The organism is Amycolatopsis sp. 195334CR (assembly GCF_017309385.1).
Lineage (GTDB): Bacteria > Actinomycetota > Actinomycetes > Mycobacteriales > Pseudonocardiaceae > Amycolatopsis.
Window position 1 is genome coordinate 1,127,571 of the sequence record NZ_JAFJMJ010000003.1, and the last position, 226,806, is coordinate 1,354,376.

Genomic DNA, 226,806 nt, shown 5'->3' on the forward strand with positions numbered 1-226,806 from the left:
CTCGAGATCGGGCAATTCCCCACCGCAGTCCGGTTCGTGGTAGCAGTGCCACGGTTCGCCCGTGCGGATTTCCTTCAGCCACAGGAAATGCACTTCTCCCACACCGGCCACGGTGAACCGTTCTTGAGCCGCTTCAACGAATTCCTCACAGGCGAATTTGGACTCCCCGCCGATGACGAGCACGGTGACACGGAATTTGCCACTGACGATCGGCACGAATCTTTCCGCCGCGGCCAGGGCGTATTCGGGCGGCGGCAGATCGCTCCGGACGAGGTGTCCGATCGAGCCGGGGCGCCCGCGCTCACCACGGTTGTGCGCGATGACGACGATGGAATTCGCCGGCCGGAAGCCGAGGATCGGCGAAACCGCGGCGATCAGTTCGCCGGGGTCGCTGCTGAGGTTGAGGTTGACCCGGCCCTGAGCGGCGGGGCGCGTGGACGTTGCCATGGGTCGACTGTGCGGCAAACGGCGAGGGCGTGGGGATCGAGCCGGGAAATTGTGGACAAGTGGGTGCGTTGTGGATAACTCGGCGAGGCACCCGCCGCCGTGAGGTAAGCTGGCATCGCCAAGGAAATGGGGCACCACTCGCCAGGTAAGCGAGCAATGCCCCATCAGGACCTTGATGTCAGTCGCAGTGTTCGAAGGGGCTTGTGTAGGTCGCCGAGCCGACCGAGCCGCCCCATTTCACGCAGGTTTTGGCCGCCGCCTTCTTGACCGGGCCGGCGTAATAGGTGAAGTTGCCCGAGTCGGTCACCCTGGCCGAACCCTGCACCTCCAGGAACGCCGAGGTGGCCGAAGCCGTACCGAGCGAGACCGATTTCAGCGTGACCACGCAGTTGTTCGAGTTGTCCGCGTTGTAAAGGAGATACGCGATGCCCGAGGTGCCCAGGTTGGCCGAGTCGACCACGTCGAAGCCCGCGCCGCAGACCTGCTCGGGGGTGTACGGGTTGCCCCCGCCGCCACCGCAGTTGTTCTTGCTGGTGAAGTTCGTCTTCGCGTAGTACGGCACCGCGACGCCGTTCAGCTTCGCCTTCTGCGCCACGCCGTTCAGCCGCTGTTCGTAGTGCAGGTGGGGGCCGGTGACGCCGCCGGTCGCCCCCGCCTTGCCGATCTGCTTACCCAGCGCGACCTGCTGGCCGACCGACACCTCCTGGGAGGAGAGATGCGCGTAGCGAGTCCGCCAGCCGCTGCCGTGGTCGATCTCGATCCACCGGCCGTAGCTGGTCGATCCCTCGTTGCCGACCACGGTCACCTTCCCGGCGGCCGAGGCGAGGACCGGCATGCCGGTGATGCCCGACTTCTGGAAGTCGACCGAGTTCGCCGGGTTGTGCCCGCTGAACGTGGCCGCGGTGACGGTGACGCCGCACTTGAACGGCACCTGGAAGTTGGGTGCGGCCGAAGCGGTGCCCTGCGTCGCCACCAGGCCCAGCGCCGGCAGCGCGAGGGTGGCGGCCGCCGCCGCGAGCCGTCTCAACACAGACATCGATACCTCCGGGATACGGGGATTCGTCGGCGACCAGCCAAGCGATCGCGCGTACACGTTCCGTACAAAACGGGCCGCCCCGCCAGCGGAACGGCCCGTTTTGCAGTGAATCCCCTAGAAGGCGGCGCGCAGTGCCTCCTTGCCGCCGAGCACCGGCAGGGTGACCGAGGTCTTGGTCAGGTCGATCGCCACCCCGGCGCCCGGCTTTGGGCGCAGCGTGAAGTCGTGGTCGCTGGACAGCAGCACGAACTCCAGCTTGTGGCCGGCGGCCAGCAGGTAGTCGTCCGGCTGCAGCTCGTACGACACGTTGTACGACTTGCCCGGCTCGATCGGCTGGGTCCGGGCCGGATCGGTGCGGTTCTGCGGATCAGTCCAGCCGCGGGTGATCACCGTGGACTTGCCGTTCGGCGCGCGGTCGACCAGCACGCCGGTCACGTTGGCCGCGGGCCGGTCGAACGACACGCTCAGGTCCACCTTCGCCGTACCGCTCAGCCGCACCGGCTGCCGCGCCTCGGTGGTCGAGTAGGCCAGGCGGTTGCCCGAGCTGGGCAGGTCGGTGAGCTGCTCCACGGTCTTCGTGGCGTCATCGGCGAGCCGCTCGACCTGGGCACGGCCAGGCAGCTTGTTTCGCGGGTCGAGCTTGCCGCGGGCGCTGCCGCCCGGCCACGGGTAGATCTTCGCATCGGTGGTGCCGGGCACCGGCCACTCGGCCTCGTCGGACCAGGAACCGTTCTCGCGCTGGACGGTCGACTTCGGCTCCTTCTCGATGCCGTTGTCGAGGTCGTAGAGGTAGTGCGAGACCCACTTGTTCAGCGTCGCCAGCCACTCCTCCTTGCGGAGGGAGTACGGGTCGGCGTGACCGGACTGGTGCCACCAGATCTTGTGCTCCACGCCGTGGGCCTTGAGCGCTTCGTACCACTTGGTGACCTGGCTGGTGGTCACGTTCCAGTCGTTGAGGCCGTGGACCGCGAGCACCGAGGCGCGCACCTGGTCCACGTCGTTGAGGTAGTTCCGCTCGTCCCAGAAGGGGCTGTAGTCGCCGGTGATCCGGTCCTGCTCGGCAGCCAGTTCGTCGAGCACAGGGCGGCACACCGCGCGATCGGCGCGCGTGTGCACGTACTCGGCGAGCACGTCGGCGTCCTCACCCTGGTAACCGCCGGGCGCGACCACGGCGCCGTCCTCGCGGTAGTAGTCGTACCAGCTGGAGATCGCCGCGATCGGGATGATCGTCTCGAGGCCCTCGACCCCGGTGCTGGCCACCGCGTTCGGCAGGGTGCCGTTGTACGACACACCCATCATCGCGGTCTTCCCGGTGGTCCAGTCCGCCTTCGCGGCGGTACCGGCCGAGTCACGCGCGGAAGTCCGGTTGTTGAGCCAGTCGACCACGGACCTGGCGCCGATGGTCTCGTTCTCGCCACCGGTGGTCGGGCAACCGGTGGACTGGCCGCTGCCGAGCGATTCGCCGTACACCACGGCGAAGCCGCGCGAGGTGAAATAGGACTCGTAGCGCCAGGTGATCGGCGCGGCGTACGGGCCGACCTCGGCGGTCCGGCCACGCGGGCCGGCGGCAGGGGCGGGCTGGCCCGGCACGTAGAGCTCGACGTCGACGTTGTGGTTCGCCACGTCGTTGCCACCGGCGTAGTACGGGCTGGCCTGGTAGATGACCGGCACCTTGAGCCCGTTCTGGGTGGCCTTCGGGCGCACCACCTCGACGTGCACCTCGTCGTTCTTGCCGTCGCGGTCGCTGTCGACCGGCGCGGTCACCCAGACGTTGTCCCGGACGATGTCGGCCGGGTCGAACACGGGCTGCGCCTGACCGTTCTCGAAGACCGGCCCGGTGGGCGGGGCGGCTTGGGCGCTGACGGGCTGCACCAGCGCCATCGGCAGCAAACCGACGAGCACAGCGGCAAGGCGTGCGGATCTCACACGGACCCCCTGTGAAGGTGTGGTGAAAGGACTGCGATGACAGTTGCTCCGGCTGACAGGGGTGTCAAGCCCTTCCCAGCGTTAACCGACGAAAGACGGCACGGGCCCTCCGCGTTTGGGCTAGCGTCGGGTTTCATGCCGACCTCCGTGCGCGCCCCGATCGTCGCCGTCACCGTCTACCCGCAGCACGCCAGGATCGTTCGCCGGGCACGAACCGAACTGGGCGGCGACGGCCGGTTCACGGTCGGCGGTCTGCCCCGTGGCTTGTTGCCGGACTCGGTGCGTGCTTCGGGAATCGGTCCCGCGTCCATCGTCGGCGTGGACGTCCGGCCCCAGCACCTCGCCCGGCCGACCGAGCGCGAGCTGGACGAACTGCTCGAACGCCAGCGGGTGGCCAGGCGGAAGCTCGACGAGGTGACCGACGCCGAAGCCGTGGAGACCGGGCGCGCGGACCTGCTGAGCGCGCTGGCGCAGCGATCCGGCCGGTCGTTCGCCGACGCGCTCGCTTCGGGAAGCGCGCAACCCGCGCGTGTGGCCGAGATCGGCGACGCCCTCGCGGCCCAACTGTCCGATGTGCTCGCCAGTCGCCGCGAGCTGGCCGATCGGCGCGCCCGGTTGTCGGCCGAATTGGAGGCGGTGGACCGCGAAGTCACGGCGCGGCAGGCGGCCCAGACACCCGACCGCACCGAGGTGGTGATCGAGCTCGAACCCGCCGAGAACGCCGGTACCGCCGAGATCGAGCTGGAACTGTCCTATGTAGTCACCAACGCGCGCTGGGAGTCGGGCTACGACATCCGGCTCGACGAGGACCGGGTGCGGCTCACCTGGTACGGCCTGGTCACCCAGCACACCGGCGAGGACTGGCCCGAATGCGAACTGACCTTGTCGACCGCTCGGCCGGCGGCCACCGTGCACGTGCCTGAGCCGGAGCCCTGGTACCTCGATCGCGCCAAGCCCACGGCGTTGCTCAGGGGTGGCGCCGCGGCGGGCGGGCACGGCGGTGGCTACGGCGCTTCGGCGCCCGAGATGGCGATGCCGGCAGCCGCGCCGATGGCGAACGTGACGGCGCAGGTCGAGCAAGGCGCGGCAGCGGCGTCGTACCGGCCCACCCGGCCGGTCGCGGTGCCGTCGGACGGTGGCGCGCACCGCACCACGATCACCACGCTGGGTCTCGACGCGGAGCTGAGCTACGTGACCGCGCCGGTGCTCGCCGAGGAGGCGTACCTGCGCGCGACGGTCACCAACGGCGGGGAGCACACGCTGCGCCCGGGGAAGGCGTCCGTATTCCACGACAACGAGTTCGTCGGCACCACACGGCTGGACAACTGGGCACCGGGCGAGGAGGTTGAACTCGCGCTTGGGGTGGACGACAGGCTGCGAGTGAAGCGTGAACTGCGGCGGCGCAGTGCGACGAAGACCGCGCTGACCGGCACGCGACGGCGTGAGCTCGAGTACCGGATCACGGTGACCAACCACGGGCCTCGCGTCGCGCCGATCACCGTGCTGGACCAGGCACCGGTCTCGCGGGACGAGGCGATCGTGGTGCGCGAGGTCCGCACCTCGCCCGATCCCGAAGAGCTGAGTTCGCTCGGCGAGGTCACCTGGCGGTTCGAACTGGCGCCGGGTGCCTCGGCCGAGGCCAGCCTGTCGTTCCGTGTGGACGTGCCGAAGGGGGTGGAGCTGCACGGCTGGCGCGAGTAGACGCGACGGATGAGCGGTCCCAACGGACAGGCAACCGACAGCAATTGGTAACCGCAGGAAAACACTCGATCGGGTTATATCGGAGGTATGCGCTCCCGATCAGTGGTGTTCGGCCTGGTCGCCACCCTCGCGGTGACGGCCGGACTGGGCGCGCTGGCGGTGGCCACAGGGCCTGATTCCGCGTCGAAGCACGAGGTGACGATCGCGCTGCCGTCGTCGGCGCAGCTGCCGGACACCTTGGTTTCGCCGTCCTCCCCCGCGCCGGAGCCGGAGGTGCCGCTCACCGAGGAAATGCGGGCCGAGCTGGCGTCGGCGGTGGTGGCGGCCGTGGAGTCGGCCGCGCCGGGGACCGATCTCGGGCTCGCGGTCTACGACCGGGTGACCCGTTCGGCGGTGGCCACCGAGAACGCCGACGCGCAGTTCTACTCGGCTTCGGTGGTCAAGTTGCTGATCGCGATCGACCTCCTGCACGACGCGGGCTGGGCGGCGGATGACCGCGCGAAGGAGAACCTGTCGCAGCTGCTCGGCGCGAGCAACGACGGTGTGGCCGACGCGCTGTGGGCGGCTGGCGGCCGTCGCGACATCGTGCGGGACACCAGCGCGTTGATCGGGCTGGTGAACACCGCTCCCCCGACCGTCTCGGACGAATGGGAGATGACGCGGCTCAGCGCGCAGGACGTGATCGCCACCTACGAGTACATCCACCACCAGATCCCGGCTTCCGCTCGGGACGTGCTGCTGGCCGCGCTCACCGGGCCGGACGACCGCGCGGCCGACGGGTTCGACCAGTTCTTCGGCATCCCGGCGGCGCTGCCCGAGACGACCTGGGGCGTCAAACAGGGCTGGATGCGGGCGGCGGGGCACGTCGTGCTGCACACCACGGGCGTGGTCGGTGAGCGCTACTCGGTCGCGTTGCTGTCCCACCAGCCGTCGCGGCTGAGCTACGAGACGGCGTCGCAGGCGATCACCGCGGGCATCGCCGCGCTGGCGCCGGTGCTGTCGGGCGCCGAGAAGGGGTAAGTAAGCTCGCTCTCCGTGGTCACGCCAGAGCCGCCCAAGATCCAGCGCCGGGTGATTTCGGCCGCCGACATCGCGCTGAAGACGAAGAACCAGGTGGTACCGCTCGAGGTGCTCAACGCGCTCGGCTGGCTGCCGTCGGCGCGGGTCGACGAGTGGCGCCGGGGGCAGACCGCGCATCTCGGCGACAGCCTGGCCGTCGACGCGGCCAAGGTCCGGACCGCGCTGGACTACCTGAGCGAGTGGGCGGCCGGGCGCGGGCTGCGCGCCACCGAGGCGAGCTACCTCGCCGCCACGCGCGATCGCCGTCCGCTGCGGTTCACCGCCGACGGCGACGAAACGCTCGAACGGCTCTTCCACACGCACTGGGTCTCGGCGGATCTGTCGGAAAAGCGGCTGGAACGGTTGCGGGAACGGCAAAGCAAGGCACCCGACCTCGTGGTCGTGCGCGCGGCGAAGTCGTGGGTGTGCGGTGGCTGCGGACTTCGCGGTGACGTGGCGGAGCTTGTGTTCGAAGAGGACCAGACGACGCTTTGCCTGGCCTGCGCCGACTTCGACCATCTGCGCTTCCTGGCGTCGGGGAACGCGGCGCTCTCGCGGCGGGCGAAGACGGAAAGCAAGCTGTCCGCGGTGGTGGTCGAGTTCAACCGGCGGCGGAAGCGATACCAGCGCGTGGGCACGCTCGTCGAGGAGGACGCGCTGGAACGGGCCGAGCAGCGGTGCCTCGACGATGAGGACGTTCGCGCCCGACGTCGTGAGCGAGACGCCGAGCGCCGGGTGAGCGCCGACGCGGATTTCCAGGCGGAACTGGCCGCGGCCATCCTGCGCTCGTTCCCCGGCTGCCCGGAGGAACGCGCGCGGACGATCGCCGAACACGCGGGCGTGCGGGGCAGCGGCCGGGTGGGACGGTCCGCCGCGGGGCGGGCACTGGACGAGGACGCCGTGCGCGCCGCGGTGATCGCCTCGATCCGCCACCTCGACACCGACTACGACGACCTGCTCATGGCAGGCGTCCCCCGAGCCGAAGCCCGCGAACGCATCCGGTCCACGATCGACCGCGTAGTGGCCCGCTGGGGCGGCTGACCAACCCGACGTTCGCCGGCCGACCGGCGACTGGTCGACCGGCGACTGGTCGACTTCGCCGCTATGGTTGCCCGGTTCGGCGGCATGGCCGACCGACTCCGCAGGCGAAGCTATCCGCTCGTTGCCTCGGCGGCTCGCTGGCCGATCGGCTCTGTGGGCGTGGCTGGTCGGTTCGGTGGGGTGGTGGGCGTCGAAGTGGGCGCTGGCCTTGGGGTTGGCGGACCCCAGGTCAGAGTGGGGTGAGGGCCGCGAGGCTGCGGGGAGGGGCCTCAGCCTTGGGCGATGTAGGCCTGTAGCTGATCGTGGCGTTCTTCTAGTTCGTTGAGCCTGGTTTTCACCACGTCGCCGATGCTGACGATGCCGGCCAGCCTGCCGTTCACCACGACGGGAACGTGCCGGATGCGGCGCTCGGTCATCACGGCGCTCAGGTGGTCCACCGAGTCTTCCGGGGTGCAAGTTGCCACCAGGGTGGTCATGATCTCCGACACCGGCCTGGCCAACAGCTCCGGCCCGCGGTCGTGCAGGCGGCGCACCACGTCCCGTTCGGACACGATGCCGACCACCTTCTCCTCCTCGCCCAGCACCACCATCGCCCCGACGTTGTGCTCGGCCAGACCGGCCAGCAGGTCGGTCACGCTGGACTCCGGCGCCACCGTGGCCACCAGGCTTCCCTTGCTCCGCAACACGTCGGCGATCCGCATGAAGGCTCCTCCCGCTGGTGACCCGGCTCACACACCAGGTTAGGGCCAGCGGGCCGGGTACGAAAGTCGCGAACCGGACACCACCGGGTCAGCCGAGCAACGAACGCAGTGCGGTGATCACCTCCTCCGGTCGTTCCTCGGGCAGGAAATGCCCGCAGGGCAACGCTTTTGTGGTCAGCGTTGGTGCCCACGACTGCCAGATGGCAGCCGGGTCGAACGGCAGGGGCGCCTCGCCCGGGTCCTGCCACATCGCCAGTACCGGCATGGACAACCGCCGACCGTGTGCTTTGTCCTCCTTGTCGTGTTCCAGGTCGAAGAACACCCCGGCGCGGTAGTCCTGGCAAATCGCGTGGATCACCGAGGGTTCCTTGAGCGCCTGGAGGTACTCCGAACGGATGGCCTCGGGCAGCGCACCGGGCACTTTGGTCCAGGTGTCCAGGAAGTGCCCGAAGAAGGCCGCCGGATCGGCGGCGATCATCCGCTCCGGCAACGGTTCCGGATGCGCCAGGAAGTACAGGTGGAAGGCGAACACCCCGCCCGCACCGGCCAGCGCGCCGAAGATGTCCACCGCGGGCAGCACGTCGAGCACGGCCGTGTGCGTCACCCGGTCAGCGTGGTCGAGCGCCAGCCGGAACGCGACCAGCCCGCCGCGGTCGTGCCCGGCCACGGCGAAGCGCTGGTGGCCCAGCGTGGTCATCAACTCGGCGAACGTGGTGGCCATCGCCCGTTTCGAGTAGTGCTCGACGCCCGCGGTCGATGGGCCGCTGTCGCTGAAGGGTGGGCTTGGCGGGTCGCTGTCGTGGGCCGCGTTTGGGGGGCCGCTGTCGCCGTAGCCGGGGAGGTCGGGGCAGATGACGGTGTGGGACTCGGCTAGGGCGGGGGCGACTGAGCGCCAGGTGAGGTGGGTCTGCGGGAAGCCGTGCAGGAGCAGGAGGGGTGGGCCTTTGCCGCCGGTGGCGAAGTGCAGGTCGGTGCCGTTGACGGTGAGGCGGCGGGTGGTGAAGCCGGGGATGCGCGTGGTCATGTGACGAAGGTGGCACGTGGGTACGACAGTTTTGCGCCAGAACCGGCGCAGGGCGCGAGCGCGGCGGTTGGCGCGGGCGAGCGGCGGCGGGGTTGGAGCGAAAGCGAGTCAGCGCGAGAACGAGAACGAGGGCGAGGGCGAGGGCGAGGGCGAGGGCGAGGGCGAGGGCGAGGGCCAGTGTGAGAGCGGGCGGCGCGAGAGGGAGAGCAGGCGGTGGCACGAGAGGCGGGCGGAGCAAAAGCGAGAGCGGGCGGGGCGGGGCGGGGCGGGGCGGGGCGGGGCGGGGCGGAGATCAGCGTAGGGCGTCTCGTAGGCGTTCTAGGCCTGTTTCGATTTTGCCGAAGGGGATCCCGCCGTAGCCGAAGACCAGGCCTGGCCGGCGGCCCGGCAGGATCGCGTACTCGTCCAGGGTGTTGACCAGCACGCCCGCCCGTAGCGCGCGGCGTGCCACCGCGGCGGTCGGCCGCGTGCTGTACGCGCTCACGTGCAACCCCGCCGCTGCGGGGATGGGGGTTAGCAGCCGGCCGAAATCTCGCGCCAGCAAGGAAACCACCAGATCGTGCCGCCGGCGGTATTCGCGGCGCATGCGCCGGATGTGGGTGGCCAGCCCTCCGTCGTCGATGAAGCGGGCCAGGGCTGCTTGCACCGGCCCGGTGGAGTGCCAGTCGGTGACGAAGCGGGCTTTGGCGACCACACGACACAACGACGCCGGCGCGACCAGGAAACCCAGCCGCAGCCCCGGCGACAACACCTTGGAGAACGAACCGACGTAGACCACGCGCCCGGTGGAATCGAGGCTGTGCAACGGTTCCAGCGGCCTACCCCGATATCGGAACTCCGTGTCGTAATCGTCCTCCACCAGCACCGCGCCGGTTTTTCCGGCCCACGCCACCAGATCCAGCCGCCGGTCCAGCGACATCGGCAGCCCGAGCGGGAACTGGTGCGACGGCGTGACGTAGACCAGCTTGGTGCCACGCGGGATGTCCGCCACCCGGATGCCTTCCGCGTCCACCCCGATCGGGACCACCTCGGCGCCGAGCGCTTCGAACAGGAACCGCGCCGGCGGGTACCCCGGATCCTCGACGGCCACCCGGTCACCGGGGCGCAGCACCACCCGCCCGATCAGGTCGAGCGCCTGCTGCGCACCACTGGTCACCACCACTTCGTCGACCGACGCCCGGACGTCCCGCGAAACCGCGATGTGCCGGGCGATCGCCTCGCGCAACCCGGTGTGCCCGGCCGGATCGCCGTACCCCAGCGAAGCCGACGCCGAAGCGCGCACCTCGCCGCCGAGCAACCGCCGCCAGGTGTCGAACGGGAAGCGGCCGACATCAGGGATCCCCGCCTGGAAGTCGAACTCGGCGTGGGCACCGGACGGCATGCGCACGCGCTCCCACACCGCGACCGTCTCGATCGGGAACTCGGCGGCGGACCGGCGAGCCGCGCTCCCCCGCACGCGGTCCGTGCGGACGAACGTGCCCGCGCCGACCCTTCCTTCCAGAAAGCCCTCTCCGGTCAGCCGGTCGTACGCGGCGCTGACCGTGTTGCGCGAGACCGCGAGCCGTTCGGCCAGTTCGCGAGTGGGCGGCAGCGCCTCGCCCGCGCGGAGCCTGCCGTCGAGGATGGCCTCGCGGATCTGCCGGTAGATCTCCTCTCGACGACCGCGCCCGGCCTCGGTGTCGATGTGGATCTCCATACCGGCGGCCTAGCGGACCTCGCCCTCGGCGGCGGTGAACGTGTTGCACGCCGAGGTCGCCTTCTGGAAACCGGCTTTGGCCCACTTGACCTGGTTCGGCACGGTGCCGTGGCTCTCGCTGCCGATCGAGTTCTCGAACTCCTTGACCCCCTGCTGGGCCAGCGCCTTGCTGACCGAACCGCGCCCGCTCGCGCTGGCCAGGAACAGCCCGGCGAAGCAGTTCGCCTGCAACTCCATCCGCCGCGTGACCTGCTGCTCGCCCGGGGTGTCGTCGCCGTGCGCGGTCATCTCCTCGAACGCGGCTTCCATGATGCCGCTGAGCGCCTGCACGTGGTGGCCGTACTCGTGCGCGAGCACCGCCAGGTGCGCCGCCTGCACCGTGCCCACCGTCTCCAGCAAGCGCTTGCGCGGCATGTGGATGGCGTTGTCGGCCGGGCAGTAGAACGCGGTGGCCTCCTCCTTGGGCGGCAGGCCACCGCACGAGCTCTCGGTCTCGTCCTTGATCTGCAGCACCGGCGTGGCGAAGGCCATGCCCGCCCGCTCCAGGGTCGGCTGCCACGCCGAGTCGAGGCAGCGCATCGCCGCCTCGTAGTAGGCCTGGAGCTGCTCCTCCGACCGTCGCAGCGAGGGCAGCTGGCAGTTGATCTGCGGCAGCTCGACACCCTCGGCGAGCAGCGGGTTCCCCGCGGTCGAGTACACCGGCTTGCCCGGCGCGTTGACCCCGGACCCGGCGGGCCGCGCCTGCCCGGTGACCACCGTCTCGCCGAAGCTGACCACCCCGAGCCCGGGGAGCGCGACCGCGGCGACGATCGCCACCACCAGCACGAGCACGCCCAGCACCCGGACGGGTGAGTTCCGTGGTGGCGGCGGCCAGGCGGTCGTCGGCTCGATGTTCATTTCCCCCACCCTCGGCAGCTGTGACGAGGATACCGGTAGGCGAGACTGGAGGGCATGACCGAGATCGACGACGACCCGTACCTCTGGCTGGAGGACGTCACCGGCGAGCAGGCGCTCGACTGGGTCCGTGCCCGCAACGCCGAAACGGTGGCCGAACTGACCGGCGGCGAACGGTTCGGCGAGCTGCGCGACCGCATCCGCGAGGTGCTCGACGCCGATGACCGGATCCCGTACACGCGGCGGCGCGGCGAGTTCCTCTACAACTTCTGGCGTGACGGCGAACACCCCCGCGGCCTCTGGCGGCGCACCACGCTGGAGCAGTACCGCACCCCGCAGCCCGAGTGGGAGCTGCTGCTCGACGTCGACGCGCTCGCCGAAGCCGAAGGCGAGAACTGGGTCTGGCACGGCGCGAACGTGCTGCGCCCCGAGTACCGCCGCTGCCTGATCTCCCTCTCGCGCGGCGGGGCCGACGCCACCGTCGTGCGCGAGTTCGACCTCGAAACGCGCGAGTTCGTCGAGAACGGCTACGAGCTGCCCGAGGCGAAGACCCGGATCAGCTGGATCGACCACGACCGCGTCTACGTCGGCACCGACACCGGACCCGGCTCGCTGACCACCTCCGGTTACCCCCGGGTGATGCGCGAATGGCGCCGCGGCACGCCGATCGAGGAAGCGCCGGTGGTCTACGAGGGCAAGCCCGAGGACGTGGCGGTGTTCGCCTACCACGACTTCACCGAGGGTTACGAACGCGACTTCGTCGGCCGCAGCCTCGACTTCTACCGTTCGGAGCGCTACCTCCGCGCCGCCGACGGCACGCTGACCAAGATCGACGTGCCCGACGACGCCCAGCCCTCGGTCCACCGCGAATGGCTGCTCATCCGCACCCGCTCCCCGTGGACCGTCGGCGGCACCGAATACCCGGCGGGCGCCCTCCTGGCCACCGGCTTCGACGCCTACCTCGCCGGCGAGCGCGAGCTGACCGTGCTCTTCCGCCCCGACCCGCACACCTCGCTCGAGTACTACACCTGGACCCGGGACCACCTGCTGCTCGGCACGCTCTCCGACGTCAAGGCCCGCCTCCGGGTGCTCACGCCGGGACCGGACGGCTGGACCGACGAGCCGCTGCCGGGCGCGCCGGAGGTCGGCAGCGCGGACGTCATCGACACCGATCCCGACCACAGCAACGAGTACTTCCTCGACATCAGCGGTTACACCCAGCCGTCCACCCTGGTGCGCGGGGTGATCGGCGAGCAGGCCGAGCCGATCCGATCCGCGCCGTCCTTTTTCGACAGTGCCGGGATCGAGGTGGCGCAGTACTTCGCCACCTCGGACGACGGCACCGCCATCCCGTACTTCGTGGTGCGCCCGGAAGGCGCCGAGGACGGGCCGACCATGCTCTACGGCTACGGCGGCTTCGAGGTCTCGCTCACCCCCTCCTACAGCGGTTCGACCGGCCGCTCGTGGCTCGCGCGCGGCGGCACCTACGTGGTGGCCAACATCCGCGGCGGCGGTGAGTACGGCCCCGGCTGGCACACGCAGGCGGTGAAGGCCAACCGGCACCTGGTGTACGAGGACTTCGCCGCGGTGGCCAGGGACCTCGTCGCCCGCGGCATCACCACCGCCGACCGGCTCGGCATCCAGGGTGGCAGCAACGGCGGCCTGCTGATGGGCGTGATGCTCACCCGCTACCCCGAACTGTTCGGCGCCATCGTCTGCCAGGTCCCCCTGCTGGACATGCGGCGTTACCACAAGCTGCTGGCCGGGGCCTCCTGGATGGCCGAGTACGGCGACCCCGACGAGCCGGACGAGTGGGCGTTCATCAGCGAGTACTCCCCGTACCAGAACGTCCACAGTGGACGGGACTACCCGCCGATCCTGTTCGTCACCTCGACCAGGGACGACCGGGTGCACCCGGCGCACGCCAGGAAGATGGTGGCGCGGATGCGCGAGCAGGGTTACCCGGTGCGGTACCACGAGAACATCGAAGGCGGGCACGGCGCCGCCGCCGACAACGAGCAGCTGGCCTTCAAGACCGCGCTGGTCTTCGAGTTCCTGTGGCAGCAGCTCAGCCGGGCTCGGTGACCCTGGCGAGCACGATCCCGCCGACGATCAGGCTCAGCGCGGCCAGCCTGCCCGCGCTGAGCGGATCCTTGTGCACCACCACACCGAGGGCGATGGCACCGACCGCGCCGATGCCGGTGAACACCGCGTAGGCGGTGCCCACCGGCAGCCCGTTCATCGCGCGCGAGAGCAGGTAGACCGCGGCCACGCCGAGCACGAAGCACAGCAGGGTGGGCAGTGGCCTGGTGAAGTTCTCCGTGGGCTTGATGCTCTGCGCCCACCCGATCTCCACCACGCCCGCCGCCACCAGCACCAGCCAGCTCACGACGCGAGCCGGTCGACCGCGGCCAGCGCGGCGGCGTGCGAGGCGCGCCGCTTCCCGTCCAGTTCGGACAGCGACGGGTCGACGACGGCGTTGGTCAGCTCGGTGTTGACGAAGGTCACGTCGGTGACGTCGTAGTGCCCGGCGAAGAAGTCGCGCAGGTACCGCTCCTGGTGGTCGAACGCCTCGCGCGGCGTGCCCGGTTCGTACGAGCCGCCACGCGCGTTGACCACCACGAACGCCCGCCCGGCCAGCGACATGCGCGGGAAGGTGACCTGGTCGATCCAGGTCTTGAGGGCGGCCGGGACGGAGAAGTTGTACATCGGCGCGCCGATCAGCACGAGGTCCGCGGCCAGCAGTTCGGCCAGCAGCGGCGAGATGACCGCCCAGGCCGCGCGCTGCGCGTCGGTGCGCACCGCCTCGGGGTACCGCGCGGGATCGGTGATGCCGTGGGTCAGCAGGTGGTCGCAGATCTCGGTCCACGCCTCGCCGATCAGCGGCACCGGCTCGGCCGCGAGGTCGCGGTAGGTGTAGCCGTCGCCGGGGTGGGCGGCGCGCCACGACTCGGCGAAGCGCGCGGTCAGCTGCCGCGAGAAGGAGTCGCGGCGGGCGCTGGAGTCGAGGTGGAGCAGGTGCGACATGACGGGGTCCTCCCAGGAGTCAAGTGGACGCCGTGTCCACTTATCTCGACCGTACGCGCCAAGTGGACACGTTGTCCACTACAGTGCGAGGGGTGAACACGCGTGAACGGGCCGACGCCGCCAGGAACCGCGCCAAGGTGCTGCACGCCGCCGAGGCGCTGTTCGCCGAGCGGGGCGCCGAGAACGTCACGATGGACGACATCGCGAAGGCGGCCGGGGTCGGCCGGGGCACGCTCTACCGGCGTTACCCCGACCGCGCGGCGATCGCCGTCGCCCTGCTCGACGAGCACGAGCGGAAGCTCCAGGAACAACTGCTGCGGGGTGAGCCGCCACTCGGACCGGGTGCACCGCCCGCCGAGCGCTTGGCCGCGTTCTATGCCGCGATGCTCGACCTGCTCGCCGCGCACGGGCACCTGGTGCTGGGCAGCGAGATCGGCCACCAGCGCTTCGGCACCGGCGCCTACGGGTTCTGGCGCGCCCACGTGCACGCCCTGCTCACCGAGGCAGGCCAGCGCGACCCCGACGGAATGGTCGACGTGGTGCTCGCCCCGCTCGCCCCGGAACTGTTCCGCTACCAGCGCGAACGCGGCGTGGACCTGGACCGGCTCAAGCGGAACCTGCGTGAACTCGCGTTACGAACGCTTGCGGCCGATCCCGCCGATCACGCGTGACGCCGAGGGCCGGTCGGCGAAGAGCGTGTCCTCGTCCGGGTGCCACGCGGGCGCGTAGACCAGGCCCGGCGGCTCCAGTTCCCAGTCGCCGAAGAACCGGCGGAACTCGTCGATGGTGCGCAGCTGTCCCGGGTTCGTCGTGGTCTCGTAGTACGCGACGATGTCGGCCAGCGCCTGCCGCTCGTCCTCGCTCCGCGGGTTCTCGTTGGTCATCTGCGAGAGCACCAGCAGCGAGCCCGGCGCGAGGCGGCGGCGGTAGTCCTTCAGCACGCGGTCCGGGTCCTGCTCGTCCTTGATGAAGTGCAGCACCGCGTTGACCACCAGCGCGACCGGCTGGTCCAGGTCGATCAGCCCGGTCCGCCGCACCTGCAACCACAGGTCCTCCGGGTCGAGCAGGTCGGCGGCGATGGCCTGGTGCCGGTCGGGGTCGGCGGTGTCGGCCAGCAGCAGCGTCGAATGGGCCAGCGCGATCGCCTCGTTGTCGACGTAGACCACCCGCACGTCGCCTTCGGGCCGCACCTCGTCGGCCACGTCGTGCACGTTGCCCGCGGTCGGCAGGCCGGAGCCGACGTCGACGAACTGCCGGATTCCCCGCTCCACGCAGTACCGCACGGCCCGGCCGAGGAACAGCCTGCTGGTGCGGCAGTACTCGCCCATCAACGGCATCCGCTCGCGCACCTTCTCGGCGAACTCCCGGTCGATCGCGTAGTGCGTTTCGCCGCCGATGAAGTAGTCGTAGATCCGCGCGGCGGAGGGCCGGTCCAGGCTGCTCTCCACCGCGCGGAGCGCCTCCTGCCGAGCCTCCGTCATGCCCCGAGCGTATTAGCGGCAACCACATCCCGACACCGGCGGGGGAGGGAACACCTGCTCGGCGGCCGCTTTCTCGATGTCGGCCAGCAGCCGAGCGCGGTCGGCGGGCCCCAGGTAGCGGCCGCGGTGCACCACCGCGTGGATCCGGCTGGTGTTGGTGATGTCCGCGAGCGGATCTTCGTCCAGCACCACCAGATCGGCCACCTTGCCCGGCTCGACCGTGCCCGAAGTGCTTTGCCTGCTCAGGAAATGCGCGGCGTCACGGGTGGCGGCCTGGAGCGCGCGCATCGGCGACAGCCCGGCCCGCACCAGCAGCGCCAGCTCGTCGTGCAGCGAGAAACCCGGGAAGCAGAAGGCGTTGTTCGAGTCGGTCCCGGCCAGCACCGGCACGCCCGCGCGGTGCAGGTCGCCGGTCAGCGCCAGTTCCGCTTCGAAGAACCGGCGGTGCTCCTCGATCTCCGCCGGGGTGGCCGGTGCGGTGTGCTCGACCTGCAGCCACCAGTGGTCGGTGATCATCTTCGGCAGGTACCGCAGGCGCGGGTCGTTCCGGTCGAACCCGCTCGCGGGCAGGGACAGCGCCCGCAGCACGCTCAACGTCGGCGAGGCGTGGGTTCCGTTGCGCCGCAAGCGGTCGAACAGGCGGCGGGCGCGGCGGCGGTCGTGCGTCGCGGCCGCTTCGCGTTCCAGCGCCCTGGCGACGGTGTACCAGGCCCGCGGATTCGCCGGATCGATCGGCGTCGCGGCGAGGCGCTCGCGCAGTTCGGCTTCCTTCGTCGAAGTCGTCGTGAAGAAGCCGAAAAGGTGCTCCATGCTGTGCTGGCCCGCGTCGGCGGCGTCCAGCGCGGACATGCGCTCCGGCACGTGCCCGACGAACCGGAGGCCCACGCGCCGCGACTCCTCGGCGACCGCGTGGAAGGCCTCCGCCGAGAGCATCGAGTACACCTTGACGAAGTCCGCGCCCTGCTCCTTCATCGTGCGCACGGCCGCGCGGGCCTCGTCCGGCGTGCTCACCGACACCGCGCCGGTCGGCCCGTGCACCGAATGCGGGCCGTCGATGATGTTGCTCGCGATCACCATGCGCGGTCCGGTGACCACCCCCCGTTCGATGCGGTCGCGCAGGTCGGGCAGCTGCGGGTGGAAGTAGCCGTACATCTCACGGATCCCGGTCACCCCGTTGACCACATACAGCGGCGGGTAGATCGAGTCCAGCGGCACGGTGTGCACGTGCATGTCCCAGAGGCCGGGGATGACGAACTTGCCGCGCAGGTCGAGCACCCGCGCGCCGGTGCGGGCGACCGAGCCGACCGCCACGATCCGGTCGCCGACCAGCGCGATCGTGCTGTCGCGCCGCGGCCTGCCGCCGGTGCCGTCGATCAGGGTGGCGCCGGTGAGCACCAGCGGGGTGCTCGCGGAGGCCGTTCCGGCAGAGGCGAGCAGGCCGCCGGCCACGGCGGCACCGCCCTTCAGGATGTCGCGTCGGGTGGGCATGACCGACACCGTGCACCTTGACGTAGCGAGAGGGTCAAGCTCGGCTAGCGTGGACGGGGTGTTGGTCCTGCACGGCTTGGGCACCGCGGCCGGTGACGTCGCGTTGTGGGCCGAGGATTCGGCGCTCCCGGCCACGGTGAGCGGTCCGCTGCCCGGCGCCGCGGTGGCGCACCCGTTCGCCGTCGGGGACCTGTCGCGCCTGGTGCCGGAGGGTCGCGCGGAGGTCGTGCCGCTGCTGCTGCCCTCGTCCGACGACGGGCCGATCGCCTCGCCCGAACTGGTCCGCGATCCGCTGACCGAGCCCGCTCCCCCGACGGACGTGCGGCTGGAGCCGTGGCTCGTGCCCGCCGTCGTGCTCTCCCCCGGTGCCGCCGCCGAGGTGCTCGGCAGGCTCACCGAGGCCCAGATCCGCCTCGGCACCTCCCCGCACTACCTGCGCCAGGTGACCGCGTTCGCGGTGGACCTCGCCGATCGCGGGCGCGTGCTGCCTGGCCTGCGCACCGGCGTCGGCGGGCTGCGCGCACGGTGGCGGCCCGCACTGTCCGGAGTGGACTCCGCGCGGTTCGCCAAGCTGGCCGCCGCGATGCCGCCGGTCTGCCGCGCCCACCCCGTGCGGCCGGAGGACACCGACGGGCGACCGGCCGCCGAGGTGCTCCGCTCGCTGCTCGACGCGCTGGTCGACCACGAGGTCCGCACCCGGCTGGACGGGCTGGAGCTGGCCACCGGCCCCGGCGCGGTCGCGGCCTGGCTGGGCGCGCTGACCGGCGAACCCCGGTTCGACGCCGACCGCCGCGAAGCCCGTGACCTGCGCGAACGGATCGACGCCTGGCACGCGAGCGCGGCACACGACGCGGCCGTCCGCCTCGGCTTCCGCCTGCTGTCCCCCGAGCAGAACGAGAAGGAGGACTGGCGGCTGGAGTTCCTGCTCCAGGCGGTCGAGGACCCGACCGTGCTGATCCCGGCGAGCCAGGTGTGGCGGTCCGGTCAGCACGACGTGCTCAGCCGGTGGGTCCACCGCCCGCAGGAACTGCTGCTGACCGAACTCGGCCGCGCGAGCAGGCTCTTCCGCCGGCTCGACGACGCGCTCACCGAAGCGCACCCGTCCGGGCTCGAACTCGACGCGGAAGGCGCCTACGACTTCCTCACCCAGGCCCCGGCGCTCGACGAGGCGGGGTACGGCGTGCTGGTGCCGAAGTCCTGGCGCCGCCCCGGCGACGTCACGCTCCGGCTCGAAACGCAGAGCAAGGCCGCCACCGGGGTGGTCTCGCGCGACCGGCCGCTCGACCTCAAGCAGCTCGTCGACTACCGGTGGGAGCTCTCGGTCGGCGGGCAACGGCTGTCCGAGGCCGAACTCGCCTCGCTCGCCGCCGCCAAGGTGCCGCTGATCCGCCTGCGCGGCCAGTGGACCCGCATCGACCAGCGCGGGCTCGCCGCCGGGCTGGCCTTCCTGAACACCGCCCGCCGCGGCGAGATGACGGTGAGCCAGGCGATCCGGCACCTCGGCGCGAGCAAGGCGCCGCTGCCGGTTTCGGAGGTCACCGCCGATGGGCGGCTCGGCGAGCTGCTCGACGGCAAGGCGGACCGCTTCGTCGAACGGGTCGCCACGCCGCCCGGGTTCCACGGCAGGCTCCGGCCGTACCAGCAGCGCGGGCTCGCCTGGCTGGCCTTCCTCGACGAGCTGGGGCTGGGCGCCTGCCTCGCCGATGACATGGGCCTCGGCAAGACCGTCCAGCTGCTCGCGTTGGAAGCGTTGTGCCGCAAGGATTCCCCGCGACCGCCGACGCTGCTGGTCTGCCCGATGACGGTGGCCGGGAACTGGCAGCGGGAGGCCGCGCGGTTCACCCCGGACCTGCGCGTGCACCTGCACCACGGCGCCGACCGCCGGTCCGTGGTCACCGCCGCGGCCGAGCACGACCTGGTGATCACCACCTACGCGCTCGCGGCCAGGGACGCGGAATCGCTGAACGAGGTCGAGTGGGACCGCGTGGTGCTCGACGAGGCGCAGAACGTCAAGAACGCCGCGTCGCAGCAGGCGAAAGCGGTCCGCGGCTTCCACGCCCGCCACCGCGTGGCGCTGACCGGCACCCCGGTGGAGAACCGGCTCGCCGAACTCTGGTCCATCATGGACTTCCTCAACCCGGGCTTCCTGGACACCGCCAACACCTTCCGCGCGCGGTTCTCCGTGCCGATCGAACGCCACGACGACCACGAAGCCGCCGCCCGCCTCCGCCGCGCCACCGGCCCGTTCGTGTTGCGGCGCCTGAAGACCGATCCCACGGTGCTCGACGACCTGCCGGAACGCCTGGAGTTCAAGCAGCTCTGCACGCTCACCGCCGAGCAGGTCACGCTCTACCGCGCGGTGGTCGACGACATGCTGGACCAGATCGGCCAGGCGCGGGAGATCAAGCGCAAGGGACTCGTGCTGGCGACCATGTCCAAGCTGAAGCAGGTGTGCAACCACCCCGCGCACTTCTTCGGTGACGGCTCGGAACTCGCCGGGCGGTCCGGGAAACTGGCGCGGCTGGAGGAAATCCTCGAAGAGGTGCTGGCCGAGGGCGACAAGGCGCTCTGCTTCACCCAGTTCGCCCAGTTCGGCGCGATGCTGGTGCCGTACCTGTCCGAGCGGTTCGACACCGAGGTGCTGTTCCTCCACGGCGGCACCAGCCAGCCCGAGCGCGACCGGCTGGTCGAGCGGTTCCAGTCCGCCGGCGGGCCGTCGCTGTTCCTGCTCTCGCTCAAGGCGGGCGGCACCGGGCTGAACCTGACCGCGGCCAACCACGTGGTGCACATCGACCGCTGGTGGAACCCGGCGGTCGAAGACCAGGCCACCGACCGCGCCTTCCGCATCGGGCAGCGGCGGGACGTGCAGGTCCGCAAGTTCGCCTGCGCAGGCACGCTGGAGGAGAAGATCGACCGGATCCTGGCGGAGAAGGCGTCGCTGGCGAAGCTGGTGGTCGGCGCCGGGGAGCACTGGCTCACCGAGCTGTCCACCGACAGCCTGCGCGAACTGCTCACCCTGGAGGCGCCGTGAGCTGGTGGTCCCGGCGGTTCCTGGAGACGCTCGACGGGCTCGGCCTCGGTGCCTACCGCACCAGCGGACAGCGGTCCGCGCGCGCCGGGCACGTGCTGAGCCTGTCGGTGTCGACCAGCCTGGTGACCGCGCAGGTCCGCGACTCCGGGCCCGATCCGCACCGCGCGCGGATCGCGGTGAAGGCCTTCGATTCGGCGGACTGGGCCCGGATCGAGCAGGAACTCGCCGCCCAGGCGGTGTTCGCGGCGAAACTGCTGGCCGGCGAGCTGCCCGCGGATCTCGAAGGCCTGTTCGCGAAGCTGGGGCTGAGCCTGTTCCCGCGAAACCTGCGTGAAGTGACGATGGACTGCTCCTGCCCCGGCTGGGAAGTACCGTGCCGCCACCTCGCCGCGGCCTGCCAGGTGCTCGCGGAGTCCTTCGACGCCGACCCGTTCACCTACCTCGCCTGGCGCGGGCGCACGCGCGAGGAACTGCTGGACCGGCTGCGTGCGTTGCGCACCCACTCGGCCGGACGGGACAGCGGCCCGGCCACCCTGGCCGACGAGCTGGATTCGTTCTGGGGCAAGCGAACCGAGATCGCGGTGGCCAGTGGCGCGACCACCTCCGTGCTCGACCAGTTGGACCCGCTCGCGCTGGAGGTCGACGGCAAGCCGGTCACCGAACTGCTGCGACCGGCCTACCGCGTGCTCACCTCACGGCCACGGGGCGAGCTCGGGCAGTGATTTGTCGACACGCCGGCCCGCCATCCACGCGGTCAGCTCGGTGAGCCTGCCGGTCGCCTCGACCTCCGGCCCGCTCCCCCAGGCCCATTCGCGCGGGTCGTCGGTCGGCTTCAGCACCAGGCGGATGCCCTCGGGTGCGCGTGGGGCAAGGAATTCCAGTGCGTGTGCGCAGAACTCGGGGCTCCAGTCGTCCGGCCCGTACCCGAGATCCGCGTCCGCGAAGTGGATCTCCAGTTCACGCCACCAGCAGAAAACCGTGGCCAGCAAAGTACTGTCGCGGTAGCGGACAGGCCGATCCCAGCCGTCCCCGGGTACCTGGTCCCAGATCTCTTCGAGGCCTTGGATCGAGCTGAGCACGCCCTCGCGCAGTTCGGCGGCCGAGCGTCCCGCGCCCGCCTCGATCCCGCCGTCGCGACCGGCTCGGCCACCGTCGTAGACCTCGATCGTCTTGCCCGCCAAGGCGTATTCGGCCTGACGGCGGAACGCGCGGCCGAGGTTCTCCAGGTGGGTGAGCACGTGACCGCGGGTCCAGCCCGGCAATCTCGACGGCCCACGTGCCTCGTCCTCGGTCAGCTCGGCGAGCCGCTTCGCCAGGCGCTCGTGCCCGGCGGAGATGTTCGCACGCAGTTCGCTCACGGCCACAGCAACTCCTTCGTCCAGCTCCCGGACGCCCGACGGTAGTTCAACCGGACGTGACGACGCTGCTCATTTCCTTGCCAGAACTCGATTTCGTCGGGTACCACGGTGCAGACCGACCAGTTCGGCGCGACCAGTCCCGGATCCGCGCGGACGCGTTCGCGTGTGCTCGCCAGCGCCGTCTCCAGTTCGGCGGGATCGGCCATCGGCGTGCTCTGGCGGCCGAGCAGCGCGACGGCACGGGATGCCTCACTCCTGGCGAGGAAGTCCCTTGTCCCGTCGGCGTTTTCGGTCCGGCCGCGCACGCGGACCTGCCTGCCCAGCGGCGCCCAGTAGAAGGTCAGCGCGGCCCACGGGGTGTTCGCCAGTTCCTTCCCCTTGCGCCCGGCCGAACCGGACGCGAACTGGAAACCCTCCTCGGTGAGGTCCTTGAGGATGAGCACCCGCGCCGACGGCCGCCCCTCCGCGTCCACAGTGGACAAGGTCATCGCGTGTGGTTCGCGGACACCCGCCTCGATCGCGGCCCGCAGCCAGCCGGTGAACAGGCCGAACGGGTCATCGGGGGCGCCCCGCGGGTCGAACCCCGGCAACGGCCCGGCCAGCGACGGCAACTCCCGCAGGAGGTCACGCATCCAGCCACCTTTCTAATGGTTCAGCTGTCGTCATCCGTTAGGAAGCTAGCCGAGCGCGCTAATGAGAGCAAGAGTCAAGTGCATTAGGATGGGTGGCATGCTCGCCCTGGAACTCGCCACGACCGTGCGCTACGGGCGCGACCTGCTGGACACGGTCGACGGCCTGGCGGACTGGCTGCGCGAGCAGGACCTGCCCGAGGTTCCCGTCGACGAGCGGCTGCGGGAGTCCGTGCTCGGGGTGCGCACGGCGTTGCGTTCACTGTTCGCCGAGGTGGTGGGCCAGGACCAGGCCCGGCTCGACCCGGCGACGGCGGCCCGGCAGCTCAACGAAGCCGCCGCCGCGGTGCCGCGCGTGCCGGTGCTGGACTGGCCGGACGCGCGGATGCGGTACCGGCCCGCCCCCGCCGAACCGGACGTCCTGCTCATCGCGGAACTGGCGAAGGCGGGCATCGAGTTCCTCAGCGGGCCGGACCGCGAGCGCCTGCGAGCCTGCCCGGCGCCGCGGTGCGTGCGCTACTTCGTGCAGGACCACCCCCGGCAGGCGTGGTGCAAACCGTCCTGCGGCAACCGCGCCCGGGTCAGCCGCCACTACCACCGGCATCAGTGAACCGGCTCGGCCGCCGGGTGGCGCGCTCGGCCAGGAACTGCTCGAAGGTGATCCGCCCGTCGAAGCGGTCGCCGACCAGGTTCTCCCCGCGCCGGAACCCCGCCATGATCCGGCCGGGCGCCCGCAGCGGGACCAGCAGCCGACGGCGGCCGGTGGCGGTGAAGTAGGCCCGCGCCAGGCTCTTCGCGTCCCGGATCTCCGGGCCGCCGAAGTCCGGGACACGCCCGGCGGGCCCGGCGAGCGCGAGTTCCGCCAGCCGCACGGCCACGTCCCGGGTGTCGACCGGCTGGAACCGGATCGACGGCACCGGCACGACCGGCGACCGGCCCAGCACCGCGAAGAAGTACTGGATCAGCTCGTGGAACTGGGTCGCGCGCAACGTCGTGTACCCGAGCCCGGACGCCTCCAGCTGCCGTTCCACCGCGAGCTTCGTCTTGTAGTACGGCAGCGGGATGCGGTCCACGCCGACGATCGAGACGTTGACCAGGTGCGCCACCCCGGCCCGCTTCGCCGCGGCGAACAACTTCTCCCCCGCCTGCTCGTCCCCGCCGGTGAGCGTGGAGGCGCAGTGCACCACGGTGTCCACTCCGGACAGTGCCGCGGCCAGGCCGTCCCCGGTCCGCAGGTCCACCGCCACGAACCGGCTGCCGTCGGCCACCGGCCGTTCCCGCCTGCTCAGCACCACGACCTCGCGCCCGGCGTCGAGCAGCGCCCGCACCACGCGCCTGCCCAGCTGGCCGGTGCCACCGGTCACCACGATCGGTTCCATCCTCGTCCCCTCCCTGTCGGTGTTTCCCGGTGGACTGGGCAGCCCCGTCGAATGTGACAGGTTCGCTGACAGGAGGTGTCAGCGATCACTCGTGAGGATGAGCGCATGTCCTTCGAATTCTTCAACGGGGAGTGGCTGGTGGCCAATCGGCGCCTGACCGCTCCGCTCAGCGGCAGCACCACCTGGACCGAGTTCGACGCCCGCTCGCGGGCTTGGCAGCTGTTCGACGGTGCGGCCAACCTCGACGAACTCAGCGTGCCGGACCAGGGCTGGTCCGGGTTGTCCCTGCGCCTGCTCGACCCGGTCACCGGCGACTGGAGCATCTACTGGGCCAACAGCCGCCACGGCAAGCTGTTCCCGCCGGTGACCGGGCGGTTCACCAACGGCCGCGGCGAGTTCCGCGGCGAGGACGAGCACGACGGCAAGCCGGTCCAGGTCCGTTTCCTCTGGACCGGCACCACCACCGGGACACCGCGCTGGGAGCAGGCGTTCTCAGCCGACGGCGCGGTCTGGGAGACCAACTGGGTCATGGATTTCCGCCGTCCGTGACCAGCTGCTGAGCACGTCGGCCACGAACTCGCGCCGCGTCAGGCCGAACTGGCGCAGCGCGGGTCCGTGGTCGTAGGAAACGGTCACCACCGCGCCGAGCAGCAGCAGCCGCCACACCCCGTGCACCAGCAGCCGGGTCAGCGGCGACAGGGGCGCGAACGCCGCCGCGAGGCGACGCAGGTGGAACGGCACGTGGCGCTGCTCGTCGGCGAGGATGCGCCCGGCGACCTCGGTGGTCAGCGGGTCCGTCGTGCCGTCGCGGAGCGCGCGGTAGTACCGCAGCGCGATCACCTCGGCGATCATCAGCACCATCAGTTCCAGGCGCAGGCCGAGCGCCCGCCGCAGCCGCACGAAGACGGCGTCGGTCCAGTGGCCGCCGATGGTCTTCGCGTTGGCGGCTCCCAGGAGGTTTTCCAGTAGGCGCGCGTGGTTGCGCTCCTCGTCGACGAACATCCGCACGGCTTGGGCGTACACCTCGTCCCCGGCCGCTTCGGCCTTCGCGATCAGATTCGCACCGTCGCCCGCCTCGCCCACCTGGAAGCGCTGCACACTCCGCACCACGGCGGCGGGCAACTCGGCGCCGTCCGTCCACTGTGGATCGCCCTGGTGTTCGCGGCGCCGCGCTTCCGCCTCGAAGTGCTCGACCCACCCGGTGAATTCGCTCAACATGCCACTCCTTTCCCTACGCCCCTTGAGACGGTCGGCGCCGGAAGCACGTTGGCCGAATCCACCGGGAGGTTCGGTGGAAGGTGTGTGGAGATCCTGTGGAGGTCAGCTGCAGCCCGAGGTGGCCCCACATCCTTCGCACGCGTAGCACGAGCCGGCCGGGCGCATCTTCGTGCCGCAGGTCATGCACAGCGGTGCGTCGGCCACCTTGCCGAGGTGCAGTTCCATCAGTTCGGCGGAGGTCTGGGCCTGTCGCTCGCCTTCGGGCTCCGACTCCGCCGAGTAGACGCTGCTGCGCAACTCGTCGAGGTCGACCCCGGGCGGCTCCGCGGTGGCCGTGCCGTAGTCGGCGTCGACCTGCGAGGCGCGTTCCTCGGCGGTGAAGATGCCGAGCTGCGAACGCTTCTCGTACGGCAGGTAGTCCAGCGCCAGCCGCCGGAACAGGTAGTCGAGCACGCTGGTGGCGATCCGGACGTCCGGGTCGTCGGTCATGCCCGCCGGTTCGAAGCGCAGGTTGGAGAACTTCGAGATGTAGAACTCCAGCGGGATCCCGTACTGGAGGCCGACCGAGATCGACATGGAGAACGCGTCCATCACGCCGGCCAGCGTGGAGCCCTGCTTGCCGAGCTTGATGAAGATCTCGCCGAGCCCGTCGTCCGGGTACGAGCCGGCGTGCAGGTAACCCTCGGCGCCGCCGACGGTGAAGGAAACCGTCTGGCTGGGGCGTTTCTTCGGCAGCCGCTTGCGGACCGGGCGGTACTCGACCGCGGTGGCGGGCTCTTCGGTCTTCTTGGCGGTGGACAGCGGCTGGCCGACCTTGCAGTTGTCGCGGTAGATCGCCAGTGCCTTGAGGCCGAGCTTCCAGCCCTGGAAGTAGATCTCCTCGACGTCGGCGACGGTGGCCGACTCCGGCATGTTGACCGTCTTGGAGATGGCGCCGGACAGGAACGGCTGCACGGCGGCCATCATGCGCACGTGGCCCATCGCGGCGATCGAGCGTTCGCCGACCGCGCAGTCGAACACCTCGTAGTGCTCCGGCCGCAGGCCCGGCGCGTCGACCACGTGGCCGTGCTGCGCGATGAACTCGACGATCGCCTCGGCTTGCTCCCCCTGGTACCCGAGCACCGCGAGGGCCCGCGGCACCGTCTGGTTCACGATCTGCATCGACCCGCCGCCGACCAGCTTCTTGAACTTCACCAACGAGAAGTCCGGTTCGATGCCGGTGGTGTCGCAGTCCATCATGAAGCCGATGGTGTTGTGGCTGACGAACCCGTTCGCGACGTAGGTGACGTTCTCCGGCACGGACAGGTCATAGGTCGGCTGCACACCGCCGTCCTCATTGACCGCCACGGTCTCGAAGAGGTACCGGGCTTGCTCGTGCTGATCGCGCTTCGCGGAGGCTCGGGGTGCCAGTGCCACCACCGCGCGCGACTTGCGCTCGCCGAGGAAGCCGATCACCTCGTCGTAGGTCAGCGCGTGGTCGACGTTGCGCAACCGCACCTGGTACTGGGCACCGCCCCAGCCGCTGGTGGTCTCCCGGGTGGTCGTGGCCAGCCCCAGCGTCAGCATCATCGAGCGGATGTCCTCGGCGAAGCTCTCCGACGCGGTGCTCAAGCTCGGCACGCCCTCGGCGACCGTGCCGTCCGCTTCGAACAACCCGCGCAGGAACGCGGCGTACACGGCGACGTCGTTCGTCTCGCGGATCGCGGCGGGGATCCGGGGCGTCCAGCCCTTGCCGGTGTGATCGACCCCGGGCAGGTCCTTGGCGAAACCGGCGGCCTTCCACCAGCGGGCCAGGCGCACCGAGTCGATCGACACCTCGTGGTACCCGTCCGCCGGGCGGACCGCGGCCTCGATGCCGAACAAGCCTTTGCCCAGCACGCGAAGCCGCTCGACCACGTCGAGATCGGCATCCGCCACGCAGAACCGCAGGCCCTTGGCGTGCAGGCTGCCGTCGCCCATGAAGTAGCCGACCAACTCGGCCAGGTCCTGGTCGACGGCGTCGGGCACCACGGCGTTCCGGTCGCCCGCGTAGTAGGCCTGCTCCAGCACGGGCATCGGCACGCGGCGCGGTTCACCGACCAGCCCGCCGAGTTGAAGCGGCAGCACGTCACCGGAACGCACGTCGGCGAGCCGCTTCCACACCCAGGTGCCGTCCTCGACCACCTTCACCCGGTGGGCCAGCGTGCCCTGGATCCGGTAGCCGCCCGCGGTGACCAGGCGCCGGGTCGGTTCCTCACCGTTGACGAAGAACCTGGTCGCCTGCCGCGGCCCCTCGTCGGTGGCCACGGTGAAATCGACGTCCTGCCACCGGTCGCCGTACAGGTCACCGAGTTCGGACAGCCTGGCCAGCCCGCGATCGGTGGTGACCAGGGTGTCGGCGGTCAGGCAGCCGGTCGGTGCGAGCACGCTCGCCTGGGCGTTGCGCCAGCCGTGTTCGGTGCCGATTTCGATGCCGCGGTGCCATTCCTCGGAGGCGAGTTTGCGCACGGCGGCGTCGGTGGCGTGGTAGGTGCGGATGAGCTCGTTCGCCGCGGCGTGCTTGCGCATCACGCGCTGGTGCGCCTCGGCGTTGCGCGCGTACCCCTCGTACGGGCCGACGACACCGGCGAGTTCGGCGGAGCGGCGGTACGAGACGCCGGTCATCAGCGAGGTGATCGACGCCGCGAGGGCGCGGCCGCCGTCGGAGTCGTAGGCGTGGCCCATCGCCATCAGCAACGCGCCGAGGTTGGCGTAGCCGATGCCAAGTTGCCGGAACTTCCTCGTGGTGTCACCGATCGGCTCGGTCGGGAAGTCGGCGAAGCAGATGGAGATGTCCATCGCGGTGATCACGAACTCGACCGCGCGGGCGAACAGGCGCGCGTCGAAGGTGCCGTCCTCGCCGAGGAACTTCAGCAGGTTCAGCGAGGCCAGGTTGCAGCTGGAGTTGTCCAGGTGCATGTACTCCGAGCACGGGTTGGACGCGGTGATCCGGCCGGACTCGGGGCAGGTGTGCCAGTCGTTGATGGTGTCGTCGTACTGGATCCCGGGGTCGGCGCACTCCCAGGCCGCCTGCGCCATCGCGCGGAAGAGCTTCTTGGCCTCGACCTCGCTGATCACCTCGCCGGTCTGCCGGGACCGCAGGCCGAACGCGCCGTCCGCCTCGACGGCCTGCATGAACTCGTCGGAGACGCGCACCGAGTTGTTGGCGTTCTGGTACTGCACCGAGGAGATGTCCGCACCGGAGAGGTCCATGTCGAACCCGGCGTCGCGGAGGACGCGGATCTTCTGCTCTTCCTTGGCTTTGGTCTCGATGAACTCCTCGACGTCGGGGTGGTCGACGTCGAGCACCACCATCTTGGCCGCCCGGCGCGTGGCGCCGCCGGACTTGATGGTGCCGGCGGAGGCGTCGGCACCCCGCATGAACGAGACGGGGCCGGAGGCGGTGCCGCCGGAGGAGAGCAGTTCCTTGGAGGAGCGGATGCGGGAGAGGTTCAGGCCGGCGCCGGAGCCGCCCTTGAAGATCAGCCCCTCCTCCCGGTACCAGTTCAGGATCGACTCCATCGAATCATCCACGGCGAGGATGAAGCAGTTGTGCACGCGCAGGTTCCCGGCCAGGAACTCGCCGCTGTCGGTCTGGATGTCATAGACCTCCATCGAACCGAGGTCCTCGATGCGCTCGATCTCCAGCCGCTTGGTCGGCTTGGCCGGGAGGCCCGGCCGCTCCAGGCTCGCCTCGAGCTTCGCCGACTTGCGCTCGTCGACGAAACCGATCTCCAGCGCGAAGATCTCCCGGTCGCCCCGGTTCTGGATCCGCAGCGACCAGCAGCCGTGCCGGTTCGGCCGGGGGTCTTCCTTCTTCGAGACCCGCGAGAAGATGCCGAACCGCAGCAGGAGGTTCTGCGCGCCGCGGACGAGCTGCTCGCAGATCATGTCCATGCCGATCAACGTGGAGCGCTCGCGGTCCGAGACGTACCCCTCAGCCTGGAACAGGCTTCGCAGGTACGCGGCCACCACCGGCAGCGGCGCGGTGTACAGGTGCGCCGGGACCGCCATGTCCGCGCCGCGCGTGCGCAGGCCCCACTTGTCCACAAAGGACTGGAGGTGATTGCCGTAGAGCCGGGTGCGGCGGCAGTCGAGGCGCTCGTCCTGGGTCACCACCGCGCGTTCGTGCCGATGCGCTCCCGGGAACACCCGGTCGAGCGCGTCGGTCACCCAGGCGAGTTCCGCGTCGTTGACGGTCATCGCCTCGATGGTCAGCGACTTGTTCGTGCCCTCGTACCGGCCGACGAACCCGTCGGACTGCAGCCAGCCCGCCAGCGCCGCTTCGGCGATCTCGCGCTGGTCGATCTCGCGTTCGCCGAACGACCGGACGCGATGCCACTCGAGCTGGTCGCCGGGGCGCAGCGTGCCCGCTTCGACGAACTCGCCGCCGGTGGCGCTCGTGGCCTTCCAGACCAGGTGGTCGGCCGTGACGTCCAAGGTGTAGCCGGCCTTGGTGTGCACCCGGTGGACGTTCTTGCGGCCGTTGGCCTTGGTGGCCACCACGCCGGTCACGCCGTGGCCGTCGTAGACCTTCGCGCCGACCGCGTCGGTGTCCACCAGTTCCCCGATGGGCACCAGTCCGGACGGGGTGCTGACCAGCGAGTGGTACGGCAGGCAGGCCGAGACCTGCTGCTTCGAGGCGGTGCCGACGTTGAACCAGACCGGGGAGTTGAAGCTGAACACCTGGTGCAGCAGCATCCAGGTGAGTTCGTGGTCGAAGATCTCCGCGTCGGCCGGGGTGGCGAAGTAGCCGTGTTCGACGCCGGCGCGGACGTAGGTGCCGACCACGCGGTCGATCAGCTGCTTCAGGCTCCGCTCGCGCTGCGGGGTGCCGACGGCGCCGCGGAAGTACTTGCTGGTCACGATGTTGGTGGCGTTCACCGACCAGGAGGCGGGGAACTCCACGCCGCGCTGCTCGAAGTTCACCGTGCCGTCGCGCCAGTTCGTCATCACGACGTCGCGCTGTTCCCACTCCACCTCGGCGTACGGGTGCACGCCCTCGGTGGTGAACACGCGGCGGATGCCGAGCCGGCCGGGCTGCCGTTGCTCAACGGCGTCCGCGCCGGTCCCCACGGTCTCGGTCATGGGCACTCCCTCGTTCCGGCACGGAACGGCGAGCCTTACTCGTCGTTCGCGCTCTCTTCGCTACCGGCCATGGCCTGGCGAAGGTCCGCGATCTCCTTCTCGAAGTCCTCGACCGAGGAGAACGAGCGGTAGACGCTGGCGAAGCGGAGGTAGGCGACCTCGTCGAGTTCGCGAAGCGGGCCGAGAATGGCGAGGCCGACCTCGTGACTCGGGATCTCGGCCAGCCCGGCGGACCGGATCGATTCCTCGACCCGCTGCGCCAGCTGCTGGAGATCGTCGTCGTCGACGGGGCGGCCCTGGCAGGCGCGGCGCACTCCCCGCACCACCTTGTCCCGGCTGAACTGCTCGGTCACCCCGGACCGCTTCACCACGGCGAGCACCATCGTCTCGGAGGTGGTGAACCGGCGACCGCACTCGGAGCACGACCTCCGGCGGCGGATGGCCTGCCCCTCGTCCACTTCACGCGAGTCGACCACGCGCGAGTCGGCGTGACGGCAGAACGGGCACCGCATCAGCAGACCACCCTTCCTTCCGCGGCAGGTGCGCACACCCGGGACAACTGGCTCCGATTCTACCCCAAGCTGTGGACCAACTACAGGCGTGTTACCACTAGATATGGGGGTGGACTCTAGGAGCGCGCCGGGTTGTCCGCAACCGCGCAACGCCGCTGAACCGGGTGAAAGCCGAACTTCGGGTTCGCGGTGCTCGCCGGGCCGGCGCCGGGCGCCGTGCTGGTTCTGTTCCACATCTACTCCGGACTCGTCCCGGCCCAGGTCCACGGATCGCGGCGCCCTGGATTTACCCGTTCCGGGGATGCGGAACGGGTGCGCTGACCGGCGCACAACCGGAAAGCTCTCATCCCCTCGACGGGGTAACCCGATTCGACCGGCGGCTCACCGCACGACAGACGGCACTTCGCCCGGCGGCGCGGCAGATGGCTGTTGGCTCGATGGCGCCTGGCTCGACAGCGCTTGGCTCGATGACGCCGCGCTGGCGCGTGACTCGGAGGCGCTTGGCTCGGCGCGCGCAGGCACGCTCGGAGGCGGCTCAGCATGCCGGAGGCGGCGCGAGTCGTGAGCGCTGGCACTTCGCGCGTGGCTGCGCCGATCCGGCGCGGCACACACGACCGGCGGCGGCCGTTCGGCAGGCGGCACCCAGCGGCGCAGGTCAAGGCGGCGTAGCCCAAGGCAGCGCAAGTCAAGGCAGCACAGGCCAACCTGTCGCGCAGACGGCGAGCCAGCACCCGGCGGACCGGCACGTGGCAATCCCTGGCTCGGCGACCCGGCGCGGAGCGGGTCGAGCCGCGACAGGGGTCCGTTAGGGGCGCGAGTGGCGGGCACGGGAAGGGCTCAGTTCGTCGCGAAGGTTTCGGCGGGGACTTCCAGTGGGAGGCCCGGGACCAAGCCGCGCTCATCGAGGTTGTTCAGGGTTCGGATGCGCTCGACCACGGCCTCGGCATCACTGCTCGGCGCCATCCGCGACGCCACGTCCCACAGGGTCTCCCCCGGCGCGACCGAGACCACCGCCGTGTGCGACGGGACCGGGGCCGCCATCGCGTCGGCCAGCACGCCGAAGCCGACGACCACCGCCCCGGCCGCCACCGCCATCGCGGCCAGCCACGGCCAGCGCACCCCACGCCGCACCGGCGCGCAGCGCACCTCCGGCACCGCGCGCAGCCCCGCGACCACCCGCGGCCGCGTCGGCGGGCGGCGCGTCTCGCCCTTGACCCTCGCGCGGCGCGCGGGGCGCACCGGGGGCGCCTCCCCGACCGTCACGTTCTCGTCGATCAGGACCCCGCGCCTGACCACCACTCCCCGCACGTCGTCCAAGTCGACCAGCACCGACATCACGGAACCTCCTCGCGGCCCTCGTCCAGGTCGCGGTACGCTGGCACCGGACCATCGAACAGGCGTTCTATCGAACTCCCGTGCGAATGTGTACCACCCGGGACCGACAAAATCGAGCCGCGCCCGGCGTGTCGGTCGAACAAATGTTTGATCTCCACCCCGTGGCGGGCTAGCGTCGCAGGAAGGGTCACCGGCGTGGCGCGCTCCGGCGCGGCGGCCGGCCCCTCGGCAACCGAACCGGGCCGGTGGCAGACCCCGTCCACCGGCCTCCAGCACCTGGGAGGCGAACCACAGTGAGTGTCAGGAAGGGCGCGCCGGGCAGCAAGATACCCGCCCTGCGCGAACCAGAGGACGCGGACGAGAGCTTGACCGTCCGGCAGTCGCAGGTCCTGGAAGTGATCCGGGCCTGGGTCGACCGCTTCGGCTACCCGCCGAGCGTGCGCGAGATCGGTGAGGCGGTCGGCCTCAACTCGACGTCCTCGGTCTCCCACCAGCTGCGCGCCCTGCAGCGCAAGGGCTACCTGCGCCGCGACGCGAACCGCCCGCGCGCGGTGGGTGTGCTGGCCGCGGACGCCGAGCCGGGCACGCCGCTGGAGCAGATGCCCAAGCCGGCCTACGTGCCGCTGGTCGGGCGGATCGCCGCCGGTGGCCCGGTGCTGGCCGAGCAGTCGGTGGAAGAGGTCTACCCGCTGCCGAAGGACATCGTCGGCGAGGGCGACGTCTTCCTGCTCAGCGTCACCGGTGACTCGATGGTCGACGCGGCCATCACCGACGGCGACTGGGTCGTGGTGCGCCAGCAGCCGACCGCGAACAACGGCGAGATCGTCGCCGCGATGATCGACGGCGAGGCCACCGTGAAGACGTACAAGCTCAAGGACGGGCACGTCTGGCTGATGCCGCACAACGAGGCGTACGACCCGATCCCCGGTGACGACGCCACGATCCTCGGCAAGGTGGTCGCGGTACTGCGCCGGCTCTAGCTCACCCGCGCCGCGCGCGCCACACGCGGCTCACCACAAAAACCAGTCCGAGCGCGACGAGCACGGCGATGGCGGCCGCCGGCAACAGCGGCACGCCCGACTCGGATCCACCGGTCGCGGGGTCACCGGTGGGTCCGGGTGAGCCCTGCCGCTCATCCGCCGAAGTGGCGGCGGCTAGCGCGGCCGCCCCGCGCACGGCGCGCACGGGCTGGCCGGTGCCCTCACTGGCGGACAGCAGCGTGCCGTCCGGTTCGAAGGCGATGGCCTCCCCCTGCGGTTCGTTCGGCAACGGCACCCGCACGGGGTTGCGCTTGAGCGCGGCCGCCACGTCACCGTCCGGGGCGGCGTAGAGATAGGCGTCGGTGTAGGTGCGCAGGGCGACGGTTTTGCCGTCCTGGCTCACCGCACCGCCGGTGACCAGCATGGACCCGACCCCACCGACCGGTCCTCCCGGCGTGTCGGTGGTGGCGATGTCCAGCGTGCCGACCTTCTCCAGCGCGTTCGGGCCGGGGCTCTTCAGCTCGGCCGCCGGTTTGTACACCTCGGCCTTGCCGAGCACGTTCTTGGTGACCACGAAGGGAGTGCCCGAACCGTCGAGCAGCAGCGCCTCGGCGTCGTGCTGCCCGTCCGGATAGGTGAGCCGGTAGAGCGTGGCCTTGCCGGCCGGGGTGAGCGCGTGCAGCGCGACCGTCTCGCGCTGCTTGCGGTTGTCCCCGGTGTCGGCCAGCCACAGCGTGCCGTCCTGCGCGCGGGCCAGGTCCTCCACGTCGTACGGGTCGACCGGCGCGGAGATCACCTTCTGCACCCCGCAGTCCCGGCCGAGCACCACCACCTGGAGCTTGGTGCCCCCGTCCCCCATCGCGTAGAAGCGCTCCCCGTCGGCCGCCAGACCGGACAGTTCCGCCAGCCGCGAGTCACGCACGGTGCACACCGACTCCGGCGCGGGCACCTCCTGCGCGACGGCGGCCGGGGCCAGGAACGACACCACCGCCGCCACGAGCACCACCGCGCACGCTCGACCGCGCACCCACCCACCTCCGTCAGCGAAAGAAAGATCCCTCGCCGTCGAAGGTACTGGGTTACGCGGGCGAGCCGTCGACCGCGAAGGTGTGCAGCGCGGCGGCCAGGTCCGGGTGGACCCGCGCCCGCAGGTGCGTGCCGTCCTCGGTGTGCTCCTCGGCGAGCACCTCGCCGTCGGCGTGCACCCTGGCCACGAGCTCACCGCGGGTGTACGGCACCACCGCGTCGACCACCACGTCCGGGCGCGGCACGCGCTCGGCGATCGCCTCGACCAGCGCCTCGATGCCTTCACCCGTCTGGGCGGAAACCACCTGCGCGCCGGGCAGCAGGTTCCGCAGGCGGGCCAGGCTCACCTCGTCCGCCGCGTCGGCCTTGTTGATCACCAGCAGTTCCGGCGGCAGCGGTTCGCTGCGCTTGCGGGTGATCTCCCCGAGCACCGCGCGCACCGCGTTGACCTGCTCCTCCGGCGCCGGGTCGGACCCGTCCACCACGTGCAGCAGCAGGTCGGCGTCGGCCGCCTCCTCCAGCGTGGAGCGGAACGCGTCGACCAGCTGGTGCGGCAGGTGCCGGACGAACCCGACGGTGTCGGTCAGCGTGTACGTGCGCCCGTCGGGCGTGTCCGCGCGGCGCGTGGTCGGGTCGAGGGTGGCGAACAGCGCGTCCTCCACCAGCACCCCGGCCCCGGTGATCGCGTTGAGCAGGCTCGACTTGCCGGCGTTGGTGTACCCGACGATGGCCACGCTGGGCACCTCGTTGGCCACGCGGCGACCGCGCTTGGTCTCGCGGATGGTGTCCATCGAGGCGATCTCGCGGCGCAGCTTGGCCACGCGCTTGTTGATCCGCCGCCGGTCGGTCTCCAGCTTGGTCTCACCGGGACCACGCAGGCCCACGCCGCCGTTCGCGCCACCGGCGCGGCCACCGGCCTGCCGGGACAGTGATTCACCCCAGCCCCGCAGTCGCGGGATCAAGTACTGCAGCTGGGCCAGCTCGACCTGGGCCTTGCCCTCCTTGGAGCTGGCGTGCTGGGCGAAGATGTCCAGGATCAGCGCGGTCCGGTCGACCACCTTGACCTTGAGCTTCGCCTCCAGCTGACGCAGCTGGCCGGGGGACAGCTCACCGTCGCAGATCACCGTGTCGGCGCCGGTGGCGCGCACGATGTCGAACAGTTCGCGCACCTTGCCCGAGCCGATGTAGGTGGCCGGGTCCGGCCGGGACCGGCGTTGCACGATGCCTTCGAGCACCTCCGAGCCCGCCGTTTCGGCGAGCCGGGCGAGTTCGGCCAGTGAGGCCTCCGACTGGGCGGCGGTGCCTTCGGTCCACACGCCGACCAGCACGACCCGCTCCAGGCGGAGTTGCCGGTATTCGACTTCGGTGACGTCCTCGAGCTCCGTGGAGAGCCCGGCGACGCGGCGCAGCGAAGCGCGGTCTTCCAGTTCCAGCTCACCGATCGACAGCTCCTCGCCGTCGAAGTCGGCTGCCATATCAGTGTGTGTCAGTTCCGTCATCGTCCTTCCATGGTCCCACGAACCCCGGGATGTGCCGAATGGATTACGCGCTCGGGTACAGCGCCAGGTACACCGCCGTCCGCTCGGCGCCGGGGTCGGCCGGGCGCGCCGCGAACTCCTCCAGCAGCCCGTACAGGCGGCGCTTGAACTCCGCGTGCTCGTCGTCCGGCAGCTGCACCACCAGGCGCGTCTGCTCGACCTTGGCCGTGCCGGTTTCGGCGACCTCGGCGAGGTAGGCCTCCAGCGAGGCCTGCCCCAGTTCCTCGGTCTCGGCCAGTTCGAGGTTCCAGGACAGCCCGGTCGACAGGTACGGGATCTCCTTCGCGCCGCGGTTGCCGCGACGGGCCGGCTGCGGGGCCAGGAAACCGGTGTCCACCAGCTTGCGCACGTGGTGCAGCACGGTCGCCGGGTCCTTGCCGAGCCGGTGCGCCAGTTCCTTGTTGGTCAGCGCTTCCTTGAAGGTCAACCGGATGATGCGCAGGCGTATTCCCGAGGCCAGCGCGTTCGCCTCGGCCTCGGTCGCGGTCCGTCGTTCCGTGCCCACGCCGGTAGCCTACGTCGGCAAAGTGATTGACAGTTTCCAATCACTTCCGCTTGACTGCCCCCGTGCGTGAAGACTCCCTGTGGCGGCATGCCGATTTCCGCCGGTTGTGGGCCGGTGACACGGCCAGCCAGCTCGGTGCGTTCGTCGGCCACACCGTGCTCCCCCTGCTCGCCGCCACCGTGCTGGCCGCGAGCCCGTTCGAAATGGGCGTGCTGACCGCGGCGGAGACGCTCGCCTTCCTGCTCATCGGCCTGCCCGCGGGCGCCTGGGTGGACCGCATCCGGCGGCGGCCGCTGATGCTCCGGGCCGACTTCGCCCGCGCGGCGCTGCTGCTCTCGGTGCCCCTCGCCTGGTGGGCGGGCGTGCTGACGCTGACGCAGCTGGTGGTGGTCGCGCTGCTGACCGGGGTGTGCACGGTGTTCTTCGACGTGGCCTACCAGTCGTACCTGCCCTCGCTGGTCGGCCGGGACCAGCTGCTGGAGGGCAACGCGAAGCTCCAGTCCAGCCAGTCGGTCTCGCAGGTGGTCGGCCCGGGGATCGGCGGCGGTCTCGCGCAGCTGCTGGGCCCGGCGAACGCGGTGCTGATGACCGGGCTGGGCTTCCTCACCTCGGCGCTGTGCCTGCTGCGGATCCGGCGCACCGAACCCGAACCTGAACCGCACGAGAACCCGAAGCTGACCGCCCAGATCGCCGAGGGCCTGCGGTTCGTCTTCGGCAACCGCACCCTGCGCGCGATCACCTCGGCCACCGCGACGGCCAACTTCGCGAACGGCGTCTTCCTCGCCGTGGAGATGCTGTTCCTGACCCGGACGCTGGGCCTGTCGGCGGCCGCGGTCGGCGTGCTGCTGGCCGCGGGCGGCGCGGGCAGTGTGCTCGGCGCGCTGACCTCCGGCCTGGTCAACCGGCGGATCGGCCAGGCGAGGGCGATCTGGTTGATCCCGCTGCTGACCTGGCCGGCGCACCTGCTCGTCCCGCTCGCCGCGCCCGGCTGGCGGCTCGGTTTCGCCGTCGTCGGGCTGGTCGTGTTCGGGTACGGGGTGATCGTCTACAACGTCGCGCAGGTCAGCTACCGGCAGGCGATCTGCCCGGACCGGTTGCTCGGGCGGATGAACGCGAGCGTGCGGTTCGTGGTCTGGGGCGTGCTGCCGCTGGGCTCGATGCTCGGCGGCGTGCTGGGTGAGTTCGCCGGGATCCGGAACACGCTGTGGGTGGCCGGTGCGCTGGAGGCGCTGGCCGTGGTCTGGGTGCTCGCCTCACCGCTGCGCCGGATGCGCGACATCCCCGACGTCCCCGCCGCGGTGCCCGCCTGAGCTCAGGCGTTCGCCGCCCACCAGGTCTCGTCCAGTTCGCCCTTCGCGACGATCTCGGCGGGCCCGGTGAGGGTGGATTCGCCCGGCGCCACCGTGACCACCACGCGGCCGCCCGGGACGTCGACCACGGATTCGGCGGATTCGAGCCCGGCCAGGTGCTGCGCGGCGGCCACCACGGCCACCGTGCCGGTGCCGCAGGCCCGCGTCTCGCCGACCCCGCGTTCGTACACCCGCATGCGCAGGTGTCCCTCGCCGAGCGCGTTGACGAACTCCAGGTTCACCCCTTCGGGGAAGAAATCGCGGTCGTACGCGGGCTGATCACGCAGGTCGAGCCCGGCCACGTCGTCCTCGGTGAACGACACCAGGTGCGGGTTGCCCACGTCCACCGCGACGCCGGAGAACGACTGCTCGCCGACCATGGTCACCGAGGAGCCGGTGATCGTGGCCGGTCCCATTTGGACGGTCACGGTCCGGTCGGGGCGGACCACCACCGGGCGGTCACCCGCCCGGGTGGCGATGACGAACTCCGGTCCGTCGGCGAGACCCGCGTCGACCAGGTAGCGCACGAAGACCCGCACGCCGTTGCCGCACATCTCGGCGATCGATCCGTCGGCGTTGCGGTAGTCCATGAACCACACACCCGCCGACTCCACACCCAGATCGGCCGCACGCACCACGCGCAGCACGCCGTCCGCGCCGATACCGCGCTGGCGATCGCAGAGGGCGGCGACCCGCGCCGGGGTCAGGTCCAGCCGTGCGGCCGGATCGGGGAGCAGCACGAAGTCGTTCTGCGTGCCGTGCCCCTTGAGGAATTCGATACCGCCCATAGTCAAAGTTTATCCCGCCCGTCTCCCGCCACCGCCCTCAGTGGAGCGCTTCGCGCCGACCTGGTCTTTCTTGGTGCCCAACGATTTCCAGTACCCGCTCGGCCAGCTCCGGTGCCGCGCCGGGCAGCCAGTGGATCCGCTTGTCGCGGCGGAACCAGGACCGCTGCCGCCGCACGAAGCGGCGGGTGGCCTGCGCGGTCGCGGCCGCGGCGGCCGCGAGGTCGTCGCCGTGTTCGAGCACCTGCTGGTACCCCAGTGCCCGCGAAGCCGTCTTGCCCTCACGCAGCCCCAGCTTCTCCAGCTCGCGCACCTCGTCGGCCAGCCCGGCGGCGAACATGCGCTCCACCCGCAGATCGACCCGCTCGTCGAGTTCGGCGATCTCGCGGTCGACGCCGATCATCGTGGTGCCGTAGCGCGGCTCCCCCGGCCGCGGCAGGTTCGCCGAGAACGGTTCCCCGGTGATCTCGATGACCTCCAGCGCACGGACGATCCGCCGGGTGTTCGTCGGCAGGATCGCCGCGGCGGCTTGCGGATCGACGCGCGCGAGGCGTTCGTGGAGCACGGCCGCGCCCGCTTCGGCGGCCTCGGCGTCCAACCGCGCGCGGACCGCCGGATCGGTACCGGGGAACCGCAGTTCGTCGACGATCGCCTGCACGTAGAGGCCCGAGCCACCGGCGAACACCGGCACCTTGCCCTCGGCGATGAGCCGTTCCGCGCAGGCGCGGGCGTCGCGCTGGTAGGCCGCCACGGACGCGGTTTCGGTCACGTCCAGCACGTCGAGCAGGTGGTGCGGGACGCCGCGGCGTTCCTCAGCGGTCACCTTCGCGGTGCCGATGTCCATGCCCCGGTAGAGCTGCATCGCGTCGGCGTTGATCACCTCGCCGCCCAGCGCCAGGGCGAGCGTGACGGCCAGTTCGGACTTGCCGGTGGCGGTCGGGCCGACCACCGCGATCGGGCGCGTCACGCGCGGGTCCAGACCGCGACGTGGTAGCCGACGCCGAACGGCGCGTCGGAGTACAGCAGTTCGGCGGTCCAGGTGCCGCCGCGGGCGAGCGAGGCGAGCACCTGCCACGGGAAGCGCCCGCCCGCACCCAGTTCGGTGCAGAAATCGGCGTCGAGGGCCAGGAGCGCGTCGGCGTCGACCGTGGCGAGGGCCTTCGCGACGGCGGCGTCGAAGGCGGGTGCTTTTTCGTGCTCACCGCCCGGCGAGCGCGGCCCGTGGCGGTTGGCGCCGTCGCCGAGCACGAGCAGGCCGTGCCCGGGATGGCGGTCCGCGATCAGCTCGGCGGCCTTGGCGCTCCGGTCGGCCGGGGTGTCCACCGGGAAGCTGTGCACGGTGGCCTCGGCGGCCCCGGCCCGCTCGCGCAACCAGCCGGTGATCAGCGCGGACAGCGGCAGCTCGGCGGGTGCGCCGGTGCGGCCGGAAAGCCCGACGCCGACGTCGACGCCGTACCCGCGGAACGAACCGCACGCGCTCGGCGGGGTCACCGAGACGGTTTCCTCACCCGCGCCCACGGCGACCCAGCGGTCCGCGGTTTCGGCCAGCCTGCCCGCCGCGGCCAGGCACGCGGCCCGCAGTTCGGCGGTGGATTCGCGCGCCCCGGCGGCGATTTCGGGCACCAGGAGCGGCGGCTGCGGCACCACGACGGCACGTGTGATCACGCTGTCCGACGTTACCCCGCCACCCGAAAGCGGGTCCTGATGCGAGCACCCTGTACCACGACGGGCCTTGACCTGTTTGAATGCCACGACGGACACGAGCGTGGTCCGGCAGCGGCACGACCCGGCCCCACCGGTGGTGGGGCGCCCGCGCGAGCGGGCGTACAGGCGATAAGGAGCCTGCCATGGCGGAGAACACAACCGAGGGCGCTCAGGAAAGCGCGGCCCCGGAAGCCCCGGCACCACACCCGGTGCCGCATGCGCACACCCCCGGCCAGCCGGTTCCCCCGGTGCCACCGGCCGAACCACACCCGGACCGCTGGGGCCGGGTGGACGAGGAGGGCACGGTCTACGTCCGTGGCGCGGACGGTGAGCGCGCCATCGGTGTCTGGCAGGCCGGTACCCCGGAAGAGGGCCTGCTGCACTTCGCGCGCCGGTTCGACGACCTGCGCACCGAGGTGGAACTGCTGGAGACTCGGCTGGCGTCGGGCGCGGGCGACCCGAAGCACGCGCTGTCGAGCGCGACGCAGCTGCGCGACGGCCTCGCCGACGCGGCGGTCGTCGGTGACATCGCGGCACTGGGCGCGCGCATCGATCAGGTGATCGCGCACGCCGAACGCTCGCTGGCCGACGCGAAGCAGGAGCGCGAGCAGGCTCGCGAGGTCGCGGTCGCGCGCAAGCAGGCACTGGCCGAGGAGGCGGAGAAGATCGCCGCCGACTCCACGCAGTGGAAGGCGGCCGGTGACCGGCTGCGCGCCATTCTCGACGAGTGGAAGACGATCAAGGGCGTCGACCGCAAGACCGACGACGAGCTGTGGCGCCGGTTCTCCAAGGCGCGCGAGGCGTTCAACCGCCGCCGGGGCTCGCACTTCGCGGAGCTGGACAAGCAGCGCGCGGCGGCGAAGGCCCGCAAGGAGGAACTGATCGCCGAGGCCGAGTCGCTGGCCGACTCCGAGTCCTGGGGGCCGACCGCCGCCAGGTACAAGGAGCTGATGGGCGAGTGGAAGGCCGCCGGCCGCGCCCCCAAGGACAGCGATGACGCGCTGTGGCAGCGGTTCCGCGCCGCGCAGGACGCCTTCTTCTCGCGCCGCTCGGCGGCGTTCTCCGAGCGCGACGCCGAGTTCTCCGGCAACGCGGCGAAGAAGGAGGAGCTGCTCGCCGAGGCCGAGAAGATCGATCCGAGCGCGAACCTGGAGGCGGCGAAGTCGCAGCTGCGCAAGGTCCAGGAGCGGTGGGACGAGATCGGGAAGGTGCCGCGGGAGCGCATCCGCGACCTGGACTCGCGGCTGAAGGCCGTGCAGGACCGCGTGCGCGGGGCCGAGGAGAGCAAGTGGCGCCGGACCGACCCGGAAGCCCAGGCCAGGGCGGCGCAGTTCCGCGAGCGGGTCGAGCAGTTCGAGTCGCAGGCGGCGAAGGCCAGAGCCGCCGGGGACGAGCGGCGCGCGAAGAAGGCCGACGAGCAGGCCGCGCAGTGGCGGGAGTGGCTGGACGCCGCGGAACGGGCCGTCGCGGACCGCTGACACGGCCGACGCGCTAGGCCGACGCGGTGGCTCGACGGGCGCGTAACTCGACGGGCGGTAGCTCGACGGGCGGTAGCTCGACGGGACGGTAGCTCGACGGGCGGTAGCTCGACGGGGCAGTAGCTCGACGGGGCAGTAGCTCGACGGGGCAGTAGCTCGACGGGGCAGTAGCTCGACGGGGCAGTAGTCGCTGGGGCGGGGCATCACCGAGGTGGTGCCCCGCCTTTGCTGTGTCCGGCCCCGCAGTGGGAGGAGCTTCCCGCGGGGGTCAGGGGCGCGGCAGGCTTCGACGGCGCCGCGCCGGGACCGGGGCTGGGCGGCCTCGGGCGGCGGCGGGGGCCGGCTGGTGCGTCCGCAGGTACGCGTCCCTGGTGTGGTCCACGTGCTCCCGCATGATGCGCGCGGCGGCCTCCGGGTCCTTCCGCTCGATGGCGTCGACCAGTGCGTGGTGCTCCCGCCACGCCTGCGCCCCGCGCTGCCGGGTGATCGCCGGGTAGTGGGCGCTCACCCGCAGGTCGACCTGCCCGACGAAGTCCAGCAGCGCCGGGTTCCCGGACAGCTCCGCCACGCAGTCGTGCAGGGTGGTGCTCGCCGCGAGCACGGCGTCCAGGTCCCCGGCGGCGAGGGCGGCGTCCCCGTCGGCGCAGAGGCGGCGCAGCCGTCGCACCTCGTCGGCGCCGGCGTGCAGGGCGGCCAGCCTGGCCGCTTCGGCCGCCAGCACGGCCCTCACGGCCAGTAGCTGCTCCACCTCTTGACCGGTCGGGTGCATGCACAACCCCCACACGTTCGGGTGCGTCTACGACACTTTGAGTGAACCCTACTAGCGCCGGCTGGATTCAGCTGCGCGACCAGGCCGCCCGCATCCACTGGAACGCGATCACCACGGTGGCGATCACCGCGAGGATCAGGCCGGCCCCCGGCCCGCCGCCGACCGCGCCGCTGGCCTGCGAGGACTGCTGCGACCAGATCGCCAGCATGCCGTCGACCGAGGCGAACCAGCCGCCGATGGCGCACCCCCACGCGATCCACCACCGCCGGGTGATCAGCACGAGCATCGAGCCGAGCACGCCGAACCCGGTCGAGGTGACCGCGAACAGCTGCGGGATCGGCCCGGCCGCCCCGCCGAGCACCTGCCAGCCGACGTGCCCGCCCGCCCACGGCAGCAACATGCCGATCATCAGCACCAGCACCGCGACCGACACGACCAGGGCGCGGTGCCCGAGGTCGACCGTACGCGACGCCTTGCGCACCACCTGGTCGACGTCGGCACCCAGCTCGTCGACGGATTCGTCCGGCGTGCTCACAGCGCGCACCCCCCGGTGACCGCGGGCAGCGGGGCCGGCGCGCCGATGCTCGGCAGGCCCAGGCTCACCCCGTTCGTCTTCGGCCGGAGCCCGGCTTCGGCGTTGTCACCGGCGCGGGTGCGGCGGTGCGAGAGCAGTTCCCCGTCGGCCACCAGGTGGTGCGGCGCGCCGTAGGTGATCACCGTCTCGACGACGTCCCCCGGCCGCACGTGCTGCTCGCCCGGGGTGAAGTGCACCAGCCTGCCGTCTCGGGCGCGCCCGCTCATCCGCAGCGTCTCCGCGTCCTTGCGGCCCTCACCGGCCGCGACCAGCAGCTCGACCTTCCGGCCGACCAGCTTCTTGTTCTCCTCCCACGCCACCTCGTTCTGCAGCGCGACCAGCCGGTCGTAGCGCTCCTGCACGACCTCCTTGGCCAGTTGCCCGGGCATCTCGGCGGCCGGCGTGCCCGGCCGCTTCGAGTACTGGAAGGTGAACGCGCTGGAGAACCGCGCCTGCCGCACCACGTCGAGCGTGGCCTGGAAGTCCTCTTCGGTCTCCCCCGGGAAACCCACGATGATGTCGGTGGTGATCGCCGCCGCCGGCATCGCCGCGCGCACCTTGTCCAAAATGGACAGGAATCGGGTGGACCGGTACGAGCGCCGCATCTCCTTGAGCACCCGGTCCGAACCGGACTGCAGCGGCATGTGCAGCTGCGGGCAGACGTTCGGGGTCTCGGCCATCGCGTCGATCACGTCGTCGGTGAACGCGGCCGGGTGCGGCGAGGTGAACCGCACGCGCTCCAGCCCCTCGACCGAACCGCACGAGCGCAGCAGCTTCGAGAACGCGTCCCGCTCGCCGAACTCGACGCCGTAGGAATTGACGTTCTGCCCGAGCAGGGTCACTTCGAGCACGCCCTCGGCGACCAGCGCCTCGACCTCGGCCAGGATCTCGCCCGGCCACCGGTCGCGCTCCTTGCCGCGCAGCGAGGGCACGATGCAGAAGGTGCAGGTGTTGTTGCAGCCCACCGAGATCGACACCCAGCCCGAGTAGGCCGAGTCGCGCCGCGCGGGCAGCGTGGAGGGGAAGGTCTCCAGCGACTCGAGGATCTCCACCTGCGCTTCGGTGTTGTGCCGGGCGCGCTCCAGCAGGGTCGGCAGCGAGCCGATGTTGTGCGTGCCGAAGACCACGTCCACCCACGGTGCCCGCTTGACGATCTCGCCGCGGTCCTTCTGCGCCAGGCAGCCGCCGACGGCGATCTGCATGTCCGGCTTGGCGGTCTTGGCCGGGCGGAGGTGGCCGAGCGTGCCGTACAGCTTGTTGTCGGCGTTCTCCCGCACCGCGCAGGTGTTGAAGACCACCACGTCCGGTGCGTCGTCGGTGGCCGGCCGGTAGCCTGCCGCCTCCAGCTGCCCGGCCAGGCGCTCGGAGTCGTGGACGTTCATCTGGCAGCCGAACGTGCGGATCTGGAAGGTGCGGGACACAAAAGCTCCTTAGGCGAATCTGCCTCCAGGGTAGGCCCCGCCGGTCACAGCCCGAGATGCAGGCGCAGCGCCGCCTCCACCCGCTCCATCAGCGCGGGCGTCAGCTTGCCCGCCCGGCGGCCCACCCGCTCCACCGAAACCGACCTGACCTGCTCGGCCTGCGCCTTCGAATCCACCGCCAGCCCGCACTCGGCCGCGGGCAGCAGCACCTGGAACGGGAACACCCGGCGCACGTTCGAGGTCACCGGCACCACGGTGACCACGCCCCGGCCCAGCCGCCCGGCCATCACGTTGGCCCCGTCGTTGCTCACGATCACCGCCGGCCTGGTCTTGTTCGACTCGCTGCCCCGCGCGGGCTCGAAGTTGACCAGCCGGATCTCGGCCCGCCGCATCAGCGCGCCAGCACCCCGTCACCGGTGGCCGCGTCCCATTCGGCTTCGTCCCCGAGCGCGGCCCACTCGTCCCACGCCGCGCGGTAGTCGTCCTCCAGCTGGGAGGCCCGCAGCAGCTCCAGCGCGCGGTGCACCACCGCCGACCGCGAGGGCACGTCCGCCGCGGCGGCGTAGTGGTCGATGAAGGCCACATCCTCGTCGGAAAGGCTGACGCTCAATTTCATACCCCCTATGCTACTTGGGGTGCCACCACGGCACTACCGGATCGTAACCGGGATGTACGACATTTCCGGTCGCGGAGCTGGCACCATCTGCGGTCGTGACAGCTCTGACACGGGTGACCGCCGCCGTGCTCCTGCTGCTCACCACCCTCACCGCGTGCGGATCGGACTTCGCCGGCACGCGGTTGCGGATCGCCGCGGGCAACGACCGGGGCGTCTACTACCAGCTCGCGCAGCCGCTGGCCGGGGCGTGGGCGGCCGGGCTGGCGATCGAACGACCGGAGATCCAGCAGACCCGCGGCTCCCCCGACAACCTGGCGCGCCTGCGCGCGGGCACCGCCGACGTCGCGTTCAGCGCGGCCGACGTGGCCACCGACCCCAGCGGCGAACCCAACCTCGCCGCGCTCGCCCGGATCTACGACGACTACCTGCACGTGGTGGTCCGGGCCGACTCGCCGGTGCGCTCGCTGGCCGACCTGCGCGGGCGCCGGGTGGCGATCGGCTCGCCGGAGTCCGGCGTGGCGGTGATCGCGCAGCTGCTGCTCAACGCCAGCGGGCTGGGCGACCCCGGTTCGATGACCGTGCGCTACCTCGGCCTCGACGAATCGCTCGGCGCGCTGGAACGCCGCGAGATCGACGCCTTCTTCTGGTCCGGCGGCCTGCCGACGAACTCGATCAGCACGCTGGCCAACCGCATCCCGCTGCGGCTGATCGACGTCGGCGAGGCGATGCCCGAGATGCGCCGGGTCAACCCGGTGTACCGCACCGCGACCATTCCCGGCTCCACCTACCCCCAGTCCGGCGGGCCGGTGACCACGCTGGTGGTGCCCAACTTCCTGGTGGTGCCGACGACCATGTCCGACGACGTGGCCGAGGCGCTCACCCGCGGGCTGTTCGACGCGCGCCCCGAACTGGCCAAGGCGAACACCGCGGCGTTGTCGATCGACCTGCGGCCCGCGATCGAGACCGCGCCGATGGCGCTGCACCCCGGCGCGCTCCGTTATTACCGCAACCTCAAGAACTAGCCCACCCGTCGCCCGCCGCCACCCTCAACGGAGCGCTCCGCGCCGCCACTCGCGGGCAGTTCGACGGCGATCCGCAGCCCGCCGCCGTCGGGCAGGTCCAGCTTCAGCGAGCCACCGGCCCTGGCCACGATCTCCGCCACAATGGACAGTCCCAGCCCGGACCCGGCCACGTTCTGGTGCGCCGTGCTGCGCCAGAACCGGTCGGTGGCCCGTTCCAGTTCCTCCACGCGCAGACCGGGCCCGTGGTCGCGCACGGTCAGCCGGATGGTGTCGTCCACTGTGGAGGTCCGCACGCAGACCGAGGTGCCCGCCCCGGTGAACTTCAACGCGTTGTCCAGCAGGGCGTCCAGCACGGCTTCCAGCCCGCGCGGCGGGGCCAGCGCGCGCACGCCGTCGGTCGAGCCCTCCACGTCGAGGCTGACCTCGCGGGCCACCGCCACCACGTTCCAGTCCGAAGCGCGCTCGGCGACCACGGTGTCCACGTCGACCGCGACCAGTTCACCCGCCGAGGCTTCCGCGCGCGCCATCGACAGCAGGCCGTCGAGCACCTGGTTGAGCCGATCCGCTTCGGCGACCGCGGCCTCGCGGTGTTCCTCGGCTTCGGTGTCCACGTGCCCTTCGAGATTCACCAACCGCAGCTTCAACGCGGTCAGCGGATTCCGCAACTGGTGGGACGCGTCGGCCACGAAAGCCCGTTGCGCGGCTAGTGCTTCCCCTACACTTGCCGCCATCATGTCGAACGAGCGGCCGAGCTGCTGCAGTTCGACCGGGCCGCTCTCCTCCCCCACCCGAGCCACCTCGCGCCCGCTCACCACGGCCTCGACCAGTGAGCCGGTGGCCTCGTCGAGCCGGCGCACCGGGCGCAGGATCCAGCGCACCAGCGGCAGCGCCACCAGCAGCGCCAGGCAGAAGGCGATCATGCCGATGGTGGCGATCAGCACCCACCACAGCGTCACCTCCTGGCGCGCCTGCGCGGTCGGTGACTCGGTGACCACCACGCCGCGCACGTCACCGTCGATGAGCACCGGTTCGGCCAGCACCAGCGTGCCCTCGTCCCACGGCACCAGCATCGGCCCCGGCTCGGAGTGGCGGCCGGCCAGCGCCGACTGCACCTGCCCGGCCACGCGCGTGTCGGCCAGGTCCAGCTTGATCGAGCCGGGCACCGTGCCGGAGGTGGCCGTGGGCCGTCCGTCCTGGTTGAGCACGGCGACCGCGATCCCGTAGACCTCGGAGTACCGGCGCAGTTCGGCCGCGATGAGGTCCGGATCGCTCTGGATCAGCGGCCGCTGCGCCAGCGAGGCGAAGCGCGCGGTGTCGGTGAGGCGGTCGAGGAACAGCGTCTGCCCGGCGCTGCCCGCCACGCTCACCGCCAGCGGCACCCCCAGCCCGAACACCAGCAGTGCGACCAGCGAAAGCACCGTGGCCTGCAGCCGGACACGCATGTCACTCCCCGTCTGGCCGCGCACCCAGCCGGTAACCGACCCCGCGCACCGTCTCGATCAGCTCGGCCCGGCCGAGTTTCGTTCGCAGGGTAGCGACATGGACGTCCAGTGAGCGGCTTTCCGCCTGACCTCGCCGTCCCCACAGCTCGGTCAGCAGCCGGTCGCGCGAGCACACCGAGCCGCCCTCGGCGGCGATCAGCTTCAGCACGCCGAATTCCTTGCGCGAAAGCGTGATCACCTCACCACCCGCGGTCACCTCGTGCCGGTCGAGGTCGATCAGCACGTCGGCGACGCGGATCGCGCCGGTCGCCGCTCTGGCCGGTTCACCGCGGCGACGGCGGACCGCGTGCACCCTGGCCACCAGTTCGTCCACGTCGTACGGCTTGACCAGGTAATCGTCGGCGCCCGAGCGCAGGCCGAGGATGCGGTCGTCGACCTCACCCCTGGCGGAGACCACGATGATCGCCACGTCGCTGATCTCGCGGATCCGCCAGCACAGCACCATGCCGTCCACGTCCGGCAGGCCCAGGTCGAGCAGCACCACGTCGACGTCGGCGATCCGGTCCAGCACCTCCGCGCCCGAGGCCAGGCGGCGGACCGACAGCCCGCGGCGCAGCAGCGCGGGCACCAGAGCGTCGGCCACCCGGTCGTCGTCCTCGACGAGCAGAACGCGCACGCCGGCTCCTTTCCGGTGGGTTGAGATCGATTTGAAACCCTAAGTGTTAGTCAAGCGGGCTTTACACCCTGACGGAGCAGAGTAAGTTTCCGCCATCGCCGACTCGTCATGCGCGAAAGGGCCTAGTCCAGACCTGCGACAAGGGCCGTGTACGGGGTGTGACTAGAGTTACGGCAACCAAGAAGGACACCGCAGCTCGCCGCCTGGAGGCCAGATGACCACAGCGACGCCGGCGCCGCCGATGATCAAGGCGGCCGCCGTGAACAAGTTCTTCGGCGACCTGCACGTTTTGCGGGACATCGACTTCGAGGTGCCGCGCGGCCAGGTGGTCGTGGTGCTCGGGCCGTCCGGCTCCGGCAAGTCCACGCTGTGCCGGGCGATCAACCGCCTGGAGCCGATCAACTCGGGCGAGATCCACGTGGACGGCAAGCCGCTGCCCGCCGAGGGCAAGGCGCTGGCCGCGCTGCGCGCCGACGTCGGCATGGTCTTCCAGTCGTTCAACCTGTTCGCGCACAAGACCATCGTCGAGAACGTGATGCTGGCGCCGCAGAAGGTCCGCAAGGTCTCCTCGGCCGAGGCGCGCAAGACCGCGATGGAGCTGCTGGAGCGGGTCGGCATCGCCAACCAGGCCGACAAGTACCCGGCGCAGCTCTCCGGCGGTCAGCAGCAGCGCGTGGCCATCGCCAGGGCGCTGGCCATGCGCCCCAAGGTGATGCTGTTCGACGAGCCCACCTCGGCGCTGGACCCGGAGATGGTGCAGGAGGTCCTCGACGTGATGACCAGCCTGGCCGCCGACGGCATGACCATGCTGGTGGTCACCCACGAAATGGGGTTCGCGCGCCGCGCCGCGCACCGGGTGGTGTTCATGTCCGACGGCGAGATCGTCGAGGACTCCACCCCGGACGAGTTCTTCACCAGCCCGAAGTCCGACCGCGCGAAGGACTTCCTCGGCAAGATCCTGACCCACTAGGAAGGAACCTGATCAGATGCGGTTGAGTCGAGTTCTGCGTATGAGCGCAGTCGTCGCGGTTGCGGGCCTCACGCTCGCCGCCTGTGGTGGCGGCGGCGAAAGCGGCAGCAAGAACCTGGTCGCGCGGGCGAAGGACGACAAGAAGATCACCATCGGCATCAAGTTCGACCAGCCGGGGCTCGGGCTCCAGACGCAGTCGGGCAAGCCGGAGGGCTTCGACGTCGACGTGGCGAAGTACATCGCCAAGGAGCTGGGCGTCGAAGAGTCCGGGATCACCTGGAAGGAAGCCCAGTCCGCCGAGCGCGAGAACCTGATCGAGAAGGGTGACGTGGACTTCATCGTCGCCACCTACTCGATCACCGACAAGCGCAAGGAGAAGGTGGCCTTCGCCGGGCCGTACTTCGTCGCGGGCCAGGGCCTGCTGGTGCGGGCGGACAACACCGACATCACCGGCAACACCGCGCTCAACGGCAAGAAGCTGTGCTCGGTCAAGGGTTCCACCCCGGCGCAGAAGATCAAGGACGAGTTCTCCAAGGAGGCGCAGCTGCAGGAGTACGGCAAGTACTCCGACTGCATCACCGCGCTGGAGAACGGCAGCATCGACGCGGTCACCACCGACGACGTCATCCTGGCCGGGTTCGCCGCCAAGAGCCCGGGCAAGTTCAAGCTCGTCGGCGAGGCCTTCTCCAAGGAGAACTACGGGGTCGGCCTGAAGAAGGACGACGCCGAGAGCCGCACCGCGATCGCCAACGCGATCACCAAGATGCAGACCGACGGTGCCTGGAAGAAGTCGCTCGAGACCAACGTCGGCCCGTCCGGCTACAAGATCCCGGAGCCCTCGCCGCTGACCGAGAAGTAAGCGCGAGTCCCTCCCTTTTCCGAATGAAGAAGCACGGCGGCGCGCCGCGACCTGATCGCGGCGCGCCGTCCCATATCCGACGAGGAGTTTTCCGTGTTCGACTTCCTCGGTGACTACGACATCCTCGGTGCCTTCTGGACGACCGTCCAGCTGGCGGCGCTCTCCGCCGTCGGCTCGCTCGTCTGGGGCACGATCCTGGCCGGGATGCGGGTGAGCCCGGTCCCGATCATGCGGGGGTTCGGCACCGCTTACGTCAACGTCGTGCGGAACATTCCGCTGACGGTGATCATCTTCTTCTGCTCCATCGGCCTGGCCTCCACGCTGGCCGTCAACCTGGCGCCGCAGGACTCGCCGACCTTCATCATCGACAACAGCTTCCGCCTCGCCGTCCTCGGTTTCGTGGCCTACACCTCGACCTTCGTCTGCGAGTCGCTGCGCTCGGGCATCAACACGGTGCCGGTCGGCCAGGCCGAGGCAGCCCGCGCGCTGGGCCTGAGCTTCACCCAGGTGCTGCGGATCATCGTGCTGCCGCAGGCGTTCCGCTCGGTGATCGCGCCGCTGGCGAGCGTGCTGATCGCGTTGATCAAGAACACCACGGTGGCCAGCATCATCGGTGTCGCCGAGGCCTCGCTGCTGATGGCGGAGATGATCGAGAACGAGAGCGACGCGATCATCCTGGTGTTCTCGGTGTTCGCACTCGGCTTTGTGCTCCTCACCCTGCCGGTCGGGCTGCTGCTCGGCTGGGTGGCGAAGAAAGTGGCGGTGAAACGATGAGCGGCGCCCCCTCGGTTCTCTACGACGCCCCCGGCCCGAAGGCCAAGGCACGCAACCTCGTCTACTCGGTGATCTTCGCCGCGTTCCTGGTGCTGATCGCCTACCTGGTGATCGCCCAGCTGGCCGCGAAGAACCAGCTGACCGGCGAGAAGTGGACGCCGTTCGTCGAGGGCGGCACGTGGGTGACCTTCCTGCTGCCCGGCCTCGGCTACACCCTGCTGATCGCGGGACTGTCCATTGTGATCGCACTGCCGGTCGGGGCCGTCTTCGGCATCGCGCGGCTGTCCGACCACAAGTGGGTCCGCACCATCGCCGGCATCATCGTGGAGTTCTTCCGCGCCATCCCGGTGCTGATCCTGATGATCTTCGCGAACGAGTTCTACTCGGAGTACACCGATGTGGACTCGGACAACCGCGTGCTCTTCGCCGCAGTGACCGGTCTGGTGCTGTACAACGCTTCCGTGCTCGCCGAGGTGGTGCGCGCCGGCATCCTGTCCCTCCCGAAGGGACAGACGGAGGCCGCGTCGGCGCTGGGCCTGCGCAAGACCCAGACGATGACCAACGTGCTGCTGCCGCAGGCGGTGGCCGCGATGCTGCCCGCCATCGTCAGCCAGCTGGTGGTCATCCTGAAGGACACCGCGCTCGCCGGTGGTGCGCTGTCGGTGCCGGACCTGCTGCGGCAGGCCAACGTGATCTCCGGCAACTTCAACAACACCATTCCGACCTACATCGTCATCGGCATCATCTACGTGGTGCTGAACTTCATCTTGACCAGCTTCGCCTCGTGGCTGCAGAAGAAGCTGTCGCGGCGGAAGAAGGCCCCGAAGGGTGCCGAACCGCTGAGCGAGGCGCCGAACGCGGTGACCGACATGGCCACCGGTCGCGCTGTCTGAGCCGCATCCAGAACGCGAAAAACGGGGCCCGCCATTCCGGCGGCCCCCGTTTTTCGCGTTTCAGGGGCGGTCGGAGGTGCCCCGCCGGAACAGTTTGTTGCCCAGCCAGACGATCGGGTCGTACTTGCGGTCGGCCACGCGCTCCTTCATCGGGATCAGCGCGTTGTCGGTGATGTGGATGCCTTCCGGGCAGACCTCGGTGCAGCACTTGGTGATGTTGCAGTACCCGAGCCCGTGCTCGTCCTGCGCGACGTCCCGGCGGTCGGCCACGTCGAGCGGGTGCATCTCCAGTTCGGCGATCCGCATCAGGTACCGCGGGCCGGCGAACGCCTCCTTGTTCTCCTCGTGGTCACGCACCACGTGGCAGGTGTTCTGGCACAGGAAGCACTCGATGCACTTGCGGAACTCCTGCGAGCGCTCGACGTCCACCTGCTGCATGCGGTAGTCGCCGGGCTTGAGGTCCGCCGGCGGGGTGAACGACGGGATCTCGCGTGCCTTGGTGTAGTTGAACGACACGTCGGTGACCAGGTCCCGGATCACCGGGAAGGTCCGCATCGGGGTCACCGTGATGACCTCGTCCTCGGCGAACACCGACATCCGGGTCATGCACAGCAGGCGCGGGCGGCCGTTGATCTCCGCCGAGCACGAACCGCACTTGCCCGCCTTGCAGTTCCAGCGCACCGCCAGGTCCGGTGCCTGGGTGGCCTGCAGCCGGTGGATGATGTCGAGCACGACCTCACCCTCGTTCACCTCGACGGTGTAGTCCTGCAGTTCGCCGTCGGTGTCGTCGCCGCGCCAGACCCGGAAGCTCGCCTTGTACCCCATCTCAGGCCTGCCTTCCCGGGTGCGTGGTCAGTTCTTCCTCGGTGTAGTACTTCTCCAGCTCGGTCAGCTCGAAGAGTTCGAGGAGGTCCTGCCGCAGCGGCTCCTGCTGCTTCGGCGTGACCGTCACCGGCGGCACCACCTCGTCGCCCGCGTCCACCCGGCACACCAGCAACCTGTTGCGCCACTGGGAATCCATCTGCGGGTGGTCGTCGCGGGTGTGCCCGCCGCGGCTCTCCGTCCTGATCAGCGCCGCCTTGGCCACGCATTCGCTGACCACCAGCATGTTCCGCAGGTCCAGCGCCAGGTGCCAGCCGGGGTTGAACTGCCGGTGCCCCTCGACCACCACCTGGTGCACGCGCTGCCGGATCTCCGCCAGCTTGGCCAGCGCCTGCTCGATCTCCTCGGCCTTGCGGATGATGCCGACCAGGTCGTTCATCGACTGCTGGAGTTCGGTGTGCAGGGTGTACGGGTTCTCCTCGACCCCGTTCGCCGGCGGGTCGAACGGTGCCACGGCCATCTTCGCCGCCGCGTCGACCCGTTCCTGTGACACCACCGGCCTGCGCTCCAGACCCTCCACATAGGACGCCGCGCCGAGGCCGGCGCGCCTGCCGAAGACCAGCAGGTCCGACAGCGAGTTGCCGCCGAGCCGGTTCGAGCCGTGCATGCCGCCGGAGCACTCGCCCGCGGCGAACAGCCCCGGCACCACCGAAGCCGCGGTGTCCGGGTCGACCTCGATCCCGCCCATCACGTAGTGGCAGGTCGGGCCGACCTCCATCGGCTCGGCGGTGATGTCCACATCGGCCAGTTCCTTGAACTGGTGGTACATCGAGGGCAGCCGCCGCCGGATCTCCTCGGCGGGCAACCGGCTGGCGATGTCCAGGAACACCCCGCCGTGCGGGGAACCCCGGCCCGCCTTGACCTCCGAGTTGATCGCCCGCGCCACCTCGTCGCGCGGCAGCAGGTCCGGCGTGCGCCGGTTCTCCTCCTGGTCGGTGTACCAGCGATCGGCCTCGTCCTCGTTGTCCGCGTACTGCCCCTTGAACACGTCGGGGATGTACTCGAACATGAAGCGCTTGTCGTCGGAGTTCTTCAGCACGCCACCGTCACCGCGAACGCCTTCGGTGACCAGGATGCCCTTGACGCTGGGCGGCCAGACCATGCCGGTCGGGTGGAACTGGACGAACTCCATGTTGATCAGCGTCGCCCCGGCGCGCAGTGCCAGCGCGTGCCCGTCCCCGGTGTACTCCCAGGAGTTCGAGGTGACCTTGAACGACTTGCCGATGCCGCCGGTGGCCAGCACCACGGCCGGCGTCTCGAACAACACGAACCGGCCGCTCTCGCGGTAGTAGCCGAAGGCGCCGGCGATCCGGTCGCCGTCCTTGATCAGTTCCGTGACCGTGCACTCGGCGAAGACCTTGATCTTCGCCTCGTAGTCGCCGTGCTCCTTGAAGTCCTCCTGTTGCAGCGAAACGATCTTCTGCTGCATGGTGCGGATCAGCTCGAGCCCGGTGCGGTCACCGACGTGCGCCAGCCGCGGGTAGGTGTGGCCGCCGAAGTTCCGCTGGCTGATCCGGCCGTCGGCGGTGCGGTCGAACAGCGCGCCGTAGGTCTCCAGCTCCCAGACCCGGTCCGGCGCCTCCCGCGCGTGCAGTTCGGCCATGCGCCAGTTGTTCAGGAACTTCCCGCCGCGCATGGTGTCGCGGAAGTGCGTCTCCCAGTTGTCGCGCTCGTTCGCGTTGCCCATCGATGCCGCGCAGCCGCCTTCGGCCATCACGGTGTGCGCCTTGCCGAACAGCGATTTGCACACCACAGCCACGCTGAGGCCGCGCTGCCGCGCCTCGATCACCGCGCGGAGGCCGGCCCCACCGGCGCCGATCACCACCACGTCGTAGCTGTGCCGTTCGACCTCGGTCATGAATCAATCCACCTCAGTGCGTTCTGACGCCGTTGTCGTTGAAGTCGTGCAAAGGGGTTGCTAGTTGACGAAGCGGAGGTCGGCGATCGTGCCGCTGGCCACCAGCATCACGTAGAAATCGGTCAGCACCAAGGTGCCGAGCGTGATCCACGCCAGCGTCATATGCCGGTTGTTCAGCTTGGTCACCTGGGTCCACATCCAGTACCGCACCGGGTGCTTGGAGAAGTGCTTCAGCCTGCCGCCGGTGATGTGCCGGCACGAGTGGCAGGACAGCGTGTAGGCCCAGAGCATGATCACGTTGCCGGTCAGCACGATGTTGCCGAGCCCGAAGCCGAAGCCGCCGCCGGAGCCGTGGAAGGCGGTGATCGCGTCCCAGGTGTTGATCAGCGAGACCACCAGCGCGACGTAGAAGAAGTAGCGGTGGACGTTCTGGATGATCAGCGGGAGCTTGGTCTCGCCGGTGTACTTCGCGTGCGGTTCGGCGACCGCGCAGGCCGGGGGCGAGAACCACACCGACCGGTAGTACGCCTTGCGGTAGTAGTAGCAGGTGAGCCGGAAGCCGAGCAGGAACGGCAGCACCACGAAGCCGAGCGGGATGAACCCGGGCAGCTCACCGAAGGGCGTGCCGAAGTGGCTCGACCCGGCCACGCACGAATCGCTCAGGCAGGGCGAGTAGAACGGCGTGAGGTAGTGGTACTCCTCCACCCAGTACGCCGTGCGCACGAACGACCGGATCGTCGCGTAGATGACGAACGTGGCCAGGCCGAGCGTGGTGAGCAGTGGCGAGAGCCACCACCGGTCCTTGCGCAGGGTCCGTTCGGCGATCTTCGCGCGCCTCGGCGCGAAGACCCCGGTACCCGCCCGGCTTGCCTCGTCGCGAGCCGGGGCGCTCACCGCTGGTCACGCTGGTAGCCGCCGACGCCTTCGTCGTCAGCGCCGTGCCAGAGTGACGGGTCGTAGGGGGTGTCGGGGACCACGACCACGTTGGAGCGGTCGGTGGCGCGGGCCTGCTGGGGCACCGGGGGCGTGTCGTCGAACTCGTTCACGTCGATCTCGAGCCGCTCCACGTCGTTGGCGATCCGGCGCACCGCGGGCGCCTCGCCGTACTTGGCTCGCAGCGCGCCTACGCACTGTCGCAACTGCCCGATGGTGCGGCGCAGTTCGGTGAACTCGGTGGTGGTCATACGTACCTCCGACGGTCAGTCAGTTCGTGCGGCGAAGCCGGGGCCGGGCCGCACCGTGGTGGGGCGCGCTGATGCCTGACTCTGCCTTGCCTTGTCCAGTGTGACAAGTAGCACACCCTGGTCGCCGTACGTGATCGGGGTCACGTCCGACGTTCTTCTGGATCGATTTTGATTCGCGGTTCGCTGTTCGGTACTGTGTGGACCGTCACCACGAAGACCGGACGCCAGCGACGCCGTCACCGGACCACTCCCGAACCCGTGATCCGCACCGGAGCCGCCGAATGAGCCGCATGCATCCCGTCATCGCCGAAGTGACCGAGCGCATCGCCGCCCGCAGCGCCGCGAGCCGCGCCGCCTACCTCGGCCGCACCGACGCCGCCCACGCCGAAGGCCCCGCCCGGCGCGGTCTCGCGTGCAGCAACCTCGCCCACGGCTTCGCCGGGATCACCGGCGGGGACAAGGAAGCGCTGCGTGCCGTGCGCAAGCCGGGCGTGGCGATCGTGTCCTCCTACAACGACATGCTCTCGGCGCACCAGCCGCTGCACGAGTACCCGGACTGGCTCAAGGTTTCCGTGCGCGAAGCGGGCGGTGTCGCCCAGTCCGCCGGTGGGGTGCCCGCCATGTGCGACGGGATCACGCAGGGGCGCGCGGGCATGGAGCTCTCGCTGTTCAGCCGCGAAGTCATCGCGATGGCGACCGGGGTCGCGCTGTCGCACGAGATGTTCGACAGCGCGCTGCTGCTGGGCGTGTGCGACAAGATCGTGCCCGGCCTGCTCGTCGGCGCGTTGTCCTTCGGGCACCTGCCGTCGATCCTGGTGCCCGCCGGGCCGATGACCTCCGGCCTGCCCAACAAGGAGAAGGCACGCGTGCGGCAGCTCTACGCGGAGGGCCTGGCCAGCCGCGAGGACCTGCTCGAAGCGGAGGCGGCGTCGTACCACTCCCCCGGCACCTGCACGTTCTACGGCACCGCGAACTCGAACCAGATGGTGGTCGAGGTGATGGGCCTGCACCTGCCGGGCGCGACCTTCGTGCACCCCGGCACCCCGTTGCGCCGCGCGCTGACCGAGGAAGCCGGCCGCCGGGCGGTGGCGATCTCCCGTGGTGCCGAGTACACGCCGCTGAGCCGGGTGATCGACGCGAAGGCGGTGGTGAACGGCGTGGTGGCGCTACTGGCCACCGGCGGTTCGACCAACCACACGCTGCACCTGCCCGCGATCGCCGCGGCCGCGGGCATCCAGCTCACCTGGGACGACTTCGCCGAACTGTCGGCGGTGGTCCCGCTGCTGGCGCGGGTGTACCCGAACGGCAGCGCGGACATCAACCACTTCCACGCCGCCGGCGGCATCCAGTTCCTGATCGGCACCCTGCTCGACGCCGGACTGCTGCACGAGGACGTGCAGACCGTGGCGGGGCCGGGGTTGAACCGGTATCGCCAGGAGCCGGTGCTGCTGGACGGCACGCTCACCTGGCGCGACACCCCGGGCCACAGCCTCGATGAGGAGGTGCTGCGTCCGGCTTCGCGGCCGTTCTCCGCCGACGGTGGGCTGCGCATGGTCTCCGGGAACCTGGGGCGCGCGGTGATCAAGGTGTCCGCGGTGGCGCCGGAGCACCGGGTGGTCGAGGCGCCGGCGAGGGTGTTCACCACGCAGGAGCAGTTCTCCGCCGCGTTCCGGGCCGGGGAGCTGGAACGGGATGTGGTGGTGGTGATCCGGAACCAGGGCCCGATGGCGAACGGCATGCCCGAGTTGCACGGGCTGACCCCGGCGCTGGGGGTGCTGATGGACCGGGGGTTCCAGGTCGCGCTGGTCACCGACGGCCGGATGTCCGGGGCTTCGGGCAAGATCCCGGCGGCGATCCAGCTGACCCCGGAGGCGGCCGCGGGCGGTCCGCTGTCCCGCATCGCCGACGGCGACCTGGTGCGGCTCGACGCCGACGCCGGGGAGCTGGAGGTGCTGGTGGGTGTGGCGGAACTGGCAGCCCGGCCGTTGGTGGACGGGCCGCCCGATGAGGCATCCTGGACCGGCACCGGGCGGGAGCTCTTCGGCGCGCTGCGGCGCGCGGTCGGCCCCGCTGACCAGGGCGCGAGCGTTTTCGGCGGGTACACCCCCGGGCACTTCGGTGCCGGGATGACGAAAGAGGTAGTGGCTTGACCACCGGCTTGGAACTGCTCGAGGCATCCCCCGTGATGCCGGTTGTCGTGGTGGACGACGTGGCCGACGCGGTGCCCGTGGCGGCCGCGCTGCTCGCCGGTGGGATCGGCGTGATCGAACTGACGCTGCGCACCCCGGTCGCACTGGCGGCGATCGAGCGGGTGGCGGCCGAGGTGCCGGACATCCTGATCGGCGCGGGCACGATCACCACGCCGGGGCAGGCGAAGCAGGCCGCGGACGCGGGCGCGCGATTCCTGGTCACCCCGGGCACGACGGACGGTGTGCTCGACGCCTGCTTCGACACGGGGCTGCCGTTCCTGCCCGGCGCGAGCACGGTCTCGGAAGCCATGCGGATGGCGGAGCGCGGGGTGAACGCCCTGAAGTTCTTCCCGGCCGAGGCCAGCGGGGGCGTCGACTACCTGAAGTCGATCGGCGGGCCGTTGCCCTCGCTGAAGTTCTGCCCCACGGGCGGGATCACGGTCTCTTCGGCGCCTTCGTACCTCGCGCTCCCCAACGTCGGCTGCATCGGCGGCTCGTGGCTGACGCCGAAGGACGCCGTGGCCGCGAAGGACTTCGGGCGCATCGAGCAACTGGCCGCGGAAGCCGCCCGACTGCGCTGACTCTGCGGCCCGGCTGCGCTGACTCTGCGGCCCGGCTGCGCTGATTCTCGCCCGTCGTGGCTCCGAGGTGCCAACTGTCGCCAAACGGCGCCCCGCACTTCGGAGCCACGGCAGCGAGCACGTCACGCAGCCACCGCGCGCCCCTTCGCGGCGGCCACCGGCGCCGCCCGGCCTCCGCAGTCTCGCCGTCCGTCTGCGGAGGTCAAGCTCGGGAGCGGGCCCCGCCTGGGCGGGTGCGGCAGGGCTCGCGAGCGGGCGGGCGGGCGGGCGGGCCCAGGGTGGGTCAGTCCGGGACGTAGTCGGGGAGGGTGGTGGGTTCGGCGCCGAATTCGCGGAGTTCGTCGCGGATGACGGTGTAGGACAGGCCCTGGGGGTAGCCCTTGCGGGCGAGGGTGCCGAGCAGGCGCCGGATGGCGGTCTGCTCGTCCACGTTTCCCAGTGAGCGCAGGCGTTTGCGCACCAGCTCCCGCGCCTTCTGCTCCTCGGCTTCCCGGTCCACTTCACCGGCGGCCTGCACCGCGATCTCCGCGTCCACGCCCTTCCGCTTCAGTTCGGCGACCAGTGCGTGGCGGGCCAGGCCCTGGTGGTTGTGCCGCGACCGCACCCACACCTCGGCGAAGGCGGCATCGTCGACCAGGCCCGCGTTGTCCAGCTTGCCGAGAATGGTCTCGCGCGTGTCCTCGTCGAAACCCTTGCGGCGCAACGCCTGCCGCAGTTCGTCCTTGGTGCGGGGCCGCGCGGCGAGCAGGTCGAAACAGACCTCCTTGGCCTTCTTCGCCCGCTCCTCCGGCGACAGCTCCTCCGGGTTCAGCCTCGGCACCGCTCTCCCACCCTCCGGCTTCGCGTTCGACGGCTCGTGCTGCTGTTGCACCGCCGGATCACGATCTCGGCTACTGCCTCTTTGTCATCGCGCGGTTCCGCGAGGCACCCCGCCCAAATCGTCGTGGCTCTGGGCGGGTGCGGTGCGGCGGATGGATCAGAAGTCGACCGGGGCCGGGGCCACGGCGTCTTCGGCGTCGAGCTGGGCGCCGATGCCGAGCTTCTCCTTGATCTTCTTCTCGATCTCGTTGGCGATGTCCGGGTTGTCCAGCAGGAACTTGCGGGCGTTTTCCTTGCCCTGCCCCAGCTGGTCGCCCTCGTAGGTGTACCAGGCACCCGACTTCCGGACGAGGCCCTGGTCCACGCCCATGTCGATGAGCGAGCCCTCGCGCGAGACGCCCTTGCCGTAGAGGATGTCGAACTCGGCCTGCTTGAACGGCGGCGCGACCTTGTTCTTGACCACCTTGACGCGGGTGCGGTTGCCGACCGGCTCGCCGCCGTCCTTCAGCGTCTCGATGCGGCGCACGTCGAGCCGGACCGAGGCGTAGAACTTCAGCGCCTTGCCACCGGTGGTGGTCTCCGGCGAGCCGAACATCACGCCGACCTTCTCGCGCAGCTGGTTGATGAAGACCGCGGTGGTGCCGGAGTTGCTCAGCGCACCGGTGATCTTCCGCAGCGCCTGGCTCATCAGGCGGGCCTGCAGACCCACGTGCGAGTCACCCATCTCGCCCTCGATCTCGGCGCGCGGCACCAGCGCGGCCACCGAGTCGATGACCAGGATGTCCAGCGCGCCGGAGCGGATCAGCATGTCCGCGATCTCCAGCGCCTGCTCACCGGTGTCCGGCTGGGACACCAGCAGCGCGTCGGTGTCCACGCCGAGCGCCTTGGCGTACTCCGGGTCCAGCGCGTGCTCGGCGTCGACGAACGCGGCGATGCCGCCGTTGCGCTGCGCGTTGGCCACCGCGTGCAGGGCGACCGTGGTCTTACCGGAGGATTCCGGGCCGTAGATCTCCACCACGCGGCCGCGCGGCAGGCCGCCGATGCCGAGCGCGATGTCCAGCGCGATGGCACCGGTGGGGATCACCGCGATCGGCGCGCGGCCCTCGTCACCGAGGCGCATCACCGAGCCCTTGCCGTACTGCTTGTCGATCTGCGCCAGGGCGAGTTCGAGCGCCTTGTCCTTGTCCGGTGCTGCTGGCATTGGGGTTCCACCTCGTTGGTCGGAGCCGGTATCCGGCTGGCTTGCCTGTGGCTGGTGCCGGGCGGTTCGGGTTGTCGATGCCGACGCTACGGGCCGGGTCCGACAATTTCCGGGCACTGGCCGCGATCTGTGGATCGACCATCGCGTTGTGGACAACACGATAGCCGAACACGTGTTCGAGGTTGACACCGACACGCCATGGTGGTTGGTTCACCTTCGTTCGGCGGGGATCTCGAAGGCGGCGCAGACCTCCTGCCAGATCTCCTTGGCCGGCACGCCGGCGGCCAAGGCCTGCTCCACCGTCCGCCCGCCGAGCCCGCTGAACAGGTGGTCCTTGCTCAGGGTCGCCGCCCTGGCCGCGCCGAACTCGTCCGTCATCAACCGCCGGAACACCGTGATACGCATCGCGCCCAGCGTAGACAGCGGTACCGTGAAGACATGAACCTGGCCCAGGAGATGCCCGCGTGGGGCGGCACCGCGCTGGCCATCGCGTCGGCCGCGGCGCTGATCGCGGTCATCGTGGTGGGCCTCCGCGCCCTGCGCAACAACCGCAGGCGCTAGGAGCGGTTCACTCGCCCGGCTGAACCTGCTGCTCGAAGTAGTCCGCCAGGTCCGACGGCCCCGGCGGGGTGGCCTGGCTCTGGTCGTTGACCTGGTAGATGAACCCGACCAGCGGCCGGTCGCTGACGGTGAACACCAGCACCGAGGTGCCCGGGCTGCTCGCCGAGGTGTAGCGGCCCTGCAGGCCGTTGCCCTTCCAGTCCGCCTCGACCTTGTCGCTGTCGCCGCCGCCCGCGGTGTTCAGCAGCGAGTCGGTGTGCTGCTTGACCAGGTCGGCGTCCTTGGCGTGCACGTAGTTGATCTGCGTGCCCGCCCGGCCGGGCGCCGAGCAGGTGACCGCGACGCCGAGCGCCGCCACGTCCGGCGGGGCCGCCGCGCCGCGGATGCCGGGTGAGCACTGCCCGTTGTCGGCCACGTGCCCGGCCAGCTGCCGCATGCAGCCGGTGAGCCCGTCGGTGCCGTCGGCCTGCCCCGGCTGCGCGCACTCCTGCGCGGTGTAGGTCTTCGCCGAGCCCGAGGGCCAGAAGAAGAACGCCGCGGCCGCGACCAGCACCACGGCCACCGCCGCGGAGATGCCGATGACCAGCTTTTTCTTCTTCTTGGCCGCCGCGTCGCCGCTCTCGCCCGACCCGGCCAGCGAGTAGGTCGGGAAGTTCGACGGGGCCTGCTGCTGACCGCCGAGGGCCTGCTGCGGCCCGCTGGGCGGGAAGTTCGACGGGAAGTTCGGCGCCGGCGCGCCCTGCTGCTGGTAGGGACCCGGCATCGCGGGCACGGGCTGCTGCTGCGGCGGGGGGCCCGGCAGGCCGGGAGTCACCGTGTGCGCGCCGGTGCCGTTGGCCGCCATGTGCCCGTCGACGTGCTGGGTGCGCATGCTGATGCCGTCGCGGGCGACGTGGTGCGCGCCCAGCGCGACCGCGGTCTCCGGCTGGTCGAGGCTGGCCGGGACCACCCCCAGCTTCTCCGCGATCATGCTGCCGACCAGCGGCAGCCGGGAGGACCCGCCGACCAGGTAGATGCCGACCAGCCGATCGGGTGACAACCCGGCCGAGCGGACCGTGCGCGAGAGCAGCTCGACGCTGCGCAGCATCGCGGGCCGGACCAGCGCCTCCAGCTCGGAGCGGGTGACCAGCACGTCGGCGAACGGCTCCGGCATCGGCACCTCGGTCTGCGGGTGCCGCGAGAGCGCCTCCTTGGCCGCCTTCACGTCCTCCTGCAGCGCGCGCCGGGTGCGCCGGTCCGGAGTGGACTCCGGGCGGAGCAGCCGCTGCCAGCGCTGCGGGTCCTTGTGCGAAACCTCACGGCCGACGTGCACCAGCAGCGCCTGGTCCACGTCGAGGCCACCGAGGTCGGGCAGGCCGTCCTCGGCGAGCACGGTGAACCCGTTCTGGGTGGCACCGACCACCGCGACGTCGAAGGTGCCCGCGCCCAGGTCGTAGACGGCGAGCGCCTGGCCGGGGGCCAGCGTCTTGCCGGGGAACGAGGCGAAGTGCGCGGCGGCGGCCACCGGCTCGGGCACCAGGGACAGGTTCGTCCCCATGCCGGCCAGCCGCGCGGCGGAGAGCAGGACGTTGCGGCGGACCGGGCCCCACTGCGCGGGGTGGGTCAGCCGGACCTCGTCGGGTTGTTCACCGCCGAGCTGGCGGGAGGTCTCGTCGAGCACGCGGCGCAGGATCGCCGCCAGCGCCTCGCTGACCGGCACGATGTCGTTGCCCAGCAACAGGGTCTGCTCGTCCACGCGGCGCTTGGGATTGGGCTCGAACCGGGTCGGGTCCAGCCGGGCGCGGCGTTCGGCGTCGCGGCCGACCATCAGCGTGCCGTCCTCGCCGGCGAAGACCGCGGACGGCATGTTCGCCGAACCGTCCACTTCGACCACGCGGGGTGCGCGTCCGTGTGCGGACAGCACGGCCACCGTGTTCGAGGTCCCGAGGTCCACCGACAGGATCCGCACGACTCTCCCCTCTCCAAGCCCCCCAGCGGGACGAACGCGGTGATGTTCCCACGCCGGACACCGGCGCGTATGCCCACCCGTCAGATTCCCCGAGGCGAAATTGTCGGACCCCCGGCGCAAGATGGAGAACGTGACCGGAGTGCTGGACCTCTTCTCCCCCGCGACCAGGGACTGGTTCGCGGGAGCCTTCGCCGCGCCCACCGGGGCGCAGGAGGGAGCGTGGCGAGCGGCACACGCCGGTGAGCACGCGCTGGTGGTCGCGCCGACCGGCTCGGGCAAGACGCTCTCGGCCTTCCTGTGGGCACTGGACCGGCTGACCGTGGAGCCGCCGCCGGAGAGCGCGCTGCACCGCTGCCGCATCCTCTACGTCTCCCCGCTCAAGGCGCTCGCCGTCGACGTGCAGCGCAACCTGCGGGCGCCGCTGGCGGGCATCTCGCAGGCCTCGCGGCGGCTCGGGCTCAAGCCGCCGGAAATCGAGGTCGGCATGCGCACCGGCGACACCACCGCCGCCGAGCGCCGGTCGTTCCAGCGCACCCCGCCGGACATCCTGGTCACCACGCCGGAGTCGCTGTTCCTCATCCTCACCTCGTCGGCGCGCGAATCGCTGCGCGGGGTGGAGACGGTGATCGTCGACGAGGTGCACGCGGTGGCCGGTGGCAAGCGCGGGGCGCACCTGGCGCTCTCGCTGGAGCGGCTGGACGCGCTGCTGCCGAAACCGGCCCAGCGGATCGGGCTGTCGGCCACGGTCCGGCCGCTCGACGAGGTCAGCGCCTTCCTCGGCGGCGGGCGGCCGGTCCGGGTGGTGCAGCCGAAACTGGCCAAGACCATCGAGGTCCGGGTCGAGGTGCCGGTCGAGGACATGGCCGACCTGGACGCGCCGCGGGAGTCACCAGGCGAGCCCGAGGCCGCGCCGCCGTTCCCGCTCGAAGGCGAACTGGAACCACCGGAGGAGATCCGCCGCCCGTCGATCTGGCCCGCGGTGGAGGAGCGGGTGCTGGAGCTGATCCGGGCCCACCGCTCGACCATCGTCTTCGCGAACTCGCGGCGGCTGACCGAGCGGCTCACCTCGCGGTTGAACGAACTGGCCAGCGAACTCGGCTCCGAGCTGCGGCCGGGGCAGAAGTACCCGGCCGAGGCGATCGGCGAATCCGGGTTGTCCACCGGCGCCGAGCCGGTGGTGGCGCGGGCGCACCACGGCTCGATGTCGCGGGAGCAGCGCACGCACGTCGAGGAGGACCTGAAGTCCGGCCGGTTGCCGTGCGTGGTGGCCACCTCCTCGCTGGAGCTGGGCATCGACATGGGCGCGGTCGACCTGGTGGTGCAGATCGAGGCGCCGCCGACGGTGGCCTCCGGGCTGCAGCGGGTCGGCCGGGCCGGGCACCAGGTGGGCGCGGTCTCCAGCGGGGTGATGTTCCCGAAGTTCCGCGGTGACCTGGTCTCCTGCGCGGTGGTCGCGGAGCGGATGGCGGCCGGGGCGATCGAGGCGGTGCGGTACCCGCGCAACCCGCTGGACGTGCTGGCCCAGCAGGTGGTGGCGATGGTCGCGCTGGAGCCGTGGACGGTGGAGGAGGTGGCCGGGCTGGTCCGCCGCGCGGCGCCGTTCGCCGGGCTGCCGGACGACGCGCTGCACGCGGTGCTGGACATGCTCGCCGGGCGCTACCCCAGCGAGGAGTTCGGCGAGCTGCGGCCGCGGATCACCTGGGACCGGGTCACCGGCGAGCTGCGCGGCAGGCCGGGGGCGCAGCGGCTGGCGGTCACCTCGGGCGGCACGATCCCGGACCGCGGGCTGTTCACCGTGATGACCCCGGGCGCGGAGGGCAAACCGGGCTCGCGGGTGGGCGAGCTGGACGAGGAGATGGTCTACGAGTCGCGGGTGGGCGACACGATCCTGCTCGGCACCTCGTCCTGGCGGATCACCGACATCACCCACGACCGGGTGATCGTGGTGCCCGCACCGGGCGAACCGGCCCGCATGCCGTTCTGGAAGGGGGACGCGCCGGGGCGGCCGCTGGAACTGGGGCGGGCGCTGGGCGCCTTCGTCCGCGAAGTGTCCACTTCGGACGAAGAGGCGGCACGCGAGCGGGCCGGGAAGGCGGGTCTGGACGAGTTCGCCACCGGCAACCTGCTGGCCTACCTCGCCGAGCAGCGCGCGGCCACCCGGCACGTGCCGAACGACCGCACGGTGCTGCTCGAGCGCTACCGCGACGAACTGGGCGACTGGCGGGTCATCCTGCACTCCCCCTTCGGCGCGCAGGTGAACGCGCCGTGGGCGCTGGCGATCGCCGCGCGGCTGCGGGAGAACCGCGGGGTGGACGCGCAGGTGGCGCATTCCGACGACGGCATCGTGCTGCGGTTGCCGGAAGCGTTCGACGCCGAGGGCGGTGACGTCCGGGTCGAGGTGGACGACGTGCTGCTCGACCCGGAGGAGGTCGAGCAGCTGATCATCGCCGAGGTGGGTGGTTCGGCGTTGTTCGCGGCCCGGTTCCGGGAGTGCGCGGCGCGTTCGCTGCTGCTCCCCCGGCGGGATCCGCGGCGGCGGAGTCCGTTGTGGCAACAGCGGCAGCGGGCGTCGCAGCTGCTGTCGGTGGCGTCGAAGTACGAGCGCTTCCCGGTGGTGCTCGAAGCCATGCGCGAGTGCCTGCAGGACGTGTACGACGTCGGCGGCCTGCGTGAGCTGATGGCGGACGTGCGGGCCCGCAAGGTGCGCGTGGTCGAGGTGGAGACACCGTCGGCCTCGCCGTTCGCGCGCAGCCTGCTCTTCGGTTACGTCGGCATGTTCCTGTACGAGACGGACGCGCCACTGGCCGAGCGGCGAGCGGCGGCGCTGTCGCTGGACTCCACCCTGTTGGCGGAACTGCTCGGCACCGAGGCGATCCGCGAACTGCTCGACGCGGAGACCGTCGCCGAGGTCGAGCGCTCGCTGCAACGGCTCGACGAAGATCGGCACGCCCGGCACGCCGAGGACGCCGCCGATCTGCTGCGGTTCCTCGGCGACCTGTCCGTCGAGGAAGCCGGGCAGCGCGGCATCCAGCCGGAGTGGCTGACCGAACTGGAGTCGGCACGCCGGGCCATCCGGGTGCGGATCGCCGGCGCCGAGCGGTTCCTGGCTATCGAGGACGCGGGCCGGGTGCGGGACGCGCTCGGGGCGGCGTTGCCGGTCGGGGTGCCGGAGGCGTTCACCGAGCCGGTGCCGGATCCGCTGGGCGGCCTGCTCATCCGGTACGCCCGCACGCGGGGTCCGTTCACCGCGCGGCAGGCGGCCGAGCGGTTCGGGCTGGGGCCCGCCGTGGTGACCGGCGTGCTCGACCGGCTCACCGCCGAGGGCAGGCTGGTGCGCGGGGAGCTGAGCCCGGTCGGCCACCCCGGTGAGCGCGAGCCGCACGACCTCGGGCTGGAGTACTGCGATTCGGCGGTGCTGCGGCGGTTGCGGCGGGCGTCGCTGGCGAAGCTCCGGGCCGAGGTCGAGCCGGTGGAACCCGCCGCGCTGGGCCGGTTCCTGCCGACCTGGCACGGCGTCGGGGCGCGGATGCGGTCGGCGCCGACCGCGGACGACGTGCTGTCGGTGGTGGAGCAGCTGGCCGGGGCGCCGTTGCCGGCCAGTGCGGTGGAATCGCTGATCCTGCCGAGCAGGCTGCCGGGGTACCACCCCGCGCTGCTCGACGAGCTGACCACGGCGGGTGAGGTGGTCTGGGCCGGGTGCGGCACGCTGCCGGGCAGTGACGGCTGGCTGGCGCTCGCCCCGGCCGACGTGGCCGACCTGCTGCTGCCCGAGGTGGAGGAGAACCCGCCGGACAGCCCGGTGCACGCGGCCATCCTGTCCACTTTGGATGGTGGCGCGCTGTTCTTCCGCCAACTGGTGGACCGGATCTCGGTACTGGTGGACGCGCCGCCCGCCGACGGTGAGGTGGTGGCCGCGCTGTGGGACCTGGTGTGGGCGGGACTGGTCACCGGGGACACGCTCGCCCCGTTGCGGGCGCAGGTCTCCGGCGGGGGCGCCGCGCACAAACCTCGGCGGTCGGCCCCGCGCGGCCGGTACGCCCGGATGCGCGCCGCCCGGCCGTCGATGCCCTCGCGCACCGGCCCGCCGACAGTGGCCGGGCGCTGGGGGCTCACGCCGAACCGGGAGGCCGAACCCACGCGCCGCACGCACGCGCGGACCGAGGCCTTCCTGGAACGGCACGGTGTGCTCACCAGGGGTGCGCTCGACACCGAACGGGTCACCGGCGGGTTTTCCGGGATCTACAAGGTGTTGCGCGGGATGGAGGACTCCGGGCAGGTGATCCGGGGGTATGTGGTGGAAGGGCTCGGCGCGGCCCAGTTCGCGGCGAAGGGCGCGGTCGACCGGCTGCGCGCGATGTCCGACAACGCGGGCGGGCGCACGGCCACCGGCGCGGTGGTGCTGGCGGCCACCGATCCGGCCCAGCCGTACGGCGCGGCGCTCGACTGGCCCGCCGCGGTGGGCGACACCAAGCACCGCCCGGCGCGCAAGGCCGGGGCGCTCGCGGTGCTGGTCGAGGGGGTGCCGGTGCTGTACGTGGAACGCGGCGGGCGCTCGCTGCTGTCGTTCACCGAAACCGAGCCGTCGTTGCGGGCCGCGGCGGAGGCGCTGTCCACGGCGGTGCGGTCCGGCTGGCTCGGGCAGTTGTCGGTGCAACGGGCCGACGGTGAGCACGCGCTGACCTCCGCACTGGCCGAAATCCTGCGGGAAGCCGGATTCCGCGCGACGCCGAAGGGTCTGCGGTTGCGGGCCTGACGGTCCCCGGAAACGGTGGGTCCTAAACTGCGGGGAAAGCTGGGGCCTAGCGAAGGAATGGATTCATGGCGTTGCGAGAACTGCGGTACTTCGGCGATCCGGTGCTCAAAACGGTCAGCGATCCGGTCACCCGGTTCGACAAGTCCACCGAATCGCTGGTGACCGACCTGCTGGACACCGTGGACGCACCCGGCCGGGCCGGGCTCGCCGCGCCGCAGATCGGGGTGAACCTGCGGGTGTTCAGCTACGACGTGGGCACGCTCAAGGGCTACGTGATCAATCCGGAGATCGTGGAGCTTTCCGAGGAAACCCACGAAATCACCGAGGGCTGCCTCTCCGTGCCGGAACTGTGGTTCCCGACGGTGCGGGCGAAGCACGCCGTGGTGAAGGGCGTCGACCTGCGCAACGAGCCGATCGTGGTGGAGGGCGACGACGTGCTCGCGCAGTGCCTGCAGCACGAGACCGATCACCTCGACGGAATGCTGTACCTCGACCGGCTCACCCAGGAGCGCAAGAAGAAGGCGCTGGGCGAGGCGCGGGGCAAGGACTGGTTCTGGTCGCGCCGCTGACCGCCGGGTCAGTGAGCTAAGGTTTGTGACAGCGAGACGACAGCAGGCGGCCGTAGGCTGAACTGCGGCCTTCGGCGCTTCCTCCCCCTTGAGCGCCGGAGGCCACTTTCACGGGATTTCGATGCGGAGCAAGGCTTCCCGGGCATCCGGGGCGGGTACCCGCAGACCAGCGCGTTCCGCGGCCCGGCGGACGGCGTCCTGACCGGGCAGGCACACGGCGACCAGTTCGCGGTGCCCGGCGGCGGCGCCCAGTTCGGCCAGCCTGCCGAGCAGTGCGGTGCCGAGGCCCTGCCGCTGCCAGCCGTCCTCCACCAGCAGGGACACCTCGGGCGCACCGCCGTTGGCCGACGGGATCAGCTGGCCGAGCGCGACCACCTCGCGACCGGCGACGCCGAGCAGGCTCAGGCCGCGCGGCGGCATCAGCAGCCGGTGCAGCCAGCGACGCGGCACCGTGCGCATACCGGTGTGGTAGCGGTGGAACATCGTGCTCATCGAGCAGCGCGTGTGCAGTGCGAACACCGCGTCGGTGTCGGTGGGCAGGCCGGGGCGCAGCACCACCATCGCGCCGTCGCCGCAGGTCACCACGGCCGGGCCGGACAGGTTCGTCCGCACCGCGGTGAGCAGGCCGAGCATGGACTGCGCGCGGGTGATCTCCAGCTGCACGAACGGGGCCCAGCTGCGGCGGGCGACCAGCGCGCCGTCCGGACCGGCCGGGAAGACCCGGCGGTGACCGCCCTCGGTGCGGGCCGGGTTGGCCTCGTTCGACGGCACCAGGGTGACCACGTCGGCGGCGAGCACCTCGCGCAGCACGTCGGCCAGCTTCGCCGGGTCGTCGACGGCACGGCCCGCGGCAGCCAGCGCGGCGGCGGACGGGTCGACCAGCTCGTGGACGTCGGCATCGGTGACGCCGGCGCATTCGGCCCCTTCGGCGGCGAGCGCCTCGACGAGTTCCGCGCGGGCGAGGCCGGTGGCCGGGCGGATCACCAGCTCGTCGACCACCCCGCCGGGGACCGGCATGACCTGCAGACCGAGGATGTTGCACCCGAGGTCGGCCAGCCGGATGGTGACCCTGGCCAGCGTGCCGGGGCTGTCGTCCATCCGGATCCGCAGCCGCCAGGTGGTCGCGGTGTCCACGGTGGTGGTGCCCGGTGCGGTGGTGGTGCGCGTTCGGCCCATGTCCATCACCCCACGGTCCGCCCCGGTTGTTGCCGGTCGGGGGCGCGGGTGTTTCGGCCTTGTCAGCGGATGCGCGCAGCCGGTCACCCGGGGGAAACAACCTGGAAGTCGTTGCCCTCCGGATCCTGGCGGCGGCCGGGCGCGGGGCCGGTCACTTCGAGCCACACCCGGTCCTCGGCGCGCTTGGCGTCGCCGGCGCGCAGCACCTCCAGCCAGGGCCCGACGCCGCTGGGCGCGCGGAGCCCGATCTGCACCGGGTGGCGCTGGCCGATCGGCCAGCCGGAGGTGGTCGACCAGAACTCCGCCAGCCGCTCGAAGGCGGTGGGCTCGATCGGGCCGCCGTCGATCACCACGGCGGCGAGGGCGCCGGTCTCGGCGTACTCCGGGCGGGGTTCGAGCACGCAGAACTCGTTGCCCGCCGGATCGGCGAGCACCTCCCACGGCAGCTCACCTTGCCCGATGTCCGCCCGGGTGGCGCCCAGCGCCAGCGCCTTGTCCACAATGGACGCTTGAGCGGCGGCGGAGGAGCTGGCCAGGTCCAGGTGGATCCGGTTCTTCACCGTCTTCGGCGCGGCGTTTTCCTCGAACGCCAGCGAAAAACCGGCCGCGGCCGAGGTCAGCTCCACCCGCCCCGGCCGGTCGACGGTGATCGGCCAGTCCACAAAGGACGCCCAGAACCCGGCCGCCACCCGCGGGTGCGCCACCTCGAACACCACTGCTTTCAGCGTCATGCCCACCAACCTAGGCGCCCACCCCGACCCCGGTCGACGTTTCCACCCCAACTCCGCCCCACACCACGACCGCGACCCGCCCCGGCACCGCCCGACGAGGCGGGCACGGCCGGCCCGGCACCGCCCGACGAGGCGGCTCGGCCGCTCCGGGATTTGCCCGGCGCCACGGAAGTCCGCTCTGGCGTTGTCCGGCGCCGCGGAGGTCCGCTCTGGCGATGTCCGGCGAGCTGAGCGCGTTCGAGACCGGGAAGCGGGCGGCTCCCTGGGGAACCGCCCGCCTTCCGGTGCGAAGGCCTGCTGGAACGGGCCGTGCCAGCTGGATCCACTTCCCCATGGATCTGCTAGCGGGTGGCCAGTCGGAGCAGGGCCCATAGTTGGGCAACGGCGTCATAATCGCCGTGCTGGGTGATCGCGCGGTTGGGCAGGCGACCCCACAGCCACAGGTACACCGTCACCGGTGGGCCGGTGACCTGGGCATCGGCCCGGTCGGCCTCCTCTTCGGTGCAGCGCCAGGCGTGCGTCTCCCCCGGCCCCGCTCTCGCGAACCAGCTGTGGTCCCCGGTGCGCACGGCCACCGAGCCCTCCCGCGTACCCGAGAGCCCCAACTGGAACAGCCGGTGCCCGAACCACAGCGTGAGCACCTCGTCCACCCCGTCGAGGGCGAGGTCCTCACCGATGTGCCCGCGCTCCCGGCCCGCCGCCTCCTCCAGGTCCACCCGGTGGATCGTGGTCTCGTGCGCCATCCGGCGCCGCCAGAAGTGGTAGCTCTCGTCCGCGGGCCACCACGTCGAGGCCCATTCGGAAGGCGCGTGAGCCACCAGCCGGGCGTGCAGCTCACGCAGCCCGGTGCGCAGGTACTCGTCGGTCGACTGGCCGTCGACCGGGTCTCGCTGCCACTGCTCAGGCGGCTCGCCACCATCCAGCCGCCCCGTCACCACCCGGCAGACGCTGCCCACGTGGCGCAGCAGCCCGTCGGTGGTGAAGCCGGGACAGGACGGCACCGGCGCTTCCGGCGCGGTCGCCCGCCCGAGCTCGCTCAGCGACTCGCCCTCGGTAGCGATCACGTCCAGCAACCGGCCGGGATCGACGAGGTCGTGCCGCCACATCAACTGCTCCCGTGCACAGCCTGGCGGGCCAGCTCGTGGAACTGCGCGCTCTGCTCGAACAACTCGTTCGCCGTCTCCGCGCTCGGCCGGCGGCTGGTGCCCGAAAGCAGGGACGCCTGCACCGCGGAGTTGGCCGCGAAGAACAGCGCCCACTCCTTCAGCTCGGGCACCGCGGCCTCCAGCAGCACCCACACGCTGGCCGGTCTGGCGCGACCGCGGTGCGGGCGGCCACGCGCCGCCACCACCGCGGCGGCCGACTTGTGCGCGGCCAGGTAGGCGGCCATGAACCGCTCGGCGGGCTCGGTCTCCCGGCTCGCCTCGGTCAGCGCCCGCCGGGCCCTGGCGAGCAGGGAAACCGCCGCCGGCGGGGCCGGCGGCCGCAGGGACATCGGCAGCATCGTCTGCGCGGCGCACACTCGTGAAGTGATCGCTGAGGACATAACGGCAGCCTTTCGCCTTTCCCGGAGGGGACCGGGCCGATGCGGCACCCGGCGACGAAACGCTTCCCCCGCCCCGCCGCCGGGTACCTGCTCGGTGGGCGCCCACCGAGCGTCGAACGTATGTTCGAACTCCACAGTAACCCCTCGGGGGCGATTCGCCAAGTGGGGCCCTGCGCGGGTCCCTCGGCTCGTGATCTGATGGACCCATGAGCACCGCCGAACACCCCGCGATCGCCAAGGTCGCGGCCGCACTCGCCGAAGCCGGGCTGCCGCACGCCGCCGACGGCATCCGGGTGCTGCCCGCCGAAGTCCGCACCGCCGCGCAGGCCGCCGAAGCGCTCGGCGTGACGGTCGGCGCCATCGCCAACAGCCTGGTCTTCCGCGCCACCTTCGCCGACGGCGACGGGCCACTGCTCGCGCTGACCTCGGGCGCCCACCGCGCCGACGTGGCCACGCTCGCCCAGCTGGCCGGCGCCTCGGTCGTCGGCAAGGCCGATCCCGCCTTCGTCAAGCAGCACACCGGGCAGGTCATCGGCGGCGTCGCGCCGGTCGGCCACCCGGCGAAGCTGACCACGCTGGTGGACACCGCGCTGAAGGACCACGACGTGGTCTGGGCCGCCGCCGGGCACGCGAAAGCCGTCTTCCCCACCACCTACGCCGAACTGCTCGCGCTCACCGGGGGTCGCGCGGGCGAGCTGGCCGGCGCGCGGGAGAATGCACACCCGTGACCGCGACCTCCTCCGGCTACACCCGGTTCGCCCGCCTTTCGCAGGCGGAGTTCCGGGCGCGGCTCCCCGAAGCGCTCGACATCTACGTCAGCGCCATGCGCTACCCCGACGGCACGGCCGAGCAGCGCGCGCCGATGTGGCTGACCCACGCCCTGCGCGAGGGCTGGCGCTGCATCGCCGCGCTGGACGAGGAAGACACCCTGCTCGGGCTCGCCTACGGCTACCGGGGCAGCGTCGGGCAGTGGTGGCACGAGCAGGTGCGGCGCGGGCTGCTGCAGCGCGACGGCCAGGACGCCGCGCGCCACTGGCTCGGCGACTACTTCGAGCTGACCGAGATCCACGTGCGACCGGACCAGCAGGGCGCGGGCATCGGCGAGGACCTGCTGCGCCGCCTGCTCGACGGCGTGGAGAACACCAGGGTGCTGTTGTCCACCCCGGAGGGCACCAGCCGGGCGTGGAAGCTCTACCGCCGGGTCGGCTTCGTCGACGTGCTGCGGGACTACTACTTCGCCGGTGATCCGCGGGCCTTCGCCATTCTCGGCCGCACCCTGCCGCTGGATCCGCCGCAAGCCTGATTGAACATCGTTTCTGTTCGACAGAAATTTGATGACAGGCTCTCCCGGCATTCGGCAAGATAACCGCTCTCGCCCAAAGTGTGTAACGTCGTGCGCCAGCGCGACGACTCGTTGGGCGAATCGAATTGCCGCGCGATACCCCGAGGAGAGAGATGCCCGAGCAATTCACCAGGCCGCTGCTCGTGCTCGGCACGTCGAGCAGGCGGCGGCGCGATCCGGAGCCTGCCGGAGGACGGGCGAACGACCGCGAGGACCGGCTCAGCCGGGCCCTGCACTCGCTCGCCATCCAGGTACGCCAACTCCGGCGCTGACCGGGGCCCGGACCGGCGGCCGGGCCCCGGCCGCCCGTCAGGCCCGCTGCTGCCGGACCGAAGCCACGCCGAGCGCGCCGACCAGCAGCGCGGCCCCGCACCAGCCGGTCACGCCCAGCCGCTCACCGAGCAGCAGGGCCGCCAGCAGGGCGGCGACCAGCGGTTCCAGCAACGCGGCCAGCGCCGCCACCACCGGGTGCGCGGTGCGCAGGCCGCGGAAGTAGGCCGCGTAGGCCACCGCGGTCGGGCACACCGCCAGGAACAACGCCACGGCCACCACTTCGGGCCGCCAGTCCGCCGACAACGCCGAACCGAGGCTCAGCGGCACCAGCAGCACACCCCCGGCCAGACAGCCGAAAGCGATGGTGGGCAAGGGTTCCAGCCCGGCCACCGGCTTGCCGTTGACCAGGGTCAGCACGGCGAACCCGGCCCCCGCCGCCAGTGCACAGGCGAGACCGCCGAACAGCCTGGCCCCGGTGACCGCGCCGTCCGAGGACGAGGTGAGCAGCACCAGTCCGGCCAGCGCGATGACCACCGCGGCCAGCGTGGCCGGGGCGGGCAACCGCCGGTCCCGCACGGTGGTGGCCACCGCGACGAACACCGGCACGCTGCCGATCGTGGTCATCGTGGCCAGGCTGACCGAGGTCAGCGCCACCGAGGCGAAGTAGCTCACCTGGAACACCGCCAGCAGCACCCCGACCACCAGCAACCGCACCAGTACCGCGCGCCCGCGCGGCACCGCCCGCAATTGCCCGGTCACCACCAGATACAAAACGGCGCACACCCCGCCGAACAACAGCCGGCACCCGGCCACCGCCAGTGGGTGCAGATTTCCCTGCGCGGTGAGAAAGGAGCCGGCGAGACCGCCGGTACCCCAGAGAACACCCGCGGTGATCAATGCGCCGACGGCCCGCTCTTTCGCGGGCGCGACTACGGAAATGGACAAGAAGAACACGCTCCAACGTCGAAGAAGTCAGGGAATTCCGACGTGCGGGGCGATTTGTTCGTCGACAGCACGAGAACGCCGGTCGGCGTTCGATCACCGGCCGGCGGGCAGCGCCCCGCTCAGGAGCGCGGGGGTGGGGTGACGAGGAAGACCCGGTGCATGCGGGTGAACCTACCCGATCGGCGCCGCGCGGCCCATCCGATTGAGTTCGGCCTCACTGGCGTTGCCCCCGCTGCAGACCACCGCCACCGACCGCCCGGCGAACCGGTCCCGGTGCACCAGCAGCGCGGCCAACGCGGCGGCGCCCGCGCCCTCGGCCACGGTGTGCGCGGCGCGCAGGTAGAGGCGTTGCGCTTCGCCGATCTGCTCGTCTTCGACCAGCAGGAAGTCGGTGAGCCGGTCACGAAGGAGGCGCTGGGTCAACGCGAATCCTGAGCCGGTCGCCAGGCCCTCGGCCGTGGTCCGGTTGGGGCGCTCGACGAGTTCCCCCGCGCGCCAGGAATCGTGCGCGGCCGGTGCCGCCGCCGACTGCACGGCGATCACCTCGCACGCCGGGGCCAGTGCCGCCGCGACCAGTGCGGCGGCGGCCGCCCCGGTGCCGCTGCCGACCGGCACGAGCACCACGTCGAGCTCGGGTTCGGCCTCGAACAGTTCCAGGTAGGCGGTGGCCACCCCGGCGATGATCGCCGGTTCGTTGGCCGCACTGACCAGGCGGGCGCCGCGGTCGGCGGCGAGCCGTTCGGCGTGCGCGCGGGCTTCGTCGAACCGCTCGCCGTGCTCGATCAGCTCGGCGCCGAGGTCCCGCACGGCCTGCGCCTTGGCCGGGTTCGGCTTCTCCGGCATGACGATCGTGCACGGCACCCCGTGGTGGGCGGCGGCGTAGGCGAGGGATTGCGCGTGGTTGCCGGTCGAGTAGCCGAGCACCCCGCGAGCGCGTTCCGCCGGATCGAGCGAGGCGAGCAGGTTGAGCCCGCCGCGCACCTTGAACGCGCCGGTCGGCTGGACGTTCTCGTGCTTGACGTGGACCTTCGCGCCGGTGGCCGCGTCCAGCGCGGGATAGGTCGACAGCGGGGACGGCGCGAAGCGCAGGAGACGTCGCGCCAGCAGGGCGTCGGTGATGGTCGGGAGCCGCATGCCACCACCGTCGCAGCGGCTGAAGCATAGGTCCAATGGAAATTTGTCAACATATCATCGATGAGATCTATAGTTGAGTCCGTGCTCGATCTCGTCCGATTGCGGGTGCTGGTGGCGGTCGCCAGGGAAGGCTCGGTGACCGCGGCCGCCGACGCGCTGAACTACGCGCAGCCCTCGGTCAGCCACCACCTCGCCCGGCTGGAGGCGGAGGCGGGCCTGCCGCTGCTGCAACGCGCGGGCCGCGGCGTCCGGCTCACCGAGGCGGGCGAACTCCTGGTGCGACGGGCCGAGGAAATCCTGGGGCAGGTCGAGTCGGTACGAGCGGAACTGGCCGCGCACGCCGGCTTGCACACCGGACGCGTGCGGCTGGCGGCGTTCCCGACCGCGCTGGCGACGCTGGTGCCCGCGGCGGCCGCGTGGCTGGCGGACGAGCACCCCGGCATCGACCTCGCGCTCACCGAAGCCGAACCGCCGGAAGCCCTGACCGCGCTGCGCAACGGCGACGCCGACGTCGCGCTGGTCTTCGAGCACGACCGGATCCCGGACCTGCGGAACGTCCGTCTGGTCCCGCTGCTGGAAGAACCGCTGTACGCGGTGACCCCGGCGAGTCGCGAATGGACCGGACCTCGCGCGGAACTGGCCACCTACGCCGGAGAACGGTGGATCGCGGGGTGCCCTCGCTGCCGGGCGCACCTGGTGGAGGCGTGCGAAGAAGCCGGGTTCGAGCCGGAGATCACCTTCGAAACGGACGACTACGTGGCGGTGCAGGCCTTGGTCGCGGCGGGCCTGGGGGTGAGCACGCTGCCGGGGCTCGCGTTGCTGGCGAACCGGAACGCGGCCGTGCGCGCGGATCGGCTCACCGGCCACCGGCGACGCGTTCTCGTTGCCACCTATGGAAAACCGCCGCTGCCGCGCCCGGTGCAGGCACTCACCGAGGCGCTGGCAGCGACGGCCGGGAAGCCGGAATGGCTACCGTGATTCAGTCCAGCTGGGCCAGTTGCTCCCGCAGGGTGTCCAGGCCCATCCCGCCGAGCGCGAGCGCCTTGGTGTGGAACTCCTTGATGTCGAAGGAATCCCCCTTGCGCGCCCGTGCGTCGTCACGGGCGGCGAGCCACAGCCGCTCGCCCAGCTTGTAGGACGGCGCCTGCCCCGGCCAGCCGAGGTACCGGTCGATCTCGTCGTACACGTGCGCCGCGTCGGTGATGGTCCGGTTCAGCATGAACTCCAGGCCCAGCTCCGGCGTCCACCGCTCACCGGGGTGGAACTCCAGCTCGGCCGGGATCTCCAGCTCCAGGTGCATGCCGATGTCCACGATCACCCGCGCCGCGCGGAACAACTGCTCCGACAGCATGCCGAGCAGGTTCCCGTCGTCGTCGAGGTATCCGAGGTCCTGCATCAGCCGCTCGGTGTAAAGCGCCCAGCCCTCGGCGTGCCCCGAGGTGAAGGCGACCAGGCGCTGGTACTTGTTCAGCGAGGCCGACTGGTACACCGCGGTGGCGATCTGCAGGTGGTGCCCCGGCGCGCCCTCGTGGTAGACGGTGCTCACCTCGCGCCAGGTGATGAACTCGTCCTTGTCCGCGGGCAGCGACCACCACATGCGCCCGGGGCGGCTGAAGTCCTCGCTCGGCGAGGTGTAGTACGCGCCGACCCCGCCACCCGGCGGGGCGATCTTGCACTCCAGCGCCATCAACGCGTCCGGGATCTCGAAGTGCTTGCCCCGCAAGGACTTCAATGCCTCGTCGGACAGGGACTGCATCCACCGCTCGAAGTTGTCGCGGCCGTGCACGCGGTAGCGCTCGTCGGCGTCGAGCGCGGCGGCCGCCTCGGCGAGCGTGGCACCCGGCTTGATCCGGCCTGCCACCTCGCGCATTTCCGCTTCCAGGCGCAGGAACTCCGCCCAGCCCCAGGCGTAGGACTCGCGCGGGTCCAGTCGCGCGCCGACGAAGAACCGCGACCACAGCTGGTAGACCTCTTCGCCGACGGCGTCCTTGGTCGGGGCCAGCGGCGCCAGCTCGGCGCGGAGGAAACCGGCCAGTTCGGCGTAGGCCTCCTCGGCGAGCCGGGCGCCGCGCTCCAACTCCGGCGTGCGTTCCGGCGCGCCCTCGATCAGCGTGCTGAAGTAGCCCTTCTTGCCGTGCAGCCCGGCCCAGGTTTCCGCCTGCTCGGCGACCTTGCTCACCTGCCGCAGCGCGGCCACCCGGCCGGCGTCGGCCGCGGTCAGCAACGAGGCGCGCAGCCCGTCGAGGCATTCGGGCACCGCGGCCATCCGGGTGGCGATGACCTGCCAGTCCGCCGCGGTCCCGGTGGGCATCAGGTCGAACACCATGCGCAGGTCCTGCACCGGGCTCGCGATCACGTTCAGCGCGGACAGGTCCAGCCCGGCCTCGTGGATCTCCAGTTCCAGCCCGATCCGTTCGAGGAAAACCGCCTTCGCCGCGCGCTCGCCGTCGTCGGCGGGCTCGGCGGCCTCGACCGCCTCCAGCGCGCGGCGGGCCAGCGTCGCGCGGGCGGTGTAGCCGGCCGGCGAGTAGTCGGTCAGCTTGTCGTCGTGGCCGGCGATGCCGAACACCGTCGCGGCGACCGGGTCCGCGGCGGCGAGGTCGTCGACGTAGCGATCGCAGATCGCGTGCACGCCCTGTTCAGTGGAAACCATGGCCGCACGCTACCTGGCCGCATCGGCCACCGGCACCCGTTTACGCGCGTGCCGGGACGAGGCCGAGCCTGCTCACCACCTCGCGCGTGGCCTTGGACCGGTTGAACGTGTAGAAGTGCAGGTCCGGCACGCCTTCGGCGATCAGCCGTTCGCAGAGTTCGGTGACCACGTCGAGGCCCTCGGCGCGGAAGGCGGCCGGGTCGTCCTCGAGCGGGGTGAGCCGGTCGAGCAGGCTCTTCGGTGCGGTGGCCCCGGACAGCTCGATGGTCTTGCGCAGGGTCCGCGGGGTGGTCAGCGGCATGATGCCGGGGATCATCAGCGCGTCCGAGCCGGCGGCGGCCACGCGGTCGCGCAGGCGCAGGAAGTCCTCGGCCTCGAAGAACAGCTGGGCGATGGCGAAGTCGGCGCCCGCGTTGAACTTGCGCACCAGGTGGCGGGTGTCGGTCTCCAGGTCGGCCGAGCGCGGGTGGCCGTAGGGGAAGGCCGACACGCCGACGCAGAAGTCGCCGAGCGAACGCACCAGCTCGACCAGTTCCTCGGCGTAGTTCAGGCCCTCGGGGTGCGCGATCCACTCGCCGTAGGGGTCGCCGGGCGGGTCGCCGCGCAGGGCGAGGACGTTGCGCACGCCGACCGCGGCGTACCAGCCGATCACGTTGCGGAGTTCGGCCACCGAGTGGTTGACCGCGGTGAGGTGCGCCATCGGCACCAGCGTGGTCTCCGTGGCGACGCGCGCGATGCTGCGGATGGTGCCGTCGCGGCTGGTGCCGCCGGCGCCGTAGGTGATCGACATGTACGCCGGGTCGAAGCCCTCGAGCTCCCGGATCGACCGCCACAGGATGGCCTCGTCGGCGTCGTCGCGTGGCGGGAAGAACTCCACCGAGAACACGGTTTCGTTGCCGCGCAGCCTTTCCACCACCGAGGTCATAACGGTCATGCTAGTGGGCGTGGTCCGGTTCCTGGGACCGGCCTCTCGGGTGATGGGAAGGTCACAGGAGCAGCCGCAGCCCGGCGGTGACCACCACGGCCAGTGCGATCGAGGGCAGCGCGGGCAGGCGGAAGGTGTAGGCGCCGGCCGCCACGCCGAGGCCGGCGCACAGGCGCCAGTCGAACTCGCTCCAGCCGGGGCCGGCGACGTCGGTGACCACCAGCCCGGCGAGCAGGGCGGGGGCCAGCGCCGCGATCACCGCCGCCGCCCACGACGGCAGGGTGCGATCGCCCAGCAGGGCGGGACCGGCCGCCTTGATGGCGATGCTGACGGCGGCGACCAGGAGGATGCTCAGCCACAAGGTGCTCATGCCACCTCCCGCGCCGGGTCCGGGCGGAGTGACTCGGCCGCCAGCGGGCTCATGCCGTCGCCCGCCGGGTGCGGAGGCCGAGCAGGGCCGCGGCGGCGGAGCCGACGATCGCCAGGCCCACCGGCAGTACCAGCGCCAACCCCGCGGCCAGCACCACCGCCAGCGCCGCCACCTCCCGGGCCGCCGGCTCCTTGCGCAGCTCGTCGATCAGCAACAGCAGGAAGAAACCCGGGAACACCACGTCCAGGCCGAACCGGTGCACCACGTCCGCGGGCGGCGCCACCAGCACCCCCGCCACCGTGCCGAGCACCCACGCCGGGAACTGCACCACCGTGCCGCCGATCATCTTCTCCCGGTCGAACCGGCCGCCCCCGAGGTGCGCGGCGGCCCACGACGCGTCCACCACGGCCTGCCCCTCCACCGCCCGCCGCAGCCTGCCGCCCTTGAAGGCGCCGGCCGCGGCCACGCCCATCGGCAGGAACCGCGCGTTGATCAGCGCCGCCGCGCCGACCGCCACGCCGAGCCCGCCGCCTCCGGCCAGTGCCGCGGCCAGCGCGAACTGCGCCGAACCGGAGAACACCAGCACCGAGGCGGCGATGGGCGCGAGCACTCCCCAGCCGAGGGTCTGCGTGAGCGCGCCGAAGGTCAGGCCGAGCACCGCGGTCGCCGGGGCGAAACCCGCGCCGACCCGGATCCCGGCGGTGTATCCGCTCGTCGTCGAGGTCATGTCCTCAACCTAACAGGCTAAAGCAAGTTAGACCATGAGAGATTAGGCTGGCGGTCATGGCGGACAGCTGGCGCGGGTACCAACTCGCGGGCGGGCACATCGCGCTCGACCTGGTCAACACGGTGTCGTGGCGCGGTGACCCGCCACGACGGCTGGACCGGCTGGAGCTGCCCGGTTTCTTCGCCGACTGGCTCACGCGAACCGGCCTCGGTGTCCCCGAAGGCGACCTGACCGCCGTCCTCCCGGAGGTCCGTGAGCTGCGAGAACTCGTCTACGACCTGCTCGCGGACGGGCAGCCCCAGCAGGCCGACCTCGACCGATTCAGCGTCCTGCTCGCCGCCGCGCACACGCGGGCGCACGCCGAGCCGTCCCTCCCGGTGCGCTGGTCGGTACCGGTCGAGACGCCGGCCGACCTCCTCCCGGCGCTGGTCCTCCTGGCCGACGAACTGCTCCGCTCCCCCGACACGGCGAACGTCCGCCGGTGCGCGGGCCGCGGGTGCGAATGGCTGTTCATCGACAGCACCCGCAACCACTCCCGCCGGTGGTGCCGCGCGGACGACTGCGGCAACCGCGAACGCGCGCGGCGGCACTACCGGCGGACGCGCGAACCCGTTTGATTCACCACATCTGGCCACCCCGGCTGGGCATCCATCCGGGTGAACACGGACGATGTAGTCATGAGCGAGCCGGGCTTCGACGCCGATTTCCCCGCACACGTCGAGCGCGCGCTCGCGAAGTTCCTGGCCGAAGCGGGTGACCCGATCCGCGCGATGGAGCCGAGCACCGGCCCCGGCGTGGACGCGCTGAGCGAGTTCGTGCTCGGCGGTGGCAAGCGGTTGCGCCCGACCTTCGCCTGGTGGGGCTGGCGCGGCGCGGGCGGTGACCCGGCCGGGCCGGACGCCGAGGGCGTGCTCCAGGCGGTGTCCAGCCTCGAACTGGTGCAGGCCTGCGCGCTGATCCACGACGACCTGATGGACTCCTCCGACTCGCGGCGCGGCTCGCCGACCGTGCACGTGGCCTTCGCCAAGCGCCACGCCGACCACGGCTGGCTCGGCTCGGCGGCCAGCTTCGGCCAGGCCGCGGCCGTGCTGCTCGGCGACCTCGCGCTGGCGTGGGCCGACGACATGTTCGCCGGTGCCCCGCTGCCCGCGCCCACCCTCGCCGCCGCGCGCCCGGCGTGGCGCGCGATGCGCACCGAGGTGCTCGCCGGGCAGTACCTGGACGTGCACACCCAGGCCACCGGCGACTCCTCCCCCGAGGCCGCGCTGCGCATCGACCGGCTCAAGACCGCCGCCTACACCGTGCAGCGCCCGCTGCACCTCGGCGCCGCGCTCGCCGGCGCGGACGACCGGCTGATCGGCACCCTGCTCTCCTTCGGCCGCGACCTCGGCGTCGCCTTCCAGCTGCGGGACGACCTGCTCGGCGTGTTCGGCGACCCGTCGATCACCGGCAAGCCCGCCGGGGACGACCTGCGCGAGGGCAAGCGGACCCTGCTGCTCGCGCTCGGCATGGAACTGGCCGCCGCGCAGGACCGCCGTGCCGACGCGGCCGTCATCGCCGACGCCGTCGGCGACAAGGACCTCACCGAGGACGCGGTCACCGAGGTGCGCGACGCGCTGACCGGCGTCGGCGCGGTGGCCGCGGTCGAACGCCGCATCGACGACCTGACCACCGCCGCGCTCGAATCGCTGGACGCCGCGGAACTCGCCGAACCGGCCACGACCCGGCTCCGGGAACTCGCGATCCAGGCCACGCAGAGGAAGTACTAGTGACCGACCACGTCGTAGTCGTCGGCGCCGGCCTCGCGGGGCTGTCGGCGGCGCTGCACCTGCTGGGTTCCGGCCGCGAAGTCACCATCGTCGAACAGGGCGAGCACCCCGGCGGGCGCGCGGGCCAGTCCGCGCTCGACGGCTACCGCTTCGACACCGGCGCCAGCGTGCTCACCATGCCGGAACTGGTCGACGAGGCGCTCGCCGCGGTCGGTGAGTCCATTTCGGACCGGCTGCGGCTGGTCCGGCTCGATCCCGCCTACCGCGCGCACTTCGCCGACGGGAGCACGCTCTCGCTGCACACCGGCGCCGAGGCGATGGAAGCCGAGATCCGCGACTTCGCCGGTCCACGCGAAGCCGCCGGTTACCGGCGACTTCGGACCTGGCTGACCGAGCTGTACGCGGTGCAGAAGGACCACTTCATCGGCGCGAACTTCGACTCGCCGCTCGACCTGGTCCGCCCGGAACTGGCGAAACTGGCCGCGCTCGGCGGGTTCGGCAGGCTCGGCCCGCGGGTCGCCAGGTACCTGGCCGACGAACGCGTGCGTCGGCTGTTCTCCTTCCAGTCGCTCTACGCCGGGCTCGACCCGATGCGCGCGATGGGTGCCTACGGGGTCATCTCGTACATGGACACCGTCGGCGGTGTCTACTACCCCGTCGGCGGCATCGGCAAGGTCGCCGAGGCGATGGCGGACGCGGCCGAGAAGGCCGGTGCGGAACTGAAGTTCGCCACGCACGCGGCCTGGCTGGAGCGCCGGGGGTCCCATGTGGACGCTGTGCGCACGAGCGCGGGTGAGCGGATCCCGTGTGACGCGGTGGTCGTGGCGACCGAGCTGACCGGGGCGTACCAGCTGCTCGGCGCCCACCCGAAGCGCGCGCTGCCGCTGCGGTACTCGCCGTCGGCGGTGGTGCTGCACGGGCACACCGGCCGGTCGTGGCCGGAACTGGACCACCACACCATCTTCTTCGGCGGGGCCTGGGACCGGACGTTCACCGAGATCATCCGCGAGGGCAGGCTGATGAGCGATCCTTCGCTGCTGGTCACCCGGCCGACCGCGACCGACCCGTCGCTCGCCCCGGGCGGGCGCCAGGTGGTCTCGGTGCTCGCGCCCGCGCCGAACCTGAAGGCCGGCCGGATCGACTGGGACCGCGTCGGCCCGGCCTACCGCGAGGAACTGGTGCGCACACTGGAAAACCGCGGCCTGACCGGTTTCGGCGACGAGTACGAGGTGGTCGACGCGGTGACCCCGGCGGACTGGGCCGAGCGCGGGTTCGGTGCCGGTACACCGTTCTCGCTGGCGCACACATTCGTCCAAACAGGACCGTTCCGGCCGCGCAACGTGTTGCCGGGCATCGAGAACGCCGCGCTCGCCGGTTGCGGGACCACACCGGGCGTGGGCATCCCGCCGGTGCTGATCTCCGGGAAGCTCGCCGCGGCGAGGATCCTGGCCGCATGAGCACCGAACTCGACGCGGCGGGCATCCACGGTGACCAGCTCCGCGCCGCCTACACCGAGTCCCGCCGGATCAACGCGCACTACGGGCGCACGTTCTTCCTGGCGACCAGGCTGCTCCCGGCCAGGGCACGCCCGTTCGCACACGCTCTGTACGGGTTCGCCCGCGCCGTCGACGAAGTGGTCGACAACCCCGCGCCCGGCACCGACCCGGCCGCCGGACTGGACGCCGTGGCCGCGCAGCTCGACGACGTTTTCTCCGGTGAGAGCACCGAATTCGCCGCGCTGGCCGACACCGTCCGGCGGTTCGACCTCGACCGCTCGCTGTTCGACGCCTTCCTGCGGTCGATGCGGATGGACCTCACCGTCACCGAGTACGACACCTACGCCGATCTCGCCGAGTACACCTGGGGTTCGGCTTCGGTGATCGGGCTGCAGATGCTGCCGGTGTTCGGCACGGTGGGCGGGCGCGCGGAGGCCGAGCCGAGCGCCGCCGCGCTCGGGGAAGCCTTCCAGCTGACCAACTTCCTGCGTGATGTCGGCGAGGACCTCGACCGCGGCCGGGTGTACCTGCCGCGCGCCGAACTGGCGGCGTTCGGAGTGGACCGCGCGCTGCTCGAATCCTGCCGCCGTCGCCGGGTCACCGACGCCCGCGTCCGGCGCGCGCTGGCCGCGGCGGTGGCGCGCAACCGCGCGGTCTACCGGCGGGCGCGAAGCGGGGTTCCGTTGCTGCGCAAGGAGTCTCGTCCGTGCGTGGCGACCGCGCTGACGTTGTACGAGGGCATCCTGGACGAGATCGTCGCGGCCGATTACGACGTGCTCAACCGCCGGGTGGTGGTGCCGAAGCGGCGACGGCTCGCGGTGGCCGGGCCGAGCCTGCTGCGCGTGCAGGGGCTGGAGTTGCTCCAGGGAGCGAAAACCCGCTCGGCGGGTTTAGTGTCGAAGGCATGACGACACCCAACCGGCCGATCCGGGTCGGAGTCCAGATCCAGCCCCAGCACGCCGACTACGCCACCATCCGCCGGGCCGCGTCCGAGGCCGAGGACCTCGGCGTCGACATCGCCTTCAACTGGGACCACTTCTACCCGCTCTACGGGGAGCCCGAAGGCAAGCACTACGAGTGCTGGACCATGCTGGGTGCTTGGGCCGAGTCCACCTCGCGGGTGGAGATCGGCGCGCTGGTCACCTGCAACAGCTACCGCAACCCCGAACTGCTCGCCGACATGGCGCGCACGGTCGACAACATCAGCGACGGCAGGCTGATCCTGGGGATCGGCTCCGGCTGGTTCGAAAAGGACTACACCGAATACGGCTACGAGTTCGGCACCGCGGGCGGCAGGCTGAACGACCTCGGGGACGCGCTGCCGCGCATCGAGTCGCGGCTGGGGAAGCTGAACCCGCAGCCCGCGCGCAAGATCCCGGTGCTGATCGGCGGTGGCGGCGAGAAGAAGACGCTGCGCCTGGTGGCCAAGCACGCCGATATCTGGCACGGCTTCGGCGACCCCGACGTGGTCGAGCGCAAGGTGCGCATCCTCGACCAGCACTGCGCCGACGTCGGCCGCGATCCCGGCGAGATCGAGCGTTCGGTCGCGGTGGAGTCCGAGCCCAGCGAACTCGGGCCGAAGCTGCTGGAGCGCGGTGTCTCGCTGTTCACCGTCGGCGTCACCGGCCCCGACTACGACTTCTCCCTGCTGCGGCAGTGGGTCGAATGGCGGGACAAGACCAACTCCTGATGCCGCCCGGATGCAGTGAATGTGGCTTTCACTGCGGATTTCGCAGTGAAAGCCACATTCACGGCACGAACTGCGCTACTTCGCGGCCACCCGGGCGGGTTCGTCCGGTTCGCCCGGCTTGGCCGCAGGGGCGTCGGTGGACAGCGAGTCGATCAGGCCGTCCCGGTCCGGCGTGCGCTGCGAGAACACCAGCCCGATCACCAGGAACAGCACCAGCGAGGTGAGCAGCGGGTAGGCCACCAGCGCCTCCTTCGGCACCTTCACCCCGTTCTGCTGCGAGATGTACAGGCTCGCCCACACCACCAGGCCGCTCAGCGTCGAGGTGAGCGCGGCCGCCGGGCCCATCCGCCGGAACCACGGCAGCAGGCCGAGCATCAACGGCACCGCGATCGGGCCCATGGTCGCGGCGACCAGGTCGACCACCACCTTGAGCACACCGCCGTTGGTGTCCAGTGACAACGCGATCGCCATGCTCAGCCCGATGAACACGAACGTGGTGATCCGCGCGAGCTTCAGCTGGGCGTCCTGGCTCATCCGCTTCGCGCCCTTCCACAGTCTCGGCAGCATGTCGCGGGTGATCACCGCCGAGATCACGTTGGCGTCCGAGGACACCATCGCCATGGTGTGCGAGAAGAAGCCGGCCAGCACCAGCCCGATCATGCCGACCGGCAGCATCACCTTGCCGAGCTCGATGTAGGCGTCCCCGGCGTTGGTCAGGTCCGGCACGATCAGCGGCGCGGCCCACATCGGGAAGAACAGCACCAGCGGCCACACCAGCCACAGGAAGCTGGACAGCATCGCCGACTTGCGCGCCGCCGCCCCGTCCGGCGCGGCCATGTAGCGCTGCGCCAGGTTCCACATGCCGCCGTTGTACTCCAGCGTCTTGATCACGAACAGGGCCAGGAAGAAGGTCGAGGTGTACTCGCCGTTGAGCGGCTGGCTCCGGTCGGCGGGCAGCTGGTCCCAGATCTCCCAGAGGAACTGGATGCCGCCGAAGTGCGCGGCCACCGCCACGAACATCACGATGCCCGCCGCGGCCTGGATGATGAACTGGCCGAAGTCGGTGAGCGCGTCGGCCCACAGGCCGCCCATCACGGAGTAGACCATGGTGACCACGCCGACCAGCAGGATGCCGACCTCGATCGGCACGCCAGCGAACCCGCGCAGCAGGATCGCCACCGCGGACCACTTCGCCGCGATGTCGACCACCTTGAGCACCGCACCGGACCACGCCATCAGCTGCTGGGTCGGCACGTTGTAGCGCCGGGCCAGGTACTCCAGCGGCGAGGCCACGCCGTGCTTGGCGCGCAAGCGGTTCCAGCGCGCGGCGAACAGCCAGCTGCCGATGCCGACCCCGACGCCGATGGTCAGCGCCCACCAGACGTACACGGTCAGCCCGAGCCGGTACGCCTCACTGGCGAAGGCCACGAACATGACGGCGCTGTAGCCCGACATGTGGTGCGAGATCCCGGACAGCCACCACGGCATCCGGCCGCCGGCGGTGAAGAAGTCGACCACGTTCCGGATGCGGTTCTTCGACCACAGGCCGATCGCCACCATCACGAAGAAGTAAGCGCCGACCACTATCCAGTCCAGCGTCTCCATCGCACCTCCCTGAGTTCACCCGCGCGAGTTGTGTGACGTACGTCTTACGAGCCGATTTCGGTCGTTGGAAGTCTCGGCTGCGAAGTGAATCACACTTGTGACTTACTTTCACGTACGTGAACACTTTCCAGGCGTGCGGAAGCGCAGGTGGAGCAGGGGTGACCGGAATTCACCCGTTCGGCCGCGCGGCCGAACGGGTGGCGATCAGCGAACTAGGTCGGGCCTCCGAAGCGGCGGAGCCGCTTGCTGTGGGCCGTCAAACCGCACCGCAGCGGGTTCTCAGGTGGCTTCTCGCGAGGACAGCTTCACCGTGGTGAATCGGTATTCATGAGGTGGAGCTCCCGGAGCGAGAAGCCGCCTGAGGTTCCGCCACCCGCACCGCCACGCAAACCACATCGAAAACGGCTAGAAAGCCATCGCCTGGGCGCGGCGCTTGACCTCGGTGCCGTGGCTGGTGCGCAGCGCGTTGATCGGCGTGGTGCCGGGCAGGGTGTCGTCCTCGGCGAACAGCCAGCGCAGCATCTCGGTGCGCCCGAAACCGGCGTCGGCCAGCACGGTGATGGTGCCGCCGAGGCCCTTCACGATGGCGCCTCCGACCAGGAAGACCGCCGGGACCATCAACTCACCGGACCGCCGCACGGCGATCAGCTGACCGTCTCTGAGCAGTTGCCGGACCTTGTTGGCCGACTGACCGAGTGCGGTGGCCACTTCCCCGAGCGGAAGCACGGCCACATCGGCGTCGAGCACGTCATCAGCGACAGGAATCGCACTCACACCGACACTGTGCCACAGCCCGCGCCCCGGCACCGATGGCGTAACGAAACCTCAACAAGGTCAACCATCACCCGGTAGGGCACGTCCCACGGTGCATGGTTACGTCCGTACGATCGTCAACCGTGACACGCACGGAAGCCAGCCTGGTCGGCACGCTGCTCGACCGGCGGTACCGGGTCGACCGGCTGCTCGCCCGCGGTGGCATGTCCTCGGTCTACCGCGGGGTGGACACCCGGCTCGACCGGCCGGTCGCGATCAAGGTGATGGACCCGCGGTTCGCCGACGACCGCTCCTTTGTGGACCGCTTCGAGCGCGAGGCCCGCTCGGCGGCCAAGCTGCACCACCAGAACGTGGTGGCCGTGCACGACCAGGGCCTGGACACCTCGGCCGAGACCGGCCGCGCCTTCCTGGTGATGGAACTGGTCGACGGCGGCACGCTGCGCGAGGTGCTCACCGAACAGGGCCCGCTGGACATCGCACTCGCGCTGTCGGTGGCCGAGCCGGTGCTCTCCGCGCTCGCCGCCGCCCACCGCGCCGGGCTGGTGCACCGCGACGTCAAGCCGGAGAACGTGCTCATCGGCCGGGGTGGACAGCAGGGCGCCGGCGTGGTGAAGGTGGGTGACTTCGGCCTGGTCCGCGCGGTCGCCAGCGCCGGGACCACCAGCTCCAGCGTCATCCTCGGCACGGTCGCCTACCTCTCCCCCGAGCAGGTCACGGTCGGCGCGGCGAGCGTGCGCGGCGACGTGTACTCCGCGGGCATCCTGCTCTACGAGATGCTCACCGGGCAGACCCCGTACACCGGCGACACGGCCATCTCGGTGGCCTACCGCCACGTGAACGACGACGTGCCCGCGCCGAGCCAGCTGCGGGCCGGGATCCCGCCCGCGCTGGACCAGCTCGTGCTGCGCGCGACCCGCCGCGACCCCGAGGCCCGGCCCGCCGACGCGGGCGCCTTCCTCGACGAACTCCTGCGCGTGCGCGCCGAGCTGGGCATCGGGCCGGTCCCGGTGCCGGTACCGCCGCCGCCGGACCTGGACCGCGAGTCGGACGTGGAGAAGACCACGCCGCACCTGGCCGCGATCGGGGCGGCGCCGGCCGCCCCGGCCGCGCCGGCCGTAGTACCCACCATGCACCCCCACCCGCACCCCGCCGACCAGCCCACCGTGCAGAACGTCCCGCAGCCGGGCGCGCACCACCCCGGGCAGTCCGGCCCGCAGACCGTCGTCCAGCACCCCGGGCAGTCCGGGCCGCAGGCCACCGTGCACCACGCCGCGGTCTCCGGCCCGCAGACCGCCGTGCAGTCCGGGCCGCAGACCGCCGTGCAGGCAGGCCCGCAGGCCGCCGCGCGGCAGGCGCCCGTCCGGCACGCGACCAAGATGTACGACCGGCCACCGACCCCACCGACTCCACCGCCGCCCTCGCCCCCGGCGGGTACCCCGGCGGCGGCGCACGAGGAGCCGCCGCCACCGCGCAACCGCAAGCGGCTGTACCTCGTGCTGGGCCTGGTCGTCCTGCTGATCGGCGGCACGATCGGCGCGGCCACCTGGTGGTACTCCGGCGGCCGGTACGCGCAGATCCCGAAGCTGGCGGGCATGTCGCAGGCCGAGGCCGGTGACGCGCTGCGCGCCGCCCAGCTGAACCCGGCCTACACCAAGGAACTGCACAACACCGTGCCCGCGGGCACGGTGATCCGGACCGATCCCGACGCGGGCACCGAGGTGCTGCTCGACGAGCAGGTGTCGGTGGTCGTCTCCGAGGGCCAGCCGGTGGTGCCCGACATCAAGCCGGGTGCCGACCCAGCCACCGCGGAGCAGTCGATCCGGCTGGTCAAGCTGGAACCGCGGCTGGACCCGAAGCTGGACGACTACAGCCCGACCGTGCCCAAGGGCGCGGTGGTCAAGGTCGACCCGACCCCGGGCAGCAAGGCCAACATCGGCGACCCGGTCTCGATCGGGCTGTCCAAGGGTCCGCCCCCGCTGCCGGTGCCGGACGTGACCGGCAAGAGCAAGGAAGAGGCGTTCAAGGCGCTGACCGACGCCGGGTTCCAGCCGTTCGAGGCCGGGGAGGAGTTCGTGCAGAACGTGCCCGCGGGCAAGGTCAGCAAGACCAGCCCGCCCGGCGGCACCACGGTGACCGGCGGCGACAAGCGCGTCGGCGTGTTCATCTCCAGCGCCGTCCAGGTGCCGAACGTGGTCGGCCGCTCGCCGAAGGACGCGGCGAAGATCCTGCGCGAGGCCGGGCTCGACCCGGAGTTCAAGCGCGGCCGGGACGACGAGGGCAACGACTTCAACCTGGTGCTGGAGACCGATCCGCCGGCCGGCACCCCGGTGGGCAAGGGGACCAAGATCAAGATCAGGACGTTCCTGTGATCGGCAGCCGCGGCCGGGTCACCGGCACCATCGGCCCCGGCCTGATCGGCGAGGTGCTGCTGAGCGTGCGCGGCGGCACCGAGGCGTTCTACGCCTACCCGGCCGACGGTGAAGAACGATTTGAAAACGGAACCCAAGTCCTGGTGGTGGACTTCGAGGCACCGCGTACGGTCTACGTCCAGCGCTGGCAGCCGCTCGTCTGACCAGCCACTTCGACTGGGGGAGTCACTGACGTGGATCCGTTGATCCTCGCCGGCGTGATCGTCGGCGCCATCATCGTGCTTTTTGTCCTGCTGCGCATGCTGTACAAGGTCGCCGAGCCCAACGAGGCGCTGATCATCTCCGGCTGGGGTGTGCGCGTGCAGCGCACCGAGACCGCCGACAGCCTCGGGTTCAAGATCATCACCGGCAAGGGGGTGCTGGTGATCCCGGGCTTCCAGACCGCCCGGCGGCTCTCGCTGGACACCAGGGGCGCCAACCTCCAGGTCTCCTGCGTGACCAAGCAGGGCCTGCCGGTGACCGTGCGCGCGGTGGTGATCTACAAGGTGGGCGACGACTTCGCCTCGATCGCCAACGCCGCGCGCCGGTTCCTGGACCAGCAGGACGGCATGAACAACACCATCCACGAGCTGTTCGCCGGGCACCTGCGCTCGATCGTCGGCGGGCTGACCATCGAGGAGATGATCCACAACCGGGACGCGCTCACCGGCGAGATCCGCAGCTCGTCGGCGAACGAGATGATCAAGCTCGGGCTGGTGGTCGACTCGCTGCAGATCCAGGAGATCGACGACGAGTCGGGCTACATCCTGAACCTGGGCAAGCCGCACGCGGCCGCGGTGGCCGCCTCCGCCCGCATCGCCGAGGCGCAGCGCGACCAGGAGGCCACCGAGGCCGAGCAGATCGCCGCCGCGCAGAAGGCGGGCGCGATCCGGGAGAGCGAGATCAAGCAGGCCGGGTTCCAGGCCGAAGTGGACCAGGCGCGGGCGAAGGCGGGCCAGTCCGGTCCGCTGGCCGAGGCGACCGCGCGCCAGGAGGTCGTGGTCCAGGAGACCAGGGCGGCGGAGCTGGAGGCCGATCTGGCCGAGCAGCGGCTGCAGTCCGAGGTGCGCAAGCCCGCCGACGCGCGGGCGTACGACACCAGGACCTCCGCCGACGCCGAGCGCGACGCGGCGATCGCCAAGGCACAGGCCGAGGCGAAGGAGACCGAGCTGCGGGCCGCGGCCGACGCGACCAAGGTGAAGACCGCCGCCGAGGCCGAGGCGCAGGCGACCAGGGCCCGCGGTGAGGCCAGTGCCGCCGCCACCAAGGCCACCGGTGACGCCCAGGCGCACGCGGCGAAGGCGCAGGGCCTGGCCGAGGCCGAAGCCGCCAGGGCGAAGGGGCTCGCGGACGCCGAGGCGGCCAAGGCGAAGGGCCTCGCCGAGGCGGACGCGATCAAGGCGCGGGCCGCGGCGCTGGCGGAGAACCAGGAAGCCGTGGTGGCGCAGCAGCTGGCCGAGCGCTGGCCGGAGATCGTCGAGGCCGGGGCGAAGGCGTTCGGCAGCGTCGACAACATGGTGGTGCTCAACGGCGCCGACGGGGTGTCCGACATGTTCACCAAGGCGCTCTCGCTCGGCGGCACCGGGCTTGGCCTGGCCCGCCAGCTGATGGAGGCGATGGGCCAGACGAGCAAGCCGGCGGAGCCGGAGACCAACGGCTCGGTCGTGCCCACCACGACCGACCTGCGCTGAACCACCCCCGGGCGGAACGCGTATTTCCCCCAGGACCGATGAGTTCGCTGCGCGGCCGGAGTCAGTACCGGTGACGGTGCGCTCCGGGCGCCGCGCGGCCTACAGTCGGCACAGGCGGGAGGAAAGGTCGTGGTCACGATGACGGAGACGGTGAGCCCGGTCGAGGGCGACTTCCTCACCCAGGCCGATCCGTACCGGCGCGAGCTGATGGCGCACTGCTACCGCATGCTCGGCTCGGTGCACGACGCCGAGGACCTGGTGCAGGAGACCTACCTCCGCGCGTGGCGCGCCTACGACCGCTTCGAAGGGCGCTCGTCGCTGCGCACCTGGCTCTACCGCATCGCCACCAGCGCCTGCCTGACCGCGCTGGAGAGCCGCGGGCGGCGGCCGATGCCCACCGGGCTCGGCGCGCCCGGCTGCGAGCCGGAGGACGACCTACAGGAGCGGCACGAGGTGCCCTGGCTGGAGCCGGTGCCCGACGCGCTCACCGGGGCCGACGGCGCCGACCCCGCCGCGATCGTCACCTCGCGCGAGAGCATCCGGCTCGCGCTGGTCGCCGCGCTGCAGCACCTGCCCGCCCGCCAGCGCGCGGTGCTGATCCTGCGCGACGTGCTGAAGTGGCGCGCGGCCGAGGTCGCCGAGCTGATGGACATCTCCACCCCGGCGGTGAACAGCATCCTGCAGCGCGCCCGCGCCCAGCTGGAGAAGATCGCGCCGACCGAGAACGAGGTCACCGAGCCCTCGGCCGCCGACCAGCGCGAGCTGCTCGACAAGTTCGTCACCGCGTTCGAGGCCAAGGACATCCCGGCGATCATCTCGCTGTTCACCGAGGACGCGGTCTGGGAGATGCCGCCGTTCGCCGGCTGGTACCTCGGCGCCGAGCGGATCGCCCGCCACCTGGCCACCCGCTGCCCCTGCCGCCCCGGGCACACCCGGCTGCTGCCCACCTGGGCCAACGGGCAGCCCGCGTTCGGCACCTACCTGCGCGAGCGCGACGGCGAGCGGTTCCGCGCGTTCAACCTCCAGGTGCTCACCGTCGGGCAGGCGGGCATCACGCACGTGGCGAACTTCGTGGACGCGAACCTGTTCGCCGTGTTCGACCTGCCGGAGACGCTGCCCGCGGACTACCCCGCCGCCACCGCCTGAGCCGGGGTCTCGCCGTGATGCCGGGGACGCTGGCAGGCGGGGTCGACCTGCTGGAGCGGTCGGTCAGCTACGCGCTCGGCTGCCTGCGGCTGGTCACCGACGGGGCGATGGCGAATGCCACCCCGTGCCGGGACTGGGATCTGCGGGCGCTGCTGGCGCATTTGGACGACGCGCTCACCGCTTTGGCCGAAGCCGCCGAATTCGGCCGCGTCGGCCTCGAACCGGTACCGCCGGTACCGGGTGATCCGGCGGCGGCCGTGCGCGCACGAGCGGGTGAGCTGCTCGGGGCGTGGGCTGGGGAACCGCACGCCGATCTGGTGTCGGTGGCCGGGGCCCCGATGACCGCGGGCGTCATCGCCGGGGCGGGCGCGCTGGAGGTGGCGGTGCACGGCTGGGACGTCGCGCGCGCGTGCGGGCACGACCGTCCACTCCCACCGGCACTGGCCGCGGAAATGCTCGGGCTTTCCGCACTGTTCGTCACCGCCGCCGACCGTCCGGAGCGATTCGCCGCACCGATCGAACCACCCGGCGGGGCCGAACCCGGTGACCGGCTGCTCGCTTTTCTCGGCCGGAGAGCTTGATCACACTCGCCTGGGCTAGTCAGCCGAGATTAGTTACCTGGCAAGGGTTTCACCCCGTTTAGGGCAAAAGGCGGCTGCATCCGACCGGGCATCGGCGGGAAACTCGACAACGACGAATGCGCGGAAGATCAATTCTCCCCCTTTCGAGTGAACGAGAGGATGCGTTATCCCCGTGGAAACACCCCGACCATTCCCCTGACACGTCGTGCTGGTGAACTGGTCGTCGATTCCCCCACTATTCGCCGGAGGTCTGATCGATGCTCGATGGGCAGCTCAGCGGACTCGACGTGGCCTTCCTGTGCCTGGAGGGCGAACGCACCCCGATGCACATGGGCGCGGTGGTCACCTTCGACGGGCCGGTGGACACCGACCGGCTGGCCCTGCTGCTCGCCGCCAGGGCGGCCCGGATTCCCAAGCTGCGCAAGCACATTCGCCCGACGCTGCTGCCGCCGGGCGGCGCGGTCTGGGCCGAGGACCCCGGCTTCGACCCGGCCGCGCACATTCACGTGCACCACGTTTCTTCGCTGTACGAACCAGAACCGCTCGCCGCGTTCGCTTCACTGTGGATCGCCGAGCCGCTCGACATGGACCGCCCGCTGTGGGACCTGTCGCTGGTGACCGGACTGCCCGACGGCCGGTTCGCCGTCCTGCTCAAGCTGCACCACGCGCTCGCCGACGGCGCGGGTGCCTTCGCCATCGGGTCGGGTCTGCTCGACGAACTGCCCGGCGCCCGCGCGCTCCGGGCGACCACCGCGAAACCCGTCGAGGCCAAGCCCGTGCGCGGCCCGCTGGGCCTGCTGAAGGACGGTTTCTCCGCGGCGTTCGCGCAAGCCGCGGAGGGCGCGTCGATCGCCTCGTCGGTGCTGCGCGCCGCGCGGCCGTACCCGACCTCGCCGATCTCCGCGCCGAACGCGGACGAACGCAGCCTCGGTTTCGTCCGGCTGGAACTGGCCGATCTGCGGCGGGTGCGCAAGGCACACGGTGGGACCACGAACGACGTGGTGCTGGCGATCGTGGCCGGGGCGCTGCGCAGCTGGCTGGTCAACCGGGGGCAGCGCGCGGACGACCGCACGCTGCGCGCGCTGATCCCGGTGAGCGTGCGCGCGCGGCAGCAGGGCAACACCGACGGGAACCAGCTGTCCGGGTACCTGTGCGATCTGCCGGTCGGGCTGGACGACCCGGTGGGCAGGCTGCGCGCGGTGTGCCGGTCGATGGACCACGCGAAGGCCAAGGGCACCGCGACCGGGCCGGGGGCGTTCCCGATCCTGGCGAACCGGCTGCCCGCGCCGGTGCACCGCCTGGCCACCAGGGCGGCCGGGCGGGCGGCACCGCTGCTGTTCGACACGGTGGTGACGAACGTGCCCATGCCCGGCCTGCCCCTGACCCTGGACGGCGCGCGGTTGCGGGAGATCTACCCGCTGGTCCCGCTGCCGCCGAACCAGGCACTGGGCATCGCGGTCTCGATCTACCGCGATGCCGTGCACATCGGCCTGCAGGCGAACGGGGAGGCCGTCGCCGACCTGGGCTCCCTGCGAGACGCCTTCGACAAGTCAGCCGCGAAGCTGGTCGCCACCTGCCCCTGAGACAGGCGCGACCTCGCCGCCCTGCCGGAGGCAGGGCCAAATTACGAGCGGAGCATCTCCGCGACCAGGAACGCCAGTTCCAGCGACTGCTGCGTGTTGAGCCGCGGGTCGCAGGCGGTTTCGTAGCGGCCGGCCAGGTCGATGTCGGAGATGTCCTGGGCGCCGCCGAGGCACTCGGTGACGTCTTCCCCGGTGAGTTCGATGTGGATGCCGCCGGGGTAGCTGCCCAGCATGCGGTGCACCTCGAAGAAGCCCTGCACCTCGTCCACGATCCGGTCGAAGTGCCGCGTCTTGTACCCGGTCGACGACTCGTGCGTGTTGCCGTGCATCGGGTCGCACTGCCAGATGACCTTGTGCCCGGACGCCTCGACCTTCTCCACGATCGCGGGCAGCACCTCGCGCACCTTGCCGTTGCCCATGCGCGCGATCAGCGTGAGCCTGCCCGGCTCGTTGCGCGGGTCGAGCCGCCGCACGTACTCCACCGCCTGCTCGGGCGTGGTGGTCGGGCCGATCTTCAACCCGATCGGGTTGTGCAGCAGCTCGGCGAAGGCGATGTGCGCACCGTCCAGCTGCCGCGTCCGCTCGCCGATCCAGAGGAAGTGCGAGGACAGGTTGTACAGCTTCGGGTTGTCCGCGTCGGCGTTGTCCAGCCGCAGCAGCGAGCGCTCGTAGTCCAGCAGCAGCGCCTCGTGGCTGGCGAAGATCTCGGTGGTGTGCAGCGAGGTGTCGGTCACGCCGCAGGCCGACATGAACCGCAGGCCGCGGTCGATCTCGCTGGCCAGCGCCTCGTAGCGCTCCCCGGCGGGCGAGGTGCGCACGAAGTCGCGGTTCCAGTCGTGCAGCTGCGCCAGGTCGGCCATGCCCGCCGCGGTCAGCGCGCGCACCAGGTTCATCGCGGCACCGGCGTTGGCGTAGGCGCGGATCATCCGGCCCGGGTCCGGCACGCGCAGCTCCGGCTTGGCCACCAGCGAGTTCACGATGTCCCCGCGGTAGACCGGCAGGCCCAGCGAGTCCGTCGAGGCCGAGCGCGGCTTGGCGTACTGGCCGGCGATCCGGCCCACCTTGACCACCGGGAGGCTGGCGCCGTAGGTCAGCACCACCGCCATCTGCAGCAGGGTGCGCAGGTTGGCCCGGATGTGCGGCTCGGTGTTGGACTCGAAGGTCTCCGCGCAGTCGCCGCCCTGGAGCAGGAACGCCTCGCCGTTGGCCACCATGGCGAGCCGCTGGTGCAGCCGGTCGATCTCGGCGGGCACGGTGATCGGCGGCACCGCTTCGAGCACGCCGCGGACCCGGCGGGTCAGGCCCTGGTCGGGCCACTCGGGTTGCTGCGCCGCCGGGCGGGCCAGTGCCTCGTCGAGCCTGGCCCGCAGCTCGGGCGGCAGCGGCGGGAGTTCAGGGAGCGTGTCTACGGGAACGTCCACTGTCCAGTTCACGGGTCAAGAATATGCGGTGACCCCCATCTCCCGGACGGCGGGACGCCAGTCCCATGCACTGAACACCCACTGTCGGTTCATCCTTCACCCACCGGTCATGCGGCCTGCGCCTCGTTGTAGAGCGCCTGCGCCTCGGCGCCGAAGTACGGGCCGAACATGTAGCCGGGCAGGAAGACGTAGCCGAAGCTGTTCACCGAGGCCTGCACCCCGCGGCCGGTCGACTCGTCGAACTGCAGGAACCACGGTCCGCCACTGGAACCACCGGTCATCCCGCAGGCCATGCCGTGGTCCTGGGTGAGCAGGAAGTCGGTGAACGTGCTGCCGCTGCAGTGGATCAGCGTGGTGCCGTCGTAGGGATCGGCGGCCGGGTAACCGAAGGTGTACATGTTCTGGTTGCGCGGCTGGTTGAACGCGATGCCCTGCGAGCCGACCACGTCGGTCAGCGACTGCCCGCCGACCTGGTCCACCACCGCCGCACCGACGTCGTAGTTCATGTCCTCGCTGGCTTCCCACTGCGGCGTGGTCAGCGTGCTGGTGGCCGGCCATTCGCCGTAGGGCGCGTTGCCGTTGTCGTAGGCGGGCACGAAGACCCAGTTGGTGTGGAAGGCGCCCTGGTACTTCACGCAGTGCCCGGCGGTGATCACCGTGCTCTTGTTGGCGCTGGTCACCGCGTCCCCGCTGCACGAGGCGTTCTGGCCGCCCATGGTGAAGAAGACCCGGCCCGCGGTCTTGACCACGTCACCACCACCGGTCCACGGCGCGCCGGTGGTCGGGAAGGCGGCCGGGATGATCTCCGGCAACCCGGCGAGCACCTCACCGGCGGCCGCCCGCGGCGCGGTGATCAGCCGCTCGATCGGCACGGCCGCGCGCATCTTCTCCGGGGTCCAGTAGTCGGCCGCGGTCTGCGCCTGGCCGGTGGCGGGTGCGGTCAGCAGCGCGCCGAGCGCCAGTCCGATCGCCGTCAGTACCGATGCTCGCCTCATCGCGCCACCTCTTCGTCGCCCCGATTGGTCATTTGCCGACCGAACGAATTGACGGTAATCAGGTGACTACGCAGCGGCAATACGCCATTCGCCCGGCTCGCGACGAAAGTAGTGGGCCGAATGCCGGAATCGGCGGACCGTTCGGCCCAGCGATTCCGGCATTCGGAAATTCAGCAGCCGCCGCAGTTGTAGAAGGTGACGTCCCAGTGGTTGGACTCGAGGTAGTAGATGTTGCCGGAGCCCGCCTTCCACTTGTTGCCGCCGATGGAGCTGAAGTTGCCCTTGATGTAGTTGGTCAGGCAGCTGCTCAGCGAGAAGTCGAGCTTGTAGCCGTTCCAGTGGCTGTAGGTGCCGCTGGCGTGCCCTGTCTCGGTGCCGCCGGTGACGTTCAGGCCGCAGCCCGAGGCCGACTTCAGCGTCTGCGCCCCCTGGATGGTGGCCAGGTTGACCTGGTCGAACGAGGTGCAGGTGGGCTGGTTGCGGTCACTGCAGCCACCGCTGGAGGACCAGGTGATGTTGGACGAGCGCAGCCGCGAGGTGGCCTGCGAATGGGTCAGCTTGGTGACCATCGCGCCCACTTCGGCGACCGCGCCGGCGTCGGGGGAATCGAAGACCGGATCGGTGCCGCCGGCCGACGCCGACGCCATTCCGGCGCCGGTCAGCAAGCCAAGGGACGCGATCGCTCCCGCCACGAGCGAGCGCACCACGAATTCGCGCATTCTTCCTCCAGTGAACGGTTTCGAGACAGCCGATCGGAGTGATCGATTACTGCCGCAGGGTCGAACCGCACGGGAGCGTAATAATCACTGACAAGAAAACACAAGGTAAAGGTGGAAATTTTCCCGAACCGACTAGAACTTCGCGGCGAGCAGTTCGGTGAAGGCGGCGGAAACCGGATCCGGCGCACCCCGGGTGTAGACCACCAGTTCCCGGCACACCGGTGGATCGAGCCGGAGCACCCGGCCGGCGAACCCCGCGGGCAGCACGTTCGACGGCACCAGCGCGGGCCCGAGCCCGGCGGCGGCGAGCAACGGCGCGGCCGCGGTCTGGGCGGCGCTGATCGCCGTGCGCGGGGAGAAACCCGCCGCCGCGCACGCCTGGTCGAGCACCTCGGCGAGCCCGTTCTCCGGTGCGTAGCGCACCCAGCCGCGGTCGGCGAAGTCCGCGAGCCGCGAAGACTCCGCCGGGTCGTCTCCGGCGAGCACGAGCACGAACTCCTCCTCCCCCAGCGCGCGCACCGGCCCGTCCCAGTCCGCCGGACGCGGCCCGACGGCGAGATCGGCTTCCCCGGCCAGCATCGCCTCGCGGAGTTCGCCGGTGTGCCGGTGCTCGAACAGCGTGATCGCCACACCGGGGTACCGCCGGCTCCACTCGCGCAACACCGGCGGCAGCACGCCGAGGCTCAGCGAGTACACCGTGGCCACCCGCAGATCCGCCGCCTCCAGCCCGGCGGCCTGCCGGGCCGCGCACACGGCCCGTTCGGCGTCGGCGAGCGCGGCCCTGGCGTGCGGCAGCATCGCGCGCCCCATCGCGCTCAGCCGGATCGCCCGCGGCAGCCGTTCCAGCAACGCGCCGCCCGCGTCCCGCTCCAGTGCCCGGATCTGGTGGGACAGGGCGGGCTGGGTGACGTGCAGCCGCTCGGCGGCCCTGGTGAACGACCCCTCGTCCACCACGGCGACCAGGTACTCGAACCGGCGCAGCGTGCTCATGAGCGGAGTTTATCGGTCCCATGTGAAACAAGACTTGGACTAATGTTTCACCGGAGCCGAACATGGAGTGCATGAGCAACAAGGTCGCCCTGGTCGTGGGCGCACACGGAGTCATCGGCAGCAATCTGGTGGAGCACCTCGCCGCGCTCGGCGACTGGACGGTCATCGGCCTGTCCCGGCGTGGCGGCGAGCCCGCGCCGAACGTCCGGCACGTGGCGGTGGACCTGCTCGACGCCGACGACTGCCGCGCGAAGCTGGGCGGGCTGACCGACGTGACGCACGTTTTCTACGCGGCCTACCAGGATCGCCCCACCTGGGCCGAGCTGGTGCCGCCGAACCTGGCGATGCTGGCGAACGTGGTCGACGCGATCGAGCCGGTCGCCACCGGGCTGCGCCACATCAGCCTGATGCAGGGCTACAAGGTCTACGGCGCGCACCTCGGCCCGTTCCAGACCCCGGCCCGCGAGGACGACGCCGGGCACATGCCGCCGGAGTTCAATGTGGACCAGCAGGAGTTCCTGGAACGCCGCCAGGAGGGGAAGTCCTGGACCTGGTCGGCGATCCGGCCCGCGGTGGTCGGCGGGACCGCGCTGGGCAACCCGATGAACCTGGCCGTGTCGATCGCGGTCTACGCCACCATCTCGAAGGAACTCGGCCTCCCGCTGCGGTTCCCGGGAAAGCCCGGCGCGTACGACAAACTGCTGGAGATGACCGACGCCGGGCTGCTCGCGCGCGCCACCGTCTGGGCGGCGACCGACGAGCGGTGCGCGAACCAGGCCTTCAACATCACCAACGGCGACCTGTTCCGGTGGAGCGGTCTCTGGCCGAAGATCGCGCGGTACTTCGACATGGAGACCGCTCCCCCGCTGCCCCTGTCACTGGACGTGGTGATGGCGGACAAGGAACCGCTGTGGGACCGGATCGTGGCCGAGCACAACCTGGAACCCACGCCGTACCAGCGGGTTTCGGCGTGGCCGTTCATGGATTTCGTGCTGTCGTGGGATTACGACATGTTCGCCGACGGGACGAAGGCCCGCCGCTTCGGCTTCCACGAATTCGTCGACACCGAGGAGATGATGTGGCGCCTGTTCGACGACCTGCGCAAGCGCCACATCATCCCCTGACCGGGATCAGACGCCGAACGCCGCCGGGTACCGGATCACGCCCGCCGGGGTCGGCCGTGAAGCGTCGAGCGACAGGGCCATCAACGCCTCGTCCGGCACGTCGAACGAGGCACGGACCCCGAATCCGGACGCCGGGGTGAACCCGAAGCGCGGGTAGTACTCGGGGTGCCCGAGCACCACGACGAGGTTTTCGTCGAGGTGGCGGGCGGCGTCGAGGCAGGCGCGGATGGCCGCGGCCCCGGCGCCCTTGCCCTGGTATTCGGGCCGCACCGCGCACGGGGCCAGCGCGAGCGCCGGTTCCCCGCCCACCTCGCAGCGGGTGATCAGGGCGAACCCGGCGATTTCCCCGCCGGGAGCCACGGCCACCATGGAAAGCCCGTCGATCCAGGCCTGCGAGTCGGCACGCAGCGCGTCGACCAGGTCGGCCTCTTCGGCGGTCGGGAAGGCGGCGGCGTTGACCGCGTGGATGGCGGCGCGATCGGCCGGGGTCTCCGGCCTGGTTGTCCACATAGGAGTCTTGTCCGTTCGGTTCGGGCGCAGGACGTATCCCGCGTAGTCGTAGTCGGCGCCGTGCTCACGGCGCAGTTCGGTCTCGGCACGCACTTCCGCGGCCGCGGCCGTGTCCACTCCGGACACACGCGCCAGCAGCGGGTCGTAGTACTCGGACCACCAGTCGGCTTCCGGGAGCCGGTGGTGGGCCAGCACGGTGTACCCGGCCGCCGCCGCGATCTCCCGGTTGTCGTCCGGGTACCGCAGCGGGTAGCGCTCGGCCCAGAAGTCGACGGTGGCCGGCGACGGGTCCGTGCCGGTGAACTCGATCTCGGTCACCACGAGCACCCCGCCCGGGGCGAGCAGCCTGCGCCACGAGTCGAGCGCGGTGGCGAAACCGAGGTTGTAGGCCGCGCCCTCGCACCAGACCAGGTCGAACGACCGGTCCGGGAACGGGAGCGCGTCCATCGAGCACCGCATGGCCGTGACCTGGGCACGCAGCCCGGCCCGATCCGCCGAGTCGAGGAACTGGTCGAGGTAGGGCTGGTGCAGATCGACCCCGGTGACGTGGCCGCCGGTGGCGGCGGCCAGCACCAGTGCCGACCGGCCGGGGCCGCAGCCCAGGTCCAGGATCCGCGGCCGCGGTGGCACCGGCCCGGCGAGCGCCAGCAACCGGGCGGTCGTCTCGTCGGAGCCGGGTCCCTGGCGGGGCAGGCCGTGGTGGAGCGCGAACAATTCAGACAGCGAAAAAGACATTTCCAGCTTTCGAAGGTGTGGGGACCCCGCGCCTTCGAGCCGAGCGAAATCGGCTAGGCGGGAATCCGGACGGTGAGCATGGCCCGGGTGCCACTGCGGAACGCAGCGGCCTGCGCGGCGGTCATCAACTCACGTCCTTCGAAAAGCCAAGGGGCCGGACACCACGTCCGGCCCCTTGATCATACCAGCTCAGACCACGGCGAGCGGCAACGCCGTCGGGTGCACCGGGGCCGGGAGGTCCGACGCGCCGGTCAGGTACGCGTCGACCGCGTTGGCCACCGAGCGGCCCTCGGCGATCGCCCACACCACCAGTGACGCCCCCCGGTGCGCGTCACCGCAGACGAAGACGCCGGGTGCCGAGGTCTGCCAGTCGGCGCCGCACGACAACGTGCCGCGCTTGGTCAGCGAGAGGCCGAGCCCGTCGAGCAGCGCCATGTGCTCGACGCCCTCGAAACCGATCGCCAGCAGCACCAGGTCCGCGGGCAGCTCCTGCACCTCGTCGCTGGTCGGCACCACCTCGCGCCGCCCGGTCGCCGGGTCCTTGGTGACCTTCACCTGCTGCAGCTCGATCGCGCGCACGTTGCCGTGCTCGTCACCGACGAACCGCTTCACCGCCACCGCGAACTTCCGCTCGCCCGACTCCTCGTGCGCCGGGTAGGTTCGCAGGATGTACGGCCAGGTCGGCCACGGCGACCGGTCATCGTCCCTTGTGGACGGCGGCTCCGGGTACTGGTCCAGCTGGGTCACCGAAAGCGCGCCCTGGCGGGTCGCGGTGCCGTAGCTGTCGGCCCCGGTGTCCCCACCGCCGATGATCACCACGTGCTTGCCCGCCGCGTCGATCTCCGGCGGGCCGTCGCCCTCGACGTACCGGTTGGCCGGCACCAGGTGCTCCATCGCCAGGTGCACGCCGTTCAGTTCCCGGCCGGGCGTCTCGCGGTCGTCACGACCGCGCAGCGCGCCGACGGCGAGCACCACCGCGTCGTACCGCTCGTTCAGGTCGTCCACCGTCAGGTCGACGCCGACCTCGCAGCCGGTGACGAACTTGGTGCCCTCCTTGCGGAGTTGCGCCAGCCGCCGGTCGAGGACCTTCTTCTCCATCTTGAACTCGGGGATGCCGTACCGCAGCAGCCCGCCGAGCCGGTCGTCCCGCTCGAACACGGTGACCTCGTGCCCGGCCCTGGTCAGCTGCTGCGCGGCGGCCAGCCCGGCCGGGCCGGAGCCGACCACGGCCACCCGCTGCCCCGAGGACACCGCCGAGACCTGCGGCTGCACGTACCCGGCTTCCCAGGACTGGTCGGCGATGGTCTGCTCGACCCGCTTGATCGCCACCGGGCCGCCGGACAGCGGCGAGATCGAGAGCACGCAACCGGCTTCGCACGGCGCCGGGCACAGCTTCCCGGTGAACTCGGGGAAGTTGTTGGTCGAGTGCAGCCGATCGCTGGCCGCTTCCCAGTCACCGCGGCGGACCAGGTCGTTCCACTCCGGGATCAGGTTGCCCAGCGGGCAGCCCGCGGTCCCGGAGTGGCAGAACGGGATGCCGCAGTCCATGCAGCGCGTGGCCTGCGTGCGGACCTGCTCGTTGCGCTCGGCCGGCGTGATCGCCTCGTAGACCTCGCGCCAGTCGCCGAGGCGCTCGTCGACCGGGCGCTTCTTGGCCTCGGCGCGCTGGTGCTTGAGAAAACCGTTCGGGTCAGCCACGAGCCGCCTCCATAATCGCCTCGTCGACGTCGCGACCGGCGGCCTTGGCCGCCTTCGCCGCGTCCAGCACCCGCTTGTAGTCCCGCGGCATCACCTTGGTGAACGCGGCCGAGCGGCGGGTCCAGTCGCCCAGCAGGGACGCGGCCACCACCGACCGGGTCAGGTCGTGGTGCCGCCGCACGGTTTCCTTGAGCCAGGCCAGGTCTTCCCCGGCCGGGGTGCTCAGCTCCACCATCGCCTCGTTGACCTGTCCGCGGTCGAGGTCGAGCACGTAGGCCACGCCACCGGACATGCCGGCGGCCAGGTTCCGCCCGGTCGGGCCGAGCACCACCGCGCGGCCGCCGGTCATGTACTCGAAGGCGTGGTCGCCCACGCCCTCGGACACCACCAGCGCACCGGAGTTGCGCACGCAGAACCGCTCGCCGACCTGGCCGCGCAGGAAGATCTCCCCGCTCGTGGCGCCGTAGCCGATGGTGTTGCCCGCGATCACCTGGCGCTCGGCGGCGAAGGTCGCCGCCGGATCGGGGCGCACCACGATCCGCCCGCCGGACAGGCCCTTGCCCACGTAGTCGTTGGCGTCACCGACCATCTCCAGCGTGACGCCCGAGGGCAGGAAGGCACCCAGCGACTGCCCGGCCGAACCGGTCAGCCGCACGTGGATGGTGTCGTCCGGCAGGCCCTGGCCGCCGTAGCGCCGGGTGATCTCCGAACCGAGCAGCGTGCCGACGGTCCGGTTCACGTTGCGCACCGGCAGTTCCAGTCGCACCGGGTGCGCATCCTCCAGCGCCGCCTCGGCCAGCTGGATCAGCGTGCGGTCGAGGGCGAACTCCAGCCCGTGGTCCTGCTCGCGCACCTTGCGCTTCGCACCGCCGTACGGGGTGTGCGAGGGCATCTCGAACACCGGCCCGAGGTCGAGCCCCTGTGCCTTCCAGTGCTCCAGCGCCTCGTCGGTGTCCAGCACGTCGGTCCGCCCGATCGCCTCGTCCAGCGTCCGGAAACCCAGCTCCGCCAAGGTTTCCCGGACTTCCTGGGCGACGAACCGGAAGTAGTTCACCACGTGCTCGGCCTGCCCGGTGTAGCGCTTGCGCAGGTCCGGGTTCTGCGTGGCCACCCCGACCGGGCAGGTGTCCAGGTGGCACACCCGCATCATCACGCACCCGGCCACGATCAGCGGCGCGGTGGCGAAGCCGTACTCCTCGGCGCCGAGCAGCGCGGCCACCACCACGTCCCGCCCGGTCTTCAGCGCGCCGTCCACCTGCACCGTGATCCGGTCGCGCAACCCGTTGAGCAGCAACGTCTGCTGGGTCTCGGCGAGGCCGATCTCCCACGGCGTGCCCGCGTGCTTGAGCGAGTTCATCGGCGAGGCACCGGTGCCGCCGTCGTGCCCGGAGATGAGCACCACGTCGGCGTGCGCCTTGGAGACCCCGGCCGCGACCGTGCCCACGCCGAGCGAACTGACCAGCTTCACGTGGATGCGGGCCTGTTCGTTGGCGTTCTTCAGGTCGTGGATCAGCTGGGCGAGGTCCTCGATGGAGTAGATGTCGTGGTGCGGCGGCGGCGAGATCAGCCCGACGCCCGGCGTGGAGTGCCGGGTGCGTGCGATCCACGGGTACACCTTGTTCGGCGGCAGCTGGCCGCCTTCGCCGGGCTTCGCGCCCTGCGCCATCTTGATCTGGATGTCGTCCGCGTTGACCAGGTACTCGCTGGTCACCCCGAACCGTCCGCTCGCGACCTGCTTGATCGCGCTGCGGCGCTCGGGGTCGTACAGCCGTTCCGGGTCCTCGCCGCCCTCACCGGTGTTCGACCGGCCGCCGATCCGGTTCATCGCGATGGCCAGCGTCTGGTGCGCCTCCATCGAGATCGAGCCGTAGGACATCGCCCCGGTGTTGAAGCGGCGGCAGATCGACTCGATCGACTCGACCTCGTCGATCGGCACCGGCTTGCGGTCACCGGTCTGGAAGGCGAACATGCCGCGCAGCGCACCGCCCTCGCGGTTGAGGCGCTCGACCTCGGCGGCGTAGTTGCGGTAGACCTCCTCGCGCCCGGTCTTGCTGGCGTGCTGCAGCAGGAACACCGTCTCCGGGGTGAACAGGTGCAGTTCGCCCTCGCGCCGGTAGGCGTACTCGCCGCCGGTGTCCAGCCGCCGGTGCACCCGGTCGGTCGGGTTGTCCGGGTAGGCACGGCGGTGGCGCATGGCCACCTCCTCGGCGAGCACGTCCAGGCCGACCCCGCCCAGCTTCGAGGTGGTGCCGGTGAAGTACTCGTCGAGCAGGTCCTGGGCCAGGCCGAAGGATTCGAAGACCTGGGCCGCGGTGTAGGCGCCCACGGTGGAGATGCCCATCTTGGACATGATCTTCAGCACGCCCTTGACCAGCGCCTGCACGTAGTTGCGGATGGCCACGGCCGGCTCGATGCCGGTGATCGCGCCCTGGCCGATCAGGTCCTCGATGGTCTCGAAGGCCAGGTACGGGTTGACCGCGGCGGCGCCGTAGCCGAGCAGCAGCGCGACGTGGTGCACCTCGCGCGCGTCCCCGCTCTCCACCACCAGCGCCACGCGCAGGCGTTCCTTGGTGCGCACCAGGTGGTGGTGCACCGCGGAGACCAGCAGCAGCGACGGGATCGGCGCCATCCGGTGGTCGGAGTCGCGGTCGGAGAGCACCAGCGTGCGCGCCCCGGCGGCGATCGCCTCGGACGCCTCGCGGCGCACCCGCTCGATCGCCTCGGCCAGCGCCGCCGCCCCACCGTCCACTTCGTACAGTCCGGAGAGGACGGTGCAGGCGAAGCCGGGCAGGTCCCCGTCGTCGTTGATGTGGATGAGCTTGGCCAGCTCGTCGTTGTCGATGACCGGGTAGGGCAGCTGCACGTGGCGGCAGGAGGCCGGGCCGGGTTCGAGCAGGTTCTGCTCCGGGCCCATGATCCGCGCCATCGAGGTGACCAGTTCCTCGCGGATGGCGTCCAGCGGCGGGTTGGTCACCTGCGCGAAGTTCTGCTTGAAGTAGTCGTAGAGCAGGCGCGAGCGCTGGGACAGCACGGCGGGCGGGGTGTCGGTGCCCATCGAGCCGATCGGCTCGGCCCCGGTGGTGCCCATCGGGGTGAGCAGGATCTTCAGCTCCTCTTCGGTGTAGCCGAAGGAAAGCTGGCGCCGCAACACCGAATCGTGGCTCTGCACGATGTGGTCGCGGTCGGGCAGGTCGGCGATCTGCAGCAGGCCGGCGTGCAGCCAGTCGCCGTAGGGCAGTTGCTCGGCCAGCGCGGTCTTGACCTCGCGGTCGTCCACGATCCGGCCCGCCTCGGTGTCCACCAGGAACATCCGGCCCGGCTTGAGCCTGCCCTTGGCGACCACGTCCTCCGGCGCCACGTCGAGCACGCCGGCCTCGCTGGCCAGCACCACGCGGTCGTCGGCGGTGCGCCACCAGCGCGCCGGGCGCAGGCCGTTGCGGTCGAGCACCGCGCCGACCAGCGTGCCGTCGGTGAAGGTGACGCAGGCCGGGCCGTCCCACGGCTCCATCAGGCTGGCGTGGAACTGGTAGAACGCGCGCCGCCGCGCGTCCATCGTGGCGTGGTTCTCCCACGCCTCCGGGATCATCATCAGCACCGCGTGCGGCAGGCTGCGGCCGCCGAGGTGCAGCAGCTCCAGCACCTCGTCGAAGGAGGCGGAGTCGGAGGCGTCGGCCGAGCAGACCGGGTACAGCCTGCTCAGGTCGCCGGGCAGCAGGTCCGACTCGAGCAGCGCCTCCCTGGCGCGCATGCGGTTGCGGTTGCCGCGGATGGTGTTGATCTCGCCGTTGTGCGCGACGAACCGGAACGGGTGCGCCAGCGGCCACGACGGGAAGGTGTTGGTGGAGAACCGGCTGTGCACCACGGCGATCGCGCTGGCCAGCCGCTCGTCGGTGAGGTCGCTGAAGAACGCGGGCAGCTGCTCGGTGGTGAGCATTCCCTTGTAGACCAGCGTGCGCGCGGACAGCGACGGGAAGTAGGTGCCGCAGCCGGCCACCTCGGTCTCGTGCTCGGCGCGCTTGCGCAGGCAGAAGGCCAGCCGGTCGAGTTCGAGCCCGCTGGGGGTGTGCCCGTCGGCGGCCGGCTTGCCCGCCACCAGCAGCATGGCGAAGTGCGGCATCACCGAGCGCGCGGTCGGGCCGACCTCGGCGGTCTCCGGGGTGACCGGCACGTCGCGCCAGCCGAGCACCACCAGGCTCTCCTCGTCGGCGATGCGCTCGATCAGCTCGACCGCCTTGTCCCGGCGGCCCTCCTCGACCGGCAGGAAGGCGATGCCCGCGGCGTAGGAATGCCCGTGCTCACCCGGTTCCGGCAGCTCGAAGTCCACTTCGGCCCGGAGCAGCTCGTCCGGCAGCTGGAGCAGGATGCCCGCGCCGTCCCCGCTGGTCGGTTCGGCGCCCGCGGCGCCGCGGTGCTCCAGGTTGGCCAGCGCGGTCAGGCCGTCGGTGACGATGCCGTGCGAGCGGCGGCCGCGGATGTCGGCCACCATGGCGACTCCGCAGGAATCCTGCTCGGTGGTGGGGTCGTACAGACCACTGGGACCGGGATTGGCGGAGAAGATCATCAAGGGACCTCCCTCGTCGTTCGTGCTCAGTTCGGGAAAAATCCCTGGTTATCGCTGCGCACGGGACGACGATGGCCCGTTCGTTGACGCGACCTTAACACCCCGGAAACCCCGGGGCACCCGTCGAAGGCGTGTTTCCGGTCATTCGACCGTAACGATCCGGGCGGCCAGAACGACATCGTTCCTGATGGGATCCGGTTGGTTCGGCCCGCCAACTACGGCTCGGCGCAGACGCACAGTTTAGCCCGGGTGGCCGCTTTCGGCAGCGGTGACCGCACGCACGATTGGTCACCACCGCACCGACCTGCCCCGACGCCGCGTCGAACCGCGCCTACCCGCACCGACCGACGTCTCGCCGCACCGATCCAGGCCGACCGGCGTCCGGCCACGCCGACCCGGACCGACCGGCGTCCGGCCTCGCTCACTTGAACCGACCGACGCCCGGCCACGCCGACCTGGATCGACCGGTGTCGGGCGGCGCCGAACTGGACCGACCGGCGCCCGGACGCGCCCACCTGGACCGGCCGACGTGCGGCCGTGTCGATCCGAACCGACTGGCGTCCGGTCGCGTCGATCCGGGCCGGGGTCAGTCCTTGCCGTCTCGCTTCTCGGTAGCGTCGTCCGCCTTGCCCGTAGCGCTGCTGTCACCCGTCTCGGTGGCGTCGTCGTTGCCGTTGGTGGTCGGCACGACGGCGGTCTCGTCGAGCTCCTCGTCCGGCTGGTCGCCGTCCTTGCCGCGGAGCGTCTCCGGCGCCTCGCGCTCACCCCGGCTCTTCGCCGCGACGAAGTACACGATCGCGCCGGCGAACACCAGGATCGAGACCCAGACGTTGACCCGCACCCCGAAGACCAGGGTGGCCGCGTCGGTGCGCATCAGCTCGATCCACGTCCGGCCGAGCGTGTACCCGGCGACGTAGAGCGCGAACGCGCGGCCGTGGCCGAGGCGCAGCTTCCGGTCCGCCCAGATGACCAGCAGCGCGACGCCGAGGTTCCAGAGCAGCTCGTAGAGGAACGTCGGGTGCACGGTGTCGATCGGGATGTTGTTCAGCGCGACGCCGTTGAGGGTGTCCTCGATGCGGGGGTCGTCGGGGCTGACCCGCGCGTAGATCTCCAGCGCCCACGGCAGATCGGTGTGCCCGCCGTAGAGCTCCTGGTTGAAGTAGTTGCCGAGGCGGCCGACGCCCTGCGCGATGACGATGCCCGGCGCGATGGCGTCCGCGACCGCGGGCAGCGGGATGCCCTTGCGGCGGCAGCCGATCCACGCCCCGACCCCACCGAGCGCGATGGCCCCCCAGATGCCGAGGCCGCCGTTGACGATGTTCAGCGCCTGGATCGGGTCCTTGCCCTCGCCGAAGTACCGGTGCCAGTCCGTGGCCACGTGGTAGAGCCGGCCGCCGACCAGGCCGAACGGCACCGCGTACACCGCGATGTCGAGGATCGTGCCCTTGGTGCCGCCACGGGCCACCCACCGGCGTTCGCCCAGCCAGATGGCCACCACGATGCCCGCGATGATGCACAGCGCGTAAGCGCGGATCGGGATGGGCCCGATGTGCCACACCCCGCGATCGGGGCTGGGGATGCTGGCCAGGAACGACGCCGCGGCGGTATTCACCGGGCCACCGTAGCCAACTCAGCTCCCGGCGTCCCCCCGGCCCCCGATGAGGACCTCGATCCCGTCCAGGATTCGCGCCAGGCCGAACTCGAAGGCGTGCTCCGGGCTGTAGGACGCGTGGTGCGCCTCGCCGGCCGCCGCGCCCACCCGGGCGGCCACCGGGAACCGGCGGTAGTCGATCACCTGGTCGAGCAGCGGCGCGTTCTGCGTCCACCACTGTTCCTCGGTGAGCCCGGAACTGCGCTCCACCCTGGAGATCTCCGACCGGCCGCGAGCCGAGACCTGCGCCTGGCCGATGAGCAGCGTGAGCACCGAGTCCATCTCGATCTCGGTGAGCCCGATCCCTTCCAGCGCGCGGAGTTCGTCCTCGTACTTCTGGATCACGTTCGGCCCGAGCACCGAGCGGTGCGAGGCCTGCAGCAGCCACGGGTGCCGCTGGTAGAGCGACAGGTTCTCGCGGGCGATCAGTTCGAGCTTGGCGCGCCAGCCCTCGTCGCCGTCCGGGCGCGCGGTCTCGGCCTGCACCAGGTCGACCATCACGTCCACGAGCTCGGCCTTGCCGGGGACGTAGGTGTACAGCGACATGGTGCCGACGCCGAGCTTCTCGGCCACCTTGCGCATGGACAGCGAGTCGAGGCCGTCCGCGTCGGCCAGCTCGATCGCGATCCGCGCGATGCGGTCCACGTTCAGCTCGGGTTTGCCCTTCCGGCTGGCCACCTCGCGGGTGCGCCAGAGGATCGCGAGGCTGCGGGCCGGATCGGAGCCGTTGTCTGTCGCCATGGTCAGCCCATCCTAGACAAAGTCGTACCGTATGCTGTACGGTACATCTTACCGTTCATGATGGAGGTCGGATTGCGCACTGCCAAGGTCACTCCCCCGCGTTGGCTCAAGCCGATGAACCGGGTGTTCATCGGACTGCAGCGGACCGGGCTGAAACTCGGCGGCATGTACCTGCTGACCGTGCCCGGGCGCAAGTCCGGGAAACCCCGCACCACGCCGATTTCGCTGATGGAGCACGAAGGCGGCCGGTACGTGGTCGGCGGGTTCCCCGGTGCCGACTGGGTGCGCAACGCGAGCGCGGCCGGGGCGGGCACGCTCACCTGCGGCCGTCGCCAAGAGGCCGTGCGGCTGGTCGAGCTGCCGGTCGACGAGGCACGCCCGGTGCTGCGCGAGTTCCCGGCGAAGGTGCCGTCCGGGGTGTCGATGATGACCAGCGCGGGCATCGTGGAAAGCGATTCACCGGACGAGTTCGAAGCGCTCGCCGGGCGGTGCGCGGTCTTCCGCATCGAGTCGATCTAGGACTGGGGTGGGTGGACGGCGTGTGCCGGTAGCCGGGCGGCCAGGCCGCTGAGGCCGAACACGGCCAGCACCGCGCACGCCGCCACCACCACCCACGGCAGCCACACCGCCACCGAGAACAACGCGACCACGGCCGGGGCGATCACCTGCGCGGCGGTGAAGGCGTACTGGAAGGCGGCGAGGTACCGGCCGCGGGCGGCGCGCGGGGCGGCGGCCTCGGCGAGCGCGTTGGCCCGCGGTCCGAACACCAGGTTCGCGGTGGCGATGATCAGGGTGACCGCGAGCAGGTAACCCGGTTGCGCCGCCCGCGGGACCAGCAGCGCGCCGAGGCAGCCCAGCCACCACAGCGCGTAGAGCAGGGAGCCGAAGCGCATCGCGTCGATCCGGGACAGGCGTTCGGTCAGCCGGAGCGCGAGCGTGCCGCCGACGCTGGTGCACAGGGTGAGCAGCGCGATGATCGCTCCCGGCAGCCACGCCGGGCCGTGCAGTTGCTCCAGGATGAACACCGGGACGCCGATGAGGAACACGTCCAGCGACAGCCCGAACAGCCCGCTGATCAGGATCAGCGTGAGGTACGGCCGGTCGCGCAGCGGGCCCGCGGTGAGCCGGGGTGGCGGTGGCAGGAAGCGGGTGGACGGGGCGCGCAGGCACAGCAGCAGCACCAGGGCGGCGACCAGGTAGGTGGCCGCGTTCGCGCCGAGCGCCAGCCGGAAGCCGACCGGGCCGAAGCCGGTCAGCAGCACCGCGGCGACCAGTCCCCCGGCGCCGAACGAGGCCGCGCGCACCATGCCGACGACCGCGAAGGGGTGGTCCTTCGGCACGTCGCCCGCGACGTCGGCGACCAGTGCGTAGAGCGCGCAGTAGAACAGCTGCTGCCCCGCCGCCACCAGCACGGCGGCCACCGCCACGGTGACCACCGAGCCGGCCAGCAGGTAGGTGAGCACCCCGGCGGCCTGCACCAGCTGCGCGAGGATCACCACCAGCCGCGCGCCGACGCGGTCGGTGAGCCGTCCGGCGAGTGGGGGTACCAGCAGGCCGGCCACCGTGCCCAGTGGTACGACGGTGCCGGCCAGCGCCAGCGGCAGGCCCACCACCCGGGTGAGGTAGACCAGGGTCAGCGGCAGGAAGAGGCCGGTGCCGAAGTTGTCGATCGCGAGCGCCACCAGCAACGCGGGCCGGGCGCGATTCACCGATCCCGCCGGCTCATCCCGGCATCATGCGGTCCATGCGGCGAATTCTGCCCAGCCGATTCGGGCTGACCAAGCCCGCTTCACCCTGGCAGCGCAGCGAGTCACCCCGCCGCAGTCCCCCCTGCGTCGGGGGACCCACCCGGACCATGATCCGGTTCCCCCACTGTCGCCCCGAAAACCACCTTCGTGTCGGGGGCCGCGTGCTGTGAATGTGGCCTTCACTGCGGATTCGGCTGTGAAAGCCACATTCACAGCACGCGTCAGGCGTCAGGCGAGCCGGAGCGGTGGCGCGACCTCAGGTGGGGCGGACGAAGAGCGCGGCGACCAGCGCCAGCAGGGTGATCGCGCCGAAGGCGACGGCCGTGCCCGGGTAGCCCGCCACGCCGAGGCCGATGCCGCCGAGTGCGGCGCCGGCGAAGGTGCCCAGGCTCATGCCCGCGGCGTTGACGCCCAGTGCCGAGCCCCGCAGCGGGCCGCAGCGGCGGACCAGCAGGGTCACCACGCACGCGGCCACGGTGGCGTGCGCGGCCCCGAGCACCGCGGTCAGCACCAGCGCCCACACCAGGTTCGTGGCGAAGTAGAACCCCGCCACCGCGCCCAGCGCGGCCAGCAGGCTCACCGTCAGCATCCGCTCCGGCCGGATCCACGGGCGCTCCGCGCTGGTGTACCGCCCGGCCAGCAGGTTGCCGACGAAGAACGACGCGCCGCTGAGCGTCCACACCAGGGCGAACAGCTCCGGGTCCAGCTGGAACCGCGAGTCGTAGAAGGCGGCCAGGTAGGACAGGTACCCCATGAACGCCGCGGTCCGCAGCAGCGCCACCAGCAGCAGCGGCACCGCGCCCGGCACCCCGGCCAGCGCCCGGAACGAGGCCAGGTAACCCAGCCGGGGCGCGGCGTCGGCTTCGGCCACCGGCGCCGGGCGGCGCCGGAAGAACACCACGGCCAGCGCGATCGAGATGACCGCGACCGCCAGCAGGTTCCCCCGCCAGCCCCACAGCAGCGCGGGCAGCGCCACCAGCGGCGCGGCCAGCATCGCGGTCAGCGACTGGGTGGCGGTGACCAGCGTGGCCGCCCGCCCGGCCGCCGCGCCCGAGCCGAACCGGTCGGCCGCGTCCGCGGCCAGCGCCGGGTTCAGCACCGAGGTCGCCGCGCCCACCAGCAGGCAGAACGCGGCCAGCGCGAGGAACTGCCCCGCCGCGCCCACCGCCGCCGACAGGCCGAGCAGCACCAGCCCGCCGCCGGCGGTGTACTGCTTGGGCACCCGGTCCAGCAGCGGCGCCACCGCCGCCCCCACGCCCAGCGCCGCCAGCCCGCCGAGGCCGCGCAGCCCGCCCATGGCGGCCACGCTGGTCCCGGCGTCCGCCGAGATCGGCACCAGGAAGGTGCTGAAGACGGTGAACGGCAACAGGCTCACCGCCGAGGCCAGCAGCACCGGGCCCAGCACCCTGGCCATGCGCAGGTCGCTGGGCACCGGCAGCTCCCCCACCGGCTTCACGGTTTCCGCACTCACTGATCGCTCTCTTTTCTCATGATCCCGCCCCCGGAGGGGCTCAATTTAGTGGTTGCCACCGGTACTCGTCCGGGCGAATCGGCGGAACCAGGTTTCCGGTGGGCGTGCCGCGCCGAGGCCCTCGTACCGGAGCCGTACTCGGGCCTCGGCGCGGTGCGTCCAGCGGGAAGCTGGACCGTCGAGGTGCTCGGACGAGTCCCGGTGGTGATCACCTAACCGGCGCGGCTGATCGCCGCGCGGTAGCGGTAGACCGTGCTCGGTTCGGCGCTGAACTGCGAGAACGGGAAGGGTTCCGCCGACACGGCGGTCACCCCGTCGCCGAGGAAGGCCCTGGCCACCGCGCTGCCCGTCTGCGCGTAGACGACCAGCGGCAGCCCGCGTTCCCGGCTGCGCGCGAGCAGCCGGTCGAAGCTGCCGTTGCTCAACGTCATCCCGGTCGCCACCACCGCGTCGGCGACGTCGAGCACCTCGTCCATCTCGCGGCTGACCGGCTGCCCCCACTGCGTGGTGCGCAGGTTCAGGTCACACGGCAGGCACTCACCGCCGCGCTCGGTGATGGCCGCGACCAGCGGGTTCACCACGCCGATCAGGGCCACCCTGGCCCCGGGCCGGATGTCGAGCAGGCCGGCGATCGCCTCGTCGCGGGCGCGGGCCCGTACCTCGGGGGTACCGATCGGCAGCACCACCGGTTCGGCCCCGGCTTCGCGGTGTGGTCGCGCGTCGGCCAGGTACGCGTCGAGCGCGGCGATCCGCACCGGCAGCCGGTCGTCGGCGATCAGCTTGTCCAGCGGTTCGCCCGAAGCGGTGGCGCAGAAGCCGGCGTCCAGCTCGCCCTCCTCGAAGGAACAGGCGCCGAACCCGCTGCCGACGCGCAGCAGCAGGTAGTGGTTGCGGTAGGTGACCCCGCCGCCGGCCAGCCGGGTGGTGTGGTGCAGCCAGAACGCGCTCGTCACGGTGCGTTCGGCGGGTGCCGGGCCCAGGTCACCGGCGAGCACGGCTTCGGTCAGCGCGGAAACACTTTCCATTTTCGCTTTCCCTTTCATGGCAGGTCCGCCAGCAACTCCGGCCGGTAGGGCAGTTCGGCCAGCTGCGGGCGGCCCGCGGGCTGGAAGCAGAACAGCAGGGTGCGCCGGTCGCGGTCCCCGCGGTTGGGGGCCGACCGGTGCACGAGCGTGCCGGGGAACATCAGCACCGAACCGGCGGGCAGTTCGAGCACGCGCTCCCGCGACTCGTCCACTTTGGACGCATCCACCAGCAGGCCGGTGGGCTCGCGAAGGTCCCGCGGTGCCGGTCCGTCGAGGTGGCTGCCCGGGATCACGCTCAGCGCGCCGTTGCCCGCCCCCGCGTCGTCCAGGTAGATCAACGCGGTGGCGATGTCGTGCGCCCGCGGCCCGGCGCAGCAGTACCAGAACGGGAAGTCCTGGTGCCAGGCGAACTCCGAGCCGACCCCGGCCCGCTTGAAGTTCAGTTTGGACACGAACGGACCCGGCTCCGCCACGCCCAGCAGGTCCGCCATCGGCTCGGTGAGCCTGGCGTCCGTCCACAGTGCCTCGAACGCCGGGTGCAGGTGCGAGACCGGCGCGAGGCTGCGGATGGTGCCCGGCGCCTCCGGCTCCCAGTGCAGTTTGGTGCCGTCGACGCTTTCCAGCCGGTGCCCGTCCGGCCAGACCTCGACCGAGGTCCGGCCGGACGCCGCCTTCGCCAGCACTTCGCGCTGCACCGCTTCGGCGGCCTCGGCCAGCCGCGCGAGTTCGGCCCCGCCGAACAGTCCGGAAAGGACTCGGTAACCGGGATCGTTCACGCCACGCCCAGCACGTCGTGATCGCGGGCGCAGGCGGGCCGCCGCGCCCAGTCCATCGCCGACCACGGGCAGGCCAGCTCGCTGAGCACGCCGACCTCGCGCGGGCGCATGCGGTGCAGGTCGTGCGCCTCGCGGTGCCTGCTGTACGCCGATTCCGCGTACCGGTGCCCGGTGTCCGCGGCGAGGAACACGTGCAGCCGCTCCGGCTCGCGCTCGTGCTCCCAGTGCGCCGCCAGGTAGGCCGCGCCCGCCGACAACCCGGCGAACACCCCGCTGGAGCGCAGCAGGTCCACCGCGGCCGACATGGCGTAGTCGAAGGAGATCCAGTGGATCCGGTCGTACAGCTCGTGCCGCACGTTCTCGAACTCGATCGAGCTGCCGATGCCCGCGATGATCATCTCCGGATCGGCCACCCGCTCCGCGCCGAAGGTGACGCTGCCGAAGGGCTGCACGCCGATCAGCGTCACCTCGCGCCCCAGCTCGCCGAGGTAGGAGGCGATCGCCCCGGTCGACGCGCCGGTGCCGACCCCGCCGGAGAGGCTGAGCGGGCCGGGCGGCACCGCCCGGTCGATCTGCTCGGCCACCGCGCGGTAACCGAGGTAGTGGATCTCGTCGTGGTACTGCCGCATCCAGTGGTACGTCGGGTTGTCCCGCAGGATCTCGGTGATCCGCCGCACGCGCAGGCTCTGGTCGAGCTTCAGGCTGCGCGAGGGCTGCACCTGTTCGAGCGTGGCGCCCAGGATCTCCAGCTGCACCTTCAGCGTCGCGTCGATCGTGGTGGACCCGACGATGTGGCAGTGCAGGCCGTACCGGTTGCAGGCCAGCGCCAGCGCGTGCGCGTAGATCCCGCTGGAACTGTCGATCAGGGTGTCCCCCGGCCGCACGGCGCCGGTGTCGAGCAACCGCCGCACCGCGCCCAGCGCCGAGTAGATCTTCATCGTCTCGAAGCGCACGCAGAGCAGGTCCTCGCGGACGCGGATCAGGTCCGGCTCCTTGACCGCTTCGGCGAAATGGTCGTGCATCAGGCCGTGTCTCCCTTGGCGCGCAGGCGGAACAGGTAGGTCTGCACGTCGTCGTCGGGCCAGGTCCGGCGTTCGCGCACCTCGGGCACGAACCCGCTTTCGATGGCGTGCGCGATGATGTCGCGCAGGTTCGCCGTGTTGGACACGATGAGGTGGATCTCGCCGCCGGGCGCCAGCAGGTCGCGCGCGAGCACCTGGTCGAAGAACCGCGCGGTGATCCCGGCGCCGACGCAGACGTTGCGCACCACGTCCGGGTCCTGGCTGGTCTTCAGCGCGACGGCGGGCGGGTTGAAGGTGATCACGTCCGCCTGCGCCTTCTCCGGGAAGGCGGTGAACAGGTCGGAGACGATCGCGTGCAGCGGCGGGGTGTCCCCGACGAACCGGCGGTAGTGGTCCTCGGTCGCGGCCACGCTGGCCGGGTGCACGTCGAGCGCGTAGATCCGGGCCGCACCGGCGATCCCGGCGGTCACCGCCTCCACGCCGAGCCCCGAGCCCATCGCCACGTACGTCCTGCCCGCCACCGGGATCCGGCCGTCCAGCAGCCGGTCGTGGATCATCTTGCTGGTCTCGCCCGGCCGGAACACCCCGGGCGGCAGCTCGAACTCCCAGTCCCGGTAGGTGTGGGACCGCACCGTGTGCAGGTCGTTCCTCGGCGGGTTCACCTCGAGGATCTCGGCGGTGGACAGCGTGGGCGGCAGGCTCGCGTGCAGTGCCCAGGATTCTTCGCTCATACCGATTCCTTCCTGTCGAGGCTGGGACGGTCCCGTCCCAGCCCGGTGGCCATCCCGTCATCGAGCACCAGCACCTCGCTGGTCACCGCGGCGATGAGCCCGAGGTCGTGGCTGATCCACAGCAGGGCGGTGCCCCGCTGCTCGTTCAGCCGCGCGAGCAGGGTGGTCACCTTCCGCGCGGTGCCCGGGTCGAGCGCGGTGGTGATCTCGTCGCACACCAGCACCTCCGGTTCGGCGAGCAGGGCCCGCACGAGCGCGGCCCGTTGCAGCTCACCGCCGGAGAGGCCGTCCGGGTGCCGGGCGGCGGTCTCCTCGGTCACGCCCAGCTCGGCCAGCAGGTCCACGGCCTCCGCCCTGGCCGCCGCGGGATCCAGGCCGCGCAGGCGGACCCCGGTGCGGGCCACCTGGTCGAGCACCGGCCGCCGGTCGTCGAACGAACCGCGGACCTCCTGCCAGACGTACTGCACGCGGCGCCGGAGGTCCCGGCGGCGCTTGCGCAGCACCGGCAACGGCCGCCCGTCCAGCAGCAGTTCGCCGGTGTAGCGCTCGTGCAGGCCGGCGATGCACCGGGCGAGCGTGGTCTTCCCGCTGCCCGACGGCCCGACCACGCCGATCCGCCCGCCCGGCGGCAGCGCGAGATCGATGTCGCGCAGGATCGGCTGGCGCCCGCGCGGGCGCACCGACGCGGACAGCCCGCGCAGTTCGAGCAGCGCCTCGTCCGCCCCGGGTGCCGCCCAGTCGCCCGCCGGTGGGGCCACCTCGCCGAGCAACTCGTCCGGTGTACCCGACCCCGCCACCCGGCCGTGGTCGAGCAGCACCACGTGCTCGGCCAGCGCGCGCACCAGGTCGTGCTGGTGGCTCAGCAACAGGATGGCCAGCCCGGTCGCGGCGAGTTCGGCGAGTTCCCCGGCCAGCCGCAGCCGGGTGACCGTGTCGAGGCCGGTGCTCGGTTCGTCGAGCACGAGCACCCGCGGACCGCAGACCAGCGCCTGCGCGAGGGCCACGCGTTGCCGCTGGCCACCGGAGAACTGGTGCGGGAACCGCCTGAGCAGCTTGTGGTCCCCCGGCAGCTGAGCCGCGCGGACCGCCTCGGCGACAACGTCCTCAGTGGACTCGTTGGGCCGGTGCAGCTTCGCCAGTTCGCGCAGGGTGGTGCCGATCCGCCGGGCCGGGTTGAGCGCGCTGCCCGGGTGTTGCGGCAGGTAGGAGACCACTCCCCCGCGCAGCCCGCGCGGCAGTTCGCCGTCGAGCACCGCGGCACCGGCGACGGTCACCGATCCGGACAACCGCACCCCGGGCGCGGATTCGCCGAGCAGGGAAAGCGCCGCCGTGGTCTTCCCGCTGCCGGACGGCCCGACCAACGCGGTCACCTTACCCGGCCAGACCCGGAAACCGATGTCCCGCAGGAGGATCGCATCCCCGGCGCGGGCGGTCAGACCGTCCACTTCGACCAGTGCGCTCATGCCGCGACCACCTCCCGGCGGCCGGCGAGCAACCGGTCGGCGAGCAGGTTCAGCCCGAGCGTGAAGGCGACGATCATCAACGCCGGCGCGAGCACCGACCACGGTTGCAGGATCAGGCCCTCCCGGTTGCGCGAGACGGTCACCGCCCAGTCCGGTGAGGTCGGGTTCAGCCCGAGGCCGAGGAAGTTCGCCGACGCCACGATGAACACCGCGAGCGTGATGCGGGTGCCGATGTCGGCCAGCACCGGCGGCAGCGCCGAGCGCGCGATGAAGCCGAACTGGATGCGGGCCCACGATTCGCCCTGCATGCGCAACGCCTCCACGGTGGGCCCGCTCGCCGCGTCCAGCGCGGCCGCCCGCACCAGCCTCGCCACGGTCGGCACGTTGACCGCCCCGACCGCCAGCGCGATGGCCAGCGGATCCCCGCGCCAGCCGACCGCGACCACGCTGATCACCAGCAGCGAGGGCAGCGGCAGCAGGATGTCCAGCGGCCGGATCAGTGCCTCGTCCAGCACCCGGCGGCGGGTCGACGCGGCGACCAGCCCGATCAGGCCGCCTGCCAGATAAGCGAAAACCACCGCGAGCAACGCGACGCCGAGCGTGGTGCGGCCGCCGACGAGCAGCATGCCGAGCACATCCCGGCCGAGCCCGTCCGTGCCGAGCGGCCCGTCCCCGCTGTAGGGCAGCCCCGGCGGGCGCGAAACCGCGTCGGCCAGCAGCGGTCCGGCCAGCGCGATCAGCACCGGCACCCCCAGCAGTGCCACCGAAATCCCGGTCAGCAGGCGCTTCACCGCAGCACCTCCGTCCGCGGCACGAGCCGGTTGCAGACGAGGTCGGCGGCGAGGTTGACCAGCAGCGCGGCCACCGCCAGCACCAGCGTCAGCCCCTGCACCACCGGAACATCCCGCGCCTCGACTCCGTCGATCAGCGCGGTGGCGAAGCCGGGGATGGCGAAGATCGCCTCCACCACCAGCACGCCACCGAGCAGGTTGTCGCCGACGCGCGCCAGTTCCTGCACCCCGGGCACCGCCGCGTTCGGCAGCACGTGCCGCAGCAGCAACGACTTCCGCGGCACGCCGAGCCGTCGCGCCTGCACCACGTACCCGGCGTGCAGCGAGGTGATCGTGCCCGCGCGGATCTGCCGCGAGAGCGTGCACACCGTGCGGAGGAACAACACCAGCACCGGCAGCACCAGCAGTTCGGGGCTGGTCAGCAGGTCCTCGCCGGTGGCCCCGACCCAGGTCGCGGGCAGCCAGCCGAGTTGCAGCGACAGCACCGAGATCAGCAGCAGCGCCAGCACGAAGTCCGGGATCGCGGTGAGCACCAGGGTGATCGAGGTGATCGCCCGGTCGAGCCTGCCGCCCTCGAACACCCCGGCCAGCGCGCCGAGCAGCGCGGCCAGCGGCACCACCACGGCCAGCGTGGCCGCCGCGAGCACCAGCGTGGCGCCCACCGAACCCCGGATGATCTCGGCCACCGGCTGCCCGTTGACCAGCGACGCGCCCAGGTCGCCGGTGAGCACCCCGCCGGCCCAGTCGAAGAACCGCTCCACCGCGGGCCGGTCGAGCCCGAGCTCGGCACGCAGGACGGCCACCTGCTCCGGGGACGCGCTCTCGTCGAACCGCACGTCGGCGGCGTCACCCGGCAGCAGCGCGGTCAACGCGAAGACCAGCACCGAGAGCACCATCACCTGCACCACGGCCAGGCCCAGCCGCTGTGCGACGTATCCGCGCACCGCCTCAGCCCAGCCACACCTTGTCGAACCGGGCCCAGTTCACCGTGTTCGGCGGCACCGGCTGGACCCCGTGCACGTTCGCGGCCACCGCGGTGATCCAGTCCGGGTGACCCCACGCGAGCAGGCCGCCGCGGTCGTGGAGGTCGCGCTGCAGGTCGTGGTAGAGCTTCGTCCGCTCCGCCTCGTCCACAGTGGACTGCGCTTTGGCGAAGGCGGCGTCGAACTCGGGGCGCTTCCACGCGGTGGCGTTGAACGGGGAGGTGGAGAGCAGGCGCGAATTGATGTAGTCCGGGATCGGCGCTGCCCCGGCCCGGTGGCTGCCGAGCACGCCGGTGGTCAGCTGGTCCTTGAAGTAGGTCTCCGCGGCACCGGTGACCACCTCCACCCGCATCCCGGCCTCGCCGGCCTGTTCGGCGAAAAGCGTTGCGGCGTCGACAAAACCGGCGGAGACGGTGGAGGTGAAGAACTGCACGGGCTGGTTGAGCACGCCCGCTCTGGTCAGCAGCGAACGCGCCTCGGCGACGTCACGCGGGCGCTGCGGCAGGGTGTCGTTGTAGTAGCGGTACCCCTTGCCGAACAGGTCGTTGCCGGGCACGCCCTTGCCGCCGAGCACCACCTCGACCAGCCGCGGCCGGTCGGCCAGCAGCTTGAACGCCAGTGCCACGTCGGGGTTGTCGAACGGCGGCCGGTCGGTCTTGAGCACGAACGCCTGCGTGGTGCTCCCCGGCGCGGCCACGATCTTCACCGTGCGCCCGGCTTCGGCCGTCCGGGCGAAGGTCGGTGACATCTCGTGCGCGTACTCGGCCTGTCCGCCCTGCACCGCGTTCGCCCGCGCGTCCGCGTCGGCCGAGAGGACGTGCAGTTCGTCGAGCAGCGGCGCGCCCTCCCAGTGCTCGTCGAAGCGGCGGGCCACCATCGACCGGCCGGGGTCGAACGAGACGAACCGGAACGGGCCGGTGCCCACGGGGTTCGCCGGATCGGCGTAACCGGTGCGCACGATCGCCGCGCCGGTGGTGGCCAGCAGCGCGGGCAGTTCCGCGGACGGCGTGCTGGTCACCAGTTCCACCGTGCGCGGATCGACCACTCGCGACCGTCCGATGTCGATGGCCGAAAGGGACTGCCGCGCCAGCCGGTCGCCCGCCGCCGGGTCGAGGATCCTGGCCAGGCTGAACAACACGTCTTCGCCGGTCAGCGGCGCGCCGTCGTGGAACACCGCCTGGCGCAGGGTGAACCGCCACACCGTGGCGTCCGCATTGGACTCCCAGCGCTCGGCCAGCCGGGGCACCGGGGCCAGGTCGTCGCCGAGTTCGGTGAGCTTGTCGAAAACCGCCTTGTGCCGGGCCTGGTCGATGAACAGGTTCTGCGCGTGCGGGTCGAGGGTCTCCTTGGTACCGCCGCCGGTGAACAACGCCCGCAACCGCCCGCCCCGCTTCGGCTCACCGGCCCCGCTCGCACTCTCCGCACCACCGCACCCGCCGAGCACCAGTGCCGCACCTGCCGAAATCCCGAGAAATCCCCGCCGCGTCAGGGCGATCGGCATGACGGCTCCTCCATTTCCCGCGGCGGGCGCCGCGCCTGCGAAGAATCGTCGGCGAGAAAGCGGAGCGGGGAAAACCCGCCGAACGACTTAACGCATGCACCAATCAGGTGAGATCTCCCCAACTGCGGCGATAATGACAGGTAACGAAAATCATTGTCAAGTACGAAGAATCTAATATGTGCATCCGAGCAGATGACAAAAGGGCCGTGCCCGCTCCCGGTTACCGAAAGCGAGCACGACCCTTTGGTCGCGGAAAACCGAATTTCAGGCGGGGGTGGGCGCCTTCCGCACCCCGTCGGCCAGTTCACCGGAGAGCGCCCGCACCGCGTCCACGCCCGCACCGGCGGCGGTGACCAGCGCGGAACCGACGATCACCGCGTCGGCGAACCCGGCCACCTCGGCGGCCTGCGCCCCCGAGCGCACCCCGAGCCCGACCCCGATCGGCAGGTCCGTGTGCGTCCTGGCGCGTTCGACCAGCTTGGCCGCGGCGGCGTCCACGGTCTCGCGCACCCCGGTGACGCCCATCAGCGCGGTCGCGTAGACAAAACCGGTGCTCGCCTGGACCGTGCTGTGCACGCGCTCCTCGGTCGACGAGGGCGCGATCAGGAAGATGCGGTCCAGTCCGTGCGCCTCGGAGGCGGCGAACCAGTCCTCCGCCTCGTCCGGGATCAGGTCCGGGGTGATCATGCCCAGCCCGCCGGCGGCGGCCAGGTCGCGTGCGAACGCGTCCACGCCGTAGCGGTGCACCGGGTTCCAGTAGGTCATCACCACGGCCTTGCCGCCGCGGGCGGAGACCGACTCGACCACCTCGAACAGGTGCTTGAGCCGGAAGCCACCGGCCAGCGCGGCGTCCGCGGCGGCCTGGATGGTCGGCCCGTCCATCACCGGGTCGGAGTAGGGCACGCCCACCTCGACCAGGTCGGCGCCGCCGTCGATGATCGCCGAGAGCAGGTCCTTCGAACCGTCCACGGTCGGGTAACCGGCCGGCAGGTAGCCGACCAGCGCGGCCCGGTTCTCCGCCTTGGTCCGGCGGAAGACCTCGTCCAGCTCGCTCACGACAGCTCCTCCTCGGGCACCAGGCCGAAGAACTTCGCCGCGGTGTCCATGTCCTTGTCGCCGCGACCGGAGAGGTTCACCACGATCAGGCCGTCCTCGCCGAGCTCCTGGCCCAGCTTGATGGCCCCGGCCAGGGCGTGCGCCGACTCGACGGCCGGGATGATGCCCTCGGTCCGCGAGAGCAGCTTCATCGCCTCCATCGCCTCGGCGTCGGTCACCGCGCGGTACTCGGCCCGCCCGGTGTCCTTGAGCCACGAGTGCTCGGGGCCGACGCCGGGGTAGTCCAGCCCGGCGGAGATCGAGTAGGCCTCGATGGTCTGGCCGTCCTCGTCCTGCAGCAGGTAGGACAGCGCGCCGTGCAGCATGCCGGGGGTGCCCTCGGTCAGCGTGGCGCCGTGCTCCCCGCTGTCCAGGCCCTTGCCGCCCGGCTCCAGCCCGACCAGCCGGACCCCGGGGTCGTCGATGAAGCCGTGGAAGATGCCGATGGCGTTCGAGCCGCCGCCGACGCACGCCGCGACCACGTCCGGCAGACGACCGGCCTGTTCCAGGATCTGACGGCGGGCCTCCTCACCGATGATCTTGTGGAAGTTGCGCACCATCACCGGGAACGGGTGGCCACCGGCCGCGGTGCCCAGCAGGTAGTGCGTCGTGTCGACGTTGGTCACCCAGTCGCGCAGGGCCTCGTTGATCGCGTCCTTCAGCGTCCGCGAACCGGTCTTGACCGGGATCACCTCGGCGCCGAGCAGCTTCATCCTGGCCACGTTCAGCGCCTGGCGCTGGGTGTCCACCTCGCCCATGTAGACCACGCAGTCGAGGTCCAGCAGCGCGCAGGCGGTGGCGGTGGCCACCCCGTGCTGACCGGCGCCGGTCTCCGCGATGACCCGCTTCTTGCCCATCCGGCGGGTGAGCAGCGCCTGGCCCAGCACGTTGTTGATCTTGTGCGAACCGGTGTGGTTGAGGTCCTCGCGCTTGAGGAAGATCCGGGCGCCACCGGCGTGCGCGGCGAACCGCGGCGCCTCGGTGAGCAGCGACGGGCGACCGGCGTAGTCCCGCAGCAGCCGGGCGAACTCCCCGGTGAACTCCGGGTCGAGCCGCGCCTTGTCGTACTCCGCGGACAGCTCGTCCATCGCCGCGATCAGCGCCTCCGGCATGAACCGGCCGCCGTACGGGCCGAAGTGGCCCTTGGCGTCCGGGTCGTGCTCGGTGCGCTCGTGCTGCTTCGTCGGCTCCGCTTCGCTCATCGGCTGGGCCTCGGGCACGCCGGGTGCGAACCGGCGGTGACCAGCTTCACCAGCGCCGCCTTCGGGTCGTCGGAAGCGACCAGGCCCTCACCGACCAGCACCGCGTCCGCGCCCTGGCCCGCGTAGGACATCAGGTCGCCCGGCCCGCGCACGCCCGACTCGGCGACCTTGTACACGTCCATCGGCAGCCCGGGGGCCAGCCTGCTGAACACGTCCCGGTCCACCTCGAGGGTGTGCAGGTTGCGCGCGTTCACGCCGATCACCGAGGCACCGGCTTCGAGCGCGCGGTCGGCCTCCTCGGCGTTGTGGATCTCCACCAGCGCCGTCATGCCGAGCGACTCGACCCGGTCCAGCAGGGCCACCAGCGCGTTCTGCTCCAGCGCCGCCACGATCAGCAGCACCATGTCCGCGCCGTGCAGGCGGGCCTCGTGCACCTGGTACGGGCTGACCACGAAGTCCTTGCGCAGGATCGGGACGTCCACCGCGGCGCGCACCGCGTCCAGGTCGGCCAGCGAACCGCCGAAGCGGCGCTGCTCGGTCAGCACGCTGATCACCCGCGCACCGGCGTCGGCGTAGTCCTTGGCCAGCGCCGCGGGGTCCGCGATCGAGGCCAGTTCACCCTTCGACGGGCTGCGCCGCTTGACCTCGGCGATCACGCCGATGCCCGATTCCCGCAGGGCGGCCATCACGTCGCGCGGCGGCGCGACCTCGGCGGCCCGGCGCTTCAGCTCGTCGAACGGGAGCTCCGCCTCGCGGGTGGCGAGGTCGGCACGGACGCCTTCGACGATGTCTTCGAGAACAGTCACCGGACGGCCCTGCCTACCGGTGTGTGCACCGCTTTCCTCGCAAGCTCGCTCACAAAAACCTTCCCCTTCCCGCCGGAAAGATGCTAACCCGCGCAGTTTGACCGACCGGTCCCGGGTCCATCGTCGGTTTGTCAACCCTCATCGACCGGTCGTGGGATCTTCGCCTTCGGACAGCGCGTCCCAGAGCTCTGTATCGGCGTCGCGCGCGGGACGTTTCCCGCCCGGTGCGGAGTACTTGGCGCCCAGCCGCGGCAGGCGTCCTGCCTCGCGCACGCCCAGCCCGCCACCGGCGAGCACCAGGAGGCCGCCGAGCAGGGCCAGCCCCCAGCCGGTGACGCGCATGTCACCGGCCAGGTTCAGCAGCACGACCAGGCAGGCGGCCAGCCCGGTGGCGGCCAGCACCAGCGCCACCACCCGGCGGGCCCAGCCCGAGGTGGCCACCATGCCCGCGATCCCGGCGGCCACCAGCACCGCCAGCGGAACCAGCGCGGGCAGGTGATCGGCCCCGGTCACCACCTGCGGCGGCACGCCGGGCAGGTCCGAGCGGGGGCGTTCGAGCCAGGTCAGCATGGACGACCCCCACAGCGCCAGGGCACCCAGCCCGAGCAGCAGCACGATCATCCACAAAGGACGCTTAGTGGTTGCCATCGGAAGTCCTTCGCAGGCGTCGGCAGATCCAGGTTTCCGCTGGGCGTGCGTCCAGCGGGAAGCCGGGGCGGGGTCAGACACCTGCGGGGTCACTCGCTTCCTCGATCACCCCGGCCGGTGCCAGCGTTTGCGCGGCGGCCACCGCCGACAGCACGGTCCGGGCCTTGTTCAGCGACTCGTTGTCCTCGTAGCCGGGATCCGAGTCTGCCACCACGCCCCCACCGGCCTGCACGTGCGCCACCCCGTCGCGCACCAGCGCGGTGCGGATGGCGATGGCGGTGTCCGCGTCACCGGCGAAGTCCAGGTAGCCGACCACACCCCCGTACAACGCGCGCCGGGTGGGCTCCAATTCCTCGATCAGCTCCATCGCGCGCACCTTCGGCGCACCGGACAGCGTGCCCGCCGGGAAGCAGGCGGTGACCGCGTCGAAGGCGGTCTTGCCGTCGGCCAGCTCACCGGTGACGGTGGAGACGATGTGCATCACGTGGCTGTAGCGCTCGATGGTGAAGAAGTCGACCACGCGCACGGTGCCCGCCTTGCACACCTTGCCCAGGTCGTTGCGGCCGAGGTCGACCAGCATCAGGTGCTCGGCGCGCTCCTTCTCGTCGGCGAGCAGGTCCTTGGCCAGCTGCGCGTCCTCCTCCGGATCGGCCCCACGCCACCGGGTGCCCGCGATCGGGTGAGTGGTAGCCCGGCCGTCGCGCACGGTGACCAGCGACTCGGGGCTGGACCCGACGATGTCGAAACCCTCCATCCGCAGCAGGTACATGTACGGGCTGGGGTTCGAGGTGCGCAGCACGCGGTAGATGTCGAGCGCGTCGGCGCCGGTCTCGATCTCGAACCGCTGCGAGGGCACGATCTGGAAGGCCTCGCCGGCGCGGATCGCCTCGACCGCCTTCTCCACTGCCTGGTGGAAGTCCGCCTTGCTGCGGCGGCGGGTGAACTGCGGGGCGGGCCGGTCGAACACCGCGTTGGTGGCCGGGGCGTGCACCGCGAGCTGCTCGGTCATCGCCTGGAGCCGGGCAAGCGCGTCGTCGTAGGCGGCGTCCACCCGCTCGCCGGAGTCGTCCCAGTTGACCGCGTTCGCGATCAGCGTCACCGTGCCCTCGTGGTGGTCGAGCGCGGCGAGGTCGGTGGCCAGCAGCATGGTCAGCTCGGGGATGTCGAGGTCGCGCTCGGCCAGCTCCGGCAGCTTCTCCAGCCAGCGGACCGCGTCGTAGCCGATGTAGCCGACCAGGCCGCCGGTCAGCGGGGGCAGGCCGGGCAGCGGTTCGGTGTGCAGTGCTTCGAGCGTGGCGCGCAGCACGGTCAGCGGGTCGCCGTCGGCGGGCAGGCCGACCGGGGGCGTGCCGGTCCACACGGCCTCGCCATCGCGCACGGTCAGCGCGGCCGGGCTGTTCACCCCGACGAACGACCAGCGCGACCAGGAGGCGCCGTTCTCCGCCGACTCGAACAGGAAGGTGCCCGGCCGGTCGGCGGCCAGCTTGCGGTAGACGCCGACCGGGGTCTCCCCGTCGGCGAGCAGGCGGCGGACCACCGGGATGACCCGGCGCGACTCGGCGAGCGCGCGGAACTCCTCCCTGGTGGGGCTGACCTCGCCGAGGCCGGTGGCGACGGAGGAGGCGGCGGTGTCGGTGCGGGAGCTGACCATGCGCCACATTGTGCCGCCGGGTGCGGGTGCGCGTGGGCGGAGGTGCGGGTACACCGGCGTGTACAATTCATTGAACGTTGAACTATTGCTGAGTGGAAGGACGGGTGGCGTCATGACGGAGGCGTCCGCGAAGCGCCGGGGCCGCCGCCCGGCCGGCGAGGACACCCGCGAAGCGATGCTGACCGCCGCCCGCGAGCTGTTCGGCGAACTCGGGTACGAGGGTGCGACCGTGCGCGCGATCGCCCAGCGCGCCGGGGTCGACGCGGCCATGGTGAACCACTGGTTCGGCGGCAAGCAGGGGCTGTTCGCCCAGGCCGTGCTGCAGTTGCCGTTCGACCCGGTGCAGTTGTTCGGCCAGGTCTTCGAGCAGGGGCCGGTGGAGGAACTGGGCGAGCGGATCGTGCGGACGTTCCTCACCCGCTGGGACGAGAGCGGCGGGGGCGCCTTCGCCGCGCTGATCCGGAGCGTGGCCGGGCACGAGCAGGTCGCCACGGCGTTGCGGACGTTGTTCCTGGAGAACATCTTCACCCGGCTCGCCGACCGCGTCAGCGTCGACCGGCTGCCGTTCCGGGCTTCGCTGTGCGCGGCGCAGGTGGTCGGCATGGGCATGGTCCGGTACGTGGCGAAGTTCGAGCCGATGGTGTCGGCGGACCGCGAGGAGATCGTCGCCGCGGTGGCGCCGACCCTGCAGCGCTACCTGACCGGCGACATCGGCCACGGCTAGGCCGAGCGGTGCAGGGCGGTCACCATGGTCCAGATCCGCGTGGCCACCTCGGCGTCGGTGCCGGGGACCAGGCCGTGCAGGCGGCCGCCGAGCACGCCGGTGAAGGTGGCCGCGACGGCGCTCGCGATGGCCTCGTCCCCCGGCACCTCACCGCGTTGACGGCGTTCGGCGAGTGCCCGGTCCCGTAGTTCGCCGTGCAGGGCCTCGCCCAGCGGGCCACCGCCGCCCGGGCCGATCAGGCTCCGGTAGACCTCACCGCGTTCGGACACCGAGCCGAGCAGCCCGGCCAGCACCGCGGGCGGGTCGGCCGAGGCGTGCAGCGCGTCGACCGCCTCCCGCAGCAGTTCCGCGCAGGCGTCCACGGCGAGCGCCGACAGGTCCTCGTAGTGCAGGTAGAACGTGCCCCGCGAGACACGCGCGAGCCGGGTCACCCGCGCCACGCTCACCTCGCCGAGCGGCCGGTCCGCACAGGCGTCGAACAGCGCGGCGCGCAATCGGGCACGGGTACGGGCGGCACGGGGATCGGGAGGCACCACCTCAGCTTGCGACGAGCACCGCCACCAGCGCCAGCGTCCCGGGCACCACCTGCACGAACAGGATCCGGCGGCTGGCCGTGAGCGCCCCGTAGATCCCCGCCACGATCACGCAGACCAGGCCGTACACCTGGAACTGGAAGCCGCCGCCGAGCAGGCCCCACGCCAGTGCCGCGGCCAGGAAACCGTTGTACAGCCCCTGGTTCGCCGCCAGCGCCGCGGTCTGCTCGGCGAACTCCTCGGTCAGCCCGAACGCCTTCCGCCCGCGCGGGGTCTTCCAGAGGAACATCTCCAGCACCAGGATGTAGACGTGGAGCAGGGCCACCAGGCCGACCAGTACCTCCGCCACCACCCGCATGACCGCGCCGCCTTTCGCACAGGCTTTCTGAACACCTGTACATTAGCACTGGTCAGAGCAGTCGGCGCGCCTCCGTGTCGAAGCAGCTGCGGGTGCCGGTGTGGCACGCGGGCCCCTCCTGGACCACGCGCACGAGCAGGGTGTCGGCGTCGCAGTCGTGCCGGACCTCCTGGACGTGCTGCACGTGCCCCGAGGTCTCGCCCTTGATCCACAACTTCCCGCGGCTGCGGGAGAAGTACGTGCCGCGCCGGGTGGTCAGCGTCAGCTCCAGCGCCTCTTCGTTCATCCAGGCGACCATCAGCACGTCGTTGCTCTCGTGGTCGACGACCACCGCGCAGACCAGCCCGTCGGCGTTGAACTTGATGCGTTCGGCCAGGTTCACGCCTTCGCACTCCCCACGTGCCGCAGCACCGGGCGGCTGCTCAGCAGCACCCCGGCGTAGATGTAGCCCGCCGCGGCGAGCCCGAAGAAGATCCGCAGCCACCACAGCGTGCCCGCCAGCATGCCGAACGCGTGCTGCAGCGCCATGATGGCGATCACCGCGTACCCGATGTACCGCGAGAACTGCGAAAACCGCGGGAACCGGCCGGGCACCGCGAGGCCGCCGGCCACGATCGCGCCGAGCACCAGCGCGGTCACCGGCACAAACAGCACCCGGACCGTGGACCCGGGTGCGGACAGCAGGATCAGCGAGATCAGGATGTGCACCAGTGCGATGCCGACCAGCAGGCCGGTGATCACCTTCACCTCGAGCGGCGCGGTCCAGCGGTTCATCGGACCACCACCCCGCCCGCGCGCAGCACGTCCTTGACCGCGCCGATGGTGAACTGTCCGAAGTGGAACACGCTGGCCGCGAGCACCGCGTCCGCCCCGGTTTCCACCGCGGGCAGGAAGTGCTCCAGCGCACCGGCCCCGCCGCTGGCGATCACCGGCACCCGCACCGCCTTGCGCACCAGCCCGATCAGCTCCAGGTCGAACCCGGCCTTGGTGCCGTCGGCGTCCATCGAGTTGAGCAGGATCTCGCCGACGCCCAGCTCCTCGCCCCTGGCCGCCCACTCCACCGCGTCGATGCCGGTGCCCTTGCGGCCACCGTGCGTGGTCACCTCGAACCCGGACTCGGTCTCCGGCGTGCGGCGAGCGTCCACCGAGAGCACCACGCACTGCGAGCCGAACCGGCGCGAGGCCTCGTGCAGGAACTCGGGTCGCGAGATGGCGGCGGTGTTGATGCTCACCTTGTCCGCCCCGGACCGCAGCAGCTTGTTCACGTCGTCGTTCGTCCGCACGCCGCCGCCGACGGTGAGCGGGATGAACACCTGCTCGGCCGTCCGGCGCACCACGTCGAAGGTGGTCTCCCGGTCCCCGGAGGAGGCGGTCACGTCGAGGAAGGTCAGCTCGTCGGCGCCCTCGGCGTCGTACCGGCGCGCGAGCTCGACCGGATCCCCGGCGTCGCGGAGGTCCGCGAAGTTGACACCCTTGACCACCCGTCCCGCGTCCACGTCGAGACACGGGATCACCCTCACCGCTACGGACATGGCGCTCAGGGTACGTGTTCACCCATCGGTTACCCCGCGAGCCTAACGTCCGTCCGTGCGCATCACACCGCTCGTCCTCATCGTCCCCCTCCTCCTCGGTGCGGCGCCCGCGCAGGCGAGCCCGCTCCCCCGGCCGGTGTCGCAGACCAGAGCCTACGTCGACGACCCCGCGGCCAGCCCGGCCAACGCCGACGCCGACGACCCGGCGATCTGGGTCAACCGCGCGAACCCGGCCCGCAGCCTCGTGCTCGGCACGCTCAAGGAAGGCGGGCTCGCCACCTTCGACCTGCGTGGACGCGAGCTGGCCGTGCTGCCCGCTCCCCCGCCGCCGACGCCGGACGCCGCGCCCGGCCGGTTCAACAACGTCGACGTGGTCGACGACCTCGCGGTGGTCAGCGACCGCGGCCGCGACCGGATCCGGGTCTACCGGATCGGCCAGGACCGGCAGCTCACCGACGTCACCGATCCCGCCGCACCACCGGTCTTCTCCGCCGACGAGTCCGAAGTGGACGAACAACGCACGGCATACGGGCTGAGCGCGGCGAAGGTCGGCGGGCAGCGCGTGGTCGCGGTGAGCAGGCGGCACGAGACGCGCGTCGCGCTGCTCCGGCTGGTCGACCTGCCGGGCGGCCGGGTGGGCACCGCGCCACTGACCACAGTGGACCTACCGGCGGAGTTCCCGCTGCCGGACGGCACCACCTGGACGCCCTGCGCCGAACCGGGTGAGCGCCCGCAGGTCGAGGGCATGGCACTGGACCCCGCGCACCACGTGCTCTACGCGGCGCAGGAGGACGTCGGCATCTGGCGCATCCCGCTCGGCGGGGCACCCGAACTGCTGGACAAGGTCCGTTCCTTCGGCGCTCCGGCGCGCTACGACGAGGAAACCGAGGAATGCGTGCCCGACGGTCCCGACCCCGGGTTCGGCGGCACCCGGCTGACCGCCGACGCCGAGGGGCTGACGATCGCCGAAGGACCGCACGGCACCGGGCAGCTCTACGCCTCCAGCCAGGGCGACTCGCGCTTCGTCGTCTACGACCGCACGGGCGGCAACAAGCCGCTGTCCGAGTTCACCGTGGGCGCCACCGCGCGGACCGATTCGGTCGAGCACTCCGACGGCGCCGCCATCACCACCACGCCGCTCGGCCCGGACTTCCCGCGCGGCCTGCTCGTCCTGCACGACGGCGAGCGGCGCCCGGAGCAGGGTGGCCCGACCACGGGATTCGTCTACCTGCGGCGGTGAGGCGGGTACGGTGACCACCATGGCATCCGAGCTGGAACGACTGGCCGCGGAGAAGTACGTGGTGGTCACCACCTTCCGCAAGAACGGCACGCCGGTGCCCACCCCGGTCTGGATCGCGCGCCACGACGGCGAACTGGTGCTGTGGAGCGAGCGCACCGCGGGCAAGGTCAAGCGGCTGCGCAACGACCCGAGGGTGGCCGTCCAGGCCAGCGACTTCGGTGGCAAGAAGACCCACGGCGACAAGGTGTCCGGCAAGGCCCGCCTGCTCGACGACGACGAGACCGAGCAGGTGCGCAGCGCGATCGCACGCACCTACGGCATCGTCGGCCGGGTGACCATGTTCTTCAGCAGGCTGCGCGGGCGTCAGCGCACCATCGGCATCGCCATCACGCTGGACGAGTGAGGTTCAGGAACGCACCGCGGCCAGCGCGTCGGGCAGGGTGAACGCCCCGGCGTAGAGCGCCTTGCCGACGATCGCGCCCTCCACCCCGTCGCGCTCCAGCTCGGCCAGCGCCCGCAGATCGTCCAAACTGGACACTCCGCCGGAGGCGATCACCGCGGCGTCGGTGCGGGCGGTGACCTCGCGCAGCAGGTCCACGTTCGGCCCGGTGAGCATGCCGTCCTTGCTCACGTCGGTGACCACGTAGCGCTGCGCGCCGTCGCGGTCGAGGCGCTCGAGCACCTCCCAGAAGTCGCCGCCGTCCTTGGTCCAGCCGCGCGCGGCGAGCCGGTGGCCCGCCTCGGTGATGCGCACGTCCAGCCCGATGGCCACGCGGTCGCCGTACGTGGCGACCACCTTGGCGGTCCACTCCGGGTCCTCCAGCGCCGCGGTGCCGAGGTTCACCCGGCGGCAGCCGGTGGCCAGCGCGGCCTCCAGGGAGGCGTCGTCGCGGATGCCGCCGGAGAGCTCGACTTGAACGTCCAGTTCGCCGACCACGCGGGCGAGCAGCTCGCGGTTGGAGCCCTTGCCGAAGGCGGCGTCCAGGTCGACCAGGTGCACCCACTCGGCACCGTCCCGCTGCCAGGCCAGCGCGGCCTCGAGCGGATCACCGTAGGAGGTCTCGGTACCGGCCTCGCCCTGCACCAGGCGCACGGCCTGGCCATCGGCGACGTCAACAGCGGGAAGGAGCTGGAAAGTCACGCGGCAACTATAGAACCCGGGAGCCCGGCCGCCGGGTCAGAGGGTGCCGAGCCAGTTCTTCAGCAGGGTGGCCCCCGCGTCCCCCGACTTCTCGGGGTGGAACTGGGTGGCCGACAGCGCGCCGTTCTCGACCGCGGCGACGAAGGCCTCACCGTGGTGGGACCAGGTGACCAGCGGCTGCTGCCCGGCCAGGCCGGAGTCCAGCTCCCACGACCGCGCCGCGTACGAGTGCACGAAGTAGAACCGGGTGTCCGCGTCCAGCCCGGCGAACAACCGCGACTCCGCGGGCGCGCTCACCGTGTTCCAGCCCATGTGCGGCAGCACGGGCGCGGTCAGCTGGTCGACCGTGCCGGGCCACTCCCCCGCGCCCTCGGTCTCCTCGCCGTGCTCGACCCCGCGCTCGAACAGGATCTGCATGCCGACGCAGATGCCCAGCACCGGGCGGCCACCGGCGAGCCGCTTGCCGATGATCCGCTCACCATGGACCTCGCGCAGCCCGGCCATGCACGCGGAGTACGCACCGACGCCCGGCACCACCAGGCCGTCGGCGGCCAGGGCCGCTTCGGCGTCGGCGGTCACTTCGACATCGGCCCCGACGCGCCGCACGGCGCGTTCGGCGGACCGGAGGTTGCCCGAACCGTAGTCCAGGATCACGACACGAGGCACCCCACCAGGCTAGCCGGTGACGCGGGCCGCCCTGGCGACGGGCAACAACACCAGCGCGAACCCGGCCAGCACCCCGAACCCACCGGACGGCCCGAGCCCGGCGAGCAGCGCACCCACCAGCACCGCGCCCGCGCCCTGCCCGGCGTCGAAGGCGAGGTTCCACACCACCCCGGCCGCCCCCGGCGGGACCCGGGCGAACATCACCACCAGCGCGTCGTTCTGCACCACGCCGAACCCGGCACCGAACACCGCGCCCCCGGCGATCGCCGCGGTCAGCGCCAACGGCCCGCCGATCGGGGCGGTCACCGCGAACACCGCCATGCCGAGCCCGAGCACCACGGTGGCCACGCCGAGCATGCCGCCGGACCCGCTCACCCGGTGCGCGAACAGGCCCGCCGACCACCGGCCGAGCAGGGCCGCGCCGGTGACCACGAACAAGGTCGCCGAGACCGCGGCGGGCGGCCCGTTCAGCACCAGCGGGACGAAGGTGGCCATCGCACCGAGGCCGACCGCACCGCTGAACATCACCAGCCCCGGCCGCCAGGTCCGGGTGGTGACCGCTCGCCAGCGCACCGCCGGGCCGCTGTCGCCGGGCAGCAGCTTCGGCAGCGACAGCAGCGGCAGGACCCCGGCCAGCGGCAGCGCGGTGGCCACCAGGAACACCTCGGTGAAGCCCCAGGTCCCGGCCGCCCAGGTGCCCGCGGCCAGGCCGAGCAGTTGCGGCAACCCGGTGGCCAGGCCGTACCAGCCGGACCCGCGGGCGGCCGAGGACGCGGGCAGCAGTTCGCCGATCAGCGCGCTGCCGCACACCGAGACGAGCCCGAACCCGAGGCCGCGCACCAGCGAGACGGCGAGCACCCCCGGCCAGTCCGTGGTCAGCACCAGCAGGGGCGCGGGCAGGCCGAGCAGCAACCCGCCCGCCGCGGTCACCAGCCGGTAGCCGAACCGCGCGGCCAGCGCGGGCACCACGGTCTGGGCGGCGACCGTGGCTCCCATGAACACCCCGGTCGCCGCACCCGCGGCGAACTCGCCGGCGCCCTGGCGCACCACCCACAGCGGGACCACCGAGAGCAGCAGGGCGTACCCGGTGAACAGCAGGGCGGTGCTCAGCAGCACCAGGCGGAAATCGCGGTGGCGAAGGGGACTCAGAGAGTTTCCTTCGACCGCGTGCCGGCCAGTCGCTCGGCCGCGTCGGCCTCGGCCAGGTCGGCGGCCGCGAGGCGCTCGGCGTCCGGCTGGCCGCCGTGCAGCAGCCGCGCCACCTCACCGCGCAGCGAGACGAACTCCGCCGACTCGCGCGTGGTGATCTGGTCGCGTTCGGCGGGCAGGCCCACCTTCAGGTCGGCGACGATCTTCGCCGGCGACTTCGACAGCACCAGCACCCGGTCGCTGAGGTACACGCTCTCGTCGATGTCGTGGGTGACCAGCAGCACCGTGCTGCCGCGCTCGCGCTGCACGGTCCGCAGCAGGTCCTCCAGCTCGAACCGGGTCTGCGCGTCCACCGAGGCGAACGGCTCGTCCATCAGCAGCAGCGCCGGCTCCGAGGCCAGCGCCCTGGCGATGGACACCCGCTGCTGCATGCCGCCGGAGAGCTGCGAGGGGTACTTGCCGCCGATGTCGGGCAGGTTGACCGAGGCCAGCGCCTCGTCGGCCCGCCGCTGCCGCTCGGCCTTGCTCAGCCCGCGCCAGCGCAGCGGGAACTCCACGTTCGCCCGCACGCTCAGCCACGGGAACAGCGAGCGGCTGTAGTCCTGGAACACCACGGCCAGGTCGTCGGGCACGCCGTCGATCAGGTCGCCGTGCAGCCGGACCTCACCGGCCGACGGCTTGATCAGCCCGGCCACGCAGCGCAGCAGGGTGGACTTGCCGCAGCCGGACGGGCCGACGATGCAGGCCAGCTCCCCCGCTTCCACGGTGAACCGCAGGTCGTCGACCACGGTGTGGACCTTGTCGCCGTTACCGTATCGGTGGCTGAGGCCGGCGACGTCGAGCATGGTTGGCACAGGACTCATCCTCCGAGATTGGCGTCTTGCTGGGCACGCGAGGGCTGCCAGCGCAGCACCCGGCGCTCCACGGCGAGCAGGGCGGTGTTGAACCCGTAACCGAGGATGCCGAGCAGCACGATCCACGCCCACATGCCGGGGAAGTCGAAGATCTGACGCGAGGAGTTCAGCGCGTAGCCGATGCCGTCGAAGGCACCGATCAGCTCCGAGACCACCATCAGGATCATCGAGATGGACAGGCTCAGCCGCAACCCGGCGAAGATCTTCGGCGAGGCGGCGGGCAGCACCACCAGCAGCAGCCAGTACCGCCGCGGGCTGCGGAACGAGCGCGCGGTGTCCACCTTGACCGCGTCCACCGAGCGGACCCCGTCCACGGTGTTGAGCAGAATCGGGAACAACGCGCCGAAGATGATGGTGGCCAGCTGCATGCCCGGCCCGATGCCGAACAGCACCAGGAACACCGGCGCCAGGGTGGGCGGCGGGATGGACCGGCCGAAGGAGAACAGCGGCCCGGCGTAGTCCATCCCGGTGCGGGTGCGGCCGAGCGCGACGCCGAGGCCGACGCCGAGCACCACCGCGATCAGCCAGCCGCCGAGCATCCGGCCGACGCTGGGCAGGATGTGGTCGGCGAAGTTCTCGCTGAACCACAGCTGCCCGGCGGCCCGGATGATCTCGGTGGGCGGCGGGAAGAACTTGTCCTGGGCCAGCCGGGTGACCAGTTCCCAGAGCACCACCAGGCCGATGAACAGCAGCCAGTTGCGCAGGAACCCGGACACGCCGGCCCTGGTGCGCCCGCGCAGTCCGCCGTTCGCCTTGCGCTCGGGCAGGGTCGCGGTCACTTGGCCACCTCCGTGCGGACCTCGCTCCAGGCGAACAGCCTGCGCCCGGACCGCTCCAGGCCCTCGTTGATCAGGTAGCCGATGATCCCGGCCACCACCGTGCCGGCCAGCACCAGGTCGCGGCGGCCGCCGCCCTCACTGGCCTCCAGCACGAAGTTGCCGATGCCGCGGCTGGCCCCGGCGACGAACTCGGTGCTGACGATCACGATCAGCGCGATCGCCGCCGACATCCGGATGCCGGTGAACACGAACGGCGCCGCGTGCGGCAGCGCCACCGAGGTGAGCATGCGCGACTTCGAGGTGCCGAACGACCGCGCGGTCTCGGTGAGCACCGGGTCGATCTCGGCCATCGCGTAGACGGTGTTGAACAGGATGGGCCACACCGAGGCGTACACCGCGAGGGTGATCTTCGCCTCGGGGCCGCCGCCGACGATCAGGATCACCAGCGGGATCAGCGCCACCGGCGGGATCGGGCGGAGGAACTCCACGATCGCGCGGGTGGCCACCTGCAGCGGCGGGATGCTGCCGAGCAGCAGGCCGGCCGGGATCGCCACCACCACGGCGATGCCCAGCGCGATCAGCCAGGCGAGCATGGTGGCGATCACGTCGCGCAGGAAGGAGACGTCGCCGAGCAGGCCGGCGAGGCTGGACAGGACGACCGAGGGCGGCGGGATGAACTCCCGCCGCACCAGTCCGGTCTGGACGGCTCCCTCCCAGAGCAGGAAGAAGCCGGCCAGACCGATCAGGTTTCGCAGCAGACGAGGCACGGGGGCAGATCAGTCCTGCGGCTGCTTCGCGATCATGCCCGCCGCGTCGATCTTCTGCGTGATGATGCCGAACTCCAGCATCAGGTCGGGCACCCGCTGCAGCCGCGCCGGGTCCAGTTTGGACTCGAACTTGGTCAGCGAGGCGAGCGCCGCGGTGTCGGCGTCGATCTTGGCGAACTCGACCAGCAGCGGCTCGACGATCTTGCGGTCGGCCTCGGCCTCCTTGGTGGCCTTGGCCATCGCGCGCTGGAAGGCCTCGACGGTCTTCGGGTTCTCGTTGACGAACTTCGCGGTGGCGCCGTAGGCCGAGATCGGGAAGTCCTGCGTCGGGCCGGACGAAGCGTCGACCACCGGCACCGTGCCCACGCTCTTGCTGGCCTGGGTGATGAACGGCTCGACCAGGAAGCCGGCGTCCACGTCACCGCGGGCGATCGCGCCCGAGATCTCCGGGAACGGCAGGGTCACCCAGGTGACCTTGCTGAAGTCGACGTTGTTGGCCTTCATCACGGACTTGGTCAGGGTGTCGGACACACCCTTCTCGCCGTTGATCGCGATCTTCTTGCCCGCCAGGTCCTGCACGTTCTTCACCGGCGAGGTCGGCACCGTGAGGATCATCATGGTGTTCGGCTTGCCCGAGGAGGACTCGGCGACGAACTTGATGTCCGCGCTGCCGGTGGCGTTGGCCATCACGAACGGGATGTCACCGCCGTAGCTGATGTCGACGTCACCGGCGATCAGCTTGGTCAGCCCGGCCTGGCCGCTGGGCGAGTTGACCGTCTCGACCTCCAGGCCCTCTTCCTTGAAGTACCCCTTCTTGTTCGCGAGGTGGAAGGGCGCGACGTCGATCAGCGGCATCACCGACACCTTGATCTTCGCCTTCTCCACCTGCGCGTTGCCCTCGGCGGCGGTGCCGCCTTCGTCGCCGCCGAGCAGCCCGCAGCCGCTGGTCGAGGCGAGCAGGACGAGGCTGCTGAGCAGCACGCCCACCCGGGTACGGCGCGCGGGGCGCCGGAAACTGTTGCCGGTACGTAGCAAGGCCAACTCCTGGTGTGAAGAGTAGGTGCGCCTGGGGTGCGACCAGGCGATAGCGCGCGACAACCGAAGCCCGCCCCGAGACCGCGGTGCGTCCGCACGGGACACTGTAAGAGATCACCCGATGTCGTCACAATCGGTGCCGACATCACCACCTGCCTGCGGGCTGGCTCACCTGACCAGGCGACAGGTTTCCCGCGAAGGGGACACTCAGACGAGTCGGTCGGACACGGCATGCCATAGTTGTCCGAGCCGAGGACGCCCCCGGAAGGGTTACATCTTCGCAGCGTATTCGCTACCTTCTGCATCGCAGTGCAGGCAGCTCAGGTCAATACAGGTCACGCCGACCCGGACATGTGAGGAGCGAGCGACCGGATGGCCGTGCGGACGGAAGTCCACCCGGAGCCTTTCCCCAGGGCGCCGCGAAACACGGGGCGGCGAGGGCTGCACAGAACTGCACCGGAAGTCATTCGTTACAAATCGGTAAATGTCCGTTCGAGCTGGACTCCGCAATGCGAGCTGCTGGCTCAAGTACAAGGGATGTGCTCGTAGTGCGGGTCCAAGACCCCGGGGCCACAGACGGCCAGGGAAACATTGGTGGCGGGTCGGCGCCGGACCAGCGGGCGCCGCTGCCCGATCCGGTCGAGCCGACCACGGCGGACGCCCTCGACACCACACCGGTCGAGCGGGGCAAGGTCTCCCGGTGGTCGCTGCGCAACTGGCGGCTGCGGAGCAAGCTGGCCGCGGTGATGATCGTGCCCACGGTCACCGCGCTCGCGCTCGGTGGCCTGCTGGCCGCGCAGGAACTGGACCGCGCCAACGAGTTCCAGCAGACCGTGGACCAGCTCGACCTGGCCGCGAAGAGCGCCACCGTGCTGCACGAGGTGCAGAACGAGCGGACGCTGGCGGTGGCGAAGATCGCTTCGGACCGGGCGCCGGACGAGGGCGCGCTGGACGCGCAGATCATCAAGACCGACCGCGCCATCGCCGACATGAAGTCCTTCGCCGGCACGCTGGAGACGGACGTGGTCGCCGAGGGCAGCCAGATGGCCCGCACGCTCGACCGGATCGACGCGCTCGGCCCGCTGCGCATCGCGGTGCGGAACACCTCGTACGCCGACCTGTCCGCGCTCTCGGCCTACACCGCCGTGCTGGACCAGCTGATCCAGGCCGGCCGTGAGGTCAACACCGGCATCACCGACCGCGACCTGCTGCGGCGGGGCACCACCGCGCAGGCGCTGAGCGAGGCCAAGGAGTACGTCTCCCGCGAGAACGCCGCGCTGCAGATCGCCGGCCGTCGCGACGGCTTCCCCGCCGAGCTGCTCAGCCAGACCCGCGCCTACCAGGCCAGTGCGCGCGCGGCGCTGGACACCTTCCGCTCCACCGCCGACCCCGAGCAGGTGCAGCTCTACAACGACAACGTCAGTGGTGCCGAGGTCGACGACCGCGAGCGCATCAAGGCCTCCGCCTTCGTCTTCGCCGACGCGCGGAGCAGGCCGGCCATCGATGTCAACGCGCTGACCAACGACGGAACCTTCGTGGTCGACCGGATGAACAAGGTGGAGGGCCAGCTGCTGGCCGACCTCCGCAGCGCGGCCGACGGACTGGCTTCGGACGCACTGGTCGCCTTCTGGCAGTTCGCCGCCATCGTGCTGCTCGCCCTGCTCTTCGCCATCGCGCTGATGCTGATCATCGCCCGCTCGCTGCTGCACCCGCTGCGCACGCTGCGGACGAACGCACTGGACGTGGCGTACGCGAAGCTGCCGACCACGGTCCAGGGCATCCTGGACAACCCGAACCCGCTGGAAGCGGCCAAGCGCGCGGTCGAGCCGGTGCCGGTGCTCACCCGCGAGGAGATCGGTGAAGTCGCCCGGTCGTTCGACGCGGTGCACGCGCAGGCGGTCAAGCTGGCGGCCGAGCAGGCGCTGCTGCGCGAGAACGTCAACGGCATGTTCGTCAACCTCTCGCGGCGGTCGCAGCGGCTGGTGGAGCGCCAGCTGGGCGTGATCGACCGGCTCGAGGCCGACGAGCAGGACCCCGACCACCTCGCCAGCCTGTTCGAGCTGGACCACCTCGCCACCCGGCTCCGCCGCAACGGTGAAAGCCTGCTGGTGCTCTCCGGCGCCGGGCTGACCAAGTCGGTGTCGCGCCCGGTGCCCGCGGTCGAGGTGATCGGTGCCGCGGTCTCGGAGATCGAGCAGTACGCCCGCGTCGAAGTCGGCCAGGTGCCCGAGGTGTCCGTGCAGGGCCGCGCCATCCAGGACCTGGTGCACCTGCTGGCCGAACTGCTGGACAACGCCACCTACTTCTCCGAGCCGGAGACCAGGGTGACCATGCGCGCCGCGGTGACCCGCAAGCGCTCGCTGGCCATCCAGATCACCGACAAGGGCGTCGGGATGTCCGAAGAGGACATCGAGGAGGCCAACAAGCGCCTCGCCGACCCGCCCGCGTTCGACGTCTCGGTGACCCGGCGCATGGGCCTGTACGTGGTCGCGCGGCTGGCCAAGCGGCACGGCATCGAGGTCCGCCTGCGGGACAACGAGGAGATCGACAACGGCATCATCGCGCGGATCGTGGTGCCCGCCGAGCTGCTGGTGGCCACCCCGGCCGCGCAGTCGCTGGGCGGCCCGCCCTCGCAGCCGCGCATCCCGGCGCAGGCCCCGATGCTCCCGCCGACGCCGACGCAGTCCTCGCTGCCGCCGATCACCCCGGTCTACCAGCAGCAGAAGCCCGAACCGCCGACCGAGACCTGGACGCCGGCCCCGCCGCCGCCCACCCCGGCCGAGACCTCGATGGCCACCAACGGGCTCACCCCGCTGGCGCAGCCGATCTCGCTGGACGACCTGGTCGCCGGTTCGCCGAACGCGGCGTTCACCAGCCGCCCGACGGACGCGCCGCTGCCCACCTCGTACCCGGTCAGCCAGCAGCTGCCGGTGCGGCAGGTGCCCGCCCCGCCACCACCACCGGCACCACCGGCCGCCGAGCCGGCGGCGCAGGAGGACTTCGGCTTCCCGACCGAGGAACCGGACCAGCCGGGCACCGACTACAGCGACTACGAGGCACTGGCCAAGCAGCCCGCCGACGACGACCCGGACGCGCCGACCCGCCGCCTGCCGATCTACCAGTCGGTGATGTCGCGGTGGTTCAGCGAGGTCGAGGACGAGCTGGACGAGCGTCCCCCGGCTTCGTCGTCGGCCCCGGCCTCCTCGGAACTGGCCGGACCGGCACCGGAGACCGACCGGTCGCGGGAAGCCGACCGGTCGCGCGAGCCGTCGGCCGAGGCCGAGCCGTCCGCCCTGCCGAAGCGCGTGCCCGCGGAGCCCGAGCAGTCCGGCTTCCCGAAGCGCACGCCGGACCCCGAGGCCGAACCGGAGCCCGAGGTGGCCCAGGAGGCCCCGGCGGTGCCGGAGCAGCCGACGAGCACCCCGCAGCCCGAGTACACCGAAGGCCCGCCGCCCAAGCCGCGGCCGGTGGTGGCCTCGACCTGGCAGAGCGCTTCGGACCAGGGCTGGCAGGCGGCGCAGGCGCTGCTCGAGACGCGGAACGAAGAGGTCACCGAGGCCGGGCTGCCCAAGCGCGTGCCGAACGCGTACCTGGTGCCCGGTTCGGTGAACGCGCCCGAGCAGGACGCCTTCCGCGACACCTCCGTCGGCCAGCCGAGCCCGAGCGCGATCTCCCGCTCGGCGGCCGCGGCCCGCAGCCGGATGGCCAGTTTCCAGCGCGGTTTCACCACCGGCAGGCACGCGCTCTCGGAGAGCTCGGCCGAGCCGGGCTCCTATCCGGGAGCGGGCAACAGCAGAACAGAGCAAGGCACTAGGGAGTGGCAGTGACAGGGGCGCAGCCGGAAGGCACGAGCCAGCCGAGCACGCTGGCGAACGGTGGATTCGCCTGGTTGATCACGGATTTCGTCAAGCGGGTGCCCGGTGCCGCGCACGCGGTGGTGGTTTCCGCGGACGGGCTGATGCTGGCGCACTCCCGCGGTCTGCCGAAGGACAAGGCCGACCAGCTGGCCGCGGTCGCGTCGGGGCTGACCAGCCTGGCGCGGGGCGCGTCGAAGATCTTCGAGGGCGGCACGGTCGCGCAGACCGTGGTGGAGATGGCGAACGGCTTCATGTTCCTGATGTCGGTCTCCGACGGTTCCTGCCTGGCCGTGCTGGGTGCGCCGGACAGCGACATCGGGCTGGTGGTCTACGAGATGACCCTGCTGGTGGACCGGGTCGGCAAGCAGCTGACCCCGGCCCAGCGCGCCCAGTTGCGTGGCGCGAACGGCCCCCAACCGGTCGTTTCCCTGTAGAACCCGGAACGAGGAGAAACCGCGGTGAACGCACCACGCCCGTCCACCGGGCCGACCTCATCGGCGAAGATCGTGGTCGCCGGTGGGTTCGGTTCGGGCAAGACCACCCTGGTGGGGGCGATCTCGGAGATCGACCCGCTGACCACCGAGGCGTCGATGACCGAGGCAGGCGCCGGGGTGGACGACATCTCGGCCACGCCGAACAAGACGACCACCACGGTGGCGATGGACTTCGGCCGGATCACCCTGGACTCGGACATCGTGCTGTACGTGTTCGGCACGCCGGGGCAGCACCGGTTCTGGTTCATGTGGGACGACCTGGCGCTCGGCGCGATCGGCGCGGTGGTGCTGATCGACACCCGCCGCCTCGCCGACGCCTTCCCGTCGATCGACTTCTTCGAGAACCGGAAGCTGCCGTACGTGGTCGCCATCAACTGCTTCGACCGCCTGCTGCACCACCAGATCGAGGACGTCCGGCACGCGCTGACGATCTCGCCGAACGTGCCGATCATGGCCTGTGACGCGCGGGACCGGGAGTCGGCCAAGCAGGTGCTGATCTCCGTGGTCCAGCACGCCATCCAGCACGATTCGGCCCGCCGCGCCGGTTAGCATGACCCGATGAGCAATCCCGATCCCCACGACTTCCTCGATCTCGACGCCGAGCTGAGCGGTGAGGAGCGGGACATCCGCGACGCCGTGCGCGGGTTCGCTGCCGAGCAGCTCGCACCGCACGTCGCGGACTGGTACGAGACGGGCAGACTGCCCGCCGCCGAGCTGGCCAAGGGCTTCGGGCAGCTGGGCCTGCTCGGCATGCACCTGGAGGGCTACGGCTGCGCGGGCACCAGCGCGATGGCCTACGGCATCGCCTGCCGCGAGCTGGAGGCGGTGGACTCGGGCCTGCGCAGCTTCGTCTCGGTGCAGGGATCGCTGGCGATGTACGCGATCCACCGCTGGGGCTCCGAGGAGCAGAAGGCGGAGTGGCTGCCGCGCATGGCCACCGGGGAGGCGCTCGGCTGCTTCGGGCTGACCGAACCGGACGCGGGCAGCGACCCGGCCAGCATGCGCACGCGCGCGGTCCGCGACGGCTCGGACTGGGTGCTCGACGGCACCAAGATGTGGATCACCAACGGGACCGTGGCCGCGGTCGCCGTGGTGTGGGCCCAGACCGAGGACGGCATCCGCGGATTTGTGGTGCCGACCTCGACGCCGGGCTTCACCGCGAACGAGGTCAAGCACAAGCTCTCGCTGCGGGCCTCGCTCACCGCGGAACTCGTGCTCGACGGCGTGCGACTGCCCGAATCGGCCGCGTTCCCCGAGGTGCGCGGCCTCCGCGGGCCGCTGAGCTGCCTGAACGAAGCGCGGTACGGGATCCTGTTCGGCGTGGTCGGCGCGGCCCGCGCCTGCTACGAGTCGGCGCTGGAGTACACCCTCTCGCGCAGCCAGTTCGGCAAGCCGCTGGCCGGGTTCCAGCTGACCCAGCGCAAGCTGGCCGATCTGCTGGTCGAGGTGAACCGGGCCGGGCTGATCGCGATGCGGATCGGGCGGCTCAAGGACGCCGGTTCGCTGCACCACCACCACGTCAGCTTCGGCAAGCTGTCGAACGTCCGGTCGGCGCTGGACGTGGCGCGCACCGCCCGGTCCATGCTCGGCGCGAACGGGATTTCCCTGGAGTACCCGGTCATGCGGCACATGGCGAACCTGGAGACCGTGCTCACCTACGAGGGCACCGAGGAGATGCACGCGCTGACGCTGGGCCAGTCGGTCACCTCGCTCCCCGCTTTCCGCTGAGGGCGGCGTCGGCGGCGTCCAGGATGGTGCCGAAGGCCCTGGTGATCATCGGCCGGGCGAGCAGGCGGGTGAGCTGAGCGCCGATCAGCGGCATCCGGATCTCCGCGCGGGTGGTCCACTCGACGTGCGTGCCGCCGTCGACCGCGGTGAACCGCATGCGGCCGAGTTCGTGCCGGGACGGCGGGAAGCTCCGGTCCACCACGTACTCGGTGGTGTGCGGGGCGTCGTGGCGGGTGACCCGTTCGCGGAACCAGCCGATCACCCACAGGTGGCTGCGCACCGCGCCGACGCCGTAGGGCGTGCCCGCACCCCGGCGCCGGAGCGCGCAGCGCACCACCAGTGGCGACGCCGTGTAGTGGGTGGTCGTGGTCAGCCAGGCGAAGACCTCCTCGATCGGGGCGTGCACCACACGTTCGACGGTCATGGTTTCCACGGGTTTCCTCCTCGGGTGAGCGGCCGCGCGGCGTCGGCGCGGCGGAGTTTGTCGGGATTGCGAATGCCGTAGAGCCCGGTGATCCGGCCGTCGCGGAGTTCGAGCGCGAGCACCCAGTCGAGCGCACCGCCGGTGAGGAAACGCACCGCGGGCAGGCCGTTGTAGGCGGCGAGTTCGACGCTCGGCTCGGGCAGCCGCCGCGACACCCCGGCCACGAACCGGGCCACGTCCGACCGGCCGGCCACCGGCCGCCGGGCCGCGCTGACCTTGCCCCCGCCGTCGGAGAGCGCCACCACGTCGGGCGCCATCAGGTCCATCAGCGCCCGCACGTCCCCGGTCGACGCCGCGCGCAGGAACCGCCGGGCGATTTCGCGGCTGGTCTCGGAGTCGGGCTCGAACCGGCGTCGCCGCGCGTGGACGTGCTCGCGGGCCCGGTGGCAGATCTGCCGGACCCCGGCCTCCGTCCGGCCGACCGACGCGGCCACCTCGGCGTGGGTGTAGCCGAACACGTCGTGCAGCACAAAAACCGCGCGCTCGGTGGGGTTCAGCGTTTCCAGCACGAGCATCATCGCGATGGACACCGATTCGGCGAGGATCGTGTCCTCGCTCACGTCGGGCTCGGTGCGGACCGGCTCGGGCAGCCAGCTGCCGACGTACTCCTCGCGCCGGGCCTTGAGCGCGCGCAGGTGGTTGAGCGCCTGCCGCGTCACCAGCCGGACGAGGTACGCGCGCGGGTGCCGGACCGTCGCCCGGTCGACGGCGCTCCAGCGCAGGTAGCTCTCCTGCAGCACGTCCTCGGCATCGGCGACGCCGCCGAGCATTTCGTAGGCGATGGTGAACAGCAGCGGCCGGTGCTCGGCGAACGCGTCGTCGTGGGCTGGCAACCCCGCCTCCTCTCGCTTCGGTTCACCCATCGAGACACGGCAGCCGGACAAACCGTGACACTTCGCCGTTGTGAAGCGACGCACACCGCTTCGTCGCCCTGCGGGGTGCTCGAAACCGGGGGCAAAATGGAGGTATGCGCACAAGAAACCTGGTCACGGCGGCAGTCGCCGCCACGGGTGCCGTCGGGCTCGGGGTGGCGGTCGCCGCCCGCGGCCTCGTCGAGGCCATCGGCGGGCACCCCGATCCCGAACAGCTGCGGCGCTCACCGCAGTTCCGCGACGGCCGGTTCCGCAACGAGGCCCCCCGCCGTGTGGTCGAGCAGGGCACGTACCGGAAGATCCTGCACGACATGCTCTTCGGCAACGAGCCGCGTCACCCCGGCGGCCCGGTGCCGGTGGTCTCCGCGCCCGCGGCCACCTCCGCCGACGGCCTGCACCTGACCTGGTACGGCCACGCCTCCACGCTGGTCGAGATCGACGGCGCCCGGGTGCTGCTCGACCCCGTCTGGAGCGACCGCTGCTCGCCGTCCCCGCTGATCGGGCCGAAGCGCATGCACGCCCCGCCGATCGCGCTCGAGGACCTGCCGCGGCTCGACGCCGTGGTGATCTCGCACGACCACTACGACCACCTCGACCTGCCGACCATCCGCGCGCTGGTCGAGCAGCAGGACGTGCCGTTCGTGGTGCCGCTCGGCGTGGGTTCGCACCTGCGCCGCTGGCGGGTGCCGGAGGAGCGGATCGTCGAGCTGGACTGGCACGCCGAGTTCACCGCCGGCGAGCTGCGCCTGGTCGCCACGCCGGCGCAGCACTTCTCCGGGCGGTGGCTGGCCAACGACGGCACGCTGTGGGCGTCGTGGTCGATCATCGGCCCGCGCCACCGGGTGTTCTACACCGGCGACACCGGCTACTTCCCGGGATTCGCGAAGATCGGCGAGCAGTACGGCCCGTTCGACGCGACGCTGGTGCAGATCGGTGCCTACGCGCCGAGCTGGCCGGACATCCACATGACCCCGGAGGAGGGCGTCGCCACCCACCTCGACGTGCGCGGGGGTCTGCTGGTGCCGGTGCACTGGGCCACGTTCAACCTCGCGATGCACGCGTGGACCGACCCCGCCGACCGCCTCTGGCGCGAGGCGAAGGCCAAGGACGTCGACCTGGCGGTCCCGCGTCCCGGGGAGCGCGTGGACGTCTCGGCACCACCCGCCGTCGACGGGTGGTGGCAGACGCTCTAACCGTGGTGGACCAGGCCGAGCACCAACGCGGCCGCCGCGACGGTGAGGAACACGATCCCGCCCACGATGTCGCGGGAGCCCACCCTGAGGTGCGCGATGATGGCACCGACGAAGTAGAGCACGAGGCCTGAGGCGGCGAGGGTGCCCAGCAACGGCACGAACTTCCGGGGCACGCCCTTCATGTCCGCCTGGGCCTTGGGGTACTCGTGGCCGATCAGGTAGAGGGTGGCGGCGGCACCGTTGATGAGCGCGCCGAGGATCGTGACCGTGACGTAGGCGGCGAACATGCTTCGTCCGTTTCTGCCGGGGATGCTGTCGCCTGGTTGACTGGGCAGCACCCCGATTCGTGACACCGTGCCCCGCCGTCACGCCCTGCGCGAAAAGTGCTGCGCCGAAGCTGGACGCCGTGCTCTGCTGGCCCCATGCGAGTCGTTCATGTGCACGGGGCCTGTACCGGGGACGCCGCCTGGTGGTGGCACCGCATGGTGGAACCCCTGCGCGCACTGGGGTTCCACACCGAGGCGGTGAGCCTGCCCAGCTGCCGCACCACCACGGCGAACCTGCACGACGACGCGGACGCCGTACGCGAGGTGCTCGCCGCGAGCGGTGAACCCACCATCCTCAGTGGACACTCCTACGGCGGCATGGTGATCACCGACGCGGCCACCGGCTTCGAGTCCACTGTGGAACGTCTGGTCTACCTGGCCGCGGTGGTCCCGGCGGAACGCCGCTCCCTGGCCGAAATCACCGCGGAACCATCACCGTGGCTCGACGCCCACGAAGACGGCACGGTCGCCGTCAAACCCGGGCTCGACCTGACCGGCATCTTCCTCCAGGACTGCACGGAGGAACTCGCCGCCGAGGCCGCGACCAAGCTCGTGCCGCAGTCCGCCGCGGCCTTCGCCCAGGCACCACGAGGACTGGCGTGGCGGACGATCCCGTCCACCTACATCGTGCTCACGCGGGACCGGGCCACGCCGCCCGAGCGTCAGCGCGCGTGGGCGGCGCACGCCACCGAAACCGTCGACTTCGACAGCGGGCACCACCCCTTCCTCTCCCGTCCGGCCGAACTCGCCCGGCTCACAACCCGGCGAGCAGATCCTTCTCGGTGATCCCCGGCCCGTGCCCCGCGCGGATGAACCACTCCGTGCCGAACTGGAACCGGAACGCCTCCTCCGACTGCGCCAGGAACCACGAGTCCTCGGCGATCTGGCTGGCGTGCGCGCGCATCGCCTGCCGCTTGTGCTCCAGGTACGCGGTGACGTCGACCTTCGCGGTCAGCTCCGCCTCCGGCTTGCCGATGGTGCTGAGGAATTCCAGGTCCTCCCCGAAGTCCCCCAGGTCGGCACCCTCGGCCTGCGCGGCCTCGATCCCGCGGCGGATCTCGTCGCGGTTCTGCGTGGCCTGGTAGACACGTTCGGTGCCGGCCAGTTCGGCGGCCCGCATCCCGACCCGGTGCACCTGGATGTGGTCGGGGTGGCCGTAGCCACCGTTGTCGTCGTAGATGGTGAGCACGTCGGCGTTCTCCTCGCGGAGGATCGCCGCCAGCTTCTCCGCCGCTTCCTCCACCGGCGCCGTCCAGAACGAGCCCTCGGCGTCGTTCTCCGGCTCCCCCATCATCCCGGAATCCGTGTACCCCAGGAACTCCACCCGTTGCGCGCCGAGAATCCCGGCGGCGGCGTGGGTTTCCGCGATGCGCCGCTCACGCAGCGTCTCGCCCTCGGTGAGGAAGCCCTCCTGCACTTCGCCGTGCTCGCCCTGGGTGGCGACCACGAGCACCACCCGGTGCCCCTCCTCGTAAGCCTTGCGCATCACGCCGCCGACGGTGATGCACTCGTCGTCGGGATGGGCGTGAAAGGTCACCAATGTCGCCATGGGATCGAACTTACCCGAGCCCACCGACAGAACCGGCGGGCTTTCAGCCGGGTTGCCGCGCCAGCGCCTGCGCGCGGCGTTCGACGAACCGCGCGGCCTGCTTGTCCAGGCCGGTCAGGAACTCGTGCAGCTCCTCGCGCGCCCGCTCGCCGACCTCACCAAGGCCCTCCAGCTCGAAGACCCGCCAGTGCCGCAGCAGCGGCCAGATCACCTCGTCGTGGTGGATGCGCAGGTCGTAGATCCCGGCCTTGGCGATCTGCGCGGCCTTGCGCACGAACCCGGGGATGATGCTGCCGGGCATCTGGAAGCCGACCACCTCGTCGGTGATCGCGCGGACCATCGCGTCCGGCGAGACCTCCAGCGCGGCGGTGACCAGGTTGCGGTAGAAGATCATGTGCAGGTTCTCGTCCATCGAGACCCTGGCCAGCAGCTTGTCCGCGATCGGGTCCTGGGTGTACCGGCCGGTGTTGCGGTGCGACAGCCGCGTGGCCAGCTCCTGGAACGAGACGTAGGCGAACACGCGCAGCAGCGGTTTGTCCTCGCTGTCGTACCCGGCCTGCATGGTGGCCATCCGGGCGCGCTCCAGCTCGTCCGGGTCGACCGCCCTGGTCACCAGCAGGTAGTCGCGGAGGCAGATGCCGTGGCGGCCCTCCTCGGCGGTCCAGCGGTGCACCCAGGTGCCCCAGGCGCCGTCCCGGCCGAAGGCGCGTTCGATCTCCCGGTGGTAGCTGGGCAGGTTGTCCTCGGTGAGCAGGTTGACCTCGAGCGCGGTGCGCGCGATCGCCGAGACCCGCGACTGCTCCGGATCCCACGGCTCACCGCCGAGTTCGGCGAAGTCCCGGCCCTGGCTCCACGGCACGTACTCGTGCGGCATCCACTCCTTGGCCACCCCGAGGTGCCGCTCCAGGTTGGCCTCGGCGACGGGTTCGAGTTCGAGCAGCAGGCGGGTGGTCTCCGAAATCGGCATGGGCCAACGCCTTCCGGTGCGAGGAAGTGAACCTACGCCACCGTAACCTACGGGACCGTAACCAACAACCGGCGCGGTGACGCGGGCCACCTGGGCCCGCCGCCTACACTGATCGTCAACTGGCGCCGGGCTTCGCGGCCCCATCCACGTTCGGAGAGCACATGTCGGGCCGCCGCCCCCAGTCCGGTTTCGCCGATCTCGGCCTGCCCGCCCCCCTGGTCACCGCACTGGCCGAGGTGGGCGTGCTGGAGCCGTTCCCGATCCAGGCGGCCACGCTGCCGCACTCGCTGGAGGGGCGCGACGTGCTCGGCCGCGGCCGCACCGGTTCCGGCAAGACCTACGCGTTCTGCCTGCCCGTGCTCGCGCGCCTCGCGGCGAAGCCGGTCGAACGGCGGCCGGGGCGCCCGCGCGCGCTGATCCTGGCGCCGACCCGTGAGCTGGTCACGCAGATCGAGGCTTCGCTGGCGCCACTGGCCAAGGCGCTGTCGCTGCGCACGATGACGGTGTTCGGCGGGGTCAGCCCGAATCCGCAGATCGCCGCGCTGAAGGCGGGGGTGGACATCGTGATCGCCTGCCCCGGCAGGCTGAACGACCACGTCGCCTCCGGGCACGCGCACCTCGACGCGATCGAGACCACCGTGCTCGACGAGGCCGACCACATGGCCGACCTCGGCTTCCTGCCCGCGGTCCGGCGCATCCTCGACGCGACGCCGAAGGACGGCCAGCGCTTGCTGTTCTCGGCCACGCTGGACGCCGGGGTCGACGTCATCGTCCGGCGCTACCTCAGCGATCCGGTGACGCACAGCGTGGATTCCGCGCAGTCGCCGGTGGCCACGATGACGCACCACGTGCTGCACGTCCACGAGGACGACCGGTTGCCGGTGCTGGTCGACCTGACCTCGGCGCCGGGGCGGACGCTGGTGTTCACCCGGACCAAGTACCGGGCCAAGGCGCTCACCAGGAAGCTGGTCGCGGCCGGGGTGCCCGCCGTCGAACTGCACGGCAACCTGGGGCAGAACGCGCGCACGCGCAACCTGGCCGCGTTCGCCGACGGCCAGGCGAAGGCGCTGGTGGCCACCGACATCGCCGCCCGCGGCATCCACGTGGACGACGTGACGCTGGTGATCCACGCGGATCCGCCGGTGGAGCACAAGGCGTACCTGCACCGATCCGGGCGGACCGCGCGGGCGGGGGCGTCGGGCACGGTGATCACGCTGATGACGGACGAGCAGGTGCCGGACGTCCGGGACCTGACGCGGAAGGCCGGGATCAAGCCGCGCACCACGCGGCTGGACGCCGGGCACCCGCTGCTCGCCGAGCTCGCGCCGGGAGAGCGCTCGTACGTGAAGCCGGCGGCGAAGGCACCGAAGGCACCGCCCAAGGCGCAGGCGAAGACGCGGCCGAACGCGCAGACGCGCTCGGGCCAGGGCCGCTCGGGAGGCGCGAAGCAGACGCGCGCGGAGTCGGGGACGCCCCAGCGATCCGGCGGCCAGGCGCGGTCGGGGGCGCGGTCCGGGGCCACGGCACGCTCGGAGTCGACGACACGATCCGGCTCGGCGGCACGCTCGGAGTCCGCGGCGCGCTCGGGGGCGCGGTCGGGCGCGGACAAGCAGGGGCGCTCGGGGGCCAAGTCGCAGGCGGGGAAGGGGCGGCGGGACGGGCAGTCCCAGGCCCCATCCCAGGGCAAGGCGCAGTCGGGGCAGCAGCGGCGCCGACAGTCCGGCGGGACGGGTACCTCGGGGGCTTCCAGCGCGTCCGGGGCGGCGAAGTTCTCCGCGGGCACCAGGGCCGGCAGGCGCGGGCGCGTTCGCTGACGCCCACCCCGTGGAAGAATTCCGGGTATGCGAGACCGTGATCCGGAAGGACGGGCGCGCAACGCGAGGCCACGCGACGGCCTCGGCCGCCCGTTGCCCTATGGCTCACCCGGCGTGGAGCGCCAGCCCGAGGGCATCGAGCGCACCCCCGCGGAGACGCTGACCGAAGCCCAGCGGCTGCTCGACGCGGGCATGCCGTTCCACGCGCACGAGGTCTTCGAGGACGCCTGGAAAACCGGCGCCGAGGCGGACGAGGGGTTGTGGCGCGGCATGGCCCAGCTCGCCGTCGGGCTGACGCACGCCGCGCGGGGCAACGCCGTCGGCGGCGCCTCGCTGCTGCGCCGCGGTGCCGCGAACGTGGAGCCCTATCGCCCCCGGGAGCCGTACGGCATCGACATCCCCGGGCTCGTTCAGTGGGCCGCCAGCCTCGCCGACGAACTGGAGACGCGCCCGAAAACGGTCGAGCCGGCGCGGGCGGCGCCCCGGCTGCGGCCCGCCTGAGCGGCGAGTTCGGTCCGCACCCTGGTCAGGTCGCGGTCCTCGGCACGCCCACTGCCGGTGACGGACGGCCGGGCCTGGCGGCGGTGGTTGCGTTCGAGCGCGTAGACGGACAGGGCCAGCAACAGGATCAGCACCAGGTAACTCATGGCATGAATTGTTCGCTCAACTAATTGCTGCCAACAGTGGCAGATCCGACCTTGTGCGGCAAAATCCTGCCAATTAGGCTGCCCGGATGCTGAAGACGGTGGCCGCGCTGGTGATCGACGGGGTCGCACCCTTCGAGCTGGGCGTGCTGTGCGAGGTGTTCGGCGTCGACCGGAGGGATGGCGGGGTGCCGCCGATCGAGTTCCGCGTCTGCGGTGAACGGGCGGGCGAGCCGGTGCGGACCAGCATGGGCATGTCGCTCACGCCGGACCACGGCCTGGACGGGCTCGACGGCGCCGACCTCGTCGCGCTGCCCGCCTACGACATCCGCGACGAGTACCCGGAGGCGGCGCTCGCCGCGGTGCGGGCGGCCAGCGCGCGCGGCGCCACCGTGCTGACGGTGTGCAGCGGCGTGTTCTTCCTCGGCGCGACGGGCCTGCTCGACGGCCGCCGGTGCACCACGCACTGGCGGCACGCCGAGGCCTTCGCCGCGCGCTTCCCGCGGACCGAACTCGACCCGGACGTGCTGTTCGTCGACGACGGCGACCTGATCACCAGCGCCGGGACCGCGTCGGGCATCGACGCCTGCCTGCACCTGGTGCGCCGGGAACTGGGCACGGAGATCGCCACCCGCATCGCGCGGCGGATGGTGGTCGCGCCGCAGCGGGAGGGCGGGCAGCGGCAGTTCGTGGAGACGCCGATCCCGGAGTGCACCGGGGACAGCCTGCAGCCGCTCCTGGCCTGGCTGCTGGAGAACCTGACCGCCGAGCACACCGTCGCCGGCCTGGCGCGGCAGGCGAAGATGTCGGAACGGACCTTCGCCCGCCGCTTCGCCGCCGAAACCGGCACGACGCCGAACCGGTGGCTGTCCACGCAACGCGTCCTGCACGCCCGGCGGTTGCTGGAGGAGACCACGCTGGGCGTGGACGAGATCGCCGCGGAAACCGGCTTCGGCACGGCCGCCCTGCTGCGGCACCACTTCCACCGCGTGGTGGGCGTCTCCCCGAAGGACTACCGCCGCAGCTTCGCCCCCGGCTGACGCGCTGTGAATGTGGCTTTCACTGCGGATTTCGCAGTGAAAGCCACATTCACAGCAGGCGGGCGGGCGGGCGGGGTGCCGCTACCGGGTGGCGCCCGGGCGGGTCAGGCCATCGGCGTCGGCCTTCCGGCTCAAAACGACCTCGTCCGTGCGCGCGAGCGCTTCCTTCTGCCGCGCCGTGGCGCCGGCGGTGGCGTCCTGCAGGCGGATCGGCGGCCCCAGCTCGACCAGCGTCGGCACGTACTCGGCCTTGTCCACCGTCCAGCCGCCGGCGCCCTTGGTGAAGTGGAACCGCGCCGCCACGCCCTCTTCCGTGGTGCCCCGCGGTTCCGAGTGCTTCGCGATGTGGTTGCCCAGCCCGTACGCCACCCACTTCGAGCCGATCTTCTCGAACGGCTGCACCACGTGCGCGTGGTGGCCGATGATCAGGTCGATCGCGTCGTTCTCGAGCAGCTTCTTCGCCGTCGAGGTCTGCTCCTTCGTCGGCTCCGAGCGGTACTCGGTACCCCAGTGCAGGCTCGCGATCACCACTTCCGCCCCGGCCTCGCGCGTCTTGCGGGCCGCCGCGATCACGTCGTCCGCGTCGAGCGTGTTCGACATCCACGGTTTGCCCTCGGGCAGTTCGATGCCGTTGAAGCCGAAGGTGAACGACACGTGCCCCACCTTCGTGCCCGCCGCGTCCAGCACCAGCGGGGTGCCCGCCTCCTTCGACGACCGCGCCGAGCCGGTGTGCTTGAGCCCGGCCGCGTCCAGCCCGTCGAGCGTGCGCTCCACCCCCTCCTCGCCCTGGTCGAGCGTGTGGTTCGAGGCGGTCGAGCAGGCGTCGTACCCGGTGTCCTTCAGCGCACCGGCGATCTCCGGCGGCGCGTTGAACGAGGGGTACCCGCTGTACGGCCCGCCCGGGTCGGCCAGCGGCACCTCCAGGTGGCACAACCCGAGGTCCGCGCCGGAGACCACCGGCCGGACGCCCTCGAACTGCGGCCGGAAGTCGATCTTGCCGCCCCCGTCGGCCTCGGCCTGCTCGGTCAGCGCCGGGTGCACCAGCACGTCACCGGTGGCGACCACGGAGAAACCGGGCGCCGCGGGCGCGGCGGGCGCCGGCGCGGGGGCCTCCGCGGAGGGCGGGGTTTCCGGGGTGGAACTACAGCCGGTGACCAGAACCGCACTGAGGAGGGCAGCCGAAACGAACCGTCGCTCCATCGTGTGCGCTCCCCATCCCCGGCCGATCACGGACGGGGGTCACCCTGCCATACCGTGCAATTGCCCCACCATGCTGGCGTACATCCGCGCCGGGCTGACCGCGGGCGACAGGTACCCGGGCAGCATCGGCGGGTCCGCGGTGAACGGCCGCAGCCGCTCGAAGAACTCCGCCGCGTTCGACGGCCGGTCCTCCGGCGACTTCGCCAGCACCTGGCCGAGCAGCGCGCCCAGCTCCCCCGGCAACCGCGGCGGCCGCGCCCTGACCTGCTTCTCGAACACCGCGAACGCGGTCGGCCCGGTGAACAGCTGCTGCCCGGTCAGCATCTCGTGCAGCACGCAGCCCAGCGCGTACAGATCGCTGCGCGGTTCGGCCACCCCGCGCTGGATCTGCTCGGGCGCCATGTACGCGGGCGTGCCGAGGATCTGCCCGGCCTTGGTGAACTGCGCGACGTCGGCCTCGCGCAACATGGCCAGCCCGAAGTCGAGCACCTTGACGCTGCCGTCCGGGCAGAGCATCAGGTTCGTCGGCTTCAGGTCGCGGTGGCAGATCGACAGTTCGTGCGCCGCCGCGAGCACCGCGCCGGCCTGCGCCGCGATCGCCGCCGCCCACGGCACCGGCAGCGGGCCGTGCTCGCCGACCAGATCGGCCACCGTCACCCCGTCGATGAACTGCATGACCTGGAACAACCGCTGGTCGAACATGCCGAAGTCGTAGAGCACCGGCACACCGGGGTGCTCCAGCCGCGCCAGGATCCTGGCCTCGCGGACGAACCGGCGTTCCAGCTCGTCGTCCGGACCGCCGGGCAGGCGCAGGAACTTCACCGCCACCCGGCGCCCGAGGTGCTTGTCGTGCCCGGCGTGCACCGCGCCCATCCCGCCCTGGCCCAGCGGCAGGTCGTCGAGCTCATACCGATCGGCGATGAGCATGCGACCCTCCCTCAGTGACCCGGCTGCAGGTGTCCGTCCGCCAGCCCGTCAAAGCCTAGCCGCACCAGCCTTTCCCCCAGCGCGGCCGCCTCCGCCAGCTCCGCCTCGAACTCCGCGAGCCGCCGGAACGCCCGGCCGTAGGCCCGCTGCTCGGCCAGCGGCAGCCGGGGCACGCGCACCCGCCGCAGGTCCAGCCTGGTCGAGTTGGAGGTCATCCGGTGCATCGCCGAACGCAGCAGCCCGGCCAGGAAGTCCGGGTCGATGCGCTCGGGATCGACCCGGTATTCGGTGCCCGCCGGGGATTTCACCGGCACGCCCTCGCCGGATTTGCGCACCAGCCCGGCTTTGATCAGTTCGCCGATGGTGGTCAGCGGCCAGGACCGGTCGTGGTCGAGCACCTCGAGGTCCGGCGGTACCAGTGCCCGCGCGCGGAATCCGGCCAGTGCGGCCACGAAGCTCTCCCCGCCCTCGGAACCGCGGTGCCGCGCCGGGCTCAGGTCCACGTCGTCGTCGATCAGGTCGATCACCTTGGTCGGCCAGGATTCCGGTGCCGCCCAAGCCTTTTCCACCGCCGCGAAGTCCTCTGTGGACTCCAGCAGGAGCACCCGGTCGCCGCCGGTCCCGGGTTCCGGGCGGCGCAGCAACCACAGGTCGCGGGTGCCGTCCGGCATGGTCACCACCGCGCGCAACGCCCCGGCGCGCAACAGGTTCCCGCGGATCCGGCGCCCCGACCGGCGCCCGGCGACGGCGGGCGGCAGCAGGATCGCCACGGTCCCGCCGGGCCGCGCGTGGGACAGGCAGTGCTGCACCCACGCGAGTTCCGGTTCCCCGCGCGGGGGCACGCCGAACTCCCAGCGCCCGTCCCCGGCGAGTTCCTCGTGGCCCCAGGCGCGTTCGTTGAGCGGCGGGTCGCACAGGACCGCGTCGGCGAGCTCGCCGGCGAAAGCGTCCTGCCGCAGCGAATCACCGGCGCTGACCCGCGCGTCGATCCCGGCCAGGCGCAGGCGCGTGCCCGCCATCGCGGCGGCCGTCTCGTCGAGGTCCTGCCCGAAGGCGTGGGACGCGGTCGCCGCGAGCAGCAGCGCGCCGGTGCCGCAGGCCGGGTCGAACACGGTGTCCACCCGGCCGGCCAGGCGGGCCATCAGCTCGGCGATCGGGCCGGGCGTCACCGGCAACCGGCGGACGTGGACCTCCTGGTAGCGCTCGTAGAGGAACTCGAACACCTCGCGGGCACCCAGTTCGGCGACCGCGCCGTCGAGTTGCTCGTCGGCGTGGAAGGCGCCGTTCTCCAGCGCCGCGCCGGTGTCGGCGACCAGTTCACCGAGCCCGAGGTCGTCGGCGGCCGCGCGCAGCCGTTGCCAGACCCGCTCCGCGCGCGAAACCTCGAACCGCTTACCGTTGCGGCGCAACCAGTCTTCGACCTCGGCCAGGGAGAACAGCGGGCTGGACGCGGTTCCGCCGACCGGACGCGGGAAGTCGTCGTACCGGCGGCGCCAGTTGCTCACCGCCGCCCGGCCGACGTCGACCAGCCGCGCGATGTCGCCGGCGGTCACGGTCGCTTCCTGGTTCATAACGGACATGCTAATCCACGAGCCAATGACTTGTGTATTGAGTTCACACCATGCTCTACTGGTGGCATGACACACGAATTCCGTGCGGTGGTCGGCACGGATCCAGGGCTCAACCGCAAGGGCAACGAAGACGCCGCCTTCGCCGGTTCCCGGGTGCTCGTGCTCGCCGACGGCATGGGCGGGCACACCAGTGGTGAGGTGGCCAGCGCGCTCGCCGTCGACGCGCTGCGCGAGCTGGACGAGGGACCGCACGAGGACCTGACCGGCGCGCTGGCGAAGGCGGTCGCGGAGGCGGGCAGGCTGCTCAACGAGCACGCGCCGGCCGGTGCGGGCACCACGGTCACCGCCATGCTGTGGGACGGTCCGCGCTTCGGACTGGCGCACGTCGGCGACTCGCGGGGTTACCTGTTGCGGGACAGCATCCTGTACCAGATGACCCGCGACCACACGCTGGTGCAGACCCTGGTCGACGAAGGCCGGATCACGCCGGAGGAGGCCGAGGTCCACCCGCGGCGGTCGATGCTGGTGCGCGCGCTGCAGAGCGGCAGCACCCACGACCCCGACCTCTCCGAGCACGAGGCGGCGCCGGGTGACCGGTACCTGCTGTGCTCCGACGGCCTGACCGACGTGGTCCGCGACGAGGCCATCCGCGAGGTGCTCGACGAGGTCGCCGACCCGGAAGCCGCGGTGCACCGGCTGATCGCACTGGCCAACGCGGGCGGCGGCCCGGACAACATCACCTGCGTACTGGCCGACTACCCCGGCTAGCCGTGAACCACCCCTGCCCGTGCTGCGGCCACCTGGTCTTCGGCGATCCCCCTGGCTCCTACGAAATCTGCGGCGTCTGCTTCTGGGAGGACGACGCCGTCCAACTGCGGTGGCCGGACAGCGGCGGCGCGAACAGCCTTTCCCTGATCGACGCGCAGCGCGCCTACGCCGAACTCGGGGCGATGGAGTTCCGCTTCACGGGCCTCGTGCGCCCGCCCACCGACGGCGAACCGCGGGACGACGGCTGGCGGCCGATCGACCTCGACACCGATCACTTCGAGCCCCGGGGCGTCCGGGAGGCGCCGTGGCCGGCCGAACTCACCACGCTCTACTGGTGGCGGCCGGACTACTGGCGCCGCGGCTGACGCCGCTCACCCCAGGAAGTCCCGCACCGAAGCGGCGATGCCCTGTGCGTCGAGGCCGTGGGCGACGTCGTGGTCGGCCATGCCGCCGTAGATGCGGACTTCGCGGTCCCGCCGGACGCCGAGTGAGCGCAGCCGGTGCGGCCGGTCGGCGAGGGCTTCGGCGACCTGGTGCGCCGAGGTCCCGGCCAGGTACGGCTCCACGAGCACCACGTCCGCGGCCGAGGCGTCCACCGCCGCGCGCAGGCCCGCGGCGTCGAACGGGCGGACCGTCGCGGTGTACAGCACGGTCACGTCCAGGCCACCGGTCGCCGCCAGCACACGGTCCAGCATCGGGCCGACGGCCAGCACCACGCCGGTCGAACCGCGGCGCAGCACCTGGAAACCCGCGCCGATGAACGGTTCCGCGTTGGCCGCTTCGGACAGTCGCAAGTAGACACTGCTGTCGCCGGGCAGCGACTCGCAGAGCAGCCTGCGTGCTTCCTCGGCGTGGCCGGGCACGTGCACGGTCCACCCCGGCAGCGAGTCCATCAGCGCCACGTCGCCCGGCGACTGGTGCGTCCGCCCGGCGTAGGACATGTCGTACGACGCCCCGGAGGACACCAGCACCGCGCCGACGCCCTGGTGCCCGAGGTCCAGCTTCACCTGCTCGAACGCGCGCTCCACCAGGAACGACGCGAAGGTGTGCACCACCGGCCGCAGCCCCGACAACGCCAGCCCGCCCGCCACCCCGACCAGCAGCTGCTCGCGGATGCCGACGTTGATCACCCGGTCCGGGTGCCTGCGCATGGCCGGGCGCACCCGGTCCACCGAGATGTCGGCGAGCACCAGCGCCAGCCGGGGATCCACCGCCATCGCTTCGTCCATTGTGGACGTGAACGCGTCCCGCATGCTCACCATCGCCTCAACCCTTCGCTTCCACTTCGGCCACCACGACCAGCGGCTGCCCCGGGTGCGGTTCGGTGAACGCCGCGTGGAGCGCGTCGTGGTCGCGCCCGTCCACCGTGCGCGCCACCCAGCCCTCCACCTCGAAGCGCCGCCCGATGCCACCGGGCCAGCCCCGGCTGGCCGACCGGTTGTCCACCACCACCGCGGTCAGCTGCGCCATGCCCTCCCGCCCGGCCAGCGCGATCGCCTCGTGGTTGGACCCCTCGTCCAGTTCGGCGTCACCGAGCAGCACCACCACCCGCGCGCCGATCCGCTGCGCGCGCAGCCCGTAGACCTCACCGACGGCGAGCCCGAGTCCGTGCCCGAGCGATCCGCTGGAGATCTCCACCCCCGGCACGCGCATCCGGTCCGGGTGCATGCCCAGCCGCGACTCCACCCCGCCCCAGCCGGGCAGGTCGGCCTCGCGCAGGAAGCCCTTGGCCGCCAGCACCGCGTAGTAGGCCATCGGACCGTGCCCCTTGGACAGCAGGAAGCGGTCGCGCCGGGGATCGCCAGGGCGTTCCGGCGAGATTTCGAGAACCCGGTCGTAGAGCACCCACAGAACGTCTACAGTGGACGTCGCCGCCGCGGTGTGCTTCTCGTCGCCGGTCATCAGGCCGATCAGCCGGGGCAGCTCGCGGTAGCCGGTGGTCGGCCGTGTTCCAGTGGTCATGTTCACGAAGGTGCAACCTCGACCTAAGTCGAAGTCAAGGCTATGGTGACCGGGTGACCAAACTCGCCGACCACCTCAGCATCGGGCAGGTCTCCGAGCGCAGCGGGGTACCGCACACCGCCCTGCGCTTCTACGAGGACAAGGGCTTGATCCACTCCGAGCGCTCGGCCGGGAACCAGCGCCGGTACGCCCGCTCGGTGCTGCGCCGGATCGCCTTCATCCGGGCCGCGCAGCGGGTCGGGCTGAGCCTGGAGCAGATCAGCGAGGCACTGTCCACGCTGCCGAAGGACCACGCCCCGACCAAGGCGGACTGGACCCGGCTCTCGCGCAACTGGCAGGCCGAGATCGACGCGCGGATCGACGCGCTGCAGCGGCTGCGCGACCGGCTGACCGGCTGCGTCGGCTGCGGTTGCCTGTCGCTGCGGGTCTGCGGGCTCTACAACCACGACGACCAGATGGCCCGCTTCGGCCCCGGCGCCCGGCTGCTCAAACCCGCTGCCGAAGGCGGGGTCTGAATCCGGCGCCCGGGAAGTACCCTCGAAGGCGCGATCGCCGGAGAAGGAGCCTGATGCACCCTGGGACGGACGCCCCCGCCTCGACCGGGCCGTGGCCCGGCCTGACCGAGCGGGTCACCAGTGAGCTGGCCGGCTCGCTGAACCTGCGCCGCACCGCGTTGCGCCTGCTCGACCTCCTCCGCCCCGCGTTCGCCGACTGGGTGGTGCTCGCGCTGCCCGAGCTCCGCACCGGCAGATTGGTGCTGCACGGCGGCGCCGACCTGACCGCCACCACGCCGATCACCGCCCGCGTCGACCGGGAACGCGGCCTCGGCCACGTGCTCACCTCCGGGCGCACCGACGTGCTGCACGTCGCCGAGGACACCGACGCGGTGGGCGGGCTGGACGCGATGATCCCGCACGCCGGGCTGCGAGCCGAGGCCGCCGAACTGCGCCCGGCCGATGTCGCCGGGATCCCGCTGACCGCGCGCGGCACCACCATCGGCGTGCTCATCCTGGTGCGCGGCGCGCGCCGCGGCTTCCCCGCCGAGGACATCGCCTTCGCCGAACGGCTGGCCGCCCGCGCCGCGCTGGCCATCGACTCGGCGCAGCTCTACGAGGACCGCACGCACGTGGCCTCGGTGCTGCAGGCCGGGCTGCGCCCGCCGGTGCTGCCGGAACTGCCCGGCGCGCGGATCGCCGCGCGGATCCGGTCGGCGGCCGCGCACCTCGACCTGGCCGGCGACTTCTACGACGTGCTCGGCTCCGGTGACGACTGGCTGGTGGTGCTCGGCGACGTCTGCGGCAAGGGGGTGGAGGCCGCGGTGCTGACCGGCCGCACCCGGCAGAGCATCCGCACCGCCGCCTACTTCGACCGGCGGCCCAGCCAGGTGCTGACCGCGTTGAACACCGTGCTCTACGAAGCCGAAGCCAGCCGGTTCGTGGCCGTGGTGTGCGTGCGGCTGCGCCCGATCGGCGACGGCAGCTCGGCGGTGGCGAGCGTGGCGGTGGCCGGGCACCCGCCGCCGGTGATCATCCGCGCCGGCGGCACCATCGAGCAGATCGAGGCCGTCGGCACGGTCGCCGGGGTGCTGCCGGACCTCGCCTTCCGGGAGGTCGACGTGCGCCTGCACCTCGGTGACACCATGTTGCTGTTCACCGACGGCATCTACGAGGCACGCGGAGCGGATGACTTCTACGGCATGGAGCGGCTGGTGGAACTGCTGCCCCGGTACGCGGGCGCCGGCCCGGAGCCGCTGTGCGAGGCGGTCGAGCAGGACGTCTGCGACTACCTCGGCGGCCGCCCGCACGACGACATGGCCCTGTTCGCGGTGACCTGGGGACGATGAGCGCTTTCGACACGGCCGAAGCGGCGGCCCGGTTCGGCCGGGCGCTGGTCTCGGTGGACACCCGGTCCGCCACCGGACTGGTCGGCGACCTGCTGGCGCACGGCGCCGATCCGGTGGTGGTGCTGGTCGAGGTGATCGCCGCCGGGCAGCGCGAGGTCGGCATGCACTGGCAGCGCGGGGAATGGACGGTGGCCAAGGAGCACGCGGCGACCGGGGTCTCGGCCGCCGCGGTGGCGGTGGTCGCCGCCCACGCCCGCCGGGTGCCGGTGAGCCGCGGCCGGGTGGTGGTGGCCTGCGCCGAACGCGAGTGGCACGCGCTGCCCGCCTCGCTCGTCGGCCACGCCCTGCGCGCGCACGGCTGGGACGTCACCCTGCTCGGTGCCTCGACCCCGGCCGCGCGGCTGAGCCAGTACCTGCACGACCTCGGCCCGGACGCGACCGCGGTCAGCTGCTCGGTGCTGGGCGCGCTGCCCACCAGCCGCCGGTTCATCGAAGCCGCCACGGCCGCCGGGATTCCCGTGCTGGCGGGCGGTTCCGGCTTCGGCCCGGACGACCGGCGCGCGCTCGCACTCGGCGCCACGGCCTGGGCTCCGGGCGCCTACGCGGCGATCGACGCGATCGCGGCACTGCCCCCGGTGGTCCCGGCGGCACCACCACTGCCCGCCGCGGCCGTCGCCGAGCAGGCCCAGCTGGAGCAGGCGCACCCCCGGCTGCTGGCCAGGCTGCGCAGCGGGTGGTCGCTCGCCGCGGGGGTGCTGACCGGCGCGCCGGCGGTGGCCGACAGCCTGGAATCGGTGGTGAAGGACGTGCTCGACCAGTCGCTGCACGCGGTCTGGGCGGCCCTGCTCACCGGGGACCCGCGGCCGATCGGCGAAACCGCGGCGTGGGTGGCCGAACTGCTCGACGCCCGCGGTGCCGACCCCCGGCTGGTGGCCGAACTCCGCGACCTGCTCGCCACCGTGCTGGTGGACTTCCCGTTGTCGAGCGAACTACTGGCCGGGGCGCGATGACCGAATTCAGCTACGACGTGGCGCTGGACGACGACCGGGTGGTGGTCACCACCGCCGGGGCGCTGGACGCGCACACCGGTGCCGAGTTCCAGGTGGCGCTGCGGGAACTCGCGGAGCGGCACCCCGAGCTGGTGCTCGACCTCGCCGGACTGACCTATGTGGACTCCACCGGGCTGAGCGCGTTCATCGCCGCGCACAAGCGCGCCAGCGCGCGGGGCGGGCGGGTGCGGCTGAGCGGGGTGCCGCCGTTCCTGGCCAGGCTGCTCGCGGTGACCGGGCTGAACACGATCCTGCCGGTGCTGCGGTGATGGACGACCAGCAGTTGGTCCGGCTGTCCAAACGCCTGTCGAAGCACCTGCGCCACGATCCGGCGGCGGCCGGGCTGGTGCTGGACGAAGCGGGCTGGGTCGAGGTGGACGCGGTGCTCACCGCACTCGGCATGAGCCGGGAACAGCTCGCGGAAGTGGTGGCGCGCAACGACAAACGGCGTTTCTCGTTCGACGGGACGGGCACCCGCGTCCGGGCGAACCAGGGCCACAGCGTGGCAGTCGACCTCGGCCTGCCGACCGCGGAGCCGCCGGAGATCCTCTACCACGGCACGGTGGCCGCCGCGTTGCCGTCGATCCGGGCGGAGGGCCTGCGCCCGATGCGACGGCACGCCGTGCACCTGTCGCCCGACGAGGAAACCGCGCGCCGGGTGGGCGCGCGACGGGGTGCGCCGGTGATCCTGCGCGTGGCCGCCGGGCGCATGGCCGCGGCCGGGCACGTGTTCCAGCTGAGCGCCAACGGCGTCTGGCTGACCGACGCGGTGCCGCCGGAGTACCTGGGCCCGGCCGTAGCGCAGTGAATGTGGCTTTCACTGCACATTTCGCCGTGAAAGCCACATTCACTGCATCGGCCTGAGCTAGCCGACCAGCCAGGCGATGGCGCCGCCGACCGCGAGCACCGCGCCGACGCCGAGCAGCACGGCGAGCACCTTCGCGGTCTTCCACGTGCTGTACACGCCGCCGATCAGGAAACCGGCCAGCGCCAGCAGCCCGACGACGATGAATTCCTTCGGCACTACAGCACACCCTTGGTCGACGGGACACCCTGCGCCCGCGGATCGGCCTCGGTCGCCGCGCGCAGCGCCCGAGCCACCGCCTTGTACTGCGCTTCGGCGATGTGGTGCGGGTCGCGCCCGTGCAGCACGCGGACGTGCAGCGCGATCTGCGCGTGGAACGACAGCGAGTCGAACACGTGGCGCGTCAGCACGAACGGGTAGTTCCCGCCGATGGTGAAGGAGTTGAACTGCTCCGGCTCACCGAGGTGCACGCAGTACGGGCGGCCGGAGACGTCGATCGCCGCGTGCGCCAGCGTCTCGTCCATCGGGATCCACGCGTCGCCGAAGCGGCGGATGCCCTTCTTGTCCCCGAGCGCCTGGCGGATCGCCTGGCCCAGCACGATCGCGGTGTCCTCGACCGTGTGGTGCGCGTCGATGTGCACGTCCCCGGTGGCGTCCACCTTGAGGTCCAGCGAACCGTGCGCGCCGAACGCGGTGAGCATGTGGTCGAAGAACGGCACGCCGGTGCCGATCTCCACCTCGCCGGTGCCGTCGAGGTCCAGCTGGACCGAGATCGAGGACTCCTTGGTGGTCCGCTCCACCTTGCCCACGCGGCTCACCTGGGCACCTCCTTCGTGAACACGTCCTTGGCGACGCCGAGGAAGGCGTCGTTCTCCTCCGGGGTGCCGATGGTCACCCGCAGGTGCCCGGCGATGCCGACGTCGCGGATCAGCACACCCTGGTCCACAAAGGACTGCCAGGCGGCCGGCGCGTCGGCGAAGCGGCCGAACAGGATGAAGTTGGCGTCGCTGGGCACCGGCGTGGCGCCGAGGCCCAGCAGCGCGTCGGCCACCCGGTCCCGCTCGGCCGCGAGCTTGGCCACCGAGGCGAGCGTGGCCTCGGCGTGGCGCAGCGCGGCGCGCGCGGCGGCCTGGGTCAGCAGCGACAGGTGGTACGGCAGCCGGACCAGCTGCAGTGCGTCCACAATGGCCGGTGTGGCGGCCAGGTAGCCCAGCCGTCCCCCGGCGAACGCGAACGCCTTGCTCATCGTGCGGGAGACGATCAGCTTCGCCGGGTAGCGCTCCAGCAGGGTCACCGCGCTCGGCTGGGCGGAGAACTCGGCGTAGGCCTCGTCCACCACCACGATGCCCGGCGCGACCCGCAGCACGGCCTCCAGCTCGGCGGTCGGGATCGAGCCGCCGGTCGGGTTGTTCGGGCTGGTCAGGAACACCACGTCGGGCGCGCGCTCGGCGACCACCCGCGCGGCGGCCTCGGTGTCCAGGGTGAAGTCGTCGCGACGCGGTTCGGGCACCCACTCGGTCCGCGTGCCCGCCGAGATGATCGGGTGCATCGAGTAGGACGGCTCGAAGCCGAGCGCGCTGCGCCCCGGCCCGCCGAAGGCCTGCAGGATCTGCTGGAGCACCTCGTTGGACCCGTTCGCCGCCCAGAGCTGCCGCTCGGACAGCGCCACACCGGTGCTCGCGGACAGGTAGGCGGCCAGGTCGCGGCGCAGTTCGACGGCGTCGCGGTCGGGGTAGCGATGCAGGCCGGCGGCCACCTCGCGGACGGCCTCGGTCACGTCGTCGACCAGCGCGTCCGGCGGCGGGTACGGGTTCTCGTTGGTGTTCAGCCGGACCGGCACGTCCAGCTGGGGCGCACCGTACGGGCTGCGTCCGCGCAGGTCCTCCCGCAACGGCAGCTCGTCCAGGCTTACTTCGTCCACATCGACCAGCCTAAGGCGTGGCGAAGGCCTCACCGCAGCCCGGTCACCACGGTGAGGAACTCGTCGAGCTGGTCCGAGGTGACGAAGTAGTGCGGTGAGGCCCGCACCATCGAGCTCAGGCCGCGCCGCCCCATGTCGAACCTGGTCGAGCCCTCGGAGGTCACGCTGACCACGATGTCCTTGTCCCACAACAGGTCCTTCACGCGCGCGGACTCCAGCCCGTCGACGGTGAAGGTGACGATGCCGCTGGGCCGCTCCCCCAGGTCGTGCACGGTCACGCCGGGGATCGCGGACAGCCCGGTGCGCAACCGCCCCGCCCGCTCGCCGATCTCCGCGGCGATCTGGTCCATACCCAGGTCGAGCGCGTGTTCGGCGGCCTTGAGCAGGCCCAGTCGCTCGGCCACGGCGAACTCCCACAGCTCGTGCAGCCGCGCGTCCTGGCGCGGGCGGTACTCCCACAGCCCGGACCAGTCGGCCCCGCTGTGGTCGAACAGCCGGGGCCGCAGCCGGTCGGCGACCTCGCGCCGGACCACCAGGAACCCGGTGCCCCGCGGCCCGCGCAGCCACTTGCGCCCGGTGCCGGTGATCATGTCCACGCCCAGGCCGGCGGCGTGCACCGGCAGCTGGCCCACCGACTGGCAGGCGTCCAGCAGCACCAGCGCGCCCGCCTCGTGCGCGGCCTCGGTCACCTCGCGGACCGGGTTCACCAGCCCGCCGTTGGTCGGGACGTGCACCAGCGAGACCAGCTTGACCCGCTCGTCGAGCCGGTCGCGCAGCGCGGCCACGTCCAGCTGGCCCGAGGCGTCCGAGGGCACCAGGTCGAGCCGGGCACCGGCGAGTTCGGTCAGCCGCATGAGCGCGACCGCGTTCGCGCCGTACTCGGCCTCGCTGATCAGCACCCGGTCACCCGGTTCCAGCGGCACCGAGTCGACCAGGGTCAGCCAGGACCGGGTGGCGCTGTCGGTGAAGGCGACCTCGTCCGGTGCGCAGCCGAGCAGTTCGGCGAACACCGGGTAGGCGCGCTCCAGGTCGTCCTGGCGTTCGGCGGCCGCGCGGTAACCGCCGACCTCGGCCTCGCGGCGCAGGTGCCCGACCACCTCGTCGAGCACCTCGGGCGGTGGCAGCGAGGACCCGGCGCTGTCGAGGAAGATCACTTCTCGAACCTCGCGGTGACGGCCTCGCCGTGCGCGGGCAGGTCCTCGGCGTTGGCCAGCGCGACCACCTTGCCCGCCACCTCGCGCAGCGCCTGCTCGCTGTAGTCGACCACGTGGATGCCGCGCAGGAAGCTCTGCACCGACAGGCCGGACGAGTGCCGCGCGAAGCCGCCGGTGGGCAGCACGTGGTTCGAGCCGGCGCAGTAGTCACCGAGCGAGACCGGCGCGTAGGCCCCGACGAAGACCGCTCCCGCGTTGCGCACCCTGGCCGCCACCGCGCGCGCGTCGGCGGTCTGGATCTCCAGGTGCTCGGCGGCGTAGGCGTCCACCACCCGGAGCCCGTCGTCCACAGTGGACACCAGGACCACGCCGGACTGCTTGCCGGTCAGCGCTTCGGTGACGCGCTCGGTGTGCTTGGTGGCCGGGACGCGGCGGGCCAGCTCGGCGTCCACCGCGTCGGCGAGCCGCTCGGAGTCGGTCACCAGCACGCTGGCGGCCAGCGGGTCGTGCTCGGCCTGGCTGATCAGGTCGGTGGCCACGTGCGCCGGGTCGGCGGTGTCGTCGGCGAGCACCGCGATCTCGGTGGGGCCCGCCTCGGAGTCGATCCCGATCAGGCCGCGGAGCAGGCGCTTGGCCGCGGTCAGGTAGATGTTGCCCGGTCCGGTCACCACGTCCACGCCGGTGAGTTCGGCGCCGTCGGTGTCGGTGCCGCCGTAGGTCAGCAGGGCCACCGCCTGCGCGCCGCCGACCGCCCACACCTCGTCCACGCCGAGCAGTTCGGCGGCGGCGAGCACGGTCGGGTGCGGCAGGCCGCCGAACGCGGCCTGCGGTGGTGAGCAGACCACCAGCGAGCCGACCCCCGCGGTCTGCGCCGGGACCACGTTCATCACCACGGTCGACGGGTAGACCGCCAGCCCGCCCGGCGCGTACAGCCCGACGCGCTCGACCGGCACCCAGCGCTCGGTGACCGTGCCGCCGTCGACCACGGTGGTGGTGACGTCGGGGCGGCGCTGGTCGGCGTGCACCTTGCGGGCGCGTGTGGTCGCCTCCTCCAGCGCCTCGCGGACCGCCGGGTCCAGCTCGGCCAGCGCGCGCGTGCGCTCGGCGGCGGGCACGCGGATCGCGGCCGGGCGGACGCCGTCGAACTTCTCGCCGAACTCCAGCGCGGCTTCGGCACCCCGGTCGCGGACCGCGTCCACGATCGGCCGGACCAGATGCAGTACCGCGTCCACGTCGGTTCCGGCACGCGGCAGGGCGGCGCGCAGTTCGGCGGGAGACGGGGTACGACCACGCAGGTCCGTGCGGTTGAGCATGGTACTGAGGGTAGCTTCGGGGGCGGAGAGGAGACGCCCGTGCCCCGAATCGCGCTCTGCCAGCTGACCACCGGTGCCGAGCCGGCCGCCAACCTGGACCTGGTCCGGGAGTGGACCGCCCGTGCCGCCGCCGAAGGTGCCCGGGTGGTGGTCTTCCCGGAGGCGACCATGGCCGGGTTCGGCGTGCCGCTCGGGCCGCTCGCCGAACCGCTCGACGGGCCGTGGGCGACCGCCGTCGCCGCGGTGGCGGCCGAGCACGACGTGCTGGTCGTCGCGGGCATGTTCACCCCGGCCGGCGACCGCGTGCGGAACACGCTGCTGGTCACCGGGCTCGGTGAGCACCGGGGCTACGACAAGATCCACCTGTACGACGCCTTCGGCTTCAAGGAGTCGCACACGGTGGCGCCGGGTGACTCGATCGCCACGGTCAAGGTGGACGAGACCGTGCTGGGCCTGGCCACCTGCTACGACGTGCGGTTCCCGTCGCTGTTCCACAAGCTGGCGGAGGCGGGTGCCTCGGCGGTGCTGCTGCCCGCGTCGTGGGGTGCCGGTGAGGGCAAGCGCGAGCAGTGGGAACTGCTGGTGCGCGCGCGGGCGCTGGACTCGGGCAGCTGGGTGCTCGCCTGCGACCAGGCCGACCCGGCGGTCACCGGGGTATCGGTGAACCCGAAGGCGCCGACCGGCATCGGCTACTCGACGGTGGCCGACCCATTCGGCCGGGTCCACGCGCAACTGGCCGCCGATGCGGACCTGCTCGTCGTCGACATCGACCCAGCCCTGTCCACCACTTCCCGGGAAGCCACCGCGGTCCTCCCGAACCGACGCGTCTGACGAACGCAGTGAATGTGGCTTTCACTGCGAAATCGGCAGTGAAAGCCACATTCACAGCACTGCGACGGGCACCGGCCACCGGCCACCGGGCACCGGGCACCGGCTAGGAAGGGTGGGCGATGCCTTCTTCGATGGCGAGGCGGGTCAGTTCGGGGCGTCGCCGCCGTCCGGTCTTGTCGCGGATCCGGTCCAGGTAGGACCGCACGGTCCGGACGCTGATCGACATGGCCTCGGCGATGTCCTGGTCCCGCTCCCCCGCCGCGACCAGCGAGAGCACCTGGCGCTCGCGTTCGGACAGCACCAGCTTCGGCCCGGCGTTGCGATCCCGGGTTGAGTTCAGCACGAACGAGGCCAGCGTCGGCGAGACGTAGGAGTTGCCCGAGGCGATCTCCCTGATCGCCCGCAGGATCTCCTCGCCGTCGGCGTCCTTCGACAGGTAACCCCGCGCCCCGGCGGAGATCGCGCCCAGCACCTCGGACTGCCCCGCGTGCGCGGAGACCACCAGCACCTTGTGCCCCATGCCGACCACCTCCATCACCGCGGCGGCGTCGGCGATCCCGCGCAGCTTCAGGTCCAGCACCACCACGCTGCCCGCGGGCTGGCGGCACACCGCGAAGCGCGCCACCGAGTCGGCGACCGCGCCCAGTTCGATGTCCTCGGCTTCTTCGAGCACTCTCGCCACGGCCGCGCGGTACAGGGGGTGGTCCTCGATCACCCCGACCCTGATCGCCTGCGTGCTGACCACTGCTCGTTCACCCCAGTTCACCCGAATCCGGCGGCCGCCGCCGGGTCCAGCGCGGGCCCGCTCGGCACCAGCGCGAGCAGGCCGGCGGACACCGGCAGCTTAGGTACAGCACCATAACCCAGTGCGGCCAATGCTTCACCGCTCGCGACGGGGTACTTGGTGCCGAGATCGGTGAGCACGTACACCGTGCCAGACGGCTGCTCGGCCAGCACCGCCCCACCGGAGGGTGGAACGTACACCTCGTCGGCGGTCCGCCCGTCGCCGACCGCGACCGGCTGCGGCCGCGCACCGGCGGGCAGCGGCGCGCTCGCGCCGATGGTCACCTTCGCCGAGCCGGAGCCGTCGCCCTCGGCGCACACCGCCACCGTGTCGCCGTTGACCTCCACCGCCACCGGGATGCGGTCCGGGTATCCGGCGGGGTCCGCACCACCGGCGGTCCCGGCGTCCGCGGCCAGTCCCGCCGCCGCGACGTCGGCCGCGGACACCTCGATGGTCTGGCCGCCGCCGCTGGACACCTGCGCCGCCGCGTTCGCCGGGGCCTGCATGATCAACGCGGCCTCGGTCTGGGTGATCGGCGTGAGGCCCTCGGCGCGGACCAGGTAGTAACCGGGCGAGCTGGTGCCCGCGACGCTGAGCACCTGCCCGATCTCGGTGTCGCGCACGCCGACCCGCGGTCCCTTGCGCCCGGCTCCGTCCACTTCGACGAAGTCCAGGTCCCGGCCCGCCGGCACGGTGTTCAGCCAGCGGCTGGAGACCACGATCGGCACGCGGCGGTCGTACCCGAGCGCGGCACCGGCTTCCGGGCTGAGCCGGAACCGGTGGCCGGAGCTGATCAGGTACCGCTCGCCGCCCGGCAGCCGGACCAGCAGGCCCTCCCCAGCGGCGAGCGGCCGTCCGGTGGCGGTGGCGCCGAGCAGCACCGAGGTGGCCGGTTCGGCGTCGGTCGGCTGGTCGCGACTGGTGCGGGAACAGGAGATCCACGGGCTGGTCAGCAGTCTTTCCTTGCCCGGCAACGAATCCGGGGCGCCGGGAATGCCGACCCTGGCCCCGCGCCCGGCCTTGGCCAGGTTCTTCGCCGGCACCTTCACCGTGGCCGAGCCGTCGCCACCGGCGAGCAGCCGCGCCGAGGCGTAGTTGAGCACCGGGTGCAGCGTGCCCTCCTCACCGAGGATGAACCGCGCGCCCGTCTCCTCCTCGACGATCACCTTGCCACCGGCCAGCCAGTCCTTGCCGCCCGACGGCTTCAGCAGGCCGATCACCCCGAACACGGCGGTGATCAGCAACGCCACCGCGACGCCGATGACGGTGCCGAGCACCAGCCTGCGCCCCGGTGACACCGGGTGATTGGCATCGGCCGAAACGAGTGCCGAGACCAGTCTCCGGCGCAGGAACTGGTACGCCTGGATCTGGTCCCGCTGAGTCCACACCGGTTGTTACCCCCGAAGAAGAAGGCCGTGCGCCGGAGCTAATGCTAGGTATGAATGCACTCGGTGATGTGGGCAATTTTTCCGGCAGCGCCACGGTGTGTGCCCCGATACCGTTACACAGGGGAGCGTGAGAGGGGCCATCCTGTGTCATTGTCTTCACCTGCCCCCTGGGGGAGCCGGACCGCCGCGGTCCCGCTGCCGTCCGGTGGCCGTGAGCCGGGTTCGATCGCCGATCCGGCCGCCGCGCCGTGGATCCTGCCGATCCGCGCCCGCCAGGTCGCCATCTGGGAGGTGGCCGCGCTGGGCGCGCTGGCCGCCTACGGGTTCGGCGACGGCTTCACCCCGCTGTCGATCACCGCGATCGCGGTGGCCGTGCTGGTCATCCTGACCACCTCGGTGCGGTTCACCGGCAAGCACCTGGCCGGGTGGGCGTGGACCTGGCTGACCTTCCGCCTGCGCCAGCACGACGACCGCCGCGCCGGGGCCGGGCCGATGCACTCGCTGGTCGGCGAGTTCCCGATCCGCCAGCACACCGACCGCGCGGGCAACCGGCTCGGCATCGTCGGCGTCGGTGACGGCTGGACCTCGGTGGTCCGGCTGACCGGTGGCGGGCTGCCCGCGGTGGGCACCCTGCTCGACGTGCTCGGCGCGACCTACCGCCGCGCCGACATCCCGCTGGACAGCGCTCAGCTGGTGGTCTGGACCGCGCCGCGGCCCGGCCAGAACCCGCTGCGGGTGTGCTGGCTGGCCGTGCGCTACCGGCCCGCCGACGCGCCGATCGCCGCGCTGGCCAGGGGTGGCGGTGAACTCGGTGCGTTGCGGACCACCGCGAGCGCCGCGCTGGGCCTGGCCGGCGCGCTGGCCGACGTGGGATACGAGAGCACCGTGCTGGAGGCGGGCGAACTCGGCGAGGAACTGCGCGTCGCCCTCGCCGCGGAACCGGATTTCGGTGCGGCACAAGACATTCCGGAGTTCACCGACGACTGGCGCTGGTGGTCGTCGGGAGCCGGCGAGGGGCGCATCCGGCAGTCCTGCTTCCGGCCGCTGTCCGATCGCGACCTGCCGAAGCTGGTCACCGGGCACGTGCCGACGGCGGCGTTCACCACCGTCTCGTACACGCTGAGCCGGACCGCCGCGGGCCGCGAACGGGCCGACGTGACCGTGCGGGTCGGCACCCGCGGCGAAGCCACCCCGCCCACCGGCTCCCCGACGCTGTGCGGGGTGCCGCTGGTCGCGGTGAACGGGCGGCACGCCGAACACGTGCGCCGCTCGCTCCCGCTGGCACTGCCGTGAAAGGGAACTAACCCCGGACAGCCTCGTAGACGCCGATGATCACGCCGGTGATCGGCACCAGCGACAGCAGCGCGAGGAACTCGATGATGTCCATCAGGCGCGACCAGTACGGCGACCGGTGCCCCTTGGCCACGCGCGCGGCGTAGACCAGGCAGACCACCGCGGCCAGCACGACGGCCAGCGCGACCCCGAACACCAGCGAGCGGTCGGCCTCGATGCCGAGCCAGATCCCGGCGCAGGCGAGCGCGGCGAGGCCGTAACCGATCAGCACCAGCCGCTGCGGGCCACCGGCGTACGACCTCGACCGCAGCACCCAGGCCAGGCCGAGCAACGCGGTCAGCCCGGCCTCCCACGCGCCGCCCTGGGTCACCAGCACCACCGAGCAGCCGAGCACCACCGTGCCCAGCGCGACCAGCAGCCCGGTGAGCAGGCGCTGCGCGTACGCGGTCTGCCCGGCCATCGCGGCACCCAGCGACGGGCGTTCGTCGGCGCGGAAGGAAGCCATGTCGTCCGGGACGCGCGGCAGCGGGAGACGGCCCAGCCGCAACGCGAGCATCGGCGCGAAAGCGGCCATCGCGGTGGCGAGCACGGCCAGCACCGCAGCCGCGCTGACCGGGCGCACCCCGGCCAGCAGCACGATCCCGGCGGCGGGCGCGGACAGCACCGAGGACACGGTGACCGCGACGAACCACGGCAGCCGGTCGGCCACCGTCACCGCGGACAGCGCGCCGAACACCGCCACCGCGGCGAGCCCGATGCCCAGCGGCCCGGCGTCGAGCGAGAACAACGGGTGCGGCGGGAAGGCCGACATCCCGGCGAGCAGGGCCGCGCCGATCCCGGCCAGTGCGGCGGCGGCACCGGCCTGCGCGTCCCCGTAGGCACGGCTCAGCGCCCCGCCGCCGAGCAACGCCACCAGCGCGAGCAGCCCGCAGGAGATCGGCGCGAACATCGTGCCCGCGAAGCTGGCCTGCACCAGCACGGCCGCGCCGAGCAACAGCACCACCGCGGCCGAGATCCCGGCGCGGCGGGCCAGGTCCGCGCCCCACTCGCGGTCGGACTCGCTCGCGCTGGCGATCGAATCCACCACGTCGTCGAACAGCAGCGGCGCGCGCGGCCGCTCGCGCGGGGTCAGGTAGAGCACCTCGCCGTCGCGCATCCCGGCGGCGGCCACGGTCAGCCCGGGCGCCAGCGGCGCGCCCCCGAGCCGGGTCAGCGCCCAGCCGGGGTGCTCCGGGCTGGCCTGCCCGTCGGCGCCGGCCAGCCGGACCAGCTGCGGCACCAGTTCGGCGAGCGTGCTCTGCGGGGGCAGGGCCACGTCCACCCGCGCGAGCGGGGTCACCACGGTGACCCGGCGGGTGGCGGACCCGGGTGCGACGGTCTCGGTCACCGCTGCGAAGCCCCTGCGGCGTCGATCACCGGCGCGAACTTCGCCCGGCTGGCCTCACCGAGCTTGGTCAGCCCGTTGTTGACCGCCTCGAGCACGATCTCGCCCAGTTCCCTGGCCGGGAAGCGCCGGGCGGCGTCGGGGTCGATGGAGATCTCGGTGAACCGGCCGTCGCCGCGCAGGGTGGCGACCACCTCGTTGCCGCGCGAGTAGCCCTTCACCTCCATCTTCTCCACCGACCGCTGGATCCGCTGCACCTGCTCGGTCTGCGCGCGGACCTCCTCCATCAGCGCGTTCATGTCCGGGACCTGGTACGGATCGCTCATCTGCTTCCCTCTCAGCGGTCTCAGCGGTCGACCGACACGGTGCCGTCGGCGTCGATGTCGATGTGCTGCTCGTATTCCTTGCCGTCCACGGTGAACTCGAGGTCGAGTTCGATGTCGCGGCCCATCGGCACCTCGATCGAGGTGGCCACGTCCCCCTGCTCGGTGCGGATGACGATCTCCTCGCCACCGCCGTCCCCGCCGGGCGCGGGCTGCGACGGCGCGGGGTCGGCGGGCGCGGGCAGGGTCTGGCCCGGCACCGCGTTCGCCGACGGGTCGACCGGGATCCACGCGTTGCGCGGGTCGATCAGGCCGGGGGCGAGCGAGCCACCGGCGGTGCCCCCACCGCCGGCGGCCCATTCCCAGGGCGACTGGCCCTGGTTGCCGGTGAACCCGTTCAGCGCGGGCGGCAGGTAGTTGGTGAACCCGCCGGGCGCGGCACCACCACCGCCGAACCCACCGCCGGCCCCACCGGGATAACCACCGGCGCCGGGATAACCACCGGCGCCGGGGTAACCGCCGGTGCCACCCGGGTAACCGCCGGGATATCCGCCACCGGGCAGGCCGCCGTTGCCCGCGACCTGCTGGCCGGACGGGCTGGCCACCGAGGGCGGGCTCTGCGGCGGCGCCACCGGGGTGGCCCCGATCCCGCCCGTGCCACCGGTGCCCGGCGCGGCGCCGGTGCCCTTGTCACCCCCGCCGAAGAGCTTCTCGATCTCGCTGATGATGGTGACCAGCTGGCTGATCTGCCCGGCCAGGTCGACCACGCCGAGGGTCTTGAGCAGCGCCGCGATGGCCTGGATGAAGCCCTTCAGCGAAGCGCTGGTCGCGGTGGACAGCGCCACCGCGGCGCCGTAGGTCCACGGGTTCGACATCAGCGAGGCCACCGTCGGGTTGACCGCGGCGACCACCGAGCGGTAGGCCTGCTGCGCGGTCTGGACCAGGGTGCCGGAAATGCCGAGCAGGTCCGCGCCTCTGCGCACCACGTCGATGATCTTGTTCAGCGAAGCCAGTGAATCGGCGATCTTCTTCAGCGCGGATTCGCTGGCTTTGCCCTCCCACACCTTTTCCAACTGCTTCGCCGCACCGGCGAACTCGTTGAGCAGCGTGGCGAACTCGGTCGCCTTCTTCAGCAGATCACCGACGTGCTTGGCGATCTGTTCCGGGGAACCGGAGACGATCTGCGGCAGAATGGTGATCGGCCCGCCGGACGAAGCGGTCGCGTCCATCGCGCTGGAGTTCGGGAAATACACTGCACACCTCTTTTTCATCCACGAGCCGGAAACGTGATCAGGCGAACGCCGGTCGGTAGACGCTCACTTTCGCCGGCCCGTGGACATCGGAGTCCACCAGGCCGTGGTTGTACAGCTGGCCGTTGTTGCCCGCGACCCCGATCACCGAGTCCGCCACGATGACCACGTCACCGCCGCGCACCCCGCCGGGTACGTCGCCCAGGTCGCGCGCGGTGCCCGAGTAGACCTCGATCACGCCGACGCTGGCCTGGTTGTCCGCGTTGCCCTCCAGCCAGGCGTTGAACTGGGCGGCGTCGGCGAAGCTCGCCCCCGGCTCGGCCAGTCCCGCCTGTTCCATGTAGCGCAACACGTTGCCGACCGAGCCCGGTTCGCCGCCCGCGCCGGCGCTGTCGCGCACCGCGCAGGCCGCCAGTTCGGCCGCCACCGGGGTGCCCCAGATCGCCGGCAGCACCGGACCGGCCGAGTACGGCTTGCCGCCGTAGCCGATCGCGGCCGCCTCGTCGGCGGCCTGGTACTCGTCGGCGCACTGGCGCACCAGGTCGTTCACCTCCTGCATCACCGACAGCAGGGTGCGGACCGCGGAAACCTGCTGGTGCTGCAGGGCCGCACCGGCCGCCGCGACGGCGTCACCGATGCCGGCGAAGGAGGCCGGGGGCACCTCGAGCCGTTCCAGGTCACCGACCGAGTTCACGCCGCGCATGATGATCCCGCCGACGTTGCCCGCCGCCGATCGCATCGCCTCGGGCTCCGCCCGGAACTCCTGGCTGCCGCCCATCACCCTCCCTTCCACCGGTCGCGGACCAGCGTAAGGACGGCCGAGAAGGCCGACGGACGGCAAAAGTACCCACCGTGACCGCCTCACGAGTGGCCAAAATGAGCGGCAAAGTACCCACACGCACCAAGGGGAACGGCGTTTCATGACCCTGGCCCGAGACCGGTTGCCACTATCGGGTGAGCAGCCGAGCGAGATCGTCCTGCAGTCGCCGCCGATGCTGCCCAAGGGCGGCAGCGGTGGCGCGCTCCAACTGATGCTGTTCCTGCCCATGATGCTCGGCATGGGCGCCATGTCGTTCGTCTACATCGGACGCGACGGCGGCGCGATGACCTGGGTGTTCGGCGCCCTGTTCATCACCGCGATGGGCGGCATGATCGTGATGTCGCTGGCGCGCGGCGGACAGCAGAAGAAGGCGCAGATCAACGAGGAGCGCCGCGACTACCAGCGGTACCTCGCCGGGTTGCGCGGTCAGGTGCGCGACATCGCGGACAACCAGCGCTCGGCGATGATCTCGCTGCAGCCCGAGCCCGCCGACCTGTGGGCCTACGTGACCAGCGGCAGGCTGTGGGACCGGCGGCGCGCCGACGGCCACTTCGGCCAGGTGCGCGTGGGCACCGGCCCGCAGCGGCTGATGACCCCGCTCAAGGCTCCGCAGACGGTCCCGCTGGAGGACCTCGACCCGGTGTCCTCGACCAGCCTGCGCCACTTCATCCGCACTTACTCCACAGTGAACGGTCTGCCGGTGGCCATCTCGCTGCGGTCCTTCGCCACGGTTTCGCTGAGCGGACGCCGCGGCGAGGTGCTCGACCTGGCCAGGGCGGTGCTGGCCCAGCTGGCCACCTTCCACTCACCGAACGACCTGCGCATCGCGTTGTGCGTGGCCGAGGAGCGCCGTCCCGAATGGGACTGGCTCAAATGGCTGCCGCACACCGGATCCGCCAGCGGGACCGACGCGGCGGGCCCGGCGCGGCTGGTCGCGGACGACCTGGCCGGCCTGGTCGAGGCACTCGGCCAGGACCTCGGCGAGCGCGCGGCGTTCACCCGCGCGCCGGGGCACGGCCACGACCTGCCGCACATCGTGCTGGTGGTCGACGGCGGCGCTACGGAGGGTGACACCCGGCTGATGCCCTACGGCGGCAAGCACGGCGTCACCGTGCTCGACGTGAGCTCCGAGGAACCCGGTGCCGTGCCCAACGACCGGACGCTGTGCCTGCACACCGACCGCACCCAGCTGGGCATGCTGGTCGGCGAGGGCAGCGAGCAGCAGCTCGGCTTCCTCGGCGTGCCGGACGGGCTGGACGCCGGTGCCGCCGAAGCGCTGGCCCGGCGGCTCACCCCGCTGCACCAGATCGGCACCGTGGTCACCGGCGACAACCCGATGTCGTCCACCTTCGGCCTGTCCGGCCTGCTCGGCATCGGCGACCCGCGTGACGTGGACACCGCGGTCACCTGGGCGGCCAGGGCCGCCCGCGACCGGCTGCGCGTCCCGCTCGGCGTCGACCCCGACGGGCGCCCGGTGGAGCTGGACCTCAAGGAGTCGGCCGAGGGCGGGATGGGCCCGCACGGCCTGGTCATCGGCGCCACCGGGTCCGGCAAGAGCGAGCTGCTGCGCACCCTGGTCACCGCGCTCGCGGTGACGCACTCCTCGGAGCGGCTCAACCTGGCGCTGATCGACTTCAAGGGTGGCGCCACCTTCGCCGGGATGACCCACCTGCCGCACACCTGCGCGGTGATCACCAACCTGTCCGAGGAACTGATCCTGGTCGACCGCATGGCCGACGCGATCAACGGCGAGGTGATCCGGCGGCAGGAACTGCTGCGCGCGGCGGGCAACTACGCCTCGGCCCGCGACTACGAACGCGCGCGAGAGGCCGGGGCGAACCTGCGGCCGCTGCCCTCGCTACTGGTGATCATCGACGAGTTCAGCGAGCTGCTCTCGGCGCGCCCGGAGTTCATCGACCTGTTCGTCTCCATCGGACGGCTGGGCCGCAGCCTCGGCATCCACCTGCTGCTCGCCTCCCAGCGGCTGGAGGAAGGGCGCCTGCGCGGGCTCGACTCGCACCTGTCCTACCGGATCGGCCTGCGGACGTTCTCCGCCTCGGAAAGCCGGGCCGTGCTCGGTGTCGCCGACGCCTACCAGCTGCCACCGGTGCCCGGTTCGGCGTACCTCAAGGCGGACACCGATTCGCTGATCCGGCTCAAGGCCGCCTACGTCTCCGGCGAGCTGCCGCCCCGGCAGGTGGTGCGGGAGAAGGGCGCGCCCGCGCAGCACATCGTGCCGTTCACGCTGGGGCCGGTGAGCGCGCCGGTGCCGGTCGAGCCGGTGGACACCGTCGAAGTGGTGCACGAGGAACCCAGTACCGGTGAGACGGTCATCGACGCCATGCTCTCCCGGCTCGACGGCCCGGCCGCGCACCAGATCTGGCTGCCGCCGCTGGCCGAACCGCCCACTCTGGACCAGCTGCTGCCGCCGCTCGGCGAGGACCCCGACCGGGGCCTGTGCCCGGTCGGCTGGGGCGGCAACGGACGGCTGACCGTGCCGGTGGCGCTGGTGGACAAGCCGATCGAGCAGCGGCGTGACCTGCTCTGGGCGGACTTCTCCGGGGCGGGCGGGCACGCGCTGGTGGTCGGTGCCCCGCAGACCGGCAAGAGCACGCTGCTGCGGGCGATCGTCGGCGTGCTGGCGCTGACCCACACCCCGGCCGAAGCCCAGTTCTTCCTGCTGGACATGGGTGGTGGCGCGTTGTCCCCGGTCGCCGGGCTGCCGCACGTGTCCGGGTACGCCACCCGGCGCGACGCGCAGCGCTGCCGCCGCGTGGTCGCCGAGCTGACCACCCTGCTCGAACAGCGCGAGGAGTTCTTCTCCGCCAACGGGATCGAGTCGGCCGCGGAGTTCCGCAACCGCCGCGCGGAGTTCACCGAGAGCACCGACGGGCGCGAGTTCGGCGACGTGTTCCTGGTGGTCGACGACTGGGCCACGGTCCGCAAGGACTACGAGCAGCTGGAGGAGCAGATCACCGCGCTCGCCGCGCGCGGGCTCGGCTTCGGCATCCACGTGATCCTCTCGGCGAACACCTGGATGGGCGTGCGCGCGCAGCTGCGGGACGCCGTCGGCACGCGGTTCGAGCTGCGGCTCGGCGATCCCGGCGACTCGCTGATCGACCGCAAGACGGCCCGCAACGTGCCCGCCGAGGCACCCGGGCGCGGCATCACCGCGGACAAGCTGCACTTCCTCGGCGGGCTCCCCCGCATCGACGGCGACCAGCGGGCGGGCACGATCGGCGTGGGCGCCACCGATCTGGTGCGCCGGATCAGCGAGTCGTGGCCCGGTGGCCCGGCGCCGCAGGTCCGCCTGCTGCCCGCCAGGATCGAACTGGCCGGCCTGCCACCGGCACCGCCGAAGAAGGTCACCCTCGGCGTCGCGGAGTCCACTTTGGAGCCCGTGCTGCTCGATTTCGGCGCGGATCCGCACTTCCTCGCGTTCGGCGACGTGGAATCGGGCAAGAGCGCGCTGCTGCGGGTGATCGGCCAGGGCATCATGTCGAGCTACCACGGCGACGACGCGGCGATCATCGTCGCCGACTACCGGCGTGGCCTGCTCGACGCGGTCACCGGGCGCCACCTGCTCGGGTACGCGGGCTCAGCGCCCGTGCTGGACGGGCTGATCAGCGAGGTGGTCCAGGCGATGCGCCTGCGGCTCCCGGGCCCGGACGTGACCGCTGAGCAGCTCCGCAACCGGTCCTGGTGGACCGGGCCCGAGCTGTTCGTGCTCGTCGACGACTACGAACTGGTGGCCACCGCGGGCAACAACCCGCTGCTGCCGCTGCTGGAGTTTCTGCCGCAGGCCCGTGACATCGGGCTGCACCTGGTGATCGCGCGCGGCAGCGGCGGCGCCGGGCGGGCCCTGTTCGAGCCGGTGCTGCAGCGGGTCCGCGAGCTCGGCTCGCCGGGGCTGGTGATGTCCGGGTCCAAGGACGAGGGACCGCTGATCGGGGACGTCAAGGCGGGCCCGCTACCGCCGGGACGAGGCACTTTGGTCAGCAGGCGGCTCGGCACCGGGCTGCTGCAGGTGGCCTGGACCCCGCCGGTGGACTGAGTTCGTGGGTACAAGTACCGCCACCGCGACCGGCAGTTGTGCCGTTTGAACGTACTGCGGGCTTTTCTAGCGTGTGATTCGCAACGAGCCGGAGGTTTTTCCCGCTCTGGCTCTCCCGGAGATCTTTTCCCGCGAGTTGAGAGGAGGTGGCCAGCCCGTGAGCAGTGCCGGCTACCAGAGTGATGCCGCGGCCATGACGCGTGCGGTCCAGGGGTTCGAGGAGACCGCTTCTGGCGCCAAGACCACCATGGCCAGCTTGGAAGCGGAGCTGACCGAAACGCTGCGCAACTACAAGGGCGACCAGGCGGTGGCGTTCTGGGACCTGCAGCGCAGGCTGCAGGAGAAGATGCAGCTCGCCGTCCGCGAGCTGGACACCATGTCCAGCCTGGTCAACCAGAGCTTCCACAACTACGGCAGCGGTGACGCCGAGGTGGCCTCGTCGCTGCACAGCGTCTCCAGCCTCGCCTCCGACGCCGGTGGCTCCGTGCTCGGCCGCCTGTCCGGCGCGAACTGACCCAGAGGGGAATCCGACATGGCCGACATGGTCGAAGTCAATTTCAACGCACTGCAGTTCAGCTCCGCCTCGCTGGCGGAGAAGGCCAAGACGCTGACCGGTCAGCTGGAGACGCTGCAGCAGAACCTGCAGCCGATCAAGGCCACCTGGTACGCCTCGGGCAGCTCGGCCGGTCAGGCCGCGGAAGCCGCCGAGACCCGGCTCCGCCAGGCCACCGCCGACATCGTCGCGATCATCGCGCAGTTCGGCGGCAAGGTGGGCGAGGCGCACGACACGCAGTACGCGCTGGAGAACCGGAACACCAACTACTTCGCCGTGTGACCGGCGGAGTATCCCGGATGGCCGGTGCGAGCCAACCCCCCACTCGCACCGGCCTTCCGGCCTGCCGTCCCTGAGGTGAGAGAAGGAGAACGAGGGAGTCGGGATGCAAGACCGGTCGTACTACGTTCACCTGGAGTCCTTGAAGGACTTCGCCAGGGAGCTGGAGATCCAGCTCGAGTGCATGACCAAGCCGAACGACTTCCTGCTCACCCTCGGCGGTGAGCCGTTGCGGTTCGGGGAGTTCGGCGAAGCGAGTTCGCTGGCCGAGGCGCACCACGCCGCGGTCGCCGAGATGCAGGGCCTGCTCGACCAGGTCAAGGGCGCGATCACCTTCGCACAGGACGTCACCCACACCGTGGCCGAGGGTTACCAGCAGGCTGACCAGAACGTGGCCACCGATCTGCACGTGACCGCGGGCAACGTGATCGGCGGCATCGTGTCCGGGCTGGGGAACCTGCTCGGCGGCGGGGACGGCAAGGGGGCCAAGGGATGACCGCGCACACCAACTTCGGCTCGTTCAGCCACCAGCAGCTGTACGCGATGCTGCACGCCGGTGACGCCGGCAGCGCCCGCGCGGCGGCGGAGAAGTGGCGGGCGGCCGGGTTCGGCCTGTTCGAGCAGGCCGACAACCTGATGTCGCAGCTCACCGAGTTCGACGGCCACTGGACCGGTGGTGCGGCGGACAAGTACAAGATCATGATCGACGACCTGGTCGGCGGCATCCGCAAGGTGGGCCAGACCGCGGTCTCCATGCGGCACCTGCTGGAGGACGCGGCCGACGAGCTGGACACCGCGAAGGCCGAGATGCCGCCGCCGGTGAACGTGCCGGAGGTGTCGCCGGCGGACCTGTCGCTGGCGGTGAACCCGCCGTTGCTGCCCGCGGACGCCTCGCCGGAGCTGATGCAGGCGGCGGCGCAACGCCGGGCCACCGCGATCGGCAACGTCGAAGCCCAGCAGCAGGCGTCGAACGCGGCGAACGCCGCGCACAGCAAGGCGATCCAGGTGATGACGAACCTCGCGGGCGACTACACCGCCGCCGAGGAGTCCATTCCCGCGTCGCCGAACGCCGCCGCCCCGCCCGTGCTCCCGCCGGGCTCCCCCGGGGGCGGCTCCAGTGGTGGCGGGGCGCCGGTGGCACCGCCGCCCGGTGGGGTTTCGGTGGTGCCCGGCGCGCCCCCGACCCTGCCCGGTGACGGCACGCAGCCGATGCCGATGCCGACCGACCAGGGCAAGCCGTCGAGCCCGTTGTTCGGCAACATGTTCACCGCCGGGCTGGCCGCGGCTTCGGCGGCCGCGTTCGGCCGGTTCGGGTCGATCATGCCGAAGGTGCCGCCGTGGGCCGGTGGCAAGAAAGAGGGCGAGGAGAAGCCGCCCGGTGAAGGCACCGGCAAGCTCGGTGACGGGTTCGGCGGTGGCGGTACCGGTGGTGGTGGCGGCGGGGTCCCGATCGGTGGTGGCAGCGTCGGCGGTCTCGGCGGTGGCGGGATCGGCGGTGTGGACGTCGGCGGGGTCGGTGACGGCGCGGCCGCGGCCCCCGGCATGGCCGGTTCCGGTAGTGCGGCCCCTGGGCTGTCCGGGTTGGCCGGTGGCGCGGCGGGTGCGGCCGGTGCCGCCGCGGCCAAGGGCATGATGCCGATGATGCCGTTCATGCCGATGGGCATGGGTGCCGGTGACATGGGGTCCGGCAGGCGGATCCCGCCGTGGCTGGTGGAAACCGAGGACGTGTGGGGGGAATCCTCGGTGGTGGCGCCGTCGGTGATCGGCGAGGAGCCGGACGCGCAGCGCTGAGCGGCGGTACGGTGGCCTGGTGCCCAGGCCATACGTACTGCTGTCGGTAGCCGCCTCGCTCGACGGGTGCATCGACGACACCAGCGCCACCCGGCTCGTGCTGTCCGATGAGGACGACTTCGACCGGGTGGACGCCGAGCGGGCGGCTGCCGACGCGATCCTGGTCGGCGCGGGCACGATCCGCGCCGACAACCCGCGCCTGCTGGTGCGGTCCCCTTCGCGGCAGGCCGAGCGGGTCGCCGCGGGCAAGCCGTATTCCCCGGCGAAGGTGACTTTCACCCGCACCGGTTCGCTGGATCCCTCTTCGCAGTTCTTCACCGCCGGCGATGTGCCGAAGCTCGTCTACGCGCCTTCTTCGGTGGCGTCCTCACTCGCACTGGGCCCGGCGGCAACGGTCATCGGGGCCTCCTCGGTGCACGACGCATTGGCGGATATGCATTCCCGCGGCATTTCCCGGCTGATGGTCGAAGGCGGCGGGCACATCCACACGCAGTTCCTGGCGGCCGACGTGGTGGACGAGATCCATCTGGTCTACGCGCCCTTTTTCATCGGCTCGGCTTCGGCGCCGCGTTTTGTGCATCCCGCTTCTTTTCCGCAGTCGCCCGCCCGGCCCATGTCCTTGGTGGAAGCCCGGCAGACCGGCGATTTGGTCCTGCTGAAATACCGGGTTCACCATGGATGATCGCGCACTGCTCTCCGACGCCATCGCCCTCGGCGACAAGTGCCCGCCGTCGACCACTTTCCGCGTGGGCGCGGTGATCGTCGACGCGGACGGCGCGGTCCTGTCCACCGGCTACTCCGGTGAAACCGACCCGCACGACCACGCGGAAGAGGCGGCGCTGGCGAAGCTGGGTTTCCCCCAGCTCCCTGGGGCCACGATGTACACGTCGCTGGAGCCGTGCAGCAGCCGCGCCTCGCGGCCGCGTTCCTGCACCGCGCTGATCCTCGCGTCGGGCATCCCCCGCGTCGTCTTCGCCTGGCGGGAACCCGCCGTCTTCGTCGACTGCGTCGGCGCCGAAACCCTGACCGCGGCGGGGGTCACCGTCGTGGAGCTCCCGGAGTTGGCGCCCGCGGTCCGCGCCACCAACGCCCACCTGCTCTGACCCTGGGTCGCGACACACACGCCCAGCCGGACTCCGCCGTCGCGACACACGCCCAGCCGGGCTCCGCCGTCGCGACACGCGCCCGACCGGGCTCCGCGCCTCGGCGCATGCTGTGAATGTGGCTTTCACAGCCGATTCCGCTGTGAAAGCCACATTCACAGCACGCTCAGGCGCGTCGTCCCGGGCGCCAGCCTCGGGTCCGGCCTCGGCGGAAGGTGGCCACGACCAAACCCACCAAGGCCGCCACCCCCACGCCCGCGATCGCCAGGACGCCCGCCGCCTCGTTCACCGGGGGGCGGGCGGGGGCGGCGGCCGGCACGATGGCGCCCGCGGCCGGCGGCGGCACCGGGCCACCCGGGCCGACCGCGTCCGGGGGGATGTCGGCCGAGACCGCGGTGTACGCGTCGACCAGGCCCCAGCCCTGCCGAGGGTCGTGCTTGCCGCCGGGTGGGCGGCTGGCCGTCAGCGTCAGCCGCGTCATCACCTGGTCGGGGGTCAGTTCCGGGTGGTACGCGCGCAGCAACGCCGCCGCCCCGGCCACGTAGGCACCCGCCATCGACGGGTCCGTCACCGGCCAGCGGTGTGCCAGCTTTCCCTGTCCCCCGGCCGAAACGCTGACCAGCTCCGCCCCCGGCGCGGACAGCGACAGGTGCCTGCCCGCCTCCCGCTGCACCGGCTGCATCTGCTGGTTCAACGACCCCACCGCGAGCACCCCCGGCGTCGCCGTCGGATAGGTCAGCGCACCGTCCTCTTTGGCCGAAGCCGCCGAGATCACCACCGAACCCCGCCGCCGCGCGTCGTTCACCGCCGCGGTCAGCGCGGGCGAGTCCACCGGCGACGGCACCGCGACCAGGATGACGCCCGCCTTCGCCTCCACCGAGGTGACGATCGCGGCGGCCAGCGCGTCCGGATCGGCGCTGTCCGCGGCATTGCCGCCGGGACGCAGGTAGCGCACCGGCAGCACCTTCGCCCCCGGCGCCACGCCGGCGAACGTGGTCGACCGGTTCTGCCGAGCCGCGACGATGCCCGCCGCGACCGTGCCGCGCCCGTCGCAGTCCGGCGCCGGAGCCGTCGCCCCCGCGCCGATGCCCCGCACCGGCAGCACCTGCTCGGGCCCGAACTGCGCGTTGGCCGCGTCCACCCCGGTGCCGATCACCGCGACCAGCTGGCCGGTGCCGTCGGTCAGCGGCCACACCCGCGAGGCGTCGATGACCCGCTGCCCCCACGGCACCGCGCCCGGGTACACCCCGGACGGGTTCGCGCAGGTGCTCTGCGGCGGCGGTGCCGACGGGGGCTGGGCCGCCGCGCCGGGGACGAGCACGGTCGACGCCACCAGGACGGCCGACACCGCACTCCACCACCTCACGCGGCGACCCTAAGCCGCGCGACCCCCACGCCGCGCGGGTAATTTTCCCCGTTTCGGCGAGCTTTCAGCCGAGATCCATGCCGAGGTCCAACGCCGGCGCGGAGTGCGTCAGCGCCCCGACCGCCAGGTAGTCCACGCCGGACGCCGCGTACTCCCGCGCGTTCTCCAGCCGCAGCCCGCCGGAGGACTCCAGCCGCGCCTTCGACCCCAGCTCGTCGCGCAGGCGCACGGCCTCCGCGCACCGGGCGGGGGTGAAGTTGTCGAGCAGCACCTCGTCCGCGCCCGCCCGCAGCGCCTCCTCCAACTGCACCAGGTCGTCGACCTCGACCTCGCACGCCAGTTCGGCGGCGTGCTCGCGCGCGGCCCGCAACGCCGCGGTGACCGAACCCGCCGCCACCACGTGGTTGTCCTTGATCAGCACCGCGTCCCCGAGGCCGAACCGGTGGTTCACCCCGCCCCCGCAGCGCACCGCGTACTTCTCCAGCAACCGCAGGCCGGGCAGGGTTTTGCGGGAGTCGCGGATGGCGCAGCCCGTACCCTCCACTTCGGACACCCAGGCCGCGGTGGTGGTGGCGACGCCGGACAGGTGGCAGAGCAGGTTCAACGCGGTCCGCTCGGCGGTCAGCAGGCCCCGCACCGGCCCGCGCACCACCAGCGCCGGTTCCCCGGCGGCCAGCCAGCTCCCGTCGACGCGCCGCTCCACCACCTCGTACGACTCCAGCACCCGGTCCAGCACGGCCAGCGCCGGGCCGACGCCCGCCAGCGTGCCCGCCACCCGCGGGGTGAACGCCGCGGTGGACACCACGCCCTCGGGCACGGTCGCCCGCGTGGTCGCGTCGGCGCCGTAGCGCAGGTCCTCCGCCAGCGCCGTGTCGACCACGCGGAGCACGTCGGCCGCGTCGAGGCCGCCGTCGGCCAGGATTTCCCGGGTCAGCTCGTTCATGCCACCACTTCCTGCAGGATCGGATCGGCGAGCACCGGCTGCCCCGACGGGCTCAACCGGATCAGCTGGCTCCGCCGCCACCCCGGCTCGTCGCGCTCGGGGAAGTCCAGCCGCACCTGACAACCCCGTGATTCGGTGCGCCGCGCGGCGGAGATCACCAGTGCCTGCGCGGCCAGCGTCAGCGCCGCGTCCTCCACCTCCGCCTGCGTCCTCAGTGGACTGTCGCTTGTGGCCAGATCGAGCACCGAGCCGAGCACCGCCAGCCCGTCGGCGTCCCGGCCGATCGCGGCGTAGCGGCTCATCGCCCGCTGCAACGCGTCCCGCTCGGCCGCTTCGACGTGACGGCATTCCGGCGCCAGCCCGTGCCGGGGCTCGGCCAGCACCCCCGAGGCCAGGTCGGCGGCCGCCGCTTCGGCCACCCGCTCCCCCATCACCAGGCCCTCCAGCAGGCTGTTCGACGCCAGCCGGTTCGCCCCGTGCAACCCCGTCCGCGCCACTTCACCGGCCGCGTACAGCCCGGTCACCCCGGTGCGCCCGGTCGTGTCGGTCACCACGCCACCGCAGGCGAAGTGCGCGGCGGGGGTGACCGGGATCGGCTCGGTCAGCGGGTCGACCCCGGCGGCCAGCGCGGCCCCGTACACGGTCGGGAAGCGCTTGGCGAACCCGGTGATGCGGGTGGCGTCGAGGAACACGTGGTCGTCGATGCCGCCCGGCGCCTCGGCCAGCCGCCGGGTGATCGCCGCCGACACCACGTCGCGCGGGGCCAGGTCGCCGAGCGGGTGCACCCCGAGCATCACCAGCTCGCCCGCGCCGTCGAGCAGGCGCGCGCCCTCGCCACGCACCGCCTCGGTGACCAGCGGGCAGCGCCCGCGCGCGCCCGGGGTGTACAACACGGTCGGGTGGAACTGCACGAACTCCATGTCGGCCGCCTGCGCACCCGCGCGCAGCGCCAGCGCCAGCCCGTCGCCGGTGGCCGGTTCCGGGTTGGAGGTCGCCTGGTAGAGCTGCCCCAGTCCACCGGTCGCGACCAGCACGGCGGGCGCGCGGACCACGCCGAGCACCCCATCGGGGTCGAGCACGGACACCCCGGCCACCGCACCGGACGGCGTGCGCAGCGCGTCCACCGCCACGTGCCGCTCCAGCACCGGCAACCGCCTGCCGGTGGTCTCCGCGACCAGCGCGCGTTCCACCTCGGCCCCGGTCGCGTCGCCGCCCGCGTGGATCACCCGGAACGCGGTGTGCCCGCCCTCGCGGGCCCTGGCCAGGCCGCCGCTCGTCCCGGCGTCGAAGCTGGCGCCCAGCTCGCGGAGCCGCGCCACCGCGCCCGGCCCGCCGTCGAGGACCGACTGCACCGCGACCTCGTCGCAGAGCCCGGCCCCGGCGGTGAGCGTGTCCTGGACGTGCCGGGCCACCGAGTCGCCGTCGTCGTGTTCGCCGGGCAGCACCACCGCGACGCCGCCCTGGGCCCAGCGCGTGTTGCCGTCCTCGATCGCGGCCTTGGTCACCACCAGCACGCGCAGGCCGAGCGCCCGGCCGCGCAGGGCCGCGGTCAGCCCGGCGACCCCGCTGCCGATCACCACGAGATCGGCCGCGGCCTCCCATCGCGGTGTGGTTTTCGCCTCACGGGCAGTAACCTGGTTGCTCATTCCCCGCCGCCAGGCTGGCCGATCTCGATCATCCGCTGCACCGAGGCGCGGGCCTTCGCCGCGGTCTCCGCGTCGACGTGGACCTCGTCCAGCCCCTCGCGCAGGCAGCGCAGCAGGGCCGCCGGGGTGATCATCTTCATGAACCGGCAGGACGCGCGGTCGTTCACCGCGCGGAAGTCGATGCCCGGCGCGGCCTTGCGCAGCTGGTGCAGCATGCCGATCTCGGTGGCCACCAGCACCGAGCCCGCCTTGGTCGCCTTGGCCTCGTGCACCATGTCGCCGGTGGACAGGATCTTCACCCGGTCCGCGGCCACCGCACCCTCCCCGGCCAGGTAGAGCGCCGAGGTGGCGCAGCCGCATTCGGGGTGGATGAACAGGTCGGCGTCGGGGTTCGAGGCGGCCCGCTCGGCCAGCTCGGGCCCGTTGATCCCGGCGTGCACGTGGCACTCGCCCGCCCAGATGTGCAGGTTCTCGCGGCCGGTCACGCGCTTGACGTGGGCGCCGAGGAACTGGTCCGGCAGGAAGAGAACCTCCTGGTCGGCGGGGATGGAGGCGACCACGTCCACCGCGTTCGACGAGGTGCAGCAGATGTCGGTCTCGGCCTTCACCTCGGCCGTGGTGTTCACGTAGGACACCACCACCGCGCCGGGGTGCTCGGCCTTCCACTCGCGCAGCTGCGCACCGGTGATCGAGTCCGCCAGCGAGCAGCCCGCCCGCGCGTCCGGGATCAGCACGGTCTTCTCCGGGGCCAGGATCTTGGCCGTTTCGGCCATGAAGTGGACCCCGCAGAAGACGATGGTCGAGGCCTCGCTCTTCGCCGCGATCCGGCTCAGCGCGAGGGAGTCGCCGGTGTGGTGCGCGACGTCCTGGATCGCCGGGACCTGGTAGTTGTGCGCGAGCAGCACGGCGTCGCGCTCCTCGGCCAGCCGTCGCACCTCCTCCGCCCAGCTCGCGTCCGGTTCCACCCCGTCGAACGGGATGAGATCGGCTTCGGCGAGCTCGCTCGCCCGCAGGGTCGTCGTGCCGGCCATGGTGGCCCTCCTAGACTGACGCGGGTTTTCGCCTTACAATCGAAAACCGTGCGGAGCCATATTAACAGCAGCGCCCCCCTGGCACACGAGGTTTTGGCGGCGGTACTTCAAGTGCGATCGGACACACTCCAGGTGCTGTTGTGGCGCCGCGCCCTTGATCCGCACATCGGCCGGTGGTCCCTGCCGGGCGGCAGGCTGCGACCCGACGAGGACGTGGAGACCTCCATCCGGCGCCAGCTCGCCGAGAAGGTCGACATCAAGCAGCTCAAGCACGTGGAGCAGCTCGCCGTGTTCAGCACGCCGGACCGGGTGCCCGGGCCGCGCGTGGTGGCCACCGCGTTCCTCGGGCTGGTGCCGTCGGACGTGGACCCGGAGGTGCCGGAGGACACCTCGTGGCACCAGGTGGCCGAACTCCCCCGCACCGCCTTCGACCACGCCGAGATCGTGGTGCGCGCCCGCGACCGGCTGCGGTCCAAGCTCAGCTACACCAATCTCGGCTTCGCGCTCGCGCCGGACGTGTTCACCATCTCCGAGCTGCGCGGGCTGTACTCCGCGGCGCTGGGCTACCGGATCTCGGCGACGAACCTGCAGCGCGTGCTCGCCCGCCGCGGCCTGCTCGAACCGACCGGCCACACCGCGCCGCCCGGGCGCAGCGGCGGCCGTCCGGCCGCGCTGTTCTCCTTCGGGTGCAAGGGAATCCAGGTGACCGACCCGTTCGCCGTCCTGCGTCCCCCGCCCGCTGCGCGATAACTGGTCACCACGCGCACGTTTTCCGTTGTCCGGCACGGCATTCGAGTGAAGCCCTGCGCGCCGGACGGCTTCGTCGTACCGTGTACCCGTGGCAGAGGGCGCAGCGGGAGACAGTACGGGAACGACGACTTTGCCGTTGTTCCCGCTGCAGACCGTGCTGTTGCCCGGCGCGCACCTGCCGCTGCACATCTTCGAGCCGCGCTACCGGCAGCTCACCGTCGACCTGGTCACCGGCACCGTGCCGGACCAGGAGTTCGGCGTGATCGCCATGCGCACCTCGCTGACCCGCGAGGTCACCGGCCTCGACCAGGTGCACGCGATCGGCTGCACCACCCGGCTGCGCGAGGCCAAGCGGCTGCCCGACGGGCGGTTCGACGTGGTCACCACCGGGCAGCGGCGGTTCCGGCTGCTGGAGATCGACGCCGAATCCGCGCCGTACCTGGTCGGCACCGTCGAGTGGGTGACGGACGCGCCGCTGCCGCGTGGTTCGGCGGAGGCGGGGCAGCGGATGGCCGAGGTGGCGCGGGCCGCGCACCGGCGGTACTGCCGGTCCGCCTGGGAACACGACGCCTGGACCGAGCCGCCCGCGGACACCCCGCTGGCCGACCTGGCCTACCAGCTGGCGGCCGACTGCCTGCTGCCGCTGGACGACCGGCAGGCGCTGCTGGAGCAGACCCAGCCGCTGCGGCGCCTGCGGGACGTCTGCCGCCTGCTCACCCGGGAGGCGGGTTTCCTGACGACGTTGCGCGCGGTCCCGGCTCCCCCGGCCGAGCTGACCGCCCTGACCCGGCCGGCCAGCCTGAACTGACTCCTACGAGGCGTCCGCGTCGCCGTTCGCGCGGCCACCGCCGCCGAACTTGCTCCAGACCTTGCCCGCCGCACCCGACAGGGCCTCGCCGACGTCGGTGAACACCTTCGCCAGCGGGTCGGTCGAGTTGCTGAACGAGTCCTTGTACGACTTCGCCGCCGACTTCACGTCGTCCGACCAGGTGCTCGACGGGCTGTCCGCGTCCCGCCGGGGGTAGTCGCCGACCAGGATCGCCCGGTACTCCTCCGAGGCGGCCCACTTCTGCAGCTGGGCGGCCCGCACCACGGCCAGCGGGTGCGACATGTGCTCGACGTTGCGCAGCTTGAGCAGGCTGTCCCGGATGTCGTCGACCGACTCGTACTCCTCGGCCTGCTGCAGGAAGGACGGGATGTCGATGCGGCCGGGGTCGATGCCGCCCGCCAGCAGCACGTGCACCCGCAGTGCGGCGGCCGGGTCCTGCCCGCAGAGCAGCCCGGCGCGGTCGCAGGACAGCTCCGACTTGCGGTACCACTCCTTCAGCGCGGCGATCACCGCCCGCAGGCCGAAGGCGCTGACCGGGGTCCACGACATCGACATCTGCATGTTGATCAGGCGGATCAGCATGGTCCGGTACACCGCGTGCCCGGACAGCACGTGCCCCATCTCGTGGCCGATCACGAAGCGCAGGCCGTTGGTGTCGAGCAGTTCGACCAGCCCGGTGCTGAGCACGATGAACGGCTCGTCCATGCCGATGGTGTACGCGGTGACCGCCGGGTCCTGCGCCACGAAGATGTTCGGCGCCGGCGAGATGTCCAGCGCCTGCGCGCACTCCAGGCGCAGCTTGTTCAGCTCCGGGTACTGCTTCTCCCCCACGCGGATCGACGACGCCAGCGCCATCAGCCGCTCGCCGCGCTCGCTGAAGAACCCCGCCACCGCCTTGAGCACCTCGGCGAAGCCGGGAATGGTGCGCAGCGTGGCCAGTGCGCCCCGGTCGACCGGGTGCTCGTAGGCGCGCGGGCTGATGCCCGGGAACCGGATGCGCCCGTTCGAGCCGGAAACTACGTCGTCGGTCATGTGCTGCAGGCCTCCCTCGGTTGCGGCCAGCCTACGGAAACCGCCGGGCGCCCGCTGCCGATCAGCCGAATTCAGCCGAGGCGGCGGCCGAGGTCGTCCCGGCCGTTCCAGCCGGCCAGCAGGCCGTAGGTGGCGGCCACCGCCAGCGGCTGCGCCAGCAGCACCCACGCCGATTCCAGCACCGGCGCGGTTTCCAGCACGTCACCCACCTGGGGGGCGGCGGAGATCTCGTAGATCATCCCGGCGAAGGTGCCCGGCCCGAGCATCGAGGCCAGCCACCAGGCCAGCACCGAACCGCCGACCGCGGCCAGCAGCACCACCGGGCCGCGGCGCTCGCGCAGCAGCCAGATCACCACGCCGACCACGATGCCGAACCCGAAGGCCAGCAGCGCGAACACGGCCAGGTCGTCGAAGCGGTGCCAGCTCTCCAGTTGCAGCGGCACCGGCTGCTCGCTGGCGGAGACCACGCGCATCCGCTGCGGTGGGGCCAGCACCGCCCACAGCGCGGCCAGCGGGATCCCGGTGAGCATCACCATCGACAGCACGGTCACCGCGGGCAGGATGTCCGCGGCCACCACCACCTTCGCCCGCTCGCGCGGGATGGCGAAGAAGTGGTGCGCGGGTTCGGCGGGCGGGCGCACCCCGACCGAAGGCTCTGCCACCGGTGTACCTCCTGACTGGGGAGCACCGAGTTTAACCGGTGAGCTCCCCGTGCCTGCTGCAGCGCGCCGTCCAGCCGACCGGGGTTATCTGCACGACCATCCGGCGGGCGCAGGACGCGCAGAACCGCGGTGGCTCCAGCGCCGTGCGCGGGTTGTCGCACGCGGTGTGGTCGCCGGTCCGGTCCAGTCCACAGTGGACGCAGTACTCCGGTTGCGTCACAAGGAGTCGCTCAGTGCCTTCACCGGCATCTTCAGCTCGGTGAGCATCTGGAGGTCCCGCCCGGCGGGCCGGCCGAGGTTGGTCAGGTAGTTGCCGACGATGATCGCGTTGATCCCGCCCAGCATGCCCTGCTCCGCGCCGAGGTCGCCCAGGGTCAGCTCGCGGCCGCCGGCGAAGCGCAGCATGGTGCGCGGCATGGCCAGCCGGAACGCGGCGACCGTGCGCAGCGCGTCCTTGCCCTCGACGATCTCGTAGTGCTCGTACGGCGTGCCCGGCTGCGGGATGAGGAAGTTCATCGGCACCTCGTGCGGGTTCAGCTCGGCCAGCTGCACGGCGAACTCCGCGCGCTGCTCGACCGACTCCCCCATGCCGATGATGCCGCCGCAGCAGACCTCCATGCCCGCCTCGGCCACCATGCGCAGGGTCTCCCAGCGCTCCTCCCAGGTGTGCGTGGTGACCACCTCGGGGAAGTGCGAGCGCGCCGTCTCCAGGTTGTGGTTGTAGCGGTGCACGCCCATTTCGACCAGCTCGTCCACCTGCTCCTGCGTGAGCATGCCGAGCGAGCAGGCGATCTGGATGTCGTTGCCGTCCTCGCGGATGGCCTTGACGCCCTCGCGCACCTGGGACAGCAGGCGCTTGTCCGGCCCGCGCACGGCGGCCACGATGCAGAACTCGGTGGCGCCGGTCTCCTTGGTCTGGCGGGCGGCCTTGACCAGGCCGGGGATGTCCAGCCAGGCCGAGCGCACCGGGGTGGGGAACCGGCCGGACTGCGAGCAGAAGTGGCAGTCCTCCGGGCAGCCGCCGGTCTTCAGGCTGATGATGCCCTCGACCTCGACCTCCGGGCCGCACCAGCGCATGCGCACCTCGTGCGCGAGCGCGAGCAGGTCGGACAGCTGCTCGTCGGGCAGGCGCAGCACCTCGAGCACCTGCGCCTGCGTCAGCCCCTCGCCACGCTCGAGCACCTGCTCCCGCGCCGTGGTGAGGACGTCGGTCGCGCGTTCGGGTGCTGAGGTCACGGGTTCTCCTTCTCGCTCGGGCACGTCCGGCACAGTGTGCCCGAACACCCCGCTCCGAAGAAGCGACCCAAGTCACTTCTGGGCGGATTCACCCTTCGCGAAGCACTCCGGGTCGAATTCGCCGCCGAACCACGGCGAAAGGCCGCGCCGCGCCTCGGCGAGGAACTCCACCGGGTCGGCCTGCCCGGCCCCGGCGGACAACGCCCCGAGCAGGGGCGCGCCCGCCGCGACCGGCAGGTCCTCGAGGTTGGAGCGGGCCGCGAGATCCGGCTCGGCCGGCCAGGCGCCGATCAGCACGCCACCCACGTTCAGCCCGCGCCGGGTGGCCACCTCGGCGGTCAGCGCGGTCGCGTTGAGCGTGCCCAGCCCCGGTTCGGCGACCACCAGCACCAGCGAACCGAGCGACCACGCGACGTCGGCCAGCGTGCCGCCGGCCGGGTCGAACCGCACCAGCAGCCCGCCCGCGCCCTCGACGAGCACCAGGTCGTGGGACTCGTCGAGCTCACCGGCGGCACTCGCGGCCTCGCCGGGGGTCACCGGCGGGATCCCGCTGCGCCGCGCGGCGGCTTCGGGGGAAAGCGGGTCGGGGTAGCGCCGCAACTCGCGGGTGGTGACGTCGCCGGCCAGGCGCCGGACCTCGGCCAGGTCACCGGGCTCGTCCTCGGCCACCCCGGTCTGCGCCGGTTTGAGCACAGCGACCCGCCTGCCATCGGCCCTGGCCAGTGCGGCGATCGCCGCCGTGACCACGGTCTTGCCGACTCCGGTTCCGGTACCCGAGATCACCAGCACAGTCACGGGCTACGACCCTAGTCCTGACGGCAAGCGGCCCGGTCCCCGGCGGGTTCGAAACTGCCCGACTCCGGGTCGAACAGGTAGACCTGCGCCGCGCCGACGTCGAAGTACATGCCGGTCAGATGCAGCTCACCGCGGGCTTCGGCCTCCGCGACCACCGGGTGGCGCCGCAGGTGGCGCAACTGCTGGAGGATGTTGTGCAGGGCCAGCCGGTCGCCCTCGGCGGCGGGCGGTTCCCCGCCCAGCGAGACCGGCGAGTTCTTCTCGTAGCGCCGCACGCTCGGCTCGGCGTGGCGGAGCCATTCGCGCACCGCGGGCAGCTCGGCGGCCGGGTCCAGCATCAGCTTCATCGCACCGCAGCCCGAGTGGCCGCAGACGACCACCTCCGGGACCCGCAGCACACCGACGGCGTATTCGATCGAGGCGCCGACCGAGCTGTCCAGCGGTGGCCCGGTGTCCCCGGTGACGCCGCTGTCGGCGGGCACCAGGTTGCCGATGTTGCGCACGGCGAACAGGTCACCGGGACCGCTGGTGGTGATCAGGTTCGGCACGATCCGCGAGTCGGCGCAGGTGATGAACAGGGTGTGCGGGTTCTGCCCGTCGGCCAGCCCGCTCAGCGTGCCCTGCACCAGCGGCGCGGTCCGGCGCTGGAACTCCGAGGTGCCCAGCGCCAGCTGCGCGGTGGACGGCGGCGCGCTGCGCTGGTCCGGCAGGTGCGGGCCCGCCTTGGCCTGCCAGTCCGACCACGACGCCAGCCAGCGCGGCACCACCGGGGTGGCGGCCAGCCTGCTCACCGTGGGCGCGCCCGACTTGCCGCGTTCGTAGTACGGGTGCCCGATCTCGTCGACCACCACCACCCCGCCGGTCCGCTCGTGGGCCTGCTGCCAGCTGGACAGGTTCTCGAACGCGGCGTGGTCGAGGTAGTCCACCACCAGCTCGACGGTCACCTCGGTGCGCTCGGGAATGGCGCTGAGCACCTTGGACAGCTTGGGGATGGCCAGGAAGGTCAGCGCGCCGTCGACCACCACGCGCCAGCGGTCGCCGTCGGCCTCGGCGTGGATCTTCGACCGGGTGCGCAGCAGCATCATCACCAGCGAGGTGGCGATGCCGAGCAGCACGCCGGACAGCATGTCGACAAAAACCACGCCGAGCAGGGTGACCAGGTAGATCGGCAGGTCGCCGTGGCGGTGCACCTGGCGGATGTTGCCCACGTCGAGCAGCTTCGCGCCGACGTGCACCAGCAGGCCGCCGAGCGCGGCCAGCGGGATGCTCTCCAGCAGCCCGGCCAGCAGCACGCTGAACAGCAGCACCCAGATCCCGTGCAGCACCGCGGACGCGCGGGTGCGGGCCCCGGCGGCCACGTTGGTGGAGCTGCGCACGATCACCCCGGTGACCGGCAGGCCGCCGATCGCGCCGGAGGCCATGTTGGCCATGCCCTGCCCGACCAGCTCGCGGTTGAGGTTGGTGCGCGGGCCGGTGTGCAGCTTGTCCACCGCGATCGCCGAGAGCAGGCTCTCCACGCTGGCGATCAGCGCGATGGTGAGCACCGCGACGCCGATGTCGAACCAGCCGCCCCCGGGCAGGCGCGGGGCGAACGAGAGCTCCAGCAGGTTGCCGGGCAGTTCGATGCGGTCCAGCTGCAGGCCGGCCACCAGCGCCAGCACGGTGGTGAAGGCGATCGCGGCCAGCGGGCCGGGCACCTTGCGCACGGCCTGCGGCAGGCGCGGCCACAGCAGCAGGATGCCGATGGTCAGCACGCCGATGAAGGCGGCCGTGTCGTGGCTGCCGACCAGCTGGCCGGGCAGCGCGAGCAGGTTGTCCAGCGCGGAGCTCTGCGCGGACCCGCCCAGCACCACGTGGAGCTGGCCGAGCACGATGGTCAGGCCGATGCCGCCGAGCATGCCGTGCACGATGGCGGGCGAGATGGCCAGCGCGGCCCGCGCGATCCGGCTCAGCCCGAGCACGATCTGCAGCGCGCCGGCCGCGACCACCATGGCGCAGGTGGCCGCCCAGCCGAAGCGGGCGATGGTCTCGGCGACCACCACGGTCAGCCCCGCGGCCGGACCGCTGACCTGGAGGGCCGAACCGCCGAACAGACCGGCGACCACCCCGCCCACCACGGCGGCGATCAAGCCCGCCACGATCGGGGCCCCGGAGGCCAGCGCGATGCCGAGGGACAGGGGCACGGCAACGAGGAACACAACAAGCGAAGCGGGCACGTCACGCCGCAATAGGGTGGCGAAGCTCATGATCACCAGAGAACACGGAACAACGCGAAAAGTCCGCTTTGTGAAGACATCCTCATGTTCTGCCCAGGGCGGTTTCGTTACATATTCGGGCTCACGAACCGCTATCTCGCTCAATCACGTGGGCTGGGTCTCACCCGATCCAGACGACAACCGGCAAGAATTGTCGCTCTGCGTACAGAATTAACCCGAGCAACATTCAGTTAACCCTTGTTGTCACAGGATCGGGTGAATTTCGCTCAGGCCTCCGCCGCGGCCGCCACCACCGCCCGCGAGATGGCGGCCACGTCGTCGTCGGTGCTGACGTAGGGCGGCATGGTGTAGATCAGGTCGCGGAACGGGCGGAGCCAGACCCCGTGCTCGGTCACCACCCTGGTCGCGGTCGCCATGTCGACCGGGTGGTCGAGCTGCACCACGCCGATCGCGCCGAGCACGCGGACATCGCGCACCGAGGGCAGGTCCGCGGCCGCCGACAGTCCACTGTGGAGTGCAGACTCGATCCGGCGGACCTCGGCGAGCCAGTCCCGCGAGAGCAGCAGCCCCAGCGAGGCGTTCGCCACCGCGCTGGCGAGCGGATTGGCCATGAAGGTCGGCCCGTGCGCGAGCACCGGCAGTTCGCCCCGCGAAATGCCCCGCGCCACTTCCGGCGTGCACAATGCCGCGGCCATGCTCAGGTAACCGCCGGTCAGCGCCTTTCCGAGGCACAGCACGTCGGGGGTGATCCCGGCGTGCCCGGCGGCGAACAGCGACCCGGACCGGCCGAATCCGGTGGCGATTTCGTCCAGGATGAGCAGCACGTCGTTTTCCGCGGTGATCTCCCGCAGGGCGCGCACGTAGGCCGGGTTGTGGAAACGCATTCCCCCGGCGCCCTGCACCACCGGTTCCACGATGACCGCGGCCAGTTCGTGCGCGTGCGCCGCGATCGCGTCGGCCAGCGTGTCCACATAGGACTGGTCAAGCGGGGCGTCGAACCCGGCGGGCGGTTCCGGCACGAAGACCTGCTCGGCCAGCGTGCCCTTCCACAGCGAGTGCATGCCGCCGTCGGGGTCGCACACGCTCATCGGCTGGAAGGTGTCGCCGTGGTAGCCGCCGCGCCAGGTGAGCAGCCTGCGCTTGGCCGGCTGCCCGGTCGAGCTCCAGTACTGCATGCACATCTTGACCGCGACCTCGATCGAGACCGAGCCGGAGTCGCAGAGGAAGACGTGCTCCAGCCCGTCCGGGGTGAGGTCCACCAGGGTGCGGGAGAGCACGATGGCCGGCTCGTGGGTGAGGCCGCCGAACATCACGTGGCTCATCCGGCCCGCCTGCTCGGCGAGCGCCGCGTCGAGCACCGGGTGCCGGTACCCGTGCACGGCGGCCCACCACGAGGACATGCCGTCGATCAGCTCCCGGCCGTCGGCCAGGTGCAGGCGCACCCCCGCCGCCTCGCGGACCAGCAGCGGGGGCACGGTGCCGGGCATCGGGCCGTACGGGTGCCACACGTGACGCGCGTCGAGCGCGAGCAGTTCCTCCTGGCTCGTCATGGCTGGCACCCTACGGGGCACCGGCTCGCACCCCGGGCTGACCAGGAGCACCCCGCCGCTCGGGCACTCAGCCCAGCCGGACGGGAAGCGCCTCCAGTCCGTGCATCAGCGTGCTCGCCCGCCACCGGAGTTCCGACGGCTCCCCCGCCAGCGCCAGCCCGTCGAACCGGGCAAGCAACCTGCCGATCGCGATCTCCGCCTCCATCCTGGCCAGCGGCGCGCCGACGCAGTAGTGGATGCCGTGCCCGAAGGCCAGGTGCCCGCCGGTGGGCCGCTTGAGGTCGAGCTTCGCGGGCTCCTCGAACCGCTCGCCGTCCCGGTTGGCCGCCAGCAGCGAGATCAGCACGAACTCGCCCTCCCCGATCACCACCTCCCCGACCCGCACCGGCTCGGTGGTGAACCGCAGCGTGGCCAGGTTCACCGGCCCGTCCAGCCGCAGGAACTCCTCGACCGCGCCCGGCAGCAGCGACGGATCGGCCCGCAGCGCGGCCAGCTGGTCCGGGTTCCGCAACAACGCCAGCACGGCGTTGCCGATCAGGTTCACCGTCGTCTCGTGCCCGGCGATCAGCAGCAGGAACACCATCGGCACCAGCTCGTGCTCACCGAGCCGGTCACCGTCCTCGGAGACCTCCACCAGGTCCGAGAGCAGGTCCGGCCCCGGCTCGGCCCGCTTGCGCTCGATCAGCTCGCGCAGGTAGACCACCAGCTCGCCGGCCGCCTTCTCGATCGGCGCCGCCGGATCGGCCGAGACCAGCGTGTTCGACCAGTCGCGGAACTGGGCGCGCTCGGTCTCCGGCACGCCGAGCAGTTCGCAGATCACCGTGATCGGCAGCGGGAAGGCGAAGGCCTCGAGGAGGTCGACCTCGCCCGACATCCGGTCCAGCAGCTCGTCGGTGATCTGCTCGATCCGCGGCCGCAGGCGGTCCACCGACTTCGGCGTGAACGCCTTGTTCACCAGCTTGCGCAACCGGGTGTGCTCCGGCGGGTCGGAGTTGAGCATGTGCGCGGTCAGCGCCGAGGCGAACGGGCGGGCGCCCACGTGCTCGGAGTCCGGTTTGTCGTCGACCTGGGTCTGGAACAGGTCGGAGATCCGCGCCGAGTTCTTGCTCAGCCGCGGGTCGGCCAGCAGCGCCCTGGCCTCGTGGTAGCCGGTGATCACCCAGCCGCGCAGACCGCGCGGCATCACCACCTGCCGAGCCGGGCCCTCGCGGCGGAAGATCTCCGCCATCGCGTGCGGGTCCTGCATGAACGCGTCGTCGAGCCGGACCGGTTCCACGACTGCCGCCATCGTCGCCCCCTTGGTTCGATAACAGTGTTGTCAGTGGGTCAACGATGCCCGGCGCGCTTTGGTGCCCCGAGTCACCAAGACGGCCGTACCGTGCACCGCGCCGAGCAGCACGGGCAGCAGCGCGAGGCTCGACCACGACGCCTCCGGCTCGATCCCGGCCTGCCGCAAACGCTTGCGCGCCCAGCGCGAGAACGGGATCACCACCAGCGGCGAGGTCGCCACCCCCGGCGAATAACCACGCAGGGCCGCCGAAGCGGCCAGGTGCACCCAGCCGTGCGCACCGAACCCGGTCAACGCACTTTGGTAGAAGCGGCTCCGGCCATCGGTCACCGCGCCCGCCACCGACGCCGCCGCGACCACCCCGCCCATCAGGCCGATCGCCACCACGGCGTGCTCGCGCGAGACCCCGGCCCACTTCGGCATGGTGGCCACTTCCTCCAGGTCATGCACCAGCCAAGCGCCGAACAGGCCCAGCGTCGCCGCCTTCGGTACTCGTGCCATCTTCCCACCCTCCCAGCAAATACAACGCACCGTTGCGTTGCTATGTTAACCACACCAGACGAGAGGACGGCGATGCCGGAAGGACGCGGACCGCGGCGGGCCCAGGAGATCTTCGCCGCGACGCTGGACCTGCTCACGGAGCTCGGGTACGACGGGCTGACCGTGGAGGGCGTGGCGGCGCGCTCGGGGGTGAACAAGACCACGCTGTACCGCTGGTGGCCGTCGAAGGACGCGCTGCTCGGCGCGGCCCTGCTGGACGCCCGTCTCTTCGAACTGTCCATTCCGGACACCGGATCGCTGCGGGGCGACCTGGAGTCGTTGCTGCGCCAGGTGAACCGCCTGCTCACCGGCGCCAAGACCGGGGCGATCGCGTCGGCGGCACTGAGCGCGGCCCTGCACCGGCCGGAGCTGGCGGAGGCGCTCAGCGACTTCTTCGGCGACCGGCTCAGCCAGGAGTCGCCGATCTTCGAACGCGCCCGCGAGCGCGGGGAACTGAGCCGGGACACCGATCCCGCGCTGCTGATGGACCTGCTCGGCGGCGCGCTCTGGATGCGCGCGCTGATCCGGCAGGAGGCCCCGCGACCCGGGTTCGTGCGGGAGATCGTGGACGTGGTGCTGCGAGGTGCTTCCGTTGCCTGACCGCCGATACCGCCCCATCTCCCCCGACGTGCTCGCCGACGAGATCACCGAGCGCATCCTGGCCGGCTCGATCACCAGGGTGGCGATCGACGGTGCCGGTGAAGCACCCGGCGTGCTCGCCGACGCCGTGGCCGAACTGCTCCGCCCCCATGGCAGGCAAGCCCTTCGCGTGTCCACAAAGGACTTCCTGCGGGCGGCGTCGTTGCGCTTCGAACGCGGCAAGCGCGACCCCGACGCCCGCTACGACGACTGGCTCGACGTCGGCGGTCTGCGCCGCGAGGTGCTCGACCCGGCCGGTCCCGGCGGCACCGGCCTCGCGCTCCCCGCGCTCTGGGACGCCGAACGCGATCGCGCCACCCGGCTCGACCGCGTCCCGCTGCTGCCCGGCGCGGTGGTGCTGGTGGACGGCGAGTTGCTGCTCGGGCACGGCCTGCCGTTCGACTTCACCGTGCACCTGTGGCTCTCCCCCGGCGCGCTGACCCGCCGCCTGCCGCCCGAGGAGCACTGGGCGCTGCCCGCCTTCGCGCGCTACGACACCGAGGTCGGCCCCGGTGAATTCGCCGACGTGGTGGTCCGCGTGGACGACCCGAAGCACCCGGCGCTGATCGAGCGGACCTGACCCGTGTCACCTTCGCGCCCGCCGGATCGTCAGTACGGAGTGGACGACTTCGAAGCGCATCGCGCGCACCTGCGCGCGATCGCCTACCGGATGCTGGGCTCGGTCGCCGAAGCCGAGGACGCGGTGCAGGAGGCCTGGCTGCGGCTGAACCGGCTCGAGGGGGACCACCCCGACAACCTCGGTGGCTGGCTGCACACCGTGGTCTCCCGCATCTGCCTGGACATGCTGCGGGCGCGCAAGGCCCGCCGCGAGGAACCGCTGGCCGAACTGCCGGCGCCGGGCTGGGGGCGCGAGGACCCGGAAACCGAGGCGGTGCTGGCCGATTCGGTCGGCCGCGCGCTGCTGGTCGTGCTCGACACGCTGGCCCCGGCCGAGCGGATCGCCTTCGTGCTGCACGACCTGTTCGCGGTGCCGTTCGAGCGGATCGCGCCGATCGTGGACCGGAGTCCGGCCACGGCGAAGAAGCTGGCGAGCCGCGCGAGGCAACGGCTGCGCGGGAAGCCGGCGTCACCCGCCGGTGAACTGGCCGCGCGGCGCAAGGTCGTCGAGGCGTTCCTGACCGCTTCGCGCGACGGCGACCTCGACGCGTTGCTCACCATCCTGGCGCCCGACGCCGTCCGCCGCGCCGGTCCCGGCGCGCTCCCCGCGAGCGCCCCGGCCGAGGTGCGTGGTGCCCGGGCCGTGGCCGAGGGCGTGCTGGTGTTCGGCCGCCGCGCGCACCTGGCCGAGGTGGCGCTGGTGGACGGCGAGATCGGCGTGGTGGTGGCCCCGGGCGGACGGCTGGCGCTCGTGCTCACCTTCACCTTCGACGGCGACCGCATCGCCGGGTACGAGGTGATCGCCTCCCCGCGCCGGCTGGCCGAACTCGAGCTCGCGGTCAGCGGATAGCGGCGATCGGGTCACCGGCGAGCATCGTCTCCAGCCGCTTGGCCAGCACGTCCCAGCGCCAGCTGCGGCTGACCCACTCCCGGCCCGCTTCGCCCATGCGCTGGGCGCGGGCCGGGTCGTTCAGCAGCGCGGCGAGCGTCTCGACCTGCTGCATCAGGTCCCGGCCGTCGACCACGTGCCCGGTCACCTCGTCGAGCACGGTCTCCGGTGCCCCGCCCGAACGCCCGGCGATCACCGGCAGGCCGGTCGCCGACGCCTCCAGGTAGACGATGCCCAGCCCCTCCACGTCGAGGCCCTTGCCGCGGGTCCGCGCCGGCATGGCGAACACGTCGCCAGCGGTGTAGTGCGCGGGCAGTTCCTCCCACGGCACCGAACCGGTGAGCACCACGTCCCCGCCGAGGTCGAGCGAGTCCACCAGCCCGGCCAGCTTCGCGCGGTACGGCCCGCCGCCGACCAGCAGCAGCGCCACGTCCGGCACGCGCTTGCGCAGTTCCAGCATGGCGAGCACGAGCATGTCCTGGCCCTTGCGGGGCACCAGCCTGGACACGCACACCACGGTCGGCCGGTCGCCGAGGCCGTAGCGCTTGCGGATCGACTCGCGCGCGGCCTGGTCCGGGCGGAACAGCTCGGTGTCCACACCGGACGGCAGGTGCTCCAGCCCGGCCATCGGCCCGAACGCGGCGGCGAACCGGTTGCGGGTGTACTCGCTGACGAAGGTGACCACGTCGGCGGTGTCGCCGATCCGCCGCAGCGCCTGCCGCGCGGCGGGCAGCATCGACCAGCCGACCTCGTGCCCGTGCGTGCTGGCCAGCACCCGCTGCGCCCCGGCCGCCCGCAGCGGGTGGCCGAGCAGCGCGAGCGGCGCCGCCGCGCCGAACCAGACCGCCTCGCACTCGCGCGCCCGCATGATCTGCTTCGCGCGGCGCAGCACGCCCGGCGTCGGCACCATCAGCGAGGTCGGGTGGCGCACCACCTCGAACGGGGCGGCCGCGTCGAACTCCGCGTCACCGCGCCACGCCGGTGCGTAGACCACCAGGTCGTCCGCGGGCACCCGGGTGGCCAGCGCGTGCAGGTAGGCCTGGATGCCGCCGTGGCGGGGCGGGAAGTCGTTGGTGACCAAGAGCGTTCGGCGCACCAGGCGAGGCTAGCGGGAAGCACGAAGGCCGCCTTCCCCGGGAGGAAGGCGGCCTTCGCGTGTGGTTGTCCTGGGCGTCAGGCGACGCGGCGGGCACCCACGTAGTTCTTCTGCAGCGGCGAGACCTTGACCACGTCACCCGTGGTCGGGGCGTGCACCATGTTGCCGCCGCCGATGTAGATGCCGACGTGCGAGACCGGCGAGTTGTAGAACACCAGATCGCCCGGCTGCAGCTGATCCCGGGGGATCGACTTGCCGAAGGTCGACTGGGCCTTCGAGGTGCGCGGGAGGCTGATCCCGGCCTGCTTGTAGGCCCAGCCGGTCAGGCCGGAGCAGTCGAAGGAGTTCGGGCCGGTGGCACCCCAGGAGTAGGGCTTGCCGCGCTTGCCCATGGCCGCGTCGACCGCGGTCTGGGCGGCGGCACCGGGGGCCTTGATCGGGCCGACGTCTTCGCCGGTGTCCTTCTGCGCGGCCTTGTCACCGTCGCTGAGGTTGCCGTAGGCGTCCTCGAGCTTGTCCTTCTGGTCCTCGAGCGAGGCCTTGCGCTGCTCGATGTCCGACTTGAGCCGGGAGGCCTCGTCCTTGGCCGCTTGGGCGCGGCCCTGGGCGTCGGCGGCCAGCTGGCGGGCGTCGGCGGCCTGCTTGAGCGAGCCGGCGTAACCCTGCAGCACGTTGTTCTGGTCGGTGGCCAGCACGTCCAGCGCGGACGAGCGGTCCAGGAAGTCCTGGGCCGAGTTGCCGGTCAGCAGCGCGGACATCTTGTTCAGCTGGGCGCCGCTGGTGAACGACGCGCCGGCGAACTTGTCCACGTCGACCCGGTAGCGCTCGATGTCGGCGCTGGCCGTGCTCTCGGTCTGCTTGGCCGCCTCGAGGTCCTGGTTCGCCTTGTCGAGTTCGCCCTGCTTGGCCTTCTCGTCCTCGACGGCGTTGAGGTGGTCCTCGTTGAGCTTCTCGGCCTGCTCGGCGAGTTCGCGGTACTTCTTGAGCGCCTCGGACTCGCTGCTCGGGGGTTGCTGGGGGGCGAGGATGGGGGTGGCGGTGGCGGGTGCCTGGGACAGCGTCACGGCCGCGATGACGGCGGTGGCTGCCAGAGCGCCTGAAACCACGCGCTTTACCGGATGCGACTGCACGTCGCGCGTGTCTCCTTTGCGTTCGGCCGCCTCACCGGGACACCTGCGCGACGAGGTCGGGGGCCCTCGTCACTGGCCGGATGGGCGGACACAGCACCCGTTTCCGGCCGGCGTCGGACAACCGCGCGCCCGGCAGCCACCGCACCAGGCAGGGCAGGCAGAGCACGCAGTATTTCCGGTTCAGCTCCCCGACAAAGCTGCTACGGCGGCAATCCCGTGTCGCCATCCCTTGTGCGACGGCTACCGGCCACGAGATCTCGGCCAGGTTACGAAATAGGGGCCTGCGCGTCCACCATCGGAACGACAAAAACTCTCAGTAGCGAGAGGAATCACCAGATGGACCAGCGGGGACACGATCGGTGTGACCAGTGCAACAGTTCACTACTCTGCGATGAGAGAACCGCTCACCCGATGGGATCGACCGCTCGCCGAAACGTCCGGTGGGTGAAGCCGATCACCGGGCCGTCCGCCGGGCTCTTTCTACCGTGTGGCGATCGCTCGGGCCGGTCGGAAATTCCCGGGATGAGATGGCTCACTAAGCTGCGTTCGTGGTTGGTGCGGAGGATGTGGAAACGGCCGTCGGGCTCGCTTTGACTACGTTGGCCGGCGCGCCGGCGGAGAAGTGGGAAAACCCGGCCGGAACGCTGGCGTGGACCTGCTGGGAAACCGCCGAGCACCTGGCCGACGACCTGTTCGCCTATGCCGCGCAACTGGGCCTGCGGCGGCCTCCGGTGGACCGGTACGTGCCGTTCGAAATGATCCGCCGACGGCCCGAAGCACCGGACGGCGTGGTGTTCGCCGATCGCTCGGCGGGGCCGTCCGGGCTGCTCCAGGTGCTCGACTCGTGCGGCGCGCTGCTCGCCGCGGTGGTGCGCACGGCCCCGCCGACGGCCCGCTGCTTCCACTCGCTCGGCACCGCCGACGCCGCCGGCGCGGCGGCGATGGGCGTGGTGGAGACCCTGGTGCACACGCACGACCTGGCCGCGGGGCTGGGCCTCACCTGGACCCCGCCCGAGGACCTGTGCGACCGCACCCTGCTCCGCCTGTTCCCGGACGCCCCCACCGACACCCCGCGCTGGCCGACCCTGCTGTGGGCGACGGGCCGGGGCGACCTCCCCGGCCACCCGCGCCCGACGTCGTGGCGCTGGGACAGCTCGATCCGCGCCTAGGCCCCGGCGAGGCGCTGTGAATGTGGCTTTCACTGCGGAATGTGCAGTGAAAGCCACCTTCACCGCACACGCTCAGCGCCCGGCGAACTCCCAGTGCCAGGGTTCTTCCCGGCCCCGTCCCGGCTGCGCCCAGCCCGGGTTGACCCAGCCGTACGAGCGCGCGTTCGCCGCCAGCCAGCCGTACTCCGGCGTGCCGAACGACTGCACCCCGCCGCACATGTCCACCGCGAGCCCCCAGCCGTGGTTGCTCGTGCCCGGCACGGCGGCCAGCGAGGGCTTCCGCCGGTACAGGTCCACCTGACCGGCGAACGTGCGGTACGAGTCCGTCACGCACAGCGGACGGCCGAACGTCCCGGCGAAGGCCGACGACAGCGCGGCGAACGTCTGCGCCGCGTCGCACCTCAGCACGTGGGAGCCGATGCCGATGGGGCACAGCGCGCCCGCCGGGATCAGGCCGTTCGGGAACCCGCCCCACGCGCCGGCCGCCTGGTCGGTGCCGGGGGCGGCGGGCGGCAGTTCGACGCCACCACACCGCCAGGTCAGTTCCCCCGGACCCCGCTGCGGCACCGGCACGGCCTCCCGCGTGCCCAGCGCGGGCCTGGCCACGCCGAGCACGCTGTCCCCGGCGGGCAGGTCGGCGACCACCACCCCGGCCAGCCGGGCGTCCGCGGCGAGCATGGTGCGGCTGTCCAGCACCACCCCGACCGACTGCACCCCGTACTTCGCCGGCCCGATGAACACCAGGTCACCCGGCTGGGCGTCGGCGAGCGGCACCGGCTTGCCCACCGCCAGCTGCTCCCCCGCCGAACCCGGCAGCGGCAACCCGGCCCCGGAGAACACCGAGCGCACCAGCCCGTCGCACGAGTACGCCACCGGCCCCTCGCCACCGTCCTTGGGCACGTACGGCTTGCCGAGCGCCCCGATGCCCGCGGTCACCGCGTCGATGGTCTCCTTCGGCAGCACCAGTATCCGCTGACCGTCCACACTGGACTCCGCGACGCCGGCCTGCGGGCCGCCGGAACCGGCCAGCGGCCGTAACCCGGCGGGCAGCTTCGCCGGATCGGCCAGCGCCGCGGCCGAGGGCGGTTTGATCCCGGCCGCCGCGAGCCGGTCGGTGTAGGCCTTCCAGTTCGACGCGGTCTGCGAGTTCCGGTCCCGCTGCGCCCGCTGCTGCTCGACGACCGCGGCGTTGGCGTCGTCGATCGGGCCGCGCAGTTCCGAGCTGATCGCGTCCGCGCGGTTGGTGGCGTCCCCGTTGCGACTGTCCAATTCGGCCTTGCGCTCGGCGGCCGTCTTCTCCGCACCCGCCGCGACGCCCTCCGCTTCGACCGCCCTGCGTTGCCGGTCCAGCGCGCTGTTGAGGCGAGCGTCCTGGTCCTCGCGCAGGTGGTCCACCATGGACTTGCCGTTGAGCAGATCGCTGGCGTTGGTGGCGCTGAACAACAACCGCACGTTGTCGGGCCGCCCCAGCGAGGTGAACACCGATCTGGTGAACTCGTCGGCTTCCCCGCGGATGGCGGTCAACTGCGCTTCGGCGTCCAGCCGCTCGGCGGTGGCGTGCTGCAGTTGCGCGGTCGCGGTGCCGAGTTCGGCTTCGGCGGCCTCGATCCGCCCGGCCAGCTCACCGAGTTCCTTCTGCACGTCCGAGGCGGTGCGCTGGAGATCGGCGACCTTGGGATCGGCGAACGCCTCACCCGGCCGCGGGTCCCCCGGCCCGGTCCCCGGCGCCACCCCGGCTTCCACGCGCAGATCCCCGGGATCCGCGGGCACGTCGTTCTGGGCGCCCGCCGTCGGGGCCACGAGCAGCGCGCCCGCGAACACCAGCGGCAGCGCCAGGCCGGCTCTGGCCCGCATCCACGTCCTCCACCTGGTCGACAACACCGGACAAACGCTTGTTGTCCTACCGTCATCAACGGGCGAGGGCCACTCGGGTCACTCCTCGGAACGGTTGCGGTTCGGCATCGGGGCCCGAGGACCACGCGCTGCCGAACCGCAACCGCTCCCCCCTACTCCGCGCGCAGGCCGTCCAGCCTGGTCACCTGACGCAGCAACGGCCAGGTCAGCGCCGTGGTGACCAGCACGGCCAGCACCGCCGCGCCGCCCATGGTGAGGAGCAGGCCGACGTCGAGGGTGAACGGCAGCCCGACGTACCGCAGCGTCGGCACGGTCAGCCCGAGCCCGGCCGCGATCGCCAGCACCACCCCGACCAGCACCGGGATCGCGTTCTGCCACAGCGATCCGCGGGCCAGCACCGACAACGGCACCCCGGACGCCGACAGCGCCGCCAGCGGCCGCCGCCGCTCGACGATCTGCTCGATGGACAGCATGAGCAGGCTCAGCGCCGCCACCGAGAGCACGAACGCCGAGGCCGCCAGCAGCGCGGCGCGGAAGGTGCCCGTGCGCTCGTCGAGCTGGGCGCTCACCACCCCGGGTTGCTGGACCGCCCGCACGTGGACGTCCCAGCCCAGCGGGCTGAGCGCGGCGGCGGCCCGGTCGATCACCGCGTTGGGCTCCCCCGGCCCCGACACGGTGAAGGTGATCGAACCGTCCGGCCGCACCGAACCGAGCGCGCCCGGGGTGACCAGCAGGTTCCCCGTCACCATCTGGGCGGCCTCGGCACCGGGCACCGTCCGCACCTGCGCCGGCACCGTCCACATCGGACCCGGCCGCGGTTCGCCGTTCTGGTAGCCGTAGAACTGCAGCTCTCCGGTCGGCGGCCCGGTCCACGGTTGCGAAGAGCCTTCCGGGACGCCGACGGCGAACACGTCGCCGTCCGCGCACGAAGGCAGGTTCGCCATGGTCCGCAACGCGGCGCAGTCCCCGATCTCCACGCCGGTCGAGTCGCGCCCGGACTTGGCCCCGGGCGGCCGCAGCGTGGCCGAGGCCACCTCGTGCACCCCGGTCAGGCCCGGCACCCCGGCGAGCCGCTGCCGCACCTCGTCCGCGTGCCCGCCGTCCGTCACGATCTCGGCGGCCAGCGCCTGGGGCGGCTGCCAGCCGGTGCGCTTGGCGTCGTCGGCGGTCAGCGAGACCATCAGCGTCTGGATCAGGATGGTGCCGGCCAGCACGACCACGAGCCCGGACACCACCCGGCTCGCCGTCCCCCCGTCCATCTGCAGCCGTCGCACCGCGAACTGCAGCGACGGCGTACCGCCGCGCAACCCGCGCACCACCTTCTCCACCGCCCACGGCAGCAGGGCGGCCACCCCGATCAGCAGCAGCGCGCTGCCCACGCTCAACGCGATGCCCACCGCGTCGCCGTTGTCCCGCTCCTCGGCGAGCAGCGTGAGCCCCATCAGCAGCGCGCCCAGCCCGGTGATCCCCCAGCGCCACCACATCCGGCGCTTGATCGGCTTGCTCTGCCGCACCACGCCCAGCGGTTCGACGATGGTCCGGCGCAGGCCGAAGATCGCCGTGCCGACGGCGAGCCCGGGCACGAGCAGCGCGATCAGCACGGCCAGCTGCCACGGCGGCACGAAGTCCTCCGGGAACAGCTTCAGCCCGAACAGGTCGAGCTGCCCGATCAGCGGGCGCAGCGCGAGGAACAACGCAGTGCCCACCACGAGCCCGGCGAGCGCGCCGAGCAGCGACTCGGCCGCGGCGATCCGGCGCACCTGCCGCGCGTCCACGCCGAGCAGCCGCAGCGCGGCGAGCCGGCGTTCGCGTTGCGCCGCGCCCATCCGGGACGCGGTGGTGACGAAGATCAGCAGCGGCAGCAGCAGCGCCACCACGATCGGCGCCATCAGCAACGCCGTGGTGGCGTCGAGCATGAACCCGTCAGGCGGCACCCCGAAGCCGGTGACCAGTTCGGTGCCCTCGGTCTGGCTGAGCCGCTCGACCGTGGTGCCGAGGTAGAGCTTCAGGTCGCCCGCGTCGTCCAGCCCCGCCTTGCCGATCTCCCCGGCCACCGTGCCGGGCACGCGTGCCCGCACCGAGTCGCCCTTCGGCCCGGCGAGCAGTTCGGCCACCGCGGGCGAGACGAACAGCTCCCCCGGCGCCGGGATCCGGTCGAGACCGGGTGGCACCGGCGAATTCGGCCCGCTCGCCGCGACCACGTGCGTGACCAGGTAGTCGTCGTCCAGCTCGGTGTACCAGCCGTAGGAGTGGAGCGGGTCCACCCCCGGCCGCGGGTCGGTGACCTCGGCGTTCGCCGCCTCCCGCGCGTCGTACTCGGAAACCACGTTCCCGACCGAGGCGGCGGGCAGCAGGATCGCCACCACCAGTGCCACGCCGATGGTGGTCATCACCAGCCGCAGCAGCGCCTGCCCGGACATCCGGCCGCCCCCGACGGCCAGCCGGAGCCCGAGCACCAGGTCGCGGATCACGAGACCAGCTCCCGATCACTCGCCTTCCCGTCGCGCACCACGACCTCGCGATCGGAATACGCGGCGACGCGGGGTTCGTGCGTCACCAGCACCACCGCGGCCTGCGTGGTGCGCGCGGCGTCGGTGAGCATGCGCATCACCATCTCGCCGTTGAGCGAGTCCAGCGCCCCGGTCGGCTCGTCGGCGAAGATCACCTTCGGCCCGGTGACCAGCGCCCTGGCCACCGCCACCCGCTGCCCCTGCCCACCGGAGACGTCACCGGGACGGCGTCCGCCCAGCTCACCGACCTCGAGCCGGTCCAGCCACTGGCGGGCCTTGGCCTCGGCGGGGCCCCGCTTGACCCCGGTCAGCCGCAGCGGCAGCGCCACGTTCTCCAGGCAGGTCAGCTCCGGTACGAGCTGGCCGAACTGGAAGACGAAGCCGAAATCGGTGCGGCGCAGCGCGCTGCGCTCCTTGTCGCTCATGCCGATCAGGTCGCGGCCCTGGTACTCGATCGCGCCCGAGTCCGGGGTGACGATCCCGGCGAGGCAGTGCAGCAGCGTCGACTTGCCGGAACCGGACGGGCCCATCACGGCGAGGACCTCACCGGCGCGCACCGAGACGTCCGCCCCGCGCAGGGCGCTGGTCTGGCCGAAGGACTTGTGCAGGTCACGCGCCCGCAGCAGTGGCTGGTTCACGCGCGCACCGCCTCGGCGAGCGCGTCCAGCCTGGCCGCGGTCAGCTCCAGCCACCGGAGGTCGGCCTCCAGGTGGAACAACGCGTGGTCGCAGATCAACTGGTCGGCCAAGTCTCCCCCGGTCTTGCGCTTGGTCAGCTCCCGCATCACCTTCAGGTGCGCGGCGCGCTGGCTGTCCAGCACGTCGGTGGCGCTGCGGCCGGACAGCAGCGCGAGCACCACCTTCGTGTAGAGCGTGTTCTGCAGGTACGGCTCCGGGCTCTCCGGCGTGGCCAGCCACGACTCGACGTCGGTGACCCCGGCGTCGGTGATGGTGTAGCGCTTGCGGTCCGGACCGTCCCCCTGTTCGACGCCCGCCTCGACGACCAGCCCGTTGCGCAGCAGTCGCGAGAGCGTCGAGTACACCTGCCCGTAGGCGAGCGGGCGCCCCTGGGCGAACTGCTCGTCGTACGAGCGCTTCAGGTCGTAGCCGTGTCGCGGCCCCGTTTCCAGCAGGGCGAGCAATGTGCGCGATACCGACATGCGACCTCCTTCCCCATGATCTTGCTTGCCTGTGCGAGGGACTATACACGGTAGGTATACACCACGGGTATACCCCGAGTGAATACCGCAACAGCGCAGGTCAGCGGGGGGTGGAGCGGGGAGAGGGTCAGACCCGGCCGAGGCGGGTGAGCAGCACGGCCGACGGCACCGGGTGCGCGCCGCGGGCGCGGACCGAATCGGCGACCGCGCGGTCGGAGGTGGCCACCACCAGCGGGCGGCCCGCCGGTTCGGCCGCGACGAGCGTGCGGATCACGTCGTCGGCGAGCACGCCCTTGTCGGAGAACAGCACCCGGACCCCGCGTGCGGCCGCGGCGGGCACGGAGATCACGCCCGCCCCGTCGAAGACGACGGTGATTTCGGCGCTCGTGCGCGCGGAGAGCGCTCCGAGCTGCTGGGCCAGGCGGTCGCGCTGGTCGGCCAGCGCCAGCTCGGGATAGCCGGTCTTGGTGACGTTGTAGCCGTCGACGATCAGGTGCACGCCGGGCAGTGCGAGCAACCGGTCCAGCGCGGCCGGGTCCTGGACCTTGCCACCGCCGTCGGCGCGGGTGCTGGCGCCGCGGACCACGTCGGCGGGCAGCGGGCCCGCGTGGCCGAGCGACAGCTCCCGCCGCAGCCCCTTCGCGGCTCCCTCGATGGTGTCGATGAGCAGCGCCAGGCGGACCTCGTCGGCCTCACGCGCTTCCCTGGCGGACTGGCGGGCCACGTCGGCGTCCGCGACCGCGTTGTCGGCACGGGCGCGCTCGGCGGCCGAACGCTGGCGCTCGCGTTCGAGCTGCGCGGTCAGCGCGGCTACCTCCTCCGCGCGGATCCCGCCCGCCTCGGCGGCGGCCGCCCTGGCCTCCTCGGCGGCGTCCTTGGCCTGGCGCAGCTTCACGCCCTGCTCGCGCAGGCGGCCGCGCAACCGGTCCAGCTCGGCCTCCCGATCGGCCCGCGCGCTCTCCACCACGCGCCGGGCCTCGGTCAGCTCCGCCTGGACCCGCTCCAGCTCGCCCTCGAGCCGGTGGATCCGGGCCAGCGCGGCGTCGCGCTCGGCCCGCAGGCTGGTCTCCTCGGCGTTCTTCGCCACCAGGCGGACGCGGGAGTCCGCGCTGGCCTCGCCGAGCAGCACCGCGGCGGTGGCCGCGGCGATCGAATCGAGCGCGTTCGGGTCGAGCACGTCGGCACGGTGCTCGCGCAGCCACTCCAGCACCGCGGTGCGGAACCGGCTGGACTCGCCGAGCGTGCTGAGCAGCGCCGAGCCGCCCAGCTTGGCGCGCTTGGCCGGGGCGAACCGCGCCACCGGGCGCAGCTGGCGCGGTATGTCGGCGACCGGGAGCTTGCCCAGCGCGGCCGCCGCGAGCTCGGCGATCCGCTCGCGGATGGCCTCGGGCAGCTCGACCCAGTTCACCGGCCTGGCCGGGTGCTCGGGCTGTTCCGGCTGGTCGCGCACCTCGGGGGCCGGTGGCACGCGGCCGGCGTGCTCCGGTTCGGGGTGCGCGGATGCGGTCATCAGCCCAGGGTAGACCCGGCACCACGGCGGGGCAGGACGTGTCCACGCCCCTGTGGCATGTTGTGACCAATCGAAGATTGTCGGTGGCCCTGCCTAGGGTGCGAACCCATGACCGCGTCCCCGGCTGGCCAGCTCGCCTTCGACGAACTCGGCACCCCGCTGCGGGACACCACCTTCGTGGTGTTCGACCTGGAGACCACCGGTACCAAGCCGGGACCGGACGGGATCACCGAGATCGGCGCGGTGAAGGTGCGCGGCGGTGAGGTGCTCGGGGAGTTCGCCACCCTGGTCGATCCCGGCATGCCGATCCCGCCGCAGGTCGTCTCGATCACCGGCATCACCCAGGCGATGGTCTACGACGCCCCGCGGATCGACCGGGTGCTCCCGGCCTTCCTGGAGTTCATCTCGGGCGCGGTGCTGGTGGCGCACAACGCCGCGTTCGACGTCGGCTTCCTGCGCGCGGCCTGCCAGGGCCACGGGTACCCGGTGCCGAAACCGGCGGTGGTCTGCACGGTCCGGCTGGCGCGCCGGGTGATCACCCGGCAGGAGACGCCCAGCCACCGGCTCTCCGCGCTGGCCGCGCTGTTCAACTCCGGCACGGTGCCGAACCACCGCGCGCTGCAGGACGCGCGCGCCACCGTCGACGTGCTGCACGGCCTGCTCGAACGGGTCGGCTCGGTCGGTGTGCAGTCGCTCGAGGAGCTGCTGGACTACCTGCCGGAGGTCACCCCGCAGCAGCGGCGCAAACGCGGCATGGCCGCGCACCTGCCCACCACGCCGGGCGTCTACCTGTTCCGCGGGCCCGGGGACGAGGTGCTCTACGTGGGCACCGCGGCGAACCTGCGGCGCCGGGTGCGGCAGTACTTCACCGGTTCGGAGAGCCGTGGCCGCATCCGCGAGATGGTCGCGCTGGCCACCGGGGTGGAGGGCATCGAGTGCGCGCACGCGCTGGAGGCCGAGATCCGGGAGCTGCGGTTGATCGCCGCGCACCGGCCCGCCTACAACCGGCGGTCGAAGAACCCGCACAACTCGTGGTGGGTCACGCTGACCGAGGAGGCCTTCCCCCGGCTCTCGGTGATCCGGCTGCCGAGGGACGGCGCGCTCGGCCCGTTCCGCAGCCAGGCCGACGCGAAACTGGCCGCCGACACGCTGTCCGGGGCCGCCGGGCTGCGCACCTGCACCCAGCGCATCTCGGCGGTGGCGCCCAGCGGGAAGCCGTGCGTGCTGGCGGAGCTGGGGCGGTGCGGGGCGCCGTGTGCGGGGCAGCAGAGCACCGGCGAGTACGAGCCGGCGGTGATCGCGGTCGCGGACCTGTTCGCCGGGCGGGACGCCGCTCCCCTGCGCTCGGCGGCGCGGCAGTTGGAGCTGCTCTCCGAAGCGCAGCACTTCGAGCAGGCCGCCCGGCGGCGGGACGAGCTGGCGCTGCTGGTGCGGTCGGTGGACCGCGCGCACCGGCTGGCCTCGCTGGCCACCATTCCCGAGTTGGTCGCCGCGAACCCGGACGGGGACGGCGGCTGGGAGTTCGCGGTGATCCGGTACGGGCGCCTCGCCTCCGCCGGGGTGGCGCGGCGCGGGGTGCGGCCGATGCCGGTGGTCGAGGTGCTGGTGGCGTCGGCGGAGACGGTGCTGCCGGGCCCGGGGCCGCTGCACGGGGCACCGCGGGAGGAGGTCGGCATCCTGCTGCGGTGGCTGTGCCGCCCGGGGGTGCGGCTGGTGCGCACGAGCCGCCCGTGGGCCGAGCCGGCGCGCGGGGCCGGGGCGTGGCGCCCGTGGCTGGACCTGGTGGGCACGGCCACGGCGCTGGAGCACACCAATTGAGATTAGGATCGCGGCGACACCCATTCGTTGAACAGGCCAGGAGGGCATCCCGGTGATCACCGCGATCGTGCTGATTCACGCCGCAGCGGACAGCATCCCCGAAACCGCGCAGGCGATCGCGGACATCGACGGGGTGCAGGAGGTCTACTCGTGCGCCGGCGAGGTGGACCTGGTGGCGATCGTCCGGGTCAGCGCGCACGAGGACCTGGCCGACCTGATCCCGGCGAAGATCGGGAAGATCCCGGGCGTGCACAACACCGACACGCACATCGCCTTCCGCTCGTACTCCCGCGCGGACACCGAATCCGCCTTCTCCATCGGCGTGGATTGACGGCCTCGGGCCGGTCCGCAGGTGTGCTGTGAATGTGGCTTTCACTGCGGATTCCGCAGTGAAAGCCACATTCACAGCACACCTGCCGAACACGCGAAACGGGCCGCACCCCCGAGGGGATGCGGCCCGTTCGACGTAGCGAGCCCTAGTGGCCGCTGGTGATCTCCTTGCTCTCCTTGGTGGCGCCTTCGCCCACCGCGGAGGAGTCGACATCACCCGGGCCGTGCCCGTTGCCGTGGCCGTTGGCGCGGGCGCGATCGAGGGCGGCGGTCTCCTCCGCCGGGTCCGCGATCACCCAGCCACCGGGCACCGCGCGCCCGGCCGAGCCCAGCTTGTTCATCTTCTTCGGCACGGACGCGCCCTGGTACTCCAGCGGCACCGCGTGCCCGTGGTCGTCCACCGGGCCCAGCGGCTGGTGGATCTCGATGAACTCACCGTGCGGCAGGCGCTTGATGATGCCCGTCTCGACCCCGTGCTCCAGCACCTCGCGGTCGCCGCGCTGCAGGCCGACGCAGATCCGGTAGGTGAGGTAGTACGCCAGCGGCGGCGCCAGCAGGATGCCGATCCGGCCCGCCCAGGTGGTCACGTTCAGCGAGATGTCGAACGTGAACGCGATGATGTCGTTGAACCCGGACATCATCAGCACCATGAAGAAGGTCAGCGCCATCACGCCGATGCTGGTGCGGACCGGGTTGTCCCGCGGCCGCTGCAGCAGGTTGTGGTGCGCGGTGTCGCCGGAGAGCTTCCGTTCGATCCACGGGTACGCCAGCAGCAGCCCGATCAGGATCGGCATGCCCAGCGCACCGACGAAGAACACCGGCGGGATCGTGTAGTTCCCGAGGTAGAGCTCCCAGGCGGGCCAGATCCGGAGCATGCCGTCCGCCCAGGCCATGTACCAGTCCGGCTGCGAACCGGCGGACACCTGCGACGGGTTGTACGGGCCGATGTTCCAGATCGCGTTGATCTGGAAGATGCCCGACATGGCCGCGATGACCCCGGTGACCAGCGCGAAGAACGCCCCGCCCTTGAGCGCGAACACCGGCATGATGCGCACGCCGACGACGTTGGTCTCCTTGCGCCTCGGCCCGGGGAACTGCGTGTGCTTCTGGTACCAGACCAGCGCCAGGTGCGCGCCGACCAGCGCCAGCATGATGCCCGGGATGAGCAGGATGTGCAGCGTGTACAGCCGCGGGATGATCTCCGTCCCGGGGAACTCGCCACCGAAGAGCGCCCAGTGGACCCAGGTGCCCATCACCGGCACCGAGAGCACGATGCCGGACAGGGTGGCGCGGATACCGGTACCGGAGAGCAGGTCGTCCGGCAGCGAGTAGCCGAAGAAGCCCTCGAACATGCCCAGGACCAGCAGCAGCGCGCCGATCACCCAGTTCGCCTCACGCGGGCGCCGGAACGCACCGGTGAAGAAGATCCGCATCATGTGCACGAACATCGCCGCGACGAAGATCAGCGCGGCCCAGTGGTGCAGCTGGCGGACGAACAACCCGCCCCGGACCTCGAAGGTGATGTCCAGCGTGCTCGCGAACGCCTTGGACATCTCGACGCCCTGCAGGTTCTTGTAGGCGCCGTCGTAGATGACCTCCTGCATGGAGGGATCGAAGAACAGCGTCAGGTACACCCCGGAGATGATCAGGATGATGAAGCTGTACAGCGCGATCTCGCCGAGCAGGAAGGACCAGTGGGTGGGGAACACCTTGTTCAGCTGGTGCCGCATGCCCTTGGCCAGGTGGTACCGGTCGTCGGCCCAGGTGGCACCGGCCGCGGCGGCCTTCTCGGCCGGGTTCGTCCCCTTTGTCGGGGTGGTCAGTGAACTCATGACTTGCGCTCCCAAAACCCAGGACCGACTGCCTCGATGAAGTCACCTCTCGCAACGAAGTAGCCCTCTTCGTTCACGGTAATGGGCAACTGGGCGAGTGCGCGAGTCGCCGGCCCGAAAACCGGCTTCGCGTAGTGCAGTGCGTCGAACTGCGACTGGTGACACGGGCAGAGGATCCGGTTGGTCCGCTGCTCGTACAGCGACGTGGGGCAACCCACGTGGCTGCAGATCTTCGTGTAGGCGTAGAAGTCGCCGAAGTTGAAGTCCTCCTGGCCCTCGCGCTTGACCACGCGCGCGGCGTCGGCCGGGCGCAGGCGGATCAGCATGACCGGGTTGTCGGACCGCTTCAGCGCCTTGGCCAGCAGCTCGTGGTTGCCGCGCTCGGACTCGCGGAACGGGAACACCGTCTCCATCGCGCCCGCCTCGAGGTCCTCCGGGCGCACCAGCGAGGGCTCCTCCGGCTCGTGGCCGAGGTGCGCGGTGTGCCGGCGCAGGTAGACGACCTCACCCGGGTAGTTCGGCTGCCAGCCGGTGTGCCACAGGGAGTCGCGGTTCTCGGTGTCCTTCCACGGGTCGCGGATGAACGACGCGAGCGGCAGCGCGACGGTGGCCAGGCCCAGCGCGCCGGCCCCGAGGCCGACGCTGCGCTTGATCGCCGAGCGGCGCGCGATGGTGCTGCGGTTGCCCGCGTCGGCCAGCTGGGCGACGATCGTCGCCTTGTCGACCTCCTTGGACCCGCCGTCCCCGCGCTCCTGCACCGCGATCTCGTCCGGGATGAACTTCTTGGTGTAGAGCAGGACGCCGACGGCCAGCGCGAGCACCGCGAGGCCGAGGGTGACGCCCAGCATCGGGGTGTACAGCGAGTACCAGAAGTGCCCGCTCTCGTTGTCCGGGCTCTCGTACTGCCACGGCCACCAGATCAGGGACACCACGAAGCCGAGCCCGGACAGCGCGGAGATCAGGAACCAGATGGCCACCGAGCGCTCGGCGCGCTTCTCCGCCTTGGTGCCCTTGACCGGCCACTTGTCCTCGTAGTGGACCAGCTCGACGCCGTCCAGGTTGGTGCCCAGCTTCACCAGCTGGTCGCGGTCCATGTCCGCCAGTTCCGCCTCGGTCGGCGGCTTCGGCTCTTCGCCGCTACTCATGCGCTAAGCCCTCGATCCAATCCAGAGGGTCACACCGACCAGCGCGGCGATCCCCACAATCCACGCGATGACGCCTTCGGACGCCGGCCCGAACCCGTTCAGGCCGTTGCCGCCGGGGTTGTTGTTGCCGTCCGACACCGACTTGACGTACGCGATGATGTCCTTCTTCTCCTCCGGCGTGAGCTGCCGGTCGGAGAACTTCGGCATGTTCTGCGGGCCGGTGAGCATCGCGGTGTACAGCTGCTCCTCGGTGGCCGGGGCCAGCGGCGGGGCGTACTTGCCCTCCGACAGGGCGCCACCGGCACCGGTGAAGTTGTGGCACGAGGCGCAGTTCAGCCGGAACAGCTCGCCACCGCGGGCCGGGCTCTCCCCACGCAGCGCTTCGCCCTTCTCGCCGGGCCGCTGCGGACCGCCGCCGTTCGCCTGGATGTAGGCGCCCAGCGCGTCGATCTCCTCGGGGGTCAGCTTCGGCGGCTTGCGCGCGGCCTGGGCTTCCTGGCGCACGGCGGGCATGCGGCCGGAGGAGGTCTGGAAGTACACCGCGGCCTCGCCGATGCCGACCAGGGCCGGGCCCTTGTCCTGCACGCCTTCGAGGTTCGCGCCGTGGCAGGTGCTGCAGGTGTTGTTGTAGATCTCCTCACCCTTGCGCAGCAGCGCGGGGTCGACCTGCGCCTGCGCGGTCTGGGGCTCGGGGGCGAACAGGGCGTACAGCCCGCCCGCGCTCAGCAGCGCGACGAAAAGCGCCAGAAGGCCGGCTACCCGCCGCTGGAACTTCGTGCGGCGCCGCCGTGGCTTCGTCGCCGAGGCGGGTTTCTTGCTGGTGGTCATCTCTGCGGCAACCCTTGCTGTCAGTTCGGCCGGGACGGCTGGTCTCAGGGAACGATGTAGATCACCGCGAACAGGCCGATCCACACGATGTCGACGAAGTGCCAGTAGTACGACACCACGATCGCCGAGGTGGCCTGGGCCGGGGTGAACTTGCTCAGCCGGGTGCGGATGAGCAGGTACACGAACGCGATGAGCCCGCCGATCACGTGCAGGCCGTGGAAGCCGGTGGTCAGGTAGAAGACCGTGCCGAACGCACCGGACGGGATGGTCACGCCCTCGTTGATCAGCTGGATGTACTCGTAACCCTGACCGCCGACGAAGATCGCCCCCATCAGCAGGGTGATCAGGTACCACCGGCGAAGGCCGTAGACGTCACCCTTCTCAGCGGCGAACACGCCGAGCTGACAGGTGAACGACGACGCCACCAGGATCACCGTGAACGGCAGCGCGTACGGCACATCGAGGTGGATCGGTTCGCCGGTCGACTCCAGGATCGGCGGCCAGTGGCCGCTCGAGTTCTGTGCCTTGACCGTGAAGAACATCGCGAACAGCCCAGCGAAGAACATGAGCTCGCTGGACAGCCAGACGATGGTGCCGACGCTGACCATGTTGGGCCGGTTCAGCGAGTGCACGCGCTGGCTGATGGTGGGAGCCGTTGTCACGAGTCGCATTATGTCCTCTCGCAACCACCGCCCGTCCCCCGGGTCTCCGGCGCGTCGCGGGCCGACTCGATCACACTCGCCGCCGCCCTGGTGCTGGGCGCGGGGGCACCGAGCGGATAGCATCGGCGCAGCCCGCTCCACTACCAGGCCGGAGGCAGTTTTCATGACCGAGTCGACCGCGAAGAAGATCCTGGTCTTCAGCCACCGCGCCGAGGTGCGCGAGTCGATCATCTCCGCCGTCGGCCGCCGCCCGGCCACCGATCTGGGCCGCGTCGACTACACCGAGGCGGGCACCGTGGCCGAGGTGCTGATGGCGATGGACGCGGGTGAGGCGGATCTCGCCATCCTCGACGGGGAGGCGCAGCCGACCGGCGGCATCGGCCTGACCAGGCAGCTGAAGAACGAGATCGCCGACTGCCCCCCGATCGTGGTCGCGGTCCGGCGCAAGGACGACCGCTGGCTGGCCACCTGGTCGCAGGCGGACGCCGTGCTGGTGCACCCGCTCGACCCGCTGACCGCCGCCGAGACCGTCGCCGAGGTCCTGCGCGCCACGCCGGTCCCGGCCGTCCGCGGCTGAGGCCCGGCGTGCCCGAGCACAGCTGGCCGGTACTGCTCAACCAGCTCATCGACGGCGCGGACCTCTCCGCCAGGGACACCGCGTGGGCGATGGACCAGGTGATGTCCGGTTCGGCGACGGACGCGCAGGTGGCCGGGTTCGCGGTGGCGCTGCGGGCCAAGGGCGAGACCTCCGCGGAGATCTCCGGCTTCGCCGAGGCGATGCTGGCGCACGCCCGCCGGGTGCACGTGGACGTGGCCGCGGTGGACATCGTCGGCACCGGCGGTGACCGCTCCGGTTCGGTGAACATCTCCACGATGACCTCGCTGGTGGTGGCCGCGGCCGGGGCGCCGGTGGTCAAGCACGGCAACCGCGCGGCCTCGTCGAAGTCCGGCGCGGCCGACGTGCTGGAGTCGCTCGGCGTGGCCATCGACCTGCCGCCCGCCGGGGTGGAGCGCTGCGTGGCCGAGCTCGGCATCGGGTTCTGCTTCGCGCCGATCTTCCACCCGGGGTTCCGGCACGCCGGCCCGACGCGGCAGCAGCTGGGCGTGCCCACCACGTTCAACCTGCTCGGCCCGCTGACCAACCCGGCGCAGCCGTCGTCGGCGCTGATCGGCTGCGCGTACCGGGACAAGACCGCGGTGCTGGCCGAGGTGTTCGCCCGGCGCGGCAACTCGGTGCTGCTGGTCCGCGGTGACGATGGCCTCGATGAGATCACCACCACAACGACGACCTCCGCCTGGGTGGTCTCGGGCGGCAAGGTGCGCGAGGAGTCGATCGACCCGGCCGCGTGGGAGATCGCCCGCTCGACGGCTGAGGACCTCCGGGGCGGGGATGCCGCCTTCAACGCCGAGGTGGTGCGGGAGCTCGTCTCCGGCAAGCCTGGGGCGGTGCGGGACGCCGTCCTGGTCAACGCGGCGGGGGCGCTGGCCGCGCACACCGGGTTCACCGGCTCGCTCACCGAGGACATCGGCGCGGGACTGGCCAGGGCCGCCGACGCCATCGACTCGGGCGCCGCCGCCGACCTGCTCACCCGCTGGGCGACGCTCTCCACCTCGCTGAAGTAACCCCGCCGCGGCTCCCTGAATGCTATGAGTGGGGCATTACTTGCGTTGATTGCAAGTAATGCCCCACTCATAGCATTCGGCGCCGGGCGCCGCTGGCACGCGGAACGGCCCGCCTCCCCGGTCAGGGGTGGCGGGCCGTTCGGCGAAAAGGGGTCAGTCGTGGTTCGGGCCGGTGTGGTACTCGAACACCAGGCCGCCGATGGTGATCAGCAGCATCACGATCGCGGTGATCAGCAGCCAGATCTCGAAGAACGCCATCGCCACGCCCGCGGTCGCCGCGGAGGCGGCCAGGCCGACCGGCCAGTAGCTGCCCGGGCTGAAGAAGCCCAGCTCACCGGCACCGTCGCTGACCTCGGCGTCCTCCCGGTCCTCCGGCCGCGGCTCGATGCGGCGGGCGACGAACCGGAGGTAGCTGCCGGCCAGCAGCGACAGGCCACCGGTGAGGATCAGCGCCACCAGCCCGACCGGCTCGACGCCGTACTGGCTCATCGTCCCGGTCATCACGCCGTAGACCACGGCGACCAGGAAGGCGAAGAGGGTGACGATGTCGAAGATCCTGGCTTCGACCTTCATGGGGCTTTCCTCACTCTGAGCTGCGGACTTCGGACTGCGGACCGGGCCGCGATCAGCCGGTCGCGGTCCGGGCGGTGCGGTCGGTGTTGAACGGCTGCGTGGTGGTCGCCTGCGGCGCGCACAGCTCACCACAGTTCAGCGCGGACAGCGCCTCGGCCGTGGTGTTCGGCTTGCCGGTGGCCGGGTTGACCTGCGTGCGCAGCTGGATGAACCGGTCGTACTTGTCCGGCGAGAGCGCCCGCACCTCGAAGTTCATCACCGAGTGGTAGGTGCCGCACAGCTCGGCGCAGCGGCCGACGAAGGCACCCTCGCGATCGATGGTGTTCTCGAACGAGGAGTCCTGGTTGTTCTTGTCCGGGTGCGGCATCACGTCGCGCTTGAAGTGGAACTCCGGCACCCAGAACGAGTGGATCACGTCGGTGGAGAGCAGGTTGTACCGGATCGTGCGGTCCGTCGGCAGCACCAGGATCGGGATCTCGGCCGAACTGCCGACCGTGCTGATCGTCTGCGCCTCGGCGTCCCGCGACTCGCTCGGGTACTTGAACTCCCAGTTCCACTGGAAGGCGATCACGTCCACGGTGACGTCCGGGTCGTCGGACTTGGCCAGCACCTTCGACTCGGTGGTCGCGGTGAAGAAGAACAGCACGCAGACCATGATCACCGGCACGACCACGCAGAAGAGCTCCAGCGGGACGTTGTACTGGAACTGCCTCGGCAGCTCCTCCTCCACCCCGTTCGCGGCCTTCTTCTTGCGGTGGAAGGCGACCGACCAGAAGATCAGCGCCCACACGATGACGCCGACCACCAGTGCGGCGATCACCGACCAGGTCCACAGGTTGCGCATGCTCTCGGCCTGGGGGGTGACCCCCTCCGGCCAGCCGAAGCGCAGGACCTCATCCCCGGAGCACCCGGTCGCCGTGGCGGCGACGAGCGCGGCCAACACGGTCACCTTGCCGACCTTCGACCGCCTCTTGGCCGGGGTGCGCTCTGCAACGCCCACTGCGGGATTCCTCCTAGCGCGATCCATTTGACGTTCCGGAGCCTAGCCGAGCAACCGGGCGGTCCCGACCAAGGGGTAATCGTTCGTGTCGTCCATACTTGGCCACTCGACTTACGGCTACGACCAGAGGTGTGTGAAGACACGTGTGCGGCCTGCTCGGACTGGTGTGCGCCACTGAAGAAGACGCGGCGAAGGCACGGGACGCGGTGGGCGCGGCCCTGCGCTGCCAGCGGCATCGCGGTCCCGACGAGACGGACACCTGGGCCGACGCCGAGGTGGTCTACGGGTTCAACCGGCTCGCCTTCATCGACCTCGAGCACTCCCACCAGCCCCTGACCTGGGGCCCGCCGGAGTCGCCCGGCCGGTACACGATGAACTTCAACGGCGAGATCTACAACTACCTCGAACTGCGTGAGACGCTCGCCACCGAGCACGGCGCGAAGTTCAACACCGAGGGTGACGGCGAGGCCATCGTGGCCGCCTACCACTTCCTCGGCCCGGACGCGGTCAAGAAGCTGCGCGGCATGTTCGCCTTCATGATCTGGGACTCGCAGGAGAAGCTGGTCTACGGCGCGCGCGACCCGTTCGGCATCAAGCCGCTGTTCTACTCCGAGGGCCCCGGCGGCGTCGCGTTCTCCAGCGAGAAGAAGAGCCTGCTGGAGCTGTCGGACACCCTGGGGGTCAAGCAGCAGCTCGACCAGATCGCGCTGCAGCACTACCTGACCCTGCAGTACGTGCCCGAGCCCGAGTCGCTGCACCAGGGCGTGCGCCGGATCGAGTCGGGCACCTCGTTCACCGTCTCCCCCGGCGGCCAGGTCAAGACCGAGCGCTACTTCTTCCCCGAGTTCACCGCGAAGCCGGTCTCCGGGCCGAAGGGCTCCGAGGAGCTGTACGAGCGCATCTCGCAGGTCATGCAGGACTCGGTGGCCAAGCACATGATCGCCGACCCGGACGTGACCGTGGGCGCGTTCCTCTCCGGCGGCATCGACTCCACCGCCACCGCGGCGCTGGCCAAGCGGCACAACCCGAACCTGATCGCGTTCACCACCGGCTTCGAGCGCGAGGGCTACTCCGAGGTGGACGTGGCGGCCGAATCGGCCGAGGCGATCGGGGTCAAGCACGTCATCCGCACCGTCTCCAGCGACGAGATGATGGAGGCGCTGCCGCTGATCGTCTGGTACCTCGACGACCCGGTGGCCGACCCGGCGCTGGTGCCGCTGTGGTTCATCGCCCGCGAGGCCCGCAAGTACGTCAAGGCGGTGCTCTCCGGTGAGGGCTCCGACGAGCTGTTCGGCGGGTACACCATCTACCGCGAGCCGCTTTCGCTGGCGCGCTTCGAGAAGATGCCCGGAGCGGTGAAGAGCCTGCTGGGCAAGGTGTCCACCAAGATCCCGGAGGGCACCCGCGGCAAGGACCTGCTGCGGCGCGGTTCGTTGTCGCTGGAGGAGCGCTACTACGGCAACGCGCGCATCTTCCGCGAGGACCAGCTGCGCGGCGTGCTGCGCAACTTCACCGACGGCGTGGGGCACCAGGACGTCACCGAGCCGTGGTACCGGATCTCGCGGGACTGGGACCCGGTGGCGCGGATGCAGCACGTGGACCTGTTCACCTGGCTGCGCGGCGACATCCTGGTCAAGGCGGACAAGGTGACCATGGCGAACTCGCTGGAGCTGCGGGTGCCGTTCCTCGACGCCGAGGTGTTCAAGGTGGCCGCGAGCATCCCGCTCGAGGAGAAGATCACCCGCGAGACCACCAAGCACGCGCTGCGCCGCGCGCTGGACGGGATCGTGCCCGCGCACGTGCTGAACCGGCGCAAGCTGGGCTTCCCGGTGCCGATCCGGCACTGGCTGCGCACCGACATGTACGACTGGGCGCGCGGCATCGTCTCGGACTCGAAGACCGAGGAGCTGTTCGACAAGGCGGCCGTGCTGCGGATGCTCGAGGAGCACAAGGCGGGCACGCTGGACCACAGCCGCCGGATCTGGGCGCTGGTGGTCTTCATGATCTGGCACGGCATCTTCGTGGAGAACCGGATCAAGCCGGAGATCCCCGAGCCGGTCTACCCGGTCAAGCTCTGATCGCGGTGAATGTGGCTTTCACTGCGCCTGGCGCTGTGAAAGCCACATTCACCGCACGGGGTCAGGCGGCGAGCTGGGCCCGCAGGGCTTCGGCGTCGTGCACGGCCGACAGGTGCAGGAACTTCCCGTCGCGGATCCGGTAGATCGCGTACTCGACGATCTCGATCGGCCGGCCGGTCGGAGCGACGCCCAGCCACTCCTTGACCGGCGTGCCGGTGTTCTTCAGCCGGACCGCGAGGCTGTCCCCGTTGACGGCGATTTCCTGTGTCTCCCAACGGAAGTCGGGCACCGCGTCGGTGATGCTGTGCAGTTGCGCCACCATTTCCGCCCGCGAACTCGGCTCGCTGTGCAGGACGATCGACTCGTGCACGAACTCGTCCATGCGGTCGAACTCGTGGGCGTTGAGGGCCTCGAGGTAGCGCTCGTAGAACTCACGCGGGTTCTTCTCGGTCATGACCGGCACCAACCCCGGCCCGCCGAGTTCTATTCCGATCGGTACAGATTTATTCGCAGGTCCGTCACTGGGGCAGGTAGTCGTTCGAGTAGGTGCGGGTCAGGTCCACCGGGGCGCTGGCGATCTCGGTGTCGAACTGCGACAGCACCCGGTGCACCGCCTGCGCGCCGTCCGCGGGCATGGCGCCGTCCCGCGAGAAGGACTCCTTGGCCCGCCCGATCGCCTGCACGTAGACCCCCCGGTCGCCCTGGGCGTACTCGGCGGGCATGCGCGCGGCGATCTCGTCCGGTGAGTGCGTTTCGATCCACCGCAGGGTCTTGACGATGGCGTTGGCCAGCTTCCGCGCGGTGTCCCCGTTGTTGGCCAGCCACTCGCCCGAGGAGTACAGCACCGCGGCCGGGTAGGCGGGCACGCCGAAGTCCTCCTGCACGCCCTGCGCGGTGCGCGTGTCGGTGAGGATCTTCACGTTCTCCGCGCCGACCCTGGTCTGCAGCACCGAAACCGCCGGATCGATCATCACCGCGGCGTCCACCCGGCCCTGCTCCATCGCGGCCACCGCGCCGGCGTCCCCGCCGATGCCCTGCACGTTCGCCGCGGTGGGCGCCAGCCCGTGCTTGCCCAGCAGGTACTTGAGGAAGAAGTCGGTCGACGACCCCGGCGCGGTCACGCCGACGTTCGCCCCGGCCAGGTCGTCGATCGAATCGATCGGCTTGCTGGCCTTCGGCGAGACGGCCAGCACGATCGACGGGTACCGGAGCATGGTGACGAACGACTTCACCTCCTTCTTCTTGGCCTGCATCTGGATGGTGTGGTCGTAGTACCCGCTGACCACGTCCACGCTGCCGCCCTGCATGGCCTGCAACGCCTTCGAGCCGCCCTGCAGGTCCTCCAGCTTGACCTTGAGGCCCTCCTCCTCGTAGTAACCGAGCTGCTGCGCGAGCGTGGTCGGCAGGTACACCAGCAGCGGCTGCCCGCCGACCCCGATGGTCAGTTCACCCCCCTCGACGCGCTCCCCCGGTTTCTGCTGGCAAGCGGTCACCGCCAGCGCCGCCGCCAGCAGCAGCGCGCCCACCCTCGCCCGCTTCATCGTTGTCCTCCCAACTCGATGCCGCGGCGGGGCTTCCACCGCAGCAGGTGGCGCTCGACGCGGTCGACTCCCGCATCGACGACGAGCACCACCACCGAAAGCACGACCATGCCGGTGAACACCCCGGTGGTGTCGAAGGTCCCCTCGGCCTGGGAAATCAGGTACCCCACCCCGGCCGACGAACCGAGGTACTCGCCCACCACCGCGCCGACGATGGCGAAGCCGACGCTGATGTGCAGGCTGGAGAAGATCCAGGTGAGCGCGCTCGGCAGCAGCACGTGCCGCACCAGCTGCCCCTCCTTGGCGCCGAGCATGCGCGCGTTGTCGACCAGCACCCGGTCGACCTCGCGCACCCCCTGGTAGGTGTTGAAGAACACGATGAAGAAGACCAACGTGATGCCGAAGGCCACCTTCGACCAGATGCCGAGGCCGAACCACAGCAGGAAGATCGGCGCCAGCACCACGCGCGGCAGCGAGTTCAGCACCTTGATGTACGGGTCGAAGACGCGCGCGACGAACTCCACGCGGGCCAGCAGGAACCCGATCACCAGGCCGAGGAAACCGCCCAGCACCAAGGCGAGCGCGGCTTCGAGCAGGGTGATGCCGAGGTGGTCCCAGATGTAGCCGGTGCGGAACCACTCCCCCGCCCGCGCCGCGACGTCGGACGGCTTGGAGAAGAAGAACTCGTCGACCACGCCGGTGCGCGAGCCGAGTTCCCAGCCCGCCACCAGCAGCACGGCGAGCCCGATCTGCGCGGTGAGCACCGCCGGGCTGCGCCGCCCGGCCCTACGCCTGGGTGCGGTGGACGTCGCGGTCATAGGTCGCCATCACCTCGTCTCGCAGATCGGCCCAGATCGCCCGGTAGATCTCGGTGAACTCGGGTTCGGTGCGGATGTCCAGCAGGTCGCGCGGCCGCGGCAGGTCCACCGGGTAGCGCCCGACCACCCGGCTCGACGGCCCGGCGGAGAGCAGCACCACCTCGTCCGCGAGGGAGATCGCCTCGTCGAGGTCGTGGGTGACGAAGAGCACGGTCTTGCCGCTGCCGGTCCACAGCCCCAGCAGCTCGTTCTCCATCACCTGCCGGGTCTGCACGTCGAGCGCGCCGAACGGCTCGTCCATCAGCAGCAGGTCCGGGTCGCCGATCCAGGTCTGCGCCACCGCGGTCCGCTTGCGCATACCGCCGGAAAGCTGGTGGGGGTAGGAGTTCTCGAACCCGGCGAGGCCGACGCGGCGCACCCAGTCCCCGGCCCGCGCCAGCCGTTCGCGCTTGCCGACGCCCTTCAGCTCCAGCCCGAAGGCCACGTTGTCCAGCACGGTTTTCCACGGCAGCAAGGCATCCTGCTGGAACAGGTAGCCCGCCCGCCGGTTCAGCCCGCGCAACGGCTCGCCGTCGACAAGCACCCGGCCCGCCGACGGTTCGCGCAACCCGGCCACCGCGTTGAGCACGGTGGACTTGCCGCAGCCGGTCGGCCCGACGATGGCCACGAACCGGCCACCGGCCACGCTCAGGTCCACTTCGGACACCGCGGGGTAGGTCCCGGTCGCCGCCGGGTAGGCGATGGTCACCGCCTCCAGTGCCACCGCCGGTCCCCTGCCGTTGTCTGCCACCCCTGTCACCTCCGGCTAGCCGCCAGCAGTTCGCTCCGCATGTCCCATCGCCGCCGACAGGCGTCTCGCCGCGGTGACCACCGCTTCGGTCCACATCGGCCGGTTCGCGTCGGTGAAGCGCTGTTCCGGCACGCCGATGCCGAGCACCGCGGCGAGTTCACCGGTGTGGTCGTGCACGGGCGCACTGATCGAAGCCGTGCCGAGATCGCGCTCGGCCACGCTGTCGGCCCAGCCGCAGGCCTGGATGCCGACCAGCTCGGCGCGCAGGCGTTCGGCGTCGACGATGGTGCCGGGGGTGTACGCGGTGAGCTCGCCGAAGTCGAGCACGCGGTCGCGGACCTCGTCCTCGTAGGCCAGGAACACCTTGCCCGCCGAACCCGCGTGCAGCGGCATGACCTGGCCGATGCTGACCAGCCGCACCACCTCGTGGCGGGTCTCGGCGATGCCGACGAGCACGCGCTGGTCGCCGTAGCGGACGAAGAGCACCGCGGTTTCCCCGG

Annotated in this window: 217 protein-coding genes (2 of these 217 running past the window's edge); 78 read left to right on the forward strand and 139 right to left on the reverse strand. The window is 71.5% G+C overall.

What is annotated here, in order from left to right:
- The 3 genes from JYK18_RS42445 to JYK18_RS42455 form a co-directional block, all read right to left on the reverse strand.
- On the reverse strand, positions 1-465 hold the start of the coding sequence (locus JYK18_RS42445; RefSeq protein WP_206809627.1) for a DUF4192 domain-containing protein. The gene continues 609 nt to the left of window position 1, outside the view; the window shows 465 of its 1,074 coding nt (coding positions 1-465); the start codon lies at positions 463-465; the stop codon falls past the left edge of the window.
- Positions 466-625: 160 nt separating this feature from the next.
- Positions 626-1,483: a M23 family metallopeptidase gene (locus JYK18_RS42450; RefSeq protein WP_206809628.1), complete on the reverse strand. Its 858-nt coding sequence runs from the start codon at positions 1,481-1,483 to the stop codon at positions 626-628.
- Positions 1,484-1,597: 114 nt separating this feature from the next.
- Positions 1,598-3,409: a Xaa-Pro dipeptidyl-peptidase gene (locus JYK18_RS42455; RefSeq protein WP_206809629.1), complete on the reverse strand. Its 1,812-nt coding sequence runs from the start codon at positions 3,407-3,409 to the stop codon at positions 1,598-1,600.
- Between the two features lie 135 nt (positions 3,410-3,544).
- Here JYK18_RS42455 and JYK18_RS42460 point away from each other — a divergent pair, with 135 nt between their 5' ends.
- The 3 genes from JYK18_RS42460 to JYK18_RS42470 all read left to right on the forward strand — a co-directional run bounded on the left by JYK18_RS42460 (position 3,545) and on the right by JYK18_RS42470 (position 7,210).
- Positions 3,545-5,110, forward strand: coding sequence for a DUF4139 domain-containing protein (locus JYK18_RS42460; RefSeq protein WP_206809630.1), 1,566 nt, complete (start codon positions 3,545-3,547; stop codon positions 5,108-5,110).
- 87 nt (positions 5,111-5,197) lie between these two features.
- Positions 5,198-6,130 (forward strand): hypothetical protein, encoded by a 933-nt coding sequence (locus JYK18_RS42465; RefSeq protein ID WP_206809631.1) that lies wholly within the window; start codon positions 5,198-5,200, stop codon positions 6,128-6,130.
- 15 nt (positions 6,131-6,145) lie between these two features.
- Positions 6,146-7,210 carry a DUF2293 domain-containing protein gene (locus JYK18_RS42470; RefSeq protein WP_206809632.1) on the forward strand — a complete coding sequence of 355 codons (1,065 nt, stop codon included), beginning with the start codon at positions 6,146-6,148 and terminating at the stop codon, positions 7,208-7,210.
- A gap of 269 nt (positions 7,211-7,479) precedes the next feature.
- On the opposite strand, the gene JYK18_RS42475 is transcribed toward JYK18_RS42470, so the two are convergent.
- The 4 genes from JYK18_RS42475 to JYK18_RS42490 form a co-directional block, all read right to left on the reverse strand.
- Complete coding sequence (locus JYK18_RS42475) at positions 7,480-7,911, reverse strand: CBS domain-containing protein (RefSeq protein WP_206809633.1); 432 nt, start codon at positions 7,909-7,911, stop codon at positions 7,480-7,482.
- Between the two features lie 88 nt (positions 7,912-7,999).
- Positions 8,000-8,935 carry an alpha/beta fold hydrolase gene (locus JYK18_RS42480; RefSeq protein ID WP_206809634.1) on the reverse strand — a complete coding sequence of 312 codons (936 nt, stop codon included), beginning with the start codon at positions 8,933-8,935 and terminating at the stop codon, positions 8,000-8,002.
- A gap of 292 nt (positions 8,936-9,227) precedes the next feature.
- On the reverse strand, positions 9,228-10,631 hold the full coding sequence (locus JYK18_RS42485; protein ID WP_206809635.1) for a PLP-dependent aminotransferase family protein: 1,404 nt from the start codon (positions 10,629-10,631) through the stop codon (positions 9,228-9,230).
- Between the two features lie 9 nt (positions 10,632-10,640).
- Complete coding sequence (locus tag JYK18_RS42490) at positions 10,641-11,528, reverse strand: neutral zinc metallopeptidase (RefSeq protein WP_206809636.1); 888 nt, start codon at positions 11,526-11,528, stop codon at positions 10,641-10,643.
- Between the two features lie 54 nt (positions 11,529-11,582).
- Here JYK18_RS42490 and JYK18_RS42495 point away from each other — a divergent pair, with 54 nt between their 5' ends.
- Positions 11,583-13,610: a prolyl oligopeptidase family protein gene (locus JYK18_RS42495; RefSeq protein ID WP_206809638.1), complete on the forward strand. Its 2,028-nt coding sequence runs from the start codon at positions 11,583-11,585 to the stop codon at positions 13,608-13,610.
- On the opposite strand, the gene JYK18_RS42500 is transcribed toward JYK18_RS42495, so the two are convergent.
- The gene (locus tag JYK18_RS42500; RefSeq protein ID WP_206809640.1) at positions 13,594-13,914 is read right to left on the reverse strand and encodes a multidrug efflux SMR transporter; all 321 of its coding nucleotides are present in this window, start codon (positions 13,912-13,914) and stop codon (positions 13,594-13,596) included. The genes JYK18_RS42495 and JYK18_RS42500 overlap by 17 nt on opposite strands.
- Positions 13,911-14,552 carry an FMN-dependent NADH-azoreductase gene (locus JYK18_RS42505; RefSeq protein WP_206809642.1) on the reverse strand — a complete coding sequence of 214 codons (642 nt, stop codon included), beginning with the start codon at positions 14,550-14,552 and terminating at the stop codon, positions 13,911-13,913. The genes JYK18_RS42500 and JYK18_RS42505 overlap by 4 nt, the downstream gene beginning before the upstream one ends.
- A gap of 92 nt (positions 14,553-14,644) precedes the next feature.
- On the opposite strand from JYK18_RS42505, the gene JYK18_RS42510 reads away from it, so the two are divergent.
- Complete coding sequence (locus JYK18_RS42510; protein ID WP_307796313.1) at positions 14,645-15,223, forward strand: helix-turn-helix domain-containing protein; 579 nt, start codon at positions 14,645-14,647, stop codon at positions 15,221-15,223.
- Here the strand turns inward: JYK18_RS42510 and JYK18_RS42515 are convergent.
- Positions 15,185-16,033, reverse strand: coding sequence for an SAM-dependent methyltransferase (locus JYK18_RS42515; protein WP_206809645.1), 849 nt, complete (start codon positions 16,031-16,033; stop codon positions 15,185-15,187). The two genes, JYK18_RS42510 and JYK18_RS42515, sit on opposite strands and share 39 nt — an antisense overlap.
- Positions 16,034-16,045: 12 nt before the next feature.
- On the reverse strand, positions 16,046-17,521 hold the full coding sequence (locus JYK18_RS42520) for an amidohydrolase family protein (protein WP_206809647.1): 1,476 nt from the start codon (positions 17,519-17,521) through the stop codon (positions 16,046-16,048).
- Between the two features lie 58 nt (positions 17,522-17,579).
- Between JYK18_RS42520 and JYK18_RS42525 the strand changes: the two genes are divergently transcribed.
- Together JYK18_RS42525 and JYK18_RS48210 are read left to right on the forward strand one after the other, a co-directional pair.
- On the forward strand, positions 17,580-20,552 hold the full coding sequence (locus tag JYK18_RS42525; RefSeq protein ID WP_206810037.1) for a DEAD/DEAH box helicase: 2,973 nt from the start codon (positions 17,580-17,582) through the stop codon (positions 20,550-20,552).
- Positions 20,549-21,274 carry an SWIM zinc finger family protein gene (locus tag JYK18_RS48210; RefSeq protein ID WP_307796315.1) on the forward strand — a complete coding sequence of 242 codons (726 nt, stop codon included), beginning with the start codon at positions 20,549-20,551 and terminating at the stop codon, positions 21,272-21,274. Before JYK18_RS42525 ends, JYK18_RS48210 begins: the two co-directional genes overlap by 4 nt.
- Here JYK18_RS48210 and JYK18_RS42535 read toward each other — a convergent pair.
- On the reverse strand, positions 21,245-21,910 hold the full coding sequence (locus tag JYK18_RS42535; RefSeq protein WP_206809650.1) for a maleylpyruvate isomerase family mycothiol-dependent enzyme: 666 nt from the start codon (positions 21,908-21,910) through the stop codon (positions 21,245-21,247). The genes JYK18_RS48210 and JYK18_RS42535 overlap by 30 nt on opposite strands.
- Positions 21,907-22,542: a pyridoxal 5'-phosphate synthase gene (locus JYK18_RS42540; protein WP_206809652.1), complete on the reverse strand. Its 636-nt coding sequence runs from the start codon at positions 22,540-22,542 to the stop codon at positions 21,907-21,909. Before JYK18_RS42540 ends, JYK18_RS42535 begins: the two co-directional genes overlap by 4 nt.
- Before the next feature lie 97 nt (positions 22,543-22,639).
- On the opposite strand from JYK18_RS42540, the gene JYK18_RS42545 reads away from it, so the two are divergent.
- Positions 22,640-23,149 carry an ABATE domain-containing protein gene (locus JYK18_RS42545; RefSeq protein WP_206809653.1) on the forward strand — a complete coding sequence of 170 codons (510 nt, stop codon included), beginning with the start codon at positions 22,640-22,642 and terminating at the stop codon, positions 23,147-23,149.
- On the opposite strand, the gene JYK18_RS42550 is transcribed toward JYK18_RS42545, so the two are convergent.
- Positions 23,121-23,918 carry an SDR family oxidoreductase gene (locus JYK18_RS42550; protein ID WP_206809654.1) on the reverse strand — a complete coding sequence of 266 codons (798 nt, stop codon included), beginning with the start codon at positions 23,916-23,918 and terminating at the stop codon, positions 23,121-23,123. The genes JYK18_RS42545 and JYK18_RS42550 overlap by 29 nt on opposite strands.
- 105 nt (positions 23,919-24,023) lie before the next feature.
- On the opposite strand from JYK18_RS42550, the gene JYK18_RS42555 reads away from it, so the two are divergent.
- Complete coding sequence (locus JYK18_RS42555; RefSeq protein ID WP_206809655.1) at positions 24,024-24,467, forward strand: hypothetical protein; 444 nt, start codon at positions 24,024-24,026, stop codon at positions 24,465-24,467.
- Here the strand turns inward: JYK18_RS42555 and JYK18_RS42560 are convergent.
- The 4 genes from JYK18_RS42560 to JYK18_RS42590 all read right to left on the reverse strand — a co-directional run bounded on the left by JYK18_RS42560 (position 24,411) and on the right by JYK18_RS42590 (position 32,089).
- Positions 24,411-25,136 carry a ferritin-like domain-containing protein gene (locus JYK18_RS42560; RefSeq protein WP_206809656.1) on the reverse strand — a complete coding sequence of 242 codons (726 nt, stop codon included), beginning with the start codon at positions 25,134-25,136 and terminating at the stop codon, positions 24,411-24,413. The two genes, JYK18_RS42555 and JYK18_RS42560, sit on opposite strands and share 57 nt — an antisense overlap.
- 102 nt (positions 25,137-25,238) lie before the next feature.
- The gene (locus JYK18_RS47320; RefSeq protein WP_242584018.1) at positions 25,239-30,242 is read right to left on the reverse strand and encodes an adenosylcobalamin-dependent ribonucleoside-diphosphate reductase; all 5,004 of its coding nucleotides are present in this window, start codon (positions 30,240-30,242) and stop codon (positions 25,239-25,241) included.
- 35 nt (positions 30,243-30,277) lie between these two features.
- Positions 30,278-30,754, reverse strand: coding sequence for a transcriptional regulator NrdR (gene nrdR, locus JYK18_RS42585; RefSeq protein ID WP_206809657.1), 477 nt, complete (start codon positions 30,752-30,754; stop codon positions 30,278-30,280).
- 837 nt (positions 30,755-31,591) lie between these two features.
- Positions 31,592-32,089, reverse strand: a complete 498-nt coding sequence (locus JYK18_RS42590; protein ID WP_206809658.1) for a LysM peptidoglycan-binding domain-containing protein — start codon at positions 32,087-32,089, stop codon at positions 31,592-31,594.
- A 326-nt stretch (positions 32,090-32,415) separates the two neighbouring features.
- On the opposite strand from JYK18_RS42590, the gene lexA reads away from it, so the two are divergent.
- Entirely contained in the window at positions 32,416-33,069 is a 654-nt protein-coding gene (lexA, locus tag JYK18_RS42595; protein ID WP_206810040.1) for a transcriptional repressor LexA, read from the forward strand.
- A gap of 1 nt (position 33,070) precedes the next feature.
- On the opposite strand, the gene JYK18_RS42600 is transcribed toward lexA, so the two are convergent.
- From JYK18_RS42600 to JYK18_RS42610, 3 genes are read right to left on the reverse strand one after another with little or no spacing between them, the layout of a single operon-like run.
- Positions 33,071-34,096, reverse strand: a complete 1,026-nt coding sequence (locus JYK18_RS42600; protein WP_206809660.1) for a hypothetical protein — start codon at positions 34,094-34,096, stop codon at positions 33,071-33,073.
- A gap of 52 nt (positions 34,097-34,148) precedes the next feature.
- Positions 34,149-35,594 carry a GTPase HflX gene (gene hflX / locus JYK18_RS42605; protein ID WP_206809661.1) on the reverse strand — a complete coding sequence of 482 codons (1,446 nt, stop codon included), beginning with the start codon at positions 35,592-35,594 and terminating at the stop codon, positions 34,149-34,151.
- 43 nt (positions 35,595-35,637) lie between these two features.
- Complete coding sequence (locus JYK18_RS42610; RefSeq protein WP_206809663.1) at positions 35,638-36,138, reverse strand: transcriptional regulator; 501 nt, start codon at positions 36,136-36,138, stop codon at positions 35,638-35,640.
- A 62-nt stretch (positions 36,139-36,200) separates the two neighbouring features.
- Between JYK18_RS42610 and JYK18_RS42615 the strand changes: the two genes are divergently transcribed.
- A complete protein-coding gene (locus JYK18_RS42615; protein WP_206809665.1) occupies positions 36,201-37,448 on the forward strand; it encodes an MFS transporter in 1,248 nt (415 codons plus the stop codon).
- A gap of 2 nt (positions 37,449-37,450) precedes the next feature.
- On the opposite strand, the gene dapF is transcribed toward JYK18_RS42615, so the two are convergent.
- The 3 genes from dapF to JYK18_RS42630 are packed head-to-tail and all read right to left on the reverse strand — an operon-like array spanning position 37,451 to position 39,937.
- A complete protein-coding gene (gene dapF, locus JYK18_RS42620; protein WP_206809667.1) occupies positions 37,451-38,275 on the reverse strand; it encodes a diaminopimelate epimerase in 825 nt (274 codons plus the stop codon).
- A gap of 37 nt (positions 38,276-38,312) precedes the next feature.
- On the reverse strand, positions 38,313-39,239 hold the full coding sequence (gene miaA, locus JYK18_RS42625) for a tRNA (adenosine(37)-N6)-dimethylallyltransferase MiaA (protein WP_206809670.1): 927 nt from the start codon (positions 39,237-39,239) through the stop codon (positions 38,313-38,315).
- Positions 39,236-39,937 carry a class III extradiol dioxygenase subunit B-like domain-containing protein gene (locus tag JYK18_RS42630; protein WP_206809671.1) on the reverse strand — a complete coding sequence of 234 codons (702 nt, stop codon included), beginning with the start codon at positions 39,935-39,937 and terminating at the stop codon, positions 39,236-39,238. The genes miaA and JYK18_RS42630 overlap by 4 nt, the downstream gene beginning before the upstream one ends.
- Positions 39,938-40,119: 182 nt before the next feature.
- Between JYK18_RS42630 and JYK18_RS42635 the strand changes: the two genes are divergently transcribed.
- Positions 40,120-41,454 carry a DUF349 domain-containing protein gene (locus JYK18_RS42635; RefSeq protein ID WP_206809672.1) on the forward strand — a complete coding sequence of 445 codons (1,335 nt, stop codon included), beginning with the start codon at positions 40,120-40,122 and terminating at the stop codon, positions 41,452-41,454.
- Positions 41,455-41,722: 268 nt separating this feature from the next.
- On the opposite strand, the gene JYK18_RS42640 is transcribed toward JYK18_RS42635, so the two are convergent.
- The 5 genes from JYK18_RS42640 to JYK18_RS42660 form a co-directional block, all read right to left on the reverse strand.
- The gene (locus JYK18_RS42640) at positions 41,723-42,184 is read right to left on the reverse strand and encodes an FCD domain-containing protein (protein ID WP_206809673.1); all 462 of its coding nucleotides are present in this window, start codon (positions 42,182-42,184) and stop codon (positions 41,723-41,725) included.
- 106 nt (positions 42,185-42,290) lie between these two features.
- Positions 42,291-42,758, reverse strand: a complete 468-nt coding sequence (locus JYK18_RS42645; RefSeq protein WP_206809674.1) for a hypothetical protein — start codon at positions 42,756-42,758, stop codon at positions 42,291-42,293.
- A complete protein-coding gene (miaB, locus tag JYK18_RS42650) occupies positions 42,755-44,218 on the reverse strand; it encodes a tRNA (N6-isopentenyl adenosine(37)-C2)-methylthiotransferase MiaB (RefSeq protein ID WP_206809675.1) in 1,464 nt (487 codons plus the stop codon). The genes JYK18_RS42645 and miaB overlap by 4 nt, the downstream gene beginning before the upstream one ends.
- A gap of 44 nt (positions 44,219-44,262) precedes the next feature.
- On the reverse strand, positions 44,263-44,610 hold the full coding sequence (locus JYK18_RS42655) for a type II toxin-antitoxin system PemK/MazF family toxin (protein ID WP_277992427.1): 348 nt from the start codon (positions 44,608-44,610) through the stop codon (positions 44,263-44,265).
- Positions 44,610-44,834, reverse strand: a complete 225-nt coding sequence (locus JYK18_RS42660) for a ribbon-helix-helix protein, CopG family (protein WP_153030612.1) — start codon at positions 44,832-44,834, stop codon at positions 44,610-44,612. Before JYK18_RS42660 ends, JYK18_RS42655 begins: the two co-directional genes overlap by 1 nt.
- 95 nt (positions 44,835-44,929) lie before the next feature.
- Between JYK18_RS42660 and JYK18_RS42665 the strand changes: the two genes are divergently transcribed.
- Positions 44,930-45,856 (forward strand): TAXI family TRAP transporter solute-binding subunit, encoded by a 927-nt coding sequence (locus JYK18_RS42665; RefSeq protein ID WP_307796317.1) that lies wholly within the window; start codon positions 44,930-44,932, stop codon positions 45,854-45,856.
- Here JYK18_RS42665 and JYK18_RS42670 read toward each other — a convergent pair.
- Positions 45,853-47,298: a HAMP domain-containing sensor histidine kinase gene (locus tag JYK18_RS42670; RefSeq protein ID WP_206809676.1), complete on the reverse strand. Its 1,446-nt coding sequence runs from the start codon at positions 47,296-47,298 to the stop codon at positions 45,853-45,855. The two genes, JYK18_RS42665 and JYK18_RS42670, sit on opposite strands and share 4 nt — an antisense overlap.
- A 1-nt stretch (position 47,299) precedes the next feature.
- Positions 47,300-47,974 carry a response regulator transcription factor gene (locus JYK18_RS42675; RefSeq protein ID WP_206809677.1) on the reverse strand — a complete coding sequence of 225 codons (675 nt, stop codon included), beginning with the start codon at positions 47,972-47,974 and terminating at the stop codon, positions 47,300-47,302.
- A 241-nt stretch (positions 47,975-48,215) separates the two neighbouring features.
- Between JYK18_RS42675 and JYK18_RS42680 the strand changes: the two genes are divergently transcribed.
- The 4 genes from JYK18_RS42680 (at position 48,216) to JYK18_RS42695 (ending at position 51,470) form a co-directional block, all read left to right on the forward strand.
- The gene (locus tag JYK18_RS42680; protein WP_194240316.1) at positions 48,216-48,944 is read left to right on the forward strand and encodes an amino acid ABC transporter ATP-binding protein; all 729 of its coding nucleotides are present in this window, start codon (positions 48,216-48,218) and stop codon (positions 48,942-48,944) included.
- A gap of 40 nt (positions 48,945-48,984) precedes the next feature.
- Complete coding sequence (locus JYK18_RS42685) at positions 48,985-49,803, forward strand: glutamate ABC transporter substrate-binding protein (protein ID WP_242584022.1); 819 nt, start codon at positions 48,985-48,987, stop codon at positions 49,801-49,803.
- A 93-nt stretch (positions 49,804-49,896) separates the two neighbouring features.
- Complete coding sequence (locus JYK18_RS42690) at positions 49,897-50,577, forward strand: amino acid ABC transporter permease (protein ID WP_206809681.1); 681 nt, start codon at positions 49,897-49,899, stop codon at positions 50,575-50,577.
- A complete protein-coding gene (locus JYK18_RS42695) occupies positions 50,574-51,470 on the forward strand; it encodes an amino acid ABC transporter permease (RefSeq protein ID WP_206809683.1) in 897 nt (298 codons plus the stop codon). The genes JYK18_RS42690 and JYK18_RS42695 overlap by 4 nt, the downstream gene beginning before the upstream one ends.
- 60 nt (positions 51,471-51,530) lie before the next feature.
- Here the strand turns inward: JYK18_RS42695 and JYK18_RS42700 are convergent, their stop codons facing one another.
- The 4 genes from JYK18_RS42700 to JYK18_RS42715 are packed head-to-tail and all read right to left on the reverse strand — an operon-like array spanning position 51,531 to position 55,394.
- Positions 51,531-52,295 carry a succinate dehydrogenase/fumarate reductase iron-sulfur subunit gene (locus JYK18_RS42700; RefSeq protein WP_206809684.1) on the reverse strand — a complete coding sequence of 255 codons (765 nt, stop codon included), beginning with the start codon at positions 52,293-52,295 and terminating at the stop codon, positions 51,531-51,533.
- A 1-nt stretch (position 52,296) separates the two neighbouring features.
- On the reverse strand, positions 52,297-54,210 hold the full coding sequence (locus JYK18_RS42705; protein ID WP_206809685.1) for a fumarate reductase/succinate dehydrogenase flavoprotein subunit: 1,914 nt from the start codon (positions 54,208-54,210) through the stop codon (positions 52,297-52,299).
- Between the two features lie 60 nt (positions 54,211-54,270).
- A complete protein-coding gene (locus tag JYK18_RS42710) occupies positions 54,271-55,104 on the reverse strand; it encodes a hypothetical protein (RefSeq protein WP_206809686.1) in 834 nt (277 codons plus the stop codon).
- Positions 55,101-55,394, reverse strand: a complete 294-nt coding sequence (locus JYK18_RS42715; protein ID WP_206809687.1) for a hypothetical protein — start codon at positions 55,392-55,394, stop codon at positions 55,101-55,103. Before JYK18_RS42715 ends, JYK18_RS42710 begins: the two co-directional genes overlap by 4 nt.
- A 290-nt stretch (positions 55,395-55,684) precedes the next feature.
- Here JYK18_RS42715 and edd point away from each other — a divergent pair, with 290 nt between their 5' ends.
- Together edd and eda are read left to right on the forward strand one after the other, a co-directional pair.
- Positions 55,685-57,544, forward strand: coding sequence for a phosphogluconate dehydratase (edd, locus tag JYK18_RS42720; RefSeq protein ID WP_374195121.1), 1,860 nt, complete (start codon positions 55,685-55,687; stop codon positions 57,542-57,544).
- On the forward strand, positions 57,541-58,164 hold the full coding sequence (gene eda, locus JYK18_RS42725) for a bifunctional 4-hydroxy-2-oxoglutarate aldolase/2-dehydro-3-deoxy-phosphogluconate aldolase (protein ID WP_206809689.1): 624 nt from the start codon (positions 57,541-57,543) through the stop codon (positions 58,162-58,164). The genes edd and eda overlap by 4 nt, the downstream gene beginning before the upstream one ends.
- Positions 58,165-58,447: 283 nt before the next feature.
- Here eda and JYK18_RS42730 read toward each other — a convergent pair whose 3' ends face one another.
- From JYK18_RS42730 to JYK18_RS42740, 3 genes are all read right to left on the reverse strand, one after another.
- Positions 58,448-58,975, reverse strand: a complete 528-nt coding sequence (locus tag JYK18_RS42730; RefSeq protein WP_206810044.1) for a regulatory protein RecX — start codon at positions 58,973-58,975, stop codon at positions 58,448-58,450.
- A 165-nt stretch (positions 58,976-59,140) separates the two neighbouring features.
- Positions 59,141-60,184, reverse strand: a complete 1,044-nt coding sequence (recA, locus tag JYK18_RS42735) for a recombinase RecA (RefSeq protein WP_206809691.1) — start codon at positions 60,182-60,184, stop codon at positions 59,141-59,143.
- Positions 60,185-60,394: 210 nt separating this feature from the next.
- Positions 60,395-60,589 (reverse strand): DUF3046 domain-containing protein, encoded by a 195-nt coding sequence (locus JYK18_RS42740; RefSeq protein WP_206809693.1) that lies wholly within the window; start codon positions 60,587-60,589, stop codon positions 60,395-60,397.
- Between the two features lie 33 nt (positions 60,590-60,622).
- On the opposite strand from JYK18_RS42740, the gene JYK18_RS47855 reads away from it, so the two are divergent.
- On the forward strand, positions 60,623-60,745 hold the full coding sequence (locus JYK18_RS47855; protein WP_277992428.1) for a hypothetical protein: 123 nt from the start codon (positions 60,623-60,625) through the stop codon (positions 60,743-60,745).
- A gap of 7 nt (positions 60,746-60,752) precedes the next feature.
- Here JYK18_RS47855 and JYK18_RS42745 read toward each other — a convergent pair whose 3' ends face one another.
- The gene (locus JYK18_RS42745; protein ID WP_206809695.1) at positions 60,753-62,693 is read right to left on the reverse strand and encodes an Hsp70 family protein; all 1,941 of its coding nucleotides are present in this window, start codon (positions 62,691-62,693) and stop codon (positions 60,753-60,755) included.
- 121 nt (positions 62,694-62,814) lie between these two features.
- Here JYK18_RS42745 and JYK18_RS42750 point away from each other — a divergent pair, with 121 nt between their 5' ends.
- Complete coding sequence (locus tag JYK18_RS42750; RefSeq protein WP_206810045.1) at positions 62,815-67,446, forward strand: ATP-dependent helicase; 4,632 nt, start codon at positions 62,815-62,817, stop codon at positions 67,444-67,446.
- A gap of 65 nt (positions 67,447-67,511) precedes the next feature.
- Entirely contained in the window at positions 67,512-68,015 is a 504-nt protein-coding gene (gene def, locus JYK18_RS42755) for a peptide deformylase (RefSeq protein WP_206809696.1), read from the forward strand.
- A gap of 108 nt (positions 68,016-68,123) precedes the next feature.
- On the opposite strand, the gene JYK18_RS42760 is transcribed toward def, so the two are convergent.
- From JYK18_RS42760 to JYK18_RS42775, 4 genes are all read right to left on the reverse strand, one after another.
- Positions 68,124-69,197, reverse strand: a complete 1,074-nt coding sequence (locus tag JYK18_RS42760; RefSeq protein WP_374195106.1) for a GNAT family N-acetyltransferase — start codon at positions 69,195-69,197, stop codon at positions 68,124-68,126.
- Between the two features lie 77 nt (positions 69,198-69,274).
- Positions 69,275-69,922: a VOC family protein gene (locus tag JYK18_RS42765; RefSeq protein ID WP_206809698.1), complete on the reverse strand. Its 648-nt coding sequence runs from the start codon at positions 69,920-69,922 to the stop codon at positions 69,275-69,277.
- A gap of 341 nt (positions 69,923-70,263) precedes the next feature.
- The gene (locus JYK18_RS42770) at positions 70,264-71,028 is read right to left on the reverse strand and encodes a maleylpyruvate isomerase family mycothiol-dependent enzyme (RefSeq protein WP_206809699.1); all 765 of its coding nucleotides are present in this window, start codon (positions 71,026-71,028) and stop codon (positions 70,264-70,266) included.
- Positions 71,028-71,417 (reverse strand): SAV_6107 family HEPN domain-containing protein, encoded by a 390-nt coding sequence (locus JYK18_RS42775; protein ID WP_242584024.1) that lies wholly within the window; start codon positions 71,415-71,417, stop codon positions 71,028-71,030. Before JYK18_RS42775 ends, JYK18_RS42770 begins: the two co-directional genes overlap by 1 nt.
- 257 nt (positions 71,418-71,674) lie before the next feature.
- Here JYK18_RS42775 and JYK18_RS42780 point away from each other — a divergent pair, with 257 nt between their 5' ends.
- From JYK18_RS42780 to JYK18_RS42790, 3 genes are all read left to right on the forward strand, one after another.
- Entirely contained in the window at positions 71,675-72,196 is a 522-nt protein-coding gene (locus JYK18_RS42780; RefSeq protein ID WP_206809701.1) for a YbaK/EbsC family protein, read from the forward strand.
- Positions 72,193-72,771 carry an N-acetyltransferase gene (locus JYK18_RS42785; RefSeq protein ID WP_206809702.1) on the forward strand — a complete coding sequence of 193 codons (579 nt, stop codon included), beginning with the start codon at positions 72,193-72,195 and terminating at the stop codon, positions 72,769-72,771. Before JYK18_RS42780 ends, JYK18_RS42785 begins: the two co-directional genes overlap by 4 nt.
- Before the next feature lie 152 nt (positions 72,772-72,923).
- Positions 72,924-73,082, forward strand: coding sequence for a hypothetical protein (locus JYK18_RS42790; RefSeq protein WP_206809703.1), 159 nt, complete (start codon positions 72,924-72,926; stop codon positions 73,080-73,082).
- Positions 73,083-73,119: 37 nt separating this feature from the next.
- On the opposite strand, the gene JYK18_RS42795 is transcribed toward JYK18_RS42790, so the two are convergent.
- Both JYK18_RS42795 and JYK18_RS42800 read right to left on the reverse strand, forming a co-directional pair.
- Positions 73,120-74,022: a DMT family transporter gene (locus JYK18_RS42795; RefSeq protein ID WP_206810046.1), complete on the reverse strand. Its 903-nt coding sequence runs from the start codon at positions 74,020-74,022 to the stop codon at positions 73,120-73,122.
- 177 nt (positions 74,023-74,199) lie between these two features.
- Positions 74,200-75,162 carry a threonine/serine dehydratase gene (locus JYK18_RS42800; protein ID WP_206809705.1) on the reverse strand — a complete coding sequence of 321 codons (963 nt, stop codon included), beginning with the start codon at positions 75,160-75,162 and terminating at the stop codon, positions 74,200-74,202.
- Between the two features lie 60 nt (positions 75,163-75,222).
- Here JYK18_RS42800 and JYK18_RS42805 point away from each other — a divergent pair, with 60 nt between their 5' ends.
- On the forward strand, positions 75,223-76,140 hold the full coding sequence (locus JYK18_RS42805; protein ID WP_242584028.1) for a LysR family transcriptional regulator: 918 nt from the start codon (positions 75,223-75,225) through the stop codon (positions 76,138-76,140).
- A gap of 1 nt (position 76,141) precedes the next feature.
- Here the strand turns inward: JYK18_RS42805 and JYK18_RS42810 are convergent, their stop codons facing one another.
- The 4 genes from JYK18_RS42810 to JYK18_RS47860 form a co-directional block, all read right to left on the reverse strand.
- Complete coding sequence (locus JYK18_RS42810; RefSeq protein WP_206809706.1) at positions 76,142-77,815, reverse strand: DUF885 domain-containing protein; 1,674 nt, start codon at positions 77,813-77,815, stop codon at positions 76,142-76,144.
- A gap of 40 nt (positions 77,816-77,855) precedes the next feature.
- Complete coding sequence (locus JYK18_RS42815; protein ID WP_206809707.1) at positions 77,856-78,740, reverse strand: methylenetetrahydrofolate reductase; 885 nt, start codon at positions 78,738-78,740, stop codon at positions 77,856-77,858.
- 61 nt (positions 78,741-78,801) lie between these two features.
- The gene (locus tag JYK18_RS42820) at positions 78,802-79,110 is read right to left on the reverse strand and encodes an AzlD domain-containing protein (protein WP_206809708.1); all 309 of its coding nucleotides are present in this window, start codon (positions 79,108-79,110) and stop codon (positions 78,802-78,804) included.
- Positions 79,111-79,159: 49 nt separating this feature from the next.
- A complete protein-coding gene (locus JYK18_RS47860) occupies positions 79,160-79,837 on the reverse strand; it encodes an AzlC family ABC transporter permease (RefSeq protein WP_206809709.1) in 678 nt (225 codons plus the stop codon).
- Positions 79,838-79,893: 56 nt separating this feature from the next.
- Here JYK18_RS47860 and JYK18_RS42830 point away from each other — a divergent pair, with 56 nt between their 5' ends.
- The 5 genes from JYK18_RS42830 to JYK18_RS42850 are packed head-to-tail and all read left to right on the forward strand — an operon-like array spanning position 79,894 to position 84,792.
- Entirely contained in the window at positions 79,894-80,454 is a 561-nt protein-coding gene (locus JYK18_RS42830) for an ABATE domain-containing protein (protein ID WP_206809710.1), read from the forward strand.
- 60 nt (positions 80,455-80,514) lie between these two features.
- A complete protein-coding gene (locus tag JYK18_RS42835) occupies positions 80,515-81,606 on the forward strand; it encodes a polyprenyl synthetase family protein (RefSeq protein ID WP_206809711.1) in 1,092 nt (363 codons plus the stop codon).
- On the forward strand, positions 81,606-83,063 hold the full coding sequence (gene crtI / locus JYK18_RS42840) for a phytoene desaturase family protein (protein ID WP_206809712.1): 1,458 nt from the start codon (positions 81,606-81,608) through the stop codon (positions 83,061-83,063). The genes JYK18_RS42835 and crtI overlap by 1 nt, the downstream gene beginning before the upstream one ends.
- Complete coding sequence (locus JYK18_RS42845; RefSeq protein ID WP_206809713.1) at positions 83,060-84,010, forward strand: phytoene/squalene synthase family protein; 951 nt, start codon at positions 83,060-83,062, stop codon at positions 84,008-84,010. Before crtI ends, JYK18_RS42845 begins: the two co-directional genes overlap by 4 nt.
- Complete coding sequence (locus tag JYK18_RS42850) at positions 84,007-84,792, forward strand: LLM class F420-dependent oxidoreductase (protein ID WP_206809715.1); 786 nt, start codon at positions 84,007-84,009, stop codon at positions 84,790-84,792. The genes JYK18_RS42845 and JYK18_RS42850 overlap by 4 nt, the downstream gene beginning before the upstream one ends.
- 75 nt (positions 84,793-84,867) lie before the next feature.
- Here the strand turns inward: JYK18_RS42850 and JYK18_RS42855 are convergent, their stop codons facing one another.
- Positions 84,868-86,397 (reverse strand): sodium:solute symporter family protein, encoded by a 1,530-nt coding sequence (locus tag JYK18_RS42855; protein WP_206809716.1) that lies wholly within the window; start codon positions 86,395-86,397, stop codon positions 84,868-84,870.
- Between the two features lie 405 nt (positions 86,398-86,802).
- Positions 86,803-87,171 carry an Rv2175c family DNA-binding protein gene (locus tag JYK18_RS42860; RefSeq protein WP_206809717.1) on the reverse strand — a complete coding sequence of 123 codons (369 nt, stop codon included), beginning with the start codon at positions 87,169-87,171 and terminating at the stop codon, positions 86,803-86,805.
- Between the two features lie 122 nt (positions 87,172-87,293).
- Here JYK18_RS42860 and JYK18_RS42865 point away from each other — a divergent pair, with 122 nt between their 5' ends.
- The 6 genes from JYK18_RS42865 to JYK18_RS42890 all read left to right on the forward strand — a co-directional run bounded on the left by JYK18_RS42865 (position 87,294) and on the right by JYK18_RS42890 (position 94,580).
- Positions 87,294-89,540 (forward strand): PASTA domain-containing protein, encoded by a 2,247-nt coding sequence (locus JYK18_RS42865; RefSeq protein WP_206809718.1) that lies wholly within the window; start codon positions 87,294-87,296, stop codon positions 89,538-89,540.
- Positions 89,537-89,743, forward strand: a complete 207-nt coding sequence (locus JYK18_RS42870) for a hypothetical protein (protein WP_113693268.1) — start codon at positions 89,537-89,539, stop codon at positions 89,741-89,743. Before JYK18_RS42865 ends, JYK18_RS42870 begins: the two co-directional genes overlap by 4 nt.
- A 30-nt stretch (positions 89,744-89,773) precedes the next feature.
- Positions 89,774-91,270 (forward strand): flotillin family protein, encoded by a 1,497-nt coding sequence (locus tag JYK18_RS42875; RefSeq protein WP_206809719.1) that lies wholly within the window; start codon positions 89,774-89,776, stop codon positions 91,268-91,270.
- A gap of 138 nt (positions 91,271-91,408) precedes the next feature.
- The gene (locus JYK18_RS42880) at positions 91,409-92,416 is read left to right on the forward strand and encodes a sigma-70 family RNA polymerase sigma factor (protein ID WP_206810048.1); all 1,008 of its coding nucleotides are present in this window, start codon (positions 91,409-91,411) and stop codon (positions 92,414-92,416) included.
- 17 nt (positions 92,417-92,433) lie between these two features.
- Positions 92,434-92,997, forward strand: a complete 564-nt coding sequence (locus JYK18_RS42885) for a TIGR03086 family metal-binding protein (RefSeq protein WP_206809720.1) — start codon at positions 92,434-92,436, stop codon at positions 92,995-92,997.
- A gap of 257 nt (positions 92,998-93,254) precedes the next feature.
- Positions 93,255-94,580: a wax ester/triacylglycerol synthase family O-acyltransferase gene (locus tag JYK18_RS42890; RefSeq protein ID WP_206809721.1), complete on the forward strand. Its 1,326-nt coding sequence runs from the start codon at positions 93,255-93,257 to the stop codon at positions 94,578-94,580.
- 41 nt (positions 94,581-94,621) lie between these two features.
- On the opposite strand, the gene JYK18_RS42895 is transcribed toward JYK18_RS42890, so the two are convergent.
- The 4 genes from JYK18_RS42895 to JYK18_RS42910 all read right to left on the reverse strand — a co-directional run bounded on the left by JYK18_RS42895 (position 94,622) and on the right by JYK18_RS42910 (position 98,705).
- Positions 94,622-96,013, reverse strand: coding sequence for a class II 3-deoxy-7-phosphoheptulonate synthase (locus tag JYK18_RS42895; RefSeq protein WP_206809723.1), 1,392 nt, complete (start codon positions 96,011-96,013; stop codon positions 94,622-94,624).
- Between the two features lie 95 nt (positions 96,014-96,108).
- Entirely contained in the window at positions 96,109-96,996 is an 888-nt protein-coding gene (locus tag JYK18_RS42900) for a serine protease (RefSeq protein WP_206809724.1), read from the reverse strand.
- Positions 96,997-97,166: 170 nt separating this feature from the next.
- On the reverse strand, positions 97,167-97,715 hold the full coding sequence (locus tag JYK18_RS42905; RefSeq protein WP_206809725.1) for a hypothetical protein: 549 nt from the start codon (positions 97,713-97,715) through the stop codon (positions 97,167-97,169).
- A gap of 132 nt (positions 97,716-97,847) precedes the next feature.
- Positions 97,848-98,705 (reverse strand): LysR family transcriptional regulator, encoded by an 858-nt coding sequence (locus tag JYK18_RS42910; RefSeq protein WP_206809726.1) that lies wholly within the window; start codon positions 98,703-98,705, stop codon positions 97,848-97,850.
- A gap of 71 nt (positions 98,706-98,776) precedes the next feature.
- Here JYK18_RS42910 and JYK18_RS42915 point away from each other — a divergent pair, with 71 nt between their 5' ends.
- Positions 98,777-99,829, forward strand: coding sequence for an SDR family oxidoreductase (locus JYK18_RS42915; RefSeq protein ID WP_206809727.1), 1,053 nt, complete (start codon positions 98,777-98,779; stop codon positions 99,827-99,829).
- A 6-nt stretch (positions 99,830-99,835) separates the two neighbouring features.
- On the opposite strand, the gene JYK18_RS48215 is transcribed toward JYK18_RS42915, so the two are convergent.
- From JYK18_RS48215 to JYK18_RS42940, 5 genes are all read right to left on the reverse strand, one after another.
- Complete coding sequence (locus tag JYK18_RS48215) at positions 99,836-101,053, reverse strand: bifunctional class I SAM-dependent methyltransferase/N-acetyltransferase (protein WP_307796318.1); 1,218 nt, start codon at positions 101,051-101,053, stop codon at positions 99,836-99,838.
- Positions 101,054-101,263: 210 nt separating this feature from the next.
- Complete coding sequence (locus JYK18_RS42925; RefSeq protein ID WP_206809729.1) at positions 101,264-102,772, reverse strand: glutamate synthase subunit beta; 1,509 nt, start codon at positions 102,770-102,772, stop codon at positions 101,264-101,266.
- Positions 102,765-107,333: a glutamate synthase large subunit gene (gltB, locus tag JYK18_RS42930; protein ID WP_206809730.1), complete on the reverse strand. Its 4,569-nt coding sequence runs from the start codon at positions 107,331-107,333 to the stop codon at positions 102,765-102,767. The genes JYK18_RS42925 and gltB overlap by 8 nt, the downstream gene beginning before the upstream one ends.
- 586 nt (positions 107,334-107,919) lie before the next feature.
- Positions 107,920-108,945, reverse strand: coding sequence for a prolipoprotein diacylglyceryl transferase (gene lgt / locus JYK18_RS42935; RefSeq protein ID WP_206809731.1), 1,026 nt, complete (start codon positions 108,943-108,945; stop codon positions 107,920-107,922).
- Positions 108,946-108,963: 18 nt separating this feature from the next.
- On the reverse strand, positions 108,964-109,725 hold the full coding sequence (locus tag JYK18_RS42940) for a TetR/AcrR family transcriptional regulator (RefSeq protein WP_206809734.1): 762 nt from the start codon (positions 109,723-109,725) through the stop codon (positions 108,964-108,966).
- Between the two features lie 72 nt (positions 109,726-109,797).
- Here JYK18_RS42940 and JYK18_RS42945 point away from each other — a divergent pair, with 72 nt between their 5' ends.
- Positions 109,798-110,244, forward strand: a complete 447-nt coding sequence (locus tag JYK18_RS42945; RefSeq protein WP_242584030.1) for a nitroreductase family deazaflavin-dependent oxidoreductase — start codon at positions 109,798-109,800, stop codon at positions 110,242-110,244.
- On the opposite strand, the gene JYK18_RS42950 is transcribed toward JYK18_RS42945, so the two are convergent.
- The 15 genes from JYK18_RS42950 to JYK18_RS43020 all read right to left on the reverse strand — a co-directional run bounded on the left by JYK18_RS42950 (position 110,241) and on the right by JYK18_RS43020 (position 126,638).
- Positions 110,241-111,434: an MFS transporter gene (locus JYK18_RS42950; protein ID WP_206809735.1), complete on the reverse strand. Its 1,194-nt coding sequence runs from the start codon at positions 111,432-111,434 to the stop codon at positions 110,241-110,243. The genes JYK18_RS42945 and JYK18_RS42950 overlap by 4 nt on opposite strands.
- 295 nt (positions 111,435-111,729) lie before the next feature.
- Complete coding sequence (locus JYK18_RS42955) at positions 111,730-112,944, reverse strand: MFS transporter (protein ID WP_307796319.1); 1,215 nt, start codon at positions 112,942-112,944, stop codon at positions 111,730-111,732.
- A gap of 212 nt (positions 112,945-113,156) precedes the next feature.
- The gene (locus JYK18_RS42960; protein ID WP_206809736.1) at positions 113,157-113,969 is read right to left on the reverse strand and encodes a Rossmann-like domain-containing protein; all 813 of its coding nucleotides are present in this window, start codon (positions 113,967-113,969) and stop codon (positions 113,157-113,159) included.
- A 14-nt stretch (positions 113,970-113,983) separates the two neighbouring features.
- Entirely contained in the window at positions 113,984-114,745 is a 762-nt protein-coding gene (locus JYK18_RS42965) for a phytanoyl-CoA dioxygenase family protein (protein ID WP_206809737.1), read from the reverse strand.
- Positions 114,742-115,767: a pyridoxal-phosphate dependent enzyme gene (locus JYK18_RS42970; protein WP_206809738.1), complete on the reverse strand. Its 1,026-nt coding sequence runs from the start codon at positions 115,765-115,767 to the stop codon at positions 114,742-114,744. The genes JYK18_RS42965 and JYK18_RS42970 overlap by 4 nt, the downstream gene beginning before the upstream one ends.
- Positions 115,767-116,498, reverse strand: coding sequence for a methyltransferase (locus JYK18_RS42975; protein ID WP_206809739.1), 732 nt, complete (start codon positions 116,496-116,498; stop codon positions 115,767-115,769). Before JYK18_RS42975 ends, JYK18_RS42970 begins: the two co-directional genes overlap by 1 nt.
- A complete protein-coding gene (locus JYK18_RS42980; protein WP_242584032.1) occupies positions 116,495-117,961 on the reverse strand; it encodes an ABC transporter ATP-binding protein in 1,467 nt (488 codons plus the stop codon). Before JYK18_RS42980 ends, JYK18_RS42975 begins: the two co-directional genes overlap by 4 nt.
- Positions 117,958-118,752, reverse strand: a complete 795-nt coding sequence (locus JYK18_RS42985) for an ABC transporter permease (protein WP_307796320.1) — start codon at positions 118,750-118,752, stop codon at positions 117,958-117,960. Before JYK18_RS42985 ends, JYK18_RS42980 begins: the two co-directional genes overlap by 4 nt.
- On the reverse strand, positions 118,749-119,696 hold the full coding sequence (locus JYK18_RS42990; RefSeq protein WP_307796321.1) for an ABC transporter permease: 948 nt from the start codon (positions 119,694-119,696) through the stop codon (positions 118,749-118,751). The genes JYK18_RS42985 and JYK18_RS42990 overlap by 4 nt, the downstream gene beginning before the upstream one ends.
- A 4-nt stretch (positions 119,697-119,700) precedes the next feature.
- On the reverse strand, positions 119,701-121,236 hold the full coding sequence (locus JYK18_RS42995; RefSeq protein WP_242584034.1) for an ABC transporter substrate-binding protein: 1,536 nt from the start codon (positions 121,234-121,236) through the stop codon (positions 119,701-119,703).
- Positions 121,237-121,500: 264 nt separating this feature from the next.
- Positions 121,501-122,292 carry a tryptophan synthase subunit alpha gene (gene trpA, locus JYK18_RS43000; RefSeq protein ID WP_206809740.1) on the reverse strand — a complete coding sequence of 264 codons (792 nt, stop codon included), beginning with the start codon at positions 122,290-122,292 and terminating at the stop codon, positions 121,501-121,503.
- Positions 122,289-123,533 carry a tryptophan synthase subunit beta gene (gene trpB, locus JYK18_RS43005; protein ID WP_206809741.1) on the reverse strand — a complete coding sequence of 415 codons (1,245 nt, stop codon included), beginning with the start codon at positions 123,531-123,533 and terminating at the stop codon, positions 122,289-122,291. The genes trpA and trpB overlap by 4 nt, the downstream gene beginning before the upstream one ends.
- Positions 123,530-124,339 (reverse strand): indole-3-glycerol phosphate synthase TrpC, encoded by an 810-nt coding sequence (trpC, locus tag JYK18_RS43010; protein WP_206809742.1) that lies wholly within the window; start codon positions 124,337-124,339, stop codon positions 123,530-123,532. Before trpC ends, trpB begins: the two co-directional genes overlap by 4 nt.
- A 138-nt stretch (positions 124,340-124,477) precedes the next feature.
- On the reverse strand, positions 124,478-124,987 hold the full coding sequence (locus tag JYK18_RS43015) for a Trp biosynthesis-associated membrane protein (protein ID WP_242584036.1): 510 nt from the start codon (positions 124,985-124,987) through the stop codon (positions 124,478-124,480).
- A 73-nt stretch (positions 124,988-125,060) separates the two neighbouring features.
- Entirely contained in the window at positions 125,061-126,638 is a 1,578-nt protein-coding gene (locus tag JYK18_RS43020) for an anthranilate synthase component I (RefSeq protein ID WP_206809743.1), read from the reverse strand.
- 112 nt (positions 126,639-126,750) lie between these two features.
- Here JYK18_RS43020 and JYK18_RS43025 point away from each other — a divergent pair, with 112 nt between their 5' ends.
- The gene (locus tag JYK18_RS43025; RefSeq protein ID WP_206809744.1) at positions 126,751-127,362 is read left to right on the forward strand and encodes a TetR family transcriptional regulator; all 612 of its coding nucleotides are present in this window, start codon (positions 126,751-126,753) and stop codon (positions 127,360-127,362) included.
- Here the strand turns inward: JYK18_RS43025 and JYK18_RS43030 are convergent.
- Genes JYK18_RS43030 through hisF form a run of 5 tightly spaced genes read right to left on the reverse strand, consistent with a single transcriptional unit; the run spans position 127,359 to position 129,785 of the window.
- Positions 127,359-127,895, reverse strand: coding sequence for a TetR/AcrR family transcriptional regulator (locus JYK18_RS43030; protein ID WP_206809745.1), 537 nt, complete (start codon positions 127,893-127,895; stop codon positions 127,359-127,361). The two genes, JYK18_RS43025 and JYK18_RS43030, sit on opposite strands and share 4 nt — an antisense overlap.
- Before the next feature lie 4 nt (positions 127,896-127,899).
- Complete coding sequence (locus JYK18_RS43035) at positions 127,900-128,253, reverse strand: DUF1304 domain-containing protein (protein ID WP_206809746.1); 354 nt, start codon at positions 128,251-128,253, stop codon at positions 127,900-127,902.
- Between the two features lie 52 nt (positions 128,254-128,305).
- A complete protein-coding gene (hisI, locus tag JYK18_RS43040; RefSeq protein ID WP_206809747.1) occupies positions 128,306-128,635 on the reverse strand; it encodes a phosphoribosyl-AMP cyclohydrolase in 330 nt (109 codons plus the stop codon).
- Positions 128,632-129,027 carry a hypothetical protein gene (locus JYK18_RS43045; protein ID WP_206809748.1) on the reverse strand — a complete coding sequence of 132 codons (396 nt, stop codon included), beginning with the start codon at positions 129,025-129,027 and terminating at the stop codon, positions 128,632-128,634. The genes hisI and JYK18_RS43045 overlap by 4 nt, the downstream gene beginning before the upstream one ends.
- Positions 129,024-129,785, reverse strand: coding sequence for an imidazole glycerol phosphate synthase subunit HisF (hisF, locus tag JYK18_RS43050; RefSeq protein WP_206809749.1), 762 nt, complete (start codon positions 129,783-129,785; stop codon positions 129,024-129,026). Before hisF ends, JYK18_RS43045 begins: the two co-directional genes overlap by 4 nt.
- 55 nt (positions 129,786-129,840) lie before the next feature.
- Between hisF and JYK18_RS43055 the strand changes: the two genes are divergently transcribed.
- Positions 129,841-131,025, forward strand: coding sequence for a phytase (locus JYK18_RS43055; RefSeq protein WP_307796322.1), 1,185 nt, complete (start codon positions 129,841-129,843; stop codon positions 131,023-131,025).
- A 19-nt stretch (positions 131,026-131,044) separates the two neighbouring features.
- Positions 131,045-131,428 (forward strand): PPOX class F420-dependent oxidoreductase, encoded by a 384-nt coding sequence (locus JYK18_RS43060; protein WP_206809751.1) that lies wholly within the window; start codon positions 131,045-131,047, stop codon positions 131,426-131,428.
- Positions 131,429-131,431: 3 nt separating this feature from the next.
- Here the strand turns inward: JYK18_RS43060 and priA are convergent, their stop codons facing one another.
- Genes priA through JYK18_RS43095 form a run of 7 tightly spaced genes read right to left on the reverse strand, consistent with a single transcriptional unit; the run spans position 131,432 to position 137,422 of the window.
- A complete protein-coding gene (priA, locus tag JYK18_RS43065) occupies positions 131,432-132,166 on the reverse strand; it encodes a bifunctional 1-(5-phosphoribosyl)-5-((5-phosphoribosylamino)methylideneamino)imidazole-4-carboxamide isomerase/phosphoribosylanthranilate isomerase PriA (protein WP_206809753.1) in 735 nt (244 codons plus the stop codon).
- A 36-nt stretch (positions 132,167-132,202) separates the two neighbouring features.
- Positions 132,203-132,832, reverse strand: coding sequence for an imidazole glycerol phosphate synthase subunit HisH (gene hisH, locus JYK18_RS43070; protein ID WP_307796323.1), 630 nt, complete (start codon positions 132,830-132,832; stop codon positions 132,203-132,205).
- A gap of 9 nt (positions 132,833-132,841) precedes the next feature.
- Complete coding sequence (locus JYK18_RS43075) at positions 132,842-133,948, reverse strand: MFS transporter (protein ID WP_307796324.1); 1,107 nt, start codon at positions 133,946-133,948, stop codon at positions 132,842-132,844.
- Positions 133,949-133,977: 29 nt separating this feature from the next.
- On the reverse strand, positions 133,978-134,826 hold the full coding sequence (locus JYK18_RS43080) for an ABC transporter ATP-binding protein (protein WP_206810062.1): 849 nt from the start codon (positions 134,824-134,826) through the stop codon (positions 133,978-133,980).
- A gap of 14 nt (positions 134,827-134,840) precedes the next feature.
- Positions 134,841-135,674, reverse strand: coding sequence for an ABC transporter permease (locus JYK18_RS43085; protein ID WP_374195108.1), 834 nt, complete (start codon positions 135,672-135,674; stop codon positions 134,841-134,843).
- Positions 135,671-136,441, reverse strand: a complete 771-nt coding sequence (locus JYK18_RS43090; protein WP_153030541.1) for an ABC transporter permease — start codon at positions 136,439-136,441, stop codon at positions 135,671-135,673. Before JYK18_RS43090 ends, JYK18_RS43085 begins: the two co-directional genes overlap by 4 nt.
- Before the next feature lie 9 nt (positions 136,442-136,450).
- Complete coding sequence (locus tag JYK18_RS43095) at positions 136,451-137,422, reverse strand: ABC transporter substrate-binding protein (protein ID WP_307796325.1); 972 nt, start codon at positions 137,420-137,422, stop codon at positions 136,451-136,453.
- 602 nt (positions 137,423-138,024) lie between these two features.
- Between JYK18_RS43095 and JYK18_RS43100 the strand changes: the two genes are divergently transcribed.
- The 4 genes from JYK18_RS43100 to JYK18_RS43115 are packed head-to-tail and all read left to right on the forward strand — an operon-like array spanning position 138,025 to position 143,555.
- Positions 138,025-141,303, forward strand: coding sequence for a nitrate- and nitrite sensing domain-containing protein (locus JYK18_RS43100; RefSeq protein WP_307796326.1), 3,279 nt, complete (start codon positions 138,025-138,027; stop codon positions 141,301-141,303).
- On the forward strand, positions 141,300-141,767 hold the full coding sequence (locus JYK18_RS43105; protein ID WP_307796327.1) for a roadblock/LC7 domain-containing protein: 468 nt from the start codon (positions 141,300-141,302) through the stop codon (positions 141,765-141,767). The genes JYK18_RS43100 and JYK18_RS43105 overlap by 4 nt, the downstream gene beginning before the upstream one ends.
- A gap of 24 nt (positions 141,768-141,791) precedes the next feature.
- Positions 141,792-142,376, forward strand: a complete 585-nt coding sequence (locus tag JYK18_RS43110; protein WP_153030537.1) for an ATP/GTP-binding protein — start codon at positions 141,792-141,794, stop codon at positions 142,374-142,376.
- A gap of 9 nt (positions 142,377-142,385) precedes the next feature.
- Entirely contained in the window at positions 142,386-143,555 is a 1,170-nt protein-coding gene (locus JYK18_RS43115; RefSeq protein ID WP_206809757.1) for an acyl-CoA dehydrogenase family protein, read from the forward strand.
- Here the strand turns inward: JYK18_RS43115 and JYK18_RS43120 are convergent.
- Positions 143,530-143,979 carry an SRPBCC family protein gene (locus tag JYK18_RS43120; RefSeq protein ID WP_242584038.1) on the reverse strand — a complete coding sequence of 150 codons (450 nt, stop codon included), beginning with the start codon at positions 143,977-143,979 and terminating at the stop codon, positions 143,530-143,532. The genes JYK18_RS43115 and JYK18_RS43120 overlap by 26 nt on opposite strands.
- The gene (locus JYK18_RS43125) at positions 143,976-144,902 is read right to left on the reverse strand and encodes an RNA polymerase sigma-70 factor (protein ID WP_206809759.1); all 927 of its coding nucleotides are present in this window, start codon (positions 144,900-144,902) and stop codon (positions 143,976-143,978) included. Before JYK18_RS43125 ends, JYK18_RS43120 begins: the two co-directional genes overlap by 4 nt.
- A 104-nt stretch (positions 144,903-145,006) precedes the next feature.
- Between JYK18_RS43125 and JYK18_RS43130 the strand changes: the two genes are divergently transcribed.
- The gene (locus JYK18_RS43130) at positions 145,007-146,104 is read left to right on the forward strand and encodes an MBL fold metallo-hydrolase (protein WP_206809760.1); all 1,098 of its coding nucleotides are present in this window, start codon (positions 145,007-145,009) and stop codon (positions 146,102-146,104) included.
- On the opposite strand, the gene JYK18_RS43135 is transcribed toward JYK18_RS43130, so the two are convergent.
- The gene (locus tag JYK18_RS43135) at positions 146,101-146,391 is read right to left on the reverse strand and encodes a DoxX family protein (protein WP_206809761.1); all 291 of its coding nucleotides are present in this window, start codon (positions 146,389-146,391) and stop codon (positions 146,101-146,103) included. The two genes, JYK18_RS43130 and JYK18_RS43135, sit on opposite strands and share 4 nt — an antisense overlap.
- A 135-nt stretch (positions 146,392-146,526) precedes the next feature.
- Between JYK18_RS43135 and JYK18_RS43140 the strand changes: the two genes are divergently transcribed.
- The gene (locus JYK18_RS43140) at positions 146,527-147,216 is read left to right on the forward strand and encodes an alpha/beta fold hydrolase (RefSeq protein WP_206809763.1); all 690 of its coding nucleotides are present in this window, start codon (positions 146,527-146,529) and stop codon (positions 147,214-147,216) included.
- Here the strand turns inward: JYK18_RS43140 and JYK18_RS43145 are convergent.
- Together JYK18_RS43145 and JYK18_RS43150 are read right to left on the reverse strand one after the other, a co-directional pair.
- Positions 147,185-147,979, reverse strand: coding sequence for a PIG-L family deacetylase (locus JYK18_RS43145; protein ID WP_206809765.1), 795 nt, complete (start codon positions 147,977-147,979; stop codon positions 147,185-147,187). The genes JYK18_RS43140 and JYK18_RS43145 overlap by 32 nt on opposite strands.
- Positions 147,980-148,022: 43 nt before the next feature.
- A complete protein-coding gene (locus JYK18_RS43150; RefSeq protein WP_206809766.1) occupies positions 148,023-148,946 on the reverse strand; it encodes an acyl-ACP desaturase in 924 nt (307 codons plus the stop codon).
- Between the two features lie 161 nt (positions 148,947-149,107).
- Between JYK18_RS43150 and JYK18_RS43155 the strand changes: the two genes are divergently transcribed.
- The 3 genes from JYK18_RS43155 to JYK18_RS43165 all read left to right on the forward strand — a co-directional run bounded on the left by JYK18_RS43155 (position 149,108) and on the right by JYK18_RS43165 (position 152,444).
- Entirely contained in the window at positions 149,108-150,760 is a 1,653-nt protein-coding gene (locus tag JYK18_RS43155) for a DEAD/DEAH box helicase (RefSeq protein ID WP_206809768.1), read from the forward strand.
- A gap of 27 nt (positions 150,761-150,787) precedes the next feature.
- Complete coding sequence (locus JYK18_RS43160) at positions 150,788-151,261, forward strand: DUF309 domain-containing protein (RefSeq protein ID WP_206809770.1); 474 nt, start codon at positions 150,788-150,790, stop codon at positions 151,259-151,261.
- 232 nt (positions 151,262-151,493) lie between these two features.
- Entirely contained in the window at positions 151,494-152,444 is a 951-nt protein-coding gene (locus JYK18_RS43165) for a GlxA family transcriptional regulator (protein WP_206809772.1), read from the forward strand.
- 81 nt (positions 152,445-152,525) lie between these two features.
- On the opposite strand, the gene JYK18_RS43170 is transcribed toward JYK18_RS43165, so the two are convergent.
- From JYK18_RS43170 to JYK18_RS43180, 3 genes are read right to left on the reverse strand one after another with little or no spacing between them, the layout of a single operon-like run.
- On the reverse strand, positions 152,526-153,644 hold the full coding sequence (locus tag JYK18_RS43170) for a CapA family protein (RefSeq protein ID WP_206809774.1): 1,119 nt from the start codon (positions 153,642-153,644) through the stop codon (positions 152,526-152,528).
- A gap of 39 nt (positions 153,645-153,683) precedes the next feature.
- Positions 153,684-154,571 carry a serine/threonine-protein kinase gene (locus JYK18_RS43175; protein ID WP_206809776.1) on the reverse strand — a complete coding sequence of 296 codons (888 nt, stop codon included), beginning with the start codon at positions 154,569-154,571 and terminating at the stop codon, positions 153,684-153,686.
- An 11-nt stretch (positions 154,572-154,582) separates the two neighbouring features.
- Positions 154,583-156,142 carry an N-6 DNA methylase gene (locus JYK18_RS43180; RefSeq protein WP_206809778.1) on the reverse strand — a complete coding sequence of 520 codons (1,560 nt, stop codon included), beginning with the start codon at positions 156,140-156,142 and terminating at the stop codon, positions 154,583-154,585.
- A 66-nt stretch (positions 156,143-156,208) separates the two neighbouring features.
- Between JYK18_RS43180 and JYK18_RS43185 the strand changes: the two genes are divergently transcribed.
- Together JYK18_RS43185 and JYK18_RS43190 are read left to right on the forward strand one after the other, a co-directional pair.
- Positions 156,209-156,910: a PP2C family serine/threonine-protein phosphatase gene (locus tag JYK18_RS43185; protein ID WP_206809780.1), complete on the forward strand. Its 702-nt coding sequence runs from the start codon at positions 156,209-156,211 to the stop codon at positions 156,908-156,910.
- A 2-nt stretch (positions 156,911-156,912) separates the two neighbouring features.
- Positions 156,913-157,275 (forward strand): CPCC family cysteine-rich protein, encoded by a 363-nt coding sequence (locus JYK18_RS43190; protein WP_206809782.1) that lies wholly within the window; start codon positions 156,913-156,915, stop codon positions 157,273-157,275.
- A 6-nt stretch (positions 157,276-157,281) separates the two neighbouring features.
- On the opposite strand, the gene JYK18_RS43195 is transcribed toward JYK18_RS43190, so the two are convergent.
- Together JYK18_RS43195 and JYK18_RS43200 are read right to left on the reverse strand one after the other, a co-directional pair.
- The gene (locus JYK18_RS43195; RefSeq protein WP_206809783.1) at positions 157,282-158,172 is read right to left on the reverse strand and encodes a transketolase family protein; all 891 of its coding nucleotides are present in this window, start codon (positions 158,170-158,172) and stop codon (positions 157,282-157,284) included.
- Positions 158,173-158,176: 4 nt separating this feature from the next.
- Positions 158,177-158,872: a transketolase gene (locus tag JYK18_RS43200; RefSeq protein WP_206809784.1), complete on the reverse strand. Its 696-nt coding sequence runs from the start codon at positions 158,870-158,872 to the stop codon at positions 158,177-158,179.
- A 53-nt stretch (positions 158,873-158,925) separates the two neighbouring features.
- Between JYK18_RS43200 and soxR the strand changes: the two genes are divergently transcribed.
- From soxR to JYK18_RS43225, 5 genes are read left to right on the forward strand one after another with little or no spacing between them, the layout of a single operon-like run.
- Positions 158,926-159,387: a redox-sensitive transcriptional activator SoxR gene (soxR, locus tag JYK18_RS43205; protein ID WP_113693324.1), complete on the forward strand. Its 462-nt coding sequence runs from the start codon at positions 158,926-158,928 to the stop codon at positions 159,385-159,387.
- 53 nt (positions 159,388-159,440) lie between these two features.
- Positions 159,441-160,715 (forward strand): PP2C family protein-serine/threonine phosphatase, encoded by a 1,275-nt coding sequence (locus JYK18_RS43210; protein WP_206809785.1) that lies wholly within the window; start codon positions 159,441-159,443, stop codon positions 160,713-160,715.
- Positions 160,712-161,725 carry a B12-binding domain-containing protein gene (locus JYK18_RS43215; protein ID WP_206809786.1) on the forward strand — a complete coding sequence of 338 codons (1,014 nt, stop codon included), beginning with the start codon at positions 160,712-160,714 and terminating at the stop codon, positions 161,723-161,725. Before JYK18_RS43210 ends, JYK18_RS43215 begins: the two co-directional genes overlap by 4 nt.
- On the forward strand, positions 161,722-162,033 hold the full coding sequence (locus JYK18_RS43220) for an STAS domain-containing protein (protein ID WP_206809787.1): 312 nt from the start codon (positions 161,722-161,724) through the stop codon (positions 162,031-162,033). Before JYK18_RS43215 ends, JYK18_RS43220 begins: the two co-directional genes overlap by 4 nt.
- Entirely contained in the window at positions 162,033-162,572 is a 540-nt protein-coding gene (locus JYK18_RS43225; protein ID WP_206809788.1) for an RNA 2'-phosphotransferase, read from the forward strand. Before JYK18_RS43220 ends, JYK18_RS43225 begins: the two co-directional genes overlap by 1 nt.
- A 57-nt stretch (positions 162,573-162,629) precedes the next feature.
- On the opposite strand, the gene JYK18_RS43230 is transcribed toward JYK18_RS43225, so the two are convergent.
- The 5 genes from JYK18_RS43230 to hisD are packed head-to-tail and all read right to left on the reverse strand — an operon-like array spanning position 162,630 to position 166,957.
- Positions 162,630-162,788, reverse strand: coding sequence for a hypothetical protein (locus JYK18_RS43230; RefSeq protein WP_206809789.1), 159 nt, complete (start codon positions 162,786-162,788; stop codon positions 162,630-162,632).
- Positions 162,788-163,387 (reverse strand): imidazoleglycerol-phosphate dehydratase HisB, encoded by a 600-nt coding sequence (gene hisB / locus JYK18_RS43235; protein ID WP_206809791.1) that lies wholly within the window; start codon positions 163,385-163,387, stop codon positions 162,788-162,790. The genes JYK18_RS43230 and hisB overlap by 1 nt, the downstream gene beginning before the upstream one ends.
- The gene (locus tag JYK18_RS43240) at positions 163,384-164,499 is read right to left on the reverse strand and encodes a histidinol-phosphate transaminase (protein ID WP_206810067.1); all 1,116 of its coding nucleotides are present in this window, start codon (positions 164,497-164,499) and stop codon (positions 163,384-163,386) included. The genes hisB and JYK18_RS43240 overlap by 4 nt, the downstream gene beginning before the upstream one ends.
- A 20-nt stretch (positions 164,500-164,519) precedes the next feature.
- Entirely contained in the window at positions 164,520-165,644 is a 1,125-nt protein-coding gene (locus tag JYK18_RS43245; protein WP_206809793.1) for an aminotransferase class V-fold PLP-dependent enzyme, read from the reverse strand.
- Positions 165,641-166,957 carry a histidinol dehydrogenase gene (hisD, locus tag JYK18_RS43250; RefSeq protein WP_206809795.1) on the reverse strand — a complete coding sequence of 439 codons (1,317 nt, stop codon included), beginning with the start codon at positions 166,955-166,957 and terminating at the stop codon, positions 165,641-165,643. Before hisD ends, JYK18_RS43245 begins: the two co-directional genes overlap by 4 nt.
- A 39-nt stretch (positions 166,958-166,996) precedes the next feature.
- On the opposite strand from hisD, the gene JYK18_RS43255 reads away from it, so the two are divergent.
- Positions 166,997-167,788 (forward strand): carbon-nitrogen hydrolase family protein, encoded by a 792-nt coding sequence (locus tag JYK18_RS43255; protein ID WP_206809797.1) that lies wholly within the window; start codon positions 166,997-166,999, stop codon positions 167,786-167,788.
- A 103-nt stretch (positions 167,789-167,891) separates the two neighbouring features.
- Here JYK18_RS43255 and JYK18_RS43260 read toward each other — a convergent pair whose 3' ends face one another.
- Both JYK18_RS43260 and eccB read right to left on the reverse strand, forming a co-directional pair.
- A complete protein-coding gene (locus tag JYK18_RS43260) occupies positions 167,892-168,533 on the reverse strand; it encodes a response regulator transcription factor (RefSeq protein ID WP_113693334.1) in 642 nt (213 codons plus the stop codon).
- Between the two features lie 17 nt (positions 168,534-168,550).
- Positions 168,551-169,960 (reverse strand): type VII secretion protein EccB, encoded by a 1,410-nt coding sequence (gene eccB, locus JYK18_RS43265; RefSeq protein ID WP_206809799.1) that lies wholly within the window; start codon positions 169,958-169,960, stop codon positions 168,551-168,553.
- A gap of 144 nt (positions 169,961-170,104) precedes the next feature.
- On the opposite strand from eccB, the gene JYK18_RS43270 reads away from it, so the two are divergent.
- A complete protein-coding gene (locus JYK18_RS43270; RefSeq protein ID WP_374195110.1) occupies positions 170,105-171,253 on the forward strand; it encodes a type VII secretion protein EccE in 1,149 nt (382 codons plus the stop codon).
- Between the two features lie 7 nt (positions 171,254-171,260).
- Here JYK18_RS43270 and eccD read toward each other — a convergent pair whose 3' ends face one another.
- The 4 genes from eccD to JYK18_RS43290 are packed head-to-tail and all read right to left on the reverse strand — an operon-like array spanning position 171,261 to position 174,988.
- A complete protein-coding gene (gene eccD / locus JYK18_RS43275; RefSeq protein WP_206809802.1) occupies positions 171,261-172,640 on the reverse strand; it encodes a type VII secretion integral membrane protein EccD in 1,380 nt (459 codons plus the stop codon).
- The gene (locus JYK18_RS43280) at positions 172,637-172,963 is read right to left on the reverse strand and encodes a YbaB/EbfC family nucleoid-associated protein (protein ID WP_206809803.1); all 327 of its coding nucleotides are present in this window, start codon (positions 172,961-172,963) and stop codon (positions 172,637-172,639) included. Before JYK18_RS43280 ends, eccD begins: the two co-directional genes overlap by 4 nt.
- 20 nt (positions 172,964-172,983) lie before the next feature.
- Positions 172,984-174,213: a hypothetical protein gene (locus JYK18_RS43285; RefSeq protein WP_307796329.1), complete on the reverse strand. Its 1,230-nt coding sequence runs from the start codon at positions 174,211-174,213 to the stop codon at positions 172,984-172,986.
- Positions 174,214-174,250: 37 nt separating this feature from the next.
- Positions 174,251-174,988: a WXG100 family type VII secretion target gene (locus JYK18_RS43290; protein ID WP_206809805.1), complete on the reverse strand. Its 738-nt coding sequence runs from the start codon at positions 174,986-174,988 to the stop codon at positions 174,251-174,253.
- 142 nt (positions 174,989-175,130) lie between these two features.
- On the opposite strand from JYK18_RS43290, the gene eccCa reads away from it, so the two are divergent.
- The 7 genes from eccCa (at position 175,131) to JYK18_RS48225 (ending at position 182,810) form a co-directional block, all read left to right on the forward strand.
- A complete protein-coding gene (gene eccCa, locus JYK18_RS43295; RefSeq protein WP_206809806.1) occupies positions 175,131-179,084 on the forward strand; it encodes a type VII secretion protein EccCa in 3,954 nt (1,317 codons plus the stop codon).
- 157 nt (positions 179,085-179,241) lie between these two features.
- On the forward strand, positions 179,242-179,598 hold the full coding sequence (locus JYK18_RS43300; RefSeq protein WP_228004692.1) for a WXG100 family type VII secretion target: 357 nt from the start codon (positions 179,242-179,244) through the stop codon (positions 179,596-179,598).
- Between the two features lie 18 nt (positions 179,599-179,616).
- A complete protein-coding gene (locus JYK18_RS43305) occupies positions 179,617-179,919 on the forward strand; it encodes a WXG100 family type VII secretion target (protein ID WP_206809807.1) in 303 nt (100 codons plus the stop codon).
- 103 nt (positions 179,920-180,022) lie between these two features.
- Complete coding sequence (locus JYK18_RS43310; protein WP_206809808.1) at positions 180,023-180,412, forward strand: hypothetical protein; 390 nt, start codon at positions 180,023-180,025, stop codon at positions 180,410-180,412.
- Entirely contained in the window at positions 180,409-181,707 is a 1,299-nt protein-coding gene (locus JYK18_RS43315) for a WXG100 family type VII secretion target (protein WP_206809809.1), read from the forward strand. The genes JYK18_RS43310 and JYK18_RS43315 overlap by 4 nt, the downstream gene beginning before the upstream one ends.
- A 19-nt stretch (positions 181,708-181,726) precedes the next feature.
- Positions 181,727-182,389: a dihydrofolate reductase family protein gene (locus tag JYK18_RS48220; RefSeq protein ID WP_307796330.1), complete on the forward strand. Its 663-nt coding sequence runs from the start codon at positions 181,727-181,729 to the stop codon at positions 182,387-182,389.
- On the forward strand, positions 182,382-182,810 hold the full coding sequence (locus JYK18_RS48225) for a deaminase (RefSeq protein WP_307796331.1): 429 nt from the start codon (positions 182,382-182,384) through the stop codon (positions 182,808-182,810). Before JYK18_RS48220 ends, JYK18_RS48225 begins: the two co-directional genes overlap by 8 nt.
- A gap of 166 nt (positions 182,811-182,976) precedes the next feature.
- Here JYK18_RS48225 and JYK18_RS43325 read toward each other — a convergent pair whose 3' ends face one another.
- The 4 genes from JYK18_RS43325 to nadA form a co-directional block, all read right to left on the reverse strand.
- Positions 182,977-184,176, reverse strand: coding sequence for a S8 family serine peptidase (locus JYK18_RS43325; protein WP_374195112.1), 1,200 nt, complete (start codon positions 184,174-184,176; stop codon positions 182,977-182,979).
- 64 nt (positions 184,177-184,240) lie between these two features.
- Positions 184,241-185,119, reverse strand: a complete 879-nt coding sequence (gene nadC / locus JYK18_RS43330; RefSeq protein ID WP_206809811.1) for a carboxylating nicotinate-nucleotide diphosphorylase — start codon at positions 185,117-185,119, stop codon at positions 184,241-184,243.
- Positions 185,116-186,765 carry an L-aspartate oxidase gene (locus JYK18_RS43335; protein ID WP_206809812.1) on the reverse strand — a complete coding sequence of 550 codons (1,650 nt, stop codon included), beginning with the start codon at positions 186,763-186,765 and terminating at the stop codon, positions 185,116-185,118. The genes nadC and JYK18_RS43335 overlap by 4 nt, the downstream gene beginning before the upstream one ends.
- Positions 186,762-187,796, reverse strand: coding sequence for a quinolinate synthase NadA (gene nadA / locus JYK18_RS43340; RefSeq protein ID WP_206809814.1), 1,035 nt, complete (start codon positions 187,794-187,796; stop codon positions 186,762-186,764). The genes JYK18_RS43335 and nadA overlap by 4 nt, the downstream gene beginning before the upstream one ends.
- A 93-nt stretch (positions 187,797-187,889) precedes the next feature.
- Here nadA and JYK18_RS43345 point away from each other — a divergent pair, with 93 nt between their 5' ends.
- Both JYK18_RS43345 and JYK18_RS43350 read left to right on the forward strand, forming a co-directional pair.
- Positions 187,890-188,546, forward strand: coding sequence for an NUDIX domain-containing protein (locus tag JYK18_RS43345; RefSeq protein WP_277992429.1), 657 nt, complete (start codon positions 187,890-187,892; stop codon positions 188,544-188,546).
- A gap of 88 nt (positions 188,547-188,634) precedes the next feature.
- Entirely contained in the window at positions 188,635-189,354 is a 720-nt protein-coding gene (locus JYK18_RS43350) for an LON peptidase substrate-binding domain-containing protein (protein ID WP_206809816.1), read from the forward strand.
- A gap of 3 nt (positions 189,355-189,357) precedes the next feature.
- Here the strand turns inward: JYK18_RS43350 and JYK18_RS43355 are convergent, their stop codons facing one another.
- From JYK18_RS43355 to JYK18_RS43395, 9 genes are all read right to left on the reverse strand, one after another.
- Positions 189,358-190,407, reverse strand: coding sequence for a M48 family metallopeptidase (locus tag JYK18_RS43355; protein WP_206809817.1), 1,050 nt, complete (start codon positions 190,405-190,407; stop codon positions 189,358-189,360).
- A 71-nt stretch (positions 190,408-190,478) separates the two neighbouring features.
- The gene (locus JYK18_RS43360; protein ID WP_374195113.1) at positions 190,479-191,069 is read right to left on the reverse strand and encodes a DUF2567 domain-containing protein; all 591 of its coding nucleotides are present in this window, start codon (positions 191,067-191,069) and stop codon (positions 190,479-190,481) included.
- 31 nt (positions 191,070-191,100) lie between these two features.
- Positions 191,101-191,289: a hypothetical protein gene (locus JYK18_RS43365; protein WP_206809818.1), complete on the reverse strand. Its 189-nt coding sequence runs from the start codon at positions 191,287-191,289 to the stop codon at positions 191,101-191,103.
- Entirely contained in the window at positions 191,286-192,305 is a 1,020-nt protein-coding gene (gene bioB / locus JYK18_RS43370; protein ID WP_206809819.1) for a biotin synthase BioB, read from the reverse strand. The genes JYK18_RS43365 and bioB overlap by 4 nt, the downstream gene beginning before the upstream one ends.
- A 72-nt stretch (positions 192,306-192,377) precedes the next feature.
- Positions 192,378-193,100 (reverse strand): dethiobiotin synthase, encoded by a 723-nt coding sequence (gene bioD / locus JYK18_RS43375; protein WP_206809820.1) that lies wholly within the window; start codon positions 193,098-193,100, stop codon positions 192,378-192,380.
- Between the two features lie 11 nt (positions 193,101-193,111).
- Complete coding sequence (locus JYK18_RS43380) at positions 193,112-195,346, reverse strand: bifunctional SulP family inorganic anion transporter/carbonic anhydrase (protein ID WP_206809822.1); 2,235 nt, start codon at positions 195,344-195,346, stop codon at positions 193,112-193,114.
- Positions 195,347-195,582: 236 nt separating this feature from the next.
- Positions 195,583-196,866, reverse strand: a complete 1,284-nt coding sequence (locus JYK18_RS43385) for an adenosylmethionine--8-amino-7-oxononanoate transaminase (RefSeq protein WP_206809823.1) — start codon at positions 196,864-196,866, stop codon at positions 195,583-195,585.
- Between the two features lie 67 nt (positions 196,867-196,933).
- Complete coding sequence (locus tag JYK18_RS43390; RefSeq protein WP_206809825.1) at positions 196,934-198,154, reverse strand: cytochrome P450; 1,221 nt, start codon at positions 198,152-198,154, stop codon at positions 196,934-196,936.
- Positions 198,155-198,184: 30 nt separating this feature from the next.
- Positions 198,185-198,655, reverse strand: a complete 471-nt coding sequence (locus JYK18_RS43395; RefSeq protein WP_206809826.1) for an HXXEE domain-containing protein — start codon at positions 198,653-198,655, stop codon at positions 198,185-198,187.
- Positions 198,656-198,727: 72 nt separating this feature from the next.
- On the opposite strand from JYK18_RS43395, the gene JYK18_RS43400 reads away from it, so the two are divergent.
- Genes JYK18_RS43400 through JYK18_RS43410 form a run of 3 tightly spaced genes read left to right on the forward strand, consistent with a single transcriptional unit; the run spans position 198,728 to position 200,801 of the window.
- Entirely contained in the window at positions 198,728-199,294 is a 567-nt protein-coding gene (locus JYK18_RS43400; RefSeq protein ID WP_206809827.1) for a TetR/AcrR family transcriptional regulator, read from the forward strand.
- A complete protein-coding gene (locus JYK18_RS43405; RefSeq protein WP_206809828.1) occupies positions 199,287-199,913 on the forward strand; it encodes a uridine kinase in 627 nt (208 codons plus the stop codon). Before JYK18_RS43400 ends, JYK18_RS43405 begins: the two co-directional genes overlap by 8 nt.
- A gap of 39 nt (positions 199,914-199,952) precedes the next feature.
- Positions 199,953-200,801: a sigma-70 family RNA polymerase sigma factor gene (locus JYK18_RS43410; protein WP_307796333.1), complete on the forward strand. Its 849-nt coding sequence runs from the start codon at positions 199,953-199,955 to the stop codon at positions 200,799-200,801.
- Here the strand turns inward: JYK18_RS43410 and JYK18_RS43415 are convergent.
- Together JYK18_RS43415 and JYK18_RS43420 are read right to left on the reverse strand one after the other, a co-directional pair.
- Complete coding sequence (locus JYK18_RS43415; protein WP_206809829.1) at positions 200,791-201,936, reverse strand: glycosyltransferase family 4 protein; 1,146 nt, start codon at positions 201,934-201,936, stop codon at positions 200,791-200,793. The two genes, JYK18_RS43410 and JYK18_RS43415, sit on opposite strands and share 11 nt — an antisense overlap.
- A gap of 77 nt (positions 201,937-202,013) precedes the next feature.
- Entirely contained in the window at positions 202,014-203,066 is a 1,053-nt protein-coding gene (locus JYK18_RS43420; protein WP_206809830.1) for an NlpC/P60 family protein, read from the reverse strand.
- 548 nt (positions 203,067-203,614) lie between these two features.
- On the opposite strand from JYK18_RS43420, the gene JYK18_RS43425 reads away from it, so the two are divergent.
- A complete protein-coding gene (locus JYK18_RS43425) occupies positions 203,615-204,235 on the forward strand; it encodes a maleylpyruvate isomerase N-terminal domain-containing protein (protein ID WP_206809831.1) in 621 nt (206 codons plus the stop codon).
- A 72-nt stretch (positions 204,236-204,307) separates the two neighbouring features.
- Here the strand turns inward: JYK18_RS43425 and JYK18_RS43430 are convergent, their stop codons facing one another.
- The 5 genes from JYK18_RS43430 to JYK18_RS43450 all read right to left on the reverse strand — a co-directional run bounded on the left by JYK18_RS43430 (position 204,308) and on the right by JYK18_RS43450 (position 211,268).
- On the reverse strand, positions 204,308-206,089 hold the full coding sequence (locus JYK18_RS43430; protein WP_206809833.1) for a D-alanyl-D-alanine carboxypeptidase family protein: 1,782 nt from the start codon (positions 206,087-206,089) through the stop codon (positions 204,308-204,310).
- A gap of 152 nt (positions 206,090-206,241) precedes the next feature.
- The gene (locus tag JYK18_RS43435) at positions 206,242-208,560 is read right to left on the reverse strand and encodes an FtsX-like permease family protein (RefSeq protein WP_206809835.1); all 2,319 of its coding nucleotides are present in this window, start codon (positions 208,558-208,560) and stop codon (positions 206,242-206,244) included.
- Positions 208,557-209,237 carry an ABC transporter ATP-binding protein gene (locus JYK18_RS43440; protein ID WP_206809837.1) on the reverse strand — a complete coding sequence of 227 codons (681 nt, stop codon included), beginning with the start codon at positions 209,235-209,237 and terminating at the stop codon, positions 208,557-208,559. The genes JYK18_RS43435 and JYK18_RS43440 overlap by 4 nt, the downstream gene beginning before the upstream one ends.
- Complete coding sequence (locus tag JYK18_RS43445) at positions 209,234-209,758, reverse strand: PadR family transcriptional regulator (RefSeq protein WP_206809839.1); 525 nt, start codon at positions 209,756-209,758, stop codon at positions 209,234-209,236. Before JYK18_RS43445 ends, JYK18_RS43440 begins: the two co-directional genes overlap by 4 nt.
- Positions 209,759-209,885: 127 nt before the next feature.
- Positions 209,886-211,268, reverse strand: a complete 1,383-nt coding sequence (locus tag JYK18_RS43450; protein WP_206809840.1) for an NYN domain-containing protein — start codon at positions 211,266-211,268, stop codon at positions 209,886-209,888.
- A 108-nt stretch (positions 211,269-211,376) separates the two neighbouring features.
- Here JYK18_RS43450 and JYK18_RS43455 point away from each other — a divergent pair, with 108 nt between their 5' ends.
- Both JYK18_RS43455 and JYK18_RS43460 read left to right on the forward strand, forming a co-directional pair.
- Positions 211,377-213,086 (forward strand): DEDD exonuclease domain-containing protein, encoded by a 1,710-nt coding sequence (locus JYK18_RS43455; protein ID WP_206809841.1) that lies wholly within the window; start codon positions 211,377-211,379, stop codon positions 213,084-213,086.
- 52 nt (positions 213,087-213,138) lie between these two features.
- On the forward strand, positions 213,139-213,417 hold the full coding sequence (locus tag JYK18_RS43460) for an Lrp/AsnC family transcriptional regulator (RefSeq protein WP_206809842.1): 279 nt from the start codon (positions 213,139-213,141) through the stop codon (positions 213,415-213,417).
- Between the two features lie 145 nt (positions 213,418-213,562).
- Here the strand turns inward: JYK18_RS43460 and JYK18_RS43465 are convergent, their stop codons facing one another.
- The 4 genes from JYK18_RS43465 to JYK18_RS43480 are packed head-to-tail and all read right to left on the reverse strand — an operon-like array spanning position 213,563 to position 217,892.
- A complete protein-coding gene (locus JYK18_RS43465; protein WP_206809843.1) occupies positions 213,563-215,248 on the reverse strand; it encodes a cytochrome bc complex cytochrome b subunit in 1,686 nt (561 codons plus the stop codon).
- Positions 215,245-216,393: a ubiquinol-cytochrome c reductase iron-sulfur subunit gene (locus tag JYK18_RS43470; protein ID WP_206809844.1), complete on the reverse strand. Its 1,149-nt coding sequence runs from the start codon at positions 216,391-216,393 to the stop codon at positions 215,245-215,247. Before JYK18_RS43470 ends, JYK18_RS43465 begins: the two co-directional genes overlap by 4 nt.
- A gap of 3 nt (positions 216,394-216,396) precedes the next feature.
- A complete protein-coding gene (locus tag JYK18_RS43475) occupies positions 216,397-217,221 on the reverse strand; it encodes a c-type cytochrome (RefSeq protein ID WP_206809845.1) in 825 nt (274 codons plus the stop codon).
- 44 nt (positions 217,222-217,265) lie between these two features.
- Positions 217,266-217,892, reverse strand: coding sequence for a heme-copper oxidase subunit III (locus JYK18_RS43480; protein ID WP_206809846.1), 627 nt, complete (start codon positions 217,890-217,892; stop codon positions 217,266-217,268).
- Positions 217,893-218,046: 154 nt separating this feature from the next.
- On the opposite strand from JYK18_RS43480, the gene JYK18_RS43485 reads away from it, so the two are divergent.
- Positions 218,047-218,460, forward strand: coding sequence for a hypothetical protein (locus JYK18_RS43485; RefSeq protein WP_206809847.1), 414 nt, complete (start codon positions 218,047-218,049; stop codon positions 218,458-218,460).
- An 8-nt stretch (positions 218,461-218,468) separates the two neighbouring features.
- Positions 218,469-219,506 carry an anthranilate phosphoribosyltransferase gene (gene trpD, locus JYK18_RS43490; protein WP_206809849.1) on the forward strand — a complete coding sequence of 346 codons (1,038 nt, stop codon included), beginning with the start codon at positions 218,469-218,471 and terminating at the stop codon, positions 219,504-219,506.
- 153 nt (positions 219,507-219,659) lie between these two features.
- Here trpD and JYK18_RS43495 read toward each other — a convergent pair whose 3' ends face one another.
- Both JYK18_RS43495 and coxB read right to left on the reverse strand, forming a co-directional pair.
- Positions 219,660-220,079 (reverse strand): cytochrome c oxidase subunit 4, encoded by a 420-nt coding sequence (locus tag JYK18_RS43495; protein ID WP_206809850.1) that lies wholly within the window; start codon positions 220,077-220,079, stop codon positions 219,660-219,662.
- 52 nt (positions 220,080-220,131) lie between these two features.
- The gene (gene coxB / locus JYK18_RS43500) at positions 220,132-221,079 is read right to left on the reverse strand and encodes a cytochrome c oxidase subunit II (protein WP_307796334.1); all 948 of its coding nucleotides are present in this window, start codon (positions 221,077-221,079) and stop codon (positions 220,132-220,134) included.
- 143 nt (positions 221,080-221,222) lie between these two features.
- Here coxB and asnB point away from each other — a divergent pair, with 143 nt between their 5' ends.
- Complete coding sequence (gene asnB, locus JYK18_RS43505) at positions 221,223-223,157, forward strand: asparagine synthase (glutamine-hydrolyzing) (RefSeq protein ID WP_206809852.1); 1,935 nt, start codon at positions 221,223-221,225, stop codon at positions 223,155-223,157.
- Between the two features lie 61 nt (positions 223,158-223,218).
- Here asnB and JYK18_RS43510 read toward each other — a convergent pair whose 3' ends face one another.
- From JYK18_RS43510 to JYK18_RS43530, 5 genes are all read right to left on the reverse strand, one after another.
- Positions 223,219-223,611, reverse strand: a complete 393-nt coding sequence (locus tag JYK18_RS43510; RefSeq protein WP_206809853.1) for an ester cyclase — start codon at positions 223,609-223,611, stop codon at positions 223,219-223,221.
- Between the two features lie 64 nt (positions 223,612-223,675).
- On the reverse strand, positions 223,676-224,698 hold the full coding sequence (locus JYK18_RS43515; RefSeq protein ID WP_206809854.1) for an ABC transporter substrate-binding protein: 1,023 nt from the start codon (positions 224,696-224,698) through the stop codon (positions 223,676-223,678).
- The gene (locus JYK18_RS43520) at positions 224,695-225,516 is read right to left on the reverse strand and encodes an ABC transporter permease (protein WP_206809855.1); all 822 of its coding nucleotides are present in this window, start codon (positions 225,514-225,516) and stop codon (positions 224,695-224,697) included. The genes JYK18_RS43515 and JYK18_RS43520 overlap by 4 nt, the downstream gene beginning before the upstream one ends.
- Positions 225,485-226,306, reverse strand: coding sequence for an ABC transporter ATP-binding protein (locus JYK18_RS43525; RefSeq protein ID WP_307796335.1), 822 nt, complete (start codon positions 226,304-226,306; stop codon positions 225,485-225,487). The genes JYK18_RS43520 and JYK18_RS43525 overlap by 32 nt, the downstream gene beginning before the upstream one ends.
- Before the next feature lie 15 nt (positions 226,307-226,321).
- Positions 226,322-226,806, reverse strand: the 3' portion of a protein-coding gene (locus JYK18_RS43530) for an IclR family transcriptional regulator (RefSeq protein ID WP_206809856.1). 346 nt of this gene lie beyond the right edge of the window; the window shows 485 of its 831 coding nt (coding positions 347-831); the start codon falls outside the window, past its right edge — the gene reads right to left on this strand; it ends in the stop codon at positions 226,322-226,324.

Bases quoted from the DNA above. Each gene is read 5' to 3' on its own strand.
- def (WP_206809696.1), top strand. From the start codon at position 67,512: ATGGCGTTGCGAGAACTGCGGTACTTCGGCGATCCGGTGCTCAAAACG.
- JYK18_RS43160 (WP_206809770.1), top strand. From the start codon at position 150,788: ATGCGAGACCGTGATCCGGAAGGACGGGCGCGCAACGCGAGGCCACGC.
- JYK18_RS42655 (WP_277992427.1), bottom strand. From the start codon at position 44,610: ATGCGGCGGGCCGAGATCCGGCTGGTCAACTTCGAGCCCGCGCGGGGC.
- JYK18_RS42480 (WP_206809634.1), bottom strand. From the start codon at position 8,935: ATGACCACGCGCATCCCCGGCTTCACCACCCGCCGCCTCACCGTCAAC.
- JYK18_RS42695 (WP_206809683.1), top strand. From the start codon at position 50,574: ATGAGCGGCGCCCCCTCGGTTCTCTACGACGCCCCCGGCCCGAAGGCC.
- JYK18_RS43430 (WP_206809833.1), bottom strand. From the start codon at position 206,089: ATGCGGGCCAGAGCCGGCCTGGCGCTGCCGCTGGTGTTCGCGGGCGCG.
- JYK18_RS43035 (WP_206809746.1), bottom strand. From the start codon at position 128,253: ATGCGGGTGGTGGCGGAGGTACTGGTCGGCCTGGTGGCCCTGCTCCAC.
- dapF (WP_206809667.1), bottom strand. From the start codon at position 38,275: ATGGGCGGTATCGAATTCCTCAAGGGGCACGGCACGCAGAACGACTTC.
- JYK18_RS43335 (WP_206809812.1), bottom strand. From the start codon at position 186,765: ATGAGCAACCAGGTTACTGCCCGTGAGGCGAAAACCACACCGCGATGG.
- JYK18_RS42960 (WP_206809736.1), bottom strand. From the start codon at position 113,969: ATGGAAAGTGTTTCCGCGCTGACCGAAGCCGTGCTCGCCGGTGACCTG.
- JYK18_RS42460 (WP_206809630.1), top strand. From the start codon at position 3,545: ATGCCGACCTCCGTGCGCGCCCCGATCGTCGCCGTCACCGTCTACCCG.
- nrdR (WP_206809657.1), bottom strand. From the start codon at position 30,754: ATGCGGTGCCCGTTCTGCCGTCACGCCGACTCGCGCGTGGTCGACTCG.
- JYK18_RS43025 (WP_206809744.1), top strand. From the start codon at position 126,751: ATGACGGAGGCGTCCGCGAAGCGCCGGGGCCGCCGCCCGGCCGGCGAG.
- JYK18_RS43495 (WP_206809850.1), bottom strand. From the start codon at position 220,079: ATGAAGGTCGAAGCCAGGATCTTCGACATCGTCACCCTCTTCGCCTTC.
- JYK18_RS42775 (WP_242584024.1), bottom strand. From the start codon at position 71,417: ATGTCCCTGCGGCCGCCGGCCCCGCCGGCGGCGGTTTCCCTGCTCGCC.
- JYK18_RS43045 (WP_206809748.1), bottom strand. From the start codon at position 129,027: ATGAACCGCTGGACCGCGCCGCTCGAGGTGAAGGTGATCACCGGCCTG.
- JYK18_RS43355 (WP_206809817.1), bottom strand. From the start codon at position 190,407: ATGACCGACGACGTAGTTTCCGGCTCGAACGGGCGCATCCGGTTCCCG.
- JYK18_RS43390 (WP_206809825.1), bottom strand. From the start codon at position 198,154: ATGGCGGCAGTCGTGGAACCGGTCCGGCTCGACGACGCGTTCATGCAG.
- JYK18_RS42555 (WP_206809655.1), top strand. From the start codon at position 24,024: ATGTCCTTCGAATTCTTCAACGGGGAGTGGCTGGTGGCCAATCGGCGC.
- JYK18_RS42975 (WP_206809739.1), bottom strand. From the start codon at position 116,498: ATGAGCGAAGAATCCTGGGCACTGCACGCGAGCCTGCCGCCCACGCTG.
- JYK18_RS43485 (WP_206809847.1), top strand. From the start codon at position 218,047: ATGACCGAGTCGACCGCGAAGAAGATCCTGGTCTTCAGCCACCGCGCC.
- nadA (WP_206809814.1), bottom strand. From the start codon at position 187,796: ATGGCCGGCACGACGACCCTGCGGGCGAGCGAGCTCGCCGAAGCCGAT.
- JYK18_RS43310 (WP_206809808.1), top strand. From the start codon at position 180,023: ATGCAAGACCGGTCGTACTACGTTCACCTGGAGTCCTTGAAGGACTTC.
- JYK18_RS42770 (WP_206809699.1), bottom strand. From the start codon at position 71,028: ATGTGGCGGCACGACCTCGTCGATCCCGGCCGGTTGCTGGACGTGATC.
- JYK18_RS43080 (WP_206810062.1), bottom strand. From the start codon at position 134,826: ATGCTCGACGTCGCCGGCCTCAGCCACCGATACGGTAACGGCGACAAG.
- JYK18_RS43380 (WP_206809822.1), bottom strand. From the start codon at position 195,346: ATGAGCTTCGCCACCCTATTGCGGCGTGACGTGCCCGCTTCGCTTGTT.
- JYK18_RS42880 (WP_206810048.1), top strand. From the start codon at position 91,409: ATGACGGAGACGGTGAGCCCGGTCGAGGGCGACTTCCTCACCCAGGCC.
- JYK18_RS43195 (WP_206809783.1), bottom strand. From the start codon at position 158,172: ATGGTGAGCATGCGGGACGCGTTCACGTCCACAATGGACGAAGCGATG.
- JYK18_RS43140 (WP_206809763.1), top strand. From the start codon at position 146,527: ATGCGAGTCGTTCATGTGCACGGGGCCTGTACCGGGGACGCCGCCTGG.
- JYK18_RS43180 (WP_206809778.1), bottom strand. From the start codon at position 156,142: ATGAACCAGGAAGCGACCGTGACCGCCGGCGACATCGCGCGGCTGGTC.
- JYK18_RS48225 (WP_307796331.1), top strand. From the start codon at position 182,382: ATGGATGATCGCGCACTGCTCTCCGACGCCATCGCCCTCGGCGACAAG.
- JYK18_RS42700 (WP_206809684.1), bottom strand. From the start codon at position 52,295: ATGGGGTACAAGGCGAGCTTCCGGGTCTGGCGCGGCGACGACACCGAC.
- JYK18_RS43510 (WP_206809853.1), bottom strand. From the start codon at position 223,611: ATGACCGAGAAGAACCCGCGTGAGTTCTACGAGCGCTACCTCGAGGCC.
- JYK18_RS42450 (WP_206809628.1), bottom strand. From the start codon at position 1,483: ATGTCTGTGTTGAGACGGCTCGCGGCGGCGGCCGCCACCCTCGCGCTG.
- JYK18_RS43475 (WP_206809845.1), bottom strand. From the start codon at position 217,221: ATGACCACCAGCAAGAAACCCGCCTCGGCGACGAAGCCACGGCGGCGC.
- gltB (WP_206809730.1), bottom strand. From the start codon at position 107,333: ATGATCTTCTCCGCCAATCCCGGTCCCAGTGGTCTGTACGACCCCACC.
- JYK18_RS42900 (WP_206809724.1), bottom strand. From the start codon at position 96,996: ATGAGGCGAGCATCGGTACTGACGGCGATCGGACTGGCGCTCGGCGCG.
- JYK18_RS42515 (WP_206809645.1), bottom strand. From the start codon at position 16,033: ATGACGGAGGCTCGGCAGGAGGCGCTCCGCGCGGTGGAGAGCAGCCTG.
- JYK18_RS42545 (WP_206809653.1), top strand. From the start codon at position 22,640: ATGCTCGCCCTGGAACTCGCCACGACCGTGCGCTACGGGCGCGACCTG.
- JYK18_RS43215 (WP_206809786.1), top strand. From the start codon at position 160,712: ATGAGCGCTTTCGACACGGCCGAAGCGGCGGCCCGGTTCGGCCGGGCG.
- JYK18_RS43385 (WP_206809823.1), bottom strand. From the start codon at position 196,866: ATGACGAGCCAGGAGGAACTGCTCGCGCTCGACGCGCGTCACGTGTGG.
- JYK18_RS43145 (WP_206809765.1), bottom strand. From the start codon at position 147,979: ATGGCGACATTGGTGACCTTTCACGCCCATCCCGACGACGAGTGCATC.
- JYK18_RS42845 (WP_206809713.1), top strand. From the start codon at position 83,060: ATGAGCACCGAACTCGACGCGGCGGGCATCCACGGTGACCAGCTCCGC.
- JYK18_RS43165 (WP_206809772.1), top strand. From the start codon at position 151,494: ATGCTGAAGACGGTGGCCGCGCTGGTGATCGACGGGGTCGCACCCTTC.
- JYK18_RS42995 (WP_242584034.1), bottom strand. From the start codon at position 121,236: ATGCCGATCGCCCTGACGCGGCGGGGATTTCTCGGGATTTCGGCAGGT.
- JYK18_RS42820 (WP_206809708.1), bottom strand. From the start codon at position 79,110: ATGAGCACCTTGTGGCTGAGCATCCTCCTGGTCGCCGCCGTCAGCATC.
- JYK18_RS43445 (WP_206809839.1), bottom strand. From the start codon at position 209,758: ATGTCGGTATCGCGCACATTGCTCGCCCTGCTGGAAACGGGGCCGCGA.
- JYK18_RS43200 (WP_206809784.1), bottom strand. From the start codon at position 158,872: ATGACCACTGGAACACGGCCGACCACCGGCTACCGCGAGCTGCCCCGG.
- JYK18_RS47855 (WP_277992428.1), top strand. From the start codon at position 60,623: ATGAACCTGGCCCAGGAGATGCCCGCGTGGGGCGGCACCGCGCTGGCC.
- JYK18_RS43450 (WP_206809840.1), bottom strand. From the start codon at position 211,268: ATGACCGCATCCGCGCACCCCGAACCGGAGCACGCCGGCCGCGTGCCA.
- JYK18_RS43220 (WP_206809787.1), top strand. From the start codon at position 161,722: ATGACCGAATTCAGCTACGACGTGGCGCTGGACGACGACCGGGTGGTG.
- JYK18_RS43400 (WP_206809827.1), top strand. From the start codon at position 198,728: ATGCCGGAAGGACGCGGACCGCGGCGGGCCCAGGAGATCTTCGCCGCG.
- JYK18_RS43520 (WP_206809855.1), bottom strand. From the start codon at position 225,516: ATGACCGCGACGTCCACCGCACCCAGGCGTAGGGCCGGGCGGCGCAGC.
- JYK18_RS43465 (WP_206809843.1), bottom strand. From the start codon at position 215,248: ATGAGTTCACTGACCACCCCGACAAAGGGGACGAACCCGGCCGAGAAG.
- JYK18_RS43305 (WP_206809807.1), top strand. From the start codon at position 179,617: ATGGCCGACATGGTCGAAGTCAATTTCAACGCACTGCAGTTCAGCTCC.
- JYK18_RS42800 (WP_206809705.1), bottom strand. From the start codon at position 75,162: ATGCGGCTCCCGACCATCACCGACGCCCTGCTGGCGCGACGTCTCCTG.
- hisF (WP_206809749.1), bottom strand. From the start codon at position 129,785: ATGTCCGTAGCGGTGAGGGTGATCCCGTGTCTCGACGTGGACGCGGGA.
- JYK18_RS43280 (WP_206809803.1), bottom strand. From the start codon at position 172,963: ATGAGCGATCCGTACCAGGTCCCGGACATGAACGCGCTGATGGAGGAG.
- JYK18_RS42685 (WP_242584022.1), top strand. From the start codon at position 48,985: ATGAGCGCAGTCGTCGCGGTTGCGGGCCTCACGCTCGCCGCCTGTGGT.
- JYK18_RS42850 (WP_206809715.1), top strand. From the start codon at position 84,007: ATGACGACACCCAACCGGCCGATCCGGGTCGGAGTCCAGATCCAGCCC.
- JYK18_RS42485 (WP_206809635.1), bottom strand. From the start codon at position 10,631: ATGGAGATCCACATCGACACCGAGGCCGGGCGCGGTCGTCGAGAGGAG.
- JYK18_RS42550 (WP_206809654.1), bottom strand. From the start codon at position 23,918: ATGGAACCGATCGTGGTGACCGGTGGCACCGGCCAGCTGGGCAGGCGC.
- JYK18_RS42705 (WP_206809685.1), bottom strand. From the start codon at position 54,210: ATGACCGAGGTCGAACGGCACAGCTACGACGTGGTGGTGATCGGCGCC.
- JYK18_RS43470 (WP_206809844.1), bottom strand. From the start codon at position 216,393: ATGAGTAGCGGCGAAGAGCCGAAGCCGCCGACCGAGGCGGAACTGGCG.
- JYK18_RS43150 (WP_206809766.1), bottom strand. From the start codon at position 148,946: ATGCCGATTTCGGAGACCACCCGCCTGCTGCTCGAACTCGAACCCGTC.
- JYK18_RS42915 (WP_206809727.1), top strand. From the start codon at position 98,777: ATGAGCAACAAGGTCGCCCTGGTCGTGGGCGCACACGGAGTCATCGGC.
- JYK18_RS42465 (WP_206809631.1), top strand. From the start codon at position 5,198: ATGCGCTCCCGATCAGTGGTGTTCGGCCTGGTCGCCACCCTCGCGGTG.
- JYK18_RS42495 (WP_206809638.1), top strand. From the start codon at position 11,583: ATGACCGAGATCGACGACGACCCGTACCTCTGGCTGGAGGACGTCACC.
- JYK18_RS42670 (WP_206809676.1), bottom strand. From the start codon at position 47,298: ATGCGTGTCCGGCTGCAGGCCACGGTGCTTTCGCTGGTCGCACTGCTG.
- eccCa (WP_206809806.1), top strand. From the start codon at position 175,131: ATGACCCTGGCCCGAGACCGGTTGCCACTATCGGGTGAGCAGCCGAGC.
- JYK18_RS42805 (WP_242584028.1), top strand. From the start codon at position 75,223: ATGAGATCTATAGTTGAGTCCGTGCTCGATCTCGTCCGATTGCGGGTG.
- JYK18_RS42940 (WP_206809734.1), bottom strand. From the start codon at position 109,725: ATGGCGACAGACAACGGCTCCGATCCGGCCCGCAGCCTCGCGATCCTC.
- JYK18_RS43315 (WP_206809809.1), top strand. From the start codon at position 180,409: ATGACCGCGCACACCAACTTCGGCTCGTTCAGCCACCAGCAGCTGTAC.
- JYK18_RS42490 (WP_206809636.1), bottom strand. From the start codon at position 11,528: ATGAACATCGAGCCGACGACCGCCTGGCCGCCGCCACCACGGAACTCA.
- JYK18_RS43015 (WP_242584036.1), bottom strand. From the start codon at position 124,987: ATGGCAACCACTAAGCGTCCTTTGTGGATGATCGTGCTGCTGCTCGGG.
- hflX (WP_206809661.1), bottom strand. From the start codon at position 35,594: ATGACGGAACTGACACACACTGATATGGCAGCCGACTTCGACGGCGAG.
- JYK18_RS42830 (WP_206809710.1), top strand. From the start codon at position 79,894: ATGGCGGACAGCTGGCGCGGGTACCAACTCGCGGGCGGGCACATCGCG.
- JYK18_RS42815 (WP_206809707.1), bottom strand. From the start codon at position 78,740: ATGACCTCGGTGGTGGAAAGGCTGCGCGGCAACGAAACCGTGTTCTCG.
- JYK18_RS42790 (WP_206809703.1), top strand. From the start codon at position 72,924: ATGCCCGAGCAATTCACCAGGCCGCTGCTCGTGCTCGGCACGTCGAGC.
- JYK18_RS42970 (WP_206809738.1), bottom strand. From the start codon at position 115,767: ATGCACGACCATTTCGCCGAAGCGGTCAAGGAGCCGGACCTGATCCGC.
- JYK18_RS42780 (WP_206809701.1), top strand. From the start codon at position 71,675: ATGAGCACCGCCGAACACCCCGCGATCGCCAAGGTCGCGGCCGCACTC.
- JYK18_RS43170 (WP_206809774.1), bottom strand. From the start codon at position 153,644: ATGGAGCGACGGTTCGTTTCGGCTGCCCTCCTCAGTGCGGTTCTGGTC.
- trpB (WP_206809741.1), bottom strand. From the start codon at position 123,533: ATGAGCGAAGCGGAGCCGACGAAGCAGCACGAGCGCACCGAGCACGAC.
- hisD (WP_206809795.1), bottom strand. From the start codon at position 166,957: ATGCTCAACCGCACGGACCTGCGTGGTCGTACCCCGTCTCCCGCCGAA.
- JYK18_RS43515 (WP_206809854.1), bottom strand. From the start codon at position 224,698: ATGAAGCGGGCGAGGGTGGGCGCGCTGCTGCTGGCGGCGGCGCTGGCG.
- JYK18_RS42765 (WP_206809698.1), bottom strand. From the start codon at position 69,922: ATGACGCTGAAAGCAGTGGTGTTCGAGGTGGCGCACCCGCGGGTGGCG.
- JYK18_RS43395 (WP_206809826.1), bottom strand. From the start codon at position 198,655: ATGGCACGAGTACCGAAGGCGGCGACGCTGGGCCTGTTCGGCGCTTGG.
- JYK18_RS43155 (WP_206809768.1), top strand. From the start codon at position 149,108: ATGTCGGGCCGCCGCCCCCAGTCCGGTTTCGCCGATCTCGGCCTGCCC.
- JYK18_RS43125 (WP_206809759.1), bottom strand. From the start codon at position 144,902: ATGGGTGAACCGAAGCGAGAGGAGGCGGGGTTGCCAGCCCACGACGAC.
- JYK18_RS42835 (WP_206809711.1), top strand. From the start codon at position 80,515: ATGAGCGAGCCGGGCTTCGACGCCGATTTCCCCGCACACGTCGAGCGC.
- recA (WP_206809691.1), bottom strand. From the start codon at position 60,184: ATGCCAGCAGCACCGGACAAGGACAAGGCGCTCGAACTCGCCCTGGCG.
- JYK18_RS42520 (WP_206809647.1), bottom strand. From the start codon at position 17,521: ATGCCCACCCGACGCGACATCCTGAAGGGCGGTGCCGCCGTGGCCGGC.
- JYK18_RS43060 (WP_206809751.1), top strand. From the start codon at position 131,045: ATGGCATCCGAGCTGGAACGACTGGCCGCGGAGAAGTACGTGGTGGTC.
- JYK18_RS42560 (WP_206809656.1), bottom strand. From the start codon at position 25,136: ATGTTGAGCGAATTCACCGGGTGGGTCGAGCACTTCGAGGCGGAAGCG.
- JYK18_RS42475 (WP_206809633.1), bottom strand. From the start codon at position 7,911: ATGCGGATCGCCGACGTGTTGCGGAGCAAGGGAAGCCTGGTGGCCACG.
- JYK18_RS43185 (WP_206809780.1), top strand. From the start codon at position 156,209: ATGACACACGAATTCCGTGCGGTGGTCGGCACGGATCCAGGGCTCAAC.
- JYK18_RS42590 (WP_206809658.1), bottom strand. From the start codon at position 32,089: ATGTCGGTGCTGGTCGACTTGGACGACGTGCGGGGAGTGGTGGTCAGG.
- JYK18_RS42905 (WP_206809725.1), bottom strand. From the start codon at position 97,715: ATGCGCGAATTCGTGGTGCGCTCGCTCGTGGCGGGAGCGATCGCGTCC.
- JYK18_RS43175 (WP_206809776.1), bottom strand. From the start codon at position 154,571: ATGCTCATCGCCGATCGGTATGAGCTCGACGACCTGCCGCTGGGCCAG.
- JYK18_RS42885 (WP_206809720.1), top strand. From the start codon at position 92,434: ATGCCGGGGACGCTGGCAGGCGGGGTCGACCTGCTGGAGCGGTCGGTC.
- JYK18_RS43480 (WP_206809846.1), bottom strand. From the start codon at position 217,892: ATGCGACTCGTGACAACGGCTCCCACCATCAGCCAGCGCGTGCACTCG.
- JYK18_RS42635 (WP_206809672.1), top strand. From the start codon at position 40,120: ATGGCGGAGAACACAACCGAGGGCGCTCAGGAAAGCGCGGCCCCGGAA.
- JYK18_RS42660 (WP_153030612.1), bottom strand. From the start codon at position 44,834: ATGAAATTGAGCGTCAGCCTTTCCGACGAGGATGTGGCCTTCATCGAC.
- JYK18_RS43225 (WP_206809788.1), top strand. From the start codon at position 162,033: ATGGACGACCAGCAGTTGGTCCGGCTGTCCAAACGCCTGTCGAAGCAC.
- JYK18_RS42910 (WP_206809726.1), bottom strand. From the start codon at position 98,705: ATGAGCACGCTGCGCCGGTTCGAGTACCTGGTCGCCGTGGTGGACGAG.
- JYK18_RS43455 (WP_206809841.1), top strand. From the start codon at position 211,377: ATGACCGCGTCCCCGGCTGGCCAGCTCGCCTTCGACGAACTCGGCACC.
- JYK18_RS43210 (WP_206809785.1), top strand. From the start codon at position 159,441: ATGCACCCTGGGACGGACGCCCCCGCCTCGACCGGGCCGTGGCCCGGC.
- JYK18_RS43130 (WP_206809760.1), top strand. From the start codon at position 145,007: ATGCGCACAAGAAACCTGGTCACGGCGGCAGTCGCCGCCACGGGTGCC.
- JYK18_RS42890 (WP_206809721.1), top strand. From the start codon at position 93,255: ATGCTCGATGGGCAGCTCAGCGGACTCGACGTGGCCTTCCTGTGCCTG.
- JYK18_RS43020 (WP_206809743.1), bottom strand. From the start codon at position 126,638: ATGGTCAGCTCCCGCACCGACACCGCCGCCTCCTCCGTCGCCACCGGC.
- JYK18_RS42810 (WP_206809706.1), bottom strand. From the start codon at position 77,815: ATGGTTTCCACTGAACAGGGCGTGCACGCGATCTGCGATCGCTACGTC.
- JYK18_RS42750 (WP_206810045.1), top strand. From the start codon at position 62,815: ATGGAGAACGTGACCGGAGTGCTGGACCTCTTCTCCCCCGCGACCAGG.
- JYK18_RS43120 (WP_242584038.1), bottom strand. From the start codon at position 143,979: ATGACCGTCGAACGTGTGGTGCACGCCCCGATCGAGGAGGTCTTCGCC.
- JYK18_RS43115 (WP_206809757.1), top strand. From the start codon at position 142,386: ATGAGCAATCCCGATCCCCACGACTTCCTCGATCTCGACGCCGAGCTG.
- nadC (WP_206809811.1), bottom strand. From the start codon at position 185,119: ATGAACGAGCTGACCCGGGAAATCCTGGCCGACGGCGGCCTCGACGCG.
- edd (WP_374195121.1), top strand. From the start codon at position 55,685: ATGCATCCCGTCATCGCCGAAGTGACCGAGCGCATCGCCGCCCGCAGC.
- JYK18_RS42855 (WP_206809716.1), bottom strand. From the start codon at position 86,397: ATGGAGACGCTGGACTGGATAGTGGTCGGCGCTTACTTCTTCGTGATG.
- JYK18_RS42760 (WP_374195106.1), bottom strand. From the start codon at position 69,197: ATGGACATGGGCCGAACGCGCACCACCACCGCACCGGGCACCACCACC.
- JYK18_RS42715 (WP_206809687.1), bottom strand. From the start codon at position 55,394: ATGACCACCACCGAGTTCACCGAACTGCGCCGCACCATCGGGCAGTTG.
- JYK18_RS42740 (WP_206809693.1), bottom strand. From the start codon at position 60,589: ATGCGTATCACGGTGTTCCGGCGGTTGATGACGGACGAGTTCGGCGCG.
- JYK18_RS42540 (WP_206809652.1), bottom strand. From the start codon at position 22,542: ATGCGTGACCTCCTGCGGGAGTTGCCGTCGCTGGCCGGGCCGTTGCCG.
- JYK18_RS47320 (WP_242584018.1), bottom strand. From the start codon at position 30,242: ATGACCGAGACCGTGGGGACCGGCGCGGACGCCGTTGAGCAACGGCAG.
- JYK18_RS42505 (WP_206809642.1), bottom strand. From the start codon at position 14,552: ATGTCGCACCTGCTCCACCTCGACTCCAGCGCCCGCCGCGACTCCTTC.
- JYK18_RS47860 (WP_206809709.1), bottom strand. From the start codon at position 79,837: ATGACCTCGACGACGAGCGGATACACCGCCGGGATCCGGGTCGGCGCG.
- JYK18_RS42680 (WP_194240316.1), top strand. From the start codon at position 48,216: ATGATCAAGGCGGCCGCCGTGAACAAGTTCTTCGGCGACCTGCACGTT.
- JYK18_RS43135 (WP_206809761.1), bottom strand. From the start codon at position 146,391: ATGTTCGCCGCCTACGTCACGGTCACGATCCTCGGCGCGCTCATCAAC.
- JYK18_RS43290 (WP_206809805.1), bottom strand. From the start codon at position 174,988: ATGGGCGGCAGCCAGGAGTTCCGGGCGGAGCCCGAGGCGATGCGATCG.
- JYK18_RS42980 (WP_242584032.1), bottom strand. From the start codon at position 117,961: ATGAGCGCACTGGTCGAAGTGGACGGTCTGACCGCCCGCGCCGGGGAT.